We start from the raw sequence: 223,140 nt of genomic DNA, 5'->3' as shown, positions 1-223,140 counted from the left end.
CCACGGCGTCGACCTCGGCGAGGAGGATCTGGTGGGCCCGCATGATCGAGGTGATCGCGGCCATCGACGGAACCGGCCCCCAGCGTTTCTGCCAGAGCTCGTCGGCGCGGGCGATGGGGTCGAAGGGAAGACTGAGCGGCTTCGGCACGGGAACGACCTTACCGACTGGTCATATGGCGGTCAGTACCGTCTCGGTCCTCGGTCGCCCGGGGGCCGCGCCGCCTCCGGTGTCGCACCGGGCCGCCACGGGGGCGGTATGTGACGATGGCCCGGTTCGACCGGATCTCGACCCGACTCGTCTCTGGGGGCCGGATGCCCAGACCTACCGCCGTCACCGCCCTGGCCGCGGCCACCGCGCTGCTGCTCGCCCTCGCCGGCTGCGGGGAGCCCGAGCGGCCGGAGCAGCGGGGCCCGGTCGGGCCGCCGGGCGCCCGGACGGGGGCGGCCGCGCAGCCGAGCGCCGGCTCGCCGTTCTGGGTGGACCCGGACAGCGAGGCGGCGCGCCAGGTGCGGCGGTACGAGGCGCAGGGGCGCGCCGAGGACGCGAAGGTGCTGCGGCGGATCTCGGAGCGGCCGGTCGCGGACTGGCCGGCCCACGACGACCCGGTGCCGGACGTCACGAAGGTCGTGCGGGGCGCGAAGGCCGCCGGCCGCACCGCCGTGCTCGTCGCGTACAACATCCCGCACCGTGACTGCGGCATGTACTCGGCGGGCGGCGCCCCGGACGCGGCGGCCTACCGCGCGTGGATCGACGCCTTCGCCGGCGCGCTGGGCGACGCCTCCGCGATCGTGGTGCTCGAGCCGGACGCGGTGCCGCACCTCGTGGACGGCTGCACCCCGGCGCGGTACCAGGACGAGCGCTACGAGCTGCTGGCCGGCGCGGTCGACCGGCTGAAGCGCCAGCCCCGCACCCGGGTCTATCTGGACGCCGGCAATCCGGCCTGGATCCCGGACCCGGCCCGGCTGGTGGAGCCGCTGCGCCGGGCGGGCGTGGCCCGCGCCGACGGCTTCGCGCTCAACGTGTCCAACTTCCAGACGAACGACGCGGTGAAGGGCTTCGGCGCGCGGCTGTCGGCGCTGCTCGACGGCGCGCACTACACGGTGGACACCAGCCGCAACGGCCAGGGCCCGCTGCCGGGCGACCGGGACGAGGCGTGGTGCAATCCGCCGGGCCGGGCGCTCGGCACCCCGCCGACCGACCGGACCGGTGATCCGCTGGTGGACGCGTACCTGTGGATCAAGCGGCCCGGCGAGTCGGACGGCACCTGCCGGGGCGGCCCGGCCGCCGGCACGTGGTGGCCGGACTACGCCCTGGGGCTGGCGCGCCGCGCGAGGGCCTGAGCGGCCGGAGGGCCGTACCGTCAGTCCACCCGGACCCACTTCGCCTCGGAGGGGGTGCCCTTGGCGTCGGTGACGAAGAGCATGTACCAGCCGGGCGGCACCAGGGTCCGGTCCAGCGGCGCCTCCACGGTGACCGAGTTCTTCGTCCTCGTGAGGCCCAGGGCGACCGACCGCTGTTCGACGTCCGTCGTGTGCGTGACCGCGCTGGGCCGCATCAGCCGGGCCGCGGTGATGCGGGCGGCGTCGGCGGTGCGGAAGGTGGCGCGGCCGTTCTGGTCGAGCTCCCGGGGGCCGTCGCCGAGCACCGGGCGCTTCGCCCCGCCGTGCAGATACGGCGGGGTGAACACCTCCACGCGCTGTTCGAAGGTGCCGAGTTTCGTGTTGTCGACGTCGTCGAAGAGCGGGTCGGAGCCGAAGGTGGCGACGCGGCCGTCGGGCAGCAGCAGCGCCTCGGAGTGGTAGTTGCGGCCGACGGTGGGGTCGGCGGCGGGCCGCAGGGTGTTGGAGCCGGGATCGTAGAACTGGGCCTTGAGGATGTCGCTGCCGCTGCGCCCGCGGTACTGCTCGGAGCCGCCGGTGGTGAAGACGGTGTCGTCGGGGAGCAGGACGCTGCTGAGGTAGCGGGTGCCCTGCGGCAGCGCGGGGCCGTCGGTGAAGCGGGCGCCCGGCTTGGACAGGTCGATGATCGAGGTGCGGGCGGTGGACAGCGGTGACTCGCCGACCCCGCCGCCGCCGAGGACCATGAACTTCTGGGCCTGCACGGGCGGCAGCGCCAGCGAGGCGGAGGTCTCCAGCTGGTCGGCGTCGGTGAGTCCGCGCAGCCGCGTGAAGGTGTTGGTCTTCAGGTCCCACAGTCCCGGCTCGCGGCCCTTGTGGGCGGGCCCGTAGCCGGCGTTGGAGCCGGAGTAGAACAGCTTGCCGCCCTGGGTGAGGAAGAGAGCGGGGTAGGTCGGGAAGTAGCGGAAGGGGCCCTTGGTCCACTTCTTGGTCCTGGGGTCGTAGATCTCGTTGTCGCCGGGGACGACGTCGCCGACGTCGTTGAGCCCGGAGACGGCGAGCACCCGCCCGTCCTGGAGGGTGACCAGCGTGGGGTACCAGCGGGCGTCCTTCATGGGCGCGACGGGGATGTACCGCTCGGCCCTCGGGTCGAACTCGTAGGCGGCCCTGATGCCCTGGAAGTCCTGCTTCTCGGTGGTGAGCTTCTGGGCGAGGCCGTAGACGTTGTCGGCGTCCTTGCCCTTGAGGCCGACGATTACGTACTGGGCGGCCTCCGTCGTCAGGGCCTGCGGGCCGGCCTTCCTGGCCTCGACGAAGACCCGCGCCTCGCCGGCGGTGACCTTGGTCTTCCAGGGCTTCATCTGGCCGCTCTTGAAGTACGAGATCTCGAACTTCCGCTTGGCCTTGGGGACGGTGACGTCGGAGGTGGAGACGTACTCGACGCCCGACGGCGAGCGGAAGACGGTGCCCTTCTTCAGGGTGACGGCCTTGTCGGGGCTCTCGTTCTTGACCCGCATGCCGCCGCCGGCCTTCTTCACCGCGCCGTCGAGGATCTCGTAGCGGGCGGTGCCGCCGGCGACGAGCAGCCGCCCGTCGGGGAGCTGGGTGTGGCCGGCGCAGAAGAAGTCCTCGGGGGTGGGGATCTTCTTGAAGGTGTTGCGGGCCGGGTCCCACAGGATGGTGTCGAAGGTGCCGGAGTCGAACTTCTTCTGGTCGTTCCCGGAGCCGGCGATGAGCAGCACCTTGCCGGTGTGCAGCAGGGCGGCGTGGATGGCGTTGACCCGGAAGCCGGGCGGGACGTCGAGCTGCTGCCAGGAGCCGTACTTCGCCTTGTACCCGGGCTGGGCGATCTTGTAGGCGTGGTACTTCTCGGTGGCGAAGGAGACCGCGGCGGGGGCGTTGAGCCCGGCGAGGAGCAGGACCGCCCCACCGCCGAGGAGCTGTTTCTTGAGCTTGTCCGACGGCCGGTAGGCCATGTGTCAGTTCCCTCCGGTGGTCGTGGGCGCGGTGGCCGGCGCCGTGGACGCGGGCGCCCCTCCGGCGGCGGGCAGGCCGAGGCCCTCGCGGGCGTCGGCGAGGCCCCGGGCGCGGGTGCGGGCGCGGGCCTCGGCGCGCAGGCGCACGGAGCGGCGGGCGAGGACGCCGGTCCGGAGCCAGACGGCGACGGGGGCGAGCGCGACGACGAGGGCGAGGACGGCCCAGGTCCGCATGGCCGCGTGGGTGTGGCCGAGGTGGACGGAGGCGACGAGCGAGGCGACGAGGACGGCCGCCCAGTACAGGTGGATGCGGAACGTGGACAGCCGGTCGGGGCTGGCCTCGCCGCCCTTGGGGGTGACGACGAAGCGGCCCCGGGTGCGCAGCAGGGCGGAGCCCAGGGACTTGAGGTAGATCGGGGCGGAGAGCGCCGACATGATCATGCCGGCGAGTCCGCCGGAGCCCTCGGGTTCGTGCGGCGAGACGTTGTGGCGGCGGTTCCAGAGGTAGAGGCCGATCTGGAGGGCGACGGCGTCGCTGTAGATCATCAGCCAGACGGAGGAGGAGACCTGGGTGCCGGAGGCGCCGAACCAGAGGAAGAGGACGCAGCTGAGGATGCCCAGGAACCAGTTGACGGCCGTCATCGGGTAGTAGACGAGCATCAGCGAGTAGTTGAGCAGCCGGCCCGGCGGGACGCGGAAGGGCGCCTTCCAGTACTGCTTGAGGAGGGTTTCGTACGTGCCGCGGGACCAACGGAGCTGCTGGCTGAAGAAGTCGGTCCAGGAGGCCGGTCCCTCGCCGACGGCGAGCACGTCGGGGGTGTAGACGGAGCGCCAGTACCGGCCGGTGCGGGGGTTCTTGCGGCGGTGCAGTTCGAAACCGGTGGCCATGTCCTCGGTGATGGAGTCGTACAGGCCGCCTATCTGCTTGAGGGCGGAGATGCGGACGACGTTGTTGGTGCCGACGAACATGGGGGCGTGGTAGCGGTTCCCGGCCCGCTGGATCAGCGCGTGGAACAGGAACTGCTGGGACTCGGCGGCCTTGGTGACGGGTGAGGTGTAGTTGCCGTAGACCTGCGGGCCGACGACGAAGGCCACGTCCGGGTCGCGGAAGTAACCGAGCATCCGCTGGAGGAAGTTGGGAAGCGGGACGTGGTCGGTGTCGACGGAGGCGAAGAACTCGTAGTCGTCGCCGTGCATCGCGAGCCAGGCGTTGTAGTTGCCGTGCTTGGTACGGGCCTTGTGGGCGCCCTTGGGGCGGTTCCACTCGGGGACGCCGGCGCGGGTGAAGTGGCGGACGCCGAGTTCGGCGCAGAGCGCCTTGGCGCGTGCGTCGTCGCCCTCGTCGAGGAGCCACACGTCGAGGACGCCGTCGTGCTCGATGCGGACGGCGCCCTGCAGGGTGGCCCGGACCATGCCGAGGGGCTCCTTGCCGGGCACGTACGTGGTGAGGAAGGCGACACGGGTGCCCGGCTGCGGTGTCACCGGCACCGGGTCGCGGGCGACCATCGTGGCGTGTGCGATCGAGGTGACGTTGATCAGCATGAAGAGGCAGATCAGACCGATCGACACGAGCATGACCGCGTCGAGGGCGACGAGCCGGCGGTCGCCGCCCTCTCGGACGGTCCAGTGGCTGGGCCAGACGAGATAGACCAGCAGCAGCGCGGAGAGGACCGGCGCGAGGCTCATCAGGAGGACGGCTCGTATTCGGTGCGGTTCCTTCGACAGCAAGCTGCGGTACTGCACCTGGTGCACCGAACCGGTGGGCTCGGCCGGCGGCCCGGCGAGCCGGCTGTAGGTGTCGTAGTCGTAGCCTTGCGGCCGCACGGTGCCTCCAGCTGTCGAGTTGGTCGATATCCCCACGAAAGGGGAGATTGTGCGACGTGTCGACTGGAGGCGTCCGAGAGAGCGGTTTTCCGGGCGGGAGGTTTCGGGCGGGCGTGCGCGGCCGAGGTCCCGCCGGGGCGTGCGGGGCCTGGGTGAGGGTGCCTCAGACCTGCGCCGCGCCGTGCCTGCGCAGCGTGAAGCGCACCGCCTTCTGGGCGACCGGGCCGAGGTCCTCCAGGGCACTCATCAGGGTGCCGAGCTGTTCGAGCGCGGCGAGGGCGGCCTCCGCGCCGGCCTTGTCCACGCCCTCGTACAGCTCCAGGCCGACGAAGGAGGCGGCGACCGCGCGGGCCAGCCCGGCGGGGTCGGTGTAGGGGCCGAGCGGGCTGTCGCCGAGGACCCGGACGAGGACCCGCTCGATCTCGGCGATCCACAGCTCCAGGCCGGCCGCCGTGGCCGGGGCGAGCCGAGGGTGGGTCTGGGCGCCGGCGAGCAGCTGACCGAGGACGGCGACATGGCCGGCGGCCTGCTCCTCGGCGTGGATCCGCCGCCCGACGGCGAGCAGCTCGGTGAGGCTGCGGACCTCCTGGAGCCGCTCGCGGTAGCGGGCGACGCGCTGCTCGGAGCCGTGGCGGCAGGCGGCGGCGAGGAGTTCGTCGACGGAGCCGAAGTGGTAGAAGACCAGGGCCTGGTTCACCCCGGCGGCCGCGGCGACCGACCGCGCGGACGTCTTGGCGATGCCCTGCTCGGTCAGGGTCCTCAGCGCGCCTTCGAGCAGCTTCTGCTTGGTCTCCTGGCTCTTGCTCTCCTGGCTCTTCGTCTCCTGGGTCCCGGTCCCCCGGCTCTTCGCCCCTTGGCTCACGCCCGCACCTCCTCGCGCACGGGGCGCAGCCCGGCGCGCACCCCGTGGGAGCGTACGTCGTGGTACTCGGCGGTGAACGACCCCTCGTAGCCGAACAGCGGCCCGACGTACCGGTTCACGACGCGGACCCGGATGCGGAAGCGGCCGGCGGCCTCGTCGTACGACTCCCTCACCTCCGCCTCGCCGCCGATGAGTTCGGGGACGCGGACGTCCAACGGACCCTCACGGAACCGGTGTTCGCCGGAGCGGATGAGCAGCGAGCCGTCGGGTTCGGCGGACAGGTGCAGATCGCTGGCGAGGTGCTGGTGGGTGCCGAGGTAGTCGAGCACACAGCCGCGCTCCGGGCTGTGGATCATCGTGGCGTCGAAGCGGCGCGGGCCGCCGGGCAGGGCGAAGGTGCGGACGAAGGTGACCGTCTCGCGGCCGTACGAGTCGGTGTACGGCACGTTCTCGATGGTGAAGGGGACCTGCCGGCCGGTGCGCGGGACGAGGATGTTGCGCAGCCCGCCGAGCGCGAGGAACGGCTTGACGTAGGCGGGGCCGTGCCAGATCCGGTCCATGACGCCCCGCCCGGTGCACGCCTCCCCGCTGTCGAGGCCGACGGAGAAGCGGCGCTGCAGTTGGGGGTGCAGCCGGGCGAAGGCGGCCTCGCCCATGGCGGTGCGGAAGATCGAGGTCACCTCTGCTCCAGGGTGGCGAGCAGCCGCGGGGCGGCGGTCCGCGGCGGCGGGGTCCGCAGACAGCGCCGGGCGGCCGGCGTACGGGAGGACGGCGGTACGAGGACGGCGGCGGCGAGCGCGAGGAGCAGCGTCCAGGGGTTCGCGGCGCAGAGCGCCACGGTCAGGACGCGGGCGGCGAGTTCGAGCTGCCAGTGGGCGCGGGAGCGCTCCGGGGTGATGCCGTGCTCGCACCACAGCCGCAGCCGGTCGAAGGACCAGGCGGTGGCCCAGCCCATCAGCGGCCGGAAGACCAGCCGGTCGGCGACCCGGCCGAAGCGGCCCCAGCGCGGCCGGTAGTCGTAGCCGGTGAGGAACCGGACCCCGTCGGGGCCGGGGACGTAGCGCCAGTAGCCGCTGCCCTCGGCGAGCAGCGAGAGCGGGTGCGGGGAGGCGAAGCGGAGCGCGGAGACCCGGTCGCCGCCGGCCCGGTGGCGCTCCCCCGCGGAGACACCGGTGCCGGCGACGGCCAGGAAGGGCAGGACGCGGGTGGCGTACCGGAAGCGCTGGGGTTCCCCCTCGGCGCGCGGCAGATAGGCGATCTCGGTGAACCGCAGGTCCCAGCGCTGGTGCTCCGCCGGTTCCTGGGTCCGCTCCCAGAGCGTCTCCATGCCGGCGCGGACGCGCGTCTCGACGTAGAGCCCCATGCCCTCTCCCCCTCGTCCAGTCGGTTTGAGCGAGCGCTCAAACCGACTGCTCAACGGGAAGGTAGCCGAGTTTGAGCACTCGCTCAACCCCGGGGCGCGAAAAAGCCCCCGACCCTGGGGCCGGGGGCTTTCCTGGTTGCGCCGGGGCGGTCAGCCGGCGGCGAGGTACCGCTCGACCGTCTCCACCTTGGAGCTGAGACCGTCGGTGACGCCGGGACGCACGTCCGCCTTCAGAACCAGGGAAACGCGGGGAGCGCGGGCCTCGACGGCGGCCACGGCGCGCTTCACCACGTCCATGACCTCGTCCCACTCCCCCTCGATCGAGGTGAACATCGCGTCGGTGCGGTTCGGCAGGCCGGACTCGCGGACCACGCGGACGGCGTCGGCGACGTACTCGCCGACGTCCTCGCCCACACCGAGCGGCGTGACGGAAAAGGCGACGATCATGCCTTGACCACGCTCTCCTGACGGGCGCGGGCGGCGATCACGGCGCTCTCCGCCTCGCGGCGCAGCTTGCGGTCGGCGAAGAAGCCGCCGAAGGGCACCACGGAGAGGACGAAGTAGAGCGCGGCGGTCTTGAAGCTCCACTTGGTGCGGTTCCAGGAGTCCAGCCAGAACAGCACGTACAGGACGAAGAGAAGACCGTGGATCGCGCCCATCACCGGCACCGCGTTGAACTCGGTGGTGCGCTTCAGCACCGAGCAGACCAGCAGCAGCAGGAACGAGACGGCCTCGGGCGTGGAGACGAGCCTGAGGCGGTGGAGGGAAGAGGCGGTCTTGATGTCCACGGGTTCACCTTCGGATTCGCGGTCGATCTTGTGAATCGGTGCACAAGGTTCGGTCCATTGTGACAGCCGTCTTTGCCGTTCCTTTAGGCGGGTCCGGCAGCGAGGCCCGCCGGGCGACCCCGGGTCTTCTCAGGGTCCGGATCGTCCCGGGGGCCCTGTTCGGGTGCCGAAGCCACCCAGTAACGTCCTGCCGTGGCTACGTTCCGACTCCAAGGCAGCAAAGTGCTCGCCGTCGACATGACAGGCGACGCCGTCAAGGCGAAGAACGGCTCGATGGTCGCCTACGACGGCCAGATGTCGTTCAAGAAGATGACCGGCGGCGGCGAGGGCCTGCGCGGCATGGTGACCCGCCGGCTCACCGGCGAGCAGATGGAGGTCATGGAGGTGCGGGGCCAGGGCACGTGCTGGTTCGCGGACCGGGCCTCCGAGATCAACCTGGTGAACCTGCACGGCGACAAGCTGTGGGTGGAGGCCAGCAACCTCCTGTGCACCGACGCCTCGCTGCGCACCGGCACCTCCTTCACCGGCCTGCGCGGCGGCGCGACCGGCAACGGCCTGTTCACCACCACCGTGGAGGGCACCGGCCAGGCCGCGATCATGTCCGACGGGCCCGCCGTGGTGCTCCGGGTCTCCCGCGACTACCCGCTCTCCGTGGACCCCGGCGCGTACGTGGCGCACCAGGGCAACCTGCAGCAGAGCTTCCAGTCGGGCGTGACGTTCCGCACGTTCCTCGGCGAGGGCGGCGGCGAGGCCTTCCAGATCCGTTTCGAGGGCGAGGGCCTGGTGTACGTGCAGCCGAGCGAGCGGAACACGATCGGAGGCGACGTCTGATGCCGTTCCGCGAGGTCAACTCGAAGATGGTCGAGGCCACCGTCATCCCCGGACAGCGCATGTTCAGCCAGCGCGGGGCGATGCTGGCGTACCGGGGCGAGGTCTCTTTCACGCCGAACATCACCGGCGGCCAGGGCGGTCTGATGTCGATGATCGGCCGCCGGGTGGCCGGCGAGGCGACGCCGCTGATGACCGTGGAGGGCAGCGGCACGGTGATGTTCGGGCACGGCGGCCACCACATCCAGGTGATCCGGCTGGCCGGCGACACCCTGTACGTCGAGGCCGACCGGCTGCTCGCCTTCGACGGGGCGCTGCAGCAGGGCACCATGTTCATGGGCTCGCAGGGCGGCGTGATGGGCATGGTCCGCGGCCAGGTCACCGGCCAGGGCCTGTTCACCACCACGCTCAAGGGCCAGGGCGAGGTCGCCGTGATGGCCCACGGCGGCGTGATCGAGCTGCCGATCCACCCGAACCGCCCGGTCCACGTGGACCCGCAGGCGTACGTCGCCCACCGCGGGGACGTCCGCAACAAGCTCTCCACGGCGCTCGGCTGGCGCGACATGGTGGGCCGCGGCTCCGGCGAGGCGTTCCAGCTGGAGCTGAGCGGCAACGGCACGGTCTACGTCCAGGCCTCGGAGGAGAAGCTGTGAGCACCCCTGTCATCTTCGACCCGCACAGCCTGCCCGTCGACGACAACGTCAACCCGTACACCTTCTGCGTGGAGCTCAAGGGCTCCCAGTGGTTCCTGCAGAAGGGCAAGATGATCGCCTACTACGGGCGGATGACGTTCAACGGCATCGGTCACACCGGGCTCGACCGGCTGGTCCGCAGCTCGTTCCACTCGCCGCTGCACGCGAGCGACTGGGTGGTGGCGGAGGGCCAGGGCAAGATGCTGCTCGCGGACCGCGCCTTCGACGTGAACTCGTACGACCTGGACAACGGGAACCTGACGATCCGTTCGGGCAACCTGCTGGCCTTCCAGCCGTCCCTGGCGCTCAAGCAGTCGATCGTGCCCGGCTTCGTCACGCTCATCGGCACCGGCAAGTTCGTGGCGGCCTCGAACGGCCCGGTGGTCTTCATGGAGCCGCCACTGCGGGTGGACCCGCAGGCGCTGGTCGGCTGGGCGGACTGCCCGTCGCCCTGCCACCACTACGACCACGGCTACATGACGGGCGTGATGGGCGGCGTACGGGCGCTGACGGGCCTCGGCGGGGTCTCCGGCGAGGAGCACCAGTTCGAGTTCATCGGCGCGGGCACGGTCCTGCTGCAGTCGACCGAGACGCTGATGCCGGAGCGCTCGACGGGCCACACCCCGCACGAGCCCGGCGTCCCCGGACAGCACGGTTCCGGCCATTCCCCCCAGGGCGCCCCGGGCGGCGTACCGCGCCTTCCCGGACAGCTGGGGGACCTCCAGCGTCGCTTCGGCCTGTGAACGGTAGTCTGCGGAGTGTGACGTCCCTCGAACGTGTGCACCGGGAGCGGGGGCTCGGGTGCCTGGCGTCACACTCCCGCAGTTCGTCCAGTATTCAACTTCTTAGGTAGAATCCATACATGGAGACCGAGACGGCCACCCGCTGGCTCACCGACGCGGAACAGTGTGCCTGGCGCACGTACCTGGACGTCAACAGAATGCTGACGTATCAGATGGAGAAGGATCTGCAGCCCTTCGGGCTGACCAACAACGACTACGAGATCCTCGTCAACCTCTCCGAGGCGCCCGACCAGCGCCTGCGCATGAGCGACCTCGCCGCCGCCACCCTGCAGTCCAAGAGCCGGCTCTCGCACCAGATCACCCGCATGGAGAACGCGGGCCTGGTCCGCCGGGAGAACTGCGAGTCCGACCGGCGCGGACTGTACGCGGTGCTCACCGACCACGGCATGGAGACCATGCGCAAGGTCGCCCCGCACCACGTGGAGTCGGTGCGCAAGCACTTCATCGACCTGCTGAGCGCCGAGGCGCTGACGGACCTCCACGAGTCCCTGAAGCCCGTCGCCGACAAGCTGCGCGGGGTGCGCGGCAAGCCGTAGCCCCGCGCCCGTACGCGGAAGAGCCCCTGTGCGCCTGCACAGGGGCTCTACGCGTGTCCGGGACCCGTCAGTTGCCCGTCAGGCCCGCGACCAGCTCGTCCGCCGCCGCGTACGGGTCCAGCTCGCCGGCCACGATCCGCTGCGCCAGCGCGTCCAGCCGCCGGTCGCCGTGCAGGTCGCCGATCCGCTCCCGCAGCGCGGTCACCGCGATCGTCTCGACCTCCGTGGCCGCCCGGCGGGCCCGCCGCTCGGCGAGCACGCCGTGCTCCTCCATCCAGGCGCGGTGCTTCTCCAGCGCCTCGACCAGCTCGTCCACGCCCTCCGCGCGCGCCGCGACCGTCTTCACGATCGGCGGCCGCCAGTCTCCCGGACCGCGGGCCTCGCCGAGGCCCAGCATGTGGTTGAGCTCCCGGGCCGTCGCGTCCGCGCCGTCCCGGTCGGCCTTGTTGACCACGTACACGTCGCCGATCTCCAGGATGCCCGCCTTGGCGGCCTGGATCCCGTCGCCCATGCCCGGGGCGAGCAGCACCACGGAGGTGTCGGCCTGGGAGGCGATCTCGACCTCCGACTGTCCGACGCCCACCGTCTCGACCAGGATCACGTCGCAGCCCGCCGCGTCGAGGACGCGGATGGCCTGCGGCGCCGCCCAGGCGAGCCCGCCGAGGTGCCCGCGGGTCGCCATGGAGCGGATGTAGACGCCGGGGTCGGAGGCGTGCTCCGACATCCGGACCCGGTCGCCCAGCAGCGCGCCGCCGCTGAACGGCGAGGACGGGTCGACGGCGAGCACGCCCACCCGCCGGCCCGCCTTGCGGTACGCGGTGACCAGCGCCGAGGTCGACGTCGACTTGCCGACGCCGGGCGAGCCGGTCAGGCCGACCACGTAGGCGCCGCCGGTCAGCGGGGCCAGCGTGGCCATCACCTCGCGCAGCTGCGGGGACGCCCCCTCCACGAGCGAGATCAGCCGGGCCACGGCACGCGGCCGGCCCTCCCGTGCCTGGGCGACCAGTGCGGGAACGTCCACCATGGGCTCGCTGCTCCTTGCCTGAGGGTTACTTGCCGGGGACCCGGATGATGAGCGCGTCGCCCTGGCCGCCGCCGCCGCACAGCGCGGCCGCGCCCAGGCCGCCGCCGCGGCGCTTGAGCTCCAGCGCCAGGTGCAGCACCACGCGGGCGCCGGACATGCCGATCGGGTGGCCGAGCGCGATGGCGCCGCCGTTGACGTTCACCTTCTCGGGGGTGACGCCGAGGTCCTTCATGGACTGGACGGCGACGGCCGCGAACGCCTCGTTGATCTCGATGAGGTCGAGGTCCTCGACGGACTTGCCCTCCTTCTTCAGGGCGTGCCTGATCGCGTTGGACGGCTGCGACTGCAGGGAGTTGTCCGGGCCGGCCACGTTGCCGTGGGCGCCGATCTCGGCGATCCACTCCAGGCCGAGCTCCTCGGCCTTCGCCTTGCTCATGACGACGACCGCGGCGGCGCCGTCGGAGATCTGCGAGGAGGTGCCGGCGGTGATCGTGCCGTCCTTGGCGAAGGCCGGACGCAGCTTGCCGAGGGAGTCGACGGTGGTCTCGGCGCGCACGCCCTCGTCCTTGGCGAAGACGACCGGGTCGCCCTTGCGCTGCGGGATCTCGATCGGGGTGATCTCGGCCTCGAAGATGCCGTTCTTCTGCGCGGCCGCGGCGCGCTGGTGCGACAGCGCGGCGATCTCGTCCTGCTCCGGGCGGAGGATGCCCAGACGGGTGTTGTGCTTCTCGGTCGACTCGCCCATGGCGATGTTCTCGAAGGCGTCGGTCAGACCGTCGTGCGCCATCGCGTCGAGCATCTCGATCGCGCCGTACTTGTAGCCCTCGCGGGACTTCGGCAGCAGGTGCGGGGCGTTCGTCATGGACTCCTGGCCGCCGGCGACCACGATGTCGAACTCGCCCGCGCGGATGAGCTGGTCGGCCAGCGCGATGGCGTCCAGGCCGGAGAGACACACCTTGTTGATGGTGAGCGCCGGGACGTTCATCGGGATGCCGGCCTTGACGGCGGCCTGGCGGGCCGGGATCTGGCCGGCGCCGGCCTGCAGCACCTGGCCCATGATCACGTACTGGACCTGGTCGCCGCCGATGCCGGCGCGGTCGAGGGCGGCCTTGATGGCGAAGCCGCCGAGGTCCGCGCCCGAGAAGGACTTCAGGGAGCCGAGCAGCCGACCCATGGGCGTGCGGGCGCCCGCGACGATCACTGACGTGGTACCGGTCGTTCCAGACATGAGGCACAGCCCCTTGGGATGAGAGGTGAACGAGGGTTTACCGCCACAGTACTGAGCGGTACCGCGCACGGTCACCGGCGAGCCGGTGTGACGGCGCGCACGTTGCGTAACCAGTACCCAGGCGCTGCACTGGAGGAATGCTGACGCGTATCGACCACATCGGGATCGCCTGCTTCGACCTGGACAAGACCGTCGAGTTCTACCGTGCCACGTACGGCTTCGAGGTCTTCCACACCGAGGTCAACGAGGAGCAGGGCGTCCGCGAGGCCATGCTCAAGATCAACGAGACGTCCGACGGCGGCGCCTCGTACCTCCAGCTCCTGGAGCCGACCCGCGAGGACTCCACCGTCGCCAAGTGGCTGGCGAAGAACGGCGAGGGCGTGCACCACATCGCCTTCGGCACCGCGGACGTCGACGGGGACGCGGCGGCGATCCGTGAAAAGGGTGTGCGGGTTCTGTACGACGAGCCGCGCATCGGCTCCATGGGGTCGAGGATCACCTTCCTGCACCCGAAGGACTGCCACGGTGTGCTGACGGAACTGGTCACGTCGGCTGACCCCGCCTCAGCGGAGCACTGACCTCCGGATTCCTGGCCCGGTAGAGTGGGCGGCTCCGGGCCGGGGCCGGTCGGGGGTCGCGTGCTGCGCGGCCGTCGAAGTCGGGGTTTCCGATCTGCCACCATTCCCCGGGGGCGGCCGTTCGCCGGGGAACGGAGCTCGTGAGACACGACCAGGGTTGGGGTATCCCCTGCTCGAAGAGCTCGGGGAAGGATGGGACCGCGCAGTGCGGGGCTACGAACGCCAGGAGAGCCACCGGGCTGAAGACGACCATCTCTCGCGGTTCGAAGCCGAGATGGAGCGGCTGAAGACCGAGCGGGAGAAGGCCGTCCAGCACGCCGAGGACCTCGGTTACCAGGTCGAGGTGCTGCGCGCCAAGCTGCACGAGGCGCGCCGCACGATCGCGTCCCGCCCCGCGTACGACAGCGCCGACCTCGGCTACCAGGCCGAGCAGTTGCTGCGGAACGCCCAGATGCAGGCCGACCAGCTGCGCTCGGACGCCGAGCGGGAGCTGCGGGAGGCCCGCGCCCAGACCCAGCGCATCCTCCAGGAGCACGCCGAGCACCAGGCGCGGCTGCAGGCCGAGCTGCACGCCGAGGCGGTGCAGCGCCGGCAGCGGCTGGACCAGGAGCTGAACGAGCGCCGGCAGACCGTCGAGGCGCACGTCAACGAGAACGTCGCCTGGGCCGAGCAGCTGCGCGCCCGCACCGAGGCGCAGGCCCGCCGGCTCATGGAGGAGTCCCGCGCCGAGGCCGAGCAGGCGCTCGCCGCGGCCCGTGCGGAGGCCGCCCGGCTGACCGAGGAGGCCCGCCAGCGGCTCACCGCCGACGCGGAGGCCGCCCGCGCCGAGGCCGAGGCCCTGCTGCTGCGCGCCCGCAAGGACGCCGAGCGGCTGCTCAACGCCGCTTCCGCGCAGGCCCAGGAGGCCACCTCCCACGCCGAGCGGCTGCGCTCGTCGACGGCCGCCGAGACCGACGCGGCCCGTCAGCAGGCCACGGAGCTGAACCGGACGGCGGAGACCCGGCTGCAGGAGGCCGAGGTACGGCTGCGCGAGGCGCGCGTGGAGGCCGAGCGGACGCTGTCCGAGGCCAAGGACGCGGCGGCCAAGCAGCTCGCCTCCGCCGAGTCCGTCAACGAGCAGCGCACCCGTACGGCCAAGGCCGAGATCGCCCGGCTGGTCGGCGAGGCCACCAAGGAGGCGGAGGCCCTCAAGGCCGAGGCCGAGGAGAAGCTGCGCGAGGCGAACGCCGAGGCCGAGAAGGTCGTCGCCGAGGCCGCGGAGAAGGCCCGTACGGCCGCCGCGGAGGATTCCGCCGCCCAGCTCGCCAAGGCCGCCCGCAGCGCCGAGGAGATGCTGACCAAGGCGTCCGAGGACGCCCGGGAGACCACCCGCAAGGCGTCGGAGGAGGCGGAGCGGATCCGCCGCGAGGCCGAGGCCGAGGCGGACCGGCTGCGCGCCCAGGCGGAGGAGCAGGCCGACGAGCTGCTCGGTTCGGCGAAGGACGACACCAAGGAGTACCGCGCCAAGACGGTCGAGCTGCAGGAGGAGGCCCGCCGGCTGCGCGGCGAGGCCGAGCAGCTGCGGGCCGAGGCGATCGCCGAGGGCGAGCGGATCCGCGGCGAGGCCCGGCGCGAGGGCGTGCAGCAGATCGAGGAGGCGGCGAAGACCGCCGAGGAGCTGCTGACCAAGGCGAAGGCGGACGCGGACGAGCTGCGCACCGGCGCGGCGACGGAGAGCGAGCGGGTCAAGGCCGAGGCGATGGAGCGTGCCCAGACGCTGCGCGCCCAGGCCGAGGAGACCCTGGAGCGGACCCGCGCCGAGGCGGACCGGCTGCGCGCCGAGGCCGAGGAGCAGGCCGAGTCGGTGAAGGCGGCGGCCGAGCGGGACGCGGCCGAGACGCGCGAGGAGGCCGCCCGGGCCGCCGCCGCGCGGCGGGCCGAGGCCGCGGACGAGCTGACCCGGCTGCACACCGAGGCCGAGACCCGGCTGGAGAACGCCGAGAAGGAACTGTCCGAGGCCCGCGCGGAGAGCGAGCGGATCCGCCGCGAGGCGGCGGAGGAGACCGACCGGCTGCGCACCGAGGCGGCGGAACGCATCCGCACGCTGCAGGCGCAGGCCGAGCAGGAGGCGGAGCGGCTGCGGACCGAGGCCGCGGCGGACGCGTCGACGGCGCGCGCCGAGGCGGAGAACGCGGCGGTGCGGCTGCGTGCCGAGGCGGCGGCGGAGGCCGAGCGGCTCAAGTCGGAGGCGCAGGAGACCGCGGACCGGGTGCGTGCCGAGGCCGCGGCCGCGGCCGAGCGGGTCGCGACGGAGGCCGCCGAGGCGCTGGCCGCGGCGCGCGAGGAGGCCAACCGGCGCCGCCGGGAGGCCGAGGAGACGCTGACGGCGGCCCGGACCGAGGCCGACGGGGAGCGGGCGCAGGCCCGCGAGCAGAGCGAGGAACTGCTGGCCTCCGCCCGCAAGCGGGTGGAGGAGGCGCAGGCCGAGGCGCAGCGGCTGGTCGAGGAGGCCGACGCGCGCGCGACCGAGACGGTCACGGCCGCCGAGCACACCGCCCAGGAGGTGCGGGACTCCGTCGCGGGGCTGCGGGAGCAGGCCGAGGAGGAGATCACCGGGCTGCGCAGCGCCGCCGAGCACGCGGCGGAGCGCACGAGGACCGAGGCGCAGGAGGAGGCGGACCGGGTCCGCGCCGACGCGTACGCGGAGCGGGAGCGGGCCACCGAGGACGCGAACCGGGTCCGGGAGCGGGCCGCGGAGGAGTCGGAGGCCGCGAAGGCGCTGGCCGAGCGGACCGTCGCGGACGCGATCGCCGAGTCCGAGAAGCTGAAGGCGGACACGGCGGAGTACGCGCAGCGGATCCGTACGGAGGCGACGGAGTCGCTGGCGCAGGCCGAGCAGGACGCGGCGCGCACCCGTGCGGAGGCCCGGGAGGACGCCAACCGGATCCGTTCCGAGGCGGGCGAACTGCTGTCCACGGCGCGGGCCGAGGCCGAGCAGCTCGCCGACGAGGCGCGGCAGGCCGCGGACCAGCGGCGCGCGGACGCGGCCGAGCAGGCGGACCGGCTGGTCGGCGAGGCGACCGCGGAGGCCGAGCGGATCGCCGCGGAGGCGGCGGAGCTGCGGGCGGCCGCGGAGGCGGACGCGCAGCGGCTGCGCGCCGAGGCGGAGCAGGTCAAGCGGGACGGCGAGGCGCACGCGGAGGCGCTGCGGGTGGCCGCCCTGGCGGACGCCGACAAGATCACCGACGAGGCCCGCAAGGCGGCCGACAAGCGCCGGGCGGACGCGGCCGAGCAGGCCGACCGGCTCGTCGCGGAGGCGACGGGCGAGGCCGAGCGGATCGGTGCGCAGGCCGCAGAGGAGGCGGAGCGGCTGCGGGCCGAGGCCGCCGAGACGGTGGGCCAGGCGCAGCAGGCCGCGGAGCGGATCCGGGTCGAGGCGGAGCGGGTGAAGACGGAGGCGGAGGCGGCCGCCGAGCAGATGCGTTCCGAGGCGCGCGCGGAGGCGGACCGTACGCTCGACGAGGCCCGGGAGGCCGGCGCGAAGAAGCGTGCGGACGCGGCCGAGCAGGCGGACCAGCTCATGGCGAAGGCCCAGGAGGAGGCGCTGCGCGCCACCACCGAGGCGGAGACGCAGGCGGACACCATGGTCGGCGCGGCCCGCAAGGAGGCCGAGCGGATCGTCGCCGAGGCGACCGTCGAGGGCAACTCGCTGGTGGAGAAGGCCCGTGCGGACGCGGACGAGCTGCTGGTCGGGGCGCGCAGCGACGCGACGGCCATAAGGGAACGGGGCGAGGAGCTGCGGGCCCGGGTCGAGAGCGAGATCGAGGAGCTGCACGAGCGGGCGCGGCGCGAGACGGCCGAGCAGATGAAGACGGCCGGCGAGCGCGTCGACAAGCTGGTGAAGGCGGCGACCGAGCAGCGCGAGGACGCGGAGCGGAAGGCCAAGGAGCTGCTCGCGGACGCCACTTCGGAGGCGAGCAAGGTCCGCATCGCGGCGGTGAAGAAGGCCGAGGCGCTGCTCAAGGAGGCCGAGCAGAAGAAGGCCCAGCTCGTCGGCGAGGCGGAGCGGATCAAGGCGGAGGCGGAGCGCGAGTCCGAGAAGATGCTCTCGGAGGGCAAGCGCGAGCTGGATGTGCTGGTGCGCCGGCGCGAGGACATCAACGCCGAGATCTCCCGTGTCCAGGACGTGTTGGAGGCGTTGGAGTCTTTCGAGGCTCCCGGTTCGAGGTCCGCCGGAACGAAGGACGACGTCAAGGCGGGAGCCTCGGCGGGCGCCACACGTTCGGGTGGCAAGTCCTCGGAGGGGTAGCCACTCAAAAGGCTGGACATTCTCCAGATCAAACGGGCATACGCTCGATGACACGCCGCTTCGACCCCTAGGATTCCCCCTAACACCTCACCGGTCTCATTCGACAGGAACCCCATGAGCGACACTTCCTCCCCCTTCGGCTTCGAGCTCGTGCGGCGTGGTTACGACCGCGGTCAGGTGGATGACCGCATTACCAAGCTCGTCGCCGACCGTGACAGTGCTCTGGCCCGGATCACCTCTCTCGAGAAGCGCATCGAGGAACTGCACCTCGAGACGCAGAACGCCCAGGCTCAGGTGAGCGACGCCGAGCCGTCGTACGCCGGTCTCGGCGCCCGCGTCGAGAAGATCCTCCGTCTCGCCGAGGAGGAGGCGAAGGACCTGCGCGAGGAGGCCCGTCGCGCCGCCGAGCAGCACCGCGAGCTGGCCGAGTCGGCCGCCCAGCAGGTGCGCAACGACGCCGAGGCGTTCGCCGCCGAGCGCAAGGCGAAGGCCGAGGACGAGGGCGTCCGGATCGTCGAGAAGGCGCAGGGCGAGGCGAACAACCTGCGCGCCGAGGCGCAGAAGGACGCGCAGTCCAAGCGCGAGGAGGCGGACGCCCTCTTCGAGGAGACCCGCGCCAAGGCCGCGCAGGCCGCCGCGGACTTCGAGACGAACCTGGCCAAGCGCCGCGAGCAGTCCGAGCGCGACCTGGCCTCCCGTCAGGCCAAGGCCGAGAAGCGGCTCGCGGAGATCGAGCACCGCGCCGAGCAGCTGCGCCTGGAGGCCGAGAAGCTGCGTACGGACGCGGAGCGCCGGGCCCGCCAGACGGTGGAGACCGCGCAGCGCCAGGCCGAGGACATCGTGGCCGACGCGAACGCCAAGGCGGACCGGATCCGCAGCGAATCGGAGCGCGAGCTCGCCGCGCTGACGAACCGCCGCGACTCGATCAACGCCCAGCTGACCAACGTCCGCGAGATGCTGGCCACGCTGACCGGCGCGGCGGTGGCCGCGGCCGGTTCCCCGGCGGACGACGAGCCGGTGACGCGCGGCGTCCCGGCCCAGCAGGCCCGCTAGGGGCCCGCGCGGGGACACCTGCGACAGATCGGCGAGGAACCCTCCGGCACTGCGGTGGCGGAGGGTTTTTCGCGCCCTTAGCTTGGTACGCATGATCGAGCTCGACGGGCTGACGAAGCGGTTCGGGACGAAGACGGCGGTGGACCACCTCTCCTTCCGGGTGCGACCCGGCATGATCACCGGGTTCCTGGGGCCGAACGGGGCGGGCAAGTCCACGACGATGCGGATGATGCTCGATCTGGACAACCCGACGAGCGGGACGGTCAGGATCGACGGCCGGCACTACCGCGAGCTCGAGGAGCCGCTGAAGTACATCGGGGCGCTGCTCGACGCGAAGGCGATGCACGGCGGCCGGAGCGCGTACAACAACCTGCTCTGTCTGGCCCAGTCGAACCGGATCCCGGCGAGCCGGGTCGGCGAGGTGCTGGAGCTGGTCGGTCTGACGGCGGTGGCGAGGAAGAAGGTCAAGGGCTTCTCGCTCGGCATGGGGCAGCGGCTGGGAATCGCCTCGGCGCTGCTCGGGGATCCGGAGATCCTCATGTTCGACGAGCCGGTGAATGGTCTGGACCCCGAGGGAATTCACTGGATCCGCAATCTTATGAAGGCGCTGGCCGCGGAAGGCCGGACGATCTTCGTTTCCAGCCATCTGATGAGCGAAATGGCGCTGACCGCCGATCACTTGATCGTGATCGGGCAGGGGCGGCTGCTCGCAGACACGTCGATGGCGGATTTCATCCGGCAGAATTCCCGGAGTTACGTGCGGCTGCGTTCTCCGCAGCACGAACGGCTGATCGAGGTGCTGCGGGAGAGCGGCTTCCGGCCGGTGCAGGCCGGCGGCGGCACCCTGGAGGTGGACGGGGCGACGACCGAGCAGCTCGGCGAGCTGGCCGCCCGTCATCAGCTGGTGCTGCACGAGCTGAGCTCCCAGCAGGCGTCGCTGGAGGAGGCGTTCATGCAGATGACGGCGGCGGCGGTGGAGTACCACGCGCACGGCACGGTCGCGCACGGCGGCGAGGGCGGGCCGCCCGCTCCCCCGCCGGGTCCGCGCTGGGGCGCGAGCGAGCGGGGGGCCTGAGCGATGGCCTCGGTACCCGCGGTCCTGCAGTCCGAGTGGACCAAGATCCGTACGGTGTCCTCGACGACCTGGACGCTGGCGAGCGCGCTCGTGGTGACCGTGGCGATGGGCGCGGCCCTGTGCGCGCTGCTGAACTCCACCTTCGAGGACCTCTCGGTCGCCGAGCGGGCGACCTTCGACCCGACGTTCGTCAGCTTCTCCGGGATGGTGCTCGGGCAGCTGGCGATGGTGGTCTTCGGGGTGCTCGTGGTGGGCACGGAGTACTCCTCCGGCATGATCCGGACGTCGCTGGCCGCGGTGCCGCAGCGGGCCACGTTCCTGTTCGGCAAGATCGCCGTGGCGGGGGTGCTCGCGCTGGTCGTGGGCATGGCGACCAGCTTCCTGGCGTTCTTCCTGGGCCAGGCGCTGCTGGGCGAGCACCGCACCTCCATCGGGGCCGACAACGTGCTGCGCGCGGTGGTGGGCGGCGGGCTGTACATGGGGCTGATCGCGCTGTTCTCGATGGGCGTGGCGGCGATGCTGCGCTCGTCGATGCTGTCGCTGGGGATCCTGGTGCCGTTCTTCTTCCTGGTGTCCCAGATCCTGTCCGCGGTGCCGAAGGCCAAGGAGGTGGCGCGGTACTTCCCGGACCAGGCCGGCTCCCGGATCATGCAGGTGCTGCCGGACGCGATGAACCAGGACAGGGCCCCGTACGGACCCTGGGGCGGCCTCGGGATCATGGTGCTGTGGGTGGCCGCGGCGCTCGCGGGCGGCTGGCTGGTGCTGAAGAAGCGGGACGCGTAGCGCGGGAAGGGGCGCGTATCGGCGGAAGACGCGCGGACCGGCCGACGGGTTGCTTCCGCTTCTCGGCTTCCCGGGAACCGTCGACGCGGCGATAGGCTCCTCACTCGTACGGGGGCCATGGGCCGCGGGCCACCGCCCCGACACGACACGACCGACCGACCTGTCGAGTGGGGCTGGAGAATGATCGAGGCAGTCGGCCTGACCAAGCGCTACGGCGCCAAGACGGCCGTGGACGACCTTTCCTTCCAGGTGCGGCCCGGCGCCGTCACCGGTTTCCTGGGCCCCAACGGCTCCGGCAAGTCGACGACCATGCGCATGATCCTCGGGCTCGACGCCCCCACCGCCGGACGCGTCACCATCGGCGGGCACCCGTACCGGGACCTGCCCAACGCGCCCCGGCAGGTCGGGGCGCTGCTCGACGCCAAGGCCGTGCACGGCGGGCGCAGCGCGCGGAACCACCTGCTCTCCCTGGCCCAGCTGGCCGGCATCCCGGCCCAGCGGGTCGACGAGGTGCTCGGGGTGGTCGGCCTGCAGGACGTCGCCCGGCAGCGGACCAAGGGCTTCTCGCTGGGCATGGGCCAGCGCCTCGGCATCGCGGCGGCGCTGCTCGGCGACCCGCAGGTGCTGCTCTTCGACGAACCGGTCAACGGCCTGGACCCGGAGGGCATCCTCTGGGTGCGGAACCTGATGAAGAAGCTGGCCGCCGAGGGGCGGACGGTGTTCGTCTCCAGCCATCTGATGAGCGAGATGGCGCTGACCGCCGACCATCTGATCGTGATCGGCCGCGGCCGGCTGCTCGCCGACATGAGCGTGCCGGACTTCATCGCCGCGAACTCCGCCGACTTCGCCCGCGTCCGCACCCCCGGGGACGCTCCCGAGCAGCGCGAGAAGCTGGCCGCCGCGCTCGCCGGGGCGGGCGGCCGGGTGCTGTCGGAGCGGGACGGCGCGCTGCGCGTGACCGGGCTGCCGCTGCCGCGCATCAGCGACCTCGCCCACGAGGCGGGCGTTCGGCTGTGGGAGCTGTCCCCGCACCAGGCGTCCCTGGAGGAGGCGTACATGCGGCTCACGCAGAGCGCCGTCGACTACCGCTCCACCGAGGACCGGCTGACCGGGCTCCGGCCGCCGGAGCCGGCGTACGGCTACGCCGCCCCGCCCGAGCCGGTGATCCCGGAGGTGCCGCAGGAGGGCTGGTACGCCCCGCCGCCGCCCGGACAGAACCCCTACGCGACCCAGGACAAGCCCGAGGACGCCCGATGACCACTCCCCCGGCCCCGCAGGCCGCCGGCCCCGCCCCGGGCGCGTACGCCCCGGGTTCGTACGTCTCGCCCATCCCGGTCCGCCGGGCCCATCTCGGCGACGCGCTCGCCTCCGAGTGGACCAAGATCCGCTCGGTGCGCTCCACGCTGTGGACGCTCGGCGTGCTCGTGCTGCTGATGGTCTCGATCGGTCTCGGCGTCGCCGTGCTCGTCGCCGCGTCGGGCGTGGGCACCGAGAGCGACCCGGCCCTCGGCCTGGGCTTCTTCGGCATGCTGCCCGGCTCGATCTGCGTGATCACCCTCGGCGTGCTGACCATCGCCTCCGAGTACGGCACCGGCATGATCCGCACCACGCTGACCGCCTGCCCCAGCCGCGGCCGGGTGCTCGCCGCCAAGGCGATCGTCTTCTTCCTGCTGGTCCTGACCCTGACCACCGTCACCGCGGCCTTGGTCGCGGGCGTCCAGTACGCGCTGGTCGGCGGCCCGGAGCCGAGCGCGGGGAGCTGGGTGCGGGCCACCTTCGGCGCCGGGCTGTACGTCGCCCTGCTCGGGCTGCTCTCGCTCGCCGTCGGCGCGATCGTCCGGCACTCCGCCGGCGCGATCACGATCATGATCGGGGTGCTGCTGCTGCCGCTGGTGGCGGGGCTGTTCATGTTCGCGGAGTCCCTGCAGGGGCTCCAAGAGGCGCTGTTCATGTACGCGATCCCCTCGCAGATGATCGCGCTCTACGCCGACGTCCCGCCGTTCGGCAGCAGCGGCCCCTCGGGCTGGGAGCCGGTGCTGATCCTGCTCGGCGTCACCGGGCTCGCCCTGGGCGCCGCGTACGCCTCGCTGCGCGCGCAGGACGTGTGAGGCCGCCCGGGAGTCAGTGACGCGGCGCGTTGCGGGACCGCTGCACCCGTGTGGTGCGGCGGTCCTTCGCGTTCCAGCAGGCCTTGTGCCAGTGCCGCCGGTCGTCCACCCCGCCGTACTCCGGCCAGGCCACCACGTGCGGCGCGCCCGGCGGGATCTCCTGGTCGCAGCCGGGGCAGCGGTACCGCTTGCCGGGGGCGCTGGCGCCGGCCACGAGCCGGACGTACCACTCCTCGCCCTGCCAGGTCTCGGTGCGCTGCACGCCTCCGTAGCGGTCGCCCGGCTCGTCCTGACGGGCCGCGGGCTTCTCGCCGCCTCGGGAGCGGTTGCGACGCGGGGACACGGAACACCTCACAGGGCCGGGGACTGCGGACGACGCCCTCCAGGTTACGGGCCGCGGCGCTCGCCTCCGGCCGCACCCGGGCGGCGGGGTTACCGGAAAATCGCAACAACTTGCCGGGGGCCCGTTGCCTTTGGCACGTGTCAGACGTTGATGCCTGCGAGGGGGAGTACCGCGTCGGCCGCAAGGAGGCAGTAGCGATGCGCGTGGGTACGTTCGTTCTGGCCGCCCAGTTCCCGGGCCAGGGGCCGGGGGAGGCGCTGCACCGGGCGGTGCGGACCGCCGAGCTCGCCGAGGAGTGCGGGCTCGACTCGGTCTGGCTGGCGGAGCACCATTTCGTGCCGTACGGCGTGTGCCCGTCGGCGGTGACGCTGGCGGCGCTGATGCTGGGACGCACGCGCCGTATCCGGGTCGGCACGGCGGTGAGCGTGCTGCCGACGGCCCATCCGGTGGCGCTCGGCGAGCAGGCGGCCCTGCTGCACCTCACGTCCGGCGGGCGGTTCACGCTGGGCGTGGGCCGGGGCGGGCCGTGGGTGGACCTGGAGGTCTTCGGCGCCGGTCTGGAGGCGTACGACCGGGGCTTCCCGGAGTCGCTGGACCTGCTGCTGCGGTGGCTGGGCGAGCCGCGGGTCGGCGCGGACGGCGAGCGGTACGCGTTCCGCGAGGTCGCGGTGGTGCCGCGGGCCGGGGAGCTGGACGGCGGCGAGGAGGGCCCGGAGGTCGTCGTCGCGTGCACCTCGCGCGGCAGTGTGCGGCTGGCTGCGGAGCGCGGGCTGCCGATGCTGCTGGGCATGCACTGCGGGGACGAGGAGAAGGCGGAGATGGTGGCCGCCTGGCGGCGGGACTCCCGGGAGGCCGGCCGGAGCCCCGAGGAGATCGAGCGGATCGGCCGCGGCCATGTCTCGGCCGGGGTGGTGCAGCTCGCGGACCGCACGGCGGACGCGGCGGAGGCGCTGGTCAAGGCGATGCCGGGCTGGCTGAAGCAGGGGCTGGACGCGCATGTGACGGTGGACGGACGGTACCGCGCGATGCGCGACCCGGTGGCGTACACGGAGCTGCTGTGCGGGCTGCACCCGGTGGGCACCCCGAGGCTGGCCGCGGACCGGCTGGCGGCCACCGCCGAGCGGACCGGGATCACGCGCTTCGCGCTGCTGGCGGAGGGCTCGGGCGACCTCGCGGCCACCGAGGAGAACATTCGCAGGACGGGTGCCGAGGTGCTGCCGCTGCTGACCTGAGTCGGCGGTGCGGAGACGACGGCGGGCCGCCGCTCCGGCACCGGAAGGATCTCCCCCGTCCGGGACCTCCTCCGCTGCGGGAACGGCGGCACAAGACATCAGCGGTCGCGAGCCGTCAGCAGTCGCGCAGTTCGGGCGACTGGTTGAGCAGCTGTCCCCGGACGGAGGTGAAGCGGGCCAGCCGCTCGTCCGCCGAGGCGTCCAGCGGGAAGACCGCGACACGGTGGCAGTTCTGGAAGGCGAGACGCACGCCGAAGTGCCGCTGGAGCGCACCCCGGATCGCGTCGCTCGCCAGTGCGCGCAGCAGCTGGCCGCGCGCCTGCTCGTCCGGCGGCGGCGTCTGGTTGTCGGCGAACTCTCCGCCGTCCACCTTCAGCTGGGCCACCAGAGAGCTGATCATCTCCCATGCGTACGGCAGGGAGGTCCGGACGCAGTCGACGAAGTCGGCTTCGTCGACCTCGCCTCGCTCGGCCTGTTCCAACAGCGCCGGTGAGACGTCGAGCGACATGTGTACTCCTCTCGCGACCCCGCCGGGCGGGGTCTTCCGGGCAGGACTGGAGGACACCCGTTGCGCAACGCAGAGTGCACGGGCGACGACCTCCAGCTAACACGGTAAGCGCGCCGTCCTGGCGGCACCAGGAGATTGGGACCACAACCGGCCAATAACGAACGGGAGTTTAGGCACGAATCGCGCGGAGGAGCGGCCGTCTTGTAGCGTTGCGCACCATGCGTCTCGTCATTGCCCGTTGTTCCGTGGACTACGCGGGCCGGCTCACCGCCCATCTGCCCTCCGCGCCCCGTCTGATCCTGGTGAAGGCGGACGGCAGCGTCTCCATCCACGCGGACGACCGCGCGTACAAACCGCTCAACTGGATGTCCCCGCCGTGCTCCCTCAAGGAGGGCGCGGACGGCGACGAGGGCGTCTGGACGGTGGTCAACAAAGCGGGCGAGAAACTGATCATCACGATGGAGGAGATCATGCACGACTCCTCCCACGAGCTCGGTGTGGACCCGGGTCTCATCAAGGACGGCGTGGAAGCGCACCTGCAGGAGCTGCTGGCCGACCGCATCGAGACGCTCGGCGACGGCTACACGCTGATCCGCCGCGAGTACCCGACGGCGATCGGCCCGGTGGACATCCTGTGCCGGGACGCCGACGGCGCGACGGTCGCGGTGGAGATCAAGCGGCGCGGCGAGATCGACGGCGTCGAGCAGCTGACCCGGTACCTGGAGCTGCTGAACCGCGATCCGCACCTCGCGCCGGTCAAGGGCGTGTTCGCGGCGCAGGAGATCAAGCCCCAGGCCCGCGTGCTCGCCACGGACCGCGGCATCGACTGCGTGGTCCTGGACTACGACGCCCTGCGCGGCATCGAGGACGACAAGCTGCGGCTGTTCTGACCGGCCCGAAGCGATGCGACGGCCCCCGCCCGGCGTATGCCGGACGGGGGCCGTCGTGTGCGCGGTGGGGTCAGACGCCGGTGGAGCCGCCGGCGCCGCCGGTGGAGTCGGCACCGCCCGTGGTGGTCTCGCCGGTCGTCCCGCCCGTGGTCGTCTCGCCGGTGGTCTCACCCGTGGTGGTCTCGCCCGTCGTCTCGCCCGTCGTGGTCTCGCCGGTGGTCTCACCCGTGGTGGTCTCACCCGTGGTCCCGCCGGTCGGGTCCGTACCGCCCGACGGGGTGCCGCCGGACGGGCTGCCCGACGTCGTGCCGCCGGTCGTCGGCGTGCCCGGCTTGGTCGTGGACGGCTTGGTGGTCGTGCCGCCCGAGGTGGTCGGGCTGCCCGGCTTCGTGGAGGAGCCGCCGGACGTCGTGCCGTCCGTCGGGCCCGTGGGGTCGCCGGAGCCGGTGGGCGAGCCGCTCTCGCCGGGGGTCGCCTCGCCGGAGGCGTCCGGGGACTCGTCGGGGGCGCCGGTGCCGTCCTCGTCCGGGGTGTCCGAGTCGAAGCCGTCGTCGTAGCCGTCGTCGCCCGTCGTCCGGTCGGTGGTGACCCGGTTCGAGCCGGGGTCGTCCTCGCCGGAGGTCGCGCCCAGGGTGATCGCCGTGCCGAGGACCGCGACGAGCAGCGCGGCCGCGCCCGCGGCGACCAGGTTGCGGCGGTTGCCGAAGGGGCCGCGGCGGCCGGTGCCGGAGGGCGGCGGAGCCGTGGCCGGTCCGGCGGCGGGCACGGTGCGGTTGCTGACGGTCGGGCCGTCGTCCGGGAAGTCCGGGAAGTGCTGGACGGTCGGGAACGGCGCGCGCTCCTTCACCAGGGCGGCCGTCGTGTCGACGGCCGGCACGGCCGGCTCGTCGAACAGGTCGCCCGGCAGGGCCGGCGGACCGCCGCCCAGGTCGGCGACCAGCGCGAGGGCGCGCCGGCCGGCGAGGGTGCCGCGCTTGTCGGCGAGCGCGCCGCGCAGCGCGATGGAGGCGTCCAGCTCGGCGCGGGCCCGCTCCAGGTTGCCGGTGCACAGGGCGAGCACGCCCAGCTCGTGGTGGAAGTACGCCTCCTCCGCGACCTCCCCGGCCCGCCGGGCGGCCTCCTGGCCGGCGCGCAGGGCGCGCTCCCAGGCGCCCCACTGGAGGCCGGCGGCGAACACGGGCGCGGCGCTGCGGGCCAGCAGGACGACCGCGCTGGAGTGTCCGGCCTCCTGGCTGGGCAGCAGCGCGGTCAGCGCGCCGATCAGGGCGTCCGCCTCGGCGGCGGCGCGTTCGGGGGTGACGGAGGGGTGGCCGGCCCACCAGGCGTAGTGCTGGACGACGGTGTGGGCGTGGGCGGCGGTGTCCTCGGCGTAGCCGGAGGCGACGAGCTGGGTGAGGACGCCGGGGGCGAGCCGGTAGCGGGCGCCGACCGGACCGGCGAGTCCGCAGCCGGTGAGTTCGGCGAGCGCGGCGTCGGCGTGGGTGTCGCCGACGAGCGCGGGCAGGTGGGCGGGGTGCGGGAGCTCGCCGCCGAGGGCGACGGCGAACCGCAGCGCGTCGCGGGCGGCCTGGCTGAGCCGGGAGGCGAGCAGGGCGGCGGGCGCCGCGCCCTCGCCGAGGGTGGGCAGCGGGACGTCGGAGCGTCCGGCCGCCCCGGGTATGCCGCGGGCGCCGCCCTCGCGCCCGCCGCCGAAGGCCTCGTCGAGCGCGCCGAAGGCGTCGAACTCGTCGAAGTTCTCGTTCTGCTCGGGCCCGCCGCGCAGCTGGTCGCGCTGGCGCAGCAGCGCGCCGGCCTGGACGAAGCGCAGCGGCAGGCCCTCGGACTCGAACCAGAGGTCGCCGGCCCAGTTGGCCTCGTCCTCGGTGAGGGTGCGGCCGACGACGTGCTCCAGGAGCTCCAGCGCGGACGCGCGGCCGAGTCCGGCGAGCGGGACCTCCTCGACGTGGGCGTCGGCGGAGGGCGCGGCGACGTCGGGGGCGGCGGCGAGCAGGTAGGCGCACTCGGGGGTGGCGGTGAGCAGCTCGTCGAGGGCGGCGCCGCCGAGTTCGATGTCGTCGATCACGACGACCGCGCCGATCTCGCGGACGAGGTCGTGCAGGCCCGCGCGGTCGGGGCGGTGCCCCGGCAGGTGCATGACCGCGCCGAGGAGGTCGTACAGCAGCTCGGTGGCGGTGCGGTGGTGGCCGGAGAGGCGGACGAGGCCGTCGGGGGCGAGGTCGGCGCAGTCGGCGGCGACCTCGTCGAGGAGCCGGGTGCGACCGGAGCCGGCCGGTCCGGTGACGCGGGCGCTGCGGCCGCGGGCGAGCAGCTGGACGAGCCGCTCGCGCTCCTCCTGGCGCTCCAGGAGCGGGGTGCGCGGCACGGCGGGCCCGGGCGGTACGGGCGGGGCCGCGGCCCGGGCCCGGTCGGCGCGCTCCTCGGGGCTGCGGCGGCGGGGCGGCTGGGGCCGCTCCCCCGGCGGGCAGGCCTCGATCTCGCTGCCGTCGACGGGGTTGACGGTGAGCAGCAGGTCGCCGACGACGAGCTTGACGGTGCGGGCGACGGGAGGAGCGGAATGGCCGAACTCCGACGTCAGCGGGTCACGGGGGCCCCGTCGAGCGCCGGCCGCCGCGCCCGCGCGGTCGCCGTCGTTGCCGTACTCCTCCGGTCCCGGGTGGATCGGGTCCATGGTGAATGCCCCCAAAAAAGCGGTGCGCGCCGTGCCCCTCCCGGCCGTTCTGCACGCTCGCTGACGCTTCGGGTCCGGTGGCCCGCCGGGTGGGTCTGTCAATCGGCGGGCGACCGAACCCTAGACCGATGGACGGGTTCGAGTCACGGGCGGGGTACCGCACCGCCCGTGACGTCACGGTCTTGTGAGGATTGAGCGGGTCGCCTGTTTCGCACAGGTGTTTCACATGCCCGACGCGTGCGCGTCGCTTTCCCGCCCGTCCTCCCGCGTCTCTCAGACGCGCGGCAGCGACTCCGCGGCGAGCCCGCCCTCGATGGCGAGGATGCGGTGCAGCCGGGTGGCCACGAGCAGTCGCTGCATCTGGGGCGGGACCCCGCGCAGCACGAGCCGGCGGCCGCAGCGGCCGGCCCGTCGGTGCGCGCCCATGATGACCCCGAGCCCGGTGGCGTCCCAGGAGTCGAGACCGGTCAGATCGAGGACCAGGTCTCCGTCTCCGTCGTCGACGGCCGAGTGGAGGACCGTACGGGCGTCCGCCGCGCTGCGGACGTCGAGGCGGCCCCCGACGACCAGCTCGGCGTGGTCGCCCCTGATGTGCATATGCGCTCCCCGAGAGTGCTTCGTCTATGCAACAACTGACTGCCCGACCGGCAGAAGCGTTGCGCCTTGTAAGCGAACCGAGACCGAATTCACCCGTCGGGGTGATAGCGGGTCAGTACGTGTAGAAGCCCTGCCCGCTCTTGCGGCCGATGTCACCCGCGTCCACCATCCGGCGCATCAGCTCCGGCGGGGCGAACTTCTCGTCCTGGGACTCGGTGTAGATGTTGCTCGTGGCGTTGACGAGGATGTCGACGCCGGTGAGGTCGGCGGTGGCGAGCGGGCCCATGGCGTGCCCGAAGCCCAGCTTGCAGGCGAGGTCGATGTCCTCGGCGGTGGCCACGCCGGACTCGTACAGCTTGGCGGCCTCGACGACCAGCGCGGAGATCAGACGGGTGGTCACGAAGCCGGCCACGTCGCGGTTGACGACGATGCAGGTCTTGCCGACCGACTCGGCGAACTCCCGCGCGCCGGCGAGGGTTTCGTCGCTGGTCTTGTAGCCGCGGACCAGCTCGACGAGCTGCATCATCGGGACCGGCGAGAAGAAGTGGACGCCGACGACGGCCTCCGGGCGCTCCGTCACCGCGGCGATCTTGGTGATCGGGATGGCGGAGGTGTTGGAGGCGAGGACCGCGCCGTCCTTCACGGTCTTGTCCAGGGAGCGGAAGATCTCGTGCTTGATCTCCAGCTTCTCGAAGACCGCCTCGACGACGATGTCCGCGTCGGCGACCGCGTCGAGCTCGGTGGTCGGGGTGATCCGGGCGAGGGCGGCCTCGGCGGCCTCCGCGTCCAGCTTCCCCTTGGCGACGAACTTGTCGTAGGAGGCCTTGATGCCGTCGGTGCCCCGGGTGAGGGCCGCGTCGGTGACGTCGCGCAGCACGACGTCCCAGCCCGCCTGGGCGGAGACCTGCGCGATTCCGGACCCCATCAGTCCGGCGCCGATGACGGCGAGCTTCCTGGCCACGTTGTTCTCCCCTTAACGACTGTTCACCGATGACTCTCCGGCGGAGATTAGCGGCCTGGGGGCGTCATGTGACCCGGAAGTAATGCGCGTCACGCCCTGTTTGACGGACGTCACACCGACGACACCCCCGGACGGGGGTGCTCAGTCGCGCACGGCGTACCCGAGGACCTTCTCGCTCAGCAGGTCCTCGATCTCGTCGAGGAGGACGAGGGTCTCGCGGGAGACCGCGGTGGCCTTGCGGCCGGCGGTCATCTCGCGGGTGATGTAGCCGACGGCCGTGTTCTCGATCCAGGCGATCTGCCCGCCGACGAGCAGCGGCAGCGGGTCGTCCTCGGCCGCGCCGGTCTCCTCGCGGAGGGTGGCGACGACGGCGTCGTGCACCTCCTGCTGGAGGTAGAAGAGCCGGGCCTTGAGGGTGGGGGCGTGCTCGATGACGTTCATGAAGGCGTCGAAGCCGTCCATGAGTCCGTACGCGGGGGACACGGCGCCGATCTGCTCCCGCATCTCGCGCAGCACGGCGTGGGCCGCGGACTCCCCCTTGTCACGGCCCCGGATCATCCGCGACAGGCGGAGGGTGACGCCCTCCATCCGGTCGAGGAACAGATCCTCCTTGGCCGGGAAGTAGTTGTAGACGGTGTTGACGGACACGTCCGCGGCCTCGGCGACGTCCGCGACGGTCACGGTCACGAAACCGTGCTCCAGGAAGAGTCCGGTCGCGATGTCGGAGATCCGCCGCTTCGTCTCGCGCTTCTTGCGCTCCCTGAGCCCCTCAGCCATGACCCCATCCTAGGACCGCTGAAAACTTGGTGGCATTGCAAAATTTCAGGGACTCTGTTTTTGTGGTCACTATGCCAATCATCAGTACGGCCGGGCTCGCCCGGACCTTCCAGACGAAGCTCGGCCCCGTGGAGGCGGTGCGCGGCATCGACCTGACGGTGCGGCCGGGCGAGATCCTCGGCCTCCTCGGTCCCAACGGTGCCGGCAAGACGACCACGCTGCGGATGCTCACCACGCTGCTGCCGCCGACGGGCGGCGCGGCCACCGTCGCGGGCCACGACCTCCTGCGTGATCCCGGAGCCGTACGCCGGCGCATCGGGTACGTCGCCCAGTCCGGTGGGGTCGACCCGCAGGAGACCGTGCGCTCCGAACTCGTCGCCCAGGGCAGGCTCTACGGTCTGTCCAAGGCCGAGGCGGCCGCCCGCGCCGGGGAACTGGCCGGCGAGCTCGACCTCACCGACCTCCTCGACCGCTCCACCGCGGCGCTCTCCGGCGGGCAGCGCCGGCGCCTCGACCTCGCGCTCGGGCTCGTCCACCGGCCCGAGGTGCTCTTCCTGGACGAGCCGACGACCGGGCTCGACCCCGGCAGCCGCGCGGACCTGTGGGCGCTGGTGCGCCGGCTGCGCGACGAGCACGGCACGACCGTCGTCCTCACCACGCACTACCTCGACGAGGCGGACGCGCTCGCGGACCGGCTGGTGATCGTGGACAAGGGGGTCGTCGTCGCCGAGGGCAGCCCGTCCGCCCTGAAGGCGGAGCACGGCGTCACCACCCTCCAGGACGCCTTCCTCGCCATCACCGGGCGCGGCCCGGCCCCCGACACCCACGCCCCCGTCGCCGTATAGGACTCGCCTTGCTTCTCCACGACACCGCGCTGATCTTCGGGCGCTACGCCCGGCAGACCCTGCGCTCGAAATTCCAGATGCTCTTCGGCGTGCTGATGCCGCTGCTCTACCTGCTCTTCTTCGGACCGCTGCTCTCCGACCTGCCCCTCGGTCGCGAGGGCGACTCCTGGCAGATCCTCGTTCCCGGACTGCTGCTCCAACTCGGCTTGTTCGGTGCCTCGTTCGCCGGCTTCTCGCTCATCATGGAGAAGAACTGGGGGGTGGTGGAGCGCATGCGCGTCACCCCGGTCAGCCGCCTCGCGCTGCTGCTCGGCCGGGTGCTGCGCGATGCCGCGCTCTTCGTCTTCCAGGCCGTGCTCCTGGTGCTCGCCGCGGTGGCGATGGGGCTGCGGGCGCCACTCGCCGGGATCCTGATCGGCTTCGTGTTCGTCGCGCTGCTCACCTTCGCCCTGGCCTCGCTCTCCTACGCGCTGGCCATGAAGGTGCGCACCCCGCAGGAGTTCGGCCCGACGGTCAACGCGCTCACGTTGCCCTCGATGCTGCTGTCGGGCCTGATGCTGCCGATGGCGCTCGCGCCCGGCTGGCTGGACGCCCTCTCGCACCTGATGCCGTTCCGCTACCTGGTGGACGCGGTCCGCGACGCGTACGTCGGGCGGTACGCGACGAGCGGGATGCTGTACGGGGTGCTGGTCGCCGTCGGGCTCGCGGCGCTCGCGGTGACCATCGGCACACGGACGTTCCAGAAGGCCGGAGCGTAACTACGCTGGCCGCATGGTCAACCTGACGCGCATCTACACCCGCACCGGCGACCGGGGCACCACGGCCCTGGGCGACATGAGCCGGACCGCCAAGACCGATCTGCGGATCTCGGCCTACGCCGACGCCAACGAGGCCAACGCCGTCATCGGCACGGCCATCGCCCTCGGACAGCTCGACGAGGAGGTCGTGAAGGTCCTCGTCCGCGTGCAGAACGACCTGTTCGACGTGGGCGCGGACCTCTCCACGCCGGTGGTGGAGGACCCGAAGTACCCGCCGCTGCGGGTCGAGCAGTCCTACATCGACAAGCTGGAGGCGGACTGCGACCGCTTCCTGGAGCCGCTGGAGAAGCTGCGCTCCTTCATCCTCCCCGGCGGCACCCCCGGCGCGGCGCTGCTGCACCAGGCGTGCACGGTGGTCCGCCGGGCGGAGCGGTCCACGTGGGCGGCGATCGAGGTCCACGGCGAGACCATGAACCCCCTGACCGCCACCTACCTGAACCGCCTCTCAGACCTGCTTTTCATTCTGGCCAGGACGGCCAACCGGGAGGTCGGCGACGTGCTCTGGGTCCCGGGCGGGGAGCGCTGACGGCTCCTCGGGCTGCGGGGCCTTCTTGGGCCAGAGGGCGTAGCTGAGGGCGATCAGGCCGTGGATGCCGACGGCGCGCCAGGCGCCGTACATCCAGGACTTCAGCGAGGACGTGTCGCCGTCGCCGCCCACGTACCACATGGCGGCCAGCAGCAGGACGGTGGCGACGGCGCCGCCGACCAGGGAGCCGAGCCAGATCTCGCCCTCGTGGCGGGCGCGGGTCCTGCCGTACTGCGGCGGCTTCACGGGCGGCGGGCCGCCGGCCAGACGGTGGGCGGCGTGGCCGTCGAGCCACTTCACGGTGCGGTGGCCGTGGCCCACCGTGTAGCCGATGTACAGCGCGGCCAGGCCGTGCTTCCAGTCGGGCGCGGCGCCGTTCTTGAGGTCGATCGCCGTCACCACGAGCAGCACGACCTCGAGCAGCGGCTCGCACAGCAGCAGCGCCATGCCGAGGCGCGGCATCTTCAGCAGGTAGCGGGTCGTGAGTCCGGCCGCCAACAGCACCCAGAACCCGACCTCGCAGATCACGATCAGCCAGACGATCACGTCGGGACTCCCCGTAGTTCCTCGTTCCCTTGCGGTCCCCTTCAGCCTCCCGTGCCGCCGGGCCGGTGGCGTCGTCGCCGCCGACGAAGTCCGTCTACATCCTTCGACGGAGACGCGACGCGTCCGGGATCGGCCCGTACGGCGAGGCGCGGGCCCGGCCGCAGCGTGTTGGATGGGTCCGTGACACTCCCCCGCCCGCACCGCGTCGACCTGCTCATCGCCGCCGCCGGCCTCGCCTGCGGTCTGCTGCTGTGGGGCTTCGGCATCGTCATGAAGAACGACGCGGCGGTCGAGGGGCGCTGGCCGGTCCTGGTCCTGCTGCTGGTGATGACCGCGGCGGAGACGGCGCGCCGCACCCTGCCGCGCACCGCGCTGGCCGTGGGCACGCTCACCGTGGTGGCGAACGAGTTCACCCACGGCAGCGTGGCGACCGTCCTGATGTTCACGGACGTGGTCTACGCGGCCGTCGTGTACGGGCCGCCCGCCTCCGCCCGCCGCATCCCGTACACGACCGGGCTGATCACGGCCGGCATCACCATCGGCTTCCTGGTCTGGTGGCAGAACGCGATCGCCCTGCTGATCGGCGTGGCCAGCGGCATCGTCTGCTTCCTGCCCGCCGTCACCGGCGCGGTCGTGCGCAACCACCGGCAGGCGGCCGAGGCGGCCCGGCTGCGGGCCGAGCAGACCGCGCTGCTCGCCGAGATGGACCGGACGCAGGCGGTGGTCGCCGAGCGGGCGCGGATGGCCCGCGAGCTGCACGACATGGTGGCCAACCACCTCTCCGCGATCGCCATCCACTCCACCGCCGCGCTGTCCCTGGACGACCCGGCGACGACCCGGCAGGCGCTGACCGTGATCCGGGAGAACAGCGTCGAGGGCCTGGCCGAGATGCGCCGGCTGATCGGGCTGCTGCGCGACAGCGGCGGCGACGCCGAACCGGCCGCCGCGCCCACGCTGGCCGGCCTGGACGCGCTGGTCGCCCAGGCGCGGACGAACGGGCGGTCCAGCGGGCTGACGTTCACCCTCGACGACGCCCGCGACCCCGCGGACGCGCCGCTGCCCGCGCCGGTGGAGATGGCCGCGTACAGGATCGTGCAGGAGGCGCTGACGAACGCCCTCAAGCACGCCCCGGCCGGCCCGGTCGCGGTGCGTCTGGCGCGGGAGGACGGGGCGCTGCGGGTGCTGGTCACCAGCCCGTTCGGGGACCGGCCGGGGCCCCGCGCGCCGGGCTCGGGGGCCGGGCTGGTGGGGATGCGGGAGCGGGTGGCCCTGCTGGGCGGAGAGTTCGAGGCCGGGCCGGTCACCGCGGCGGACGGCCGGAAGATCTGGCAGGTGCGGGCCGGACTGCCCGCCGAGGAGAGGACGTCGCAGGGATGACGATCCGGGTGCTGGTCGCCGAGGACCAGAGCGCGGTACGGGCGGGGCTGGTGCTGATCCTGGGCAGCGCCCCGGACATCGAGGTCGTCGGGGAGGCCGCGGACGGCGAGCGGGCGGTCGCGCTGGCGCGCGAACTGCGGCCGGACGTGGTCCTGATGGACGTGCAGATGCCCCGGATGGACGGGGTGACGGCGACCCGGCAGGTGGTCACGGAGTGTCTCGCGGACGTGCTGGTCCTGACCACCTTCGACCTGGACGAGTACGTCTTCGGGGCGCTGCGGGCCGGTGCGGCGGGCTTCCTGCTGAAGAACACCGACGCGAAGGACCTGATCGAGGCGGTGCGGACGGTGGCCCGCGGGGAGGGCCTCATCGCCCCGGCGGTGACCCGCCGGCTGATCGCGGAGTTCGCCGCGCCCGCCCCCGTACGGGCTCCGGACGCCCGCGATCCCGCGGTGCTCGACGTGCTGACGCCCCGGGAGCGGGAGGTGCTGTCGTGCCTGGGGCAGGGGCTGTCGAACGCGCAGATCGCGGGGCGGCTCGGGATGGCGGAGGCGACGGTGAAGACGCACGTCAGCAAGGTGCTGGGAAAGCTGGAGCTGCGCAGCAGGGTCCAAGCGGCCGTGCTCGCACGGGAGTTGGGAGTCTGACGGAGTACCGCCCCGAACCCTCCGACGTTGGTCTGGACCTCTTGACGATTGGTCCAGACCTTCCTACGCTCACGGCGCGCGCTCAGTACCACGGACCAACCCCCACCCTTCGTCCGTCCGCGAACTTGAGGAGCACCGTTGAGCACTCAAGCACCCCCGCGCAGAACAGGCTTCAGACACCGCGCCGCCGCCGGTCTGACCGCCCTGATCCTGCCCCTGGCCGCCATGGTCGGCCTCGCCACCCCCGCGGAGGCCGCCACCTCCGCCACCGCCACCTACACCAAGGTCCAGGACTGGGGCTCCGGCTTCGAGGGCAAGTGGACGGTGAAGAACACCGGCACCACCACGCTCTCGTCCTGGACCGTCGAGTGGGACTTCCCCTCCGGCACCGCCGTCACCTCCGCCTGGGACGCCACCGTCACCGGCTCCGGCACCCACTGGACCGCCAAGAACGTCGGCTGGAACGGCACCCTCGCCCCCGGCGCCTCCGTCTCCTTCGGCTTCAACGGCACCGGCTCCGGCTCGCCCAGCGGCTGCAAGGTGAACGGCGGCTCCTGCGACGGCGGCTCCCAGCCCGGCGACGCCCCGCCCTCCGCGCCCGGCACCCCGGTCGCCTCCGACGTCACCAACACCTCGGTCAAGCTGACCTGGACCGCCGCCACGGACGACAAGGGCGTCAAGAACTACGACGTCCTGCGCGACGGCGCCAAGGTCGCCACGGTCACCGGCCTCACGTACACCAACACCGGCCTGACCGCCGGCACCGACTACGCGTACACGGTCGTCGCCCGTGACACGGCCGACCAGACCGGCCCGGCGAGCGGCACCGCCTCCGTGCGCACCACCGGCGGCGGGACCAACCCCAACCCGGGCAGCGCCGTCAAGCTGGGCTACTTCACCAACTGGGGCGTCTACGGCCGCAATTACCACGTGAAGAACCTGGTCACCTCGGGCTCCGCGGCCAAGATCACGCACATCAACTACGCCTTCGGCAACGTCCAGGGCGGCAAGTGCACCATCGGCGACTCCTACGCCGACTACGACAAGGCGTACACCGCCGACCAGTCCGTCGACGGCGTCGCCGACACCTGGGACCAGCCGCTGCGCGGCAACTTCAACCAGTTGCGCAAGCTGAAGAAGGCGTACCCGCACATCAAGGTCCTGTGGTCCTTCGGCGGCTGGACCTGGTCCGGCGGCTTCGGCCAGGCCGTGCAGAACCCGGCCGCCTTCGCCCAGTCGTGCTACGACCTGGTGGAGGACCCGCGCTGGGCCGACGTCTTCGACGGCATCGACCTGGACTGGGAGTACCCGAACGCCTGCGGCCTGAGCTGCGACACCAGCGGTCCGGCGGCGTTCAAGAACATGATGCAGGCGATGCGCGCCAAGTTCGGCGCGAACAACCTGGTCACGGCGGCCGTCACGGCCGACGCCTCGTCCGGCGGCAAGATCGACGCCGCCGACTACGCGGGCGCCGCGCCGTACATGAACTGGTTCAACGTGATGACGTACGACTTCTTCGGCGCCTGGGCGGCGAAGGGCCCGACGGCCCCGCACTCCCCGCTGACCTCGTACGCCGGCATCCCGCAGGCGGGCTTCAACTCCGCCGAGGCGATCGCCAAGTTCAAGGCCAAGGGCGTCCCGGCGAACAAGCTGCTGCTCGGCATCGGCTTCTACGGCCGCGGCTGGACCGGCGTCACCCAGTCCGCGCCCGGCGGCACCGCCACCGGCCCGGCGGCCGGCACCTACGAGCAGGGCATCGAGGACTACAAGGTCCTGAAGAACACCTGCCCGGCCACCGGCACCGTCGCCGGCACCGCCTACGCCCACTGCGGCAGCAACTGGTGGAGCTACGACACCCCGGCCACGGTCACGTCCAAGATGGGCTGGGCCAAGAACCAGGGCCTGGGCGGCGCGTTCTTCTGGGAGTTCAGCGGCGACACGAGCAACGGCGAACTCGTCGGCGCGATCCACTCGGGGCTGAGCTAGTCCCCTGCACGGCGGGGGCGGCGCAGCACGCCGTCCCCGTCGTACGCGACCTCGTGCCGGACCACCCGGCATTCGTCGCCCAGCACGGCCACGGCGGCCAGGCAGTCGCCGGGCGCCGGCACGTCGTACAGCCGCACCGGGAGGTGCGGCTGTGCGCGTTCCGCCCAGGCGAGCAGGGCCGCGGGCTCGTCGGGGGCGCTGACCGTGAGCAGCGCCGGGTCGACGCTGAGCCCGTCCCCGGTCGCCTTGAGCACCGCTTCCTTCCGGGCCCAGTAGCGGATGAACCCGCGGGCCCGCTCCCCCGCCGGCAGTCGGTCGTACGCGGCCCGCTCCTCGGCCGACAGCACGGCCAGCGGAGGGTCGCCGACGCGCCCCACCTGTTCCACGTCCACGCCGACCGGACCCGCGTACGTCAGGGCCACGGCCACGGTGTCCCCCGCGTGGGAGAGCGACAGGTGCAGCGGCGAGTCCGGCAGCACCGGCTTGCCGTGCCCGCCGGAGGTGCAGTGCCGGCACACCGCCGAGAAGGCCGGCTCCGCGGGGTCCCGGTCCAGCTCGGCCCCGACCAGCTCGCGCAGCAGGGCGTGCGCGGTCAGATACAGTCCGCGCGGCTCGTCCCGCAGGAAGGCCTCGTACCGGGCCCGCTCCCCCGCGTCGAGCAGCTTCAGCAGGGCCGGCGCGGCGGACGAGCGCACGGAAACGGCCCGGGCCGTCCACACATGGCACTCACCGGGCCGTACGCGTTCTCCGGGCGGAGGCGTCACGCGACGTTCACCCTCTGTCCGGGCGGCGCCGCCTCCAGCCAGGCCAGGAAACCGGTCAGGGCGTCCTCGCTCATCGCCAGCTCCAGACGGGTCCCCTCGTGGAGACAGCCGAGCACGACGGCGTCGGACAGCAGAGCCAGCTCCTCCTCGCCCTCGGGCATCCGGCGGGCCAGCACCTCGATGGCGGAGCGCTCCAGGACGCGGCGGGGCCGGGGAGCGTAGGAGAACACTCGGAACCAGGCGATCCGGTCGCCGCCGTAGCGGGCGACGCCGTACACCCAGCCCTTGCCGGACGGATCCGGCTCGTCGGGCACGTTCCAGCGCAGGGAGCAGTCGAAGGTGCCGCCCGAGCGCTGGATCAGCCGCCGGCGCAGGCCGAAGACGAAGAGCCCGATCACCACCAGTGCGACGACCAGGCCGCTCACAAGCAGAGCGAGGAACATCTCCACCGACCTCCTCGCGACGTCCCGTAAGCGAACACAACCATCTGCATCTGCATCGCCTCAGCCGCGGTACGGTCTGGAAAATTCCAGCCGTACCGCGGCTGAGGGCACAACTCTCGGTGCGGTCCGCTAGCGGACCGCCACCGCGCGCAGCCGGACCTCGGCGCGCCGCTCGGCGGCGGCGTCCTCCTCGGTCTTGGCGCGCTCCAGCGCGCGCTCCGCGCGCTGGGCGTCGATCTCGTCCGCCAGCTCGGCGATCTCCGCGAGCAGAGACAGCTTGTCGTCGGCGAAGGAGACGAATCCGCCGTGGACGGCGGCGACGACGGTCGCGCCCTCACTGGTACGGATGGTCACCGGGCCCGACTCCAGCACACCCAGCAGCGGCTGGTGGCCGGGCATGACGCCGATGTCGCCGGAGGTGGTGCGCGCGATGACCAGGGTGGCCTCGCCGGACCAGACACTCCGGTCCGCGGCGACCAGCTCGACGTGCAGCTCAGCAGCCAAGGGTGGCTCCTCGGGTCACCACCCGGCGGTCGCCGGGTGTTGGGGTCAATTCTAAGGGGACGTGGGTGAGGGGGCGGGACGAACCCGCCCCCTCATGAGCACGGGGCTCAGGAGACGCCGAGCTCCTTGGCGTTCTTCTTCAGGTCCTCGAGACCACCGCACATGAAGAAGGCCTGCTCCGGGAAGTGGTCGAACTCGCCGTCGCAGATCGCGTTGAACGCCGCGATCGACTCGTCCAGCGGGACGTCCGAGCCGTCGACACCGGTGAACTGCTTCGCCGCGTGGGTGTTCTGCGACAGGAAGCGCTCGACACGACGCGCGCGGTGGACGACGAGCTTGTCCTCCTCGCTGAGCTCGTCGATACCGAGGATCGCGATGATGTCCTGGAGGTCCTTGTACTTCTGCAGGATGCCCTTGACGCGCATGGCGGCGTCGTAGTGGTCCTGCGCGATGTAGCGCGGGTCCAGGATCCGGGACGTGGAGTCCAGCGGGTCCACGGCCGGGTAGATGCCCTTCTCGGAGATCGGACGGGAGAGAACCGTCGTCGCGTCGAGGTGGGCGAAGGTGGTCGCCGGCGCCGGGTCGGTGAGGTCGTCGGCGGGGACGTAGATCGCCTGCATCGAGGTGATCGAGTGACCACGGGTCGACGTGATGCGCTCCTGGAGGAGACCCATCTCGTCGGCCAGGTTCGGCTGGTAACCCACCGCGGACGGCATGCGGCCGAGCAGGGTGGACACCTCGGAACCGGCCTGGGTGAAGCGGAAGATGTTGTCGATGAAGAACAGCACGTCCTGCTTCTGCACATCGCGGAAGTACTCCGCCATGGTCAGACCGGCCAGGGCGACGCGCAGACGGGTGCCCGGGGGCTCGTCCATCTGGCCGAAGACCAGCGCGGTCTTGTCGAGAACGCCGGCCTCCTCCATCTCGACCATGAGGTCGTTGCCCTCACGGGTGCGCTCACCGACGCCTGCGAAGACCGACACACCCTCGTGCAGCTTCGCCACACGCATGATCATTTCCTGGATCAGAACGGTCTTGCCGACACCGGCGCCACCGAACAGACCGATCTTTCCACCCTTGACGTACGGGGTGAGGAGGTCGACGACCTTCAGGCCGGTCTCGAACATCTCGGTCTTGGACTCGAGCTGGTCGAAGGCCGGGGCCTTGCGGTGGATCGTCCAGCGCTCGGCGTCCGCGACCGTGGAGGCGTCCTCGTTGAGGACCTCGCCCAGGGTGTTGAACACCTTGCCCTTGGTGACGTCACCGACGGGGACCGTGATGGCGGCGCCCGTGTCGGTCACCGGGGCCTGGCGGACCAGACCGTCGGTGGGCTGCATCGAGATGGTGCGGACGAGGCCGTCACCGAGGTGCTGCGCGACCTCGAGGGTCAGCGTCTTGGTGCCCTCGCCGGCGGCGTCCGGAACCTCGACGTGCAGCGCGTTGTAGATCTCCGGCATCGCGTCGACGGGGAACTCCACGTCGACGACCGGGCCGATGACCCGGGCGACGCGGCCCGTGGCGGCGGCCGTCTCAACAGTGGTCGTCATTACTTGTCACTCCCCGCGGTCGCGTCGGCCAGGGCTGCGGTGCCACCGACGATCTCGCTGATTTCCTGGGTGATTTCGGCCTGGCGGGCCGCGTTGGCAAGTCGGGAGAGGTTGGTGATCAGCTCTCCCGCGTTGTCGGTCGCCGACTTCATCGCGCGCCGCGTGGCGGCGTGCTTCGAGGCCGAGGACTGAAGCAGCGCGTTGTAGATCCGGCTCTCGACGTAGCGCGGCAGCAGGGCGTCGAGGACGTCCTCCGCCGACGGCTCGAAGTCGTACAGCGGACGGAGCGTGTTCGGCTCGCCCGCCTCCTTCGCCACCTCGTCGAGGCTGAGGGGCAGCAGCCGGGCCTCGACCGCCGTCTGCGTCATCATCGAGACGAACTCGGTGTAGACGATGTGGAGCTCGTCCACGCCGCCCTCGGCCGTGTCCTTCTCGATCGCCGCGATCAGCGGTTCGCCGATCTTCTTGGCGTCCGCGTACGTCGGCTCGTCCGTGAAGCCGGTCCACGAGTCGGCCAGCTTGCGCTCACGGAAGTTGAAGTGCGCGACACCACGGCGGCCGACGACGTACACGTCGACCTCGCGGCCCTCGCCCTCCAGCTGACGAATGAGCTTCTCCGCCGCCTTGATGGCGTTGGAGTTGAAGGCGCCGGCCAGACCGCGGTCGCTCGTGAGGAGCAGAACCGCGGCACGGGTCGGGTTCTCCGCCTCGGTGGTCAGCGGGTGCTTGTCGTTCGCACCCGTGGCCACCGCGGTGACCGCGCGCGTGAGCTCGGTCGCGTACGGAGTCGACGCCTGCACCTTGCGCTGCGCCTTGACGACACGCGAGGCGGCGATCATCTCCATCGCCTTGGTGATCTTCTTCGTCGCGGTGACGGATTTGATGCGACGCTTGTAGACCCGGAGCTGCGCTCCCATGAGTCAGGTCCCTTCCGTCGTCACTTCGAGACGTTGACGGTGGCGTCCGCGCCGAGCAGCTTGCCGTCAGACGTCTCGAACTGCTTCTTGAACTCCGCGATGGCGTCGGCGACGGACTGCAGCGTGTCGTCCGACATCTTGCCGCCCTCACGGATGGAGGTCATGAGACCCGAGTGGTTCTGACGCAGGTACGCCAGCATCTCGGCCTCGAAACGGCGGATGTCGGCCACCGGGACGTCGTCCATCTTGCCGGTGGTGCCGGCCCAGATGGAGACGACCTGGTTCTCGGTCGGCATCGGCTGGTACTGCGGCTGCTTCAGCAGCTCGACCATGCGCTGACCGCGCTCCAGCTGCGCCTTCGAGGCGGCGTCCAGGTCGGAACCGAAGGCGGCGAACGCCTCCAGCTCACGGAACTGGGCCAGGTCCACGCGGAGACGGCCGGAGATCTGCTTCATCGCCTTGTGCTGGGCGGAGCCACCGACACGGGAGACCGAGATACCGACGTTCAGGGCCGGACGCTGGCCGGCGTTGAACAGGTCGGACTCCAGGAAGCACTGGCCGTCGGTGATGGAGATGACGTTGGTCGGGATGAACGCCGAGACGTCGTTGGCCTTGGTCTCGACGATCGGCAGACCGGTCATCGAGCCCGCGCCCATCTCGTCCGAGAGCTTCGCGCAGCGCTCGAGGAGGCGGGAGTGCAGGTAGAAGACGTCACCCGGGTAGGCCTCACGGCCCGGCGGGCGGCGCAGCAGCAGCGACACGGCGCGGTAGGCGTCGGCCTGCTTCGACAGGTCGTCGAAGACGATCAGGACGTGCTTGCCCTGGTACATCCAGTGCTGGCCGATGGCCGAGCCCGTGTACGGCGCCAGGTACTTGAAGCCGGCCGGGTCGGACGCCGGGGCGGCGACGATCGTCGTGTACTCGAGCGCGCCGGCCTCCTCGAGGGCGGCCCGCACGGACGCGATGGTGGAGCCCTTCTGGCCGACGGCGACGTAGATGCAGCGGACCTGCTTGTTCACGTCGCCCGAGCGCCAGTTGTCGCGCTGGTTGATGATCGTGTCGACGGCCAGGGCGGTCTTGCCCGTCTGGCGGTCGCCGATGATCAGCTGACGCTGACCGCGGCCGACCGGGGTCATGGCGTCGACGGCCTTGTAGCCGGTCTCCATCGGCTCGTGCACCGACTTGCGCTGCATGACGCCGGGCGCCTGCAGCTCGAGGGCGCGGCGGCCCTCCGTCGCGATCTCGCCGAGACCGTCGATCGGGTTACCGAGCGGGTCGACGACGCGACCCAGGTAGCCCTCGCCGACACCGACCGAGAGGACCTCGCCGGTGCGCTGCACCGTCTGGCCCTCCTCGATGCCGCTGAACTCGCCGAGGACGATGGCACCGATCTCGCGCTCCTCGAGGTTGAGGGCGAGGCCGAGGGTGCCGTCCTCGAACTTCAGCAGCTCGTTCGCCATGGCCGAGGGAAGACCCTCGACCTTCGCGATGCCGTCGCCGGCCAGGCTGACCGTGCCGACCTCCTCGCGCGAGGCCGCGTCCGGCTGGTACGACTGGACGAAGTTCTCCAGCGCGTCCCGGATCTCCTCCGGCCGGATCGTGAGCTCCGCCATCTGGGTTCCCTGCTCTCCTTGTTGGGCCCGAAGTTTTCTTGGGGGTCTGGGGGCCGACCCCCAGGAATCTTCTGCAATCTGCACGGCCCAACCGGGCCGCTGGTCATGCTTCTTGAGTTGCTTGCCGACCGTCAGCCGGCCAGTCGACGGGTCGCCTCGGCGAGGCGCTCCGCGATGGTGCCGTCGATGACCTCGTCGCCGACCCGCACCGAGATCCCGCCGAGGACCGTGGGGTCCACGTCCAGGTTCAGGTGCATCTGGCGGCCGTAGAGCTTGGCCAGTACGGCGCCGAGGCGCTGCTTCTGCTGGTCGGACAGCGGGATCGCCGAGGTGACGACCGCGACCATGCGGTCACGGCGCGCCGCGGCGAGCTTGGAGAGGGACTCGAGTCCCTGTTCCAGGCTACGTCCACGCGGCTGGGTCACGAGTCGGACGATCAGTCGCTCGGTGGCGGGCCTGGCCTTGCCGCCGAGCAGGCTGCGCAGCAGCTCGCCCTTGGCGGCGGCGCCGGCCGCCTTGTCCGTCAGCGCGGAGCGGAGCTCCTTGCTGGAGGTGACGATCCGGCCGAACCGGAACAGCTCGTCCTCGACGTCGTCCAGGTCGCCGGCCTGCTGCGCCGCGGTGAGGTCGGCGATGTTCGCCAGCTCCTCGACCGAGTCGACCAGGTCACGCGACTGGGACCAGCGGGAACGGACCATGCCGGAGACCACGTCGACGGTCTCCCCGCCCACCTGACCGCTGAGCAGTCGCTGCGCGAGTGCGGCCTTGGCCTCACCCGGCTGGGCCGGGTCGGTCAGGACCCGACGCAGCGACACCTCACGGTCGAGCAGCGCGGTGACGGCGGCCAGCTCGTCGGCGAGGGTCGTCGCGTTCACGGACGTGTTGTCCGTCAGCGCGTCGAGGGCCTCGCGGGCGGCGGCCAGTGCTTCGCGGCTCGCTCCGTTCATCGGACGGCCTCGGCCTTCTCCTCGAGCTCGTCGAGGAACCGGTCGATCGTGCGGCTCTGACGGGCGTGGTCCTCCAGGGCCTCGCCGACCAGCTTGGCGGCCAGATCCGTGGCGAGCTTGCCGACGTCCTGGCGCAGGGCCGAGGACGCCGCCTTGCGGTCGGCCGCGATCTGGGCGTGCCCGGCCGCGATGATCTCCTCACGCTGCCGCTGGCCTTCCGCCTTCATCTCCTGGATGAGAGCGGTGCCCTGCTCCGTCGCCTCCTGGCGAAGACGCGCGGCCTCGTGGCGGGCCTCGGCGAGCTGGGCCTTGTACTGCTCCAGCACACTCTGGGCCTCGATCTGGGCCGACTCGGCCTTCTCGATGCCACCCTCGATGGCCTCGCGGCGCTCGTCCAGAACCTTGTTGATGTTCGGGAGGAGCTTCTTGGCGAGGAAGCCGAAGACGATGACGAAGGCGATCAGGCCGATGACGAGCTCGTCAAGATGCGGGATCAGAGGAGGCTGGGGCTCCTCCGCCGCAAGAAGCAGAGCGTTCACATCAGTGCCTTCCGTAAAAAGGTTCGGGCTGTCGGTGCGGCTTACTGGTAGACGAAGCCCATGACGATGCCGATGAGGGCGAGCGCCTCACAGAAGGCGAAGCCCATGATCTGGTTGGTGCGGATCAGGCCGGCGGCCTCGGGCTGGCGGGCGAGGGCCTGGGTGCCGTTACCGAAGATGATGCCGACGCCGACGCCGGGGCCGATGGCCGCGAGGCCGTAGCCGATGGAGGCGACGTTGCCGACCACGTTCTCCTTGGCGCTGGCGGCGAGGTTGACCATCTCGAGAGCAGCGGACATGCCGTTACTTCCTTCTCTTTCAATGACCCGGTGGGGGTTGGCCACCGGACGACTGCTGGTTTCGGGGTGGAGCTGCTGGGCCGGGCCCGGCTCAGTGGTGCTCGGCGAGCGCGCCCTGGATGTAGCTGCAGGCCAGGAGGACGAAGACGTACGCCTGAACCGCCTGGATGAAGAGCTCGAAGGCGGTCATGATGATGACCATCAGGAACGACGCGCCGGCGTAGACGAAGCCGATGCCGTTCAGGAGGTAGTACGTGGCCAGCGAGAACATCACGATGAGCAGGTGACCGGCGAACATGTTCGCGAACAGTCGGACCGCGTGCGTGAAGGGCCGGATCAGCATGTTCGAGAGGAACTCGAGCACCACGATGAGCGGCAGGATCGGGCCGAGCGACTTGTCGTAGCCGGTGATGTTCTTCCAGCCGCCGACGAAGCCGTGCTTCTTGAAGGTCAGCGAGACCCACATGATGTACACGATCAGCGCGAGACCGGCCGGGAAGGCGATCAGCGAGGTGACCGGGAACTGGGCCAGCGGGATGATGGACCAGAGGTTCATGATCCACACGAAGAAGAACAGCGACACCATGAAGGGGACGTACTTCTCGCCGTCCTTCTTGCCGATGATGTCGTAGACGATGCCGCGGCGCACGAAGTCGTAGCCGGCCTCGCCGACCATCTGCAGCTTGCCCGGGACGAGCTTGGGCTTGCGGAACGCGGCCCAGAAGAACGCGACGACCACGAGGGAGCCGAGGACGGCGAGCAGCATCGGCTTGGTGATCTCGATGCCGGCCACCGTGCCGATGGGCTCGTACATGAACGTGTGCAGGCCCGGCGCCGGGAAGCCGCATCCAGAGAAGATGTGGCAATCCGGGTCGAAGGCAAGCGTCTGGTCAGCACTCACCGCGGGCTCCTTCAGCGTGGCGCATAGGTACGGCAACCTCGTTGTGTCGGCGCGGCGCGCAGCCGCGGGTCGGCACTGGACTGGTCTTACGGATAAGGGGGCGGCGGTTCGGCGTCGAGCCTCGCGCTGGGACAGGCGTCAGCTCGGATGCCCGCGCCCGCAGTGCCGCAGTTGGCACCGGACGATAGCAGGAAGCCGAACACGGCTTTATCCCGGCCCTACTCCTCACGTCTTGGGCCCCGGCTTCTCGGGGTCGACGTAGAGGATCTTGGCCTTCATGTAGGCCCGGGCCTGCGCCGCGATCCAGGCGATCGTGACCGCGAGCAGGGTGAAGGCGAAGGCCTTGAAGTCGAACCACGTGGCGTTCTTGAGCAGAACCATCACGACGAAGAGCAACAGGATCTGCGTCGTGTAGAGCAGGAATCCCATGGCCTGGAACAGGTGCGGGAGCGACTTCGCCGTCCGCTGGAGCACCACAAGCCCGATCCCCATGAAGAGCAGGACCACCACGGTCGCGAGCACGGCGCCGATCGCACCCTTGCCGCCGGCCACGAGACCGCTGATGACGGTGCCGAGGGCGCCGACGGCAGCGGCCGGTACGGCGGCCGACAGGAGGATGCGTGCGTCGTTGGACGGCATGGCGGTGTCTCCGCTTGCTTGGGGGGCGATGGTGTCGTCAGGGACGAGCGTAAGCCCGGTCCGAGGTGGGTCTCGGGGCCAACGAACCGTCGCACTACGGTCCTTCGGCACTGTCGCCGGGTCTCGTGAACGGTATCACAAACTATTTGATGAGGTCTTTACCCAGGGGTGTGCCGACTGTCACACATGAGTGTCAACGCGCGCGTGTGTGCAGGACAGTGGGGCACTTCGTCTGGTATTGGCCGCGTACGCGGCGTTCGTCAACTCGGCGTTCCGGCCTTACGCCGATCCGTGAAGCGCGAACGGTGACCGATGGCGGTCGCCCCGTTGACCCCGCTGACCCCGACGGCCACCGGGACCCGCTCCTCGGCCTCCTCCTCGGCGGTCGGGGCAGAGGCGGCCGGCGCGGTCTCCTGGGTCCGGACCTTGCGGCGGTAGCGGGGCGGGACGAACGACTCGGCCCACCGGGGGGCCCGCGGGGTGAAGCGGGGCAGCAGGAGCAGCACCAGGCCGAGGGCGCTCAGCGCGACGACGACGAGCACGATCCACATGGACGTCGAGTGCACGGAGTACGCGAGCGTGCCGAAGGCGATCAGCGCGGACCAGAAGTACATGATCAGCACGGCCCGGCTGTGCGAGTGGCCGATCTCCAGGAGCCGGTGGTGCAGGTGCCCGCGGTCGGCGGCGAACGGCGACTGGCCGTTCCAGGTGCGGCGCACGATCGCCAGGACCAGGTCGGCCATCGGGATCGCGATGATGGTCAGCGGCAGCACGAGCGGGATGAAGACGGGCAGCGCGGCGTGGGTGGCCTGACGGGTCGAGCCCTCGAAGATCTTCAGCGCGTCCGGGTCGACCTGGCCGGTGATGGAGATGGCGGAGGCGGCCAGGATCAGGCCGATCAGCATCGAGCCGGAGTCGCCCATGAAGATGCGCGCGGGGTGCATGTTGTGCGGCAGGAAGCCGAGGCACATGCCCATGAGGACGGCGGCGAACAGCGTCGCGGGGGCCGCGGCCTCGATGGTGTAGCCGTACCAGATCCGGTACGCGTACAGGAAGAACGCGGCGGCGGCGATGCAGACCATGCCGGCGGCGAGGCCGTCCAGGCCGTCCACGAAGTTCACCGCGTTGATGGTCAGGACGACCAGCGCGACGGTGAGCAGAGTGCCCTGCCACTGCGTGAGGGCGACGGTGCCGACGCCCGGGATGGGCAGCCAGAGGATGGTCAGACCCTGCATGACCATCACGCCCGCGGAGATCATCTGCGCGCCGAGCTTGATCAGGGCGTCCAGCTCGAACTTGTCGTCCAGGACGCCGATCAGCCAGATCAGGGCGGCGCCGGAGAGCAGCGCGCGGGGCTCGTTGGAGAGCTCGAAGACGCTGCGGAGGTTCGACAGATGGGCGGCGACCAGCAGGCCCGCGCACAGGCCGAAGAACATGGCGATGCCACCGAGCCGCGGAGTCGGTTCTCGGTGCACGTCGCGCGCGCGGATCTCGGGCATCGCTCCGGTCGCGATGGCGAACTTCCGCACCGGACCGGTCAGCAGATAGGTCACCGCGGCCGTGACACAGAGCGTCAGCAGGTAATCACGCACGGGCTGCCCCACAGGAATCGCTGGCCATCTCAGCCCCACACCCTAGCCGTGCCGCCCATGTGGTTGAGGACATACCTCGGGCCCGAACGGTTCCCGGGGGCCGCGGAAGGCGGCGGACTACCGGCCATACGGGGGAAATCGACCGGCCAGCTCGCGTACTTCCTCGCGTACCCGAGCCGTACGTTCCGGTTCATCCTCCAGGGCGAGGGTGAACAGCGTGGCGATGCGCGCCATCTCGGCCGGGCCCATGCCCTGCGTGGTGACGGCGGCAGTGCCGAGCCGGATGCCGCGTCCGTCGCCGTACGGCAGGGCGCAGGTGTCGAGCACCAGCCCGGCGGCGGCGAGCCGGCGGCGGGCGGTGGGGCCGTCGGCGCCGAGGGGGGCGGGGTCGGCGGTGATCAGGTGGGTGTCGGTGCCGCCGGTGGTGACGGCGAAGCCCTCTGCCCGCAGGGCGGCGGCGAGGATCCTGGCGTGCTCCACCACCTGATGGGCGTACCCGCTGAACGCCGGGGTCGCCGCCTCGCCGAAGGCGACGGCCTTGGCGGCGATGGTGTGCATCTGGGCGCCGCCCTGGGTGAAAGGGAACACCGCCCGGTCGATCCGCTCGGCGAGGTCGGCGCCGCAGAGGATCAGGCCGCCGCGGGGGCCGCGGAGCACCTTGTGCGTGGTGGCGCAGACCACGTCCGCGTACGGGACGGGGCTCGGCGCCGCTCCCCCGGCGACCAGGCCCATGGGGTGGGCGGCGTCGGCGATGAGGTACGCCCCGGTCTCGTCGGCGATCTCCCGGAACTGGGCGTAGTCGATGTGGCGGGGGTACGAGATCGACCCGCAGACGATCGCCTTCGGGCGGCGGGCCCGGGCGAGGGCGCGGACCTGCTCGTAGTCGATGAGCCCGCTGTCCGGCTCGACGCCGTACGGGACGAAGTCGAACCAGCGGCCGGAGAAGTTCACCGGGGAGCCGTGCGTGAGGTGCCCGCCGTACGGCAGTCCCATGGCCAGGACGGTGTCCCCGGGGCGCAACAGGGCGGCGTAGGCGGCCAGGACGGCGGAGGAGCCGGAGTGCGCCTGCACATTGGCGTGCTCGGCCCCGAACAGGGCCTTGGCGCGGTCCACGGCGATCCGCTCGGCGGCGTCGACGTACTCGCAGCCGCCGTGGTGGCGGGCGCCGGGGTAGCCCTCGGCGTACTTGTTGGCCAGCGGGGAGCCGAGAGCGGCGAGGACGGCGGGCGAGGTGAAGTTCTCGGCGGCGATCAGCTGCAGCGAGTCGAGCTGCCGGCGCACCTCTCCGAGCATCACGTCGGCGATCTCGGGATCCTGCCTGCGCAGGACGTCGAGATCCGGCCCGTACGACGGAACACGGACGTCTGCGGGAACAGCGGTGACCGGCATCTGCGGCTCCGGGCGTGAGCGGGGCTTCAGCTCCGGCTCCGGGCGAGAGCGGGGCTTCAGCTCCAATGTAGGCACGTAAGCCACGGTTCGCCCGGCGTTCTGCCCCAGGTTCTGCCATCCGGCCCCACGGTCACCGCTTGGCGGGCACCCCGGTCAGGGCGGTCACCACCGGGTCCAGGGCGTCGTTGATCTCCTCGCCGACCGAGCGGAAGAACGTGATGGGGGCGCCGTACGGGTCGTTGACCTCGTCGGCCTCCGCGCTGGGGGCCAGGAGCCACCCGCGTAGAGCGGCGGCGGCGCGCACCAGGGCACGCGCGCGCTCGACCATGCCGTCGCTGAGGGGGTCCGGGAGGGTCGCCGGGTCTATCGCGCGAACCAGGCGGGTGAACTCCTTGAGCGTGAAGGTGCGCAGGCCCGCCGAGTGGCCCATCGAGATGACCTGCGCCCGGTGGTCCCGGGTCGCGGTCAGGACGAGGTCCGCGCGGATGACGTGCTCGTCGAGGAGCTCGCGGCCGACGAAGCCGCTGGCGTCCGCGCCGAAGTCGGCGAGGACCAGCTCCGCGTTGGCCTCCATGGGGGCGCCCTCGTGCCCCCAGGTGCCCGCGCTCTCCACGATCAGGCCGCCGCCGTACGGGTCGCCGAGGCGGTCGCACAGGGCGTGCCGGGTCAGCCGCTCGGTGATGGGCGAGCGGCAGACGTTGCCGGTGCTGACGTGGAGGATGCGGAAGGATGTGCCGTCGTCGGGTCCCGCTATGCCACGCCCCTCAGGGGCGGTCAACTGGCCACCTCGAGGTCGGGTACCACCTTGCGCAGCTCGTCCGCGTCGAGCGCGCCGGCCCGCAGCAGCACCGGCACCTTGCCCGTCACGTCGACGATCGAGGACGGCACGATGCCGGGCGTCGGGCCGCCGTCGAGGTACACGGAGACGGAGTCGCCGAGCATCTCCTGCGCGGCGTCGCAGTTCTCCGGCGACGGGTGCCCGGTCAGGTTCGCCGAGGACACCGCCATCGGGCCGACCTCCGTGAGCAGCTCGATCGCGACCGGGTGCAGGGGCATCCGGATCGCGACGGTGCCGCGGGTGTCGCCGAGGTCCCACTGCAGCGACGGCTGGTGCCGCGCGACCAGCGTCAGCGCGCCCGGCCAGAACGCGTCCACGAGCTCCCAGGCCTGCTCAGAGAAGTCGGTGACCAGGCCGTGCAGGGTGTTCGGGGAGCCGATCAGCACGGGCGTGGGCATGTTGCGGCCGCGCCCCTTCGCCGCGAGGAGGTCCGCGACCGCCTCGGAGCTGAAGGCGTCCGCGCCGATCCCGTAGACGGTGTCGGTCGGCAGCACGACCAGCTCGCCCCGGCGGACGGCGGACGCGGCCTCGCGCAGCCCGGTCGCGCGGTCGGTCGCCTCGTTGCAGTCGTATCGCCGTGCCATCAGTTCCGGGCCTCCTCGTACACGTGCTCAGTCATGGCATTGCCTTGCGTGCGGTCGCGAAGCGCGGCCGGTTGTTCAGGTCGGGGTGGTCGGCGGCGTCCGCCCAGCCGGCCTCCTCGTTGAAGATCCACGGCACCTGCCCGCCCTGGGTGTCGGCATGCTCGACGACGACGAGTCCCCCGGGCCGCAGCAGCCGGTGCGCGGTGCGCTCCAGGCCGCGGATGGTGTCGAGGCCGTCCTCGCCGGAGAAGAGCGCCATCTCCGGGTCGTGGTCGCGGGCCTCGGGCGCGACGTGCTCCCACTCGGTGAGCGGGATGTACGGCGGGTTGGAGATCACCAGGTCGACCTGGCCGTCCAGTTCCGGCAGGGCCGTCAGCGCGTCGCCCTCGTGCAGCACGACACGGGAGCCCTCGACGTTCTTGCGGGTCCACACCAGGGCGTCCTCGGACAGCTCCACGGCGTGCACCCGCGAGCGCGGCACCTCCTGCGCCAGCGCGAGCGCGATCGCGCCCGAGCCGGTGCACAGGTCGACGATCAGCGGCTCGACGACGTCCATGGCGCGTACGGCGTCTATGGCCCAGCCGACGACGGACTCGGTCTCGGGGCGCGGCACGAACACGCCGGGCCCGACCTGGAGCTCCAGGTACCGGAAGAACGCCCGCCCGGTGATGTGCTGGAGCGGCTCGCGGGCCTCGCGGCGCGCGACGGCCTCCCAGTACCGGGCGTCGAAGTCGGCGTCCTTGACCAGATGCAGCTCGCCCCGCTTCACGCCGTGCACGAACGCGGCGAGCTCCTCCGCGTCGAAACGCGGAGAGGGAACGCCGGCGTCGGCCAGCCGCTGCGTGGCCTGGGCCACCTCGGCAAGCAGCAGACTGCGGGGGCCTGGGGGTCGCCCCCCAGAAGGTGACTGCACGCTGGTCCTCCGGGCTGGGTGGTACGGGCGGGGCTCAGGCAGCGGCGAGCTTAGCCGCCGAGTCGGCGTCGACGCAGGCCTGGATGACGGCGTCGAGGTCGCCGTCGAGCACCTGGTCCAGGTTGTACGCCTTGAAACCGACGCGGTGGTCCGAGATGCGGTTCTCCGGGTAGTTGTACGTCCGGATCTTCTCGGAACGGTCGACGGTGCGCACCTGGCTGCGGCGCGCGTCCGCGGCCTCGGCCTCGGCCTTCTCCTGCGCGGCGGCGAGCAGCCGGGAGCGCAGGATGCGCATGGCCTGCTCCTTGTTCTGGAGCTGGCTCTTCTCGTTCTGGCAGGAGGCGACGATGCCGGTCGGCAGGTGGGTGATGCGGACCGCGGAGTCGGTGGTGTTGACGGACTGGCCGCCGGGACCGGACGAGCGGTACACGTCGATGCGCAGGTCGTTGGCGTGGATCTCGACGTCGATCTCCTCGGCCTCCGGGGTCACGAGGACGCCGGCGGCGGAGGTGTGGATGCGGCCCTGCGACTCGGTGGCCGGCACGCGCTGCACGCGGTGCACGCCGCCCTCGTACTTCAGCCGGGCCCAGACGCCCTGGCCGGGCTCGGTCGCGCCCTGGCCGCCCTTGGTCTTCACGGCGACCTGGACGTCCTTGTAGCCGCCGAGCTCGGACTCGGTGGCGTCGATGATCTCGGTCTTCCAGCCGACCCGCTCGGCGTAGCGCAGGTACATGCGCAGCAGGTCGCCCGCGAACAGGGCGGACTCGTCGCCGCCGGCGCCGGCCTTGATCTCGAGGATGACGTCCTTGTCGTCGCTGGGGTCGCGCGGGACCAGCAGGAGGCGGAGCTTCTCGGTGAGCTCCTCGCGCTGCTTCTCCAGCTCCTTGACCTCGGCGGCGAAGTCCGGGTCGTCGTGCGCCAGCTCGCGGGCCGTCTCGATGTCGTCGCCGGCCTGCTTCCAGGAGCGGTACGTCGCGACGATCGGCGTCAGCTCGGCGTAGCGCTTGTTCAGCTTGCGCGCGTTGGCCTGATCGGCGTGGACCGAAGGGTCGGCGAGCTTCTTCTCCAGGTCGGCGTGCTCGCCGACCAGTTCCTCGACCGCCTCGAACATCGGGGGCTCCTGGGTTTCGTGAATGGCTGCGGGACGGCAAAGCGCCGGTCCCGGCCGCCCCCTGCGGGGCGCCCGAAGACCGGCGCAGTGGCTCGCTACTTCTTGGCGGAGCCGGCAGCCTTGCCGAAGCGGGCCTCGAAGCGGGCCACACGGCCACCGGTGTCGAGGATCTTCTGCTTGCCCGTGTAGAACGGGTGGCACTCGGAGCAGACCTCGGCGCGGATGGTGCCGCCCTGGATCGTGCTGCGGGTGGTGAACGACGCGCCGCAGGTGCAGCTGACCTGGGTCTCGACGTACTCGGGGTGGATGTCGCGCTTCAAGGTGTCTCCTAGGTTCGGGAGGGCGCCGGGTCGCAGGCGCGGGATGCGCGTGCGTGAACCGGGGCCGACGTACCAGTCTGCCAGGACCGGCCGCATCTCCCAAAACCGGGGGGTGGCCGCACCTATTCCCCCGCTACTGCGCCTTCACGACCCCGTCGCTTCCGCCTTCACGACCCCGTCCGCCTGGCCGGTGGCGGCGTCCTTCGTGGCGGAGGCGGGGATCGGCAGATCGGCCTTCAGGGCCGTCCAGACCTGCCGTCCGGCGGCCTCCAGGGGGACGACGCGGTTGGGGTCGGCGGTGTCGTACGCGACCGGCAGGGTGATCATGTGCACGTCGTCGGGGCCGAGGCCGCTCAGGCCCCTGGCGAAGCCCACGAGCTCGCTCACGGAGTCGAGCTCGGAGTCCGGGGTGATGGCCTTGGTGGCCGCGTCGGCGAGGTCGACGAGCTTCTTCGGGTCGGTGAGGACCCCGACCTGCCGGACCTGGTCGACGAAGGCCCTCACGAACGCCTGTTGGAGCTGGATGCGGCCGAGGTCGCTGCCGTCGCCGACGCCCTTGCGGGTGCGGACCAGGCCGAGGGACTGCTCGCCGTCGAGGGTGTGGGTGCCGGGCTGGAGGTCGAGGTGGCTCTTGGAGTCCTCGATGGCGCGGGTGGTGGTGATCCGCACGCCGCCGAGCTCGTCGACGAGCTTCTTGAAGCCGGTGAAGTCGACCTCGATGTAGTGGTCCATGCGGATGCCGGACATCGCCTCGACGGTCTTCACCGCGCAGGCCGGGCCGCCGACCTCGTACGCGGTGTTGAACATCGCCCGCCGCTCGCCGGGGACGCGCCGGCCGTCGGCGTCGGCGCAGTCGGGGCGCTCGACGAGGGTGTCGCGGGGGACGGAGACGACGGACGCCTTGCGGTGGCCCTCGTGGACGTGGACGACCATCGCGGTGTCGGAGCGGGCGAGGCCCTCGTCGCGGCCGTAGGCGCCGTTGGCACCGGAGCGGGAGTCGGAGCCGAGGACGAGGATGTCCATCGAGCCGTCGTCGACGTTCAGCGGGCGGTCGTTGCCGAGCTGGGCGTTGATGTCGACGCCCTGGAGGTTGCCGTCGAGCTTGACGTAGACCCAGCCGAGGCCGGAGCCGCCGAGCAGGACGAGGAGGGCGGCGCCCCAGGCCGCGGCGCCGGCGGCGCGGCGGCCCCTGGTGGGCGGCTTGCGGCGGCTGCCGGAGCCGCGTATTCGGCCGCTGGTGCGCTGCTCGGTCATCGGATACCTCGGGTCGGGAGTCATGGGCGTCACCTTCTGTGACGGCGAATCGCCCAAAAGGGTTGCATGAGCCCGTGTGAGGTTTCGGTGAGCGACCGCACGGAAAGCACTGCGCCCACCGTGCGGGCACGGTGGGCGCAGTGGACTTTCCGCAGGCCGGAGGTCTAGCCGAACAGCGTGTACGACTTGAAGCCGGTGCCGACCTTGATGCGGTTCGACGTCAGGAACGGCGTCGTGGCGGAGCCGCTGCTGCGGTACGCCCAGAGGTAGCCGTCCTTGTCGCGGACCATGAAGTCCGCGTGGCCGTCACCGCTGATGTCACCGGTGGTGACGTAGGCGGTGAAGTTCCAGCCGGAGCCGATCTGGACGCGGGCGGAGAAGGGCCAGCTCGGGTTGCCGGTGCCCTTGTAGACCCACAGCCGGGCCGCGCTGTCGCGGGCCAGCAGGTCCGGACGGCCGTCGCCGGTGAAGTCGCCCTTGCCGTAGACCTGGTAGCTGCCCCAGCCGGTGCCGATCTTGACCCGGGCGTTGAAGGTGCCGTTGCCCCGGCCGGTCCACATGTAGAGCGTGCCGGCGGAGTCGCTGGCGGTCAGGTCGGGGTGACCGTCGGCCGTCAGGTCGCCGGCGACGGCGAGGTTGCGGAAGCCGCCCCAGCCGGTGCCGACACGGCGGTCCACGTAGTCGTTGACCGTGGCGTCGTAGGCGTAGAGCCACAGCTCGCCGTTGGCCCTGCGGTACAGCAGGTCCTGGGCGTCGTCGCGGTTCAGGTCCGCCTGGCGCAGCAGGTTGGCGTCACTCCAGCCGCCCCAGCTCTGGCGGTTGGTGAGCGAGGTGCCGGTGGAGTGGTAGCCGAAGCCCTCGCCCGCCGCGTCACGGGCGAACAGGTCCGCGCGGGTGTCGAAGTTCAGGTTCGCGTCGTCGATCCGGTGGTTGATCGGACCGGCGTACGTGGCCGTCTTCGCGAAGACGCTGCGGGCGCCGGTGGCGACGCAGTCCTCCACACCCCACGAGACGACGCCCGCGATGCGGCCGCCCACGACGAGCGGGCCGCCGGAGTCGCCGTTGCACGGCGAGACGGTGCCGGCGTCCTGGCCGCTGGCCGCGTTGCCCGCGCAGAGCATGGCGCCGGGCACGTAGTCCGTGCCGTACACGTTGCTGCACGTCGAGTCGGCGTTGACCGGGATGAGCGCCTTCTTCAGCGTCGGCGAGATGTCGTCGCTGGTCGAGCTCGTGCGGCCCCAGCCGTACACCGTGCCCTTCGTGCCGGCGGCGTACGTCGCGCCGTACGGCGCCGGCTGCAGCGCCTTGTACGGCAGCGGCGAGCCGAGGGTGAGCACGGCGATGTCGCCCTTGAGCGTGGTGCCCGAGTACGTCGGGTTCCGCCACTGGCGCCAGACGCCGACGGCCTGGCCCTCGGTGCCGTCGTACAGCTTCGCGGTGCCGCCGACGACGGTGCCGTTCTGGTTCCAGTTGTAGCCGTCCACGCAGTGGGCGGCCGTCAGGACCTTGGCCGGCGCGACGAGCGTGCCGCCGCAGAAGAAGCCGACGTCGTCGAGCTCGTCCGCGGTGCCGCGGTCGTCGAAGTAGTACAGCTGCACCATCCACGGGGCCTCCGTGATGGCGGCGTCGACGCCCCCGATGATCTTCGGGTCGACGGTCGACGAGGTCGAGCCGGACGGCTCGGCCGCCTCCGGGCTCTTGGTGGCGCCGGACTCGGCGCCCTCCTTCTTCGCCTCGGCCTCCAGGACGGCGTTCGCGCCGTCCACCCGGGCCTTGAGCTCGGCCTCCGAGGCCGGGGCCGGCCGCTCCAGGCCGGTACGCCGCGGCGACTCGTCGGCCTGCGCCGGTACGGCCGTCAGGACGGCGCCGCCCAGCGCGAGCGCGGCCGCAGCCGCGGGAAGGGCCTTACGGACCCTTCTGTGAGCAGAAGTCACGCAGTTCTCCTATCGATGTGTCGCACACGCCAGGAGAGAAGAAAGACGAGCCACCCCACTGCGTCAGGGCATGACGATGTAATGCCTCATGGGCACATCCGGAAATGTGTTCCCCCCCACGTGCGACCGAGTGATCGTACAACGCGGAACCGCCCCCGTCACCGGAGTGACGGGGGCGGCTCGGTGCGCTCTTGACGCTGCGTCAGTCGTTGTTGCCGGCGCCAGGGGTCGTCTTCTGGATCTGGAGCAGGAACTCGCCGTTCGACTTCGTCTGCTTCATCTTGTCGAGCAGCAGCTCGATCGCCTGCTGCTGGTCGAGCGCGTGCAGCACGCGACGCAGCTTCCAGGTGATCGCGAGCTCGTCGCTGCCGAGGAGGATCTCCTCCTTGCGCGTGCCCGAGGCGTCGACGTCGACGGCCGGGAAGATGCGCTTGTCGGCGAGCTTCCGGTCGAGCTTGAGCTCCATGTTGCCGGTGCCCTTGAACTCCTCGAAGATCACCTCGTCCATGCGCGAGCCGGTGTCGACCAGCGCGGTGGCCAGGATGGTCAGCGAGCCGCCGTCCTCGATGTTGCGCGCGGCGCCGAAGAAGCGCTTCGGCGGGTACAGCGCGGTCGAGTCGACACCACCGGACAGGATGCGGCCGGAGGCGGGCGCCGCGAGGTTGTACGCGCGGCCCAGACGGGTGATGGAGTCGAGCAGGACGACCACGTCGTGGCCCAGCTCCACGAGGCGCTTGGCGCGCTCGATGGCCAGCTCGGCGACCGTGGTGTGGTCCTCGGCCGGACGGTCGAAGGTCGAGGAGATGACCTCGCCCTTGACCGACCGCTGCATGTCGGTGACCTCTTCCGGACGCTCGTCGACCAGGACGACCATCAGGTGGCACTCGGGGTTGTTGTGGGTGATCGCGTTGGCGATCGCCTGCATGATCATGGTCTTGCCGGTCTTCGGCGGGGCCACGATCAGACCGCGCTGGCCCTTGCCGATCGGCGACACGAGGTCGATGATCCGCGTGGTCAGCACGCCCGGGTCGGTCTCCAGACGGAGCCGGTCCTGCGGGTACAGCGGGGTCAGCTTGTTGAACTCGGGGCGGCCGCGGCCGGAGTCCGGCGCCATGCCGTTGACCGAGTCCAGCCGGACCAGCGCGTTGAACTTCTCGCGGCGCTCGCCCTCCTTCGGCTGACGCACGGCGCCGGTGATGTGGTCACCCTTGCGCAGACCGCTCTTGCGGACCTGGGCGAGGGAGACGTACACGTCGTTCGGGCCGGGCAGGTAGCCGGAGGTCCGGATGAAGGCGTAGTTGTCGAGGATGTCCAGGATGCCCGCGACCGGGATCAGGACGTCGTCCTCGGAGACCTGCGGCTCGCCGCCGGCGAACTCGTCACGGCCACGACGGCCGCGGCGGTCGCGGTAGCGGCCGCGACGGCCCCGGCGGCCGCCCTCGAAGTCGTCGTCGTCCTGCGGACCGGCCGGCTGGCCCTGCTGGCCGCCCTGGCGCTGCTGGCGCTGGCCGCCCTGCTGCTCGTCGCCCTTGCCGCGCTCGCGGCGGTCGCGCTGCCGGTCACGGCGGTCGCGGCGGCCGCGGCCCTCGGCGCCGTCGACGGCGCCCTCGCCCTTGGCCTCCGGCTGCGCCTCGGTACGGGCCTCCGTACGGGCCTCGGTCTTGACCTCGGCCTTCGGCTCGGCGCCGCCCTCGGGGCTGCCGGCCGGCGCGGTGGCGCGGCGACGCCGGCGCTCGCCCGCGGGCTGCTCGTCGGCGGACTCGGCGGCGCCGGCGGCCTTGGACGGCTGGCCCGGGATGTCGATCTGCTGCTGAGCGGCCTTCTCGGCGGCCGGCTCGGCGGCGGCCTCGTCGCCCGTACGGGCCTTGGAGGTGGCGCGGCGCTTCGGCTTGGTCTCCGCGGCCTCGGCGGCCTTGGCGGGGGCCTGGCCGCCGCCGGCCTGCGCCTCCTTGATGACCTCGATCAGCTGGCTCTTGCGCATCCGCGCGGTGCCCCTGATGCCGAGGCCGGACGCGACCTGCTGCAGCTCGGCCAGGACCATGCCCTCGAGGCCGGTGCCGGAGCGGCGGCGCCGTGCGGTGGTGCCAGTGGCAGCACCTGCGGCGGGCGCGGCGTTGTCGACGCTGGTGTCGGCAGTCACGCCCATCAGATCGGTGGTGTCGCTCACGAAGGGTCCTTCCCTGGAGCGGACGTCGGCCATCTGGCTCGGCGACCGGTTGTGCTGTCCGGCATCGGTCCTGGTTGGTGGACCGTGTCCGGGGCGGTGGTCCCGCCGGGTAACGGCGGAAAGAGAAAACGTGCTGTGTCCGGCCCGAGCCCCCTGCTCGGCCCTCACCGAGGAAGAGCGAGGGGTGTCGTGCCGGTTCCGGAGCGTGCTCGAAACTGCTCAGGCAGGCTGCTCAGGCAGTTGGGGAGGCTCCCGGAAGAGTGGGTGGTCCCTGATGGGGACACTCCGCACCGCGCCACAAAGACGTCGGGTGCAGACTTGAGGTTAACACTACCGGCTCCAACAAACATTCCCCCTCTCCCTCACCGGCAATCTCGTCTTCCACGAAAAGCGCCGGTCGGAGCGGCCGCCCGAGGGCCGCTCACGACGCGCGGCGCGGCCTCTACGGAGCGAGCGGCAGGACGCTCGCGCCCGAGGTGTCGAGGGCGAGCCGGTTGGCGGCCCAGCCCTCGCCCGCGAGACCTTCGACCTTGTCGGCGGTACCGGCGTCGGCCAGGGCGAGCACGGTGGGGCCGGCACCGGAGATGACGGCGGGCACGCCGTCGGCGCGCAGCCGGTTGACCAGCGCGAGGCTCTCCGGCATGGCCGGGGCGCGGTACTCCTGGTGCAGCCGGTCCTCGGTGGCGGCGAGCAGCAGCTCGGGGCGGCGGGTCAGCGCCTCGACGAGGAGGGCGGCGCGTCCGGCGTTGGCGGCGGCGTCGACGTGCGGGACGGTGCGCGGCAGCAGCCCGCGGGCGGTCTCCGTCAGTACGGGGTTCCCGGGCACGAAAACCACCGGAACGATGGAACGGGCGGGCTCCATCCTGATCGCCCGCGCGGCGCCGGACTCGGTCCACGCGAGCGTGAAGCCGCCGAGCAGACAGGCGGCGACGTTGTCGGGGTGCCCCTCGATCTCGGTGGCGAGTTCGAGCAGGGCGGTGTCGTCGAGGCGGGTGTCGCCGCCTATGGTCACGGCGCGGGCGGCGACGATGCCGGCGCAGATGGCGGCGGAGGAGGAGCCCAGGCCGCGGCCGTGCGGGATGCGGTTGGCGCAGACGACCTCGAGGCCGCGGGGCTGGCCGCCGAGCAGGTCGAAGGCCGTGCGCAGGGAGCGAACGAGCAGGTGGCTCTCGTCGCGCGGGAGCGTCTCGGCGCCCTCGCCGGCGATGTCGATGTGCAGGCCGGAGTCGGCGACCCGGACGACGATGTCGTCGTACAGCCCCAGCGACAGGCCGAAGGCGTCGAAGCCCGGCCCGAGGTTGGCGCTGGTGGCGGGAACGCGCACTCGGACGGCGGCGGCACGGAACGCGGGACCAGCCATCGCTCGATGACTCTCCTTGACTTGCGACTACGGGGGTTCAGAGAAGTGCGGTGACCCGGGGGCCGCGCCGGGTGGGGGCGACGACGGCAACGACACCGCGCATATGCGGCGGGACGGGTTCGGTACAGCCTATCGAAGGAAGGTTCTGCGGCGACATAGGGCGCACAGGAGGCGCACGATGCGTGTCGCGAGCCTTCCTGTGCGCCTATGTACGTTCCTGGTCGGGTTTGGCGGGCCGTCAGGCGCCCGACCAGTGGCGGGATTTGCGCGCCGGCCGGGCTGCCGGCCGGCGCGCGTCCCGTACGGCGCGGGTTCGCGTCCCGTACGGCGCGGGATCATGTGCCGTACGGCGCGGATTCCTCTCCCGTACCGCACGGGATCGCGTCCCGTACGGCTCCGGTTACGCCAGGCCGAGGCGCTCGGCGGCCGCGGCGGCGTCCACCGGCACCGTGACCGGCTGCGGAGCGCCGGCGACGGCCCAGTCCGGGTCCTTCAGACCGTTGCCGGTGACCGTGCAGACGATCCGCTGGCCCGGGTCGACCTTGCCCTGCTCGGCGGCCTTCAGCAGACCGGCCACCGACGCGGCCGAGGCAGGCTCCACGAAGACGCCCTCCTGCGAGGCCAACAGCCGGTAGGCGCGCAGGATCTCACGGTCCGTCACCTCGTCGATGAAGCCGCCCGACTCGTCGCGCGCGGCGATCGCGTACTCCCACGAGGCCGGGTTGCCGATGCGGATCGCGGTCGCGATCGTCGACGGGTCCTTGACGACCTCGCCGCGCACCAGCGGCGCCGAACCGGAGGCCTGGAAGCCCCACATGCGCGGGGTCCGGGAGGCGAGGCCGTCGGCCGCGTACTCGCGGTAGCCGCGCCAGTACGCGGTGATGTTGCCCGCGTTGCCGACCGGCAGGACGTGGATGTCGGGGGCGTCGCCCAGCATGTCCACGATCTCGAAGGCGGCGGTCTTCTGTCCCTCGATCCGTACCGGGTTGACCGAATTGACCAGCGCCACCGGGTAGTTCTCGGAGAGCCCGCGGGCGAGGGTGAGGCAGTCGTCGAAGTTTCCGTCGACCTGGAGGATCTTCGCGCCGTGCACGAGGGCCTGGCCCATCTTGCCGAGCGCGATCTTGCCCTGCGGCACGAGGACGGCGGACACCATGCCGGCGCGCACCGCGTACGCGGCGGCGGAGGCGGAGGTGTTGCCGGTGGAGGCGCAGATGACCGCCTGCGCGCCCTCCTCCTTGGCCTTGGAGATCGCCATGGTCATGCCGCGGTCCTTGAAGGAACCGGTGGGGTTGGCGCCCTCGACCTTGAGGTGCACCTCGCAGCCCGTGCGCTCGGAGAGGACCTGAGCGGGGACGAGCGGCGTGCCGCCCTCACGGAGCGTGACGACCGGCGTCGTGTCCGTGACCGGAAGGCGGTCCCGGTACTCCTCGATGATGCCGCGCCACTGATGGGTGCCCTTGCTGGTCATGGGTCCTTACTCCCCTTCAACACGCATGATGCTGGCGACACCGCGCACGGTGTCGAGCTTGCGCAGCGCCTCGACCGTCCCGGAGAGGGCGGCGTCCGGCGCGCGGTGGGTGACGACGACGAGGCTGGCCTCGCCGTCCTTGCCCGTCTGACGGACCGTGTCGATCGACACGCCGTGCTCGGCGAAGACCGTCGCGACCTGGGCGAGGACACCCGGCTTGTCGGCCACGTCGAGGCTGATGTGGTACCGCGTCACGACCTCGCCCATCGAGCTCACGGGCAGCTGCGTGTACGCGGACTCGCCGGGGCCCGTCGCCTCGTTGAGACGGTTGCGGCAGACGGCGACCAGGTCGCCGAGCACGGCCGAGGCGGTCGGCGAGCCGCCGGCGCCCGGGCCGTAGAACATGAGCCGCCCGGCGGCCTCCGCCTCGACGAAGACGGCGTTGTACGCCTCGCGGACGGAGGCGAGCGGGTGGCTGAGCGGGATCATCGCGGGGTGCACGCGCGCGGTGACGGACTCGCCGTCGGCGGCCCGCTCGCAGATCGCGAGCAGCTTGATGGTGCAGCCCATGCGCTTGGCGGAGGCGAAGTCGGCGGCGGTGACCTCGGTCATGCCCTCGCGGTACACGTCGTCCAGGCGGACGCGGGTGTGGAAGGCGATGCCGGCGAGGATGGCGGCCTTGGCGGCGGCGTCGTAGCCCTCGACGTCGGCGGTCGGGTCGGCCTCGGCGTAGCCGAGCGCGGTGGCCTCGTCCAGGGCCTCCTGGTAACCGGCGCCGGTGGTGTCCATCTTGTCGAGGATGAAGTTCGTCGTGCCGTTGACGATGCCCATCACCCGGTTGATCTTGTCGCCGGCGAGGGACTCGCGCAGCGGCCGGATCAGCGGGATGGCGCCGGCGACGGCGGCCTCGTAGTAGAGGTCCTTGCCGTGCTCCTCGGCGGCGGCGTACAGGCCCGCGCCGTCCTGGGCGAGCAGCGCCTTGTTCGCGGAGACGACGGAGGCGCCGTGCTCGAAGGCGGTCTTGATGAGGGTGCGGGCCGGCTCGACGCCGCCGATGACCTCGACGACGACGTCGATGTCGCCCCGTTTCACCAGGGCGGTCGCGTCGGTGGTGATGAGCTCCGCGGGGACGCCCGCACGGACCTTGTCCGGGCGGCGCACCGCCACGCCGGCGAGCTCGACCGGCGCGCCGATGCGCGCGGCGAGGTCGTCGGCGTGCGTCGTCATGATGCGCGCCACCTCTGAGCCGACCACACCACAGCCCAGCAGCGCCACCTTCAGCGGACGCGTACGCATCATCCGACCTCTTTCTCGTACTTCTTCGTATCTCTACGGCCGTATCGCTACGGAGGACCAGTCTCACTCACCGGACGGGGGTTTCTGCCGCCCGTCCGGATCCTGAGACAGTTATTTCATCAGCCGACATCGAGACGCAGGAGATCCTCCTCCGTCTCGCGCCGGACGATCACCCGGGCCTCGCCGTCGCGGACGGCGACGACCGGCGGGCGAAGCGCGTGGTTGTAGTTGTTGGCCATGGAGCGGCAGTACGCCCCGGTCGCGGGCACGGCGAGCAGGTCGCCGGGGGCGACGTCGGCCGGCAGGAAGGCGTCCCGTACGACGATGTCGCCGCTCTCGCAGTGCTTGCCGACGACGCGGGAGAGCATCGGCTCGGCGTCGGAGGTGCGGGAGGCGAGGGCGACGGAGTACTCGGCGTCGTACAGGGCGGTGCGGATGTTGTCCGACATGCCGCCGTCGACGGAGACGTAGGTGCGCAGCCCTTCGAGGGGCTTGACGGTGCCGACCTCGTAGAGCGTGAAGGCCGTGGGGCCGACGATGGCCCGCCCCGGCTCGACGGAGATGCGCGGCGTGGCGAGCCCGGCGGCCTCGCACTCCCTGCCGACGATCTCCTTGAGCGCCTTGGCGATGTGGTGCGGCTCGCGGGGGTCGTCGGCGGAGGTGTAGGCGATGCCGAGGCCGCCGCCGAGGTCGATCTCGGGCAGTTCGACGCCGTGCTCGTCGCGGACCTCGGCGAGCAGCTGCACGACGCGGCGGGCGGAGACCTCGAAGCCGGCCATGTCGAAGATCTGCGAGCCGATGTGCGAGTGGATGCCGATGAGCTCCAGACCGTCGAGCCTCAGCGCCCGCCGGACGGCCTCCGCGGCCTGGCCGCCGGCCAGCGCGATGCCGAACTTCTGGTCCTCGTGAGCGGTGGCGATGAACTCGTGGGTGTGCGCCTCGACGCCCACGGTCACCCGGATCTGCACGCGCTGCCGCTTGCCGAGGGACTGGGCGATGTGGGCGACACGCACGATCTCCTGGAAGGAGTCGAGCACGATCCGGCCGACGCCCTCGGTGACGGCGCGGCGGATCTCGTCCTCGGACTTGTTGTTCCCGTGGAAGGCGATGCGCTCGGCGGGCATCCCGGCGGAGAGGGCGGTGGCGAGCTCGCCGCCGGAGCACACGTCGAGGTTCAGCCCCTCCTCGTGGAGCCAGCGCACGACGGCGCGGGAGAGGAACGCCTTCCCGGCGTAGAACACGTCGGCGTCGCTGCCGAAGGCGTCGACCCATGCGCGGCAGCGGGCCCGGAAGTCCGCCTCGTCGAGGATGTACGCGGGGGTGCCGACCTGCTCGGCGAGCTGGGCGACGGTGAGCCCGCCGACGGTGATCAGCCCGTCCTCGTCACGGCGGACGGTACGGGCCCAGACCTTGGGGTCGAGCTGGTTGAGGTCGGCCGGCGGGCCGGCGTAGTGCCCCTCGGGGAGGACGTCGGCGTGGCGGGGCCCGGCGGGGTGGGCGGAACGGCTCATGGCTGCAACTTTCAGATCTGTTCGGGAGCGCTGACGCCGAGCAGGGAGAGGCCGCCGGCGAGCACCGTCCCGGCGGCTTCGGCGAGCGCGAGCCGGGACCGGTGGGCGGCCGAGGGTTTCTCGTCGCCGAGGGGCAGGACGGTGTGCTGGAAGGCGAGCAGCGCGTCGGCGGTGGCTTCGAGGTGCCGGGCGACCCGGTCGGGGGCGCCGAGACGGGCGGCGGAGGCGAGCACGGCGGGGTGGTCGCGCAGCAGCCCGGTGAGCACGGGCGCGTCCACGGCCTGCTGGGGCTCGCTCCGGAAGCCGAGCTGGTCGGCGTTGCGGAGCAGGGCACGGCTGCGGGAGTACGCGTACCGCACCCGGAAGAGGGGGTTGCCCTCGTGCTGGTGGAGCAGCTCGTCGGTGAGCTTGGCCTGGTCGTGCCCGGCGACGGCGACCAGCGCCCAGCGGGCGGCGTCGACGCCGAACCGGCGGAGCAGGGCGGGGGCGTCGTGCGGGACGGGGAGGGGGGCGAGGGGGGTGGGGGTGGGGTGGGTTGCGGTGGCGCCGGGGGCGGGGGCGTCGGGGGTGGGGGCGTCGGGGGTGGGGGCGTCGGGGGTGGGGGCGTCGGGGGTGGGGGCGGGGGCCGCGCCGTGCGGGCCGCGGGCGTCGGCAGGGGCCGGGGCGGGGGCTGCGCCGAGCAGCGCCCAGTCGGCCTCGACGGGGCCCTCGCAGGAGACGCGGACAGGGTGGTGGCCCTGGGAACGGTGGATCCGCCGCAAGGCGTCGGCGACGACAGCGGCCCGCAGATCGGCGCGGTGCACGAGCTGGACGGGGTCGCCGGTGGGCGGGCGGTGGCCGTACTCGAGCCCCTGCGCGCGGATGCGGCGTACGAGCTCGGTCTGGGACTGATCCCGCAGGGTGAAGTTCAGGAAGCCGGGCCCGGTGACGTCGACCCGCTCGAAGCAGGGCTGCGCGGCGAGCTCCTCGCGCAGCAGGGCGGCGACGTCGAGCGGGGCCCTGCGGGCGGAGCGGGCGAGCACGAGGGCGACGTTGCTGGCGTAGTCCCCCCGCCCCCCGGGCCGAGGCCGCTCGACCCGAACCAGCTCAGGCACCTCGACGGCCAGCACACCCTGCTCCACCGCACGACGCACGGCGCGCTGCACGGTGAGGGAGAGGTCCGCGGGGGTCACGGGACAAGCGTAGGGGAGGAAGGGGGTCCGAACGCGAACGGGTTTCGCGATGCGGATGGGGTGGGGGCCGGGCCGGGCGGATGGGGGGCAGCGGACGGTCCGGGGGCGGTACGCGTCACCGACCCGACGCACCGAGAAACGGTCACGCCCACAGGCGATGGCACACACCCCGGCAACGACTCAGCCCAAGCCCATGCTCGGGCTGGTTCTGGATCTGGATCTGGATCTGGATCTGAATCTCACTGCCAGGGAGTACCGGCCCGCCCGGCCCCGTGTCTGCTGCCGTCGACGGACGGCGGCTCCTCTGGTTCTCGTGGTGGCCGGCGCCCGCCGTGGACGAGCTGCCGCACGACGCGCACGAGCTCGGCCGGCTCGAAGGGCTTGGCGAGAAACGCGTCGACACCGGCGGCGAGCCCGCTCTCGACCTCATAGGGGGTGCAGGCACTGATGATGGCGACGGGCAGCCCGCTGGTCTGCGGGTCGTCCCGCAGCCGCGCGGCGGTCCGCAGCCCGTCGAGCCGCGGCATGACGACGTCGAGGGTGACGACATCAGGACAAACCCGATGCACGACATCCAGACACTCGGCACCATCGGCCGCGGTCACCACCTCGAACCCCTCGAGCTCGAGATTGACCCTGATCAACTGACGGATCACCCGGTTGTCATCGACAACGAGCACTCGCCCGGACACGCCTGACACAACTCGAGAGTAGGCGTCCGGTCACGGCTGCGTCCCGGTTTTCCCCACTTCCGACCCGTGCGGGGGAACACCCCCGTGGTGACCCCCCGGAAATACCTGTTCACAGCCACCCCTCGGAGCCTGGTAGGGTTCTACCCGTCGCCGCAAGCAGCGGCAACGCCCCCGTAGCTCAGGGGATAGAGCAACGGCCTCCGGAGCCGTGTGCGCAGGTTCGAATCCTGCCGGGGGCACTCCAGCTCAGGAAGCGTGATCAAGCCGCTGACCTGCTGATGTGCCAAACACAAAGGGCCGGACTCAGTCCCACTGAGTCCGGCCCTTCGTTGTTGTCTGTCACTGATCGCGAGTGAGTGGCGAGTGAGCCTGCTTGGCACTCTCGCCCAGCCGCCGACACCGGCACCGGCACCGGGGACACCGTCACCACTGACTCGCGACCCACTGTTCCCGCTGAGCCAGGAGCTCGGTTTTCGTAACCTTGATCGAGCTGAGATCAAGACCTCCAAGCGGGAAGATCCACTGCTGCAAAGCAAGCCGGACATCCGCTCGCGTTGCGTTTTCGCTGCATAGACCGGCCGCGTGCACCTCGTTCAGGACGCTCTTGTTGATCGCCTCAACCTGCACCCAATGGGTGTCGTCGCCCAGCGGGAAACCAGCCCACTCTTTGGAGACGATCTCCAAACCTTTCGCGCTCAAGCAGCCCAAGCGGTGCAGGGCAAGGGCCAGGTCGACCACCATGCTCGGCCCGAAGGAGAGCGTCCCGTCGCTCAACCTTGCAGGCGTGATCCAGACGCTTTCACCCTCGCTCGTGACGTAGTCGACATACAGACTGTCTTCACGATCCGCCTCAACGCTGTTGCGGAAGATCCAATCAACGTCGTTGGGTCCGTCGAGGTACAGACTCCTGCGCAACGACTCGGCGTAGCTTCGCACTTCTGCAAGATCCGCCGGCCGCCCCGCGGTTAGGCGTGCGTAGATCCCTCGAGCCAGGTGACTATAGAAGTTTCTCAGCTGTCGCCGTACGGCGTCTGGCTCCGACCACCCCATGCGCACGACATCCAGGAGGATGAGCATCTTTGCCGCCTCCTCGCTGGCGAGGCCATCGATCACTGCCGCGCCACGACTACGCCCGGCGTCCTGAAGGTGCAGTAAGTCATCTCGCAGCGTGCTGACGTGCTCGGCGAGCAGTTCGAGGCCCTCAGCAATCAGCCCAAGACGTTCAGGCTTGGGCGCGTTGAGGATGGCAACAAGGTCTCTCGGCTTCATCCCCGCAGACTATGACGCCAAGGGCGGCTGCAGTAGCGAGTATTGCCATCGCTCAGTTGCGGCCGGCTAGCTGAAAGCCCGCAGAGTCAGTGCACTCGTCCGTCTCAGCCGGACAGATCTGCGGGCTTACCTTCCCGGCAGCAATGATCACTGCTTACTGGGCACCCGAGCGATCTTGAAGATTGCCACCGTTCCCAGGAAGGGTGATGGACCGCCAGTCAGTGGATAGTCCCCCTTCGACCCCGCGTAGAGTGCGAGTCCGTTCCGGGCAAGGTCGTCCAAGATGGCAGTGATGCTTCGCTGTGCGTCTCGCACAGCCGAGCGAGAAAACTCGATGTCTGACGAGATGTCGCTCCAGTCTTGGAAGGCTTGCACAGCCCCGTCAATGAGATCCTGCTCCTCGTCGGTGCAGTCGTCCGGTTCATCGTGCGGCAACCACCCAAGGCACCCAGAAAGGATCGGCCAAAGGTCGCGTCCCGTCTTCACGTGGCCGAGCACCACGACTTCAAACTCTGGTTCGTCAACCGTGATGACGTCGATGATCCTGTCGATCTTCTCCTTCCTCAGCTTGCTGATTTCATCAGCGAGAGTCTTGAGCCCCCACACCTCAATCGTGACGCGCGGGTGCAGCGGGCGAAGTTCGTTGTCGATGAACTGGTCGACCTCACCCGGCACAGTGTCGTTGGTGAGGAAACGCCATACCCGCACGTCACGGTGCTCTTTGAGGCAGCCCTCCAGGTCCCCGCGGATCTTCGCCTTGGTCTTGTCAATGCGCTCGCCGCGCGTCGCGTGGGCCGCGAAGAACACCCGAGCCTTCGGACAGTAGCCGTCGTTCTTGGTGTCGCCCCTCGGTCCGGCTGCCCGTACCGGCTGGTAGTCACCGGGATACAGCTCTAGACCGAACCGATCCATGCAGTCCTGGAAAGAGTTGCCCTCCAACCGGAGGAGCTGCCCCTCAACGAGCTTCCGCAGCGAGTTCTGATCCACGGCGTTTATTACCTCACGGGCTCCTAGGAGCTCGTAACAGCTTTCCCGGAACATCTTGATTGACCGTGGCCGGAGCGACGGTCCGGCTGGTCTTGATCGTGCTACGAGCTCTAGGCCGTCTGCTGTGAGGCCTATCGACCTAGGCCCCCTCGCCCCATCCCATGGCCTTCTCGATCTTCTTGTTGTTCAGCTCCTCGTGGCCGTCGATGCAGCCCTCGTAGCGGCGGTGGATGACCTCGGGCGAGTTGCCCGCCCGACGGGCAACTTCGGCCACGGGGACACCCGCGTTCAGCCAGTTGGTGATGCAGGTGTGTCGCAGGTCGTACGGGCGGCGAGCGAGCGGGGAGTCCACCTTGTCCGGAGGTAGAGCGATCGGGCGGGCTTCCTGCCAGACCCTCCAGTAGCTGGACGTCCCGAGTACGGCACCACGCTCGTTGGCGAAGAGCCGGCCATCCTTCGCCGTGCCGAACTCCGCTATGTGCGCCCGGAGCATGGCGACCAGCGTCGGAGGTATCGGGACGGGGCGGTCCGCCTTGGGCTCCCGGGACTTGAGCCCGCGCTTGTCGTGGCGCTGCCCTGAATCCGTCCACCGCTTGCCGGAGACGGGCCGTGTCTCCCGCAGCGTGAGCGTCCCCCACCCTTTCTCAGGGAGGTAGCAGTCCTGCTGCCGGAGCCCCACCGCCTCGGCTGGCCGCATCGCCGCGTACAGCTGGCAGGCGAAGAACGCGACGAGTCGGCGCCCGCGGTTCCGGTGAACGGACCCCACGTACGAGACGGCGGTGAGGAGCTGGTCGCCCTGGATCGTGTTGACCAGGACTCGGGGGTCCACCACGTCTGCTTTGGTGGACCCTGCGCGCCTCAATCCGGCGAGCGGGTTCTCCTCCAGGTACCCGCATTCGATCGCGTACTCCATGGCCGTGTTAAAGCCGCGCCGGCGACGCTTGTACGTCTCCCCCGCTGCCGGGGTGTCGTCCAACTTGAACGAGAGGCGGTATTGCACGTCACGAACGACCTTGGGGTCGGTGAGCGCAGAGAGTCGCAGCGACCGGCCCCGGAGCCACGTGCATGCTGCCGCGAGATCGGGTGGCGGCTCCTCATCCGCGTGATCAGGTACGACCGCCCAGCGCATCGCGAGGCGGACCTCCTCCGGCGAGGGTGCCTTCCTGCCTTCCTCAGTCATCGCGAGAGCCACCGTGGCGAGGCTGTCTGCCAGCCCCTCGCGGGTCTTCGCCGCCGCGGTACGCCACCGACTCGCCATGTACTCACGGCTGAAGTCCCACCAGGAGGGATCGGGCCTCTCGCTCGCCTTCGCTGCGGCCGCGCGGAGTTCCGACTCGGGAAGGCCGGATTCGACGTCGAACGCCTCGCCGCGGCGCATGGCCTTCCAGAGCTCAGACGAACGGTTCTCGGCGAGCGTCACGGTGGGAAAGCTGGCGGTCTTTACCTGCCCGTCCACCGTCCAACGCAGTTGATATGGCGCCCTCTTGCTGCGGACCTTACTCACCTTCCACACCCGGACGTCGGTGGAAAGCGTCAGATCATCAAGAGCGGGCGGGCGCCCGCTTTCGCGGGCGCCCTTGGTCGTACGGGTCGTGCTGGCCTTGCGGTGGTTCACGCGGCTTCCTCCAGGGTCTTGATCCAGGTCTCCAGGTCGGAGCGCCGGATGCGGACCGCGCCGTTCGGGAGCTTGATGGCCTTGGGGCCCTTCTTGAGCTGACGCCAGCGGTAGAAGGTGGCCCGGGGCACCCCGATCTCCTTCACGACCTGGGGGATGGTGAGCATCTCGTCACGCGTCGCGGACACGGGTCCTCCTTGCCTGGCTGCCGATGACGGGTCGGGGTGCCGCAGAAACCGCAGAAACCGCAGAAACCTGCGCATCGGGTGTCTGACCTGCGGCGTTGGGGGGTGCTGGGGTGGTTGCCGCAAAAATCGCGAGAATCGCCGCAGAAATAGGCGGCGGGGCCTGGGGCCCGGCTCTGCCGCGGCAGGGCCGGGATTTGTGCGGCGGTTTTGCGGATTTTTGCGGCAGCCGGGCCAACCGGCCGTTTCCGCAGGTGAGCGTGCCCGCACGGGGCTTTCTGCGGATTCTGCGGTTTGTGCGGCGGGGGCCCTGTGCGCGGGCGGGCGTACGCGCTCACGCCTTGGCCTCACGCACCCGGGGGTGGATGAGGTACCGAGGGGCCGGCGGGCGCCCCCGCTTGCCCGTACGGGGCGGGGTCTCGCTGCGGAGGTAGCCGTGTTCCTCCAGGACGGCGGCGACCGGCTCCAGCTCGGCGATCGTGGGGAACTCGGAGCGAGAGAGCTTGGCGAATAGGTCGCGGCGGCTGACACACTCCCAACCGTTGTCCTCCAGGACGGACAGCAGAGTGCGTGCCCGCGCCAACGTGGCGTCGGCGCCCATGAGGTCGAAGACGGACAGGGCGTGGGCGGCGAAGTAGTCAGCCAGCTCGATCGCGGCGTTCATCGTGGCCGCGGTGATGGGCCTGTTGGTGCCGCCGTCGATGTGCTCGGCAAGGTGAAGCAGACCCGCAATCCGGGCCGTGGCACCGACAAGCTTCCCCGCCCACTTCCCGATGTGCCCGAGACGCCCGCCCTTGCTCCGGAGCTGCGGCTCCAGCCGCTCGGCGTACGCCATCAGCGCAGCATCCGCCTCGGGGCCCACCTGAACCACCAGGGGGTCGGTCCAGTCCGCGAGCTTGAGCGTGAGGGCGTAGACGTTGCGCTCGTACGTCGCCGCGACATCGGCGGGTACCGGGTCCGGGTTGATCTTCCGGAAGCCGACCAGCGATTCGGGCAGGCAGTACAGGAAGCGGGCGAGGAGGCCGCGACCGTCGAAGCCGCGGTTCTTGCCGATGTCTTCCAGCACGCTCGGCTGGACGGCGAGCCCCATGGTGAGCGCGGGGGCCTCGATGAACTCCTGGCGGGTCCGGCGGTCGACGCGAAGCCGGTCGCCGGCGTGGCCCTTGAGGAAGACCTCCATGTTGGGCACGCCGGAGTACCGCCCCGCAATGATGTCGAAGATGCCGCCCTCGGCGGACATGACCGCGAGCCGCCCGCCCTGCTCGGCAAGCAGGGTGGTGACAGTCTCGGGGGTGGCGTCGTCGGCAAGGAGCCGCGGGCGCGGCGGCACGGTCAGGGACTCGGCGGTCTGGGCGAGGCCGATCGCCTCGGCCACCAGGTTGTCCCGCTCCGGCCCCTCGGCCTTGGCCGCCTGAGCGGCGGCCTTGTCGGCTGCCTCGCGGGCCATGCGGGCGGTGACCTCTGCCTCCACGATCGTGAGGTTCGAGCCCTCCACGAGGGAGTTCTCCGCCTCGTACAGCGGTGCGGTCATGGCGGCGAAGACGGCGGACTTCCGGTTGGCCGGGCCCAGGGCGACGACGACGAACAGGTTCGTGGGCTCGCGCCACCGCCCGCGAACGTGGACAACGGCCCGGCCGCCGGCCGCGGTGGCGAGGACGGAGAGGGCAAGGGCACCCGCGAGATCCACGGGGGTCTGGGTCTCTTCGGCGACCGCAACCACGAAGTCCGAGACCCAGCCGGGAAGCGCGTTGACGGGGAACGGCGGCAGCTTCGGCTGCCTGGCGAGCGGGATCGGCTCCGGCCACGCGGCCGGGACTGTGTCGGCACCGAGGGCGAGAGCGTCCCGGAGGTCATCCTCGGTCGCTTCGGGCGACATGCCCGCCTGGACGATGCGCGTACCTACCTCGATGCTCCGGCGGCGCCGAGCGAGGTCGCGCACGATCTCGGCGTAGTACGTGGCGTTGGCCGCGGACGGTACGGCCTGGATGAGGGTGTGGAGGTAGGGCCGACCACCGGCTCGGGTGAGTTCGCCGGTCTGCTCCAGGTGGTGCCCGAGGGTGATCGGGTCCACGGGCTGCCCTTGGGCGTGCAGGGCGAGGATCGCGCGGTGGATCGTCTCGTGGGCGGGCACGTAGTGATCGGCCGGGTCCATCACGCCGTTAACGTCCGCGATGACGTCGGGGGCGAGCATGAGCGCGCCGACGACGGCCTGTTCCGCGTCTCGGTCGTGCGGGGCCATGCTCTCGGCACCGCCGGGGCCGCTGTGCAGCGGCACCACAGGGGCGTACTGCCCATGTGCGGGCAAGGCTGTCATGCTGGGGTTCTCCTGTTTCTGTCGAAGGGACGGAGAAACCGGGGCGGCCGCGGTCTTTGGAGAGAGGCGGCCGCCTCGGGCGTAGCTAGTGGTGCTTGGCCCAGTGGGCGTATTCCTGGCGGACGTAGCCGCGGGGGTCCGCCAGGGCATGAGGGTGTTCGGGCCAGTAGGGGGTTCCGCCGTAATCGCCGTCCCCGTCACGGTCGATGGCGAGCAGGCGACGGGCGGCGAGGAGCGCAGCCTCGGGGGCGTCGGTGTGGACGCCGGCCGTACGGTCGTCCAGCGCGATGCGGTCGAGGAGGGCGGCCTTACGGAGCCAGAACTCGCGGTCCAGTTCGCCGCCGAACGGCCTGTCGGCCACGGCTCGGGCGGTCCAGCCGATCTCGCTGATGATGCTCGGGGCCTTGGCGTACGCCTGTTCCGGCGCCGGCGGCCACTGCTGCGGGCCGGGGCGGTGGTCGGCGGTGACGTACAGGCGGGTGCGCAGCCCGTCGCGGGTGCGGTACATGCGTATCGCACCGGTCGTGAAGGCATTGCCGAGTGCGGTGGTGAGTCGGTCGACGTCGCCGGGGTCGCAGTCGACCCGGATCTCGAAGGCCATGGCTTAGAGCTCCTTTGCGGTGTGGGTGGCGGGGAGTTCGGGAAGGCCGGCGCGGGTGAGGGTGAGCGGGTCGAAGCCGGGCAGTGCCGCGCGGGCGGTCATGGCCTCGGCGAGCGCGGTGGCGTATGCGGTGGTCTCGCGCGCGACCTCGATCTGTGTCCGGGCCCGAAGCGCTTCCATGCGCTCGGTGTGGGCGTGGTTCTCGCGGCGCTCGGCGGTGCGCCGCTCGTAGGCGACGGTTTCGCGACGGTCGGTGCGCCAGTACCGGGCGGCCAGCCCGTAGGCGACCGCGGTGGCCAGTGCCCACAGCAGCAGCGGGAGCGAGAGGCCGTCGGCGTATCCGGCGACCCCGGCGAGGGCGAGCCCGCCGGAGGCGGCGAACGCGGTTCCGGCGAGGACTCCGTCCCCGTTGCGTCCGGCGGCGGCGAACCCGCCCGCGGTCGCCGCGCCCGCGGCGAGGACGGTCATCAGGATGGCGTTGCCGAGGGAGTGCTCGGCACCGTTGGCGTTCCAGATCCGGCCGAGGATCAGCACCGTGGACGTGGTGACCGCCGGGGCGGCCTTCGGCAGCGCGTAGGCGAGCCAATGGCGGTGCAGGAGCGGTTGGTTCATGTCGGGGTCCTCCTAGTCGGCGAGGTCGGAGACGAACGTGGCGGTGGACTTCACGAGGTTCGTGATCGGCTCGTACGCTCCGGTCCCGGCGGCGAAGAAGCCGAAGAGGAACAGCACCGTGGCCGCCGCGCCGTGGGCGGCCTTCGTCTTGACCGCGAACGCGGAGGCGACGGCGAAGAGAAGGACGGCGGAGATCTCGAAGTTCACGACTGGACTCCTTGGGTCAGCGGGTGCCGTCGCGGTGGATGCGGGCGGCGCGGTTGTAGAGCCAGCGGCCGGCGCGTATGCGGATGCCGTGGCCCTTGCAGCGGCGGCAGGGCTTGCCGCGCCTGGGCTTGCCCTTGCGGTCGGTCTTCAGCGCGAAGCCGAGGCCGTGGCACTTGCGGCAGTTACCGAAGGGCGAGGCCGCACACAGAGACGCGTAACAGAGAGTGACGAGCGTAAGGCAGGCGATAGCGAGGAGAGTGGGGTTCACCAGGGGCCTCCGGGGCGAGTTTCGAAGGTTTCCGCAGGTAGGCCGCTATCGACTAACGGCCTGATCACTGTGGGCATGGGCCGCTAGCGGAGCCGCTAACGTTAGCGGGGTGTGCCGCTAGCGCTAGCGGCTCCGGACGATCAGCTCGCGTCCCGCTTTCCGTCACGCTCCGCAATCGATGTCGTGATGTGGGAGCGGTCGATGCCCCGCCGGTTGACGACCTTGCCGTCCACCCGACGCCCGACCTGGATGGTGGACACGCCGTGCGGCTTGAGCGCCGCGGCGAGCGCGTCGGGCTCCCAGCCGTCGTAGACCTCGGGCCGGAGCTCGGCGAGCCGGGCCACCACGGTCTCGGACCATGCCTTGGTCTCGGCGGCGGGGACGACAGCAAGGATGTCGGCGAGCAAGTCGTACGCGGGGCCGGTCACGGCCTCCGCCGCTTCGCCGGCCGCGTAGCCGGTGAGCAGTCCGGCTTTCTCGCGGGCCGCACGGGCGCGGGCGCCGATGGCGTCGGCCCCGGGGGCGTCCACGTAGACGGAGGCGACGATCCGGGCGTCGGATCCCTCGCCAACGAAGTAGTGGATGCCCTTGTCACCCCACGCGAACATCGTGGCCCGCACCCCGCGCTTGTAGGCGGAGGTGCCGAGAACCATGTCGTTCTCGGTCTGGCCCATGACCTTCAGGCACCAACGCGCGCCGGCGTTCGCGCTGATGCCGGTCGGCAGCGACTTAGCGTCCGGGCGCTGAGTGGCGAGCACCAGCACGATGCCGGTGGCGGGACCGCGCTTGACCAGGTCAGTGGCGATCTCCTCGAACTCCTTGCCGTGCTCGGCGTGCTCGAACAGCACCTGGCACTCGTCCACCCCGACCACGATCGGGTGCAGCCCGAGGGAGCGCTTGTCGGCAAGCTGGCTGGTCACCTTCGACTCCGGGCAGATGTCCCGCGGCAGCGAGCGGATCACCTTCGTGCGTCGCCGCAGTTCCTCGCGCAGCGCACGGAAGTCGGCGAGCGCGTACGCGATCGACTCGTCGTCGTCGCCCGCGGCGTGCCGGTGGGAGACGGCGTTGCCGACCGGGTCGAGGTCGCCGGTGCCCTTCATGTCGTAGGTGTGCAGCTCGGCCCGCGGGTCGAGCGCGGCAATGAGCAGCAGCAGACGCAGCAGGAATGTCTTGCCCATGCGCGGGATCGCGCCGATCACCCCGGCGATGTACATGAGGGTGACTTCGACCCAGCGTCCGCGCTGGTCGGTGCCGTAGGCGACGGGCTTGAACAGGTCGACGCTGCCGGTCGTGAGCAGAGGCCACTTGGGCTTCTTCGCCTTGTTCATGTCCTGGTCGCCGACCCACAGCACCAGGTGCCCGGTGTGCTCGTCCGGTACCGCCTCCGGCCACACACACCCCAGCGGCCGGCGCAGACCGGAGGCGAGCCGCTCGCGGCGCTCGATCACGTCCGTGACGGTCACGCCGTACGGGAGGTCGCCCTCCGCGCGCCAGCCCGGCCCGTCGCGAGTGATCGGGGCGGTGAATGTGAACCCGTCCCGGCCCTTGCCCTGCGCCTGGTTGATCGCCGGAATCCCGAGGGCGCCGAGCGCGCGCAGCACGATGTCGGACGTGAGCTTGGGGGTCTTGGTGACCTCCACGGCCCGGTTGACGACCGGTGCGTCTGCCGCGCTGCCGGCCGCCCCGAGGGCGAGCAGCAGCGCGCTGACGGAGACGGCCTGGAGCCAGCCCGGCGCGAGCACGTACAGCGCCAGTGCGGTTCCCGTCCCGATCAGCGTGGCGAGGGTGGCGACCAGGGTCCGGAGCCGGACCCGGCGGTCGCGCTGCCGCGACAGCTTCAGGTACTCGCCGGCGTCCTCGCGCCGGACCGCGGCGAGCCGGACCGGCTCGCCCTCGCGGTCGGCGACCCACCGCATCGTGCCGCCGAGGAATCGGGCGGTGCCACGGGGGGCCTGGAGCGCGAGACGGCCGACGTAGACCGGGGAACGCAGGGCGTGGTACCCGGCGAGGTGCGCGTAGTGGCTCGCGACCCACGTGGCCGCGGTCTTCAGTTCGGCCGTGGAGCGCAGCCACGCCGGGACGATCGCCCGACGCTTCGCGCCCATGAGTCGGCCGAGGTATCCGGGACCGGCGACGTTCGGGCCGTCGACCAACCGGCGGGCCGACGGGTCGCCCGACTCCTCGTCGCGGGAGTCGCCCGACCGGTCGGCGTCGGGACGGGTCTGCGGGTCGGCCGACTCGGTACGGGCGGACCGGGCCTTGTCGAGGTCGACCACGTCGGCCCCGCCGTCGGCCGACCGGTCGGCAGCCATGTCGGCTTCGAGTCGGTCGAAGAACTCGTTCTCTTCGTCGGGATGCTTCACTGATGCTTCCTTCTCTTGGGAGGGAAAGGCGGGCCCGGCCGGCGCTGTGGAAGGTGAGCGGCCGGGCCCGTGCGTTGACGCTGGCGGTCGAGAAGGGCGAATCCGATACACAGCGAGATATGCGCTGCGTATCGGATTCAGGCCCTGGATGTGCTACGGAGCGCGCTGTCCGTCGGGGTAGGCGCAGGGGACGCACATCCCGAGCGAGGTCGGGATGCAGTAGCTGTAGGTGATCCGGCACGCCGGGCAGGTGCGGCGGGCGAGCATCGCCAGGGCGAGGGCACCCCACTTGCGCGAGGTCATCGGCCGCACGGGCTTGGCGAGGTCGACGCGGTAGAGGTAGCCGACCAGGACGCCTGACTTGCGACCGCGGCTGCGGCGCATGACCTGAGCGGCGACCGGCTGCCCGCCGGGACGCAGCCCGAGGGCCCGGAGCTGGCGGCGGGTGGCGAAGCCCTCGGGGGCGTACCGCCACGGATACGTCGGTATCCCGAACTGCGCGCCGGTCGGGTCGAAGCACTTCCCGCATGCGGGCGACATCAGGCAGCCGCCACGATCGCAGGGGCGTCGGTGCGGGTGCCGCGGCGGCCGGAGCGGCGGCCGGCCACGGTGGCGAACAGCCGCCCCAGCCCGGCCCGCTTTACTCCATCTCGCGCCTCCTTCGCCGCGTACATCGCCTCATCGGCGCGGCCGAGGAGGGCGGAGAGGTCGTCGCCGGGGTGGTCGGCGGCGCGGACCCAGCCGAGGGACACCGTGGTCCGGATGCGTGGGGTAGCCGGGTCGGCGGGGCGGGCGAGTACGCCGTGTAGAACGGCGAGGAGGTCGCCGACGGTGCCGTGGGTGTCGAGGACGACGGCGGCGAACTCATCGCCCCCGAGACGCCCCGCGACACCGTGCGGGCCGACGTAGTGGGCCAGCCGCTCCGCGGTCGCCTTCAGCAGCGCGTCGCCGGCGGCGTGGCCGTGCCGGTCGTTGATCTGCTTGAACTTGTCGACGTCCGCGAGGATCACGACCGCCCGCTCATCGCGCAGCAGCGCAGTGGCGCGGCGGGTGAAGCCCTCTCGGGTCCGCAGTCCGGTGAGCGGGTCGCGGCGGGCGGTGTGGAGCCGCTTGCGCAGCCACAGCACGTGTCCGGACCAGCCCGCGGCGAGCGGGACCGCGGTGGCGAGGGTGGTTAAGAGGGTGCTCATGCGGCGACCTCCTCAGCCGTCTCGGGCTCGGGGGTCTCGTCGGTGTCGACGGCGCGCAGCGGCGGGGCGTCAGCTCGCTCGGCGAGCAGTGCGTCCCGGACGGTGCGGGAGTTGGCTGCAGAGCAGCGCAGCGCGGTCCGGATCGCCTCGGCGTTGATCGCGTCGTCCGCCCACGCCGCGGTGATCTCGCGGGCCTCGGTCAGCAGCTCCGCCGCTGTCCGCACGGGCTTGGCCGCGGGCTTCTTCGAGCGCGGAGCCCGCTTGCGCGGCTTCGACTCGCTCGGCTCCGGCCGCGGGACCGGCACCGCCAGCGGTTCGGGCACCGTCTCGGGCTCAGCCTCGGCGGCCTCGGGCGCGAACTCACCGAGGCGGAGCAGGACACGCTCGCGGCGCGGGGTCTTCGACCGCCACCGCCACCCGTACGTCTCGCGCAGCTCGGCGCGGGCGAGCTGGCGCTCCTTCTCGCGGGCGAGTGCGTCGGCGTAGGAGGTGATCTCCCACAGCGTCATCCGGCGCCACAGCGAGAACGTGGACGGGAACGCCAGCAGCCACCGCGACGCACGGATCTTGTCCATCCGGCGGCCAGTCGCCGCCCCGATCCGCACCGCGTAGATGTGCGCTCCGATCTCGGAGAACACCACCCACAGCAGCGGCATCGTCCCGTGCGCCACCTTCGCCCATACTCCCTGCCCCGCGGCCACGTTCAGCCCGCAGGTCACCAGCGTCAGAACCCACGGCACGAAGCGCACCCACGCGAGCGCCATGTCCATCCGGATCAGCAGCAGGTTGGCCACGGTGAACACCGGAATCGCCACGTCGATACCGACCGGCAGCATCCACGGCTCACCGAACCCCCAGCGCGCCGCCGCGGCCGACACCGCGTCGAACGATGAGATCAGACCCAGCGCCCCGACGCCGGCCGCGGCGAGCGCGCCGGCCCCGGCGAGGCCCATCTCCGGACGCGTCAGCGGCGGCACCGCTGCCCGCTCCACGGTCAGCTCGGTCATGCCGCGGCCCCCTTGCGGGCGCGGCTCCGGCGGGGTGCCGGCCGGGTAAGCGGGACGACGTTGAACAGCTCTGGCGCGTACGCCTCGATCGCCTCGGCGGCGACCCGCGACACGTCGTCCGGCAGGTTCGGGTTGTCCGCGAGGATGTCTCGCGCCGCGTCCAGTCGCGCCGCGCGCTCTTCCTCGGTCTCGCCCTCCACGCCAAGCCACAGCTCGACCGGCGTACCGAGGGCCAGCTCCACGAAGTCGTTGGTGCTGACGGCCTGATGACCGCCCACGTACATGCGCTGCATGGGAGCTCTCTCCTGTGTCGAAGGGAGCCGGCCGGTTGCGGTCTTTGGAGAGAGGCAACCGTCCAGCAAGGGGCCCATGCGGCGAGTGCTGCACAGGCCAGTGCCCCGGCCGGGAGTCGAACCCGTCCTACGACCGTCGGGGCGTTGCGCTGTTCCTCACGCGGAGACCGCGTGGCCGCCTACTTGGCCGAGGAGAGGCGGCGTGATCCCCATGCAGTTGTCAAAGAGCTGGCGCTTCCTTCGAGCCCGTTTCACGGAGCCCTCCGGGCGATGGAGCAGCCCTCACGGGCACTCCGGCCAATCGAATCCGCAGCCGCTGGGCCGCAAGTTCGATGCGGTACCTCTATTACAGGTACCGCATCGAACTTCGTCAAGCGTGCTGGCGGACCTTCCTGGCTTTGCGCCGGGATTTCTTGGCGCACCATCAGAATCGCTGCAGGTGAGGGGCGTTGGTCACCTCATCCGTGGACAGCTCGGGGACTTCTGGCTACCGTCAAGAGCTCCCAAGACGTCCCACCGGGGGTGGACATGTCCAACGAGCGCTTAAGGTCGGCCCTGCTCGCTCAGGGCAAGTCGATTCACGACCTTGCCGAGGCCATCGACGTCAACCCAAAGACCGTGGAGCGCTGGATCACGCAGGGGAAGGTGCCGTACCGGCGCCACCAGTACGCGGCGGCGGCCTTCCTGAAGGTCGACGTGACGACGTTGTGGGACGACTCGCGCGGTGTGGAGAGTGCGACGGACCTGAGCAAGGCGGAGATCGTCACCGTCTACCCGCACCGTCACATGGTCCCCACTACCCTCTGGCGCGACATGTACGCGCGGGCGGAACGGCACTTGGACGTGCTCGTGTACGCCGGCCTGTGGCTCTCGGAAGACCCGGTGTTCCTGGACATCCTCAAGACCAAGGTGGAGAGGGCAGCCCAGGTACGTGTACTGCTCGGCGACCCGGCCTGTGAAGCCGTGAAGCAGCGCGGCATAGACGAGGGTCATCGCGTCATGGACGGGAAGATTCGCAACGCGCTGATGAACTACCGTCCGCTGTTCACGAGCCACCCGGATATCGGCATCCGGCTGCACGACGCGACGCTTTACAACAGCCTCTACCGGGCCGATGACGAAATGCTCGTGAACACGCACGTCTACGGTATCGGGGCCTACATGGCTCCGGTCCTGCACCTGCGGCGACTGCCGGGCGGCGGCCTCTTCGACACGTACGCGAATAGCATCGAACAGACCTGGGGAGGCGCGCGCCAGGTGATGGACCACGACCTGATCGGAGTCTGACCATGGGACGCATCGACTACCTGCACGACCCCGACGCGCCGCCGGCGAACTCCGTCGTGCCATCCGTCGTGGCATTCGTTCAGGACGATGCCGGGCGAGTGCTGATGATCCAGCGGTCAGACAACGGCCGCTGGGCCCTTCCCGGCGGCGGCCACGATGTCGGCGAGTCCATCAGTGACACCGTCGTACGCGAGGTGTGGGAGGAGACCGGCATCAAGGCCGAGGTGGTCGACATGTCGGGGATCTACACCGACCCCGGTCACGTGATGCTGTACGACGACGGCGAGGCCCGGCAGCAGTTCTCCATCTGCTTCCGCGCGCGGCCGGTGGGCGGCGAGCTCCGTACGAGCAGCGAGACGACACAAGTCCGCTGGGTCGCCCCAACGGACCTTTCAGACCTCGATGTTCACCCGACGATGCGGATGCGCATCGAGCACGCCATGGACCGTGGCCGTACGGCCCCCTACATCGGCTGACGCTTCACCGCGGCGAGCCGCTCCAGGACGCGGGCCGTGCAGGCCAGGATTTCCGGCTCAGCTCGGCGGATGAACATCCCGATGAGGCTGTCTGCGCCGTACCGCCCCGCGATCTCGTCGACCCGGTCCACCGGGTTCGTGGGTGTGCCGTCCGGGGTCGTGTTCATGTCGCAGAAGCAGAGCGCGTCGGCGAGGTGCGGCTCCTCCCGTGGGAACTCGCTTTCCAGCTCCTCGCGGAGCCCCCGGGCTTCGGCCTCCATCCATGCGCAGGAGTGGTGCGCAACGAGCCGAATGACGCGTACGCCGGCGCCGGCCACGTCCCGGAGGTATCGGGCGCCGTCCAGCGGGTGAAAGCCGGTCTTAGCGAGGTCCGGGGAGTACCCGATGTCGTGAAGGACGGCGGCGGCCTCCAGCAGCTCGGCGTCCTCGCCGAGGATCGGAGCGAGCAGCCGGGCCCGCTCGGCGACCCCGAGCGAATGCGCCCACCGTCGCGGCAGTGGCTCGGCGAGCAACGACTCGGCGACCGGGTAGGCCCACTCCGTCAGTCCTGTGGTGGCCACGCTACGAACGCTCCTCTCCGCCCGGCAGGGCGAGTACGGTCCGGGGTTTCCCCTGGCGGCTCTCCGAGAGCAGCCCGGCGGCCTCCAGCTCGGCCAGAGCCTTCGCCACCGTCGGACGGGCGACTCCGAGACGTTCGGCGAGCTTGGAAGCGCTCAGGAAGGGCTTCCCCACAGCGACGCTCTCATCCGTGAGCATCACCTCGCAGATCCGTTCCGCAAGCGACCGCCGGCAGATGCTAAAACCGCCCCTAACCACCCTCCAACGACCGCCAGGCGTAGGTTCGGCCACCCCCTCCGCACGCAGCACCCGAAAGGCTCGCATGGCGAGTCCACGCGACACCCCGAACCGCCGCATGACCTCGGTAAGCGTCGGCAACTCGACGGCGTGCGCATCAGCCTCGATTTCCGCCTTCAGCTCGCCTGCAATTCTCAAGAACGTTCCCCGAGGACTAGGCTGATCCGCCATACGCACCCCCTCCTTGTCCGCCTTAGTTGCCACGAAACCGACCCGAACAAATCATTATTCGATTAGCCAGCAAGACGCGATCATCTTGCGTCGAATCTCATTGCGCAGTGATTTTCCTGGATTTGGATTCGAATTCCGAACGGACGAATGAGCCGCACCCTTGCGGGAGTCCTCCTCATCCGGAGTGTCAGTCACACCGCCACCCGCCGCCCTCACTCCACCGACCAGGAAGGCGAAAATTAGGTCGTCCGGAATATTTCGAACGTCGCTCACTGCGAGCCCTAGCTCCTCCAGCAACTCATGTCGATAGACGGAGATTCCATCACTATCCCACTTGAGGGCGGCCAAGCTGGGCTGACTGGGGCCTGCGCCTTCGAGATCAGGAACCAAGAAGTCAGGACGGGACAGAACTCGCCTGTACACGATACTTTCGTTCGGGATTTTAGGGTCATCCCAAAACCAGTCGTCGGGCATCTGCGTCACGCGAAGAGAGACCGCCAATTCGGGTTGATCATCTCAACCCTTTTGGACATCCTGAGCAGCATTTCATCGAATGATCGCAAGCGTCGATACAGCTCTTGGTCGAAATTGAGATCTGCGGAGATCTCGGTTTCGCCCGCTTCATTGACAGCAGTCACAAAAGCCACCCCATCTGCGTCAACTTCAAGAACCAAGTGCTGGCGACCCGCCCGCCATTCGGCCACAACCCCGCCCTCGAAATCTGGCGTCAGAGCAGGGAAAACCGTGTCTTCGTGGCTGACATACGCAAGGATCCTCAGCAAACGCCTGGCCGCCATCTCAGTCACAGGGGGCGCTTCGCCGCCGTCCCAACCGAATGGCATGCCCTGCAAACCACCCAGCTTGGTCCGGGCATACGCCACCAACGGCGTGTCGACCGACTCCTCAGGTTGACCTATTGCCCTGACTATGGCCCCCCGAAGACTGCGATCCAGCAGTCGCTGCACGCCCCTCCCATGAGCTACGAGCGCTGCACGGATTTCGCGGGAAGCGCCCGACTCAGCTAGCACGCTCTCACGCGAGTTCGATGCTTCACCATGGACACCGCGAGAATTGGAGAGGGCGAACGAGTCGCCTCCCACCTTGCGCGCCATTCCAGCCCGGAACGAGGTTTCCTTGGACCGACCAACATCAGTTGTCTGCATCAAAGACCTCATCCCTCAACTTATCTTGAATCAAGGACTCGAACGCTAGCCGCTCGCGCACCCGGAGGTCATCGAGGAAGTTTGGGACTTCGTCACGATCGATAGGCCCCTGCCTAGTCAGATCGAAGTCCATGATAAATGCTACGCGGTCAGCCACATTGTCGTCACTTGCCCACGTGAAAACGATCTTAGCCGGGATGTCCTCGTAAGCGACTTCCATCCTGTCAAAGAATGATGTGATGCCGCCAGGAAACCCGTTAGCCGGAAGGCCCTGCATAATCGTAAAGTAGTCGTTAAAATTCACTTCCGGACCGGGAAGGAAAATCCTGTTGATGTAGCGGATTCCGATGCTCTCAATTCCCTGGTCTCCGACTACACGGAAATACGAGTCCAGCGCCGCGAGCGTCCTTTCCCGTAGGGACTCCCACCCTTCGTAGGGAGCCAATGCATGTACACCCAGGGCATTCGGAGCGATGCTGACCCGCTTCTCCTCGTTCTTCAGAACAAGCCTGGTAGCGGCTCCGTCAACCTTGAATTGAGCCGCTTGCGTACCTTGCGCCTCGAAGCGGGCCTGAAACTGCCTCTCCTCGGTAGGCTCGTCCGGGTATGAACCCTTCATCTCTTCATAGAATCGGCCCGGAATTGTAATATTCCACGGCCGCCCAGCGGAGAAGTTGATCGTGCACAGAGCCTCGACAATTGGAGGGTTCCTGTACGTCCGCCTGTCCATGGCTGCTGTCCGCCTCAATCGCTCGCCTGATTACGCTGGTTGACTCAGAGTACTGTCACTGGCGGGCCGGCGGCCATGGCTCGCCAAGGATGCGCATACCCAGCTCCACCCCCGTGCGAAGGCTGCCAGGGCCCCCCTCAGTACGGAGGGCCTGAGTGAGTGGCGAGTGACCCCGGCTGCCACAAGGGCTAGTCCCCCCGTCTGCGCAGGTCAGGCGCAGTGCTGCTACTGAAGAAGGCATGCCCTCCGGAGCCGTGTGCGCAGGTTCGAATCCTGCCGGGGGCACTTCGCAAGAGGTGTCACTGAGGCGCTGACCAGCAGAAATGCAGGTCGGCGCCTTTTTTGTCGTATCCAACCGTCCACGCGTAGCAGCCACATGACGGCCCCTCAGCGCCTTGCGCCCGGGCGGAGGCTCTTCGCGACGACCCGGCCGGTGGGAGGATAGGCGGTAGGATTGATGGCATGAGTGAGCCTACCGGCAAGTACTCGATCACGATGCCGCGCGACATTGCCGAGGCCGCGAAGGCCCGCAGCGGGCCCTCGGGCCTGTCCGCCTATGTGGCCGCGGCCGTGGCCCGGCAGATCGAGCGGGACAACCTCAACGAGCTCATCGCCGTTGCCGAGGCCGAGCACGGAACCGTCACGGACGAAGAGATCCAGTCCCTGCGTGACCAGCTCACCGAAGCCCGGCGCGAGCAGACACAGCGCGGAGCGAGCGCCGCGTGACCCGCTCCCCCGCGGTCCCCGGCGGCACTCTGGTCCTGGACAGCGAAGGGCTGGCCAAGGCCGTCCTGCGGGACCGTACGGTCACCGCCTGGCTCGCCCTGGCCCGCGCTGACGACCTCCGCGTGATCACCTCGGCGGCCACGCTGGTCGAGGTGGTCCATCCCCGCGTCAACCGCCCGGCCCTGGAGTGGACGCTTTCGCGCCTGATCGTCGAACCGGTCACCGAGCCGATCGCCCGCCACGCCGCCACTCTGCTCGCCGACGCCGGGCTGCACGGCCACAAGTACGCCATCGACGCCATGCTCGCCGCCACCGCCCTCGCCGCACCGGGACCGGTCACGATCCTCACCTCCGACCCTGAGGACCTCACCGACCTCTGCCGCGGACGCGCCACGGTCCTCAAGGTCTGACACGGCCGTTTCGCCTCTTCCCGTCCATGTAGCGGCCGGCGGAGTTGTCTTCCGCCGGCCGGTCCGCTTTCCGGGCGGTGAGGGGCTGTGGGTCAGGTCTCCGAAGGCGTCAGGCGGCGTTGGCGGCGGCGGGTGGGGGGTGTTGGTGTCGTCACGAGGCCCGTGGGGGTCCAGCGGGTGCGCGGGGTGCGGCCGCGTGGGGGGCCGTACGGGGACTGCCAGGCCGGGCGGTCCGGGCGGGGGCCGCGCGGGAGGGCGCGGCGGCCCGCGGGGAGCGGGATTCTGGCGCGTACGACGGTTGCGTGCGGGTGTTCTGAGAGGAGGGTGGGGAGGGCCAGGGGGAGCTTGCTTATCGACATGGTTGTACACCGGTTCGGTGAGAGGACCGCAGCGGAAAGGGGCGCGGCGCATGACGCGGCCGCGCGACGGATCAGCGCTCGGGGGTTCTCACTTGGTGTACAACGGCGGGTCCTTGGCCGAGGGGACTGCGGGCGGGAGCACCGTAGCGGGTCGCCGGAGTGGTGTTCCAGCGGTTTTCGGGCGGGCCGTGGAGGGGTGGGGTCAGGTGGCGGGGCGTTCGCCGGAACGGTCGGCGATCATGATGCGGATGTGCGGGGGCGCGTACGTGCGGGCCTTGGTCAGCATCTTCTGCAGGTGGAACTTCTCGCGCTGAACCGCCACGTGGACCTGGGCCGGCATCGCCGGGTGCGGGGCCGCTCCCGTGCCCGCGGGGGCCGAAACTCCGGGGCGGAGGCGGGCGCCGATGAGGGCGTGGGAGTCGTTCGGCGGGGTGGCCACGACGAACTCCGCGATGTCCGTCCACGGCAGCAGGACCTCGCCGAAGCGGACGCCGGACTGGTCGAACTGGAAGGCCGTACGCCGGTTCTCGAACCACGAGACGATGAACGGCATCGCCGCGACGATCACGACGCCGCCCTTCATGTCGAGCGCCCAGCCGAGCAGGACGGCGAGTCCGACGACGCCGAGGAGCGCGCCCCAGAGGCCGGCGAGGTCCTTCGGGGAGAACGGGTGGGTGACGCGGTAGCGCTCCCAGCGGCCTCGGCGGCCGTTCGGGCGGGGGACGGTCGTGTGGTTCCGCTGGGCGTCGGTCATGGGGCGGTTCTCTTCCTGTGAGAGCAGTGGAGGGCTTTCTCCCCTGGGACAAGGGGAGTTCACGTGTGGCTGACACACTGTTCCGCGACGCTCTGCAAGGGCGATGAAATCTTGATGATGCGGTCGGACGGACGTGCGGGCGGGAGGCGGGGATGGCCGGGCGGGCGCGGGGGCTGGGCGTCGGCCTGCTCGGGCCGGTGCGGGTCCGCCGGGACGCGGAGTCGCTGGACCTCGGTCCCGTACGGCGGCAGGCCCTTCTCGTCGCGTTGGTGCTGCGGGCGGGGACGGTCGTCTCGTACGGGCAACTGCTCGGTGACGTGTGGGGCACCGAGCCGCCGGGGAGCGGCCACCGCGTCCTGCCGAGCTACGTGTACGCGCTGCGCAGAACGCTGGACCCGGCCGGTACCGGCCCCGCGCGGTCGCTGATCCGTGGGGAGCGGGGCGGGTACAGCTTCGCGCCCGGCGCGGGCGGGGTGTGGACGGACGTCGGCGAGCTGGGCGAGCTCGCGGCCGAGGCGCGGCAGGCGCAGGCCGCGGGGGCGCCCGCCGAGCTGCTGGAGCTGTGCGGGCGGGGGCTGGCGCTGTTCCGGGGCGAGCCGCTGTCCGGGCTGCCGGGGCCGCTCGCGGCCGCGGAGCGGGACCGCCTCGTGCAGCAACGGCGCTCCTTCCAGCGGCTGCGGGCGGAGGCGCTGATCGGCCTCGGCCGGTACGCGGACGCCCTCGACGGCCTCGTGGGCGCGGGGCCGCCGGCGGAGGACGAGGCGTTCGCGGCGCTGCGCATGCGCGCCCTGTACGGCAGCGGGCGGCAGGCGGAGGCGCTGGAGGTGTTCCGGCGGACGCGAGCCCACCTCGTGGCCGAGCTGGGCGTCGAGCCCGGCGAGGAGCTGCGGCGCGTGCACCGGGGCGTACTGCGACAGGACTCCGCGCTGCTGCTGGGCTGGGTGGGGGCGCGGGGGGCGGAGCTGCGCGCCCTTGAGCGCGGCGGTGCGCTCAGAGGCGGTCGGGACGACGGGCGTGGCGGCGGCCTCGCGCGCCGAGACGGACTCTCCGGCGGTGCCGGCGGTGGCCGATCCGCTCTGGATGCCGACGACGACCATGGCGGCGGAGGCGAGCAGCGCGGCAGCACGCGCGGTTCGCGCACGGTTCCGGGCGGGGGTGTCTCGGTCGCGGCCGCCATCGAGTACGCCGGGGGCGGGGCGGAGGTGGCGCGTGAGTTGGAGGGGGCGGGGTCGGCGACTCCCGCTCCTGAGACGGTCGGTCCGGAGGCGGCCGGTCCGGAGGCGGTCGGTTCGGAGGCGGTCGGTTCGGCGCCTGGGCCGGAGGGGGCCGGATCGGCGGCTCCCCGCCCGGGGGCGCCTGGTTCGGCGGAACCCGGGCAGGAGGCGGGCGGCGCGGGGGCCCTCGGCGTGGCGGCGACCGGCCCGCAGGCACCCGGGCCTGCGGCGCGCGGCCAAGAGGCGGCAGGTTCGGCCGCTGCCCGCCCGGAGCTTCCCGGTCCTGGGACGGTCGGCCCGGCGGCCGGTCCGGAGTCGGTCGGTCCGGAGGCGGCCGGTCCGGAGGCGGCCGGTCCGGAGGCGGCCGGTCCGGAGTCGGTCGGTCCGGAGACGGTCGGCGACGCGACGGGCGGTGCCGTGACGGTCAGCGCCGCGACGGCCCGTTCGGGGGTGCGTGCTGTGGAGGCGGCCGGCTCGGCGGCTTGCCGCCCGTCGGCGCCCGGTCCGGAGACAGCCGGTACGGCGGTGGCCGGTTCGGCGGCTCGCCGCCCGTCGGCGCTCGGTGCGGAGACAGCCGGTACGGCGGTGGCCGGTTCGGCGGCTCGCCGCCCGTCGGCGCTCGGTGCGGAGACAGCCGGTACGGCGGTGGCCGGTTCGGCGGCTCGCCGCCCGTCGGCGCTCGGTGCGGAGACAGCCGGTACGGCGGTGGTCGGTTCGGCGGAGCCCGGGCCGGAGGCGGGCGGCGCGGCGGCCCTTGGCGTGGCGGCGACCGGCCCGCAGGCACCCGGCCCTGCGGCGCGCGGGCTGGAGCCGGCCGGTTCCGCGGCTCCCCCTCCGGCGGCGACCGGGCGGCCCAACCCCCGCCGCCCCCGCATCGACCTCCCGGGTGACGCCGTCGCACTCGTCGGTCGGGAGCGGGAGTTGGAGGTGTTGACCTCGCATGTGCCCGGGGGCGGTGTGTCGGTCGTGGCCGTGGACGGGACTGCCGGGGTCGGCAAGAGTGCGCTGCTGGTGCGGGCGGCCTGGCGGCTGCACGAGCGGTATCCGGACGGGTGCCTGTTCATCGATCTGCACACGCACGCGGCCGCCCACGAGAGCGTCGGCACGCAGCGGGCCCTGTACCGGCTGCTGCGCGCCATCAGCGGCTCCGACGACGAACTGCCCGAGGAGCCTGACGAGTTGGTGGCCGCCTGGCGCGCGGCCACCAGCGCCCTGCGGCTGCTCGTGGTCGTGGACGACGCCCCCGGCACGGCCGAGGTCCGGCCCCTGCTGCCCGCCGGTCCCGGCAGCACCCTCCTGGTGGCGAGCCGCCGGCATCTGCCCGGCCTCGACGCCGACGTCCGGCTCACGGTGGAGCCCCTCGGCACGGACGCGGCGCTGGACCTGCTGCGGCACCTGCTCGGCCCCGAGCGTGCGGACCGCGAGCCGGAGGCCGCCCGCGAACTGGCCCGGCGCTGCGGCGGCCTGCCGCTGGCGCTGCGGATCGCCGGGGCCCGGCTGCAGCACCGCGCGTCCTGGACGACGGCCCACCTCGTCGGACGGATGGCGGAGGACGACGGCGGCCTGCGCGAACTGAGCGCCGGGGACCGCAGCGTCGAGGCCGCCATCCGCCAGTCGTACGACCAGCTCGGCGTCGGACTCCAGCGCTGTTTCCGCGCCTCGGGGCTGTCCCCGACGGCCGAGTTCGACGCGCTCACCCCCGCCGCGATGCTCGGCTGCTCCCGCGCCGACGCCGAACACCTCCTGGAGCAGCTGGTCGACGCGAGCCTGCTGCAGGAGCCGAAGCCGGGCCGGTACCGGCTCCATGACCTCGTACGCGTCCACGCCGGGCAGCTCGCCACGGCGACGCCCACGCAGGCCGCGGCCGACCGCGCCGCCGTGCTGCACCTGTACACGGCTGCCGGGCGGATCACCGCGGAGTGGGGGCCGGCCGGGTTCCCGAGCGGCCCCGACGTCACCGGAGCGCCGTTCGCGGACTGGGTCGAGGCGGCCCAGTGGCTGAACGCGGCGGGCGCCGGCCTCGTCGACGTCGTGGCGTACGCCGTCGCCGCCGGAATGCCCGACCACGCCTGCTGGATCGCCGAGGGCCTGTCCGACCACCTGCTCCGGCAGGGCCGGCACCACGAGTGCCGCGCGGCCCTGGAACTGGCGCTCGGCTGCGCCGACACGGCCGGCGACCGCCGGATGCCGTCCTCGCTCCGCAACCACCTCGGCATGGCCGCCATCCACCAGGGCCGGTACGGGCAGGCCCACGCGTGGTTCGCCGACGCGCTGCGCCTCGCGAGCCGCCCGGGCGAGGGTGATCCGCGGGACCGGGCGCGGGCGATCGCCGGACTCGGGGTCGCGGAGTGGCCCCTCGGCCGCACCGAGGAGGCCGTGGCCCGCCTGCACGAGGCCACGAGGCTGGCGCACCGGCTCGGCGACGACTGGCTGGCCATGGTGTCGGCCAGCAACCTGGGCGCCCTGCACAGCCGGGGCGGCGAGCACGAGCGGGCGCTCGGCCACTACGCCGACGCGCTCGCGTACGCCGAGAAGACCGGCCGGCCCGGCGTGATCGGCAAGGCCCTGTGCTTCGCGGGCGACGCGCAGGTGGCCCTCGGCCGGTACGCGGAGGCGGCCGGACTCCTGGGCCGGGCGGCCGAACTGGCCCGGGAGAGCGACGACTCGGCGCTCCTCGCGCTGAGCCTGTCCTCGCTCGGCATCGCGGAGCTGGGCCGGGGGGACGTGCCGCGGGCCGTCTCCTTCCACGAGGAGGCCGTGTCCACGCTCACGGGCCACGCCAGCACCTGGCTGCAACTGCTGCTCCGCACCCGCCTCGGCACCGCCTACGCCGCGGCGCACCGCCGCACCGAGGCCCACCACGAGTTCCGCACCGCCCTCGCCCTCCCGGGCGCGGCAGACTACCCGCGAGAACACGCCCTGGCACGCGAGGGGCTGCGCGACTGAGACCGAACGTCACATTCTTACGCGACGCCACTCCGCCGGCGTACGCCAGGACTCCCGTGGGACCGCCGTCAACTCTGCCGCGTCAAGCACATGTCCGCCGCGGGCCGGACAGGCAGCCCCTGCCGGTGGAGGTTCAGTCGCTCTTCCCGCAGAGCAGTCGGTGGTACGCGGTGTGTTCGGGCTCGATCCGATGTTGGGGATGGCGCCGCAGCGTGGACACGAACTCGTCGTCCCTCGTCCGGCGTACCTGCCATTGCGCATCGATGTATATGGCGAGCCGGTCGAACTGCTTGTGGTGATTGGGGCAGAGGCAGATCATGTTGGAGGTCTCGTCCGGCCCGTGATGCGGACTGCCGATGCCCTGGATGTGCGCGGCTTCGCTGTAGCGGCCGAAGAGGACCTCCAGCGGCTCCGAGCACACCTGACAGGTGTCCTGGTGCCAGTCCTTGACCTTCCTTATCCATGTCGGGTTCCGATCCGGACGTGTCCCGCTCGCCGGGCGACGCTTCACGGGACCCGCGACACCATCGGCCCCGGCGTCACTCTCACCCAGGATGTCCTCGGCATCCCCGCTCGCGCTCAGATAGCCGGCGAGCCCGACACGGTCCAGGACGTGCGGCCGGTCGGCATCCGTGAAGTACGTCCAGCTCAACAGCCTGACCGCCTCGGCCCGAACCCGCGCCCTACGAAGCAGCCGCGCGGCGTCGGTGGCGAAACCGGCCTTGGCACCCGCCTTGCGGAGAGCCGCCGGGCTGGGGTCCTCGACGCCGTCCGAGACGCCTTCCACCTCCCATATTCGGCCGCGCAGGCGCGAGAACGGGTAGTGCGGAGTGGCGTGGGAGCCGCTGCCCCCGAACTCGGCCAGCAGCCCGCCGACCTCGCGCTCGAAAACATCCCAGGGCGCGAGCCTGGCTTCACCGGCCTCGATGCGCTGTATCGACCAGAGCAGCGCCAGCGGCTTGTGCAAGGAGGGACCGTCCGGCCTCGTGTGAGTCCGCAGGGTGCTGAACGCGTGAAGCAGCGCATGCCGCTCCAGTGTCGACGGTGTCGCGCTGTTCGGCTTCCAGGGAGCGGGCAGCCCGGCGGTCGTGGTCCGCGAAGGCCAGGGCAACCCGTGCTCGCTGATGAAAGCGAGCCGCCTCTCGGCCGATTCCAGACGCAGACTGCGCAGGGCGCCATTGATTCCACAGGCTGCCAGAACGGGCTTCGCATCGACGTCGAATTCGACCACATCGCCCAGGGCGATCATGTGCTCCCACGCGGCGCCGTTGTCCTCGTCCTTGCCCCAGAGCGCTTCGGCGAAGCGTGGGTTTCGGAACTTCGCCGCGATGGTGGCCCTTGCGATGAACCTCTTCTCGCCGTAGAACAGCACCTCATCGCCGACCCGGCAGTTCCGAATCGCCTTCCCCTTCGTGTTCTCTTCGGACGCGGCGGGGGTCGCACCCCAGAACCGCGCCATGCTGCCTTCCGGAAAGAGCTCTGCCAGCTCGGCCGTTTCCGCACCCAGCAGGTGCGCATAGTCCGCCAGGTTCACGCCCTCCTGGACTGTGTGCCGAAAGTGCGCGCGGCCGCCCTTCCGGGTGCCCCGAGGCTGCAGCAGCCACTGCACGCCGTCCGCTCCGGGAACGTCCTCCGCGCCCCACCCCACCCCGTTGATCTTCATGGCGATCAGACTACTGAGGGACACCGACAGCGTCGCCTGCCCTGATCGCTTCCCGCCACCTCGGACCACCGCCCTCAGGTCGCGCCAGAGGGGCCGCGTCGGGCCGAGGCACCCCACCATTCCCGCCACAGCCGGTCGCAGGCCTCTGTCACCGCCTCGGCGGGCGGAGTCGACGCTCGGCGCTCGTTTGGCAGACTTCGATGGGGCCGACGCGGTACTTCCCAGCCCGACCAGGGCCTCTTGACCTCACCGGGAAACGGTGCCGGAGGTAGGCCAGTCGGGAGGCCGCGCTGTGGGAGGGGACTGGAGGGCAGCAGTGAGGTGCTCGGCAACGGGGCGACGGTGGGGGCATGCGGTGTGCGCGGCGGGTGTCGCGGCGGCCTGCCTTCTTGCCGGGCATGGGTTTGTGCCGCAGTGGCCCGGGCGGGTGGGGAGTCTGGTGGAGACGTTTCTGCCGTGGGTGGGGGTGGCCGTTCCGCTGCTGGTTGTCGGGGGCCTGGTCGTGCGGTCGTGGGGCGGGCTCGGGGCGGGGCTGGGGGCGGGGGTCGTGTGGGTGGTGCTGTTCGGGTCGCTCGTGGTGCCGGCGGGCGGTGGGGCGGACGGGCTGGTCGTCGTGCAGCACAACGTGAGCGACGAGAATCCCGACCCGGACGGCACCGCGCGGGCGCTGCGCGGCGCCGGGGCGGATCTCGTCGCGCTGGAGGAGCTGACGCCCGCCGCGCTGCCGCGGTACGCGGCGGGGCTGGGGGGCGCGTATCCGCATCACGCCACGGACGGCTCGGTCGGGCTGTGGTCGCGGTATCCGCTGCGGGACGTGCGGCCGGTGGACCTGCGGCCCGCGGGGCTCGACGACCCCGGCTGGCGGCGCGGGCTGCGGGCGACGGCGGCCACGCCGTACGGCGACGTCGCCGTGTACGTCGTGCATCTGCCGTCGGTGCGCATCGGGGCGGGCGGGTTCCGGTCGCAGTGGCGGGACGACAGCGCGCGCAGGCTCGGGCGGGTCCTGGCGGCCGAGCCGCTGGAGCGGGTGGTCCTCGCCGGGGACCTCAACGGCACGGTGGACGACCGCGCCCTCTCCCCCGTCACCGGCCGGCTCGCCGCCCCCCGCTCCGGCCTCGCCTTCAGCTGGCCGGCGTCCCTCCCCCTGGCCCGGATCGACCAGGTCCTCGCCCGCGGCGGCACGCTGCCGGCCGTCCGCGCCCTGCCGGCGACCGGGAGCGATCATCTTCCCGTGCTCGCCACTATCGTCTTCGGCGGACGCTCCTGACAGGATGCCCCGCATGAGTAACGGAACCCTTCTGTACGTGACCGACCTCGGGTACGAGGCGCGGGGGCGGCGGTACTGCGACGAGGACATCTGGCTGAGCGGGCGGCTGCGGGAGGAGTTCGACGTCGCGCTGTGCCATCCGCGCGACGCGGCCACGCTGATGGGGCGCTTCGACGCCGTCGTGGTGCGCAACAGCGGGCCGGTGATCCACTACCGCGAGGCGTACGAGGAGTTCCGCGCGGCCGCCCGGGCGGGCGGCGTGCGGGTGTTCAACCCGCTGAGCGGCAAGGGCGACATGAGCGGGAAGGGGTACCTGCTCGACCTGTTCCGGGAGGGGTATCCCGTCATCCCCACCGTCGCGCGCCGCGAGGACTTCGGCGCGCTGCCGGCCGCGGACGCGTACGTGGTGAAGCCGGTGCTCGGGGCGGACTCGGTGGGGCTGCGGTTCGTGAACCGGGCGGCGCTCGACGGGGTGGACCCGGCCGGGATGCTGGTGCAGCCCCGGATCCCGTTCGCGTACGAGGTGTCCTTCTACTTCGTCGGGCGGAGCTTCCAGTACGCCCTGTACGCGCCGCACCCCGAGGCGCGGTGGGTGCTGGAGCCGTACCAACCGACCGCCGCGGACCTGGAGTTCGCGCAGCGGTTCGTGGACTGGAATGCCCTGCCGCACGGCATCCAGCGCGTCGACGCCTGCCGGGCGCCGGGGGGCGAGCTGCTGCTGGTGGAGCTGGAGGACCTCAATCCGTATCTCTCGCTCGACCGGGTGGGCGAGAAGGAGCGGGAGGGGTTCGTGCGCGCTATGGCCGCGTCGTTGCGGGAGCTGGTGGCGTCTCCGCGTCCGCGTCCGCGCCCGGAGTGAGGCCGTCGAGCGCCCTGGCCACCGCCGCCGCGTACGCCTTCGGGTCGTCGTGGAGGAAGAAGTGGCCGCCCTCCAGGGCGTCCAGGGTGAACGCTCCCGTCGTCTCGCGCGCCCAGGCGCGCGCGTCGGCCTCGGTGACGTGGGGGTCCGCCGTGCCCGTCAGTACGGTGGCCGGGCAGTCGAGCGGGGCCGCCGGGCGGTAGGCGTAGTCCTGGACGGCGTGGAAGTCGGCGCGGAGGGACGGCAGGGCCAGTTCGAGGAGGTCGGGGTGGTCCAGGGCCCGCGTCCCGGGGCCGTCCAGGCGGCGGACGAGGGCGAGGATCGTGTCGTCGTCCAGCGGCCGGGGCCGGGCGGGGCCGGTGACCGTCGGGCCCGCGCGGCCCGAGACGACCAGGGCCGCCGGCGCCAGGCGCCGGGCCGCCTCGAAGGCGACCAGGCCGCCCATGCTGTGGCCCAGCAGCACCAGCGGCGCGGGCGGTCCGTCGTACGCCGCCAGGTCCCGTACGACGCCGTCCGCGAGGTCCTCGATCGTGGGGACCGGCGGCTCCTCGTGGCGGTCCAGGCGGCCGGGGTACTGAACGGACAACACCTCGACGTGCGGCGGGAGTTCCCGCGCCATCAGGCGGAAGGCCGAGGAGTTGCCGCCCGCGTAGGGGAAGCACACGAGCCGCAGCGCCGGGACCTCAGGCGCGTGGAACACGCGCAGCCAGTCCGTCCCGGCGGCCGCCCGGCTCACGGTCGACGGTGCCTTGTGCGGGGGGTGGGGCGTCGTCCGGTGCTCCGTGGACGACGGCTTCCCCTCGGGGTCCGTGCTTCGGCGTTCCGTGCTCGCGCGTTCCGTGCCCATTCGGCGCTCCTCGCTCGCTCCGCTCGCTCCCGGCCGTGATCACCTTAGCCGGGTGCCGCTCCCCCGCGGGCGTCGTCGCGAGGGCCAGACGGCGGTGGGTGCGGCGGAGCGCCATGCGGGCCATGGAGGGGTGGACGTGCCGGACGAGCGCCCAGTAGAGGCGGCCGGCGAGGTTGTGGGTCCGGACGACGGTCGACAGCGTGACGTGGTCGTCCTCCACCAGCAGCGAGGCCCGGAAGTCGAGGTGGCCCGCGTCCTTGCCCAGCAGGAGTTCCCGCTCGCCGGCCGCCGTCACCGGGAACGGGAGCACGTCGCGCCAGGCCCGCGGGTCGCGGTCCATGCCGGGGCGCAGCGGCAGCCGCCAGGCGTCCGTGAAGTCGGTGCGCGGGAAAGCGGCGCGGGCGAGCCGGGCCGCGGCCGGTACGGCGACGGCCGTGGGCCGGTCCCAGGTCAGGCGCTGGAGCAGGCGGACGTACGCCCCGCGGCGCACCGGCCGCGCGACCGCACCGGTGGCGGCGCGCTCGGCGTTGTCGAGCAGCTCCTCGACGACGGTGTCGTGCACCGGACGGACGGCCAGCGCCCAGGAGAGCGCGTCGAGCGGGCCCTGCCGTTCGACGAGGACGTGGCGGAGGCGGCAGCGGCCGGGGCCGAGGGGTTCGACGTCCAGCCGGTGGTGGCCGTCGGACGGCGGGGCGAAGTCGAACCGGACGGAGCGGCCGGGCTGGTACGCGGTGACGGCGTACCGGACCGGCCCGTGGCCGCCGTCCGCGCCGACGGACAGCGGGCGGTCGAGCCGGAGCGGGGCCCAGGCGGGGGACGGGAAGAGCGGGTCGTCGGCGCCGGCGAGCCGGTCGAGCAGCGCGCCGACGGTCTCGGCGAAGGCGGACAGGGTGCGTTCGTGGACGTTCCGGACCGTGCGCATGGCGCGGACACCTCCCGGTGACGGGTGACCGGGGACCATACGGAAGCGTATGGTCCCCGTTCCGTACGGTACCGTACGGTCATGGGCTCGGCCAGGGACGCAGGTGAGGCAGGCGACGGCAGGCGCGGCGCGCGGAAGCGGCTCAGCGCCCGGGACTGGGCCGACGCGGCCCTGACCGCCATGGGCGAGGGCGGGCTCGCGGCGGTGGCCGTCGAGCCGCTGGCCGCCCGGCTCGGCACGACGAAGGGCAGCTTCTACTGGCACTTCGCCAACCGCGAGGCCCTGGTGGAGGCGGCCCTCGCGCGCTGGGAGGAGGTGTCCACGGAGGCGCTGATCGCGGCCGTGGAGACGGAGCCGGACCCCGCCGCGCAGATGCGCACGCTGTTCCTCACGGCGACGGCCGAGGCCGCCGAGGACCCCTTGGAGGTCTCGCTCCTCGCGACCGCCGACCATCCCCAGGTCGCCGCCGTGCTGCGGCGCGTGACGGAGCGTCGGCTCGGCTACGTCGCCGAGCTCTTCGAACGGCTCGGCTTCCCGCCGGAGACGGCGCGGCGCCGGGGCCTGCTCGCGTACACCAGCTACCTGGGCCACGCCCAGCTCCAGCACGCCGCCCCGGAGGCGCTGCCCCAGGACCCCGCGTACCTGGAGTCGGTGCTGGAGACGCTGATGCGGAGGGAGTGAGGGAAGGAGGGAGCAACGGCACTTGCATCCCCTTCCGTCAGGCGCTGCGCTTGCGCGGGGTCGCCTTCTTCGCCGGGGTCTTCTTCGCCGCCGCCTTCTTCGCCGTGGCGGACTTCGCCGTCGCGGTCTTCTTCGCCGCCGCGGCCGTCTTCTTGGCCGCCGCCGTCTTCGCCGTCGACTTCTTCGGCTCGGCCGCCTTCTTCGCCGCCGCGCCCGTCGCCGTGGACTTCTTCCCGCCCGTCTCCTTCGGGGTGGCCCGGGACGGCGTGCGCTTGCGCGCGGACAGTTCGGTGACCGAGGCCGGCTCCTCGCCGCGGGCCTCCTTCGCCGCGCGGACACTGCTCTCCAGGGCCGCCATCAGGTCGATGACCCGGCCCCCGCCCTCCTCCGCCGGGGCCGCGGGCGCGACCGCCCCGCCACCCTCCGCCTTCGCCGCGATCATCTCCTCCACCGCCTCGCGGTAGTCGTCGTGCAGCGAGGTGATGTCGACGTCGCCCAGCGTCGCCATCAGCGCGTCCGCCAGGTCCAGCTCGGCCTCCCGCACCGTGACCGGCGTCTCCGGGGCCACGCCCTCCGGTTCGCGGATCTCGTCCGGCCAGAGCAGACCGTGCATGGCGATCACGTCCCCCACGACCCTCAGCATCCCCAGCCGCTCCCGCCCCCGCAGCGCGTACTTCGCCACCGCGACCTTGTCGCTGCGCTTGAGCGCCTCGCGCAGCAGCGTGTACGGCTTGGCGGCCGGCACGCCGTTCGCGGACAGGTAGTACGCCGCGTCCATCTGCAGCGGGTCGATCTCGCTCGCCGGCACGAACGCCACGATCTCGATCGTCTTCGCCGTCGGCAGCGGCAGCGCGGCCAGATCCGCGTCCGTGATCGGGATCATGGAGCCGTCGGCGTCCTCGTACGCCTTGCCGATGTCCGCCGTCGCGACCTCCTCGCCGTCCAGCTCGCAGACCTTCCGGTAGCGGATCCGGCCGCCGTCGGCGGTGTGGATCTGCCGGAACGAGACGGAGCGGCTCTCGGTCGCGTTCACGAGCTTGATCGGGATGCTGACCAGCCCGAAGGAGATGGCACCGTTCCAGATGGATCGCACGTTTCATCCCTTTCGATGGCATCCAGGGAGGTTTCAGCCGGTTTCGTGGGATTCTCATCGTATGACGCCGATCACAGAGGTGGAGGGGCGTCGGCTGACCCTGAGCAATCTGGACAAGGTCCTCCACCCCGCCACCGGCACCACCAAGGGCGAGCTGGTGCACTACTACGCCGTCACGGCCGCCGCGATGCTCCCCCATCTGAAGGACCGGGCCGTCTCCTTCCTGCGGTATCCGGACGGGCCGGAGGGGCAGCTGTTCTTCACCAAGAACCCGCCGCCCGGCACGCCCGCATGGGTGACGACCGCGCCGGTGCCCCGCTCCGAGGACCCCGGGGCGCGGCAGCCGGTGATCCAGGACCTGCCGTCCCTCGTCTGGGCGGCGAACCTGGTCGTGGAGTTCCACACCCACCAGTGGCGGACGGAGACCCCCGCCGTCGCCGACCGGCTCGTGTTCGACCTCGACCCCGGTCCGCCCGCCACCGTCGTGCAGTGCTGCGCCGTCGCCCTCCGGCTCCGGGAGCGGCTGGCGGCGGACGGCCTGGAGGCGTACGCCAAGACCTCCGGCTCGAAGGGGCTGCACCTGCTGGTGCCGCTCGTCCCGACGCCCTCGGAGCAGGTCTCGGCGTACGCGCGCCGGCTCGCCGTCGAGGCGGAGGCGGAGTCCCCGTCGGAGGTCGTGCACCGGATGGCGAAGGCGCTGCGGCCCGGCAAGGTCTTCGTCGACCACAGCCAGAACGCCGCCGCGAAGACCACCGCCACCCCGTACACCCTGCGGGCCCGGGCCCGGCCGACCGTCTCGGCGCCGGTCACCTGGGACGAGGTGGAGGGCTGCCGGGACCCGGACGAGCTGGTGTTCCTGATGGACGACATCGCGCCACGTCTCGACCGGTACGGGGAACTGCTCGCGCCCCTGAACGACCCGGGGCGGGCCGGGAGCCTGCCGTGAGCCCGGCGGACGAGAGCGTGGGCGGCGGGGCCGACGGCTCGGCCGGCGCCGACGGCAGCGTGGGCGGGGCCGACGGCTCGGCCGGCGCCGACGGCAGCGCGGGCGGGGCGGACGGCAGCGCGGGCGGGGCCGACGCCGGTGCGGACCGCGCCGACGGCAGCGTGGGCCCGGGTGACCCCGGTGCGGAACGCGCCGACGTGCCCGCCGGGCTCTCCCCGCCCGTGCGCGTCGCGCTCGCCCGCAACGTGGACCGGCTGCCGCGCGGCTCCGGCCTCGCGTACGAGCCGAAGTTCGACGGCCACCGGCTGGTGGTCCTGCGGTACCCCGGCGGGAAGGTGCTGCTCCAGGCGCGTTCCGGACGGATCGTGACGGCCTCCTTCCCGGACCTCGCCGAGGCGGCCCGGCGGCTGCCGGCCGGCACGGTGCTCGACGGCGAGGTCGTGGTGTGGCACGAGGGCCGGACCGACTTCGCCGCGGTGCAGACGCGCGCGATGGCCACCCCCGCGCGGGCCCCCGCGCTCGCGCGCCGGCTGCCCGCCTCGTACGCCGCCTTCGACCTGCTCGCGGAGGAGGGCGCGGACCTGCGGGCCCGGTCGTACGAACTGCGGCGCGAGCGGCTCGTCGCGGTGCTCGCGCCGCTGGGGCCGCCGCTCCAGCCGGTGCCGATGACGACCGACCCGGACGAGGCGGCGTCCTGGTACGAGACCCTGCCGGCGGCCGGGGTCGAGGGGCTGGTCGTGAAGCGGCTGGACCACCCGTACCGGGGCGGGGTCCGGCAGTGGGAGAAGCTCCGGCACACCGACACCCACGACGCCGTGGTCGTCGGCTTCACCGGGACGGCGCGGCGGCCGTCCGCGCTGGTCGTGGTGGTGCCGGACGACGACACGCCCGTCCTGTCGAACCCGCTCACGCCGGAGCTGCGAGTGCGGGCCGCCAAGGCGCTGGACGAGGCGCTCGGGGACCGCGAGCCGGAGGAGGCCGAGGAGACGGTCGCCGCGGCGGGAGTCGGGGAGGTGCCGTACCTGCGGCTGCCGCCGGACGTGTCCGCGGGACTGACCGCGGAGGTGTCCCGGGGCACGACCCGGCTGCACCGCCTGATCACCGTGCTGCGGCTCCGCACGGCGGAGTGAGGCGAGGAGGCGGGGCACGGGGCGACAGGGCGACATCGGATGACGCCCGCCGGAGCCTCCCCGGAGCCTCCCCGAGCCTCCCCAGAGCCTTGCCCGCTCCCCGTCGCTGTCGCCCGACCGGTCCCGTGCGCCCCCTGGGGCACACCGCCGAGCGCCCCCGTGCGCTCCCGCGTGGCGCAAAGCGAGCGGCCCGCGGGGCCGCCGGGAACCGCGGCCCGTCGTCGGGTCCTCCTTGCCGTCCGGGTGGGGCACACTTGCCCCCTAGCACAGCGCGCTCATGGGGAGGTGGGGGCATGTTGGCCGGGATCGATGAGGTCGACTGGGCCTCGATGGGACATGCGTACGGCCCTGCCGACGACGTACCGGCGCTGCTGCGCGGACTCACCTCGGACGACCCCGACGTACGGGAGTCGGCCCTCGACGGACTGTACGGGGCGGTGCACCACCAGGGGGACGTGTACGACTCCACGCTCGCCTGCATCCCCTTCCTGCTCGAACTGGTCGCGGACCCGGAGGTCCAGGACCGCGGCGGCATCGTCGAGTTGCTCACCAGCATCGGCGGGATCGACCTCGACGGCGACGACGAACTGGACGAACTCGACCTCGACGAGGAGGAGTTCGAGGACGCGGCGAACTACGCGATGGCCGCGGCCGGGGTCGCCGCCGGCGCGGAGGTGTTCTTCGGCCTGGTCTTCGACCCGGACCCGGAGGTCCGGCTCGCCGCGCCCTGCGCCCTCGCCTCGCTGCACCCCGATCCCGCCCGGGTGCTGACGCTGCTGCGGGAACGGCTCACCGTGGAGACGGACACGCAGGTCCGGCTCGCGCTGGTGGAGGCGGTCGGGCGGATCGCGCTGCGGCACGAGTCGCTGCACGCGGAGACGGTGGACTGGCTGGCCCTGGTCGCCCAGGCGGCCCGCGCGCCCGGGCTGCGGCTCGCCGCGCTCGCGCAGCTCGCCCGCTGCGCGCCGGACCGGCTGCCGCCCGACGTGGTGGTGACGGTGACCGGGCTCCTGGAGGAGGTCCGCCGGGAGGGACGGACCGAGGCGGCACGGGCGACCGCGGACCGCACGGCGTTCGGGGCGTACGGGGAGCTGCCGGAGACGTACGAGCCGTCGTACGGAACCTCCGAACCCGCCTACCCCTGCACGGACTTGGACGCGGCCCCGGACACGGCCCCGGACCTGAACCCGAACCCGGACCTGAACCCGAACCCAGACCGGAACCCGGACCCGGACCTGGGCCCGAACCCGGACCCGGGCCTGGACCCGGACCCGGGCCTGGACCCGGACCTGGACCTCGACCTTGGCCTGGCCCTGGGCCCGAGCCTCGACACCGCCCCCGACGTCGACGTCGTCGGGCATCCCACCCTTCTCGGCTATCTGCGCGCCCTGGACGACGAGCGCCGTGACGCCGGGCCCAGCACCCCGTGGACCGACGAGCTGCTGCGCACCCTGCACGCCGCGCTGGACGATCGGGTGGACGACCGGATCGCGCTGATCGTGGCCCAGTTGCGCAGCCCCGACTGGGGGCAGCGGGCCGACGCGATATGGATGTGCGGCGGACTGATACGCGTGTGGCGCGGGTGCTACGAGGAGGTGGTCCGGCTGGTGGGTGACCAGCTGGCCGACCCCGAGCCGCGGGTGCGGGAGGCCGCGGCGCAGTGGCTGGAGGAGCTGTTCGAGCTGGCCGCCCCGGCGCGTGACGCGCTGGCGGCGCGGGTGGCGGCGGAGGAGCAGCCGTGGGCGCGGGAGCGGCCGGGCGGGCGGCTCGGCCTGGGCAGCGCGCTGCTGGCGCTGGCCCGGTCGGGCGACGCGCGGGCGGTGCCGGCCATCGCGCGGGCGCTGGAGCGGCCCGAGGTGCGGGACCAGCTGCTGTACACGGTGCCGCTGCTCGGCCCGGCCGCCGCGCCGCTGGCGCCGGTGCTGCGGCGCAGACTGGCCGAGGCGCCGCTGGACGACGGGCTGTACGACCGCACGGCGCCGCTGCTGTACGCGCTGACCGCGCTGCGGGCCGGGCAGGCGGCGCCCGAGGTGCTGCGGGTGCTGCGGGGCGCCCCCGCGTACCGGCGGGAGTGGGTGCACGAGGCGGCGCTGCGGGCGCTGGCGGCCTTCGGGCCCGCGGCCCGGGAGGCCGAGCCGGACCTGCGGCGGCTGCTCGGGAGCGGTACGGCCGCGGTGGCGACGGAGGCGGCGCGGGCGCTGTGGTCGGTGACGGGCGACGCGTCGGCGGTGCTGCCGGTGCTGGAGGGCTGGCTGAGGCCGGACCGCGACGGCGCGGACCGGCGGGCGGCGGCCGCGGCGCTCGGCGGGATCGGTCCGGCGGCGGCCGCCGCCGCGCCCGCGTTGCGCCGGTGTCTGACGGCGCGTGACCTGTGGCTGCGGGTGGACGGCGCGGTGGCGCTGTGGCGGGTCACGGGCGGGGCGGAGGCGGTGCTGCCGGCGCTGCTGGCGGCCTGGGAGCAGAACCGTCACACCCGGGTCACGGTGGCCGAGTGCCTCGCGGAGATGGGCCCGGCGGCGGCCGCGGCGGAGCCGGTGCTCCGCGCGGAGCTGGCCCGCCGGCGCCGCCACAACGTGGTGGCGGGCGGCACGGGCAGCCACGACGTCCACGAGGACGAGAAGCTGCTGACGTTCTGCCGTGCCGCACTCACCCGCATGGAGCGCGGCGCGCAAGGCTGACCCCGCGCCGAGCGGGGACGGCAGGGCACAGAGGGCGGGCGACGCGCCGAGCGGGACGGCCAGGCGCAGAGGACTGACCCCGCACCGAGCGGGACGGCCGGGCGCAGAGTGCGGGCGGTGACGGCACACCGTCACACAAAAGGGACATAAGGCTTACCGGTTGCTACGTTGCCGACCATGACCGCAACGACGTCGCCGCCCCGGACCCCTCCCGGCGTGCACGTCCCGAAGCGGCGCGGCGTGGAACTCTCGCTCCTGATCGGGGCCGTGCTCCTCTCCGTCTTCGGCTACATGGCCGTCGGCCTGGGGCACCACGGCGCGGTGCCGCCCGACGCCGCCCGGTACGGCGCGGGCCTGGGGCTGCTCGCGCTGCTCGCGCACCTCGCCGTCCGGTTCCGCGCGCCGTTCGCCGATCCGCTGCTGCTGCCGATCGCGGTCCTGCTCAACGGCCTCGGCCTGGTCCTGATCTACCGGCTCGACCTGGAGACGCCCCGCGACCAGGCGGCGCCCACGCAGCTCGTCTGGTCCACGCTGGGCGTGGGCCTGTTCATCGTGGTCGTCGTCCTGCTGCGCGACCACCGCGTCCTCCAGCGGTACGCGTACCTCTCCGTCGCCGCCGCGCTGGCGCTCATGATCGTGCCGATCTTCTTCCCCGCGGTGAACGGGGCGAAGATCTGGATCCGGCTCGGCGGACTGTCGTTCCAGCCCGGCGAGTTCGCGAAGATCCTGCTCGCCGTCTTCTTCGCCGCGTACCTGGCGGCCAACCGCACGGCGCTGGCGTACACCGGCCGCCGCATCTGGCGGCTGCAGCTGCCGGCCGGGCGGGTGCTCGGGCCGATCGTCGCGATCTGGCTGCTGAGCGTCGGCGTGCTGATCCTGGAGCGGGACCTCGGCACCTCGCTGCTCTTCTTCGGACTCTTCGTGATCATGCTGTACGTGGCGACCGGCCGGACCGGATGGATCGCGGTCGGCCTGCTGCTCGCCGGACTCGGGGCGTTCGCGGTCGGCTCGCTCGAACCTCATGTGCACAGCCGCGTGCAGGACTGGCTGGACCCGTTCGCCTCCATCGAGGCCGGGGACGGGCCGGGGCAGCTCGCCCAGTCGCTGTTCGCGTTCGCGGCCGGCGGGCTGCTCGGCACCGGGCTGGGCCTCGGGCACTCGGTGCTCATCGGGTTCGCCGCGAAGTCGGACTTCATCCTCGCGACGGCCGGCGAGGAGCTGGGCCTGGTGGGGCTGACCGCCCTGTTCCTGCTGTACGCGCTGCTCGTCGGGCGCGGGTACCGGGCCGGGCTCGCGCTGCGCGACCCGTTCGGCCGCCTCCTTGCGATCGGGCTCGCGTCGATCCTGGCGCTGCAGGTGTTCGTGATCGCGGGCGGGGTGACCGGGCTGATCCCGCTGACCGGCATGGCGATGCCGTTCCTGGCGCAGGGCGGTTCGTCGGTGGTCACCAACTGGGTGATCGTGGCGCTGCTGATCCGGCTCAGCGACTCGGCGCGGACACCGCTGCCGGAGGCGGCGGAGCCGGGCGTCGTCGCCCCGGTGAGCGGGGACGTGCGGTGAGCGGGGCGAGGAAGGACGGCGTGCCCGGGGCGAGGAAGGACGGCGCGCCCGGCGCACGGGAGGACGGCGTGTCCGGGGCGCGGCAGGACGGCCCGCTGCGCGGCGGCCGGCGCGCGCAGGACCCGCGGGGCGGGCGCTCCATGGTGCCGTACATCCGCCGGGCCGCCGCCCTGCTGCTGGTCCTGCTGGCCGCGCTGCTGGTCAACGCGGCGCGCGTGCAGGTCCTGGAGGCGGGCGAACTGGACGCGAACCCGGGGAACAAGCGGGCGGCGATCAGCCGGTACGCCCAGCCGCGCGGCGCGATCCTGGTGGACGGCCGGCCGGTCACCGGCTCACGGGACAGCGGGGAGCAGCTGCGCTACGAGCGCACGTACCCGAAGGGGCCGGTGTACGCGCCGGTGACCGGGTACTCCTCGCAGACGTACGGCACCACGCTCCTGGAGAACGCGGCGGACTCCGTGCTCGCCGGCACCGACCCGATGCTCGCGCCGCTGCCGTTCTGGAACGACCTGACCCGGGGGCGGGAGCCGGGCGGCGACGCGGTGACGACGATCCGGGCGTCCGTGCAGGAGGCGGCGTACCGGGGGCTCGGCGGGAAGCGGGGCGCGGTGGCGGCGATCGAGCCGTCGAGCGGACGGATCCTGGCGCTGGTGAGCAGCCCCTCGTACGACCCGGGGGTGCTGTCGGGGACGGGCAGGCCGGTGCGTGAGGCGTGGGCGCGGCTGAACGGCTCGCCGAACCAGCCGATGCTGAACCGGGCGATCCGTCAGACGTACCCGCCGGGCTCGACGTTCAAGATCGTGACGGCCGCGGCGGCGCTGGACGCGGGGGTGGTGACGGACGTCGACGCGCCGACGGACACCCCGGAGCCGTACGTGCTGCCGGGCACGCGGACGGTGCTGCCGAACGCGGCGCGGGGCTGCGAGGACGCCTCGCTGGCCGACGCGATCCGCTGGTCGTGCAACACGGTGATGGCGGAACTGGGGGTGCGGGTCGGGCTGCGCGGGATGGTGGAGGCGGCGGAGCGGTTCGGTTTCGGCGATCCGGGGCTGCGGATCCCCTCGGGGGTGGCCGCGTCGACGTTCGACCGGGAGATGAGCGTGGACCAGCTGGCGCTGTCGTCGATCGGTCAGTTCGACACGCGGGCGACGCCGTTGCAGATGGCGATGGTGGCGGCGGCGGTCGCGAACAACGGGGAGATCGCGTACCCGTACCTGCTGGAGCGGACGACGACGGCGGGCGGCCGGACGGTGGAGCGCACCGGCCGCCGCAGCTACCGGCTGGCGATGCGGCCGGGCACGGCGCTGCGGCTGCAGCGGCTGATGGAGGACGTGGTGACGCAGGGCACCGGCACGAACGCGGCGATCCCCGGGGCGCGGGTGGGCGGCAAGACGGGGACCGCGCAGCACGGCGTGGGCAACGCGGGGACGCCGTACGCCTGGTTCATCGCGTTCGCCCAGGCGGACGGCGCCCCGCAGCCGGGCGTGGCGGTCGCCGTGGTCGTGGAGGATGCGGAGGCCCGCCGCACGGAGATCAGCGGCAACGGTCTCGCGGCGCCCATCGCGAAGGCCGTGATGGAGCAGGCCCTGCGCGCCGGGCCCCAGCGCCCCTGAGCAGGGTCAGCCGAGGGGCTTGCGCATCTCGGCGCGGACCTTGGCGGTGGTCTCGGCGACCTTCGCGAGGTCGACCTTCTGCGGGTCCATCAGCGCCGTCTCGGCGGTGACGACGGCCACGAACGAGGCGGTGTTCTCGTCGCCCCAGGCGCACATGGGCAGTGTGGAGGTGATGCCGCCCTCCTTGGTCCGGGTGACCTGGCAGCTGACGGTGACGTCGTGGCCGGCGGGCCGGAAGTCCTTGGCGGGCACGGCGACCGTGGTGTCGGGGTCCTCGGCGGCGCCCTTGAGGATCATGGCGCGGGTGCCGTTCGGGTCCTTCAGCCGGCCGTGGAAGCCGGAGACGACGAGCACGGAGGCGTTCTTGCCCTCGTACTGGGCGATGGCGGCCTTGGCGTCCCGGACGGTCGGGTCCATGGTGTCCTCGACCTCCTTGCCCTCCGTCTTGGAAGTGTCGGCGACCAGCTTGTAGTCGCCGAGCAGCGTCTGCGGCACGGTCAGCCGGTACTTGGCCTCGGGGAAGGACGACTCCACGCCCGCGAACAGGGACCTTCCGAGGAACGCGAGCCCGGCGACGAGCAGCACGCCGACGAGGACGACGCCGCCGACGATCCCGAGGACGAGACCGGTGCGGTTCTTCCTCGGCGGCGGCACCGGCTGCCCGAACGGCGGCTGCGGCTGGCCCCAGGCGCCCTGCGGGCCGCCGTGCGGGCCGCCCTGCGGCGGGCCGTAGGGGCCCGGCTGCGCGGGCTGGGGCCCGCCCGCGTACGGGTTGCCGGGCTGGGGCTGCGGGTTGTACGGCGGGGGCTGCGGCGGCGTGCTCATGCGGGGAACCGTACGGCACCCCACCGGCAGCGGGCCCCGCCGGGGCACGCGCCGCTCCGCAGCGGCCGGCCCGCCGCGGCCCGTTCGGCCCCAGCTCCCGTTCGGCTTCAGTCCCAACTCCCGCCCAGCGGCTCGCGCCGCCGCAGCCACGCGGCCGGCACGCGGTCGACACCGGTCGCCGCGCCGACGATCCCGCCGGTGATCGCACAGGTGGTGTCCACGTCGCCGAGCCCCTCGGCGGTGGCCCAGAGCGCCTCGACCAGATCGCCGGCGTGCCGGACGGCGGTCCAGACGGCGAACGGGACGGTGTCCGCGGCGCGGATCCGCTGCCCGTTGCCGAGCAGGTCGGCGGCGCGCCACGGCGCCGTGTCGAACGGCACCTCCGCGGCGCGCAGGAGCCCGTCGCGCACCTCGCCCTCCGGGGTGAGGGCGGCCAGCCGTGCGAGGCCGAGCTCGCCGCGTACGGACAGGGCGGCGGCCACCGCGACGGCGACGGCGCCCGCGACGCCCTCCGGGTGGGCGTGCGTGACCTCGGCGGACAGCCGGGCCTGCCGGGCCACGAGGTCGAGGTCCGCGGCGAACCACGCGCCCAGCGGAGCGACCCGCATGGCCGCGCCGTTGCCGAGGCTGCCGCCCTCGAAGAGCGTGGGCGCGAGGGTGCGCCAGTCGCCGGGCGCGGGCAGCAGCGCCGGCAGCAGCACGTGCATGCCGTGCCCGTAGCCGCGGCCCGCGTCGGCGTCGTGGGCGAGAGCGAAGCAGGCGGCGAGCCGGTCCTGGTCGATCTCGCCGTGCTCGTCGAGGACGCGCAGCACGGCGAGGGCCATGGCGGTGTCGTCGGTCCAGTGCCAGTCGGGCTCGGCGGGCAGGGTCCGGCTCCGGATCTCGGCGGCGGCGCGCACGGGCTCCCGGAACAGCGGGAACCACCGCTCCCCGAAGGCGTCGCCGAGGCTGAGCCCCTGAATGCTGCGCCGCGCGGCGGCACGGTCTGCGATGCGGATGGCGGTCATGCCGCCATCCTGGTCGACAACGGGCGCCGGGGGCAGGGGATTTCACGTGGGACCGGGCGCCTGGTCGGTCCCGTCACCGCTGGGGCGCCCGCCCGGTCGGCCTCGCCACCGGTGCGCCGGCCGCCCTGTCGCCCCCCGCCCCCTCCGGCACCACGCCGCTACCCCTCCGCCCCCTGGGCGATCGCCTCCGTCACCTCCGCCACGCGCTCGCGCTCCTCCGTCGCGAAGCGTTCGCGGTCGAGGGCCTCGGCGACCTCCTCGTCCTGGGTCATCAGGAGGTCCAGGTTGGAGTCGCCGAGGTCGAAGACGCCCATGTCCAGGTACGCCTTCTGGAGCCGTTCGCCCCACAGGCCGATGTCCTTCACGCAGGGCACGATCCGGCTGAACAGCAGTTTGCGGAACAGGTGCAGGAACTCGTTCCGCTCCGAGTACTCCTCCGCCTCCCGCCGCGGGATGCCGAAGTTCTCCAGCACCTCCACCCCGCGCAGCCGGTCGCGCATCAGGTGGCAGCCCTCGATCACGAACTCCTCGCGCTCGCGCCGCTCCGCGTCCGTGAGCTGCCGGTAGTAGTCCCGCAGCGCCATCCGGCCGAAGGCCACGTGCCGGGCCTCGTCCTGCATCACGTACGCCAGGATCTGCTTCGGCAGCGGCTTGTCGGTGGTGTCGCGGATCATGCCGAAGGCGGCCAGCGCCAGGCCCTCGATCAGCACCTGCATGCCGAGGTACGGCATGTCCCAGCGGGAGTCCCGCAGGGTGTCGCCGAGCAGCGCCTGCAGGTGGTCGTTGATCGGGTAGAGCATGCCGATCTTCTCGTGCAGGAAGCGGGAGTAGATCTCGGCGTGCCGGGCCTCGTCCATGGTCTGCGTCGCGGAGTAGAACTTCGCGTCGAGGTCCGGCACCGACTCCACGATGCGCGCGGCGCAGATCATCGCGCCCTGCTCGCCGTGCAGGAACTGGCTGAACTGCCAGGCGGCGTAGTGCCGGCGCAGCTCGCCCTTGTCCTTCTCCGTCATCCGGGACCAGTGGCGGGTGCCGTGCAGGGTCAGCACGTCGTCGGGGGTGCCGAGCGGGTCGTACGGGTCGACCTCCAGCTCCCAGTCGATGCGCTTCGCGCCGTCCCACTGCTTGTCCTTGCCCTTCTGGTACAGGGCGAGGAGCCGCTCGCGGCCGTCTTCGTACTCCCAGGTGAAGCGGGCCGAGCCGCTCGCCGGCACCGGCCAGACCGGGTCTCCCGGGGCGTTCGCGTACAGGTCGTGCGTCGACACCGACGCCTCCTCACACCGTCGTGACACCGTCGTACGGGGCGGACTGCGAGCAGGCTCACACGGGGTAGACAACGAGTCAACAAGTCGCGCACGAGGGATTGACGGCGGACTTGCTGACGCGCAGTCTCATAAGCGGCGGGGCTGTCACCCCCTCAACTCGACGGCGAGCACAGCGAGGTGCGCACGGGCATGACGACACTCACCGAACGGGACTTCACGCTGCTGCGCGACGCGCTCGGTCCGCTGCGCGACCGCGAGCAGCTCGCCGAGCGGCTGCTCGCCTCGTCGCTCAAGCACTCCTTCGACCCCGAGAAGGAGCTCGACTGGGACGCGCCCTTCGAGGACGGCAAGTGGTTCTGGCCGCCGGAGCTGGTGTCCCTCTACGACACGCCCCTGTGGCGGCGGATGGGCGAGGAGCAGCGGCAGGACCTGGCGCGCCACGAGGCGGCGTCGCTGGCCTCGCTGGGCATCTGGTTCGAGATCATCCTGATGCAGCTGCTCGTCCGGCACATCTACGACAAGTCGCTGACGAGCCATCACGTGCGCTATGCGCTCACCGAGATCGCGGACGAGTGCCGGCACTCGATGATGTTCGCGAAGCTGATCCGCAAGGGCGGCACCCCGGACTACCCGGTGCCGCGGATCTACCACAACCTCGCGCGCATCCTGAAGACCGTCTCCACCACCCCCGGCTCCTTCGCCGCGACCCTGCTCGGCGAGGAGATCCTCGACTGGATGCAGCGGCTGACCTTCCCGGACGAGCGCGTGCAGACCCTGGTCCGCGGGGTCACCCGCATCCACGTGGTCGAGGAGGCGCGGCACGTCCGGTACGCCCGCGAGGAGCTGCGCCGCCAGATGGTGACCGCGCCCCGCTGGGAGCAGGAGTTCACCCGGCTCAGCTGCGGGGAGGCGGCCCGGGTCTTCTCGGTCTGCTTCGTCAACCCGAAGGTGTACGAGAACGTGGGCCTCGACCGCCGGGAGGCCGTCGCCCAGGTCCGGGCGAGCGGCCACCGCCGCGAGGTGATGCAGACCGGCGCGAAGCGGCTGACGGACTTCCTGGACGACATCGGCGTGCTGCGGGGACCGGGGCGGGCCCTGTGGCGGTCCTCGGGGCTGCTGGCGTAGGCGACGGGCGGCGGGCGCGCCGGCGAGGGCCGCGGGCCCCGGGGGCAACGCCGGGCGGCCGGCGCGATGCCGGGGCCCGGGGCCCGGGGCGGGGCGGCCGGGGCCGGGCGGCCGAGGGCCGGTGCCGGGCGGAACGTGGTCCGGGGTTCATATGCCCGGGTTACGCTGCGTGGCATGACCAGTGCCGCCTCGCCCGCGTACCGCAGGCTCAGCGTCGAAGAGCGCCGGGCCCAGCTGCTCGGCGCGGCCCTCACGCTCTTCGCGCACCGCAGCCCGGACGAGGTGTCGCTCGACGACGTCGCCGAGACCGCCGGAGTCTCGCGGCCGCTCGTGTACCGCTACTTCCCCGGAGGCAAGCAGCAGCTGTACGAGGCCGCCCTGCGCTCCGCCGCCGACCAGCTGGAGGACTGCTTCGGCGAGCCGGCCGACGGCCCGCCGACCGAGCGGCTCGCCCGGGTCCTCGACCGGTACCTCGCCTTCGTCGACCAGCACGACGCCGGTTTCAGCGCGCTGCTGCGCGGTGGCAGCGTCGTCGAGACCTCCCGCACCTCCGCCATCGTCGACGAGGTGCGGCGGTCCGCCGCCGAGCAGATCCAGCGGCACCTCGGGGTGACCGAGCCAGGGCCCCGGCTGCGCATGATGATCCGGACCTGGATCGCCTCCGTCGAGGCCGCCTCGCTGATCTGGCTCGACCAGGACAAGCAGCCGCCCGTCGGGGAGCTGCGCGACTGGCTGGTCGACCATCTCGTCGCCCTGCTCACCGCCACGGCGGCCACCGACCCCGAGACCGCGGGGGCCGTCGAGACGCTGCTGGCGCAGGAGACCTCGTCCGGCCCGGTGGCGACGCTGGCCCGCCGGGTGATCCCCGTGGTCGGGCAGGCCGCGCACCTGCTGTCCGACGACACCGGCCCGCACGGGTCCGGGTGACACTGGTCCCGTGCGAAGCGAGAACACCCCCTTTCACGGCGGCCCGCTGGACGGCGAGGTCCTCCCGGTCCTCGTCGGCCCCACCGGCCACCCCCCGAAGTGGTACGAGGTGCCGGTGCCGGACGACGCCGGCGGCCCGCCCACCGTGTACGCGTACCGCCGCGAACCGGCCGGGCACACCAAGCGGCTCGGCATCCAGCGCGGCTGGAAGTACGTGTACGCCCCCGAGGGCCGCGAACCCCTCAAGTGGCCCTGGTCGAAGCCGCCGCGGCCGGTCGACTGATGGGGTGAGGGCGTTGGGCCGATCCGCCCACCCGTGAGGTGACCCGATCACCTCCCCCGCATCATCGCGGTGGAGGTGATGACATGTCAGGGAAGCTGCTGCGCACGGTCTGTACGGGGATGCTCGCCGCCGCCACGGCCCTCGCCCCGACGCCGGTCGCGACCGCCGACGACCCCGCCGACCCGCCGGCGGCGGGCGTCACGGGCGCCGCCTCCGACGACGCGGACGAGGACGGCACGGAGACGCCGGTCGGCCCGGAGGACGTGCCGGAGGAGTCGCCGGGCGGAACCCCGCAGGACGAGACGGACACGCCCGTCGGCGACCCCACCCTCCCCGAGGACTCGGAGGATTCGGAGGGTTCGGAGGAAACCGCGGACTCCGCGGACCCCGCCGACTCCGACCTCCCCGGCACCGCCGACGCCTCCGAGCTCCCCGACCCGCTCGATCCCCTCGACCCGTCCGCCCTCTCCCCCGGCGCGCCCTCCTCCCTCTCCCAGCTGCTCACCCGGCTCCGTACGCTCTACCAGGAGGCCGAGGAGGCCACCGAGACCTACAACGCGACCGCCGAACAGCTCAGGACCAGGACCGCCGAGACCAAGGCGGTGACCGCGCGGCTCACCGCCGCCCGGACCGCGCTCGCCCGGAGCCGCGACGAGGCCGGGCGGCTGGCGCGGGAGCAGTACCGGGGCAGCAGCGAATTGTCCGCGTACCTGCGGCTGCTGCTGGCCCGCCGTCCGCAGCAGGCCCTGGACGAGGGGCATCTGATGGAGCGGGCGGCGAGCGACCGCGCCGCGACGATCGCCCGGCTCTCGGGCGGCGAGAAGCGGGCGGACGCGCTGGCGACCGCCTCCCGCCGGGCGCTGGACCGGCAGCAGGTGCTGGCGGCACGGCAGAAGAAGGCGCGGGACGCCGTGGAGGCGAAGCTGAAGGAGGTCCAGGGGCTGCTGGCGGGGCTCTCCCCCGAGGAGCTGTCCGCCCTGTCGGACCTGGAGCGCCGGGGCGCGGCGGGCGCCCAGCGCGAACTGCTGGACTCCGGGGTGCTGGACGGTACGCGCACCCCGTCACGGGAGGGCGGCGAGGCGCTGCGGTTCGCGGTCGGCCAGATCGGCAAACCGTACGAGTGGGGCGCGGAGGGACCGGAGGCGTACGACTGCTCGGGTCTGACCCGGCAGGCGTGGGCGAGCGCCGGGCGGGAGCTGCCGCGCACCAGCCAGGAGCAGTGGCGGACCCTGCCGAAGGTGCCGCTGCGCGCACTGCGGCCCGGCGACCTGGTCGTCTACCACCCGGGCGCCACCCACGTGGCGATCTACCTCGGCGAGGGCCTGGTGGTGCACGCCCCGCGCCCCGGCGGCAAGGTCAAGGTCTCCCCGATCGCCGCGAACCCCCTCCTCGGCGCGGTCCGCCCGGACCCCGCCGGCACCGCGCTCCCCTCCTACACCCCGCCCGCTCTCCCGGAGGGCGCCCGGGACGGCACGGACGAGGGCTACGATCCCGCCTGACTTTGCGCTTTCCGTCGCGGACCACTTTGCTTTCCGTCGCGGACCACGTGTGTGGCTCGAAGTCTGCAAGATGTCGGGCACGACGAAGGTCGCGTGCCACTACGGTTCCGAGGGATGGGCATAACGGCGTTTTGGCCGGCGTCAGCGGGCCGTCCCGCTGACGCCGGCGCTCCCTCGGGCCCGGGTCGGCGAGCCGTCAGGCGCCGGACACCGAGGCCAGGTACGCGCCCGTCTTGTCCGGGTCGTAGAAGAAGTTCTCGAAGTCGGCCGGGTCGTTGAAGCCGTTGGCGAAACGGTCGGCGACCGGCTGGAGCCGGCCCGCCGCGCCGATCAGGTTGAGGACGTGCTCCGGCGGGACGCCCAGCATCGCGTTCGTCCACTTCGTGACGTGCTGCGCGGTGTCCCAGTAGCGGTCGAAGGTCGCCTGCATCCAGTCCTCGTCGAACGGCTTGTCGCCGTGCTCGACGATGGAGGCGAGGTACGCGGCAGCGCACTTGGACGCCGAGTTGGAGCCCTGGCCGGTGATCGGGTCGTTGGCCACGACCACGTCGGCGACGCCGAGCACCAGGCCGCCGCCGGGCAGCCGGCCGATCGGCTTGCGGACGGTGGGGGCGTAGCGGCCGGCGAGGGTGCCGTTGGCGTCGGTCAGCTCGACCTTCGTGGCCCGCGCGTACTCCCAGGGCGTGTACTTCTCCATCAGCTCCAGCGTGAGCGACAGGTGCTCCGCCGGGTCCTTGACGCCCTGGAACACGTCGAGCGGGCCGCCGGGTATGCCCTCCCAGAAGAGGATGTCGGCGCGGCCGGAGGTGGTGAGGGTCGGCATCACGAACAGTTCGCCGACGCCCGGCACCAGGTTGCAGCGGACCGCGTCGTAGTCGGGGTGCTCGGGGCGCGGGCCGAGGCCGTGCACGTACGCGACGGCCAGCGCGCGCTGCGGCTCGCTGTACGGGGAACGGGCGGCGTCGCGCTCGAACATGGAGACGAGCTCGCCCTTGCCCGCGGAGACCAGCACGAGGTCGTACGTGCGGGAGAAGTAGTCCAGGTCGGAGACGGCCGCGCCGTGGATGACGAGCTGGCCGCCGCGCTGGGCGAAGGTCTCCATCCAGCCGGCCATCTTCACGCGCTGGTCGACGGACTGGGCGTAGCCGTCGAGCTTGCCGACCCAGTCGATGACGCGCTGGGACTCCGGCCCGGCGACGGAGACGCCGAGGCCCTTGATCTGGGGGGCCTGGGACTCCCAGAAGTTGATGCCGAGGTCGCGCTCGTGCTGGAGCGCGGTGTCGAACATGCACTGGGTGGACATGACCCGGCCGGACCGGATCTCGTCCGCCGTGCGGTTGGACATGAGGGTGACCTCGTAACCCTGCGACTGGAGGCCGAGGGCGAGCTGGAGACCGGACTGACCGGCTCCGACGACGAGTATCTTCCGCATGGCTACAGTCTCCTAGGCGATGCGTGCGGGGTGGGACGGGGAGCGGCAGCGTACTGCGGCTATTGCTCTTCGGGGGTGGCTTCCAGAGCCTGGCCCACCATGGTGAGCAGGGTCTCGACGACGCTGTACCGCTTGCGGGCGTCCATGATCACCACGGGCACGTGCGGCGGGACGGTCAGCGCCTCCCGCACGTCCTCGGCCTCGAACAGCTCGGTGCCCTCGAAGTGGTTGACGGCCACGATGTACGGCAGTCCGCAGCTCTCGAAGTAGTCGAGGGCGGGGAAGCAGTCGGTGAGCCGGCGCGTGTCCGCGAGCACGACCGCGCCGATCGCGCCGCGCACGAGGTCGTCCCACATGAACCAGAACCGCTGCTGGCCGGGCGTGCCGAAGAGGTACAGGACGAGGTCGTCGTCCAGCGTGATCCGGCCGAAGTCCATGGCCACGGTCGTGGTCAGCTTGCCGGGCGTGGCGGAGAGGTCGTCCGTCCCCTCGCTCGCCTGCGTCATCAGCGCCTCGGTCTGCAGCGGAGTGATCTCCGAGACGGACCGGACGAAGGTCGTCTTGCCCACGCCGAAGCCGCCCGCGACCACGATCTTCGTGGCGATGGGCGCGCGGGTGTGGTCCAGCTGCCAGTCGCGGGCGCCGTCCTCGGCGCCGGGGACGGAAGCGGACGGGGCGTCGGGCTGCGCGGGGATCCCGGCCGTCAGGACCGGTTCGGCGGTGACGTCAGAGACGACGGAGTCCACTCAGCACCCTTTCGAGGAGCGCGCGGTCGGGCTGGCCGGTGCCGTGACCGGTCCCGTACACACGGATCTTTCCCTGGTCGGCCAAGTCGCTGAGCAGCACTCGGACGACACCCAATGGCATCTTGAGGAGGGCCGAGATCTCCGCGACGGTACGCATCCGGCGGCAGAGCTCGACGATGGCGCGCAGCTCCGGCATGAGACGGGCGCCGATCCCGCCGTTGCCGAGTTCCTTGCGCGGCCCGGGGGCTTCGAGCGCGGCGACGAAGGTCTCCACGAGCAGGACGTGACCGAAGCGGGTGCGGCCGCCGGTGAGGGAGTACGGCCGGACCCGCGCGGGCCGGCGCCCGTCTCCTCGTACCGGCAGCCTTCGGGGATGCGGGAGGGACGCGGAGGTCACTGGGCGCTCTCCATCGATTTGCGCAGCTCGCTGCGGAGTTCGGGGGTGAGGACGTGTCCGGCGCGGCCGACGAAGAGCGCCATGTGGTACGCGACGACGCTCATGTCGCAGTCGGGCTCGGCGTGCACGCCGAGCAGGGAGCCGTCGCTGATGGACATGACGAAGACGCTGCCCTCGTCCATGTTCACCATCGTCTGCTTGACGCCGCCGCCGTCCATCAGCTGGGCGGCGCCGATGGTGAGGCTGGCGATGCCCGAGACGATGGTGGCGAGGTCGGCGCTGGAGCCGCGCGGGCCGCCGCTCGGGGCGGGTCCGGCGGTGGGGGCCTTCAGGGCCGGGTCGGAGGAGAGCAGCAGCAGCCCGTCGGACGAGACGACGGCGACGGAGCGGAGCCCTGGCACCTCCTCGACGAGGTTGCCCAGGAGCCACTGCAGATTGCGGGCCTCCGTGCTCAGTCCGAATGTTCCGGTCGCAGTCAACTGCGTGCCTCCTCGACTGTCTCCCCCGTCGACTCCTCTGTGCTGCCTGCGTGGTGCGACCCGGTGCGCACGTCGTCGGGCGCGCCGAGTTCCGCCGCGGCGTCGCGGCGGCCCTCCTGGGCGCCCCGGTGGAAGCCGCCGAGCCGGGCGCGCAGCGCCTCGGCGTCGATGCCTCCGGCGGGGCGCGGGGCGGGCACGTCGGCCGGCGTGACGATCCGGGGGGTGCGCTTGGGCAGCCCCTTGTCGGTCAGCCGGGGTACGTCCTCGTGGCCGGGCTCGGGAGCCCGCTCATGGGCGTCGGGGCCGATGGCGTAGGGGTTGGGGGTGTCCGCGGGCTCGGCGGGACGCGTCGCCTCACGTACGGCCTCGGGCCGGGGCTCGGGGATGGCGGGCGCCTCGGGGGCGGCGGCGCGGGCCGGCTCGGTGTCCCGGGTGGGCTCGGGGGCGTGGGCCGGCTCGGTGTCCGAGGCCGGTTCCTCTTCCGGGCCGAGCGGGAGGCGGACCTGAAGCGTGGTCTCGGCCGGGGACGGGGTGGGGACGCCGACGGCGTCCGTGACGGCCGTGGCTTCCGTGGCCTCCGTGTCGGCCGGGGCGCCGGTGGCGGCGGGGGCCTCCGTGACGGCCGTGTCGCTCGGGGCGTCGGTGGCCGTGGGGGCCTCCGTGGCGACCTCGTCCTCGGCCTCGTCCTCGGCAGTCGGCGCCTCGGCCTCCGGTACGGCGGAGTCCGCGGGCTCGGCCTCGGCGGGCTCCGCGGGCTCGCCCGCCTCTGCCGCCGTCTTCTCCGCCAGCGCGATGAGCGGGTCGCGGGTGCGCCCGGGCAGGGTGTTGGAGTTGGCCTCGGCCACCGAGCCCGGCAGGTTGATCGCGGGGGCCGGACCGCCGGCGACCGGGACCGCCGGCGGGGCCGCGGCCGGCGGGGCCTCCGGGAGCAGCGGGAGCGGCAGGACGACGACCGCCGCCACACCGCCCTGCTTCTGCTCCCGCAGGGTCACACGGACGCCGAGCCGCGCCGCGAGCAGCGCGGTGACGCGGATGCCCAGGCCCTCGCCCTCCAGGTCCGCGTCGCCGTCCTGCTCGGGCTCCGCGAGCCGGGCGTTCAGCTCGGCGAGCCGGCTCTCGGTCATGCCGATGCCCTCGTCCTGGACGGAGAGCATGACCTCGCCGGTCTCCAGGAGCCAGCCGGAGAGCTGGACCTGGGCGTCCGGCGGGGAGAACGAGGTGGCGTTCTCCAGGAGTTCGGCGATCAGGTGGCTCAGGTCGTCCGCGGCGAAGCCGGCGATCTGGGCGTGCGGCGGCAGGGACTGGATGGCGACCCGCTCGTACCGCTCGATCTCGCTGACCGCCGCGCGCAGCACGTCGACCAGCGGGACCGGGCCGGGGTGGCCGTGGATGTGCTCGTGGCCGGCGAGCACGAGGAGGTTCTCGCTGTGCCGGCGCATGACCGTGGCCATGTGGTCGAGCTTGAACAGCGTGGCGAGCCGGTCCGGGTCCTGCTCGCGCTCCTCCAGCTTCTCGATGACGCCGAGCTGGCGTTCGACGAGCCCGAGGGTGCGCAGCGAGAGGTTGACGAAGGTGTGGCGGACGGTGTGCCGCAGCTGCTCCAGCTCGGCGGTGAGCCGGGCGGTCTGCTCCTGGAGCTCGGCCCGCTGGGCGGTGAACTCCGCGGCGAGGGCCTCGCGGGCGCCGGCGAGGCCGACCCGGTCCTCGTCGAGCCGCGTGACCTCTCCGGCGAGGCCGGCCAGCCGGTGCTGCAGCGTGTTGAGGGACCGTACGACCTGGGCGAACTCGTCGTTGCGCCCGGTGAAGCGCACCGGCTCCTCGGTCTGCGGCTCCTCCGCGCCGGCGAGCCGGGCGGCGCCGATGCGCAGCACGGCGAGCGGGCGGGTGAGCGTGCGGGCGACGGCGGCGGAGACGCCGACGGCGAGCAGCAGACAGCCGCCGAGGTAGCCGATGCCGAGTTCGAGGGAGGTGAACGCGTCGTCGCGGACGGTCTCCAGGCGCTCGACCTGGGCGGTGGCGAGCGCGGACTCCACGCCGCGCATCTGCTCGATGCGGGCGGAGAGCGCGGCGTCGAGCCGGGCCGGGTCGGTGCGCTTCTCGGCGCGGCTGAGCTCGGGCTCGTCCGTGAGCTTGGTGAGGAGCGCCTCGGCCTGCTTGACCTCGGGTCCGGTGACGGTGGAGGCGAGGGAGTCGCGGGCGGTCGCGGTGGCGGCCTGGTCGAAGTCGGCGAGCGCGGCGAGTTCGCGGACCCGGGCCTGCTGGGCGGCGCCGCTGAGGGCGGTGCGGGCGGCCTCGGCGTCGGCGGCCCCCTCGTCCTCGTCCGGGACCATCGTGCCGGTGATGGGGTCGTAGTGGCTGCCGCCGCCCTTGGGCTCGGGCACGGCGAGCGCGCCGAGCAGCAGCGCGCGGGTGGCGGAGGCCTGTTCGACGGCGCGGCCGAGGGCGGCGGGGGCGCGGGTGGCCTCGGCGATCTCCGGCGGGGTGCGCTCGGCGAGCCGCTCGGCGAGGGCCTGGAGCTTGGTGATGACGTCCGTGTACGCCTTGAAGGTCTCCAGGGCGGTGCCCTCACCGGTGAGGGCGGCGCGGCGTACGGAGGGGACGGTGGCGAGCTCGCGACGGAGGTCGGCGGGGGCGTCGGCGCGGATCTCGTCGATCTGCCGGTCGACGCGGGCGGAGCGGGCCGGGGTGATCTTCCGCTTCTTCTTGGCGGGGCCGCGCTGGTCGTCGCGTCCGGCGGCGACGTACGCGACGACCTCGTCGCGCTCGTCGGCGAGGGAGTGGGCGAGGGTGACGGCCTGCCGGTCGAGCGCGGCGAGGTCGACGAGGGACTGGGCGTCCTTGAGTTCGGTGGAGGCGCCGAGGACGGCGGGCGCGCCCGCGGCGAGCACGGTCAGCGAGACGAGGGCGACACCGCCGACGAGACGGGTGCGCACGCGGGCGGGACGCTTGCCCGGCACGACGTCGTCGCCGCCCGGCCGCGTCTGCGCGGCGCCCGGGCTCTGCGGGTCACCGGGGGTCTCCACGCGCGTGCCGTTCTTGCTCCCAGGCCGCTTCTTCTGCACCGGTGCTCGCATTCTTGACTCGTCCGCCCATGAAGCAGAGGTGACGACCGGTCACACTGCAGAACGCCCCCACCCCTGGTACGGCTTCCGACCATTCCAGTGGTTTTGGGAGGGGGGCGCGCATCGGCCACTCCGCCACCCGAACGAGTGAACAACACTCCCAAGGGGCCGAACAACTCCCCCCGTTACGGATCGGAGTCCGTTTCCGGGCGCCGGTTGGATCTTCCGGGCGGGCTTTGGCAGGATGCGCGCCCGCAGTTCCCCGGACGTTCCGCTTCCGTCTTCCCGGGCCCTGTCCGCGGCTCCGTTCAGGCCGATTCCGGCTTTCGGGAGGCGCTGTGAAGGAGTCATGCAGACCGGTCCGCGGGACGGCAGACTGGGATCATGCGCACCGAACTCGTCTCCGTGCCCGGCAGCCCCGAACGCCCCAACGAGGACTGGGCGGCCGCCGTTCTCCCTGCGGCGGGAGCGGGTGGCACGGTGGCGGTCCTGGACGGGGTGACCCCGCCGACCGGAGCGGTGGGTTGTGTGCACACGGTGCCGTGGTTCACGGCGCGACTCGGGGGCGCGCTGACCGAACTGTCCGGTTCACGACGGGACATGACCCTGACGGAGATCCTGTCCTCTGCCATCGAGCGCACCGCAAACGCCCACCGCGACACGTGTGACCTTTCTCACGTCCGTACGCCGCAGGCGACGGTGGCCCTGGCCCGGTGGGACGAGGAGACGGTCGAGTACCTGGTGCTGTCGGACGCGGTGCTGCTCCTGCAGTCCCCCTCGGGCGCGGTGACGGCGGTCCGCGACGACCGGCTGGACCGGGTGCCGCGCGAGATCCTGCGCTCCCACGAGGCGACCGACCGGCTGCGCAACCGGGAGGGCGGTTTCTTCACGGCGGCGGCGGACCCCGCGGTCGCGCGGCGCGCGGTCACCGGGACGACGCCGAGGGCGCGGGTGCGGGCGCTGGCGGCGCTCACCGACGGGGCGGCCCGCTGGGTGGAGCTGTTCGGGGCCGGCGACTGGGCGGACTGCTGCGCGCTGCTCGCGAAGGAGGGGCCGCGGGGGCTGGTGGACCGGGTGCGGGCCCGGGAGGCCGCGGACGGCGAGGCCGGGGGCGTACGGCGCTGGAAGCTCCACGACGACGCGACGGCGGTGTACGCGGAGCTGTAGGCGCCCGCCCCGGCGGCGGTCAGTCGCTCGCGGCGCGGGTGTTGAGCTGGTGCAGCAGGCGGGCGAGTTCGGCGACCTCGCCGCGGTCCCAGTCGGCGAGCTTGCGGACGTACCGCTCGCGCCGGGCGTCGCGGACGCTGCGGAAGCGGGCCCGGCCCTCGTCGGTGAGCCGGACGAGCCAGGCGCGGCCGTCGGCCGGGTCGGGGTCGCGGGCGATCAGCCCGAGGTCGTCCAGGGCGCGCAGCTGGCGGCTCATGGTCGCCTTGCCGACGCCGATGTACGCGGCGAGTTCGGTGGCGCGCTGCGGGCCGGCCTCGTCGAGCCGGACGAGCAGTCCGTAGGCGGCGGGCTCCAGCTCGGGGTGGACCTCGCGGGCCATCTCGCCGGAGGAGGCGCGGGCGCGGCGCAGGAACACGGACAATTCCCGTTCGAGGGCCAGGAATTCCTGGTCCACGCCATTCCCGGCCGTGGGATCGGCTTCACTCCCCGTACCGCTTCCGTGCACGTCAGCACCCCTCGCGCGCTTTCCGATCGCTGAAAGTTTCCTTCGCGCCGCGGACAACGCCGCAGCTCCTCCAGTATTTCGCAGGCGTAGACCATCGGCAGCACCCGGAGGCCCTTCCGCCGCGCGGGTCTACGTGCGTAGCGTCACTACTGACATGTCCACACCACGGCATGTCGACGATCCCCCCATCGAGCCTTTCGGAGGCACGCAATGCCCGTGCACAGATCCGGAAAGTCCCGAACCCTCGCCGGCCGGCCCGCGGTGCTCACCGCGGTGCTGGCGGCGCTGGCCCTCCTCCTGACCCTGCCCGGCGCGGCGAGCGCCGCCCAGGTGCCCGAGCGCGGCACCGCGTACATGGGCATGGGCGTCCCGAAGCACGACGGCCGCGACGGCAGGCCCGGCGGCCCCTCGGTCATGGTCACCCAGGCCGAGGGCGTCGACGTCTCCAGCCACCAGGGCAACGTGGCCTGGACGACCCTGTGGAACAGCGGGGTCCGCTGGGCCTACGTCAAGGCGACGGAGGGCACGTACTACAAGAACACGTACTTCACGCAGCAGTACAACGGCTCCTACAACGTCGGCATGATCCGCGGCTCGTACCACTTCGCCACCCCCGACACGGCGTCGGGCGCGGCGCAGGCGGACTACTTCGTGAACAACGGCGGCGGCTGGTCGCGGGACGGCAGGACGCTGCCGGGCGCGCTGGACATGGAGTGGAACCCGTACGGCGCGACCTGCTACGGCAAGACGCAGTCCGGGATGGTCGCGTGGATCCGCGACTTCGTGAACCGGTACAAGTACCGGACCGGGCGCGACCCGGTGATCTACACGGCGACCAGCTGGTGGAAGCAGTGCACCGGCAACTACGGCGGCTTCGCGACGACGAACCCGCTGTGGATCGCGCGGTACGCCTCGACGGTCGGCGAACTCCCGGCCGGCTGGACGTACTACACGATGTGGCAGTACACCTCGACCGGCCCGACGGTCGGCGACCACAACCACTTCAACGGCGACATCACGCGCGTGCGGGCGCTGGCCTACGGCTGATCCCCGGCACGGCGACCGACTGAGGACGGCCCTCCGGGCGTGCGGCGGCACGCCCGGAGGGCCGTCCGGCCGTTCCGCCGCGCCTCTTGCCGATTGGTATGGACCAATGCGAAGCTCGGACGTGGAGCGGGCCCAACTCCCCTGGGGCTTCCGCTTGTTCGCGCACTCGTCCCGTCCTCCCCCACGTACGAGAGAGAGCCCCGCATGCCCTCCCCCATGCCGTCCGCGCCGTCCTCCCCCATGCCGCCGTCCTCCGGCCGCACGGCCCGTCGCCGCACCGCCGCCCTGGCCGGGGCCGCCGCCCTGTCCGCCGCCGTGCTCGTCCCGCTGCTGCCCGCGACGGCGAGCGCGCACGGCGCGGTGTTCAACCCCGTGAGCCGGATCGCCGCCTGCTACGCGGAGGGCCCGGAGACCCCGAGGTCCCAGGTCTGCAAGGACCTGGTGGCCGACTCGGGGACCCAGCCGCTGTACGACTGGAACGAGGTCAACCTCGCGGACGTGGACGGCCGGCACCAGGCGGTCGTCCCGGACGGGAAGCTCTGCTCGGCCGGCCGCGACAAGTACCGCGCCCTGGACTGGGCCCGCACCGACTGGCCCGCGACGGCGGTCGCGGCGGGCTCCTTCACCTTCAAGTTCCGCGCGACGGCCCCGCACTCGGGCACGATGACGCTCTACGTCACGAAGCAGGGTTTCGACCCGACGCAGCCCCTGAAGTGGTCCGACCTGGACACCACCCCGGTCGCCACGTACAGCACCACCCGCACGGCGACGGACGGCCATTACACGTTCACCGGCACCCTCCCCGCCCGCACGGGCCGCCACATCGTGTACCAGATCTGGCAGCGCAACGACTCCCCCGAGGCGTTCTACAGCTGCTCCGACGTCACCTTCGGCGGCGCCACCACGGCCACGGCCCCCACGGAGGCGAAGCTCGCGGCCGGCGCCGACCGCTCCACCGTCAGCCACGCCGGCCACGGCGGCGACGAACACCCACCGGCCCTCTCCGCCGGCACCACTCCTGCCTCCCCCCTCCTCCCCACCCTCGCCGCGACCGCCGCCCTCACCGCCTTCGCCACCCTCACCCTCCTCCTGCCCCGCCGCCGCAGGACGTCCTGACCGGCGGCGGACACGCCGGTGGGGCGCTCTCCCGAAGGAGAGCGCCCCACCGCTTACGGGGTCGTCACGCCGCCACGCCCACGGGAACCTCGGCCGGGGCGAGGGCCAGGTCGAGGACCTGGCGGACGTCGGTGACCGGGTGGACGTCGAGCTTCTCGAGGATCTCGGCCGGGACGTCGTCCAGGTCGGCCTCGTTGCGCTTGGGGATCACGACGGTCGTGATGCCCGCGCGGTGGGCGGCCAGGAGCTTCTGCTTCAGGCCGCCGATGGGCAGCACGCGGCCGGTCAGGGAGACCTCGCCGGTCATGGCCACGTCCGTGCGGACCAGGCGGCCCGACAGGAGCGAGGCCAGGGCCGTCGTCATCGTGATGCCGGCGCTCGGACCGTCCTTCGGGACCGCGCCCGCCGGGAAGTGGATGTGCACGCCGCGGTCCTTCAGACCGGTGACGGGCAGCTCCAGCTCCGCGCCGTGCGAGCGGAGGAAGGACAGCGCGATCTGCGCGGACTCCTTCATCACGTCGCCCAGCTGCCCCGTCAGGGTCAGGCCCGCCGCGCCCGTCTCCGGGTCGGCCAGCGACGCCTCGACGAACAGGACGTCGCCGCCCGCCCCCGTGACCGCGAGGCCGGTCGCCACGCCGGGCACCGAGGTACGGCGCTCCGCCGGGTCCTGGGCGGACTCCGGGATGTGGTGCGGGCGTCCGATCAGGGCGCGGAGGTCGTCCGGCCCCACCGTGAACGGCAGCTCGCGCTCGCCGAGTTCGTGCTGCGCCGCCACCTTCCGCAGCAGCCGCGCGATCGAGCGCTCCAGATTGCGGACGCCCGCCTCCCGCGTGTACTCGCCGGCCAGCTTCCGCAGCGACGCGTCCTCAAGGACCACCTCGCCCGGCTCCAGACCCGCGCGCTCCAGCTGCCTCGGCAGCAGGTGGTCGCGGGCGATGACGACCTTCTCGTCCTCGGTGTAGCCGTCCAGCCGCACCAGCTCCATGCGGTCGAGCAGCGCCTCCGGGATGGCCTCCAGGACGTTCGCCGTGGCCAGGAAGACCACGTCGGAGAGGTCGAGTTCGACCTCCAGGTAGTGGTCGCGGAAGGTGTGGTTCTGCGCCGGGTCCAGGACTTCGAGCAGCGCCGCGGCCGGGTCGCCGCGGAAGTCGGAGCCGACCTTGTCGATCTCGTCGAGCAGGACCACCGGGTTCATGGACCCCGCCTCCTTGATCGCCCGCACGATCCGGCCGGGCAGCGCGCCGACGTACGTACGGCGGTGGCCGCGGATCTCCGCCTCGTCCCGTACGCCGCCGAGGGCGACGCGGACGAACTTGCGGCCCATCGCGTGCGCGACGGACTCGCCCAGCGAGGTCTTGCCCACGCCGGGCGGGCCGACCAGCGCCAGCACCGCGCCGCCGCGGCGGCCGCCGACCACGCCGAGTCCGCGCTCCGCGCGCCGCTTGCGCACGGCCAGGTACTCGGTGATGCGCTCCTTCACGTCCTCCAGGCCCGCGTGCTCGGCGTCGAGCACGGCCTTCGCGCCCTGGATGTCGTACTGGTCCTCGGTGCGCTCGTTCCACGGCAGTTCCAGGACGGTGTCCAGCCAGGTGCGGATCCAGGAGCCCTCCGGGGACTGGTCGCTGGACCGCTCCAGCTTCTCGACCTCCTTGAGCGCGGCCTCCCGCACCTTCTCCGGCAGGTCCGCGGCCTCCACACGGGCCCGGTAGTCGTCGGACTCGTCGCCCTCGGACTCGCCGTTGAGCTCGCGCAGTTCCTTGCGGACGGCCTCCAGCTGACGGCGGAGCAGGAACTCGCGCTGCTGCTTGTCGACGCCCTCCTGGACGTCCTTGGCGATGGTCTCGGCCACGTCCTGCTCGGCCAGGTGCTCGCGCAGCTGCGCGGTGGCGAGCTTCAGCCGGGCGACCGGGTCGGCGGTCTCCAGGAGCTCGACCTTCTGCTCCAGGGTGAGGAAGGGCGAGTAGCCGGAGTTGTCGGCGAGCGCGGAGACCCCGTCGATCTGCTGGACGCGGTCCACGACCTGCCAGGCGCCGCGCTTCTTCAGCCAGCTGGTGGCGAGGGCCTTGTACTCCTTGACCAGCTCGGTGACCGCGCCGGGCAGCGGGTCGGGGACCTGCTCCTCGACGACGGAGCCCTCGACCCACAGGGCGCCCCCGGGGCCGGTGGTGCCCGCGCCGATGCGGACCCGGCCGCGGCCGCGGATCAGCGCGCCGGGGTCGCCGTCGGACAGGCGTCCCACCTGCTCGACCGTGCCGAGCACGCCGGTCGCGGCGTACGCGCCGTCGATGCGGGGCACGAGCAGCACCTGCGGCTTGCGCCCGCCCGCCGTGCGCGCGGCGGCCTGGGCCGCTTCCACGGCGGCGCGCACGTCCGGGTCCGACAGGTCCAGGGGCACGACCATCCCGGGCAGCACGACCTCGTCGTCGAGCGGCAGCACAGGCAGAGTGAGCGGTGTGGACGTCGAAGCCATGATCTTCCCTCCGGCATTCAAGTTGAGTTATGCCGACTCAATGCTTGTGAGCGGGGGATTGTTCCCCGGTTCGTGTTCGCTGTGAGCGATGCCACACGGGGCGCGCCCGGCGCGCGGGCCGCGACCCGTGCGCCCTCCGTGCGACCGGCGGCTTCGGGGAGATGCCATGGAAGGCAACCTTCCGGCGGCTCGGCGCGTTCCCTCCCCGTGACGACCGGGTCGCCGACCGCCCCCGCTCCCCCCGCACCCGAAAGAAGCGAAGCCGCCGTGCCCGAGTCCTTCCGCCTGCTCCGCGCCGATCCGCGGCACATGCCCGGCCACTGGATCGCCGCCTACGCCCGGGGAGAGCTCTCCCCCGAGCTGCTCGCGCACGCCGAGGCGCATCTCGACGCGTGCCGCGCCTGCGCCGACGCGGTCGGCCTGGCCGTACGCCGCGGCCCGCACGGCCCGTGCCTCGCGGCGTTGCACGACGCCCTGTTGGAGCGCATCGGCTGCGCGCGGGAGGGGGACGAGAAGGGACCGGGAAGGCTCGGCGCCTGAGGCGCCGCGGGTTTGGCCCCGGCCGCCCCCGCCGAGCAGGATGGCCGGGCGACCCCGTATCCGAGAGATCCGAGAGACCGTCACCGGAGGGACCATGTCCAGCCCCGTCACCCTCGACCGGCGCGAGGGACCGTACGGAGAAGTCGTGCTGCGCCGGCGCGACGAGCACTTCGAGATCATCGCCAACGGCACGTTCCTGATGGACACGTCCGACGGCCGCTCCGAACGCCTGCTCGTGGACGCCGCGTTCGACGCCCTGCCCGCCGGCCGCCCCGCCCCCTCCGTCCTGATCGGCGGGCTCGGCGTGGGATTCTCCCTCGCACACGCCGCCGCGGACCCCCGCTGGGGCCGGATCGTGGTCGTCGAGCGCGAGGCGGCCATCATCGAGTGGCACCGAGGCGGCCCGCTCGCCCCGCTCTCCGCCGCGGCGCTGGCCGATCCGCGCAGCGAGGTGCTGCACACCGATCTGGTCGCTCACCTGCACTCGAGCACCGAGACGTACGACGCGCTCTGCCTCGACATCGACAACGGGCCGGACTGGACGGTCACCGAGGACAACGGAAGTCTTTACTCTCCGGCCGGACTTGACGCCTGCAAGGCCCGACTGAAACCGGGCGGCGTGCTCGCGGTGTGGTCCGCGCAGCCGTCCCCCGCTTTCGAGAAGTCGTTGCGGAATGCCGGATTCAGCGGGGTAAGAACCGAAGAGATCCGCGTTGCCCGAGGCGTTCCCGACGTGGTGCACCTCGGCGTACGACCTGCGTAGCCGGGACGCGCCGACTGCCTTTACGCTGCTGACCGACAACGTACGGATCACTGCCGCAAACGAACCGGCGGCACGAACGACAGCACACGCGGCAACGCGACAGGGGCGGGCGATGGAGCAGACGAACACCACTCACAACGGTGCGGCGGCCACCCCCGGTGCGCAGCGTCGGGTACTCGTGGTCGAGGACGACGCGACGATTCTGGACGCGGTCTCGGCGCGGCTGCGCGCCGAGGGCTTCCTCGTGCAGACCGCGACGGACGGCCCGGCCGCGGTGGACGCGGCCGAGGCGTGGCAGCCGGACCTGATGGTCCTGGACGTGATGCTGCCCGGCTTCGACGGCCTGGAGGTGTGCCGCCGGGTCCAGGCCCAGCGGCCGGTCCCGGTCCTGATGCTCACGGCCCGGGACGACGAGACGGACATGCTGGTCGGCCTCGGCGTGGGCGCCGACGACTACATGACGAAGCCTTTCTCCATGCGGGAGCTGGCCGCCCGGGTGCACGTGCTGCTGCGCCGGGTGGAGCGGGCCGCGCTGGCGGCGGTGACCCCGCGCAGCGGCATCCTGCGGCTCGGCGAGCTGGAGATCGACCACGCGCAGCGCCGGGTGCGCGTGAAGGCGGAGGACGTGCACCTGACGCCGACCGAGTTCGACCTGCTGGTCTGCCTGGCGAACACGCCGCGCGCGGTGCTCTCCCGCGAGCAGCTGCTCGCCGAGGTCTGGGACTGGGCGGACGCCTCGGGCACCCGCACCGTCGACAGCCACATCAAGGCGCTGCGCCGGAAGATCGGCGCCGAGCGCATCCGTACCGTGCACGGCGTCGGCTACGCGCTGGAGACCCCGGCGTCATGACCCGGCCGGGCCGCCCCGCCGCGCGCCGCCGGCGCCGGATCGTGATCTCGATCAAGACGAAACTGGGCGCCCTGGTCGTCGGGGCGGTCCTGCTCACCTCCGGCCTGGCGCTGGTGGCCATCCGGACGTCCACCGAGTTCCGCTACATCACGATCTTCGCGATGATCGCGACGCTGCTGATCACGCAGTTCGTGGCGCACGGGCTGACGGCCCCGCTGGACGAGATGACGACGGTGGCCGGCTCGATCTCGCGCGGCGACTTCAGCCGCCGGGTGCAGGGCGCGGACCGGCGCGACGAGCTGGGCGGCCTGGCCCGGCGCATCAACCGCATGGCGGACGACCTGGAGGCCGAGGACCAGCACCGCAAGGAGCTGGTGGCCAACGTCTCGCACGAGCTGCGCACGCCCATCGCGGCGCTGCGGGCCGTCCTGGAGAACGTGGTCGACGGGGTCTCGGAGGCGGATCCGGAGACCATGCGCACCGCCCTGAAGCAGACCGAGCGGCTCGGCCGGCTGGTGGAGACGCTGCTCGACCTGTCACGGCTCGACAACGGTGTCGTCACGCTGCGGGCACGCCGCTTCGAGGTGTGGCCGTACCTGTCGGGCGTGCTGCGGGAGGCGAACCTCGCCGCCTCGCAGCGCGGCCTGGACTCCACGTCCGGGCTGCACAACCGCACCGACGTCCATCTCCACCTGGACGTCTCCCCGCCGGAGCTCACCGCGCACGCGGACGCCGAGCGGCTGCACCAGGTGATGGCGAACCTGATCGACAACGCCGTCAAGCACTCCCCGCCGCACGGCCGGGTCACCGTACGGGCCCGGCGCGGCCCGTACCCGGACTCGCTGGAGCTGGAGGTCGAGGACGAGGGCCCGGGCATCCCCGAGCAGGAGCGGCACAAGGTCTTCGAGCGGTTCAACCGGGGCGCGGCGGCCGGCCAGGGCGGCAAGGGCAGCGACGGCGGCACGGGCCTGGGCCTGGCGATCGCACGCTGGGCGGTGGATCTGCACGGCGGCCGCATCGGCGTGGCCGAATCTTCACGCGGCTGCCGCATACGCGTCACCCTGCCGGGCAGCCTTCCGGCGTGATGTTGACCGCGAGATTGACGTAGGGTCGAACCGGAAGCGCGCGTTCTGCGTGGATGCGTGTGGATGCTCCTGCACCACCCAGAGCAGGAGCTGCACTGTACGTGGCCAGGTGATGGCCACAGTGTGAGCAGGGCTGCGAACCGGACGGGGCCGCGGCCGCGGTTCTTCGTACCCTCACAGAGGCGAAACCACGGTTGTTTCCCGCCATTCACAGCGCCGAAACACCTCGTCAAGTGTGACTTGCGCGACGTTGGAGTGCCCGGCCTGCACCTCCCGGCCGGGGAGGCGTAGCCTTTATTTCCGCTGTCCATCACCTTGTGAAGCGGAAGAGGGCGGTTACCGCCGTGTCGTCTCAGTCCCCCAGTACCCCGAGTACCTCCACCGACCAAGACGGGCAGGGTCAGAACCCTGCGACCGCCTTCGGCGCCAATGAGTGGCTCGTCGACGAGATCTACCAGCAGTACCTCCAGGACCCGAATTCGGTCGATCGTGCCTGGTGGGACTTCTTCGCCGACTACAAGCCCGGCTCGACGGAGGCTTCCGCCGCCGCGCCGCAGGTGAGCCCCGCACAGGCCGCACCTGCCGCCCCGGCCGCCCCCGCCGCCGCCCCGGCCCCGGCTGCCCCGCCGGCCGCCGCTCCGGCGCCCGCGAAGGCCGCCCCGGCCACCGCCGCCGACGGCCCGGAGCTGATCACGCTCCGCGGTCCGGCCGCCGCCGTCGCGAAGAACATGAACGCCTCGCTGGAGATGCCGACGGCCACGTCCGTCCGCGCCGTCCCGGTGAAGCTGCTCTTCGACAACCGGATCGTCATCAACAACCACCTGAAGCGCGCCCGGGGCGGGAAGATCTCCTTCACCCACCTCATCGGCTACGCGATGGTGCAGGCCATCAAGGCCATGCCGTCGATGAACTGGTCGTACGCGGAGAAGGACGGCAAGCCGACCCTGGTCAAGCCGGACCACGTGAACTTCGGTCTGGCCATCGACCTGGTGAAGCCCAACGGCGACCGTCAGCTCGTCGTCGCCGGCATCAAGAAGGCCGAGACGCTGAACTTCTTCGAGTTCTGGCAGGCCTACGAGGACATCGTCAAGCGCGCCCGCGTCGGCAAGCTGACGATGGAGGACTTCTCCGGCGTCACGGTCTCCCTGACCAACCCCGGCGGCCTCGGCACCGTCCACTCCGTGCCGCGTCTGATGCCCGGACAGTCGGTCATCATGGGCGTCGGCTCGATGGACTACCCGGCCGAGTTCCAGGGCACCAGCCAGGACACCCTCAACAAGCTCGGCATCTCGAAGGTCATGACGCTCACGTCGACCTACGACCACCGGGTCATCCAGGGCGCCGCCTCCGGCGAGTTCCTGCGCATCGTCGCGAACCTGCTCCTCGGCGAGGACGGCTTCTACGACGAGATCTTCAAGTCGCTGCGGATCCCCTACGAGCCGGTCCGCTGGCTCAAGGACATCGACGCCTCGCACGACGACGACGTCACGAAGGCCGCCCGCGTCTTCGAGCTGATCCACTCCTACCGGGTCCGCGGCCACGTCATGGCCGACACCGACCCGCTGGAGTACCGCCAGCGCAAGCACCCCGACCTGGACATCACCGAGCACGGCCTCACCCTGTGGGACCTGGAGCGCGAGTTCGCGGTCGGCGGCTTCGCCGGCAAGTCGATGATGAAGCTCCGCGACATCCTCGGCGTGCTGCGCGACTCGTACTGCCGCACCACCGGCGTCGAGTTCATGCACATCCAGGACCCGAAGCAGCGCAAGTGGATCCAGGACCGCGTCGAGCGCGCGCACTCCAAGCCGGAGCGCGAGGAGCAGCTGCGGATCCTGCGCCGGCTGAACGCGGCCGAGGCGTTCGAGACCTTCCTGCAGACCAAGTACGTCGGCCAGAAGCGGTTCTCGCTGGAGGGCGGCGAGTCCGTCATCCCGCTGCTCGACGCGGTGCTCGACTCCGCCGCCGAGGCCCGCCTCGACGAGGTCGTCATCGGCATGGCCCACCGCGGCCGGCTGAACGTGCTCGCCAACATCGTCGGCAAGTCGTACGCGCAGATCTTCCGCGAGTTCGAGGGCAACCTCGACCCGAAGTCGATGCACGGCTCCGGCGACGTGAAGTACCACCTGGGCGCCGAGGGCGTGTTCACCGGCCTCGACGGCGAGCAGATCAAGGTGTCGCTGGTCGCCAACCCCTCGCACCTGGAGGCGGTCGACCCGGTCCTGGAGGGTGTCGTCCGCGCCAAGCAGGACGTCATCAACAAGGGCGGCACGGACTTCACCGTCCTGCCGGTCGCCCTGCACGGCGACGCGGCCTTCGCGGGCCAGGGCGTCGTGGCCGAGACGCTGAACATGTCGCAGCTGCGCGGCTACCGCACCGGCGGCACGGTCCACATCGTCATCAACAACCAGGTCGGCTTCACCGCCGCGCCGGAGTCCTCGCGCTCCTCGATGTACGCCACGGACGTGGCCCGCATGATCGAGGCGCCGATCTTCCACGTGAACGGCGACGACCCGGAGGCCGTGGTCCGCGTCGCGCGGCTGGCCTTCGAGTTCCGCCAGGCGTTCAACAAGGACGTCGTGATCGACCTCATCTGCTACCGCCGCCGCGGTCACAACGAGGGCGACAACCCGCAGTTCACCAACCCGCAGATGTACAACCTGATCGACAAGAAGCGTTCGGTGCGCAAGCTGTACACCGAGTCGCTGATCGGTCGCGGCGACATCACGCTGGAAGAGGCGGAGCAGGCGCTCCAGGACTTCCAGGGCCAGCTGGAGAAGGTCTTCGCGGAGGTCCGCGAGGCCACCTCGGCGCCGGCCCCGGTGCACGTCCCGGACACGCAGGCCGAGTTCCCGGTGGCCGTGAACACCGCGGTCTCCCAGGAGGTCGTGAAGCGGATCGCCGAGTCGCAGGTCAACATCCCCGAGCGGATCACCGTCCACCCGCGTCTGATGCCGCAGCTGCAGCGCCGCTCGGCCTCGATCGACGACGGCACGATCGACTGGGGCATGGGCGAGACCCTCGCCATCGGCTCGCTGCTGATGGAGGGCACCACGGTCCGCCTGGCCGGCCAGGACTCGCGCCGCGGCACCTTCGGCCAGCGCCACGCGGTGCTCGTCGACCAGGAGACCGGCGAGGACTACACCCCGCTGCTGTACCTGACGGAGGACCAGGCCCGGTACAACGTCTACGACTCGCTGCTCAGCGAGTACGCGGCGATGGGCTTCGAGTACGGCTACTCGCTGGCCCGTCCGGACGCGCTGGTCATCTGGGAGGCCCAGTTCGGTGACTTCGTCAACGGCGCGCAGACCGTCGTCGACGAGTTCATCTCCTCGGCCGAGCAGAAGTGGGGCCAGACCTCCGGCGTCACGCTGCTGCTGCCGCACGGCTACGAGGGCCAGGGCCCGGACCACTCGTCCGCCCGCCCGGAGCGCTTCCTGCAGATGTGCGCTCAGGACAACATGACGGTCGCGATGCCGACCCTGCCGTCGAACTACTTCCACCTGCTGCGCTGGCAGGTGCACAACCCGCACCACAAGCCGCTGATCGTCTTCACCCCGAAGTCGATGCTGCGTCTGAAGGCCGCGGCGTCGAAGGCGGAGGAGTTCACCACCGGCGGCTTCCGTCCGGTGATCGGCGACGCGTCGGTGAACCCGGCGGACGTCCGCAAGGTCGTCTTCTGCGCGGGCAAGGTCTACTACGACCTGGAGGCCGAGCGGCAGAAGCGCGGCATCACGGACACGGCGATCATCCGCGTGGAGCGCCTGTACCCGCTGCCGGGCAAGGAGCTGCAGGCCGAGATCGCCAAGTACCCGAACGCGGCGAAGTACATCTGGGCGCAGGAGGAGCCGGCGAACCAGGGTGCGTGGCCGTTCATCGCGCTCAACCTGATCGACCACCTGGACCTGGCGGTCGGCGCGGACCTGCCCCCGGCGGAGCGGCTGCGGCGCATCTCGCGTCCGCATTCCTCCTCCCCGGCGGTCGGCTCGGCCAAGCGTCACCAGGCGGAGCAGCAGCAGCTGGTCAACGAGGTCTTCGAGGCGTAGCCCGGAGGCTCTGCGGCCAGGTCCGGAGGCCCGGTGCCCCTATCGGGGGCGCCGGGCCTCCGGCCTATCCTGGACGCATGTACTTCACTGACCGTGGCATCGAGGAGCTGGAGAAGCGGCGTGGCGAGGAGGAGGTCACCTTCGAGTGGCTCGCCGAGCAGCTGCGGACGTTCGTCGATCTGAACCCCGATTTCGAGGTGCCGGTGGAGCGGCTGGCCACGTGGCTGGCGCGGCTGGACGACGAGGACGACGACGACGCGTAGGCGTCATCCCGTCTCGGCCCTGAGGCGCTCGTAGGCCAGGCCCAGGAGGCCGTCGGCGATCAGCAGGAGTCCGGCCGCGGTCCAGCCGCCGCTGCGGCGGGCGATGCCCCAGGCGGTGAGCGGCAGTCCGGCCGTGACGAGGCCGGCGGCGAGCGCGCGGGCCCGGGGCCCGTGGGGCAGGTACGGGCCGAGGGGGCCGCGCTCGACGACGTCGAGCTCGGTGCGCAGCGCCTCGCCCCAGCCGGACCAGGCGATCTCCTCCGCCCCGAGGGCCTCGGCGGCGGCGCGCAGGGTATCGGCGGGCTCGCCCGGGTCGAGCCCCGGCGGCAGGGCGAGGCCGGTGCGGGCGAGGACCGCGGTGAGGCCGACGAGCCGGGCGCGGGCGTCGGCGTCCGGGTCGGGCACGGTGAGGGGTTCCAGGGCCTGGACGTCGAGCACGGGGTCGAGGCCGAGGCGGTCGGCGAAGGTGCGCATGGCCTCGTCCTCGCCGGCCGGGGTGCCGTCGGCGAGCCAGATGTATCCGACGGGCCGGCGGAAGCCGGAGGCGAGCGTGAAGCCGGCGCGGTCGGCGTCCCACCAGAGGCCGAGGACGGGCCAGGTCGCGCCGACGGCGAGCGCGGCGGCCCAGCCGTTGACGACCCGGTCGACCGGTTCCGAGCCGTCCTGCCAGGGCTTCCCCTCGGGCACGAGCACGCTCCAGTCCGTGCCGGCCGGGGCGAGCAGCAGCTGCTCGCGCAGGAGCTGGGCGGGGGCGCGTACCGCGGGCGGGGCGGCGCGGCAGAGCAGAAGGGCGTTCACGTACGCCACGCTAGGTCAATTTGTCGCGGTATGCGGGAGAAGGAGCTGCGCGCGTGCCGCCGCGCCCTTGACGCGAGCATCACGCGATATATCGTGCTTACCAGAACGGCGATACGCGATATGTTGCGTCGCGTCGCCCGGCCGATACGTGACACGGGAGGTCAACACGATGACAGAGCGGTCCGTCGCCGAGCCCGGAGCACTCACGCTGACCGAACCCGTCCGGCACCTGCGCGTCCGCATCGTCCACGGCGCGGTGAACGTCGTGGGGACGGAGGAGTCGGCCACGCGCGTGGAGGTCGCGGAGCTGGAGGGCCCGCCGCTGGTCCTGACGCAGGAGGGCGGCACGCTGACGATCGGCTACGACGACCTGAACTGGAAGGGTCTGCTGAAGTGGCTGGACCCGAAGGGCCCGCGGCGCCGGGCCGTGGTCTCGGTCGCGGTGCCCGCGGGCGCGGACGTGGAGGTGGCGACGGTCTCCGCGGAGGCGGTGGTCTCCGGCATCCGCGGCGGCACGGACGTGCGCGGCGTCTCCGGCGACACGACGCTCGTGGGGCTCTCGGGGCCCGTGCGGGCGGAGAGCGTCTCCGGCGGACTGGAGGCGCAGTCGGTGACGGGGGCGCTGCGGGCGCACTCGATCTCGGGCGATGTGACGCTGGTCGAGGGCGCGGGCGCCTCGGTGAAGGCGGAGACGGTGAGCGGGGCCCTGGTCATCGACCTGGACCCGCGCCTGATGGACGGCCCGCCCGCGGACATCCGGCTCACCAGCGTCTCCGGCGAGGTGGCGATCCGGCTCGCGGACCCGGCGGACACGACGGTCGAGGCGAACACGACGGGCGGCTCGCTCTCCAGCGCCTTCGAGGATCTGCGGGTCGGCGGCCAGTGGGGCTCGAAGAGCCTCACCGGCACGCTCGGCGCGGGACGCGGCTCGCTGAAGGCCACGACGGTGTCCGGTTCGATCGCGCTGCTGCGCCGTCCGGACGGAACTCCTCACGACAAGGTGGTGCGCTGACATGCCCCCCGTCTTCGCCCACGGCCGGCTGCGGCTGTACCTGCTGAAGCTCCTCGACGAGGCGCCGCGTCACGGCTACGAGGTGATCCGGCTCCTGGAGGAGCGCTTCCAGGGCCTGTACGCGCCCTCGGCGGGCACGGTCTACCCCCGGCTGGCCAAGCTGGAGGCCGAGGGCCTGGTCACGCACGCCTCGGAGGGCGGCCGGAAGGTGTACTCGATCACCGAGGCGGGCCGCGCGGAACTGGCCGCCCGGGTCGCCGAACTCGCCGACCTGGAGCAGGAGATCCGCGACTCGGTCTCCGAACTCGCCGCGGAGATACGCGCCGACGTGCGGGGCGCGGCCGGCCGGCTGCGCAGCGAGATGCGCGCGGCGGCGGGGGCGCAGTCCCGCCGTGCCCGGGCGGAGGCGCAGTCGGCCCGGCAGCAGGCCCGGGACTTCCAGCGCATCGCGAAGCAGGTCCAGGACCAGGTGCAGTCCCACTTCGCCGCGGGCGACTGGCCGACGGGCGTCCGCGAGGGCCTGACCGAGCTCAGCACGCATCTCTCCGGCCTCCTGAACGCCCCGGGCACCCCCTGGGCGGCCCCGCAGGACGACGAGCCGGCGCGCGGCCAGGCGGCGGGCCCGAAGCCGGCCGGGCCTTCCGCGGCCCCGGCGTCGGCACCGGCGCCCGCCCCCGCCTGGACGCCCGACGTCGCCGAGACCGGGGACCCCGCGCGGGACCTGGAGCGGCTGCTCGACCGGTTCCGGGACGACGTACGGGACGCCGCGCGGGACCACGGGGTGGACGCCGGGCAGCTGGCCGAGGCGAAGGGCCATCTGTCCGCCGCGGCCGGGCAGTTGCTCGGGCTGCTGCGCCGGTCAGGCTGAGCGCGCGGAGACCGCGTCGTCCACCGCCGCGTACGTCACGCCGTGGTCGGCCAGGGCCTCGGCCACGACTCCTCCGGTCGTGGTGAGCGCCAGGAGGAGGTGCTCGTCGCCGATCTCCCGGTCCTTCCGGGCCAGCGCCACCCGGAGGGACTTCTCCAGGACGGTCCTGGCCTCCTTCGTGAAGGACCGCCGGCCCGACCACCAGCCGGAGTCCCTGCGGTCGCCCGCCAGTGCGCCGGCGCCGTGGGTCTCCTCGACCCGCGCCACGATCGCCCCGACGTCGATGCCGAGGTCCGCCAGGGCCTCGGCGTCCGCGCGGGACAGTCCGGCCCGCCGCCGGGCGTCGGCGAGCGCGGCCAGCAGGGAGTCGCGGCGGTCCGGCGGACAGAGCATGCCCAGGACCGCCGCCGCCCGCGTGCCCTCCCCGTCCAGCAGGGCCAGCAGCAGGTGCTCCTCGGTGACGACCGCCGCGCCGTCCCTCTCCGCGCGTTCGGCCGCGCCCTTGACCACGGCGCGTGCGGCCTTCGTGAACCGTTCGAACATCACTGCCTCCCGTACTTCTTGTGGACGGCCTGGCGGCTGACGCCCAGTTCGGCCGCGATCTCCTGCCACGACCAGCCCTGGTTGCGCGCGCTGCGCACCTGGACGGCCTCCAGCTGTTCCAGCAGTCGCCGCAGCGCGGAGACGGCCCGCAGTCCGACCCGGGGGTCGCGGTCGCCCGCCCGCGCGGCGAGCTCGGTCGCATCGCTCATGTTGTCAACCTACGTTGACACCCCGCGTTCGTCAACCCTGGTTGACACTTCAGCCGTGCCGCACCGGCTCCACCGTCACCTTCACCGCCGCCCCCGGCACCGCGTGCACCGTCACCCTCCGCGCCTGGCCGGCCGGCACGTTCTCCGTCCGCGTCCAGGCCCGCCCCTCGACCCGCACCCGCCAGCCCGTGGCGCTCGGCGGCAGCGACAGCTCCGTCGCAGCGCCGCCACGCCGCGCCGCCGTGTACTCCAGCCGGTACACGCCCGCCCCCGCGTCGTACGCCGAAGTGCGCACCGTGCCCGCGACCGCCTCCGCGTACGGCTGTGCCGTCCGCTCCTTGTTCGTACGGAACCTGCCCTCGCCGTCCACCGCGCAGTACCCGCCGCCGTAGCACCAGACGTAGCCCGCCCAGCCCGAGCCGTACCGCCCGAGCGAGGCCATCGCGTCCTCGTAGAAACGGCCCATGTTCGGCAGGGAGTTGTTGAGCGGACCCCACTCGCCGACCACCACCGGCACCCGGTGCTCCTTCGGGTACACGGTGACCGCGGCCTCGTACGCCTCGATCCAGCCGGCCGCGGGGTCGTAGTCCGCGCCCGCCTCCATCGCCGTGTTGTAGAAGTGCGGCGCGTAGACCACCTTCGGGTCGTCGATCCGGCGGAGCCCCGTCGGCACCCCTTCGCCCACGATCGGGGTGGGCTCGACGAACACCCAGGAGTCGCGGTCGACCGTGCGCACCGCGTCCGCGAGCCGGTCGTACATCGGGGTCAGCTGCTCCCGCTCGATGCGCCGGGCCGCCGTCGGCAGGTCCTCGCCCTCACGCAGCTCCCCCATGGGCTCGTTGATCAGGTCGTACCCGAGCACCGCCGGGTGGTCCCCGAACCGCGCGGCGAGCACCCGCCACATGTCGGCCTGCGCGCGGCGCAGGTCCGCGTCCGCGTACAGGTGCGTGAACGCCCGCTGCACCGCGGGCTCGAAGTACTCGGAGAACCAGTCGTCCGGGTGCGGGGTGAACGGCAGGCCGTCCGTGCGCGTGGCCCACTCCGGCACGCCCCGGTGCCCGAACGCGGGCCCGAAGACGTCCTGGTGGGCGTCGATCAGGACATGGACGTCGTGCTTCTCCGCCCAGTCCAGGATCCGCTCGATCTTCGCCAGGTACGCCCGGCTGTACTGGCCGCGCCGCGGCTCCAGGTCGTCCCAGAAGACCAGCAGCCGGGCGAAGTTGAAGCCGCGGGCCCGCATGTCGCGGAAGTGCTTCTCGGTGATCGCGGAGAGCGCCTGCTCGCCGCGGTGGGCCTTGTCCTCGACGTTCCAGCCGCGCAGGGTCAGCACCCGGCCGCGGTCGTCGGTCAGGGCGGGTATCGCGCCTCCGCTGTCCGCGCGCGCGGCCGCGGGGACGGCCGCGGGAGCGAGCAGCGCGGCGACGGCGGCAGCGGCGGCGAGCGTGGTGCGCAACAGCATGGGGACCTCCGGCACGACGACGGGTACGCAGTGCCGGAGATCCCATCAGCAGTTCTGACGGTCCATCAAGAGTCTGTCAGGAGGTGGTGAGAACGATCTTCCCGAAGAGCTCGCCGGAGGCCATCTTCTCGAAGCCCTCCCGCGCCCGGTCCAGCGGCAGCACCTCGTCGATCACCGGCCGCAGGCCCGTCGTCGCGCAGAACGACAGCAGGTCCTCCAGCTCGTCCTTCGAGCCCATCGTCGAGCCGACGACCTTCAGCTCCAGGAAGAAGATCCGCGTCAGCTCGGCGTGCGAGGGCCGGTCGCCGCTGGTCGCGCCGGAGATCACCAGCGTGCCGCCGGGGCGCAGCGACTTGACCGAGTGCGACCAGGTGGCCGCGCCGACCGTCTCGATGACCGCGTCCACCCGCTGCGGCAGACGCGCGCCCGGCTCGAACGCCTCGACGGCGCCCAGCTCGATCGCCCGCTTGCGCTTCGCCTCGTCACGGCTGGTGGCGTACACCCGCAGGCCGGCGGCCCTGCCGAGGGCGATCGCGGCGGTGGCGACGCCGCCGCCCGCGCCCTGGACGAGGATCGAGTCGCCGGGCCGGACGCCCGCGTTGGTGAAGAGCATCCGGTACGCGGTGAGCCAGGCCGTCGGCAGGCAGGCGGCCTCCTCGAAGGACAGCTCCTTCGGCTTCGGCAGCACGTTCCAGCGCGGCACGGTCACCCGCTCGGCGAAGGTGCCCTGGTAGTGCTCGGTGAGGATGGAGCGCGGCTCGTCGGGTCCGACGCCGTGACCCGACTGGCCGATGACGGAGTGCAGCACGACCTCGTTGCCGTCCTCGTCGACGCCCGCGGCGTCGCAGCCGAGGATCATCGGCAGCTTCTCCTCGGGCAGCCCCACCCCGCGCAGCGACCACAGGTCGTGGTGGTTGAGGGAGGCGGCCTTGACGGTGACGGTGGTCCAGCCGGGACGCACCTCGGGTTCCGGGCGTTCGCCCAGCTCAAGGCCGTTCAACGGCTGATCGCGGTCGATTCGGGCGGCATAGGCAGCGAACATGGCCCGAGCCTAGGGCGGCCCGGGTGCGCGACGGAACCGCGGAGCGGTGTGAGACACGCCCTCTGGCGCCCGGCGGCGGGACCGTACCCGCAGCCGTACCCGCCGTCGTACGCGGAGGCCCTGGGGACGCCGAAGGCCCCGACCTTCGCAGATCGGGGCCCTCGTGGCAGGCGGCCGGGTCAGCGGCGGGCGACGCCCTCCGCGCGCGCGGCGGCGGCGACCGCGGCGGCGACGGCCGGGGCGACCCGCTCGTCGAACGGCGACGGGATCACGCAGTCGGCGGACAGCTGGTCGCCGACCACGTCCGCGATCGCGTTCGCCGCGGCGATCTTCATGCCCTCGGTGATCCGGGAGGCCCGGACCTGGAGGGCGCCCGCGAAGATGCCGGGGAAGGCGAGCACGTTGTTGATCTGGTTCGGGTAGTCCGAACGGCCGGTCGCGACGACCGCGGCGTACTTGTGCGCCACGTCCGGGTGGACCTCGGGGTTCGGGTTGGCCATGGCGAAGACGAAGGCGTTCGGCGCCATGGACGCGACCGCGGCCTCGGGGACCGTACCGCCGGAGACGCCGATGAAGACGTCCGCGCCGGCCAGGGCGGTCTCCAGGGATCCGACGAGGCCCGCCTTGTTGGTGAGCTCGGCGATCTCGCGCTTGACGTCCGTGAGGTCCTCGCGGTCCGCGCTGACGATGCCCTTGCGGTCCGCGACGGCGACGTCGCCGATGCCGGCCTCCAGCAGGAACTTGGCGATGGCCACGCCCGCCGCGCCGGCGCCGGAGATGACCGCGCGCAGGTCGCCCAGGGTGCGGCCGGTCAGCTTCGCCGCGTTGCGCAGGGCCGCGAGGGTGACGATCGCGGTGCCGTGCTGGTCGTCGTGGAAGACGGGGATGTCGAGGCGCTCCTGCAGCTTGCGCTCGATCTCGAAGCAGCGCGGCGCCGAGATGTCCTCCAGGTTCACCCCGCCGAAGGAGGGGGCGAGCCGCGCGACGGTCTCGACGATCTCGTCGGCGTCGGTGGTCGCGAGCGCGATCGGCACCGCGTCGACGCCGCCGAACTGCTTGAACAGGATCGCCTTGCCCTCCATCACGGGGAGCGAGGCCTCCGGGCCGATGTCGCCGAGTCCGAGCACCGCCGTACCGTCCGTCACGACGGCCACGACCTGGGACTTCCAGGTGTAGTCGTTGACGAGCTCCGGCTGCTCGGCGATAGCGCTGCACACCTTGGCGACACCAGGCGTGTACGCGAGGGACAGGTCGTCCTTGTCGCGCAGGGGCACGGTGGCCTGGATGGCCATCTTGCCGCCGCGGTGCAGGGCGAAGGCCGGATCGAAGGGCTCCTCCTGAGTCCCTTCGCTCTCCGTGCCGCTCGCGCTGCGAGGGTTGACGATCTCCGCTGCCATTGGGTTGACCCCTTAAGTCTTCTTCATTTGAGGGTGGCCACTCCTGGTTGAGGAGGGGTGGGCGGGTCCCGCGGCCGCCGTGTCTGGCAGCCGCGCGGGCGCGCCGCACAACGCGCCCTGAGCCCCGGATGAGGGGTGTAAGGATCCTTCTTACCGGACGAACCGCACCGCAGACGAGTCCATTCCGGCTCCGTGACGGGGCTCATAGAGGCGCGACAGCGTCACTCGGAGAGCCGACTGGTCACCGAATGTCCGGACAGGTGCCTGAGCAAACCGAATTACGCACTTCGGCGCGTCCGAATGGCGAGATCAACCGGAGATTTTCCGGCCGTATGGAGCAATCCCCGGAGAAGATCCGGCCCGGATGTACCGGCCTGTCGGGGTTCGGGGGTCACCCGTTATCCGATTTTGACATCCGCGCCCCCCTGAATCGGGCAGTCCGAATGGCAAGATGCGGTAATCACACGAGGTCGCGACACCCGAAGGTGCGTGCGCGGCCTAGGCAACTCCCGAACACGCCGGAGGAACCCGACCATGACCGCAAGCACCACGCGCTGTACGACCGCCGCCAAGTCCCGGACGTCCCGGATCGCCGCGGTCGCCGCCATCGCGGTCGCCGGCTCCATGCTGCTGACCGCCTGCGGCGACCAGACCGAGGGCGGCTCGACCCCCGGCGGCAAGGAGTCCGCCGCGGGCTCGTCCGCGCCGCTGTTCTCCAAGCTGCCCGCCAAGATCCAGAAGGCCGGCGTCATCAAGGTCGGTACGGACGCCACGTACGCGCCGATGGAGTTCAAGAAGGGCGAGGAGATCGTCGGTGTCGACCCCGACATCGCGGCCGCCCTGTCCAAGCAGCTCGGGGTGAAGTTCCAGTTCGAGAGCGGCACCTTCGACACCCTCCTGACCGCCCTGCCGACCGGTCGCACCGACATCGTCATGTCGTCGATGACCGACACCAAGGCCCGCCAGGAGGGTCTGGACGACAAGGGCAAGAAGACCGGCACGGGTGTCGACTTCGTCGACTACTTCACCGCCTCCACCGGCATCCTGGTGAAGAAGGGCAACCCGGAGAACATCAAGTCGCTCGACGACCTGTGCGGCAAGAAGCTCGCCGTGCAGCGCGGCACCACGTACGAGCAGGCCGCCAAGGACCAGGCCGAGAAGTGCAAGAAGGACGGCAAGCCGGCCCTGACCTTCGAGTCCTTCCCGACCGACGCCGAGGCCCAGACCCGTGTGAAGGCGGGCGGTGCCGTCGCCGACCTGAACGACTCCCCGGTCGCCGCGTACATCGCGCAGACCGCGGGCGGCGGCAACGACTTCGAGGCCATCGCCAACAAGTCCGACGCCGGCTTCTTCGGCATCGCCGTCGACAAGAAGAACACCCAGCTGCGCGACGCGCTGAAGGAAGCCCTGGACGCGATCATCAAGGACGGCACCTACAAGGCCGCGCTCGACAAGTGGAACGCCGGTTCCGGCGCCATTCCCGCGGCCAAGATCAACGGCGGCTCCTGACACCTCCCCAGCGCCACTGAAGGGCAGTCGTTGTGACTGACAAGCTCGACAAGGTCCCCGGCGGGGCGTCGCCCGCGCCGTCGGGGCTCCCCCCGGAGGCCATCAAGGCCATTCCGGTCCGCCACTACGGACGCTGGATCGCCGGCGTCCTGGTGGTCGCCCTCCTCGCTCTCCTGGGCTACGCCTTCTCGCAGGGCAACGTCCGCTGGGCGACCGTGCCGGAGAAGCTGTTCGACTCCAGCATCCTCACGGGCCTCTGGCACACCATCCTCATCAGCGTCCTGTCGATGGCGCTGGGACTGGCGCTCGGCGTGCTGTTCGCCGTCATGCGCCTGTCGAAGAACCCGGTGACCAGCTCGGTCGCCTGGCTCTACATCTGGATCTTCCGCGGCACGCCGGTGTACGTGCAGCTGCTGATCTGGTTCAACCTCGCCCTGATCTTCCCGATCTTCAACATCGGGTTCTACAAGGACGAGATGACGGACGTCATGACCCCGTTCCTGGCCGCCCTGCTGGGCCTCGGCCTGAACGAGGGCGCCTACATGGCGGAGATCGTCCGCGCCGGCATCCAGTCGGTCGACGAGGGCCAGACCGAGGCCTCGCACGCCCTCGGCATGACCCAGTCGCAGACGATGCGCCGGGTCGTGCTCCCCCAGTCGATGCGGGTGATCATCCCGCCGACCGGGAACGAGTTCATCAACATGCTGAAGACCTCGTCGCTGGTCGTCGCCGTGCAGTATCAGGACCTGCTGCGCAGCGCCCAGGACATCGCCTCGACCTCGTTCGCGGTGATGGAGATGTTCTTCGTCGCGTCGATCTGGTACCTGGTGCTCACCTCGGTGTTCAGCGTCGGCCAGTACTACCTGGAGCGGCGTTACGCGCGCGGTGCGCTGCGTTCCCTGCCGCCCACGCCGTGGCAGAAGGTCAAGGCGAACCTGGCGCGATTCTCCAACCGTGAGGCGGTGACCCGATGACCCCCATGGTGAAGGCCGAGGGCGTCCACAAGTCCTACGGCCCCGCGCACATCCTCAAGGGCATCGACCTCGAGGTGAACAACGGCGAGGTGTTCTGCCTGATCGGCCCGTCCGGCTCCGGCAAGTCCACCTTCCTGCGGTGCATCAACCACCTGGAGAAGATCAACGCCGGCCGGCTCTGGGTCGACGGCGAGCTGGTGGGCTACCGCCAGAAGGGCGACAAGCTCTACGAGCTGAAGGACAGCGAGGTCGCGGCGCAGCGCCGGGACATCGGCATGGTCTTCCAGCGCTTCAACCTGTTCCCGCACATGACGGCGCTCGAGAACGTCATGGAGGCGCCGGTCCAGGTCAAGGGCGAGACGAAGGCCGTGGCCCGGGAGCGGGCGGCTCGGCTGCTCGACCGGGTGGGCCTCGGCGACAAGGCCGGGAACTTCCCCTCGCAGCTCTCCGGCGGCCAGCAGCAGCGCGTCGCCATCGCCCGTGCTCTGGCGATGGAGCCGAAGCTGATGCTGTTCGACGAGCCGACCTCGGCCCTCGACCCGGAGCTGGTCGGTGACGTCCTGGACGTCATGCGGGACCTGGCCGAGTCGGGCATGACGATGGTCGTCGTCACGCACGAGATGGGCTTCGCCCGCGAGGTCGGCGACTCGCTGGTCTTCATGGACGGCGGCGTGGTGGTCGAGTCCGGCCACCCGCGCGAGGTCCTGACGAACCCGCAGCACGACCGGACGAAGGCGTTCCTGTCGAAGGTGCTGTAGGCACACGGCTGAAAGGGGCGGTACGGGTCCTCCGCGACCCGTACCGCCCCTTCGCGCGTCCCGCGCTACTTCACCGCCAGCAGCAGCGTGTCCGAGGGCGAGCACCACACCGGGCGGGCCTCGGCGAAGCCGGCGGCGCGGAGGGTGTCGGCGTGCCAGCGGGGCGAGGGCATGTCGCCGTCGGCGTGTTCGCCGTAGATCTCGAAGCGGCGGGCGGTGGGCTCGGCGAGCACCGGGTCCTTGGCGGCGAGCGCCCACCAGTCGGCCCAGTCGAGGACCCCGGCGGCCTTCTCACGGTCCATGCGGGCGTGCCGCTGGGCGCGCTCGGCGGCGTTGATGCGCGGGGTGGACTCGTCGATCATGTGGTCGGCGTTCATGAAGACGCCGCCCTCGCGGACGAGCCCGGCGAGCTGCCCGTACAGGGCGGTGAGCGGCTCGGTGTGCAGCCAGTGCAGGGCGGTGGCGGTGAGCACGGCGTCGTACGTGTCGTGCGGCAGCGCCTCGGTCCAGGCCGGGTCCTTGAGGTCGGCGGTCACGAACGTGACCCGCCGGTCGCCGTCGAAGGAGCCGCGGGCGATGGCGAGGAGCGCGGGGTCGAGGTCGACACCGACGCTGGTCGCCTCCGGGAACCTCCGCAGCAGCCGGTTCGTGATACTTCCCGTACCGCACGCGAGGTCGAGGACCCGGGGCTTCGGCCCCACCACGGCCTCGACCATGTCCAGCATCACCCGGAACCGCTCCTCGCGGTCGGGCATGTACCACTCCTGCTGGCGGTCCCAGCTGTCCTGCCAGGCCTGCCAGTCGGTACCGGCCACGGCTGCGTCCGTCATGACTCTGCTCCCTCGGACCTCGACGATTTCGTAATACCCTCGAAGGGCACCCGTCTCTTACCCCTCGCGCCACCGACCCTAGACCGTCGCAGTAAGGACTACAAGTGGAACTGGCCTATTACTCGGATTACGCCGTGCGTCTGGTCAACACCGAGGAGCCGGCCCGTGGCAAGGACTCCCTGACCACGGTGGAGGCGGTCCGCGACCTGTTCGGCGAGGCCTCGCAGATGGCCCGCCGGGCGACGGACGCGGACGTGACCCGGTTCCGCTCGGTCCGGGCGCGGCTGCGCGCGGTCTTCACCGCGGCGGACGACGGCGACCAGACGACGGCCGTGGACCTGCTGAACTCCCTGCTCCTGGAGTTCCCGGTCAGCCCGCAGATCTCCGGGCACGACTACCTCGACGAGGAGGGCCGGCCGCGGTGGCACATGCACCTCGCGGACCACCCTTCGAACGCGACTGCGGGCTACGCGGCCATCGCGGCGATGGGGCTCGCCTTCCATCTGACGGAGTTCGGCGCGGACCGCCTGGGCCTGTGCCAGGCGGCCCCCTGCCGCAACGCGTACCTCGACACCTCCACCAACCGTTCGCGTCGCTACTGCTCCGACCGCTGCGCCACGCGCGCGAACGTGGCCGCGTACCGGGCGCGCAAGCGCCAGGAGGCCCAGGAGGCGGCGCAGGGAGCGGCCCAGGGGGCTCAGGAGGCCGGGTAGTACCGCGCGCTCGCCGCCGGGTCCGGGCGCACCGGCCGCACGGCCGTCAGCAGCCAGGAGAGCCGCGCCCGGACCGACCTCCGGCTTCCGGGCGCGGGCGGCCGGTACCGGGCCCGTACGCGGCCGAGCACGAGCTCCGCCGGCACGGCGCCGAACACCCGGCTGTCCCCCTCGGCGCCGGGGTTGTCGCCGAGCACCCACCAGCCGGCGCCGCGTCGCTCGATCAGCCGCTTGACGATGAGCAGGTCCTGCCGCAGCGGATGCCGCAGCACGGCGACGTCACCGGGCCGCGGGCGCCCCCCGTAGTGCACCAGCAGCCGGTCCCCGTGGAGCAGCGTCGGCACCATCGAAGGCCCCGTCACCTCGGCGATCCCGAACGGCGGCAACGTCTCCCGCCCCGAATCCGTCATCCGGCACCTCCCGGTCCGATCGTCCACGGGTCCCATCCTGACCCTGGACTTTTGTCCTAAGCACCCGGGCCCCCTCGCGAAAACAGCCTTCTCACCGAGTAATCTCCCACTTGAGAAGACGATCACGAGGAAGGACAGCTGCATGCTTTCCCGCCTGTTCGCCCCCAAGGTGAAGGTCAGCGCCCACTGCGACCTGCCCTGCGGCGTGTACGACCCGGCCCAGGCCCGCATCGAGGCGGAGTCGGTCAAGGCCGTGCAGGAGAAGTACCAGGCCAACGAGGACGCGGACTTCCGCACCCGCGCCCTCATCATCAAGGAGCAGCGCGCGGAGCTCGCCAAGCACCACGTCTCGGTGCTCTGGAGCGACTACTTCAAGCCCCCGCACTTCGAGAAGTACCCCCAGCTGCACCAGCTGGTCAACGACACCCTGAAGGCCCTCTCGGCCGCCAAGGCGTCCAACGACCCGAAGACCGGCGAGAAGGCCCTCGAGCTCATCGCCGAGATCGACCGCATCTTCTGGGAGACCAAGAAGGCCTGACCTTCGGTCACTCCCGCCTGCACACCAGAACGGCCCGATCAGATGCCCCTGATCGGGCCGTTCGGCGTCTTCCGGCGTCGGGACGGGTCACGGCCAGGGCCGGCGGGTGCGGAGCTCCGGCCACGAGGGATGCTCCCGGTCGTTATGCCGACGCCTTCGCCGGGCGGGCGAACTCCGTGTTCGGGGGGAGCTGGCGGCGGATGCGGGTGAGGGCCTCGTCGAAGTCGGGGCCGGCCAGGCCGGATTCGAAGGCCGCGCCGCCGTAGTGCAGGGTGAGGTGGAGGTCGGTGCGCTCAGCGAGGGTCAGCAGGCAGCTGAGCGTGGCCTGTTGGGCGGCGGCACCGTCGCCGGTGACCTGGAGCGGCAGGTCCCATTCCAGGACGCAGCCGCCGAGCGGCTCGCCCGCTCCGCCGTCCGCGCGCAGGCTCCCGATGCTCTCGCCCGCGTACTCGATTCCCCTGATGCGGGTGGCCACTCGGCCCCCGCCCGCCGTGATGACGATCGCTTCCGCGCCACGGCGGTCCCGGTACCAGCCGGTCCATACTTCCGTCGACTCCGATGACATGCGCGGACTGTAGCGGGATCTTGGACTCCGCCGCGCGGCCGGTCACCCGCCGGCCGGACTTCTCCCGGTCTCACCCGTTGTGCCTGGTGAGGAGTCGTGGGCGGGCGGCTCCGCGCCCTCCGCGGAATCCGCCGCGCCGAGGTGCCCGTCCGGCCGCCGGCCGAACAGTTCGCAGTCCGGGTTGTGGCAGGGCTGCGCCACCCAGACGGGGACCCAGGCGCCCATGATCTTGTGCCGCTCGACGGCCGTGCCGACGGCCTGACCGCAGGCGGGGCAGACCGTCTCGGACTCGGGGCCGGGGAGCGTACGACGTCGTTCGCTGGCCATACCTCAAGGGTAGGCGGGGCCCGGGATCACCGCTTCCTGGTGTACGTGCGGACCGCCACGCCGTTCCCGAAGGTGCGGACGCCGTCGAGCACGAAGTCGCGGGGCTCGAAGCCGGCACCGCCGAACATCGGCATGCCCGTGCCGTAGAGCTGCGGGTAGCTCTTGATGATCAGCTCGTCGATCTCGTCGACCAGCTCGCCGGCGATCTGTGAGCCGCCGCAGAGCCAGATGTCCTTGTCGCCGTCCTCCGCCTTCAGCGCGCGCACCCGGCCGACGAGGTCCTCCGCGATGAGTTCCACGTCCGGGCTCGGCGACTGCGTGAGCGAGCGGGTCGCCACGTACTGCCGCAGGTGCGCGTACGGGCTGGTGACGCCCTCGTCCAGGGCGAGCCGGTACGAGTTCAGGCCCTGGATCACCGTGTCGAAGCGCTTGTTCGGCGCGTCGATCCCGAGCTGGGCGCGCGCCTGGGTCGGGACGGTCTCCGGGTACTCGGCGTTCATGAAGGCCAGGTACTCGGCGTCGATGAACTTGTACATCGACGTGGCATCGCCCTTGGGGTCGCCGATGAAGCCGTCGAGCGAGCAGGCGATGTAATAGGTGAGCTTGCGCAAACCGGTCTCTTCCGTTCGAGGGAGCGGCCGCCTCCCCGGCGACCACGACAGCTATAGTGCTTCACCTGTAGTGGTTGCGCAAGGGCTATTTTCCGGTGGGAAGTGGAATCAGGAGGTCCGGGGTGGCGAGGAATCCCGAACGCAGAGCGGCGCTGCTGGACGCGGCGATCGAGGTACTGGCGGACGAAGGCGCCCGCGGGCTGACCTTCCGGGCGGTCGACGCCCGGGCGGCCGTGCCCACGGGCACCTCGTCCAACTACTTCACGGACCGCGACCAGTTGCTCTCCCAGGTCGCGGAGCGCATCTTCGTCCGGCTCACCCCGGAGCAGGGCGCGATCGACGGCGCGCTCGCGCCCGAGCCGTCACGCGAGCTGCTGGTCGAGCTCATGCAGTGGCTCGCCCGGCGGATGGCTGCGCAGCGCTCCTGCTACCTCGGGCTCTTCGAGCTCCGCCTGGAGGCCACCCGCCGCCCGGATCTGCGCGAGCGGCTCACCGAGGTGCTGCGCTCCGACCTCGACGAGAACATCCGGCTCCATCTCGCCGCCCGCATGCCGGGCGACGCCGACACGGTCCGGCTGCTCTATTTCGCCCTCACCGGGCTGCTGCTCGACCACTTCACCGTCCCGGGGATGCACGACGAGCGGGCGCTCGACTCCCTCATCGAGACGGTGGTGCACCGGATCGTGCCGGAGGGCTGACCGCTCAGCGCGTTCGCCTCGTGACGAACTCCGCGAGCGACAGCAGGTCCCCCGCGGCCGTCAGATCCGGTACCGCCAGCGACAGCTGGTGCACCGCGCGGGCCATCCGGTCGGCCGCCTCGGCCTGCGCCCAGTCGCGGCCGCCGGCCCGTTCGACCGCGTCGGCCGCGGCCCGCACCCCGGCCGCGTCCAGCACCGGTTCCGCGTACAGGCGGGCCAGCTCCGCGCCCGCGGCCGTGCCCGAGGTGAGCGCGGCCACCACCGGGAGCGACTTCTTGTGGGCGGCCAGGTCCGCGCCCGCCGGCTTGCCCGTGCGGTCCGGGTCGCCCCAGATGCCGATGAGGTCGTCGATCAGCTGGAACGCGAGCCCGGCCTCCCGGCCGAACGCGTCCATCGCCGCGACCTCGCTCTCCCCCGCGCCCGCGTACAGCGCGCCGAGCGCGCAGGCGCAGCCCAGGAGCGCGCCCGTCTTCGCCGTGGCCATGGCCAGGCACTCGTCGAGCGTGACCTCCTGGGGCGGGCGCTGCTCGAAGGCGCAGTCCGCCTGCTGACCGGCGCACAGTTCGATGACGCAGGCGGCGAGCCGGGCCGAGGCCGCGGCGGAGGCCGGATGGCGGTCCTCGGCGAGCTGGCGCAGGGCGAGCGCGAGCATGGCGTCGCCCGCGATCAGGGCGTCCGGGATGCCGAACACCGTCCAGGCGGTGGCACGGTGACGGCGCGTCGGGTCCTCGTCGACGATGTCGTCGTGGAGCAGGGTGAAGTTGTGCGCCAGCTCCACCGCGGCGGCCGCGCGCACGGCCGGGGCCGGGTCCGCGCCGAGGGCGCGGGCGGCGGCGAGCACCAGCGCGGGGCGGATGGCCTTGCCGGCCTGCCCGGCAGCCGGGCTGCCGTCGGCGTCCTCCCAGCCGAAGTGGTACATCGCGACCCTCCGTATGGAGCCGGGCAGGGTCTCGACGGTGGACCGCAGCTGCGGGTTGACGACGGTCCGGGTCTCGTCCAGCAGCGCCACGGCCCCCTGACCGTCGGTCGTGGCATGGGCGTGGGTCATGGTCACGGTCATTTCCTTCACGACGGGCGGTGACGAGGGCCGGTGACGACGGGCCGTCGACGGCGGGAGCGATGACGGCGGGCGCTACGGCGGGCGATGAAGGCAGGCCGTCGGCGACGCCGGTGCCGACAGGCCGGTGACGGCAGACCGTCGACGACGAGCCGGTGCCGCAGGCCCGTGACGACAGGCCGTTGCCGTGCCGACACGCCGTTGCCGGCAGGCGGCCAAGCGGCGGGGGGGCGGGGCCCCCGCCGCCCGGCGCGGCGTCAGCGCCAGCGGCTGACCTCGACGTTCTCCAGCACGCCGAGAGCGTCCGGGACGAGGATGGCGGCCGAGTAGTAGGCCGTGACCAGGTACGAGATGATCGCCTGCTCGTCGATGCCCATGAAGCGGACCGACAGGCTCGGCTCGATCTCGTCCGGCAGGCCGGTCTGGTGCAGGCCGATGACGCCCTGGTCGGACTCGCCGGTACGCATACAGATGATCGAGGTCGTCCGGGCGTCGGAGATCGGGATCTTGTTGCACGGGAAGATCGGCACCCCGCGCCAGGTCGGGATCCGGTTGCCGTTGATCTCGATCGTCTCGGGCACCAGGCCGCGCCGGCTGCACTCGCGGCCGAAGGCGGCGATCGCGCGCGGGTGGGCGAGGAAGAGCTTGGAGCCGCGGCGGCGGGACAGCAGCTCGTCCATGTCGTCGGGGCTGGGGACGCCGTCGTGCGGCTGGAGCCGCTGCCCGTAGTCGCAGTTGGAGAGGAGGCCGAACTCCTTGTTGTTGATCAGCTCGTGCTCCTGGCGCTCGCGGAGCGCCTCGACCGTGAGCCGCAACTGCTGCTCGGTCTGGTTCATCGGCTGGTTGTAGAGGTCGGCGACCCGCGTGTGCACCTTGAGCACGGTCTGCGCGACGCTCAGCTCGTACTCGCGCGGCGAGGCGTCGTAGTCGACGTAGGTGTGCGGGACGACGGCCTCGCCGACGTGGCCGGCGGAGAGGTCGATGGCGGCCTCGCCGTACTTGTTGGTGCGCTGCTCCGGCAGGGCGGCGACGGTCGCGAGGTGGGCGCCGAGCGAGGTGGCCCGCTCCGCGAGGTTGCGCACGTCCTCGCGGGTGAGCTCCAGGACGGTGCAGGCGGTGGCCGCGCGGGCGGTCCACTCCCAGCGGGCCTCGGGGTCGGTGAGCGAGCGGTCGCCGAAGTACGCGCCGTCGGCGAGCACGCCGAGCACGGCCTCGTCGCCGTACGGACCCTCGCCGAGCTGCTCGACCCGGCCGTGCGCGAGCAGGAAGACCCGGTCGGTGGCCTCGCCGGAGACGGCGATGATCTCGCCGGCGGCGAACTCCCGCTGCCGGCAGCGGGACGCCAGCTCGGTCAGCGCCTCCTCGTCCTCGTAGTGGCGCAGCGCGGGGAGTTCGCCGAGCTCGGCGGGGATGACGGCGACCCGCGCCCCGGTCTGGACGAAGGTGACGCGGCCGTCACCGACGGAATAGCTGAGCCTCCGGTTCACCCGGTATGTACCGCCCTGCACCTGCACCCACGGCAGCATCCGCAGCAGCCACCGGGAGGTGATCTCCTGCATCTGCGGGGCCGACTTGGTGGTGGTCGCCAGGTTCCGCGCGGCGGCGGTACCGAGACTCTGCTGCGGCGGCGCCTGCTCCGCGCGGACCTCGTCGCCAACCGAACCAACCGACATGGGACTCCCTCTCGATCATGTAGACCTGCGAGAGGAAGCCTTTCAGCACGCTGCGTGCGCGAGCCATTACACAAATGAGTGGGCATGATCCGCGGACACGCGGGGCAGAACCTTCGGTTTCCACCCGATCGGCCCCGCGAGCCCCCGGCCCGGCCCGCAGGTCTGTCCGGATCGGCTCGCACACCGTCCGAACGGCTCAGGGCGGAGCTCCGTACTCCGATACATCCGGTAGGAGCACTTCCGGTACGACGAGCTCACCACGAGACGAGTAGGGAGGCGGCCATGGCCAAACCCATGTCCGCGAGCAGGTTCCTCGACGCGCTGCGCGACGAGGGCCTGACGGTCGTCCAGGTCGGCGACTGGCGCACCCACAACCGCAACCACAAGGGGCCCTGGGGTCCCGTGCACGGCGTGATGATCCACCACACGGTCACCCGTGGCACCGCCCGCACCGTCCAGATCTGCCGCGACGGCCACCGCGACCTGCCGGGGCCCCTGTGCCACGGCGTGATCGCCAAGGACGGCAAGGTCCACCTCGTCGGCTACGGCCGGGCCAACCACGCGGGCGCCGGCGACGACGACGTCCTGCGGGCGGTGATCGCCGAGCAGCGGCTGCCGCCGGACAACGAGGCCACGACGGACGGCAACCGCCACTTCTACGGCTTCGAGTGCGAGAACCTCGGCGACGGCGAGGACCCGTGGCCCAAGGTGCAGCTGGAGGCCATCGAGAAGGCCGCGGCGGCGGTCTGCCGGGTCCACGGCTGGACGCACCGCTCGGTGATCGGCCACCTGGAGTGGCAGCCGGGCAAGGTCGATCCGCGCGGCTTCACCATGGCGTCGATGCGCCGGCGGATCGAGGAACGCCTGCGGCAGGGCGCCTGACGCCTCCGGTACGGGCCCCGGGCGCGGGCGTCTACGACCACCGGGGCGGCCGCCCGCGACCCGCGCCGGCCGCCCCGCCACAATGGCGGGGTGAACGTCTCCCGCCTGCGCCCCCGGCTCCCCTCGCCCCTGGTGCCGGTCGAGGACGAGCGCTTCGGCCGGCACGGGGTGCGGCTGCTGCTGAAGCGGGACGACCTGATCCACCCGGACCTGCCGGGCAACAAGTGGCGCAAGCTGGCGCTCAACCTGGAGGCCGCGGCAGGCCGGCCGGTGCTGACCTTCGGCGGCGCGTACTCGCACCACCTGTCCGCGACCGCCGCGGCCGGCCGGCTGCTCGGTTTCCCGACGATCGGCGTGGTCCGCGGCGACGAGCTGGCCGGCCGGCCCCTCAACCCGTCCCTGGCCCGCTGCGCGGCCGACGGGATGCGTCTGGTGTTCGTGGACCGGGCCACGTACCGCGCCAAGGACGAGCCGGAGGTCCTCGCCCGGCTCCTGCGCGAGGCGCCGCCGGAGGCGTACGTGGTCCCCGAGGGCGGCAGCAACGCGCTCGCGGTGCGGGGCTGCGTGGAGCTGGGCCGCGAGCTCATGGGGGCGGCGGACGTGGTCGCCGTGGCCTGCGGCACCGGCGGCACCCTGGCCGGCCTGGCCGCGGGGCTCGGCCCGGGGCAGCGCGCGCTCGGCGTCCCCGTCCTCAAGGGAGGCTTCCTCGGGGCGGCCGTGACGGCGCTCCAGGCGGCGGCCCTCGGCGGGCGCGCGGGCGACTGGAGCCTCGACGAGCGTTTCCACGGCGGCGGCTACGCCCGCGTCTCCCCGGCCCTCGACGCGTTCGCACAGGATTTCGAGGAACGGCACGGACTCGCTGTCGAGCGTCTGTATGTCGCCAAAATGTTGCACGGACTTCTGACGCTCACGGAGGAGGGCGCCTTCCCGCCCGGGACCCGGCTCGCCGCCGTGATCACCGGTTCAGGCGATGGCTCGAACGTCCGCACGGTCACCGCGGAGGGTGATCGGCGCGGGGCCCGGAGCGGCGGTCAGTCCGCCGCCTCCTCCCGGTAGGCCGCCGCCTCCTCCAGGTCCAGCCGGCGCAGCAGCGTGCGCATCATCTCGTCGTCGATCCGGCGGGCGTCCCGCAGCCGGACGAAGACCTCCCGCTCGGTCTCGATGACCTCGCGCGACAGCCGCCGGTACGTGTCGTCCACGGTCTCGCCCGTCACCGGGTCCACCTGGCCGAGCCGCTCCCAGACCGCGTTCCGTCGCCGTTCCAGGACCGCGCGGAGCCGGTCGGCGAGCGGCTGCGGCAGGGCGTTGCGCTCGTCGGCGAGCAGCGCCTCCAGCCGGGCCTCCGCGGCCTGCGACGCCTCGTTCTGCGCCTGCGCCTCGGCCAGGGTCTCCGCGCGCAGGTCACGGGCGGGCAGTTTGAGGGACCGGATCAGCGGCGGCAGCGTGAGGCCCTGCACCACGAGCGTGCCGATGACCGTGGTGAAGGTGAGGAAGAGCACGAGGTTGCGGGCCGGGAACGGCTCGCCCTCGGCGACGACCGGGATGGAGAACGCGATGGCCAGCGAGACCACCCCGCGCATCCCGGCCCAGCCGACGATCAACGGCGCGGTCCAGTTCACGCCGGGCTCGCGCTCCCGGATCCGCGCCGACATCCAGCGCGGCAGGAACGTGGCCGGGAAGACCCAGACGAACCGCACCACGACGACCGCGGCGAAGACCCCGAGCGCGTACCAGGCGGCCTCGGCCATCCCGTACCGGCCGAGGCCCTGGACGACGTACGGGAGCTGGAGACCGATCAGCGCGAAGACGGTGGACTCCAGGACGAAGGCGACCATCCTCCACACCGCCTCCTCCTGGAGCCGGGTCGCGAAGTCCACCTGCCAGGCCCGGTGCCCGAGGTAGAGGGCCACCACGACGACGGCGAGCACGCCGGAGGCCCCGACCTCCTCGGCCGCCGCGTAGGCGACGAAGGGGATGAGCAGGGAGAGGGTGTTCTGCAGCAGCGGGTCGGAGAGCTTGCAGCGCAGCCAGTGGATCGGCGCCATCAGGACCAGGCCGACGCCGACGCCGCCGAGGGCGGCGAGCGCGAACTCGCCGAGCCCGCCGGCCCAGCTCACGCCCTCGCCGACGGCCGCCGCGAGGGCGACCTTGTAGGCGGTGATCGCGGTGGCGTCGTTCACCAGGGACTCGCCCTGCAGGATCGTGGTGATCCGGTGCGGCAGCCCGAGCCGGCGGGCGATCGCGGTGGCCGCGACGGCGTCCGGCGGGGCCACGACCGCGCCGAGGACCAGCGCCGCGGTCAGCGGCAGGTCGGGGATCAGCACGTAGGCGAGCCAGCCGACCGCGAAGGTCGCGAAGAGCACGTAGCCCACCGACAGCAGCGCGATGGGCCGCACGTTCGCCCGCAGGTCGAGGTACGAGGAGTCCACCGCGGCCGTGTAGAGCAGCGGCGGCAGGATCAGCGGCAGCACGATGTGCGGGTCGAGGGTGTACTCCGGCACCCCGGGGATGTACGAGGCGACCAGCCCCGCCGCCACGAGGAGCAGCGGCGCGGCCACCGGCGTCCTGCGCGCCGCTCCCGCCACCGCGGCGCTCACCGCGACCAGCCCCACCAGTTCCAGTGCGTCCATCTCTTCCGTCCCCGCCGTCACAGCCGCCACGTAACCTGGCCATCATGAGCGAGTGCCCCCACGTTGCCGAACTGCCGCGCCCCGAGCCGGCGCCCCTGAGCGCGACCTGTCCGGAGTGCCTGGCCACGGGCGCGCACCCGGTGCAGCTGCGGCTGTGCCTGCACTGCGGGCACGTGGGCTGCTGCGACTCGTCGTCGGGGCGGCACGCGACGGCGCACTTCACCGCCAGCGGCCACGCGGTGATGCGGACCTTCGAACCTGACGAGAGCTGGCGGTGGTGCTTCGTGGACGGTTCGATCGTCTGAGGCCTGGGTACGTCACCCCGGTCAAAGGACCGAAGGTTCCGCGCAATTGGGCGTCGCAGACCTCTAGCCACTGTCCGTGCTCGTGCATCTACCATGAGTGACGTCCGGGCCGGGGCGATCGGACGGGGGGCCCACGGCGACACGGAACCCCGTATCGCGATAGTTTCACGGCGGACCAGTGACCGACTGCGTACCGCCCGGTCCGGGAGAGCCCCGCTCCCCCGGGCCCCGAACGAGCTTGTGCCACCTTGGAGGTGAGGGTGTCCCAGATCGCAGGCGAGCCCGGGAACCAGGACTTCGTGGAAGTCCGGCTGCCCGCTGCGGGCGCCTACCTGTCCGTGCTGCGTACGGCCACGGCGGGTCTGGCCGCGCGCTTGGACTTCACCCTCGACGAGATCGAGGACTTGCGCATCGCGGTCGACGAGGCCTGCGCGATCCTGCTCCAGCAGGCCGTGCCGGGCTCCGTCCTCAGCTGCGTCTTCCGTCTCGTCGACGACTCCCTCGACGTGACGGTCTCGGCCCCGACGACCGACGGCCGCGCCCCGGAGCGCGACACCTTCGCCTGGACGGTGCTCTCCGCGCTGGCCGGCAAGGTCGAATCCTCCGTCGCGGAGGACCGTACGGTCTCCATCAGCCTGTACAAACAGCGCGGCGCCGGACCAGGCCCGGCGTGAGCGACGAGCGCGCCACGGCGGGCATCCCTGGACAGCAAGCGAGCGAGCAGGCGCAGGTTGGGGGTACCTCCCAGGCGGAGCCCTGGGGGAGGGCGGTCCATATGAGCGAGCACGAGCAGCAGGAACCACGAGACCGGAACGCGGACCCGGAACCGCAGGCGGCCCCCGAGGGGAACGACCGCAGCGGCGCCCGGGCGATGTTCGTCGAGCTGCGCAGCCTTCCGGAGGGCTCCGCGGAGAAGGCGGAGCTGCGCAACCAGCTGGTGCGGATGCACCTGCCGCTGGTGGAGCACCTGGCCCGGCGGTTCCGCAACCGCGGCGAGCCGCTGGACGACCTGACGCAGGTGGCCACGATCGGCCTGATCAAGTCGGTGGACCGGTTCGACCCGGACCGGGGCGTGGAGTTCTCCACGTACGCGACGCCCACGGTCGTCGGCGAGATCAAGCGCCACTTCCGTGACAAGGGCTGGGCGGTACGGGTGCCCCGCCGGCTCCAGGAGCTGCGGCTCTCCCTGACCACGGCGACGGCGGAGCTGTCCCAGCTGCACGGCCGCTCCCCCACGGTGCACGAGCTGGCCGAGAAGCTGGGGATCTCGGAGGAGGAGGTCCTGGAGGGCCTGGAGTCCGCGAACGCGTACTCGACGCTCTCGCTGGACGTCCCGGACACCGACGACGAGTCGCCGGCGGTGGCGGACACGCTGGGCGCGGAGGACGAGGCGCTGGAGGGCGTCGAGTACCGCGAGTCCCTGAAGCCGCTGCTGGAGGACCTGCCGCCGCGGGAGAAGCGGATCCTGCTGCTGCGCTTCTTCGGGAACATGACCCAGTCGCAGATCGCGCAGGAGGTCGGCATCTCGCAGATGCACGTCTCCCGGCTGCTCGCCCGCACGCTGGCGCAGCTGCGGGAGAAGCTCCTCGTCGAGGAGTAGCAGGGCCGGGGCCTGTCCGCCGGACAGGTCCTAGGAGGCGTCCTGGCCGGGGCGCCGGATACCGAGGGCTCGGGTGGTCGCCGGGCTGATCAGCAGGGTCAGTCCGGTGACGGCGAGCACGGCGAGGGCGATGCCGGCCGGGATCAGCGCGCCCTTCGACTGGAGCAGCTGCCAGGCGACGGGGAGCGCGAGGATCTGGGTGATGATCGCCGGGCCCCGGCTCCACGAGCGGAGCAGCCACAGGCCGCGGGCCGCGGCGAGCGGGATCAGACCGAGGGCGACCAGCGTCGCCCCGCCCGTGACGGCCTGGACGAGGTCGTCGGGCGTGCCGGTCAGGGCGGTCACCAGGATGTAGAGGCCGCCGGCCATGAGGGCCAGGGCCTCGGTTCCGGCCACCGCCGCGGCGGCGGTCAGGCGCCCGGGGCGGGGGGAGGTCTGCTCCGTACTGCTCATGCAGGCAGGGTAGCCGGGGCGGGCGCGCGCCCGGCGGGCGGCGTCCGGCCCGCGGACCGGACTGGGCCGAGTACCGAACGGTAGGTACCCTGGCCGCCATGCGCGCACTTCTCGTGGTCAACCCGGCAGCCACCACCACCAGCGCGCGTACCCGTGACGTGCTGATCCGCGCCCTGGCCAGCGAGATGAAGCTGGAGGCCGTGACCACGGAGTACCGCGGGCACGCCCGCGACCTGGCGCGGCGGGCCGCCGAGAGCGGCGAGACGGAGCTGGTGGTCGCCCTGGGCGGCGACGGCACGGTCAACGAGGTGGTGAACGGGCTGCTGCACGACGGCCCGGATCCGGACGGGCTGCCCGGCCTCGCGGTGGTGCCCGGCGGTTCGACGAACGTGTTCGCGCGGGCGCTCGGGCTGCCGAACGACGCGGTCGAGGCGACCGGCGCCCTGCTGGACGCGGTCCGTGAGCGGCGCACACGCACGGTGAGCCTCGGGCTCGCGGCGGGGACGCCGGGCACGGAGGACGAAGCGGTGCCGGCCCGCTGGTTCACGTTCTGCGCGGGGTACGGCTTCGACGCGGGCGTCATCGGCCGGGTCGAACAGCAGCGCGAGCGGGGCAAGCGTTCGACGCACGCTCTCTATCTGCGGCAGGCGTTCCGCCAGTTCCTGGAGGACCCGCACCGGCGGCAGGGAACGATCACGCTGGAGCGGCCGGGCCAGACCCCCGTCGAGGGCCTGGTCCTGTCCATAATCTGCAACACCTCTCCCTGGACCTACCTGGGCAATCGTCCGGTGTACGCCTCCCCCGGGGCCTCCTTCGAGACGGCCCTCGACGTGCTCGGTCTGAGCCGGCTCTCGACCCCCGCGATGGCCCGGTACGCGACCCAGCTGCTCACTTCGTCGCCCGAGCGCGGGCCGCACGGCCGCCATGCGCGGTCTCTGCACGATCTGACCGACTTCACCTTGCATTCGAAGGTGCCGCTCCCCCTCCAGATGGACGGAGACCACCTCGGCCTGCGTACGAGCGTGACGTTCACAGGCGTACGCCGTGCACTGCGTGTGATTGTGTGACCAGAAGGACCGAAAGTCCTTCCACTCGAACGTTTAGGCCAGCATCCACCCCCTAGAAGTACGGCTGTGACCTAGCCGACACCGAGGAATCAAAAAAAACTTTCCGGAAGGGGTTGTATCCGCCGCCGAGGTTTGCGAATCTCTACATGGCGATCGGGACGGCCCGCAGGACCGGCCTCCACTGAGAGCCAGAACCCCTCCTCATTCCAAGGACCACACCAGTTCACCTGGCAGTCGGCCCTTCCCTTGCGGGGGGATTCGTGAAAGCGTTCACATTCACAAGCAACCTGCACGTAATACCAAGAGAGGTAGCAGCCATGGACTGGCGTCACAACGCCGTTTGCCGCGAGGAAGACCCCGAGCTGTTCTTCCCCATCGGCAACACCGGTCCTGCGCTGCTGCAGATCGAGGAAGCCAAGGCCGTCTGCCGCCGCTGCCCCGTCATGGAGCAGTGCCTGCAGTGGGCGCTCGAGTCCGGCCAGGACTCCGGCGTCTGGGGTGGCCTCAGCGAGGACGAGCGCCGTGCCATGAAGCGCCGCGCCGCTCGCAACCGGGCGCGCAACGCGAGCGCCTGACGCCACCTGTGACACGAGTCTGAGGCGAGCGGCGCGTACATCGAGTACGCAATCACCGCCCTCGAGCCGCAGCGCGCAGCAGTAACCCACAGCATTCGAGCCCCGGGCCGATTCGATTCGGCCCGGGGCTCGCTGCTGTGCGCGGGGCGCTGCTACTTCTGCGGATGGACCGGGATGTCGAGGACGACCCGGGTGCCGCGGCCGGCGGCCGGCTGCATGTCGAACGTGCCGCCCAACTCCCCTTCCACCAGCGTCCGTACGATCTGCAGGCCGAGGTTGCCGGCGCGCTGCGGGTCGAAGCCCTCGGGCAGCCCGCGGCCGTCGTCGGTGACGGTGATGAGCAGCCGGGCGTCGGCGCGGGGCTCGCCGCGGACGGCGGTGACGTCGACCGTGCCGGTCTCCCCCGGGGCGAAGGCGTGCTCCAGGGCGTTCTGCAGGATCTCGGTGAGGACCATGGAGAGCGGGGTGGCGACCTCGGCGTCGAGGATGCCGAAGCGGCCGTTGCGCCGGCAGGTCACCTTGCCCGGGGAGATCTCCGCCACCATGGCGATGACCCGGTCGGCGATCTCGTCGAACTCCACGCGCTCGTCCAGGTTCTGGGAGAGCGTCTCGTGCACGATCGCGATGGAGCCCACACGGCGGACGGCCTCGTTCAGCGCCTCGCGGCCGCGCACCGACTCCATCCGGCGGGCCTGCAGCCGCAACAGGGCCGCGACCGTCTGGAGGTTGTTCTTCACCCGGTGGTGGATCTCCCGGATGGTCGCGTCCTTGGTGATCAACTCCCGCTCGCGGCGTCGCAGTTCGGTGACGTCCCGGAGCAGGACCAGCGAGCCGATGCGGGTGCCCTTGGGCTTCAGCGGGATCGCACGCAGCTGGATCACCCCGCCGTTGCCCTCGACCTCGGCCTCGCGGGGGGCGTAGCCGGAGGCCAGTTTGACCAGGGCCTCGTCGACCGGGCCCCGGGAGGGGGCGAGTTCGGCGGTGATCTGGCCGAGGTGCTGGCCGACGAGGTCGGCGGCCAGGCCCAGCCGGTGGTACGCGGACAGGGCGTTGGGCGAGGCGTACTGGACGATGCCCTCGGCGTCGAGCCGGATCAGTCCGTCGCCGGCCCGCGGGGCGGAGTCCATGTCGACCTGCTCGCCCGGGAACGGGAAGGCGCCCGCGGCGATCATCTGGGCGAGGTCGGAGGCGGACTGGAGGTAGGTGAGCTCCAGCCGGGACGGGGTGCGGACGGTGAGCAGGTTGGTGTTGCGGGCGATGACGCCGAGGACCCGGCCCTCGCGGCGCACGGGGATGGACTCGACCCGGACCGGGACCTCCTCCCGCCACTCGGGGTCGCCCTCGCGCACGATGCGGCCCTCGTCGAGGGCGGCGTCGAGCAGCGGGCGGCGGCCGCGCGGGACGAGGTGGCCCACCATGTCGTCCTGGTACGACGTCGGTCCGGTGTTGGGGCGCATCTGCGCCACGGAGACGTAGCGGGTGCCGTCGAGGGTGGGCACCCACAGGACCAGGTCGGCGAAGGACAGGTCGGAGAGCAGCTGCCACTCCGAGACCAGCAGGTGGAGCCACTCGAGGTCGGACTCGCTCAGAGCGGTGTGCTGGCGTACGAGGTCGTTCATGGAGGGCACGTCTGCGAGCGTACCCGTGGAATTCACGGCCGGTGAACCTGGATCTCAGGGCCCGGGTGTTGGAGGATGGCCGGAGAACAGCCCTGCACCGACGGATGGACAGACAGATTGGTCTAGTCCACAATGCAGGTGACATGCCTCCACCCTCCCCGCACAGGAGGGTGGACGAGGTACCCGGCGCTCTCTGCCCTGACTGCGCCGAGACCTCCCACGGCCGCGGGGCCGCACACCCCCGGCCGAGCAGCTCCGGGCTGCGGTGCCGGACGGGTTGAGGGTCCCGTCGGGCGCCGCGGCCCGCGGGTGTTTTCGGGGCCTTTTGTCCGCCCCTCGCGCATCGCCCGCCCCACGGGCCCCACCGGCGTCGACCGGCCGGCCAAGTGGCCCGGGCCGTCGTTCCGGCCGACCATGGGAGTGCTTCCGTCCAGCCTCCGGAAGCAGCCCGAACGAGAGGCCGCGCCCTGCTAGATTGGGCTTCAATTGGTCTACACCACAGGCCCCGGCCCCTACCAGCCTCTCATCAGATCGGCAGGCACAGCGTGGAAGTCATCATCGTCCCGGACGCCTCGGCAGGCGGCGAACTCATCGCGGAGGGCATCGCGGACCTGCTGCAGCGCAAGCCCGACGCGCTGCTGGGCGTGGCCACCGGTTCGACTCCGCTGCCCATCTACGACGCCCTGACCGCCAAGGTCCGGGCCGGCGCGGTGGACGCCTCGCGCGCCCGCGTCGCCCAGCTGGACGAGTACGTCGGGCTGCCCGCCGGGCACCCCGAGTCGTACCGCTCGACGGTGCTGCGCCAGGTCGTGGAGCCGCTCGGCCTCTCGCCGGACGCCTTCATGGGCCCGGACGGCTCGGCCGAGGACGTCCAGGCGGCCTGCCTGGCCTACGACCAGGCGCTGGCCGACGCCGGCGGGGTCGACCTGCAGATCCTCGGCATCGGCACCGACGGCCACATCGGCTTCAACGAGCCCTGCTCCTCGCTCGCCTCCCGGACCCGGATCAAGACGCTCACCGAGCAGACCCGGATCGACAACGCGCGCTTCTTCGACGACGACATCGACCAGGTGCCGCACCACGTCATCACCCAGGGCATCGGCACCATCCTGGAGGCCCGCCACCTCGTGCTGCTCGCCACCGGCGAAGGCAAGGCGGACGCCGTGGCCGCCACGGTCGAGGGACCGGTCGCCGCGCTCGTCCCGGCCTCCGCGCTCCAGCTGCACCCGCACGCCACGGTGGTGGTGGACGAGGCCGCCGCGTCGAAGCTGAAGCTCGCCGACTACTTCCGCCACACCTACGCGAACAAGCCCTCCTGGCAGGGCATCTAGCCCCCCGTTCCGGCGTACGGCGAAGGGCCCGGCAACCCCCCAGGTGCCGGGCCCTTCCGCGTACGGGCGCTCAGACGCCGGCGATGCGCTCCGCCGCCGCCCGGCCGCAGACCCGGGCCGCCCCGTACGTGGCGAGGTGCAGCGCCCCGCGGGGCTCCGCCCTGCCGAGGCCCATCTCGACCACCACCGTGTCCGGTCGGGCCGCCAGCAGGCCGTCCAGGGCCTCGGTCATCCAGGCGTGCCGGTGCGCGTCGCGGACCACGGCGACGATCCGCCGCTCCCCCGCCGCCGCCAGGACGTCCGCCACGGCCGGGCCGGCGTACGCGCCGGAGGCGGTGCCGGGCAGCAGCCGGTCCAGTTCGGCGGCGACGCCCCAGGGCGTCTCGTCGCCGACCGCGATGTTGGCCTCGGGCGTGAAGGAGGCGACGTACGGGGCCTCGGTGAGCGGCGTGAAGGGGAACTCCCCCGGCGTGACCCGGACGGCGCGGCGCGCGGCCACCAGTCCGATGTCGGCGCCGGGCGCGGTCCCCTCCTGCACTGCCGCGCCCGGCCCCGATTCAGCCCCCCTGACCCGGTGCGCCTGGGTCCAGGACGCGAGAGCACGCACGCGCGCCGCCGCATCGGCCAGCCGCTCCTCGGGCAGTTCGCCGGACCGTACGGCCGTCACCAGCGCGTCGCGCAGCCGCAGTACGGTCTCCTCGTCGGCCAGGCCGCCGCCGACGCAGATCGCGTCGGCTCCGGCGGCGATGGCCAGGACGGAGCCGCGCTCGATGCCGTAGACGGCGGAGATGGCCTGCATCTCCATGCCGTCGGTGACGATCAGACCGTCGTGGCCCAGCTCCCGGCGCAGCAGACCGGTGAGGATCCGCGGGCTCAGGGTGGCCGGACGTTCGGAGTCGAGCGCGGGCAGCAGGATATGCGCGCTCATCACCGCTTTGGAACCCGCGGCGATGGCCGCGCGGAAAGGCCGCAGCTCACGGGCGTGCAGTGTGTCCGGATCCACATCGATGCGGGGCAGCGCGTGGTGCGAGTCGACGTTGGTGTCGCCGTGTCCGGGGAAGTGCTTGGTGCAGGCCGCGACCCCGGCCGCCTGGAGCCCCTCGACGTAGGCGACGGTGTGCCGGGAGACGAGGTCGGGGTCGGATCCGAACGAGCGGACGCCGATGACCGGATTGTCCGGGTTCGAGTTGACGTCGGCGGAGGGCGCCCAGTTGAGGTCCACCCCGCAGGCGGCGAGCCGGCGGCCCAGCTCGTGGGCGACGGCCCGGGTGAGCTCGACGTCGTCGACGGTGCCGAGGGCGTGGTTGCCGGGGAACGAGGAACCCTCGCGGACCTCCAGGCGGGTGACGTCGCCGCCCTCCTCGTCGATGGCGACGAGCACGTCCGCGCGCTCGGCGCGCAGTTGGGCGGTGAGCGCGGCGAGCTGCTCGGGGCCGGTGATGTTGCGGCCGAAGAGACCCACCGAGGAGAGTCCTTCGCCGATGCGCCGGAGCAGCCAGTCGGGGGCGGTGGTCCCGAGGAAGCCGGGCTGCAGGACGGTCAGGGCGTCGCGGGTCAGGGTGTCCGACCCGGTCAGGAGCGTCGTCATGAGGAGCCGTTATCCCTTCACCGCGCCGGCGGTCATCCCGCCGACGGCCTTGCGCTGCAGGAAGAGGAAGACGATGAGCACGGGGAGGGCGAAGAGCGTGGACGCGGCCATGGTCGCGCCCCAGTCGCTGCCGAACGCGGTCTGGAACTGGGTCAGCCAGAGCGTCAGGGTCTGCGACTCCTTCTCCTTGTTGAGCATCAGGATCATCGCGAACTCGTTCCAGGCGGTGATGAAGCCGAAGAGCGAGGTCGACATCAGGCCGGGCGCGAGCAGCGGGAAGATGACCTTGCGGAAGGCCTGGCCGCGGGTGCAGCCGTCGATCTGGGCGGCCTCCTCCAGCTCCATCGGGACGGCGGCGATGAAGCCGCGCAGGGTCCAGACGGTGAAGGGGAGGACCATCACGAAGTAGATGAGGGTGAGCAGCGGGATGCTGTTCAGGAGGTCGCTGTCCCGGGCGATCATGTACATCGCGATGACCATGACCTCCCACGGGGCCATCTGAGCCATCATCACGACGAGCACGATGCCCTTGCGGCCCTTGAACTTCATGCGGGCCAGGGCGAAGCTCGCCGCGAGGGCGGTCACCAGGGCCAGCAGCACCGCGCCGACCGTGACCACGAGGCTGTTGCCGACGTAGGTCCAGAACAGGTCGACGCCCGTCGCGGTGGTGTAGTTCTCGAAGGTCGGCGAGAAGACGAACACCGGGTCCTTGGTGAGGATCTCGTGCTGCGGCTTCAGCGAGGACGAGAACATCCAGTACACGGGGAAGACGAACAGCACCGCGAGGAACAGCGCCGTGAGGTTCTTCAGGACCGCGGCGGGCCGGAGCGGCTTCCTGGTGCGCAGCTTCTGCGGGGCGGGGCTGGTGGCCGGTGCGGTGGCGGGGGCGGTGGTGCTCACAGCTCCTCCTCCTGCTTCAGGATCAGGCGGAAGTAGAAGGACATGGCCGCCAGGAGCATCACGATCGTGAGGACGGAGATCGCGGCGGCGAGGCCGTAGTGGAACTGGCCGACGCCCTCGATGTAGGCGAAGACGGGGAGGGTCTCGGAGGCCCGGTCGGGTCCGCCTGCGTTCATCGCGTAGACCTGCGCGAAGCACTTGAAGACCCAGATGATCTCCAGGAACGTGGTGATCAGGAAGAACGGCTTGAGGTTGGGGAAGACCACGGCCCAGAAGGTGCGCCAGCCGTTCGCGCCGTCCATCCGCGCGGCTTCGTACAGCTCGCTGCCGATGGTGGTGAGGCCGGCGTACATGTTGAGGGCGACGAAGGGGACGGAGCCCCAGACGATCAGGACGCCGGTGATGGTCAGCGTGGACAGGCCGGTCTCGAACCAGTTGTGCTGCTCGTAGCCGGCGAAGCCGAGCGTGCGCATCACCCAGTTGGCGACGCCGAACTGCTCGTCGAAGAGCCACCGGTAGATGGTCACGGAGGCGATGATCGGCATGGCCCAGGCGAGCATCAGGGCCAGCGAGAGCACCAGCCGCATCGTCTTGCCGAGGCGGTTGAGGAGCAGGCCGATACCGGTGCCGAGGGCCATGATGACCAGCACGTTGGCGCCGGTGAACAGGACGCTGCGGACGACCACGGTCCAGAACTCGGAGTCGCCGAGCAGGCTCGTGTAGTTGTCGAAGCCGGTCCAGACCGTCTCGCGGGTGATGAACTCCTTCCGGTCGAGCTGCTGGAAGGAGAGGATCACATTGCGGATCAGCGGGTAGAGCAGCAGCGCCGCCATGGCCAGCAGCGCGGGTGCGACGAGCAGGTACGGCAGCACCCCGGCGGGCAGGGAGCGTCTGCCGCGCGGAGGCTGGAGGACTTCCTTCGGGCCGGCAGGGGCCGGCGGATTCTTCGAGGTCTCCGCCGCCCTCCCGGGCGCGTCCTGGGGAGCGGCGGCCGCCGTCCCCTGGGAGTCCACGGTCATGGTCTTCTTCCTCGCGGTTCTGGGGCTCCCGCGCCCACCGGGGCGCGGCCCGGGCGAAGCGGGCCGCTGGTCACTGCGGCGTCCCGGCGGTGCGGCCGGCCGGGGCCGGGCCGCACCGCCGGGCGACGTGGCTACTGCTGGTTGATGCGCTCGTTGATGACCTTGTCGGCGGCCTCGCCGGCCTTGACCGGGTCCTCGCCCTTCAGGACCTTGGTCATGTAGTCCTTGATCGGGTTCGGGGCGGTCTCCACGTTCGCCCAGCCGGCGGTGACCGGGGTGATGCGGCCGGTGCCGGCGGCCTGGACCATGGCCTCGGCGAAGGAGCCGGCGGCGGGCTTGAACTGCGCGGACGGGTCGTTCGGGATCACGCCGCCCTGCACGGCCTCGCCGTACTTGGCCATCTGCGCCTTGCCGGCGGCGAGGGCCAGCCACTCCTTGGCGAGGTCCTTGTTGGCGGAGCGCTCGGCGACCGCGAGGTTCGAGCCGCCGAAGAAGACGGAGCCCGGCTTGTCGGCGGTCTTGCCCGGGATCGGGAAGTAGCCGAAGTCGGCGGTCTTGCCGGCCTTCTTCATGGCGTCGATCGCGCCGCCGGCCTCCCAGCCGAGGCCGATCCAGGACGCGACGCCGCCCTTGGGGACGATGTCGGTGGACTGCTGCGGGGTGGCCTCGTCCTTGTCCTTGGGCGCGGTGGAGTAGGAGGCGAGCTCCTTGTAGAAGTTCATGGCGGCCGCGGCCTGCGGGGTGCCGAGGGCGCCCTTCCACTTCTCGCCGTCCTTGACGGCGAGGTCGCCGCCCTCGTCCCAGACGAAGCCGGCGAGCACGTACCAGCTCTGGCCGGGCAGGTAGATCGGCTGGGTCTTCGGGTCGGCGGCCTTGAGCTTCTTCAGGCCGTCGATCCACTCCTGGCGGGTCTTCGGCGGGGTGACGCCGGCCTTCTTGTACGCGGCCTTGTCGTAGATGACGACGCGGTTGGCGGCCCACCACGGGGCGGCGTAGAGCTTTCCGTCGAGCTCGGCCGACGGGAGGATGCCCTTGTTCCAGTTGTCGTAGCCGAGCTTGGCCTTGTCGCCGGTGAGGTCGGCGAGACCGCCGGTGGCGGCGTAGCCGGTGGTCTGGGTGTTGCCGAGCTCGAGGACGTCAGGGGCGTTGTCCTCGGAGAGGGCGGCGGTCACCTTCTCCTGGATGCCGTTCCACTGCTGCTTCTCGACCTTGACCTTGACGCCCTTGTGGGCGGCCTCGAACTCCTTGTTGACGGCCGCCATCCAGGCGTCCGGGGCCGAGCCGTCCATCACCCAGACGGTCAGGGTCTTGTTGCCGGACGCGTCCGTCTTGCCGCCCTTGTCGCTGTCGGAGCCACACGCCGCGACCGAGACCATCATGCCCGCGACGCCGACCGCCGCGATGAGCTTGCGCTTCACGCCACCCTCCTCAGGGATGCCTGCAACCCCCCTGCCCACCGCGCGAGGTCATACGACGAGTCATGCTTGTAGGGCTGGGACCTGGTCTTTAATGGTTTAGACCAGTACCCGGAGCTTGGCCTAGACCTTTAGGGGTGTCAAGGGTGTATAAGAAGGGCTGTCGGCTCCGTTATCGGACCGACACCTGAGGCAGGGCGACGACCCGTGACCGGTCCGTGCCACCATGTGAGCCGCTACAGACGGAGGAGCCGGTGACGGCAGCAGCACAGGAGTCGGAGAGGCGGGGCATGGCCACGGACGCGGGCAGCACGGAGACAGAGGGCGGCGCCGCCACCCGGACCGCACGCGTGCCCAAGTACTACCGGCTCAAGCGGCATTTGCTCGACATGACGGAGACCCAGGCGCCGGGCACGCCGGTCCCGCCGGAGCGGACCCTCGCCGCCGAGTTCGACACCTCGCGCACCACCGTGCGCCAGGCCCTGCAGGAGCTGGTCGTCGAGGGCCGGCTGGAGCGGATCCAGGGCAAGGGCACCTTCGTGGCCAAGCCCAAGGTCTCGCAGGCCCTGCAGCTCACCTCGTACACCGAGGACATGCGGGCCCAGGGCCTGGAGCCGACCTCGCAGCTGCTCGACATCGGCTACGTCACCGCCGACGACACCCTGGCCGGGCTGCTCGACATCGCGACCGGCGGCCGGGTGCTGCGGATCGAGCGGCTCCGACTGGCCAGCGGCGAGCCGATGGCCATCGAGACCACCCACCTGTCGGCCAAGCGCTTCCCGGCGCTGCGCCGTTCGCTGGTGAAGTACACGTCCCTCTACACCGCGCTGGCCGAGGTGTACGACGTGCATCTCGCCGAGGCCGAGGAGACCATCGAGACCTCGCTCGCCACCCCGCGCGAGGCCGGGCTGCTCGGCACCGACGTCGGCCTGCCGATGCTGATGCTCTCCCGCCACTCGAAGGACGCCAACGGCGAACCGGTCGAGTGGGTGCGCTCGGTGTACCGCGGCGACCGCTACAAGTTCGTCGCGCGGCTGCAGCGGCCCAACGGCTGAGCACGAGGCTGCAGCGGCCCAACGGCTGAGAATCGGGTCTGAACCTCTGCCCCGGCGCATCCGTGAGGTGTGTCGGGGCACTGTCATGCCCGCGCCCCCGGCCGGGGATCAACTCGGTACCGATATACGCCCGTTATTCGGACGAGGGTTCCGTGGAGCGGGACAGTCCCCTAGATTTCCTGCGCATTACAGGTGATCAGCGAGGGGACGGGAGTCACCATGGCAGAGCCGGCACCACCCACCACCGACGCGCGTACGCGCACGCCTGATCCGAAGTCGATCGCCGTCTGGGTCCTCGTCGCCCTGGTGGGCGCGGCCGGATGGAGCGTCCTCGCCCTCTCCCGCGGCGAGGAGATCTCCGCGGCCTGGATGCTGGCGGCGGCCCTCGGGTCGTACGCCATCGGCTACCGCTTCTACGCACGCTTCATCCAGTACCGCGTGCTGAAGGCCGACAGGACCCGGGCCACTCCCGCCGAACGGCTGGACAACGGTGTCGACTTCCACCCGACCGACCGCCGTGTGCTCTTCGGCCACCACTTCGCCGCGGTCGCCGGAGCGGGCCCCCTGGTCGGCCCGGTGCTGGCCGCGCAGATGGGGTACCTGCCGGGCACCATCTGGCTCGTCGTGGGCGTGATCTTCGCCGGCGCGGTGCAGGACATGGTGACCCTGTTCTTCTCCACGCGCCGCGACGGCCGTTCGCTCGGTCAGATGGCGCGGGACGAGATCGGCCCGCTCGGCGGCGCGGCCGCCCTGATCGCGGTCTTCGCCATCATGATCATCCTGCTCGCGGTGCTGGCGCTTGTCATCGTCAACGCCCTGGCGCACTCGCCGTGGGGTGTCTTCTCGATCGCCATGACCATCCCGATCGCCCTGTTCATGGGCGTGTACCTGCGGATCCTGCGACCCGGACGGGTCACCGAGGTCTCGGTCATCGGAGTCGGGCTGCTGCTGCTCGCGATCGTGGCGGGCGGCTGGGTCGCGGAGTCCTCGCTGGCCGACACCTTCACGCTGGAGCCGGGCACGCTGGTCATCTGGATGATCGTGTACGGCTTCGTGGCCTCCGTGCTGCCGGTGTGGCTGCTCCTCGCCCCGCGTGACTACCTCTCGACCTTCATGAAGGTCGGCACGATCCTGCTGCTCGCGCTGGGCGTGGTCATCGCGATGCCGACCCTGAAGATGGACGCGATCACGGAGTTCGCGAGCCGTGGCGACGGACCGGTCTTCGCCGGCTCGATGTTCCCCTTCGTCTTCATCACCATCGCCTGTGGAGCGCTGTCCGGCTTCCACTCCCTGGTCTCGTCGGGCACCACCCCGAAGATGATCCAGAAGGAGACCCAGGTCCGGTTCATCGGCTACGGCGCGATGCTGACCGAGTCGTTCGTGGCCATCATGGCGATGATCGCGGCCTGCATCCTCGACCCCGGACTGTACTTCGCGGTCAACTCGCCCGCCGGAGTCATCGGCACGACGGTGGAGAGCGCGTCCCAGGCCGTGGCCGGTCTCGGCTTCACCATCTCCCCGGCCGATCTGGCGCAGGCCGCCAAGGACGTCGAGGAGGCGAGCCTGCTCTCCCGCACGGGAGGGGCGCCGACCTTCGCGCTGGGCATGTCGGAGATCTTCTCCGCCGTCGTCGGCGGCGCGGCGATGAAGGCCTTCTGGTATCACTTCGCGATCATGTTCGAGGCGCTCTTCATCCTCACCACGGTGGACGCGGGCACCCGGGTCGGCCGCTTCATGCTCCAGGACACCCTCGGCAACGTGTACAAGCCGATGAAGCAGGTCAGCTGGAAGCCGGGCGTCTGGTTCGCCAGCGCCGTCGTGGTCGGCGGCTGGGGCTACTTCCTGTGGGTCGGCGTGCACGATCCGCTGGGCGGGATCAACCAGCTCTTCCCGCTGTTCGGCATCGCCAACCAGCTGCTCGCGGCCGTGGCCCTGGCGGTCTGCACCACGCTGCTCGTCAAGTCAGGCCGGCTCAAGTGGGCCTGGGTGACGGCCGTTCCGCTGGCCTGGGACGCGACCGTCACGCTCACGGCGAGCTGGATGAAGATCTTCTCGGACGACCCGCGGGTGGGATTCTTCGCCCAGCGCGACAAGTACCAGGCCGGGATCGACGCCGACAAGGTGCTGCCGCCGGCGAAGTCGATGGAGGACATGCACACGGTCGTCACCAACTCCACGGTGGACGGCGTGCTGTCCGCGGTCTTCGCGATCCTGATCATCGTGGTCCTCGCGGACGCGGCCCGGGTCTGCTTCAAGGCCATCTCCGACCCGGCGGGCACCCGGCTCGCCGAGGTCCCGTACGTCGAGTCGAAGCTGGTCGCGCCGGCCGGGCTGTGGCCCACGCCGGAGGAGAAGGCCGAACTCGCGGCGGTCGGCGCGGTCACCGGGTCCGGTGAGGGCGAGGGCGAGCGGAGCACGGTGCGGACATGAGCACGGTGAGCCTGCGGCGGGCGGTGCACTGGCTCCGCTGGTACGTGCGCGAGGTGTCGGGCGAATCGGCGTACGACCGGTACGTCGCGCATGCCCGGTCGCACGACCCGGAGGCGGCGGTGTTGTCGCGGCGCGCCTTCGAGCGCCGCCGCATGGACGCCAGGGAGGCCGACCCCCGGGAGGGCTTCCGCTGCTGCTGAGCGACGCTGTGACGAAGGCCGCCGCGCTTCCCCCGGGAACCCGCGGCGGCCTTCGCCGTTGCCGGGCGAGGATGGGCGGATGAGATCTCGCCGCCGTACTCGCCTGCTCGCCCTGCTCCCCCTCCTCGTCCCGGCCCTGGCCCTCACCGGCTGCGGCACGGAGGTGGTCGGCGCGGGCACGCCCGACCGGGCGGAGCTGGAGGCTCGGGCCCGCGCCGCGCAGACCCGCGTCGAGCACGTGTACGTCACCGAGTCCGACGGCTTCGAACTGGCCCGGCAGTCGGTCGGCGTCATCGGCGACGACGGCTTCCAGGCCGTGTACGTCAGCGAGAAGGGCGAGCAGCTCACCCTGAGCGTGGAGCGCCGCCCGTTCACCGAGAAGGACTGCGCCTCCGGGCCGGACTCCTGCACGATGGAGGGTGCGAGCTGGTACCGCAGCTCCCCGCACGGCCACTCCTACGTGCGCAACGACGGCGGGCTGCGGGTGCAGCTCACCGCCCCCGTCTCGATACCGAAGGACGTCCTGAAGGCCGCCGCCGACCGCACCCACCGCGCGGACGACGCCGAACTCGACGCCGTCCTGCCGGAGAACCCCGCCTCGGGCGGCGGCTCGGGCAGACCGGTCGAGCGGGGGGACCTGCCCCCGAACGGGGACGGAGCCCCGCGGAACGACGTGGGCGCGAGCGGCTGAACGGAGGGAGACTGCACGGCATGGACTTCGCGATCAGGGCGGTACGGGCCGAGGAGCACGAGGCGCTCGGCGAGATCATCGCGCAGGCCTATCTCGCCGACGGGCTGCTCGCGTTCGGCGAGGCCGACTGGTACCTCGGCGAACTGCGGGACGTGGCCAAGCGGGCCGCGGCGGCGGAGGTGCTGGCCGCCGTCGACGGCGAGGGCGCGCTGCTCGGCGGCGTGACGTTCGTCCCCTCGCCGGGGCCGATGGCCGACCTGGCCCGGGAGGGCGAGGCCGAGATCCGGATGCTGGCCGTCGACCGGGCGGCCCGCGGTCGGGGTGTCGGGGAGGCGCTCGTGCGGGCCTGCGTCGAGCGCGCGCGGGGCGTCGAGGGCTGCGTGCGGATCGTGCTGTCCACACAGCGGGCGATGCACGGGGCGCACCGCATCTACGAGCGCCTGGGCTTCCGGCGCACGCCGGAGCGGGACTGGAGTCCCGTCGAGGACCACCCCGAGTTCGTCCTGCTCACCTACGGGCTGGAGTTGTAGCCGGACGGAGCGACACAACATGTGGGGGGTGCGTCGAGGAGCGCCCCCCACATGTATGCTCGTGCTCGCTGTCGCCGCAGGGGAATCCGGTGGAAATCCGGAACTGTCCCGCAACGGTGTGCTTCGTGCGCTTTCGCGCATGGCCGAGTCCGAGGACCTGCCGACGGTGCGCCCGGTCCGTCCGTTCCGGGTGCCGACTGACGTCCGGGCCTCGCGGAGTGGGCCGGTGGACGCGGGCCCCCGTGCGTACGGCCGCCCGCGCAGCCGCCCCCGCCGCGCCGGCCACGAGCGCCGAGCGAGGGAGAGCCCCCAACGTGACCATCGCGCCCGCCGATCCGGCCGCAGGCGTCGAGAACGACGGCCCCGGGACCGCGCTGCTGCGGACCCTGACCGATCTCACCGCCGACCTCCCCGACACCGACCCCGGCCGGGTCGCCGCCGCCGCGCTGCGCGGCCGGCACGCCGGGTCGGACGAGGCGGAGCTGCGCGAGCTGGCCACCGAGGCCGCCGCCGGCCTGATCGCGGAGGACCCCGCGTACTCCCGGCTCGCCGCCCGGCTGCTCACCCTCACCATCGCTCAGGAGGCCGCCGGCCAGGGCGCGGTGTCGTTCTCCGCGTCCGTGGCCACCGGCCACCGCGAGGGCCTGATCGCCGACCGCACCGCCGACTTCGTCGCCCGGCACGCCGCCCGCCTGGACGAGCTGATCGACACGGCCGCCGACGACCGCTTCGGCTACTTCGGTCTGCGCACCCTGTACTCGCGCTACCTGCTGCGCCACCCGATCACCCGCAAGGTCGTGGAGACCCCGCAGCACTTCATGCTGCGCGTCGCCTGCGGCCTGGCCGAGGACGACAGCGTGCGGGCCCTGGACGAGGTGGCGGCGCTGTACGGCCTGATGAGCCGGCTCGACTACCTGCCCTCCTCCCCCACGCTCTTCAACTCAGGCACCCGGCACCCGCAGATGTCCTCCTGCTACCTCCTGGACTCCCCGCAGGACGAGCTGGACTCCATCTACGACCGCTACCACCAGGTCGCCCGGCTCTCCAAGCACGCCGGCGGCATCGGCCTGTCGTACTCGCGCATCCGCGCCCGCGGTTCGCTGATCCGCGGCACCAACGGGCACTCCAACGGCATCGTGCCGTTCCTGAAGACCCTGGACGCCTCCGTCGCCGCCGTGAACCAGGGCGGCCGCCGCAAGGGCGCCGCCGCGGTCTACCTGGAGACCTGGCACGCGGACATCGAGGAGTTCCTGGAGCTGCGCGACAACACCGGCGAGGACGCCCGCCGGACGCACAACCTGAACCTCGCGCACTGGATCCCCGACGAGTTCATGCGCCGGGTCAACGCCGACGCCGAGTGGTCGCTGTTCTCCCCGGCCGACGTGCCCGAGCTGGTCGACCTGTGGGGCGAGGAGTTCGACGCCGCGTACCGCGCCGCCGAGGCGAAGGGCCTGGCCCGCAAGACCATGCCGGCCCGCGACCTGTACGGCCGGATGATGCGGACCCTCGCCCAGACCGGCAACGGCTGGATGACGTTCAAGGACGCCTCGAACCGCACCGCCAACCAGACCGCCGAGCCCGGCTCGGTCGTGCACTCCTCGAACCTGTGCACCGAGATCATCGAGGTCACGAACGACGGCGAGACCGCGGTCTGCAACCTCGGGTCGGTCAACCTCGGCGCCTTCGTGGACGCGTCGTCCCAGGAACTCGACTGGGAGCGGCTGGACGCGACCGTCCGCACCGCCGTGACCTTCCTCGACCGGGTCGTCGACATCAACTTCTACCCGACCGAGCAGGCCGGCCGCTCCAACGCCCGCTGGCGGCCGGTGGGCCTGGGCGCCATGGGCCTCCAGGACGTCTTCTTCAAGCTGCGGCTGCCCTTCGACTCGGCCGAGGCCCGCGCCCTGTCCACGAGGATCGCCGAGCGGATCATGCTGGCCGCGTACGAGGCGTCCGCCGACCTCGCGGAGCGCCACGGCCCGCTCCCGGCCTGGGAGCAGACCCGCACCGCCCGCGGTGTGCTGCACCCCGACCACTACGGCGTCGAGCTGAACTGGCCGGAGCGCTGGGCGGCGCTGCGCGAGCGGATCGCCGCCGTCGGCATGCGCAACAGCCTGCTCCTCGCCATCGCGCCGACCGCGACGATCGCCTCGATCGCCGGCGTGTACGAGTGCATCGAGCCGCAGGTCTCCAACCTGTTCAAGCGCGAGACGCTGTCCGGCGAGTTCCTGCAGGTCAACTCGTACCTGGTGGCGGAGCTGAAGGAGCTGGGCGTCTGGGACGCGCAGACCCGCGAGGCGCTGCGCGACGCCAACGGCTCGGTGCAGGGCTTCTCCTGGGTGCCGGCCGAGGTGCGCGAGCTGTACCGGACGGCCTGGGAGATCCCGCAGCGCGGACTGATCGACATGGCCGCGGCGCGCACCCCGTTCCTGGACCAGTCGCAGTCGCTGAACCTGTTCATGGAGACGCCGACCATCGGCAAGCTGTCGTCGATGTACGCGTACGCGTGGAAGCAGGGCCTGAAGACCACGTACTACCTGCGCTCCCGCCCGGCGACCCGGATCGCCCGCGCCGCCAAGGCGTCCGTCCCCGTCCAGCAGGTCGCCGACCCCGACGCGGTCGCCTGCTCCCTGGAAAACCCCGAGTCCTGCGAGGCCTGCCAGTGATGCCCACGACGAACGAGAAGAACCTCCTGGACCCGGGCTTCGAGCTCACGCTCCGTCCCATGCGCTACCCGGACTTCTACGAGCGCTACCGGGACGCGATCAAGAACACCTGGACCGTGGAGGAGGTCGACCTCCACTCCGACGTCGCCGACCTCGCCAAGCTGACCCCGGGCGAGCAGCACATGATCGGCCGCCTGGTCGCGTTCTTCGCGACCGGCGACTCGATCGTGGCGAACAACCTCGTGCTCACGCTGTACAAGCACATCAACTCCCCCGAGGCCCGGCTCTACCTGAGCCGCCAGCTGTTCGAGGAGGCCGTGCACGTCCAGTTCTATCTGACGCTGCTGGACACGTACCTGCCCGATCCGGAGGAGCGCGCGGCCGCGTTCGACGCGGTCGAGAACATCCCCTCGATCCGCGACAAGGCCCAGTTCTGCTTCCGCTGGATGGACTCGGTCGAGAAGATCGAGCGCCTGGAGACGCAGGCCGACCGCCGCCGCTTCCTGCTCAACCTGATCTGCTTCGCCGCCTGCATCGAGGGCCTGTTCTTCTACGGCGCCTTCGCGTACGTGTACTGGTTCCGCTCCCGCGGCCTGCTGCACGGTCTGGCGACGGGCACGAACTGGGTGTTCCGCGACGAGACCATGCACATGAACTTCGCCTTCGAGGTCGTGGACACGGTCCGCAAGGAGGAGCCGGAGCTCTTCGACGAGGCCCTGGAGCAGCAGGTCGTCGACATGCTGAAGGAGGCCGTCGAGGCGGAGCTGCAGTTCGGCCGCGACCTGTGCGGCGACGGGCTGCCGGGCATGAACACCGAGTCGATGCGCGAGTACCTCCAGTGCGTCGCCGACCAGCGCCTGGTCCGCCTGGGCTTCGCCCCGGTGTACGGCTCGGAGAACCCGTTCTCCTTCATGGAGCTGCAGGGCGTCCAGGAGCTGACCAACTTCTTCGAGCGCCGCCCGTCCGCCTACCAGGTGGCCGTGGAGGGCTCGGTCGACCTGGACGAGGACTTCTAGCCGGTACGGCGAAGGGCCCCGCACTCGATGGGTGCGGGGCCCTTCGCCGTCGTACGGCCCGGTCGGTCGTCGGGGACGCCGGTCGTCGGGGACGTCAGTCGTTGGGGACCGTCTCGTAGCGCGGGGTGCCCTCGGCCATCTGCCGCAGGGCGTCCTTGCGCTCGCGCTTGGAGAGGCGGTCGATGTACAGGTAGCCGTACAGGTGGTCCGTCTCGTGCTGGAGGCAGCGGGCGAAGTAGCCGGTGCCGCGCACCTTGATCGGGTTGCCCTGGGCGTCCTGGCCGTGCACCTCGGCGTAGTCCGGGCGGGCCAGCGAGGCGTACGCGGTCGGCACCGACAGGCAGCCCTCGTTCGAGTCGTCCAGGATCCGGCGCTCGGCCGGCAGCTCCTGGAGGACCGGGTTGACGACGACACCGGTGTGCCGCACGCCCTCGTCGTCCGGGCAGTCGTAGACGAAGACCTTCAGGTCCACGCCGATCTGGTTGGCGGCCAGGCCGACGCCCTCCGCCGCCTTCTGGCTGGCGAACATGTCGTCGATCAGGGCCGCGAGCTTGTCGTCGAACTCGGTGACGTCCTTGCACTCCCGGTGCAGCACCGGATTGCCGACGACCGTGATCGGGCGCGCCGTGCCCCGCTCGCGGTGCGCGAGCTCGCGCGCCTCGCAGTCCTCCGTGTCGACGACGAAGCCGTCGTTCACCTGCTCGCCCGTCTCCTGCTGCGCCATGTTGCCGCCGCGCCTTCCTGAAAACCCGATTCCGTCGGAGGACAGCCTACGGGGCCCTGCCGGAGCGCTCAGCAGACCTCTTCCAGATCGCGCCATTCCCGGGTGTCCGGGCTGTCCGCGACCCAGCCGTCGAGCAGCCCGCGCACCAGCCCCACCGGCGCGGCGATGCCGCACTCCCGCTCCGGCACCCACAGTTCGCCGGGCGAGCGGTGGCCGAGCGGACCGGGGTGGCCGGGCTCGCTGTGGTCGTGCGGGTCGAGGTGCTCGCCCTCGCCCTCGGCGCTGGGCATCGACGACTCGGAGCAGGCGCGGCACAGCAGCCGCACGGACGAGGACCAGTCCTCCGCGGCGAAGCCGGCGTCGGCGGCGAGCTGTTCGAGCGCGTCGCGGTCGTCCTCGGTGGCGGCCTCCAGGAGCACCACCCAGGTCGGCACGGGCGAGGGCGCCCACAGTTCGATCTCGTCGAAGACCGGGAACGAGGAGCCGGCGGCGGTGGTCCGCTCCCCGTTGGGCACGCCGTCGTGCAGCACGACCTCGCCCCAGCGGCGGCCGGAGGACGGCAGCGGGATCGACAGCACCTCGATCCGGGCCGGGTCGAGCCGGCGACCCCACACCACCTCGGCCTCGCCCTCGGGCGACAGCCGCACGGCGGCGCTGCCCAGCTCCATGCCGGCCGGCTCGCCGGTGCCGGCGGAGGCGCCGGGGACCTTCAGCCCGTACGCCTGCCAGGCGCGGCGGGCCAGCGGCCAGTCCTGCAGGGCGGTGGCGGCGATGCCGACGTTCCACCAGTCGGGGGCGCCGGTCTCCTTGTCGAGCAGGGCGACCGCGCGCAGCCCGGCGGCGCGGGCCTGCTCCCAGTCGTGCCGGAACTTGTGCAGCAGCGCCAGGTTGAACCAGGACTCGGAGAGCCAGGGCTCCAGGTCCGCCGCGCGGGTGAGGAGCGCGCCCGCGTCCTCGTACCGGCCGTCGCCGATCAGCGTGAACGCGCGGTCGGTGGCCTGCCGCCACGAGGCGGAGGGCCGATGCCGTACCTTCCCGAAGATCCTCACGATTCCCGCCTGCCGGTCGCTTCACCCTCTTGTTCGCATCCAACCATGCCCGGTCGGACGCGCGCTCATTACCCATGGGTTACCCAGCCCGACGAGGGCCGACGCCGCCGTTCGCGAGAACGCGGGCGAGGGCTTCGACGACCTCGGGGCAGTGGTCGCGGCCGGTGCCGAGCCGCAGCCGTTCGAGGGCGGCGAGGCCGCCGCCGGGGCCGGTGCCGGCGAGGTCGTCGTAGGCGTTCGCGGTGCGCACGATGCGGGCGGGCAGGGGCTGCTCGCGGTACGGGTCGGCCTGCCGTTCCACGACGACGGCGACCGCCTCGCGGACGCCGGTGCGGCGCACCACCGCCCCGCCGAGCAGGGCGATCCGGCGCTGCTCCTCGGCCGGGAGCACGGCCGTGGCGCCGGACGGCACCGGGTCGACGAGGGAGAGCTGGCCGATGTCGTGCATCAGCGCCGCGTACTCCAGGACGGTCAGTTCGGGTCCGGACAGGCCCAGCTCGCGGCCGACGGCGGTGCTGAGCGCGGCGACCCGGTGGGCGTGCCCCGGTGGGGTGTACCCGGCGATCTCGGTGGCGCGGGCGAGGGAGGCGATGGTCTGTCCGCCGGTGACGCGCACCGCCGTGAAGCGGCGGTGGGAGACCTGGGTGAGCAGGAGTGGCAGGCAGACCACGGGCAGCGCCCACAGGCCCGCGGCGCCGACGCCCAGCGCCATGACGGCCCCGGTCGCCCCGACGGCGGAGCCGACGCCGAGCAGTCCGCGCAGCTCCTCGCGGAGCAGCGGTCCGTACGGCGGGCGGGTCGCGGCGCGGGCGCGCAGCAGCAGGGCCGCGAGCACGGCGTCGCAGAGGGCGGTGAGCACGAGGAGGGCCAGGAGGAGCGGGGCGTGGGCGGCGCCGTGCCCGGAATGGAGGGGCTGGAAGCAGAGGGCGGCGAAGCCGACGGTGAGGGTGCGCCGGGCCAGGTGGTCGAGGTCGGGGCCGCGGCCGCGGGCCAGGTGCGGGACGGCGCCGGCGAGCCCGGCGGCCACGACGACGGCGACGGTCTGGGCGACGCCGTGGGTGGTGGGCCAGCCGCCGCTCGCGCCGAGCAGCGCGTACGCGAGGGCGCCGGCGGCGGCGAGCGGCGCGGGTTCGCGGTCGCGGAGGGCGGCGGCACCGGGCAGGCCCGCGGGGCGGGGGACGGAGCGCCAGCCGGCGAGGGCGCCGAAGGCGATGAGCAGCCCGAAGGCGAGCGCGGTGCCGGGCTCGGCGACGCCCCCGCGCAGGGTGCCGCCGACGGCGGCGACGACGAGCCCGAGCGCGGCCCCGTGCACGACGAGCAGCGTGAGCCGGGGGCCCCGGACGGGTCGCCGCCCGGCTCGCGCAGCTCGCGCGGTGCGGCGGCGAGGGCCGCGAGGCGTCGGGATCCGGCCGTGGGCGGAGCCGACGCGGGACGACCCGGCCCGGAAGCCGGTCACCGCCGACCGCGCCGCGAGACGGGCGCGGCCCCGGGACCGGCCCCGGGGACGGGTTCGCCGTACGGGCGGGGCCCGGTGCTGGGTTCGAACGGGTGGGGCCCGTGCAGTGGGGCGCCGGGGTCCGCCATCGCACCCGGGGCGTGCGGGCGGGGGCCCGGTAGGAGGGGGACGGTTGACGCCGGTGGGGTGGGTTCGTCGGAGGTGACGGCAGTTTGCCAGCCGTGTCGGTCGAGGGCGCGGGCCAGGGCGCGGACCATGCGGGGGTCGAACTGGGTGCCCGCGCACCGGCGGAGTTCGGCGAGCGCGGTCCCGACGGGACGCGCCCTGCTGTACGACCGGGTGGACGTCATCGCGTCGAAGGCGTCGGCCACGGCGACCACGCGGGCGAACTCGGGGATCTCGTGGCCGCTGAGCCCGTACGGGTACCCGCTGCCGTCCATGCGCTCGTGGTGGTGCAGGATCGCGGCGCGCGCCTCGCCGAGGAAGCCGATGCCGCGCACGATCTCGTGCCCGTACTCGGGGTGGAGCTCGACGACCCGGCGTTCCTCCGGGGTGAGCGGCCCGTCCTTGCGCAGGACGCGGGTCGGCACGCCCAGCTTGCCGACGTCGTGCAGGATCCCGGCGAACCGGATGACCTCCACCCGTTCCTCCGCCATGCCCAGCTCACGGGCGATCAGCACGGAGGCCCGGCCCACCCGTTCGCTGTGTCCGCGGGTGTACGTGTCCTTGAGGTCGACGGCCTGCACGAGGGCCCGGACGGTGGCCTGGTGGGCGGCCCGCTCGCGGTGGTACTGGGCGAAGACCCAGCACGACAGGTACATCGGCAGCAGCACGAACAGCGCGGCGACCGGCCCGTACGGGCTGCGCCAGAGGACCGCCGTCGTCAGCCCGGCGAGGCCGTGCACGGTGTGCGGGGCGAGGGCGGGGACGAGCAGCCCGCGCCACGCGGTGCGCACCGGCCGGCGCTCCGCGGCGACGCGCACGGCGCCGTCGAGGGCGGTGAGCACGAGGCTGAAGACGACGGCCGCGGCGAGCGCGACCAGCAGGATGCGTGGGAACCGCGCGGGGACCAGGGCCGCGGGCCCGCCGAGGAGTTCGGCGGTACGGGAGGCGGCCCACGCGGCGACGGCGAGCTGCGCCGCGCGCCAGACGCGGCGCGGTCCGGCGGGCCGCTCCTCGACCCGCGCGGCGAGCGCGCCGGGCAGGGCGGTGAGCGCGGCGGCGGCCGGCGGCAGCAGGAGGGCGGCGGCGAGGAGCACGGGGAAGAACGTCCCCGCGCCCAGCGGCGCGGCCCCGCCGGACGCCCGGCCGAGGAGACGGCACCGCGCGGGCAGCTCGCAGAAGGCGTACAGGGCGGCGAGCAGGGCGACCGTGGTCCAGGGCGTGTGCGCGTCGGGGCGCAGCGCGGGCGCGGCGAGCGCCGCGGCGCACAGGGCGGCGCACGCGACCAGACCGCGTGCCGCTGCCGGGAGTGCCATCACGCCGGTCACGCTAGCGAGTCGGCGGGGGCCGTCCGGGCGACTGCGGCCCGATTAGCACCATCGGGTGATACAGGCAGATATACACATCGGACCGCCGAAGCGGTCCGACGGAACGGTGATCGCGGTGTGCCCTACTGCTCCTGCGGCGTGACCGTGACGTCGTGCTCCGGCACGGCCTGGCCAGCGCGGATCAGGTCGATCCGGCCCATCACCTTCGCCCGCAGATCGGTGGGCACGTCGTCACTGCCGCAGCAGCGCTTGACGAGCTTCTTCACGGCCTGCTCCAGGCCGTACTTCTCCAGGCACGGGGAGCACTCCTCGAAGTGCACCTCGAACTTCGTGCAGTCACTGTCGGGCATCTCGCGGTCGAGGAACTCGTAGAGATGATCCAGGACCTCTGAGCAGTCCGTCTCGTGCGGCTCTCCGCAGCTCATGAGCCCGAGCCTTTCCGATCGTTCGACGACTCTCCGGCGCCCGCGGGTACCAGCCCGCGCTCACGGGCGTAGTCCTCGAGCATGCCGCGCAACTGACGGCGTCCCCGGTGCAGTCGGGACATCACCGTACCGATGGGTGTACCCATGATGTCCGCGATCTCCTTGTACGCAAAGCCCTCGACGTCCGCGAGATACACGGCGATGCGGAACTCCTCGGGAATCGCCTGGAGCGCTTCCTTCACGTCGGAGTCCGGCAGGTGGTCGAGCGCCTGCGACTCGGCGGACCGCAGACCGGTCGACATGTGCGACTCGGCGCGGGCCAGCTGCCAGTCCTCGATCTCCTCGGCCGCGCTGCGCTGCGGCTCGCGCTGCTTCTTGCGGTACGAGTTGATGAAGGTGTTGGTCAGGATCCGGTACAGCCAGGCCTTCAGGTTGGTGCCCTCGCGGAACTGGTGGAAGGAGCCGTACGCCTTGGCATAGGTCTCCTGCACCAGGTCCTCCGCGTCCGCGGGGTTGCGCGTCATGCGCAGCGCGGCGGAGTACATCTGGTCGAGGAATCCGAGGGCGTCCCGCTCGAAGCGCGCGTTGCGCTCCTCGGTCGTCTCCTCGGGGCCGTCGTCGGTCCCTGTGTCGGTCCCAGTGACAGGACCCACCTCCTCCAGCGATGGGGCGGGACCGAAGGCGACCCCGCTCGTTTCGGAGGATAGACGAGGAACCGCTCCGCCCGCCGCCCGAATAGGGGCGCGCTTGGGCGCAGGCAGCACCGTCCAGTCGAGGTCAGCGGCCTGCGAGCGCTGGGGGCAGATGGTGGAACCCATGCGACGGACTTCCTCTCCCTGACTCTCTTACCGACGCCCGTCACAACGCGGCGCGCGTGCCCGGCATTCCCGGCGTGGCGAGCCACTCGGCGACGGCCTCGGTGAGGAGCGTCACGGCCTCCGACTCCGTCAGGTCGGCGCGCTTGGGGACGGCGAAGGAGTGATCGCCGTACGGGATCTCGACGAGCTTGTAGGTCCCCTCGGGGAACTCCTCGGGCTTGCCGAAGGGGTCGTTGCCGCCCTGGACGACCAGGGTGGGCTCGCCCGCGCCGAGGAGCTCGTCGGCGCGGGACTTCTCGGGGCGGCCGGGCGGGTGCAGGGGGAAGCTGAGCGCGAGCACGGCCGCGGCGCCCAGCTCGGCGGCGGTCCGGCAGGCGACGCGCGCCCCGGCACTGCGTCCGCCGGCGACGACGGGGAGGGCGCGGGCGCTCAGCGCCGGCCAGATCTCGCGCCAGCCGGCGTCCAGGGTCTTCGGCGCCGGCGCGACCTTCTTGCCGGCGACCCGCCACGGCATCTCGACCAGCGCCACGGTGTACCCCCGCCGCGGCAGCTCGCGCGCCAGGGCGACGAGGTCCCGCGCGCCGACCCCGCCCCCGGCGCCGTGCGACAGGGCCACGACCGCGCGGGGCCGCTCCGCCTCGTACCAGTGGACCCGCGCCTGCCCGGTCGCGGTGTCCACCGTCTCGATCTCCGTCTCGATCTCCGTCACGCGACCATCCTGCCGCGCCCTTAGAAGAGGGTCGCGACCTCCGGGCCCGCGAGTTCCGTCAGGAGCTCCGGGCCGTTGTTGCGGACGTTGCTGACCGCCGTCGGCACCGGATAGGCGCGCATCAGGCCCTCCGGCGGCGGGACCAGCAGGCCGCGGAGCTCGTCGAGGTCCGTCGTACGCGGGTCCAGCCAGGCGTCCCAGCGGTCCGGCGTCAGCATCAGCGGCATCCGCGGGTGGATGTCCGCGAGCGAGCGCGGCCCCTCGGCCGGCGCCACACCCAGCGGGCCGGTCTCGGCCTCCGTCGTCACGACCGAGCAGGTCACCCACCACGCCGACGGGTGGTCGTCGGGCAGGGTGCGGTCGCGCCAGAACTCGTACAGGCCCGCCATCGCGAAGACCGAGCCGTCCGCCGGGGTCACGAAGTACGGCTGCTTCCGCGGCCGCTTCTTCTTGCCCTCGACCTCCAGGTCCCGCTCCTCGACCCCGGTGACCCACTCGTAGTACCCGTCCGCCGGCAGGATGCAGCGCCGCGCGGCGAACGCCCGCCGGAACGACGGCTTCTCGTGGACCGTCTCCGCGCGCGCGTTGATCATCCGGGCCGCGCCCTCGGGGTTCTTCGCCCAGGACGGCACCAGGCCCCACTTCAGCTTCCGCAGCTGGCGAACCGGACGCTTCGATTCGGCGTCCTTCAGAGGGCGCTCCAGGACCGCATAGACCTCTTTGGTGGGGGCCACGTTCCAGTCGGGCGCCAGCGTCTCCTCCGGCTCCCACTTCTCGATCTCGAAGACTCCGACCAGATCCTCGGGCCGTCGACTCGCTGCATACCGTCCGCACATACGTGCCACACTGCCACTCCCCCCGTCACCCGACCACCACCTCTCCAAGACGTGCTACGCACCGGCACCTGCTTGACGGCCAGATGAGGAGCCGATCCCCGAAATGAGCGAAGTCCTCGACGGCGTCCTCGGCGGCGACGCCCTCGGCACCCAGCCCGCGCCCGCGCTGTGGATCGTCATGGCCACCGCCGTCCTCGCGCTGCTCGCCGTGGCCCCGCGCCCCGCCTGGCGGCTCTCGCGCAACGCGATCACCATCGCGCACGAAGGCGGCCACGGCTTGATCGCGCTGGTCACCGGCCGTCGCCTCGAAGGCATCCGGCTGCACTCCGACACCAGCGGCCTCACCGTCAGCCGGGGGAAGCCCAGCGGCCTCGGCATGATCCTCACCGCGGCCGCCGGCTACACCGCCCCGCCGCTCCTCGGCCTCGGCGGCGCCTGGCTGCTCACCGAGCACCGCATCACCCTCCTGCTGTGGCTGGCCACGGCCCTGCTGCTCGCCATGCTGGTGATGATCCGCAACGCGTACGGGGTGCTCACCGTCGTCCTCACCGGCGCCGCGTTCCTGCTGGTCTCCTGGCTCACCGGCCCGGACGTCCAGTCGGCGTTCGCGTACACAGTGGTGTGGTTCCTGCTCCTCGGCGGCGTGCGTCCCGCTTTCGAGCTGCAGTCCAAGCGCCGCCACGGAGGCGCCCCGGACTCCGACGCGGACCAGCTCTCCCGGCTCACGCACGTGCCGGCCGTCCTGTGGCTCGGGCTCTTCCACACCGTCTCGCTGTGCTCGCTGATCGGCGGAGGCCGCTGGCTGCTGGGGCTGTAGCCGGTGCGTACCGCACTAAAGTGAGGGCATGACCGTTCCTTCCGTCCCCGCCGACCCCCGGACGCCGTCGCAGTCCCCTCTCTGGCCCGCCCCCACCGCAGGCGGGGCCGTCGACGCGACCGTCACCGTGCCCGGATCGAAGTCGGTCACCAACCGCGGCCTCGTCCTGGCCGCCCTCGCCGCCGAGCCCGGCTGGCTGCGCCGCCCGCTCCGCTCCCGCGACACCCTCCTGATGGCCGACGCCCTGCGCGCGCTGGGCGTGCGCATCGAGGAGGGCGTGGGCCCCGACGGCACGGGCGAGGCGTGGCGCGTCATCCCCGCCCCGCTGCGCGGCGACGCGTCCGTCGACGTCGGCAACGCCGGCACCGTGATGCGCTTCCTGCCCCCGGTCGCGGCCCTCGCCGACGGCCCGGTCCGCTTCGACGGCGACCCCCGCTCCCACGAGCGCCCGCTGCACGGCGTCATCGACGCGCTGCGCGCGCTCGGCACCCGGATCGACGACGGCAAGCGCGGCGCGCTGCCGATGACCGTGCACGGCGCGGGCGCGCTGGAGGGCGGCCGGGTCGAGATCGACGCCTCGTCCTCGTCCCAGTTCGTCTCCGCGCTGCTGCTGTCCGCGCCCCGCTTCAACCAGGGCGTCGAGGTCCGGCACGTCGGCGCGAAGCTGCCCTCGATGCCGCACATCCGGATGACCGTCGACATGCTCCGCGTGGTCGGGGCGCAGGTCGACGAGCCGGAGACCGGCGGCGAGCCGAACGTCTGGCGGGTCTCCCCGTCCGCGCTGCTCGGCCGTGACCTCGTCGTCGAGCCCGACCTGTCCAACGCCCAGCCCTTCCTGGCCGCGGCGCTGGTCACCGGCGGCCGGGTGACGGTCCCCGACTGGCCGTCGCGGACCACCCAGCCCGGTGACGCGCTGCGCGAGATCTTCACCGAGATGGGCGGTTCCTGCGAACTGACCGAGCAGGGCCTGACCTTCACCGGCACAGGCCGGATCCACGGCATCGACGTGGACCTGAGCGAGGTCGGCGAGCTGACCCCGGGGATCGCCGCGGTCGCCGCCCTCGCCGACTCGCCGTCCACGCTGCGCGGCGTCGCGCATCTGCGACTGCACGAGACCGACCGGCTGGCGGCGCTCACCAAGGAGATCAACGGGCTCGGCGGCGACGTCACCGAGACCGAGGACGGGCTGCACATCCGCCCGCGCCCGCTGCACGGCGGGGTCTTCCACACGTACGACGACCACCGGATGGCCACGGCCGGCGCGATCATCGGCCTGGCGGTCGAGGGCGTGGAGATCGAGAACGTGGCGACGACCGCGAAGACCTTGCCGGACTTCCCGAGGATGTGGACCGAAATGCTCGAGGGCTGACGACATGCGGCGCTACGGGAAGCACACCGACGAGGACGACATCCGCCAGCGGCCCAACCCCAAGGGCAACCGGCCGCGGACCAGCATCCGTCCCAAGCACGAGGACGCGGCCGAGGGCATGGTCCTCACCGTCGACCGCGGCCGGCTGACCTGCCTGGTCGACGACCGTGTGGTGCTGGCGATGAAGGCCCGTGAGCTGGGCCGCAAGGCCGCGGTCGTCGGCGACCGCGTGGAGCTCGTCGGCGACCTGTCCGGCAAGAAGGACACCCTGGCGCGCATCGTCCGGATCGGCGAGCGCAGTTCCGTGCTGCGCCGGACGGCCGACGACGACGATCCGTACGAGCGGGTGGTCGTCGCCAACGCCGACCAGCTCGCGATCGTCACCGCGCTGGCCGACCCCGAGCCGCGCCCGCGGCTCATCGACCGCTGTCTGGTCGCCGCCTTCGACGGCGGCCTGGAGCCGCTGCTCGTGCTCACCAAGTCGGACCTCGCCCCGCCGGACGAACTGCTGGGCCTGTACGGCGACCTGGGCGTGCCCTACGTGGTCACCTCGCGCGACGAGCTGTACGACGGCGGGGCCGCGGACCGGGTCCGCGAGTACCTGGACGGCCGGGTCACGGCCTTCGTGGGCCACTCCGGCGTCGGCAAGACGACGCTGGTCAACGCGCTGGTGCCGGAGGAGCGGCGGCGCACCACCGGCCATGTCAACGCGGTCACCGGGCGCGGCCGGCACACGACGACGTCGGCGCTGGCGCTGCCGCTGGACTCGGTGGACGGCTGGGTGATCGACACGCCCGGCGTGCGGTCCTTCGGGCTCAACCACATCGATCCCTCGCGGGTGATCCACGCGTTCCCCGATCTGGAGCCGGGTACGGCGAACTGCCCGCGGGCGTGCAGCCACGACGAGCAGGACTGCGCGCTGGACGAGTGGGTGGCCGAGGGGCACTCCGATCCGGCCCGGCTGTACTCGCTGCGGCGGCTGCTCGCCACGCGGGAGCGCCGCGAGGGCGACTGACCTGACCGATTCGCGCCCGTTTGCGCCTGGTGTCGCTCGGTAAGTGCATAATCGCACCGAGTGGGCGGAAGCAGTCACCGAAGGCGTGGGAGGCACTGACGATGGCGTGGCTGCTGGTGGTGCTCGCCGGATTTCTCGAGACCGGCTTCGCGGTCTGCCTGAAACTGTCGCACGGCTTCACGCGGCTCTGGCCGACCATCGCCTTCGCGGTCTTCGCCCTCGGCAGCTTCGGTCTCCTCACCCTCGCGCTGCGGAAGCTGGACGTGGGCCCCGCGTACGCGGTGTGGACCGGCATCGGCGCGGCGGGCACGGCGATCTACGGCATGATCTTCCTCGGCGACCTGGTCTCCACGCTGAAGATCATCTCGATCTCCCTGGTGATCATCGGGGTCATCGGTCTCCAGCTGTCCGGCTCCGCGCACTGAGCGCGCTCCGGACGGTCTGACCGACGCCCTGGGGCCCGGGCGCGACGATGTACGACAGGGCGAGCCGGACCGCGAGCTCGCAGGACGGCGCGGTCCGCGCGTCCGTGCGGGCGAGGGTCGCGGCGACCAGCTCGGCCGGGGCGGGCGCCCCCGCGTCGGCCCGCCTCTGGGCCGGGACGGCGGAGGCGAGCGACGCCGAGCGGGCCGGCCGGGGCGCGGGGAGCCGTTCGGTCCAGCCGCCGGTGAGCAGGGCGCGCAGCAGGGGCCGGTCGCGGGCCTCGGCGACGATCCACTCGGCGACGAGCGCGAGCCGCTCGGGCCCGAGGGGCGGCGGGCCGGGGCGGTCGGTTCCGGCCCCGCGCTCCATGCCGGCCCCGCGGTCGATGCGGGCCGGGCGGTCGATTCCGGCCCCGCGGTCGCTGCGGGCCGGGCGGTCCGTACGGAGCTGGGGTGGGTGCCGGTCGTCGAGCAGGCGCTCGACACCGTGCAGGTACGCGTCCGCCTCGCGCCGGACCAGGGCGCGCGCCAGGCCCTCCTTGCTGCCGAACTCGTTGTAGAGGGTCTGCCGGGACACCCCCGCCGCCGCGGCCACGTCGACCATGCGCACCGCGGACCAGGGCAGCCGCCCGAGGGCCGCGAGCGCCGCGTCCAGCAGGGCTTCTCGCGCTGCGGGCATCGTCGCCTCCCGTCCACGCCGTTCCTTCGCACAGAGTTGACGGGCGGCCACGCACTGTCAAGGGCCCCCGCGGAGCACCGCCCGCAGGGAGGATAGAGTTCCGAACATGGCCGATTACCACGACGACCTGCGCCTCGCCCACGTCCTCGCGGACGCCGCCGACGCCGCCACCATGGAGCGCTTCAAGGCCCTCGACCTGAAGGTCGAGACGAAGCCCGACATGACGCCGGTGAGCGAGGCGGACAAGGCCGCCGAGGAGCTGATCCGGGCCCAGCTCCAGCGGGCCCGGCCGCGTGACGCGGTCCTCGGCGAGGAGTACGGCGTCCAGGGCTCCGGGCCCCGGCGCTGGGTGATCGACCCGATCGACGGCACCAAGAACTACGTGCGCGGGGTGCCGGTCTGGGCCACGCTCATCGCACTGATGGAGGCCGGGGACACCGGTTTCCAGCCGGTGGTCGGCGTGGTGTCCGCGCCGGCGCTGGGCCGCCGCTGGTGGGCGGCGAAGGGCCTGGGCGCGTACACCGGACGCAGCCTGTCCTCGGCGACGCGGATCGGCGTCTCGAAGGTGGCGGAGCTGTCGGACGCCTCGTTCGCGTACTCCTCGCTGAGCGGCTGGGAGGAGCAGGGCCGGCTCGACGGCTTCCTGGACCTGACCCGGGCCTGCTGGCGGACGCGCGCGTACGGCGACTTCTGGCCGTACATGATGGTCGCCGAGGGCTCGGTGGACATCTGCGCGGAGCCGGAGCTGTCGCTGTGGGACATGGCGGCGACGACGATCGTCGTGCAGGAGGCGGGCGGCACGTTCACCGGCCTCGACGGCCGGCACGGCCCGCACAGCGGCAACGCCGCCGCCTCGAACGGGCTGCTCCACGGCGAGCTGCTCAGCTACCTGAACCAGACCGGCTGACGCACCGGGGCGCGGACGGGCCCGCCGGAGCGGTGCGCTCCGCGCGCCGGGCCCGGCGGCTGCACGCCCCCTTGTCGACCTCTCCTCGCGCTGCCACTCTGAAAGTCCCCCCATTTGTGAACTTGTGAAACGGTTCTCGTTGAAAAGGGGACCGTTCATCGAGGAGGTGGCTGCCTTCATGCTCGTCCGTGACGCCATGAGTACGGTGATCCTGACCATCGGACCCGCCCACACCCTCCGACAGGCCGCCCGGCTGATGGCGGCGCGCCGCGTCGGCGCGGCCGTCGTCCTGGACGCCGACCACAGCGGCCTGGGCATCCTGACCGAGCGCGACATCCTGAACTCCCTCGGCTCCGACCAGAACCCCGACCACGAGACCGCCGGCTCCCACACCACCACCGACGTCGTCTTCGCCGCACCCGGCTGGACCCTGGAGGAGGCCGCCGAGGCCATGACCCGCGGCGGGTTCCGTCACCTCATCGTGCTCGACGACCACGGCGGCCCGGTGGGCATCGTCTCGGTCCGCGACATCATCCGCTGCTGGGCCCCGGCCCTCCGGCACGAGGGGACGCTGGCCCGCTGAGTTAGGCTGGCCCCCATGAGTGACCTGTTGGAACGACTGCGCGGCCGTGGCTGGCGGATGACCGCGCAGCGACGTGTCGTGGCCGAAGTCCTCGACGGGGACCACGTCCACCTCACCGCCGACGAGGTGCACGCCCGCGCCGTGGAGAGGCTGCCGGAGATCTCCCGGGCGACCGTGTACAACACGCTGGGCGAGATGGTGTCGCTCGGCGAGGTCATGGAGGTCAGCACCGACCACCGCGCCAAGCGGTACGACCCGAACGCGCACCGGCCGCACCAGCACCTGGTCTGCGCGCGCTGCGGGGCGATCCGGGACGTCCACCCGGCGGGCAACCCGCTGAAGGACCTGCCGGACTCCGAGCGCTTCGGTTTCACGATCTCGGACGTCGAGGTCACGTACCGGGGCATCTGCCCGGACTGCGCGAGCGCCTGAGCGAGTGAGCGTCGGGAAGCCCCTGCGGGGGCTTCTTCCGCATCCCGTCGGCGGCATGCACGACGAAGGCCCGGATCCTGAGGATCCGGGCCTTCGTCTTCAGTAGCGGGGACAGGATTTGAACCTGCGACCTCTGGGTTATGAGCCCAGCGAGCTACCGAGCTGCTCCACCCCGCGTCGGTGAACCCAACCTTACGGCACCCCTTCGACCAGCGCAAATCCGTTAAGCGGTGAGCTCCTGGTGCAGCGCCTCGCTGAGCCGCGCGGCCCGCTCCGCCACCTCCGCGGGGCCCAGCTCCACCGCGCGGGCGCACCAGCGGCGGCCCTCGGTGAGCTCACCGCGGCGCGCGGCGAGCAGGGCGAGCCGGAGCGCGGCGCGGCCGTGCCCCGCGTGCGCGGCGCGGGTCCACCAGAGCGCGGCCTCCCGCTCGTTGCCCTCGCGGGCGAGCAGCAGCCCGAGGTTGAACGCCCCGTTCCGGCTGCCCGCCTCGGCGGCCTCGCGGTACCAGTGCGCCGCCTCCGCGACGTCGCCCCGGGCGGCGGCCAGCATGCCGACCCGGACCTGGGCGCGGCGGTGGCCCTGCCGGGCGGCGCGCTCGTACCACTCCTCGCACTCGGTCTTCTCGGCCTGCGGCGCCCCGAGCGCGGTCGGGCCGGGCTCGGGCCGGCGGGCGTCGAGGACGGTGGCGAGCCGGTACGCCGCCTCCGCGCTGCCGCCGCCCGCGGCGCAGCGCAGGTGGCGCTCGGCGCTCCGCTCGTCGCCGTCGCGCAGGCAGGCCATGCCGACCTGGAGCGCGGCCTCGGTGTGCCCGGCGGCCGCGGCACGCTCGTACCAGCCGCGCGCGGCGCGGTCGTCGTCGCGGCCGGCGTGGATGATGCCCAGGTTGAACGCGGCGTCCACGCTGCCGGCCTCGGCGGCCTTGGAGAACCAGGGCTCCGCGCCCTTCGCGTCGCCGGCCTGCAGCAGCAGCACCGCGAGCGCGTTCGCGGCCTCGCGGTGCCCGGCGTACGCGGCGCGCCGGTACCACTGCTCGGCCTGCGGGATGCGGTCCTGGGCGGCGCAGAGCAGCCCGAGGTTGTAGGCCCCGTTCACGTCGCCGGCGTCCATGGCGGCGCGGTACCAGCGCTCGGCGGTCTGCTGCTCGCCGCGGGCGGCGTGCAGCGCGCCGAGCGCGTTGGCGGCGTTGCCGTCGCCCTCCTGGGCGGCGCGCAGCCACCACACCGCGGCGCTCTCCTCGTCGCCCGCGTCGCGCAGCAGGAAGCCGAGCGCGCAGGCGGCCTTGGCCTCGCCGTCCTTGGCGGACGTCAGGTACCAGCGGCCGGCCTCCTTGAGCTCGCCGCGCCGCTCCAGGATCGCGCCGAGGTGCAGCGCGGCCCGCCGGTGGCCGCGGGCGGCGGCCTGGCGGTACCACTGCTCGGCCTCGGCGAGCGTGCCGGCGGGCTCGCCGGACGCCTCCGGGACGGCGGCGCGGTCGCGGGCGGCGCGCAGCCGGGCGCCCGTCTCGTAGACGAGCGCCTCGCGGGCGGAGCGGCCGGTGCCGGTCTCGTACGCGGCGGCGTCGCGGGGGCGTCGGCGGGCCGGGCCCTCCGCCGCGGCGGCGCTCTGCGCGGCGCGCTTCTCCAAGGCGCGGGCGAGCCGGTACGCGGCCTCCCGGTGGCCCTGCTCGGCGGCGACGCGCAGCCAGCGCTCGGCGCCGACGTCGCTGCGGTGCTCCAGCAGGTCGGCGAGGGCGTAGGCGCCGAGGGCGTGGCCCTGCTCGGCGGACTGGCGCAGCCAGTACTCGGCGGCGGGCTCGTCGCCGCGCTCGCGGTGGTGGCGGCCGAGGGCATGGGCGGCCGCGGCGGAGCCGGCGACGGCGGCGATGCGCCACCAGCCTGCGGCCTCGTCGGCGTAGCCGCGCTGGTGCAGCAGGACGCCGAGGTTGTTGGCGGCGGCCCGGTCGCCCTCGGCGGTGGCGCCGCGCAGGTACGGCTCGGCGCCGTCGAGGTCGCCGCGGCGCAGCAGCAGCGCGCCGAGGACGCTCATCGCCGCGGCGTCGCCGTTCTCGGCGGCGCGGCGGTGGCGTGCCTCGGTCTCCGCGCTGTCGGTGTACTCGACGGCCGCCTCGAGCGGGTCGGTGACGGTGTCGTGGTCGGTCTCGTGGTCGGTGTCCGTGTCCGTGTACGCGGTGCCCGAAACGGCACTGGTCGTGTGCCGCTGTACAAACCGCCCTGTCTCCAACAGAGTTGCCCTGTCCCCCATAAATTCCATCGTCGCACCACCCGCAACCCGCGTACACCTGGTATACCGCAGCCAGTGAGGTCACTTCAGCGTTTTGTCGACATGCCCACAGAGAGATAAGTCAAACACGATTCGGGTCAACTCGCCTCACCCGAGGGGGCCTTCGGGCCGAGGTGTCGGAATCGGCATATGACGAGGGCCCGGATCCTGATGGATCCGGGCCCTCGTCTTCAGTAGCGGGGACAGGATTTGAACCTGCGACCTCTGGGTTATGAGCCCAGCGAGCTACCGAGCTGCTCCACCCCGCGTCGTTGTGTCACCACCGTATCACGACGCGGGGCGGAACCGATCAGCCGCTGGGACTGGGGCTCGGCGAACCGCTCGGTGAGCCGCTCGGCGTGGCCGCGGGCTTGTCCGGCTGCTTCTGGTCCGGCTGCTTCTGGTCGGACTTCAGCTTGGCGCTCGCCTCGGCCGCCTGCTGCAGCGCCTTCTGCAGGGCCTCCTGGGCCTTGCCGTAGGCGGTCCAGTCGGGCTTCGCCAGCGCGGCCTGGGCGTCGTTGTACGCCTTCTGCGCGTCGGCGATGGCCTGCTTGAGCGCGGCGTCGCCCGTCGCCGGCGGAGGCGGCGGGGTCGTGCCCGGCGGGGTGGGCGGCGGCGGGGTGGCGCCCTCGACCCCGAACACCGCGTTCAGCGCCTTGGCGAAGCTGTCCTCGAACACCGTGGTGTCCTTGGTGGTGTCCCCCTTGGGCTGGTCCGCGTCCACGTAGGACACCGCGACCTTCTTCAGGAGCGGGTACTGCGCGTTGCGGCCCTGGGCGTACACCGGCTCCACGTACAGGAAGCCGCCGTCCAGCGGCACCGTGAGCAGGTTGCCGTAGAGGATGTCGGAGTCGGCGCCCTTCATGTCCCGCACGAAGGTCGCCACCGACGGAAGGCTGTTGAGCTTGTTCTGCACCTGCTGGGGTCCGGGGACCTCGGAGGTGACTCTCAGCAGCCTTATGCGGCCGTAGTCCTTGCTGCCGGCGTCCGCGTCGACCGCCATGAAGCCGCCCAGGTTCGGCCGGCCGTTGGGGGTGAACGTGGTCGTCAGCGAGAACTTCTGCGCCGTGTCCCCGGGCATCTTCATGCTCAGGTAGTACGGCGGGACCGCGTTGCCGTCCCGGTTGGTCGGGTCGTCCGGCACCTGCCACGCGTCCGAACCGCTGTAGAACTGCGCCGGGTTGGTCACGTGGTAGCGGGTCAGCAGCTCGCGCTGGACCTTGAACATGTCCTGCGGGTAGCGCAGGTGCTCGAGCAGGCTCGGCTTGATCGCCTCGCGCTTCTCGACCGTGCCGGGGAAGGCCTTCATCCAGGTCTTGAGGACGGGGTCCTTCGTGTCCCACTGGTAGAGCTTGACGGTGCCGTCGTACGCGTCGACCGTCGCCTTCACCGAGTTGCGGATGTAGTTGACCTGGTTCTGCTGCGCCACCACCGCGCGCTGCTGGTTGCCCACGGTCAGCGCGTCGGCCGTCGTCTCGCCCAGGGTGGTGCGCGAGGCGTACGGGTAGCCGTTGGTCGTGGTGTACGCGTCGACGATCCACTGGATCCGGCCGTCGACGACCGCCGGGTAGGCGTCGCCGTCGATGGTCAGCCACGGGGCGACCGCCTCGACGCGCTCCTTCGGCGTGCGGTTGTACAGGATCCGCGAGCCCTCGCCGATCGCTCCCGAGTAGAGGATCTGCGGCTCGCTGAACGCCACCGCGTACGCGGCGCGGTTGAAGGTGCTGGAGAGGTTGACCCCGCTGTTGCCCTTGTAGCTGGTGGTCTTCTCGCCGTTCTCCTCGTAGTCCAGCTCCTTCTGCGGGCCGCCCACGATCGAGTACTGATCGGTCTTCTCGCCGTAGTAGATCCGCTGCTGGTACGTGCGGGGGAGCTGGCCCGTGGTCGGCAGGCCGGCCTCGGTGAAGACCGGGGAGCCGTTCGCGTCCGTCGCCGTGCCCGCGGCCATGATCGCGCCGAAGCCGTGGGTGTAGGTGAAGTGGTCGTTGATCCAGTTCCGCTTCGGGATGCCGCGGATGTTCAGCTCACGCAGGCCGACGACGGTGTCCTGGCCCTTGTAGCGGTCCACGTCGAGCGTGGTCGGGAACTGGTAGTACTTCCGCTTCTGCTCCAGCTGCTGGAACGTCGGCGAGACGATGTTCGGGTCGACGAGGCGGTAGGCGGCCGCCGTGTCGGCGTCCGTGCGCAGCTTGCCCTTGTCCTTGACCGTGGACTCGCCCGAGTAGTTCTCGAGGGTGGTCGAGTCGATCGCGTAGGCCTTGCGCGTGGCATCGATGTTCTTCTTGATGTACGGCGCTTCCTTGGCCTGCTCGTTCGGCTGGACCTGGAACTTCTGGACGATCGCCGGGTACAGGCCGCCGATCAGGATCGCCGACAGGACCATCAGGCCGAAGCCGATGACCGGGAGCTGCCAGGTGCGCCGCCACAGGGTGGCGAAGAACAGCACGGCGCAGATCACCGCGATGCAGAACAGGATCGTCTTGGCCGGCAGGTACGCGTTGGCGTCGACGTAGCGCAGACCCGTCCAGTTGCCGGTCGCCTTGAAGTCGCTGGACTTCACGGCGAGGCCGTACCGGTCCAGCCAGTACGCCACAGCCTTCAGTGAGACGAAGATGCCGAGCAGCACCGACAGGTGGCCGGTGGCGGCGGCGGTCGCGCGGGCGCCGGGGCTGGTGATCCGCAGCCCGCCGTACAGGTAGTGCGTCACCGTGGCGGCGATCAGCGAGAGCACCGTGGCGGCGAAGCCGAAGGCCAGCAGGAAGCGGTACCAGGGCAGGTCGAAGGCGTAGAACGCCACGTCCAGGCCGAACTGCGGGTCCTTCTGGCCGAACGGCACGCCGTTCACCCACATGAGCCACGTGCGCCACTGGCCGGAGGCGGACGCGCCGGCGATCAGCCCGACGAGGGCGGTGATCGCGAGCAGCACCCACTTCTTGAACGGGGCGACGCCCATGCGGTACCGGTCGAGGCTCTGCTGCTCCAGCGACATCGCGCTCAGCGGCGGCCGCAGCCGGTGCGCCAGCCAGATGTTGAACCCGACGGCCAGACCCATCAGCAGGCCGAAGACGGCGAACAGGCCGATCTTGGTCCACAGGGTGGTGGTGAAGACGGACGAGTACCGCACCGAGCGGTACCAGAGCCAGTCCGTCCAGAACCCGGCGAACATGACGAAGACCATGGCCAGGACGGCCAGCACGCCCAGCGTCATGAGCAGGGTCCGCGCGCGCCGGGACGGCCGGCCGACTCTGATCCTTGGCCCGGACGGGCCGCCCCCGCCACGGTCCGGCATCTGGAAAGCCAACGTGCGCCCCTTGAGGTTGATGCGTTGTGGTTCTGCGTTGAGGTTGGTGCGTCGAAAAGCAGGCCCCGCGATCGTAGAGCCCACTGATGCAACTTACTGAGGCTTTACCTAGTTCCCGTCTCCGGGGCCGAACGAGGCAGGATGTTCCCATGTCCAACGTTTCCCCCTCCGGTCCCCCGATGGCCGCGAGCCCCCTCACCCGCGCCGTGCTCGAGATCGACGAGTACGCCTCGGGTCTCGGCTGGGACCAGCCGGCCCGTCTGTTCGCCCTCGTCGACACCGCCCGGCTCCGCGCCCAGGAGCCCGGTCTGGCCTCCCAGCTGGGTCTGGCGGACGAGGAGAACGCCGCCCAGTTCACCCCGATCGAGCAGGAGGAGCTGCCGCGCGGCAAGCCGCTCGACGAGTTCCTCGGCACCATCGCCTGGCCGGACGCGGTGGCGGGCTGCGCCCTGACCGTGGAGCGGCTGATGCTGCCGCCGTCGGCGGAGGCGTCCGTGCCGGAGGGCATGAGCGAGGCCGCGCTCGCGAAGTGGGTGGCCCGGCACCCGGACCGGCAGGAGGTCCGGATGACGGTCGCGGTGCTGCGCGACGGGGCGCGCGAGTCGGCGGTGCGACTGCGCGAGAAGGACTCGCCGACCGAGGTGCTGACCGGGGCCGACCTGGTGCCGGGCCTCGCCGAGGCGCTGGCGGCCACCTTCGAGGCCTGAGGGCCGTAGGACGCCTGACGGCCGTACGACGCCGGCCGGGCCGTAGGACGCCGGGCGGGCCGTAGGACGCCGGGCGGGCCGTAGGACGCCGGGCGGGCCGTACGACGCCTGACGGCCGTACGACGCCTGACGGCCGTACGACGCCTGACGGCCGTACGGCACCGGACGGCCGTACGGCCCTGGACGCCTGCGCCGGGGTCAGCCCTTGGCGCAGGCGGGCAGGTCCTCGACGTCGCCCTTGCGGATCTTCTCCAGCGACTTCGTGGCGTCGTCGATGGTGTCGACCTTGATCAGGGTCAGTCCGTCCGGGATGTCGGAGGCGGCGGCCGCGCAGTTGTCGGCCGGGGTCAGGAAGTACTGCGCCCCGGCGTTGCGCGCGCCGACCAGCTTCATCTCGATGCCGCCGATCGGGCCGACCTTCCCCTTGTCGTCGATGGTGCCGGTGCCGGCGACGAACTTGCCGTCGGTGATGCTGCCCGGGGTGAGCTTGTCGACGATGCCGAGCGCGAACATCAGGCCGGCGCTGGGGCCGCCGACGTCCGCCAGCTTGATGTCGATGGTGAACGGGAAGACGTGGTCGGTGCCGGCCTGGATGCCGACGATGGCCCGGTCGTCGTCCTGCGCCTTCGCCGTGGTGATGACGATCTTCCGCGTGGTGGTCGGCTCCTTGCGGGCCTTCTCCGCGGCGGCCGCGTCCTTCGCGGGGACGATCGTGAACTCGACCTTCTCGCCGGGCTTGTGCCGGGTCACCTGCTTCGCGACGTCCCCGGGTTCCCGCACCGGCCGGCCGTCGACCGAGCGGATCACGTCACCGGCGTGCAGCAGGCCCTCGGCCGGGCTGCCCTTGACCACGGTGGCGACGACGACCCGGGAGGTCACCGGGATGCCCAGCTCGCCGAGCGCGGCCACCTTGGCGCTCTCCTGCGACTGGCTGAACTCCTCGGCGTTCTCCTGGCTCGACTCCTCCTCGGTCTTGCCGTCCGGGTAGAGGGTGTCGTGCGGGACGACGACGTTGTCGTGGGCCAGCCAGCCGTAGACGGCCTCGACCAGGTTCATCCGGTAGTCCGCTCCGGTGACGCGGACCGTCGTCATATTGAGGTGGCCGGTCGTGGGGTAGGTCTGGTGGCCGGAGATCTGCAGCACAGGCTCCCCGTCGGCCTCGCCGAGGGTGTTCACCGTCGGACCGGGGCTCATCTCGGAGTACGGCACCGGAAGGACGACACCCACACAGAGCAGCGAGATCAGGACCAGGGTGGAGGCGAGCATCGTCGCGGTGCGGCGTGGCATGGAACGACAGTACGGGAACAGCCTGTGAGTGCACCGCCCGGGCGGTCCGTACGAGGCTGCCGACGCGCCCGGGCGTCGGATTCTTGGCTACTGCGTACGGTGGGCGAGCGAGGCCTGCGCCGCCGGAGCCGTCTCCAGCTGCCCGGTACCGGAACCGGCCGTGGCGTGCTGGCGCTCCATGGCGTCGCGGAACCGCGCGTAGCCGGCGAGCTCGGCGATGTCGCCGATCGTGCGGTTCCGCGAAACCCAGCCGGCCCATATCGCCGCGCCGACTACTGCGAAAAGCGGAATCAGCAACCAGGCAAGCGCTGCCATCCCGACCTCCCATCCCCAATGAGCGACCGCAATCGATGGTTGAGCAGATGATCGTCGAGCAGACTAGCCATCCGCTGCTTCAACGCTGCTGCCAGGGGGGCGGTTACGCAAATCGGGGCGTACGACTACAGGTCGTCGGCGCGTCGCTGGACAAGCGGGATCAGCCGCGCAAAGGCCGCGGCGAACGGCCACGGAGCGTCAGCAGGCCCCCACCCATTCTTCGGTGCCGTCCGAGAATTTCTGGTGCTTCCAGATCGGGACCTCGTGCTTGAGGTCGTCGATCAGCTTGCGGCAGGCCTCGAAGGCCTCCCCGCGGTGCGGGCAGGAGACCGCGACGACGACCGCGAGATCGCCGACGACGAGTTCGCCCACCCGATGGACGGCGGCCAGGGCGCGCACCGGGAAGTCGGCCACGACCTTCTCCGCGACGCGCCGCAGCTCGGCCTCGGCGGTCGGGTGGCAGGAGTACCCCAGCGCGTCCACGTCGGCCCCGCCGTCGTGGTTGCGCACCGTGCCGACGAAGAGCGTCGTGCCGCCGGCCGCGTCGTCCCCCACGGCGCGGAAGACCTCGTCCAGGGAGAGCGGAGTCTCCCGGATCGCGAGCAGCTTGATCGGGTCCGCGGCGGCGGACTCGCCGGGGTGGTCGAGGGTGCGTGCCATGGGGCCCATGGTGCCGTACGGCGCCGACAACCCGGAACTGCCGTTTCGACCGGTGGACCGGACCCTCCGTAGGAGGGTCCTACAGTCCGCGCCGCTTCCGCATCTGCCGCACCAGCGCCGCCGTGCCCAGGAGCGCCACCGTCGCGCCCGCCGCACCGGCCGCCGTGGCGTCCTTGCGGCCCAGCCGGCGGCCCGCCACCGTGTGCCGGCCCTGGACCTCGTCGAGGAGCGCCGAGAGCACCTCCTCGTTGGTCCAGCGGGGCCGCCAGCCCGCGTCGTGCAGCCGGCCGACGCTGACCACCCAGGGGTGCATCGTGTACGCCAGGTCGCCGGCCGGGGACGGCGTGAGCCCGATGCGGTGCAGCCGGGCGGCGGCGCCCAGGGCGACGGCGGACGGCAGCTCCATGCGCCGGATGCCGCTGAGCTCCTCGACCTCCTCCTGCTCCAGCCAGCCGTCGCAGCCGACCGCGAACTCGCCGTCCACCTTCTCCAGGGCCGCGTACTCCAGGGCGCTGACCAGGTCCTCGACGTGGCAGAACTGCCACGTGGGGCGGGAGCCTGCGACGACCAGCAGGCGCGGCGACTCGAAGTAGCGGGTCAGGGCGGTGTCGGTGCCGCCGACCAGGACGGCGGGCCGGACCACGGTGACGTTGAGGCCCGGGTGGGCGCGCGGGGCGCGGCGGCCGAGCCGCTCGATCTCCAGCAGGTCGCCGACGCCCGTGGCCTCGGCGGTGGCGCGCAGCTCGGCGTCCTCGGAGAGCGGGATGTCGTTGTCCGGCAGCGCTCCGTAGACCATGGCGGAGGTGCACAGCACGACACGCCGGACGCCGGCGGCCGCGGCCGCCGTGAGCACCGTCTGCGCGCCGCGCACGTTGTACGCGGTCCGGGCGGCCGCGTCGGTCTCCAGGTCCAGGTCGACGGCGAGGTGCACGACGACGTCGGCGCCGCGCAGCTTCTCGGCGATGGCCGGGTCCCGGACGTCGAGGATGTGCCACTGCGCCTCGGGCACGTCGCCGCGCCGCTCGTCGATGGCGACGACCCGGCCGACCTCCTCGGAGGCGACGAGGCGCCTGGTCAGGAGGTCGCCGACGCCGGTCGCGGCGCCGGTGACCGCGATGACGGGGCCGCGCGGGGCGGATCTGGTCGGTTGGTTTCGCGCTCCGCGAACCTGAGGATCTGGGGAACTCACCGGGCGTCTCCAGCGGTTGTCTTCAGTACGCACGTGAATGACGCGTACGTACCAGGTGGCGTCCATCCTGCCGCAGGCCGCGAGACGGCGAAGCACTGAGGCCTTGTCCGCCCTCGATGTCTAGGCTTGGTGGTGTTGTCGGGCAGTCGCCGCCGGCGGAGCGCCGGTGGCCCTACGAGCCGAGGAAACCCGTGAGTGACACCCCATTCGGATTCGGCCTTCCGCCGGAGGAGCCGGAGAACGGCGACGAGGGCAAGAAGAAGGACCCCGCCGGAGGTGGTCAGGGTCCTGGCAACCCCTTCGGCTTCGGAGGCCTGCCCGGCGGCGGGGACAACCCGTTCGCCGCGATGTTCGGCTCTCTGAACCCCAACGACCTGGGGGCGGCCTTCCAGCAGCTCGGCCAGATGCTGAGCTATGAGGGCGGTCCCGTGAACTGGGACATGGCCAAGCAGATCGCCCGCCAGGTGGTCGCGCAGGGCACCCCGGACGGCGTGAAGGACGCGAGCGTCGGCCCGGCGGAGAAGTCGGCCGTCGAGGAGGCCGTGCGCCTCGCCGACCTGTGGCTGGACCAGGCGACCTCGCTGCCCTCCGGTGCGAGCACCGCCGTGGCGTGGAGCCGGGCCGAGTGGGTCGAGGCGACCCTGCCGGCCTGGAAGCAGCTCGTCGACCCGGTCGCGGAGCGGGTCGGCACGGCGATGGGCGATGTGCTGCCCGAGGAGATGCAGGCCATGGCCGGCCCGCTGATCGGCATGATGCGCTCCATGGGCGGCGCCATGTTCGGCCAGCAGATCGGGCAGGCCGTGGGCGCCCTGGCGGGCGAGGTCGTCGGTTCCACCGACATCGGCCTGCCGCTGGGCCCGGCCGGTAAGGCCGCGCTGCTGCCGCTGAACGTGGCGGCGCTCGGCAAGGACCTGAGCGTGCCGATGGACGAGGTGCGGCTGTACCTGGCGCTGCGCGAGGCGGCCCACCAGCGGCTGTTCGCCCATGTGCCGTGGCTGCGCTCGCACCTGTTCGGCGCGGTCGAGGGCTACGCCCGCGGGATCAAGGTCGACACCTCGAAGCTGGAGGACGCGGTCGGCAACCTGGACCCGTCGAACCCGGAGCAGCTGCAGGAGGCACTGCAGCAGGGCATGTTCCAGCCGGAGGACACGCCGGAGCAGAAGGCCGCCCTGGCCCGTCTGGAGACGGCGCTGGCGCTGGTCGAGGGCTGGGTGGACGCGGTGGTCCACGAGGCCGCGAGGACCAGGCTGACGTCGGCGGACGCGCTGCGCGAGACGCTGCGCCGGCGCCGGGCCTCGGGCGGTCCGGCCGAGCAGACCTTCGCCACGCTCATCGGCCTGGAGCTGCGTCCGCGCCGGCTGCGGGACGCCTCGCGGCTGTGGGCCTCGCTCACGGACGCGCGCGGTGTGGACGGCCGGGACGACCTGTGGAGCCACCCGGACATGCTGCCGACGGCGTCCGATCTGGACGACCCCGACGGCTTCGTGCACCGGGAGCACCTGGACTTCTCGGAGCTGGACAAGATGCTCGGCGAGGCGGCCGACGGCCGTTCCGGGGACACGGGTACCGACGAGGACCGCGGCGAGGGCAAGGACGACCAGGGCAAGTGAGTCTGTACGACGACGCCGTGCTCGTACTGAAGGAGTACGAGGGCCAGCCGGAGCTGCGCGAGGTCTATCTGGACCATCTGGCGGCGCATCCGGACGGCATGTACAAGCCCTGCGCGGCGGGGCACCTCACCGGCAGCGCGCTGGTCATCGACCCGGCCCGGGGCCGGGTGCTGCTGACCCTGCACAAGAAGCTGGGCATGTGGCTGCAGATGGGCGGTCACTGCGAGGCGGGCGACGCGACGATGGCCGGGGTCGCGCTGCGGGAGGCGACGGAGGAGTCCGGGATCTCCGGTCTGACGCTGCTGACGGGCGGGCCGGTGCGTCTGGACCGGCATCCGATCCCGGCGCCCTGCCACTGGCACCTGGACGTGCAGTACGCGGCGCTGGCCCCGGCCGGCGCGGAGGCGGAGATCAGCGACGAGTCGCTGGACCTGCGCTGGTTCGCGTACGACGAGGTGCCGTCGGTGGCGGACACCTCCGTGGTCCGGCTGCTGGAGGCCACGCTCGCGCGGCTGTGAGGCGCGCCCGAGGGCATGCGTAAGGGGCGGTCGCCGTGGCGACCGCCCCTTACGTGTGGCTCAGTTCCAGGCGTTGTTCTGGTTCTGGCCGTGGGCGCCGTGCTGGCCCATGCCGAACTGCGCGGCGACGCCGGAGCCGATCGCGGCGTTCTGCGGCGGCATGACCTCGCTGGGCTGGACGAGGGCGAAGCCCTGTCCGAGGAAGCTCAGCTCCCAGCCCTCGCCGGTGTTGCCCCGGCGGCGCATGACGCTGGTGTTGACCGTCTGCGACTGCATCTGCACCCGCAGCCCGGTGGACCAGGCGACGATCGCGTCCGCGTCGACGTTGACGTACTTGTCGGGCGTGACGAGCATCATCAGCGGCTGACCGGAGGTCATCAGGGCGACCTTGCCGCGGCCGGAGATGTTGAGCTGGTACTTGCCGGAGCCGGAGATGCCGTACTGGCTGTCCACGGCGATGACCTCGGTGTGCAGCGTCGAGTCCAGCGCCAGGACGTAGGCGCTGTCGACGGTGAGGCCCTCCTGGTCGACGTCGACCACGTGCACGTACTGCGCGAGGTTGGCGAAGTACACCGTGCCCTGGCCGGAGCAGCGCATGAGGTCCAGGCCCTCACCGGTGCGGGCGCGGGCCCGGCGCTGGCTGGGGGTCTGGTACTCGCCGTCGAAGTCGATCAGGCCCTGGTACGCGACCATGGCGCCCTTGCGGGCCAGGATGTCGTCCTGGCCGCTGAGGGCGACCCGCAGCAGCTGCGGGTTCTGCATGACGTACCGTTCCTGGCTCTGCTGCTCGCCGTGGTTGAAAAGCGGGCTCTGCATGATGTGTTCTCGCTCCCCCTCAGCCCCGGACCCGCAGGCGGTCGGTGCTGTCCTCGCTCGGCTGTACGACGACGATGCCCTGGCCGGAGAAGGCCATCTGGAACGCCTCGCCGCTGCCCCGCCCGATGAGCGAGGAGGCCTTGAAGCTGCGCTTGCCCTTGACCTTCAGGTTGGGCGACCAGGCGACGAGCGCGTCCGGGTCGACGTACGTCTCGTCCTCGCCGCGGCCGCAGTCGACGACGATCGGGGTGCCGCGCGAGGTCAGGGCGACCCAGCCGGTACCGGCGATCTCGACGTTGAACAGGCCCTGGCCGGCGAACTTGGCCAGGCCCTTGACCCGCTCGACGCCCCACTGGAGGTGGGCGTCGAAGGCGAGGACGTTGGTGCCGTTGACGGAGAGGGACTCGTTCTGCAGGTTGATCACGACGACGTCGGCGCCGTAGTCGGCCAGGTAGAGCAGGCCGTCGCCGGAGCACTTCATGACCGGCGCGCCCTCGCCGGTGGCCCACGCCTGGGCGACCTGGCGCAGGGCCGGCGGGTTGGGCTCGTAGGTGATGAAGCCCTCGTACGCGACCATCGAGCCGGTGCGCGCGTACAGGTCCTGGCCGCTGGCCATGGCGACCTTGAGCATGGTGCGGCCGTGGTTCTCCATCCGGGCCGCGATCGGGGTCGGGGCGTAGCCCGCGAGCTGCTGGTTCATCGGTTCGGGCTCCCTCAGACCTCGTACGGCTGGACGACGATGAAGTTGCCGGGGGCTCCCCGGAACTGGAGGTTCACCGTCTCGCCGCTGTGACCCGGGTACGCGTTGCGGCGCAGCCGGACCTGGCTGGAGAGGATCACCTGGGACGCGGACGACCAGGCGACGACGGCGTTGCAGTCGGCGAAGGTGGTCGGCGTGACGGGCAGCACCACGGGGATGCCGTGGGTCTTCACGATGACCGTGCCGGTGCCCTGGAACTGCATGGTGAACAGGGCGCCGCCGGGGATGCCGTGGCCCTCGATGCGGCGGACCTCGTGCTGCAGGGACTCGTCGAAGGCGAGCACGTTCTCGGCGGAGACGCAGATGCCGTCGCCCTGGAGCTCGATCGGGTGCAGGTGCGCGCCGTTCTCGGCGAGGAAGACCTGACCGCGGCCGGTGCAGCGCATCAGCTGCATCTCCTGGCCGGTGGCGTTGCCGACGATGCGGCCGGCGAAACCGGCGCTCTTGTAGGCGAAGTCGACCTTGCCCTGGTACATGACCATGCTGCCCTGGCGGGCGAGGACGGCGTTGCCGCCCATCTGCAGGTCGACCCGCATGAGCTGCTGGTTCTGCGGGGTCCAGCGGTTGCCGGTCGGGGCCTCGCGGTACGGGGCGAGCGCGGCGGCGAGGCCGGGGCCGGCGGCGGCCGGGACGCCCATGCCGGGCTGCGGCGCACCGGGGACACCGGGCATACCGGGCTGCGGCATTCCCGGCGCTCCCGGCATTCCGGGCTGCGGCATGCCGGGCTGCTGCCCGAACTGCGGCTGGCCGTACGGGGCCTGACCCGGGACCTGGCCCGGGACCTGGCCGTACGGCTGGGGCGGCTGCGGCGGCTGGCCGTACGGGCCGGGCGCGGCCGGGGCGGGCGCGGGGGCCGGCGGGGCGACGGGCGCCGCGACGGTCGGCTGCGCGTACACCGGCTGGGCCGGCGGCAGGGGCTGCTGCGGGGCGGCCGGGGCGCCGAAGGACGGCGCGGGCTGCGGGACCTGGGGCGCGGCGGGCGCCGGCGGGGCGGCCGGGGCGCCGAACGCGGGCGGGGCGGCTGGGGCGGCGCCCTGCGGCGGCGGGGCGAAGCCGGGGGCCGCGGCGGGGGGCTGCTGGGCGGCGGGCTGCTCCTCGGCGACCTCGCCGCCGAAGTTCTTCAGCAGTGCCTCGAGTCCGCCGTCGAAGCCCTGGCCGACGGCGGCGAAGCGCCACACGTCCTTCAGGTAGAAGTCGCCGAGCATCACGGCGCGCTCGGTGGAGAACTCCGAGCCGTCGAAGGCGTATCGGGCGACCTCTTCGCCGCCGGCGACGATCCGGATGTGGCCGGGACCGATCTGGCTCATCTGGCCGGCGCCGTCGATGGTCGCGGTGAACGACAGCTTGTGGATGTTCGCCGGCAGTCGGTCCAGCGTGATGCGGAAGGACTCGGTGTCGCCCGCCTGCGCGCCGAGCAGCTGAATGGACTCCTCGGGCGACTTGGGCTGGTTGAAGAAGATGAAGTACCGGTCGTCCGAGAGCCGCTCGTCGGCGTCGAGGCCGAAGCAGCTGATGTCGAAGGTCAGCCCGGGCGCGGCGATCTGCACACCCACGTACAGATCGGTCCCCGGTGTCAGATCACTGATCTTGGCCTTGTGGCCGCGTTGGAATTCCCTGGCCATGCGTAACGACCGTCCCCCATCCCGATATGTGAATGCGTCGCGCCAGGCTAACGGCTGCACACGACATTGAGCCAAGCCGCGACGAATTCGGTACACGATTGGCGAACGGGCCGGCCGGACTGTGTTCCGGCCGTCACTCCTCGCGTGCGGCGGGCAGGTGCGGCAGCCGCTCGGCGGCGACGACGCCTTCCAGATAGCCGCGGGCCCGTTCGGTCTTCGGGTACGCCTCCAGGAGCCGCCAGAACCTCGGCCCGTGACCGGGCACCAGCAGGTGCGCGAGTTCGTGCGCGAGGACGTAGTCGATGACGTACTCGGGCATGCCCTGGAGCCGGTGGGAGAGGCGGATGCTGCCCTCGGCCGGGGTGCAGGAGCCCCAGCGGGTGTTCTGGTTGGTCACCCAGCGCACGGAGGTGGGGCGGGCCCGGCCGCCGAAGTACTGCTCGGACAGCCGCGCGGCGCGCTCGGTCAGTTCCGCGTCGCCGAGGACGCGCCGGCTCTCCTGCGCGGCGAGTCTGTCGAGCATGACGGTGACCCAGCGTCGCTCCTCCGCCTCGGACATCCGGGCCGGGATGAGCACGATCGTCCGGTCGCCCTCGCGGTAGGCGGAGACGGTTCTGTTCCGCCGTGCGCTTCTGCGGACCTCGACCGCGCTCGTTCCCGAACCGCGGGGCGGTTTGCTTGTCACGCTGCGCTGTGGGTCGGCGGGCACGGCCCCGACGTTACCCGCTGTCAGCGGGGGAAGTCCCGCCTCCGACACCGTTCCGGGGCGATCCGGCGGCACCGTGCACCATTTGAAGTACTAATACCCCTCCCCTGTGGACGACTTCGGACGAGCAGGTCGGCGTGCGGGCATTCTCACAGCAGGTCGAAGGGAAAACGCCGCCCGGGAGGCACGGGCGGGGAAACGGGGGGCGGACATGCGGCCGATGCTGAAGCCGGCGCTGCGGCGGGCGTGGCGGCAGCGGGAATTCGTGCAGTTCGGGGCCACGTCCGCGCATGCGGTGGTGGTGGGCCCGGTGGATCTGGGGATGGGCGGGCTGCTCGCGCGGATGGACGGGACCCGGGAGCGGGAGCTGCTGGAGGCGGAGGCCAAGGCCCTCGGGCTGCCGGAGGGGTGGTTCGGCCGGGTGCTCGCGGGGCTGGCCGACGCCGGGCTGCTCACGGACGCGGAGCGGACGGGGGCGGGGCCGGGGCCACGGGCGGGGCTGCGGGCGGGCGGACCGGGGGCGGCGGGATCGGGTGTGGGGGGAGCGGGTGTGGGGGGAGCGGGTGTGGGGGGAGCGGGTGTGGGGGGAGCGTCTCGGCTCGCGGACGGTGCGCTCGAACCGCTGCGGGCCGATCTGGCGGCGCTGTCGGTGGTGGAGCGTGACCCGGACGGGCCGATACGGCGATGGGGTGCGCGCGCCGCGCAGCGGGTGCAGGTGCGGGGCGCGGGCCGGGTGGGCGCGGCGGTCGCGGCGCTGCTGTCGGCCTCCGGGGTGGGGCGGGTGGACGTCCTGGACGGAGGGACGGTGCAGCCGTGGGAGGTGACGCCGGGCGGGCTGCCGGCCGAGGCGGTCGGCGAGCGGCGGGCGGTGGCGGCCGGCCGGCTGGTGGGCCGCTCGGCGCCGGGCGGCCGGCCGCCGCGCGAGGTACGGGGCGCGGGCGGCGGGGAGCCGGGGACGGCGCTGGTGGTGGTGACGCCTCGGGACGGCCTGGGCGCGTACGTCCCAGATCCGGTGCCCGCGGAGCCGTGGGTCACCGGAGGCGTGCCGCATCTGTACGCGGGGGTGCTGGAGGCGACGGGGGTGGTGGGCCCGCTGGTGCTGCCGGGCGGGACGGCCTGTGCGGAGTGCCTGCTGCGGGAGCGGACGGACCGGGAGCCGACGTGGCCGTCGATGCTGGCCCAGTGGCGGTCCGGTGCGCCGGACCCGGCGCCGGCCTGCGACGCCTCGCTGGCGGCGGCGGTCGCCGGGCTGACGGCGGCTCATGCGCTGGCGTTCCTGGACGGGGAGTTGCCGTGCTCCGCGGGGGCGCGCTGGGAGGTGTCGCTGCCGCTGCTGGAGTGGCGCGAGGAGCGGTACGCACCGTATCCGGGATGTCCGTGCGGTGCCGCTGGTGACGGAGTGGGGAACGCAGAAGGGGAGCGCCGCTCCGGGGCCAGGAGGGCGCAGGACACAATGGCGGGGTAACGGCCACCCTCGGCCCGGCAGTCCGGCTCTATGGAGGGGCGTATGTCTGATCTTCCCAGGAAGGCGGTCACCCGGACCGCGAAGTTGGCCGCGCTGCCCCTGGGCATCGCCGGCCGGGCGACGTGGGGCCTGGGCAAGCGGATCGGCGGGAAGTCGGCCGAGCTCGTGGCCCGGGAGCTGCAACAGCGCACGGCGGAGCAGTTGTTCAAGGTCCTCGGGGAACTCAAGGGCGGGGCCATGAAGTTCGGGCAGGCACTGTCCGTCTTCGAGTCGGCGCTGCCGGAGGAGGTGGCCGGGCCGTACCGGGCGGCGCTGACGAAGCTGCAGGACGCGGCGCCGCCGATGCCGACCCGGACGGTGCACGCGGTGCTCGCGGAGCGGCTGGGCGAGGACTGGCGGGAGCTGTTCCTGGAGTTCGAGGACAAGCCGGCCGCGGCCGCCTCGATCGGCCAGGTGCACCGGGCGGTGTGGCAGGACGGCCGAGAGGTCGCGGTGAAGGTGCAGTACCCGGGGGCGGGCGAGGCGCTGCTCTCGGACCTGACGCAGCTGAGCCGGTTCGCCCGGCTGCTGGGGCCGCTGATCCCGGGGATGGACATCAAGCCGCTGATCACGGAGCTGCGGGACCGGATCTCGGAGGAGCTGGACTACGGGCTGGAGGCGGAGGCGCAGCAGGCGCACGCGGAGGAGTTCGCGGACGATCCGGACGTGGTGGTGCCCGGGGTGGTCCACCAGTCGGACCAGGTGCTGGTGACGGAGTGGATCGACGGGATCCCGCTGTCCGAGGTGATCGCTGACGGTACGACGGAGCAGCGGGACCGGGCGGGGCAGCTGCTGGCCCGGTTCCTGTTCTCGGGGCCGGGGCGGACGGGGCTGCTCCACGCGGACCCGCATCCGGGGAACTTCCGGCTGCTGCCCGGGGAGGACGAGGACGGCGGGCCGGAGAGCTGGCGGCTGGGCGTGCTGGACTTCGGCACGGTGGACCGGCTGCCGGGCGGGCTGCCGGACACGATCGGGATCTGTCTGCGGACGGCGCTGGCCGGAGAGGCCGAGACGGTCTACGAACTGCTGCGCGGCGAGGGGTTCGTGAAGGAGACCGTCGCGCTCGATCCGGACGCGGTGCTGGAGTACCTGCTGCCGATCATCGAGCCGGCGCAGGTGGAGTCCTTCGGCTTCACCCGGGAGTGGGTGCGCACGCAGGCGGCCCGGATCGCCGATCCCCGCTCCCCCGCCCACCAGTTGGGCAAGCAGCTCAATCTGCCGCCCTCGTACCTGCTGATACACCGGGTGACGCTGAGCACCATCGGGGTGCTGTGCCAGCTGAACGCGACGGTGCGGCTCCGGGAGGAACTGGAGGAGTGGCTGCCGGGGTTCGTCGACGAGGAGTGAGGAAGGTCACCACCAGGAGGAGTCGAGGCGGCCCTCGATGGCTCTGATGTTGTCCCGGGCGCAGGTCTCGCAGAAGTAGCGGCGGCTGCCGTTCTCCACCGAGCAGGTCCAGGTCACGGGCAGGCTGTCGGCCACCGCGCCGCAGCGGGCGCACACGATGCGCTCCTCGGAGGTCCGGGGTTCTGGCCCGGAATCGCTGTTCCGCACTCTGCAGACGATAACCCCGGCAGGGTGCGGGGGGCGCGTGCAACGCGGCGCGGGGGCCGGTCCGTTCGGACCGGCCCCCGCGGGCGAGGCGGTTCGGCGCCTCAGTGCATCACGGCCATGGCCAGGGCGCGGCGGGCGCGCAGGGAGACGCGCTCGGCACGGCGCTGCATGCGCCGGGCGGCGACCAGGCGCATGGCCCGGCGCTCCGAGTCGGCCTCCCGTAGGCGCTCGTGCATATGGGCACGGGCCAGGGCTTCGGGGATGAGTTGCATTTCGCGGGTCCTGTTCTGACGCGAGGCGTTCGCGCCGGTGGTGGAAACGTCCGGGGTCGCGGAGCCGGAGGGCTCGCTGGTGGAAGAGGTCATCGGGGCCAGCTTCTGGGGATCGTGCGTGAGGGGGTGGTCGATGGTTCCCGGGGTGTTCATGCCGCGACCGGGTTCTTGCGCGGGCGGCCACGGGGCCGCTTGCGGGCGACGACCACGCCCTGGACGAACAGCTCGCCGCCCCAGACGCCCCAGGGCTCGCGCCGCTCCTTGGCGCCCGCGAGGCAGGCCGCCATCAGCGGGCAGGTGCGGCACAGGGACTTGGCGTACTCGACGTCCGCCGGCGACTCGGCGAAGAAGACCTCCGGGTCGTAGGAACGGCACGGGACGGGTACGCCGAGGTTCTCGATGGCGTCGTCGAGCGCGGTGAGCGCGGTGAGCGGGGTCAAGGCGGGGTCCTCCGTGAGGCCGGGCGGGGGGATCGTTTCGGAAGGCGGTACGGACGGGGCGTGCGCTTCGAGTTGCACGGGTGTCTTTCCTCGTCTGGTCGTTCCGGCCGGTTGACCGGGGTTTCGGCTGGTACCGGGTGTCGCTGGTCCCGAGGCCCCTTCGCTCCGTTGTCCCCGTTCGGGGACAAACAGAAGGGCCGCGGATCCCGGGTGGGGTTCCGCGGCCCTGAAGGCGCCGGCCTGATGCTGGATCAGGCTGGATCACTCCAGGGTTCGAGCCCACGGAAGGCCCACATCGTGTGGTGCGTCATCGTCTGCTGGTTGCCGGCACCGGTGGCCGCAAAGGCATAGGCGGCCTTGGCCTTGCCTGCTACGGCTGCTTCCAGTGCCTTGGTCGGTCGCTCGTCGCGTCCCTCGACGACAGGAAGAATCGTCGGAAGGGTCGCCAGGCGCGCGGCCTCGACACCGGGCAGACCGGTGACGGACAGACCACTGCCGAGGAACGCCGAGCCGGAGAGGCCGAGCGAGCAGGCGGAGACGACCGAGCGATCGGTCATTTTGGCGGTGCGGACGATGATGCTGTCGATGTTGCTGATCACTGGAATCGCCTCCTCTCGGCGTCTCGGGGGGATCGGGGTGAGCCGGTCCCGCGGATATTCGGATAAGTACAGCACGGAGACAGGGCTTCGGAGAAGCCGCTGTCCGTGGTTAAGAACCTATGGGGCTTGACGGGGCGGGCGCAAACTATTTTTCCGACGAGTTTTCCTCAGGACCCCTCCTCGGCCTCCGCGGGCTCCTGACCGGCGCAGATGGCCAGGACGTCGGCCCCGAACCGGTTCAGCTTGCGCGTCCCGACCCCGGCGATGACCACGAGCTCGCGGCTGTCGGCGGGCACCCGCTCGGCGATCGCCATCAGCGTCTTGTCGGTGAAGACGCACCAGGCGGGCTGACCCAGCTTCCGCGCCTGCTCGGCGCGCCAGTCGTACAGCCGCTCGTACAGCCCCTCGTCCATGTCGGAGGGGCAGTCCTCGCAGCGCATCAGCTTCATCGCGCCGGCCTCGGTGAGCGAGGCGCCGCAGACCCGGCACCGGACCGGGCCGCGTTCCCTGCGCCGTACGCGGACGTCCCCGGGGCCCCCGCCGTCGCCGCCGGGAGCGCCGGCCCTGCCCCGCTCGATGCCGCCGGCACCGCCGGCGCCGCCGCTCCAGCCCCCGGCGAGCCGGCCCGAGCCGGGCCGCAGCCCGTTGAGGAACCGGCTGGGGCGGCGGGAGGGACGGCCGCCCGGGGAGCGGGACAGCGACCAGGAGAGCGACAGGTGCAGCCGGGCGCGGGTGACGCCCACGTACAGCAGGCGGCGCTCCTCCTCGACCTGCTCGTCGGTCCGGGCGTAGGTGATCGGCATCATGCCCTCGGTCAGGCCGACCAGGAACACCGCGTCCCACTCCAGGCCCTTGGCTGCGTGCAGCGAGGCCAGCGTGACGCCCTGCACGGTCGGGGCGTGCTGGGCGGCGGCCCGCTCGTCGAGCTCGGCGACCAGCTCGGACAGGCCCGACCCGGGCCGGGCGCGGGCGAAGTCCTCGGCCAGCCGGACCAGGGCGGCGAGCGACTCCCAGCGGTCCCGGGCCGCTCCGGAGCCGGCCGGCGGCTCGCTCGTCCAGCCCTTGGTGGACAGCACGGCGCGGACCTGGGCGGGGAGGTCGTCGGCCCCGTCCAGCAGCGAGTCGTTGCCGCCGGCGCGGGCCGCTCCGCGCAGGGCGATGCCGGCCTCCCGGACCTCCTGGCGCTCGAAGAAGCGCTCCGCGCCGCGCAGCTGGTACGGGACGCCCGCGTCGGCCAGCGCCTGCTCGTAGACCTCGGACTGGGCGTTGATCCGGTACAGCACGGCGATCTCGCCGGCCGGGACGCCCGCGGCGATCAGGTCGCGGATGCGGCGGGCGGTGCCCTCGGCCTCGGCGGGCTCGTCCGCGTACTCGGTGTAGACCGGCTCCGGACCGGGGTCGCGCTGGGAGACCAGTTCGAGGCGGTGGTCGGCGGCCCGGCCGCGGGCCTGGCCGAGCAGCCCGTTCGCCAGGTGCACGACCTGCGGGGTGGAGCGGTAGTCGCGGACCAGCTTCACCACGGTCGCGTGGGGATGGCGGACGCGGAAGTTCAGCAGGTGCTCGGGGGTGGCGCCGGTGAAGGAGTAGATCGTCTGGCTGGCGTCGCCGACCACGCACAGGTTGTCCCGGTCCCCCAGCCACAGGTCGAGCAGGCGCTGCTGGAGCGGGGAGACGTCCTGGTACTCGTCCACGACGAAGTGCTGGTACTGGCGGCGGATCTGGTCGGCGATGTCGTGCCGGTCCTGGAGGATGCCGACGGTGAGCAGCAGCACGTCCTCGAAGTCGATCACCGTGCGGTCGCGCTTGAGCTGCTCGTACATCGCGTAGATCTGGCCGATCTCGGCCGGGTCGCGGGGGGCGTCGCGGGACGCCTTGGCGACGGCGGCCGGGTAGTCGGCGGGCACGGTCTGGGTGACCTTCGCCCATTCGATCTCGCCGGTGACGTCGCGCAGCTCGTTGCGGTCCAGCCGCACCCGGCAGCGGGCGGCCGCCTCGGCGACCACCTGGACCTTCCGGTCCACGAGCCGGGGCAGCTCGCCACCGACGGCTTTCGGCCAGAAGTACTGGAGCTGCCGCAGGGCCGCCGAGTGGAACGTACGGGCCTGGACGCCGCCCGCGCCGAGCTGGCGGAGCCGGCCGCGCATCTCGCCGGCGGCCCGGTTGGTGAACGTGACGGCCAGCACGGCGGCGGGCTGGAGGATGCCCGCGCGCACGCCGTACGCGATCCGGTGGGTGATCGCGCGGGTCTTGCCCGTGCCCGCTCCGGCGAGCACGCACACCGGGCCGTGCAGGGCCGTGGCGACCTCGCGCTGCTCCGGGTCGAGCCCGTCGAGCACCGCGTCGGCCGAGTCCGGCACGTCCGGGAAGAGAGAGGAGGGCGTTGCTGCTGTCACCCCGCCATGCTGCCAGGTTCCGCCGGCCGGGCGCGGGCCGTCGTCCACAGGCGGCGCCTGGTAGTCGTACGAATACGCGGGGCTTTCTGACAGAGATGGGCGGCCGGGGAATGGTCGTGGCACGGCGTACGTTCCTTACTGTCGGCACCCACCCGCGAACAGAGGAGCGCCTGGCCATGCAGGGCACTGTGACGATGTACAGCACCGAATGGTGCGGCTACTGCCGCCGGCTGAAGAGCCAGCTGGACCGCGAGGGCATCGCGTACACGGAGATCAACATCGAGCAGGACCCGGAGTCGGCCGCGTTCGTGGAGAAGGCCAACGGGGGCAACCAGACCGTCCCGACCGTCCGTGTGCTGCCGAGCACCGGCGGCACCGAGGTCGTCATGACGAACCCGAGCCTCGCCCAGGTGAAGCAGGCCCTCGGCGTCTGAGCCCACAAGCGCCCGGCGTCTGTTTCCAGCCAGGACACGAGGAGGACCCCCGGCCGAAGCCGGGGGTCCTCCTCATTCCGCTTGTGCTCAGGCCGCCTGGCTCGTCTCCCCCGGCTTGGGCAGCGGCTTGCCGTACCAGAGCTCGATGAGCCGGGAGGCGATCGAGATCCCGTACGGCGGGAGCACCTCGCCCGAGGCGAAGGCCGCGGTCAGGTCCTCGCGCGAGAACCAGCGCGCCTCGTGGATCTCCTCCCCGTCCACGTTGATCTCGGACGAGGTGGCCCGCGCCATGAAGCCGAGCATCAGGCTGGACGGGAACGGCCACGGCTGGCTGGCCACGTACTCGACCTCGCCCACCGTGACGCCGGCCTCCTCGAAGACCTCGCGCACCACGGACTGCTCGATCGACTCGCCCGGCTCGACGAAGCCGGCGAGCGTCGAGAAGCGGCCCTCGGGCCAGTGGACCTGGCGGCCGAGCAGCGCGCGGTCCTGCTCGTCCGTGACCAGCATGATCACGGCGGGGTCGGTGCGCGGGTAGTGCTCGGCGCCGCAGGCCGGGCAGCGGCGGACGTGGCCCGCTGCGGCGATGACGGTGCGCTCGCCGCAGCGGGAGCAGAAGCGGTGCATCCGCTGCCAGTTCTCCAGGGCGACCGCGTGCACCATCAGTCCGGCGTCGCGCGGCGAAAGGAGCAGACCGGCCTCGCGCAGGCCGGCCGGGCGGGCGGACTGGTCCATGCGGCCCGGCAGCGCGTCCTTCTGCAGCGCGAAGTAGCTCACACCTTCGGCGTCCGTGCCGAGGAAGTAGCGGTGGGTCTCGGTGACCGGGGCCTCGAAGGCGGGGGTCATCACGAGCTCGGTGCGGCCGTCCGGGGTGTCGTCGATCAGCACCTGACCGCCGGAGACCACGAAGACGCGGGTCTTCGGGTGGCTCCAGGCGGCCGCGAGCCAGGCCTCGTCGAGACGGTGGTGGGCGGCCCGGTCGATCCCGCTCGGCGCGGTCAGGCCGATGGGACGGTCTCCGGCCGCGTTACTCATGATGCTCACAGGTGCTTCCAGCTCCCCCGGAATCGGATGGATGGGTTCGGTCAGCGGTGGGACGCCGGGCGGCGCAGCGAGACCGCCAGGTCCTCCCACAGGTGGGCACTGGCCTCGACGCCCTTGAGGAGCAGGTCCAGCTCGACCTTCTCGTTCGGCGCGTGCCAGCCGTCGGACGGGACGGAGACGCCGAGGAAGAGTACGGGAGCGGCCAGCACGTCCTGCAGGTCGGCCGCCGGGCCGGAGCCGCCCTCGCGGGTGTAGCGGACCTTGGCGCCGTCGAAGGCCGTGCTCATGGCCCGCGCCACCGACCGCAGCGCCGGGTGGTCGAGCGGGGTGAGGCAGGGCCGGGTGGGGGCGCCGAAGGTGACGGCGTGCCGGATGCCCGCGGGCACGAGTCCGGCGAGCCAGTCCCGCACGACCCGCTCGATGTGCGCCGGGTCCTGGCCCGCGACCAGCCGGAAGGACAGCTTCAGCTGGGCGGAGGCGGGGACGATCGTCTTGCCACCGGGGCCCTGGTAGCCGCCGCCGATGCCGTTGACCTCGGCGGTCGGCCGGGCCCAGACCCGCTCCAGGGTGGAGTACCCGGCCTCGCCGAGGGTGCCGTGGGACCGGGCGGTGCGCAGCCAGGCGGCCTCGTCGAAGGGCAGCTCGGCGATCAGCTCCCGCTCGGCGGGGCCGAGCTCCGTGACGCCGTCGTAGAAGCCGGGGATCGCGACCCGCTCGTCCGCGTCGTGCAGGGCGGCGACGATCCGGCCGGCGACGGTGGCCGGGTTGGGCACCGCGCCGCCGAAGGAACCGGAGTGGATGTCCTGGTCCGGCCCGTGCAGCTCGATCTCGCAGTCGGCGACGCCGCGCATCCCGGTGCAGACGGTCGGGGTGTCCTCGGACCACATGCCGGTGTCGGAGACGACCACCGCGTCGGCGGCGAGCCGGTCGGCACGCGCCTCGACCAGCTCGCGGAAGTGCGCCGAGCCGGACTCCTCCTCGCCCTCGATCAGCAGCTTGAGCGTGACGGCGGGGGCGGTGCGGCCGGTGGCCGCCAGGTGGGCGCGGACGCCGAGGGTGTGGAAGAAGACCTGGCCCTTGTCGTCGGCCGCGCCGCGGGCGTACATCCGGCCGTCGACGACGGTCGGCTCGAAGGGCTCGGTGTGCCAGCCGTCCTCGCGGGCGGCGGGCTGGACGTCGTGGTGGCCGTAGACGAGGACGCTCGGCGCGTCCGGCTCGTCGGACGGCCACTCGGCGAAGACGGCCGGGGCGCCGGCGGTCTCCCAGACCTCGACCACGGGGAAACCGGTCTTGGTGAGCGCGGCGGACAGCCACTCGGCGCTGCGCCGCACGTCGTCGGCGTGCTCGGGCTGCGCCGAGACGGACGGGATGCGCAGCCAGTCGGCGAGGTCGTCGAGGAAGGCGGCGCGGTGCCGCTCGACGTACGCGCGCACGGTCGCGGCGGCGTGCGGGTCCACGGCCGCGGCGGCCTGGGGGGTCCCGGCCTTCTCGGCGGCGGGCGCGGCTGCGGGCTGGACGGCGCTGTCCGGGGTCTCGCTCATGCTTCTGAGCCTATCCGCCGCCGGAAGCGGCTCCGTCCGGGGTGGCGTCGTGCGCGGGACCGCCGCGCAGCAGCTCCTCCAGCTCGGCGCGGCCGGGCAGGCCGGCGGGCCGGGAGACCTCGCCGGTCCGTACGTACACGAAGGCGGCGGCCACCTCCTCGGGGTCCAGACCGTGCTGCTCCGCCCAGGCCAGGCGGTAGATCGCGAGCTGGAGCGGATCGGCGGCGCGCAGGTGGCTGGTCTTCCAGTCGACGATCTCGTACGCGCCGGTCTCCTCGTCCCGGTACACGGCGTCGATCCTGCCCCGCACGACCCGGCCGGCGAGAGTGAGCTGCACGGGCGCCTCGACGCGGTACGGGGTGCGGTGGGCGTACGGGGTGAGCACGAAGGCGTCCTTGAGCGCCGCGAGGTCGCGCTCGTCGACGATCTCGGGCTCGTCGGCGAACACCTCGCCGCCGGGCAGCTCGTCCGGGCCGAGCATGGGCAGCGGCAGCTCCTCGAACTGGGCCTCCACCCAGGCGTGGAAGCGCGTGCCGCGCCGGGCGGCGGGCTGCGGGGGCTTCGGCATGGGCCGCGCCAGCTCCTGCGCGAAGCCGTCGGGGTCGGCGGCGAGACGCATGACCTGCGAGGTCGTCAGGTAGGTGGGGAGCAGGACGTCACGGGTGCGGGAGCGGGAGCGCCTCAGCTCCTCGGCCAGGACGGTGAGGTCGCGGTCCCAGGAGGCGACGGTGCGCCGCTCCTCGGGGGTGAGGACCGGTTCCGGCGCCCTCGGGGCGGGGATGTCGTCGGGGTGCGGCTCGGCGGCCCGCGTGGAGGGGGCGTCCGGCGCGGCCTCCACGTGCGAGTCGTACGCGTCGTCCAGGGCGTCCGGGTCGTACGCGTCGTCCGAGGAGTACGCGTCGTCCACGGCGTCCACGGCGTCCACGGCGTACGCGTCGTCCGGGTCCTCGGGCGGCGGCTCCTCGTCCCAGTACGGGTCGTACGGCGGGTCCTCCGGCGCGGGGTCCTCCGGTGCGGGCGTCCCGCCGGGGGCGGCCGGCGGCTGCGCCGCCAGCCGGTGCAGTACGGTCCGCGCCGCCTCCCTGCGGCGCCGCAGGGAGACCTCGTCCAGCGGCAGCGGCCACGCCTGGTCCGCCCGAGCCTCGTGGAGGGTCGGGTTCTCGGCGTCCTTCTCCGGTTCGTCCGCCCAGACCTCGATCTCGCCGTGGCCCGCCGCGCAGTGCTCGTACAGGGCGTGCAGGAACGGGGACGGGCCGCGCGGACGCTTCTGGGACGGGCCCCACCAGTGGGCGGAGCCGAGCAGCAGCGAGCGCGGGCGGGTGAAGGTCACGTAGCCGAGGCGGAGCTCCTCCGTGTGCTGGTGCTCCCGCAGCTCCTCCTTGAAGCGCTTCAGGGAGGCGGCGTCCCACTCCTCGACGGCCGGCAGCGTGGCCGCGTCGCCGCGCAGCGCGTGCGGCAGGACCTGCGGCTGCGAGGTCCAGGACTCGCGCGCCTTGCTGCTCGGGAACTGGGAGGCGACGAGGCCGGGGACGGCCACCACGTCCCACTCCAGCCCCTTGGACTTGTGCGCGGTCAGGACCTTGACCGTGTTCTCGCCGCCGGGCAGCGCGTTGTCGAGGCCCTTCTCGTACTGGGCGGCGGTGCGCAGGAAGCCGAGGAAGGCGAGCAGCGTGGCCTCGCCGTCGAGGGAGGCGAAGCCGGCGGCGACGTCGAGGAAGTTGGACAGGGTCTCGCGGCGGCGGGCGGCCAGGGCGTGCGGGGAGGCCGACAGCTCGACCTCCAGGCCGGTCGTGGCGAGCACGCGGTGCAGCACGTCCATGAGCGGGTCGGCGAGCGTCATGCGCAGGGCGCGCAGTTCGGTCGCGAGGCGGGCGAACCGTACTCGGGCCTCGGCGGAGAACGGCAGGCCGTCGTCCTCGCCGCCGGACTCGAGGAAGGTGTCCAGCGCGTCGGCGAGGGAGATCACCTCCGCCGGGTCGACGCCCTCCACCGCGGCGGCCAGGCGCTCGTCCGGGTCGTCGGAGCCCTCCGCGGAGCGGTGGACGAGGAGCCGCGCGCGCCGGCCGAGCAGGGCGAGGTCGCGCGGGCCGATGCGCCAGCGGGGGCCGGTGAGCAGCCGGACGAGGGAGGCGTTGGCGCCGGGGTCCTGGAGGACCTCGCAGACCGCGACGAGGTCGGCGACCTCGGGCAGGTGAAGGAGTCCGGACAGGCCGACGACCTCGACGGGGACGTCGCGGGCGACCAGAGCGGCCTGGATGGCGGGGAAGTCGGTGGCGGTGCGGCACAGGACGGCGATCTCGCCGGGTTCGCGGCCGGTGCGGACGAGGTGGGCGATGGAGTCGGCGAGCCAGTCGAGCTCTTCGGCGTGGGTGGGCAGGAGGGCGATCCGCACCGTGCCGTCGTGCTCGGCGCCGGGCGCGGGCCGCAGCGCCTCGACGCCCTCGTGCATGGCCCGCAGCGGGGCGGCGAGGCCGTTGGCGAGGTCGAGGAGGCGGCCGCCGCTGCGCCGGTTCTCGCTGAGCGCGTAGCGGGTGGCGGGGGTGCCGTCGGCGTACGGGAAGTGCTCGGGGAAGTCGTCGAGGTTGGCGACGGAGGCGCCGCGCCAGCCGTAGATCGCCTGGCAGGGGTCGCCGACCGCGGTGACGGCGTGGCCGGTGCCGCCGCCGAACAGGCCGGACAGGAGCAGGCGCTGGGCGACGGAGGTGTCCTGGTACTCGTCGAGCAGGACGACCCGGAACTCGTCGCGGAGCAGCGCGCCGACCTCGGGGCGGGTGGTGGCGATCTCGGCGGAGAGGGCGATCTGGTCGCCGAAGTCGAGCAGGTCGCGGGAGCGCTTGGCGGCGCGGTAGCGGACGACGAGGTCGAGGAGTTCGCGGCGGGCGGCGGCGGCCTCGGGGACCTTGCGCAGGTCGGCGTTGCTGAGCCTGGCCGACTCCAGGGTGCGCAGCAGGTCCGTGTCGTGCGCGAGGAGCTCGTCGGGGCGGACCAGGTGCTCGGCGAGTTCGGCGTCGAGGGCGAGGAGGTCGCCGACGAGGGTCGGGAAGGACTTGGTGAGCGAGGGGTACGGGCCGGGGGCCTCGCGGAGCACGCGGGCGGCGAGCTGGTAGCGGGTGGCGTCGGCGAGGAGGCGGGCGGTGGGCTCCAGGCCGATGCGCAGGCCGTGGTCGGTGAGCAGCTGACCGGCGAAGGCGTGGTAGGTGGAGATGCGGGGTTCGCCCGGGGGATTGTCGGGGTCGATGACGTCGGGGTCGGTGACGCCGGCGCGGACGAGGGCGGTGCGGACGCGTTCGGCGAGTTCGCCGGCGGCCTTGTTGGTGAAGGTGAGGCCGAGGACCTGCTCGGGGGCGACCTGCCCGGTGCCGACCAGCCAGACCACCCGGGCGGCCATCACCGTCGTCTTGCCCGAGCCGGCGCCGGCCACGATGACCTGCGGGGCGGGGGGCGCGACGATGCAGGCGGTCTGCTCCGGGGTGAACGGGATGCCGAGCAGCTCCTTGAGCTGCTCGGGGTCGGTGAGGCGTGCGGTCACCCCAGAGAGGCTAACGGGGCGCACCGACAGCGCCGGCCGTCCCGCCGGGAGCGGTCAGGTCCGGCTGCCCGGGTCCAGCCTGCTCAGATCGATGGTCTCGTCCTCGGGCGGTGTGACGACCTTCACGGGCCTGTCGTACGCGGAGAAGCGGACGTCGCCGGGATCGTCGCCGCCCGTCTTGACGACGCGGAGGATGTACGGCTTGCCCTCCATGGCCACGGAGACGGTGGTCCTCCGGTCGCCGGACTTCTTCTTGACGAGGGTGGCCGTCGGCGTCCGGCCGACCGTGCCGTCCTTGGCGCGGGTCAGGTCGGTGCGCGCGGCCTCGTCCTGCCGGAGGTCGGCGAGCAGCCGTTTCAGGTCGCAGATCCGGCCGAGTTCCGCGCTGCCGCGCTGGCCGGCGCCGAACTTCACCCACCGGTTCTTCAGCAGTTCGAGGGTGGCGTCGATCCGGGCCGGCGGCAGGCCCTGGGCGGTCATGGAGGCGCGCCAGAACCGCTCGTCGCCCTTCATGTACGCGACGCCGTCCTTCCGCCGCAGCTCGGCGGTGCCGCCCTCGACCTTCATCCGGCCGGTGCACTCGGCGCGGTCGTTCACGGAGAAGTCGACGTCGACGGGCTGTCCCTTGGCGGACACCCGCCCGGCCAGCCGCAGGGACTTCGCGCCGGTCGTCGCGTCCACGGCCCGCTCGGCGATCTCGTCGGCGCTCAGCCCCTCGAACGGATCGGGCGACGGCGAGGGCGCGGCCACGCGCACGACGCCCGTGTCCGCCCGCGCGAGGTCGAACTGCGAGCACCCGGTGAGCCCGGCGGCGACGACGCCCGCGCAGACGGCGGCCACACCGGTCCGGAGCTTGTGAGGGGACGGCATACGACCAGCGTCACCCGAACGGCGCAGTCCCGCGACTTCGGGGACGCGTCAGTCGACGACGTGCCGGCCCTCCGGGCGGGCGCTGCAGGAGCTGTGGAAGGTGCAGGTGGCGCAGTGCTGGCCGGGGCTGGGGGTGAAGCGTTCGTCGAGGACGCGGCCGGCGGCGGTGGCGAGGAGGTCACCGACCCATTCGCCCTCCAGGGGCTCCTGGGCCTGGATCTTCGGGAGGGCGTCGCCGCCCTCCTTCTTGGCGGCGGCCTGGCGGAGCTGGACCAGCTCGGCGCCGCCGGGCTCGGGCCGGCGGCCGCCGAAGACCTCGTCGACCGCGCCCTCGCGGACCGCGAGCTGGTACACCGCGAGCTGCGGGTGCCGGGCGACCTCGTCCTTCGTCGGCGCGGCCTTGCCGGTCTTGAAGTCGACGACGTACGCGCGGCCCTGCTCGTCCTGCTCGACGCGGTCCATGGAGCCCCGGATGCGGACCTCGTACGCGCCCGCTTCCAGGGTGACGTCGAAGTCGTGCTCGGTCGCGGCGGGGGTGCGGCCGCCGCGGTCCATGACGTGCCAGCGCAGGAAGCGCTCCAGGGCCGTGCGGGCGTTCGCCTTCTCCTGCTCGGACTTCCAGGGGGCGTCGAAGGCGAGCCCGTCCCAGACGGAGTCGAGCCGGGCCATCAGGACGTCGAGGTCGGCGGGCGTACGGCCGGAGGCGACCTCGTCGGCGAGGACGTGCACGACGTTGCCGAACCCCTGCGCGACGGACGCCGGGGCGTCGGCCTTCACCTCGCGGCCCAGGAACCACTGCAGCGCGCAGGTGTCGGCGAGCTGGGCGAGCGCCGAGCCGGACAGCGCGACCGGACGGTCCCGGTCGCGCAGCGGGACCGCGCTGTGGGTGGGCTCGAACAGGCCCCACCAGCGGTCCGGGTGCGCCGCCGGGACCAGCGGCTGGCCCTCGTCGTCGGTGAGCGCGGCGAGCCGGGCGAGCCGTTCGGCCGCGGCGGCGCGCAGCGCGTCGGACGCCTCCGGGTCCACGGTCGTGGCGCGCAGCTCGGCCACCAGCGCGGCGACCGCGAGGGGCCGCCGGGGGCGGCCTGCCACGTCCTTCGGCTCGACGCCCAGTTCGGCGAGGAAACGGGACGGCTGGTCGCCGTCGTCGGCCGGGGCCTTCACCGCCGTGACGACGAGGCGGTGCCGGGCGCGGGTGGCGGCCACGTAGAACAGCCGGCGCTCCTCGGCCAGCAGCGCGCCGGGCGTCAGCGGCTCGGCGATGCCGTCGCGGCCGATGCGGTCGGCCTCCAGGAGGGAGCCGCGCCGGCGCAGGTCGGGCCAGAGGCCCTCCTGCACGCCGGCCACGACGACCAGGCCCCATTCCAGGCCCTTCGCGCGGTGCGCGGTCATCAGGCGCACCGCGTCGGGGCGGGCCTGGCGGCGGGTCAGCGTGTCGGCGGCGATGTCCTGGGCGTCCAGCTCCTCCAGGAAGTTCAGCGCGCCCCGGCCGCCGACCCGGTCCTCGGCGCGGGCCGCCGTCTCGAACAGCGCGCACACCGCGTCCAGGTCCCGGTCCGCGTTCCGCCCGGCCGCGCCGCCGCGCAGCGCGGCGCGCTCCAGGCGGCCCGGCCAGGGCGTGCCGTTCCACAGCAGCCACAGCGCCTCCTCGGCGGTGCCGCCGCCGGCCAGCAGCTCCCGGGTGCGGCGCAGCAGATCGCCGAGGCGCTGCGCTCCGCGCGCGTACGCGGGGTCGTGGGCGACGAGCCGCTCGGGCTCGGCGAGCGCCCGCGCCAGCAGGACGTCGGAGGGCGCCGGCACCTTCACCCCGGCCGCCCGCTCCTCGTCCCGCAGCGCCCGCCCGAGCCGCCGCAGGTCGGCGGGGTCCATGGCGGCCAGCGGGGAGGCGAGCAGGTCGAGCGCGGTCTCGACGTCGAGCCAGGTGCCGGTGGCGGTGGCGGGGGGCGTGCCGTCGGCGGCGGGCTCCTCCGGCTCGGGCGGGACCTCCGGCGACGCCGCCGCGCGCAGGGCCAGGAGCAGGGGGGTCACCGCCGGTTCGTGGCGGAGCGGGGTGTCGGCCGTGTCGGTCTCCAGGGGGACGCCGGCGGTCGTCAGGGCGCGGCGCAGGGACGGTACGGCGGAGGCCGCGCGGACCAGGACGGCCATGTCGGACCACGGAACCCCGTCCTCCAGATGCGCGCGGCGCAGCAGGTCGGCGATGTTGTCGACCTCGGTGGACGGCGTCGGGTACGTGTACGCCTCCACGCGCCCGCCCTCGCGGACCGCGGCCGGCTCGCGGTGGGCGCGCGCCGCGTCGTGCGGCAGCCGGGGCAGCGGCATCCGCCGGGTGAGCAGCCGGGTGGCCGCGAGCAGCTCCGTACCGGCGCGCCGCGAGGTGGTCAGGACGCGTACGTCCGCGCCCGGGAAGGTGTCCGGGAAGTCGAGGAGGCCGTTGACGTCCGCGCCGCGGAACGCGTAGATCGACTGGTCCGGGTCGCCGAAGGCGACCAGCGTCCCCGCGCCGCCCGCGACCGCCCGCAGCAGCCGGACCTGCGCGGGGTCGGTGTCCTGGTACTCGTCCACGAAGACCGCGTCGTACCGGGGCAGCGCCCCCGGCTCGCGCTCGGCCAGCAGCACCGCGCGGTGCACCAGCTCCGCGTAGTCGAGGACGCCCTGCATGTCGAGGACGTCGAGGTACTCCGCGAGGAAGCCGGCCGCCGCCTTCCAGTCCGGCCGCCCCACCCGCGCCGCGAAGTCGCCGAGGGCCTTCGGCCCGAGCCCCAGCTCGCGGGAGCGGGCCAGCACCGCGCGGACCTCGTCGGCGAAGCCGCGCGTGGTCAGGCAGGCGCGCAGCTCGTCGGGCCAGCGGATGCGGGCCAGGCCCTCCTTCTCCAGGTCCAGCTGGCCGGCCAGCAGCTCGCGCACCGCCACGTCCTGCTCGGGACCCGACAGCAGCCGCAGCGGCTCCGCGAACAGGTCGGCGTCCTGACGGGCGCGGACCAGGGCGTAGCAGTACGAGTGGAAGGTCGTCGCCTGCGGGGCGCGCCGCCCGCGCAGCCGCGCGGCCATCCGGTCGCGCAGTTCGACGGCCGCCTTGCGGCTGAAGGTGAGGACGAGGATCCGCTCCGGGTCCGCCCCCGCCGCCACCCGCGCCGCGACCGCCTCGACCAGCGTCGTCGTCTTCCCGGTGCCGGGTCCGGCGAGGACGAGCAGCGGCCCGCCGCGGTGCTCAACCACGGCCCGTTGCCCTGCGTCCAGCTGAGGAGGGCGCTGGGCGGCGGGCGCCGTCCGGACCAGCCGGTACGCGCCGGGAGTCCTCGGCCGGGCCGAGGCCTGGTACGGCGTACGCCTGGTGGTGGAGGAGCTCACGTGGATCGCCGGTCCTGAGGGGTGGGCAGTTGCTGAAGGGTGCGCGCGGATGCTGACGGAACGGTGCGGAGCAGACGACCTTACGGGAAACCGGCACCGTCCGGAGCATTCATCCCCGTACGCCCGCCGCCCCGCCCGCGCCGCCGGTACGCTCCGCCGCCGGGCCCCCACCGGGCTCCGTCCCCCCGGCCCCCGGCAACGTGCCGTCCCAGCGGGCGCGTCTCATGTCGAGCCGCGGCAGGTGGTCGTCCGCGGCGCGGGCGGCCTCCTTGAGCGGCGTGCCCTCCTCCCGGTAGTGGCCGAGGGCCCGCTGCTCGTGGCCCGGCAGCAGCCGGCCGTCGGCGCGCACCACCCGCCACCAGGGGACCGCGCCGCCGTACAGTGCCATTGCACGGCCCACCTGGCGCGGGCCGCCCTCGCCGAGCCACTCGGCGACGTCCCCGTAGGTCATCACCCGGCCGGGCGGAATCAGCTCGGCGACGTCCAGCACCCGCTCCGCGTACTCGGGAAGGCGCGCGGAAAGCTCCTCTTCCGTCATCCGGCCCATCCTGCCGCACCGCACCGACAACCCCCTGATGCCTCCGCGAAGGGGCTTCCCGTGCCACCATCGTCCGGGCGGTGACTGGTGATACGAGATCAAGAGCGACAAGAAGAGACCACGAACATGGTGAAGGGGCACGAGGCGGAGCCTCCGGAGGAGGCCCGCCCGGACGTACCCGCGGGGCCCGAGGAGCCCAGTGAGCGGCTCTCGGGCGACGAGCCCCTGCTCGCCGCACGCGTCCACCGGCCCTCGGACCTGCTCCGGGCCCTCGTCGGCGTGCTCGCCATCGCCCTCGTCCTCGGCATCGCCGCCTTCGCCCACGGCACGACCTCGGGCCTTGAGCAGGACATCAACAAGGGGACGACGGGCGCGCCGGACCTCTTCGTCAAGCTCGCCGGCCTGGCGTCGTCCATCGCCGTGCTGCTCGTCCCGGTCGCCTTCGCCGTCGAGCGGCTGATCAAACGCGACGGGCTGCGCATCGCCGACGGCGTGCTCGCGGCCGTCCTCGCGCACGGCGTGACGCTCGCCACCGACCTGTGGGTGGCCCGGGCCGCGCCCGGCACCATCCAGGACGCGCTGACCCAGCCGGCCGCGGGCGGCGGGCTGACCGACCCGGTGCACGGCTACCTCGCGCCGGTGATCGCGTACATGACCGCCGTGGGGATGGCGCGCCGGCCGCGCTGGCGGGTGGTGCTGTGGTTCGTGCTGCTGCTCGACGCCTTCACCATGCTCGTCGCCGGCTACACCACCGCCTTCTCGATCATCCTGACCGTGCTGATCGGCTGGACCGTCGCGTACGGCACGCTCTACACGGTCGGCTCCCCCAACGTCCGCCCCACCGGCCAGACCCTGCTGGCGGGCCTGCGCCGGGTGGGCTTCAAGCC

The 223,140-nt window shown here is 72.2% G+C and carries 209 protein-coding genes, 3 tRNA genes, 1 pseudogene and 1 riboswitch (2 of these 214 running past the window's edge); of the genes and pseudogenes, 84 read left to right on the top strand and 129 right to left on the bottom strand.

Features of this window, described 5'->3' with window-relative positions; genetic code table 11:
* Window positions 1-148 carry the 5' portion of a MarR family winged helix-turn-helix transcriptional regulator gene (locus ACNJ93_RS22320; RefSeq protein WP_418959197.1) on the bottom strand. It extends 362 nt beyond the left edge of the window, so only the first 148 of its 510 coding nucleotides appear in the window; the start codon lies at window positions 146-148; its stop codon lies beyond the left edge, outside the window.
* Between the two features lie 164 nt (window positions 149-312).
* On the opposite strand from ACNJ93_RS22320, the gene ACNJ93_RS22315 reads away from it, so the two are divergent.
* A complete protein-coding gene (locus tag ACNJ93_RS22315) occupies window positions 313-1,341 on the top strand; it encodes a glycoside hydrolase family 6 protein (protein WP_418959196.1) in 1,029 nt (342 codons plus the stop codon).
* Window positions 1,342-1,361: 20 nt separating this feature from the next.
* On the opposite strand, the gene ACNJ93_RS22310 is transcribed toward ACNJ93_RS22315, so the two are convergent.
* The 7 genes from ACNJ93_RS22310 to ACNJ93_RS22280 all read right to left on the bottom strand — a co-directional run bounded on the left by ACNJ93_RS22310 (window position 1,362) and on the right by ACNJ93_RS22280 (window position 8,151).
* Window positions 1,362-3,314 carry a galactose oxidase-like domain-containing protein gene (locus ACNJ93_RS22310; RefSeq protein ID WP_418959195.1) on the bottom strand — a complete coding sequence of 651 codons (1,953 nt, stop codon included), beginning with the start codon at window positions 3,312-3,314 and terminating at the stop codon, window positions 1,362-1,364.
* 3 nt (window positions 3,315-3,317) lie between these two features.
* Window positions 3,318-5,138, bottom strand: a complete 1,821-nt coding sequence (locus tag ACNJ93_RS22305; protein WP_418959194.1) for a glycosyltransferase family 2 protein — start codon at window positions 5,136-5,138, stop codon at window positions 3,318-3,320.
* Window positions 5,139-5,301: 163 nt separating this feature from the next.
* Window positions 5,302-6,000 carry a TetR/AcrR family transcriptional regulator gene (locus tag ACNJ93_RS22300; protein WP_418959193.1) on the bottom strand — a complete coding sequence of 233 codons (699 nt, stop codon included), beginning with the start codon at window positions 5,998-6,000 and terminating at the stop codon, window positions 5,302-5,304.
* On the bottom strand, window positions 5,997-6,680 hold the full coding sequence (locus ACNJ93_RS22295) for a DUF4166 domain-containing protein (RefSeq protein ID WP_418959192.1): 684 nt from the start codon (window positions 6,678-6,680) through the stop codon (window positions 5,997-5,999). The genes ACNJ93_RS22300 and ACNJ93_RS22295 overlap by 4 nt, the downstream gene beginning before the upstream one ends.
* The gene (locus ACNJ93_RS22290; RefSeq protein WP_418959191.1) at window positions 6,677-7,363 is read right to left on the bottom strand and encodes a hypothetical protein; all 687 of its coding nucleotides are present in this window, start codon (window positions 7,361-7,363) and stop codon (window positions 6,677-6,679) included. Before ACNJ93_RS22290 ends, ACNJ93_RS22295 begins: the two co-directional genes overlap by 4 nt.
* A gap of 150 nt (window positions 7,364-7,513) precedes the next feature.
* Window positions 7,514-7,810, bottom strand: a complete 297-nt coding sequence (locus tag ACNJ93_RS22285) for an MTH1187 family thiamine-binding protein (protein ID WP_418959190.1) — start codon at window positions 7,808-7,810, stop codon at window positions 7,514-7,516.
* Window positions 7,807-8,151, bottom strand: a complete 345-nt coding sequence (locus ACNJ93_RS22280; protein ID WP_418959189.1) for a DUF3817 domain-containing protein — start codon at window positions 8,149-8,151, stop codon at window positions 7,807-7,809. Before ACNJ93_RS22280 ends, ACNJ93_RS22285 begins: the two co-directional genes overlap by 4 nt.
* A gap of 192 nt (window positions 8,152-8,343) precedes the next feature.
* On the opposite strand from ACNJ93_RS22280, the gene ACNJ93_RS22275 reads away from it, so the two are divergent.
* The 4 genes from ACNJ93_RS22275 (at window position 8,344) to ACNJ93_RS22260 (ending at window position 11,010) form a co-directional block, all read left to right on the top strand.
* A complete protein-coding gene (locus tag ACNJ93_RS22275; protein ID WP_418959188.1) occupies window positions 8,344-8,982 on the top strand; it encodes an AIM24 family protein in 639 nt (212 codons plus the stop codon).
* Window positions 8,982-9,632 (top strand): AIM24 family protein, encoded by a 651-nt coding sequence (locus ACNJ93_RS22270; protein ID WP_418959187.1) that lies wholly within the window; start codon window positions 8,982-8,984, stop codon window positions 9,630-9,632. The genes ACNJ93_RS22275 and ACNJ93_RS22270 overlap by 1 nt, the downstream gene beginning before the upstream one ends.
* Window positions 9,629-10,414 (top strand): AIM24 family protein, encoded by a 786-nt coding sequence (locus ACNJ93_RS22265; RefSeq protein ID WP_418959186.1) that lies wholly within the window; start codon window positions 9,629-9,631, stop codon window positions 10,412-10,414. The genes ACNJ93_RS22270 and ACNJ93_RS22265 overlap by 4 nt, the downstream gene beginning before the upstream one ends.
* Before the next feature lie 119 nt (window positions 10,415-10,533).
* Complete coding sequence (locus tag ACNJ93_RS22260) at window positions 10,534-11,010, top strand: MarR family winged helix-turn-helix transcriptional regulator (RefSeq protein ID WP_418959185.1); 477 nt, start codon at window positions 10,534-10,536, stop codon at window positions 11,008-11,010.
* Between the two features lie 67 nt (window positions 11,011-11,077).
* On the opposite strand, the gene meaB is transcribed toward ACNJ93_RS22260, so the two are convergent.
* Both meaB and ACNJ93_RS22250 read right to left on the bottom strand, forming a co-directional pair.
* Window positions 11,078-12,034 (bottom strand): methylmalonyl Co-A mutase-associated GTPase MeaB, encoded by a 957-nt coding sequence (gene meaB / locus ACNJ93_RS22255; RefSeq protein ID WP_418959184.1) that lies wholly within the window; start codon window positions 12,032-12,034, stop codon window positions 11,078-11,080.
* Window positions 12,035-12,059: 25 nt separating this feature from the next.
* Window positions 12,060-13,262, bottom strand: a complete 1,203-nt coding sequence (locus tag ACNJ93_RS22250; RefSeq protein WP_418959183.1) for an acetyl-CoA C-acetyltransferase — start codon at window positions 13,260-13,262, stop codon at window positions 12,060-12,062.
* Between the two features lie 137 nt (window positions 13,263-13,399).
* On the opposite strand from ACNJ93_RS22250, the gene mce reads away from it, so the two are divergent.
* From mce to ACNJ93_RS22215, 7 genes and pseudogenes are all read left to right on the top strand, one after another.
* Window positions 13,400-13,840, top strand: a complete 441-nt coding sequence (gene mce, locus ACNJ93_RS22245; RefSeq protein WP_418959182.1) for a methylmalonyl-CoA epimerase — start codon at window positions 13,400-13,402, stop codon at window positions 13,838-13,840.
* A 205-nt stretch (window positions 13,841-14,045) separates the two neighbouring features.
* Window positions 14,046-18,128, top strand: a complete 4,083-nt coding sequence (gene scy, locus ACNJ93_RS22240; RefSeq protein ID WP_418959181.1) for a polarized growth protein Scy — start codon at window positions 14,046-14,048, stop codon at window positions 18,126-18,128.
* Between the two features lie 114 nt (window positions 18,129-18,242).
* Complete coding sequence (locus tag ACNJ93_RS22235) at window positions 18,243-19,181, top strand: cellulose-binding protein (protein WP_418959180.1); 939 nt, start codon at window positions 18,243-18,245, stop codon at window positions 19,179-19,181.
* Between the two features lie 91 nt (window positions 19,182-19,272).
* Window positions 19,273-20,256 (top strand): ABC transporter ATP-binding protein, encoded by a 984-nt coding sequence (locus ACNJ93_RS22230; protein WP_418959179.1) that lies wholly within the window; start codon window positions 19,273-19,275, stop codon window positions 20,254-20,256.
* A gap of 3 nt (window positions 20,257-20,259) precedes the next feature.
* On the top strand, window positions 20,260-21,039 hold the full coding sequence (locus tag ACNJ93_RS22225) for an ABC transporter permease (RefSeq protein WP_418959178.1): 780 nt from the start codon (window positions 20,260-20,262) through the stop codon (window positions 21,037-21,039).
* 180 nt (window positions 21,040-21,219) lie between these two features.
* Window positions 21,220-22,266, top strand: a pseudogene (locus ACNJ93_RS22220) (ABC transporter ATP-binding protein); the annotation flags it as partial.
* Between the two features lie 26 nt (window positions 22,267-22,292).
* Window positions 22,293-23,147 (top strand): ABC transporter permease subunit, encoded by an 855-nt coding sequence (locus ACNJ93_RS22215; protein ID WP_418959177.1) that lies wholly within the window; start codon window positions 22,293-22,295, stop codon window positions 23,145-23,147.
* A 13-nt stretch (window positions 23,148-23,160) separates the two neighbouring features.
* Here ACNJ93_RS22215 and ACNJ93_RS22210 read toward each other — a convergent pair whose 3' ends face one another.
* Window positions 23,161-23,490 (bottom strand): ATP/GTP-binding protein, encoded by a 330-nt coding sequence (locus ACNJ93_RS22210; RefSeq protein ID WP_418959176.1) that lies wholly within the window; start codon window positions 23,488-23,490, stop codon window positions 23,161-23,163.
* Window positions 23,491-23,687: 197 nt separating this feature from the next.
* On the opposite strand from ACNJ93_RS22210, the gene ACNJ93_RS22205 reads away from it, so the two are divergent.
* Complete coding sequence (locus ACNJ93_RS22205) at window positions 23,688-24,722, top strand: LLM class flavin-dependent oxidoreductase (RefSeq protein ID WP_418959175.1); 1,035 nt, start codon at window positions 23,688-23,690, stop codon at window positions 24,720-24,722.
* Window positions 24,723-24,837: 115 nt separating this feature from the next.
* Here ACNJ93_RS22205 and ACNJ93_RS22200 read toward each other — a convergent pair whose 3' ends face one another.
* A complete protein-coding gene (locus ACNJ93_RS22200) occupies window positions 24,838-25,230 on the bottom strand; it encodes an SCO5389 family protein (RefSeq protein ID WP_129800535.1) in 393 nt (130 codons plus the stop codon).
* A gap of 218 nt (window positions 25,231-25,448) precedes the next feature.
* Between ACNJ93_RS22200 and nucS the strand changes: the two genes are divergently transcribed.
* Window positions 25,449-26,120, top strand: coding sequence for an endonuclease NucS (gene nucS, locus ACNJ93_RS22195; protein ID WP_418959174.1), 672 nt, complete (start codon window positions 25,449-25,451; stop codon window positions 26,118-26,120).
* A 70-nt stretch (window positions 26,121-26,190) separates the two neighbouring features.
* Here the strand turns inward: nucS and ACNJ93_RS22190 are convergent, their stop codons facing one another.
* The 4 genes from ACNJ93_RS22190 to ACNJ93_RS22175 form a co-directional block, all read right to left on the bottom strand.
* Window positions 26,191-28,788, bottom strand: a complete 2,598-nt coding sequence (locus ACNJ93_RS22190) for an ATP-binding protein (protein WP_418959173.1) — start codon at window positions 28,786-28,788, stop codon at window positions 26,191-26,193.
* Between the two features lie 273 nt (window positions 28,789-29,061).
* Window positions 29,062-29,385, bottom strand: a complete 324-nt coding sequence (locus tag ACNJ93_RS22185) for an STAS domain-containing protein (RefSeq protein WP_153484418.1) — start codon at window positions 29,383-29,385, stop codon at window positions 29,062-29,064.
* A 112-nt stretch (window positions 29,386-29,497) separates the two neighbouring features.
* Window positions 29,498-30,346 (bottom strand): 3-hydroxyacyl-CoA dehydrogenase family protein, encoded by an 849-nt coding sequence (locus ACNJ93_RS22180; protein WP_418959172.1) that lies wholly within the window; start codon window positions 30,344-30,346, stop codon window positions 29,498-29,500.
* 141 nt (window positions 30,347-30,487) lie between these two features.
* Window positions 30,488-31,123 (bottom strand): TetR/AcrR family transcriptional regulator, encoded by a 636-nt coding sequence (locus tag ACNJ93_RS22175; protein WP_418959171.1) that lies wholly within the window; start codon window positions 31,121-31,123, stop codon window positions 30,488-30,490.
* A 71-nt stretch (window positions 31,124-31,194) separates the two neighbouring features.
* Here ACNJ93_RS22175 and ACNJ93_RS22170 point away from each other — a divergent pair, with 71 nt between their 5' ends.
* Genes ACNJ93_RS22170 through ACNJ93_RS22160 form a run of 3 tightly spaced genes read left to right on the top strand, consistent with a single transcriptional unit; the run spans window position 31,195 to window position 33,312 of the window.
* The gene (locus ACNJ93_RS22170) at window positions 31,195-31,968 is read left to right on the top strand and encodes an ABC transporter ATP-binding protein (protein WP_418959170.1); all 774 of its coding nucleotides are present in this window, start codon (window positions 31,195-31,197) and stop codon (window positions 31,966-31,968) included.
* An 8-nt stretch (window positions 31,969-31,976) separates the two neighbouring features.
* Complete coding sequence (locus ACNJ93_RS22165) at window positions 31,977-32,726, top strand: ABC transporter permease (protein WP_418959169.1); 750 nt, start codon at window positions 31,977-31,979, stop codon at window positions 32,724-32,726.
* 13 nt (window positions 32,727-32,739) lie between these two features.
* Window positions 32,740-33,312, top strand: a complete 573-nt coding sequence (locus tag ACNJ93_RS22160; protein ID WP_418959168.1) for a cob(I)yrinic acid a,c-diamide adenosyltransferase — start codon at window positions 32,740-32,742, stop codon at window positions 33,310-33,312.
* Here the strand turns inward: ACNJ93_RS22160 and ACNJ93_RS22155 are convergent.
* Complete coding sequence (locus tag ACNJ93_RS22155; protein ID WP_418959167.1) at window positions 33,232-33,858, bottom strand: hypothetical protein; 627 nt, start codon at window positions 33,856-33,858, stop codon at window positions 33,232-33,234. The genes ACNJ93_RS22160 and ACNJ93_RS22155 overlap by 81 nt on opposite strands.
* 180 nt (window positions 33,859-34,038) lie before the next feature.
* Between ACNJ93_RS22155 and ACNJ93_RS22150 the strand changes: the two genes are divergently transcribed.
* From ACNJ93_RS22150 to ACNJ93_RS22140, 3 genes are all read left to right on the top strand, one after another.
* Window positions 34,039-35,235: a sensor histidine kinase gene (locus ACNJ93_RS22150; RefSeq protein WP_418959166.1), complete on the top strand. Its 1,197-nt coding sequence runs from the start codon at window positions 34,039-34,041 to the stop codon at window positions 35,233-35,235.
* Entirely contained in the window at window positions 35,232-35,882 is a 651-nt protein-coding gene (locus ACNJ93_RS22145) for a response regulator (RefSeq protein ID WP_418959165.1), read from the top strand. Before ACNJ93_RS22150 ends, ACNJ93_RS22145 begins: the two co-directional genes overlap by 4 nt.
* 138 nt (window positions 35,883-36,020) lie before the next feature.
* The gene (locus tag ACNJ93_RS22140; RefSeq protein ID WP_418959164.1) at window positions 36,021-37,868 is read left to right on the top strand and encodes a glycosyl hydrolase family 18 protein; all 1,848 of its coding nucleotides are present in this window, start codon (window positions 36,021-36,023) and stop codon (window positions 37,866-37,868) included.
* Here ACNJ93_RS22140 and ACNJ93_RS22135 read toward each other — a convergent pair.
* The 27 genes from ACNJ93_RS22135 to ACNJ93_RS22005 form a co-directional block, all read right to left on the bottom strand.
* Complete coding sequence (locus tag ACNJ93_RS22135) at window positions 37,865-38,563, bottom strand: 4'-phosphopantetheinyl transferase family protein (protein WP_418959163.1); 699 nt, start codon at window positions 38,561-38,563, stop codon at window positions 37,865-37,867. The two genes, ACNJ93_RS22140 and ACNJ93_RS22135, sit on opposite strands and share 4 nt — an antisense overlap.
* Window positions 38,564-38,628: 65 nt before the next feature.
* On the bottom strand, window positions 38,629-39,075 hold the full coding sequence (locus ACNJ93_RS22130) for a DUF2550 domain-containing protein (RefSeq protein WP_418959162.1): 447 nt from the start codon (window positions 39,073-39,075) through the stop codon (window positions 38,629-38,631).
* Between the two features lie 129 nt (window positions 39,076-39,204).
* The gene (locus ACNJ93_RS22125; RefSeq protein ID WP_418959161.1) at window positions 39,205-39,579 is read right to left on the bottom strand and encodes a F0F1 ATP synthase subunit epsilon; all 375 of its coding nucleotides are present in this window, start codon (window positions 39,577-39,579) and stop codon (window positions 39,205-39,207) included.
* 107 nt (window positions 39,580-39,686) lie between these two features.
* Window positions 39,687-41,126 (bottom strand): F0F1 ATP synthase subunit beta, encoded by a 1,440-nt coding sequence (gene atpD, locus ACNJ93_RS22120; protein ID WP_418959160.1) that lies wholly within the window; start codon window positions 41,124-41,126, stop codon window positions 39,687-39,689.
* On the bottom strand, window positions 41,126-42,043 hold the full coding sequence (locus ACNJ93_RS22115; RefSeq protein WP_418959159.1) for a F0F1 ATP synthase subunit gamma: 918 nt from the start codon (window positions 42,041-42,043) through the stop codon (window positions 41,126-41,128). Before ACNJ93_RS22115 ends, atpD begins: the two co-directional genes overlap by 1 nt.
* Window positions 42,044-42,063: 20 nt before the next feature.
* Complete coding sequence (gene atpA / locus ACNJ93_RS22110) at window positions 42,064-43,656, bottom strand: F0F1 ATP synthase subunit alpha (protein ID WP_418959158.1); 1,593 nt, start codon at window positions 43,654-43,656, stop codon at window positions 42,064-42,066.
* A 131-nt stretch (window positions 43,657-43,787) separates the two neighbouring features.
* Window positions 43,788-44,603 carry a F0F1 ATP synthase subunit delta gene (locus ACNJ93_RS22105; RefSeq protein WP_418959157.1) on the bottom strand — a complete coding sequence of 272 codons (816 nt, stop codon included), beginning with the start codon at window positions 44,601-44,603 and terminating at the stop codon, window positions 43,788-43,790.
* Window positions 44,600-45,142: a F0F1 ATP synthase subunit B gene (locus ACNJ93_RS22100; protein ID WP_418959156.1), complete on the bottom strand. Its 543-nt coding sequence runs from the start codon at window positions 45,140-45,142 to the stop codon at window positions 44,600-44,602. The genes ACNJ93_RS22105 and ACNJ93_RS22100 overlap by 4 nt, the downstream gene beginning before the upstream one ends.
* A gap of 41 nt (window positions 45,143-45,183) precedes the next feature.
* Window positions 45,184-45,441 (bottom strand): ATP synthase F0 subunit C, encoded by a 258-nt coding sequence (atpE, locus tag ACNJ93_RS22095; RefSeq protein WP_215133573.1) that lies wholly within the window; start codon window positions 45,439-45,441, stop codon window positions 45,184-45,186.
* A gap of 91 nt (window positions 45,442-45,532) precedes the next feature.
* Window positions 45,533-46,342 carry a F0F1 ATP synthase subunit A gene (gene atpB / locus ACNJ93_RS22090; RefSeq protein WP_418959155.1) on the bottom strand — a complete coding sequence of 270 codons (810 nt, stop codon included), beginning with the start codon at window positions 46,340-46,342 and terminating at the stop codon, window positions 45,533-45,535.
* Between the two features lie 225 nt (window positions 46,343-46,567).
* Window positions 46,568-46,981 (bottom strand): hypothetical protein, encoded by a 414-nt coding sequence (locus ACNJ93_RS22085; RefSeq protein ID WP_418959154.1) that lies wholly within the window; start codon window positions 46,979-46,981, stop codon window positions 46,568-46,570.
* A 260-nt stretch (window positions 46,982-47,241) separates the two neighbouring features.
* The gene (locus tag ACNJ93_RS22080) at window positions 47,242-48,585 is read right to left on the bottom strand and encodes an MraY family glycosyltransferase (RefSeq protein ID WP_418959153.1); all 1,344 of its coding nucleotides are present in this window, start codon (window positions 48,583-48,585) and stop codon (window positions 47,242-47,244) included.
* Window positions 48,586-48,690: 105 nt separating this feature from the next.
* Window positions 48,691-49,962, bottom strand: a complete 1,272-nt coding sequence (gene glyA / locus ACNJ93_RS22075; protein ID WP_418959152.1) for a serine hydroxymethyltransferase — start codon at window positions 49,960-49,962, stop codon at window positions 48,691-48,693.
* A 130-nt stretch (window positions 49,963-50,092) separates the two neighbouring features.
* The gene (locus ACNJ93_RS22070) at window positions 50,093-50,740 is read right to left on the bottom strand and encodes a protein-tyrosine-phosphatase (protein WP_418959151.1); all 648 of its coding nucleotides are present in this window, start codon (window positions 50,738-50,740) and stop codon (window positions 50,093-50,095) included.
* Window positions 50,737-51,384, bottom strand: a complete 648-nt coding sequence (locus ACNJ93_RS22065) for an L-threonylcarbamoyladenylate synthase (RefSeq protein ID WP_418959150.1) — start codon at window positions 51,382-51,384, stop codon at window positions 50,737-50,739. The genes ACNJ93_RS22070 and ACNJ93_RS22065 overlap by 4 nt, the downstream gene beginning before the upstream one ends.
* A gap of 31 nt (window positions 51,385-51,415) precedes the next feature.
* On the bottom strand, window positions 51,416-52,297 hold the full coding sequence (gene prmC, locus ACNJ93_RS22060) for a peptide chain release factor N(5)-glutamine methyltransferase (RefSeq protein ID WP_418959149.1): 882 nt from the start codon (window positions 52,295-52,297) through the stop codon (window positions 51,416-51,418).
* A gap of 34 nt (window positions 52,298-52,331) precedes the next feature.
* A complete protein-coding gene (gene prfA, locus ACNJ93_RS22055; protein ID WP_418959148.1) occupies window positions 52,332-53,408 on the bottom strand; it encodes a peptide chain release factor 1 in 1,077 nt (358 codons plus the stop codon).
* A gap of 95 nt (window positions 53,409-53,503) precedes the next feature.
* Window positions 53,504-53,728, bottom strand: coding sequence for a 50S ribosomal protein L31 (rpmE, locus tag ACNJ93_RS22050; protein WP_385418918.1), 225 nt, complete (start codon window positions 53,726-53,728; stop codon window positions 53,504-53,506).
* A gap of 144 nt (window positions 53,729-53,872) precedes the next feature.
* Window positions 53,873-54,982, bottom strand: coding sequence for an LCP family protein (locus tag ACNJ93_RS22045; protein WP_418961489.1), 1,110 nt, complete (start codon window positions 54,980-54,982; stop codon window positions 53,873-53,875).
* A gap of 164 nt (window positions 54,983-55,146) precedes the next feature.
* On the bottom strand, window positions 55,147-56,916 hold the full coding sequence (locus ACNJ93_RS22040) for a trypsin-like serine protease (RefSeq protein ID WP_418959147.1): 1,770 nt from the start codon (window positions 56,914-56,916) through the stop codon (window positions 55,147-55,149).
* A 202-nt stretch (window positions 56,917-57,118) separates the two neighbouring features.
* Window positions 57,119-59,083: a transcription termination factor Rho gene (gene rho / locus ACNJ93_RS22035; protein ID WP_418959146.1), complete on the bottom strand. Its 1,965-nt coding sequence runs from the start codon at window positions 59,081-59,083 to the stop codon at window positions 57,119-57,121.
* Window positions 59,084-59,525: 442 nt separating this feature from the next.
* Window positions 59,526-60,443: a homoserine kinase gene (gene thrB, locus ACNJ93_RS22030; RefSeq protein ID WP_418959145.1), complete on the bottom strand. Its 918-nt coding sequence runs from the start codon at window positions 60,441-60,443 to the stop codon at window positions 59,526-59,528.
* A 400-nt stretch (window positions 60,444-60,843) separates the two neighbouring features.
* Window positions 60,844-61,914: a threonine synthase gene (thrC, locus tag ACNJ93_RS22025; RefSeq protein ID WP_418959144.1), complete on the bottom strand. Its 1,071-nt coding sequence runs from the start codon at window positions 61,912-61,914 to the stop codon at window positions 60,844-60,846.
* Between the two features lie 6 nt (window positions 61,915-61,920).
* Window positions 61,921-63,213: a homoserine dehydrogenase gene (locus tag ACNJ93_RS22020; RefSeq protein ID WP_418959143.1), complete on the bottom strand. Its 1,293-nt coding sequence runs from the start codon at window positions 63,211-63,213 to the stop codon at window positions 61,921-61,923.
* A 116-nt stretch (window positions 63,214-63,329) separates the two neighbouring features.
* Complete coding sequence (gene lysA, locus ACNJ93_RS22015) at window positions 63,330-64,721, bottom strand: diaminopimelate decarboxylase (protein ID WP_418959142.1); 1,392 nt, start codon at window positions 64,719-64,721, stop codon at window positions 63,330-63,332.
* Window positions 64,722-64,732: 11 nt separating this feature from the next.
* Window positions 64,733-65,893, bottom strand: a complete 1,161-nt coding sequence (nrtL, locus tag ACNJ93_RS22010; protein WP_418959141.1) for an ArgS-related anticodon-binding protein NrtL — start codon at window positions 65,891-65,893, stop codon at window positions 64,733-64,735.
* A 239-nt stretch (window positions 65,894-66,132) separates the two neighbouring features.
* Entirely contained in the window at window positions 66,133-66,585 is a 453-nt protein-coding gene (locus tag ACNJ93_RS22005) for a response regulator (RefSeq protein WP_418961488.1), read from the bottom strand.
* A gap of 167 nt (window positions 66,586-66,752) precedes the next feature.
* Between ACNJ93_RS22005 and ACNJ93_RS22000 the strand changes: the two genes are divergently transcribed.
* Window positions 66,753-66,824: transfer RNA gene (locus tag ACNJ93_RS22000), tRNA-Arg, on the top strand.
* 184 nt (window positions 66,825-67,008) lie between these two features.
* Here ACNJ93_RS22000 and ACNJ93_RS21995 read toward each other — a convergent pair.
* The 14 genes from ACNJ93_RS21995 to ACNJ93_RS21930 form a co-directional block, all read right to left on the bottom strand.
* Window positions 67,009-67,854 (bottom strand): hypothetical protein, encoded by an 846-nt coding sequence (locus tag ACNJ93_RS21995; protein WP_418959140.1) that lies wholly within the window; start codon window positions 67,852-67,854, stop codon window positions 67,009-67,011.
* 147 nt (window positions 67,855-68,001) lie between these two features.
* Entirely contained in the window at window positions 68,002-68,895 is an 894-nt protein-coding gene (locus ACNJ93_RS21990; RefSeq protein ID WP_418959139.1) for a hypothetical protein, read from the bottom strand.
* A gap of 85 nt (window positions 68,896-68,980) precedes the next feature.
* Window positions 68,981-70,456, bottom strand: a complete 1,476-nt coding sequence (locus tag ACNJ93_RS21985; protein ID WP_418959138.1) for a tyrosine-type recombinase/integrase — start codon at window positions 70,454-70,456, stop codon at window positions 68,981-68,983.
* The gene (locus ACNJ93_RS21980) at window positions 70,453-70,644 is read right to left on the bottom strand and encodes a helix-turn-helix transcriptional regulator (RefSeq protein ID WP_418959137.1); all 192 of its coding nucleotides are present in this window, start codon (window positions 70,642-70,644) and stop codon (window positions 70,453-70,455) included. Before ACNJ93_RS21980 ends, ACNJ93_RS21985 begins: the two co-directional genes overlap by 4 nt.
* A 331-nt stretch (window positions 70,645-70,975) precedes the next feature.
* Window positions 70,976-72,955 (bottom strand): DUF3987 domain-containing protein, encoded by a 1,980-nt coding sequence (locus tag ACNJ93_RS21975; protein WP_418959136.1) that lies wholly within the window; start codon window positions 72,953-72,955, stop codon window positions 70,976-70,978.
* Between the two features lie 85 nt (window positions 72,956-73,040).
* Entirely contained in the window at window positions 73,041-73,556 is a 516-nt protein-coding gene (locus ACNJ93_RS21970; RefSeq protein ID WP_418959135.1) for a hypothetical protein, read from the bottom strand.
* Window positions 73,557-73,559: 3 nt separating this feature from the next.
* Complete coding sequence (locus ACNJ93_RS21965) at window positions 73,560-74,168, bottom strand: hypothetical protein (protein ID WP_418959134.1); 609 nt, start codon at window positions 74,166-74,168, stop codon at window positions 73,560-73,562.
* Between the two features lie 12 nt (window positions 74,169-74,180).
* Entirely contained in the window at window positions 74,181-74,375 is a 195-nt protein-coding gene (locus tag ACNJ93_RS21960) for a hypothetical protein (RefSeq protein ID WP_418959133.1), read from the bottom strand.
* Between the two features lie 16 nt (window positions 74,376-74,391).
* Window positions 74,392-74,643, bottom strand: coding sequence for a hypothetical protein (locus tag ACNJ93_RS21955; protein WP_418959132.1), 252 nt, complete (start codon window positions 74,641-74,643; stop codon window positions 74,392-74,394).
* A gap of 140 nt (window positions 74,644-74,783) precedes the next feature.
* Entirely contained in the window at window positions 74,784-77,006 is a 2,223-nt protein-coding gene (locus ACNJ93_RS21950; RefSeq protein WP_418959131.1) for a cell division protein FtsK, read from the bottom strand.
* Window positions 77,007-77,159: 153 nt separating this feature from the next.
* The gene (locus tag ACNJ93_RS21945) at window positions 77,160-77,546 is read right to left on the bottom strand and encodes an RRQRL motif-containing zinc-binding protein (RefSeq protein WP_418959130.1); all 387 of its coding nucleotides are present in this window, start codon (window positions 77,544-77,546) and stop codon (window positions 77,160-77,162) included.
* A complete protein-coding gene (locus tag ACNJ93_RS21940; protein ID WP_418959129.1) occupies window positions 77,546-78,196 on the bottom strand; it encodes a GGDEF domain-containing protein in 651 nt (216 codons plus the stop codon). Before ACNJ93_RS21940 ends, ACNJ93_RS21945 begins: the two co-directional genes overlap by 1 nt.
* Entirely contained in the window at window positions 78,193-79,203 is a 1,011-nt protein-coding gene (locus ACNJ93_RS21935; RefSeq protein WP_418959128.1) for a DUF2637 domain-containing protein, read from the bottom strand. Before ACNJ93_RS21935 ends, ACNJ93_RS21940 begins: the two co-directional genes overlap by 4 nt.
* Entirely contained in the window at window positions 79,200-79,496 is a 297-nt protein-coding gene (locus ACNJ93_RS21930; RefSeq protein ID WP_418959127.1) for a hypothetical protein, read from the bottom strand. The genes ACNJ93_RS21935 and ACNJ93_RS21930 overlap by 4 nt, the downstream gene beginning before the upstream one ends.
* 528 nt (window positions 79,497-80,024) lie before the next feature.
* On the opposite strand from ACNJ93_RS21930, the gene ACNJ93_RS21925 reads away from it, so the two are divergent.
* Window positions 80,025-80,783, top strand: a complete 759-nt coding sequence (locus ACNJ93_RS21925) for a helix-turn-helix domain-containing protein (protein WP_418959126.1) — start codon at window positions 80,025-80,027, stop codon at window positions 80,781-80,783.
* 2 nt (window positions 80,784-80,785) lie between these two features.
* On the top strand, window positions 80,786-81,259 hold the full coding sequence (locus ACNJ93_RS21920; RefSeq protein WP_418959125.1) for an NUDIX domain-containing protein: 474 nt from the start codon (window positions 80,786-80,788) through the stop codon (window positions 81,257-81,259).
* On the opposite strand, the gene ACNJ93_RS21915 is transcribed toward ACNJ93_RS21920, so the two are convergent.
* The 4 genes from ACNJ93_RS21915 to ACNJ93_RS21900 all read right to left on the bottom strand — a co-directional run bounded on the left by ACNJ93_RS21915 (window position 81,247) and on the right by ACNJ93_RS21900 (window position 84,178).
* Entirely contained in the window at window positions 81,247-81,819 is a 573-nt protein-coding gene (locus ACNJ93_RS21915) for an HD domain-containing protein (RefSeq protein WP_418959124.1), read from the bottom strand. The two genes, ACNJ93_RS21920 and ACNJ93_RS21915, sit on opposite strands and share 13 nt — an antisense overlap.
* Window position 81,820: 1 nt before the next feature.
* Window positions 81,821-82,285, bottom strand: coding sequence for a GntR family transcriptional regulator (locus tag ACNJ93_RS21910; RefSeq protein WP_418959123.1), 465 nt, complete (start codon window positions 82,283-82,285; stop codon window positions 81,821-81,823).
* Between the two features lie 479 nt (window positions 82,286-82,764).
* Window positions 82,765-83,250, bottom strand: coding sequence for a hypothetical protein (locus ACNJ93_RS21905; protein ID WP_418959122.1), 486 nt, complete (start codon window positions 83,248-83,250; stop codon window positions 82,765-82,767).
* Between the two features lie 184 nt (window positions 83,251-83,434).
* Window positions 83,435-84,178 (bottom strand): TIGR04255 family protein, encoded by a 744-nt coding sequence (locus tag ACNJ93_RS21900; RefSeq protein WP_418959121.1) that lies wholly within the window; start codon window positions 84,176-84,178, stop codon window positions 83,435-83,437.
* Between the two features lie 462 nt (window positions 84,179-84,640).
* Here ACNJ93_RS21900 and ACNJ93_RS21895 point away from each other — a divergent pair, with 462 nt between their 5' ends.
* Together ACNJ93_RS21895 and ACNJ93_RS21890 are read left to right on the top strand one after the other, a co-directional pair.
* The gene (locus ACNJ93_RS21895) at window positions 84,641-84,904 is read left to right on the top strand and encodes a CopG family transcriptional regulator (RefSeq protein ID WP_418959120.1); all 264 of its coding nucleotides are present in this window, start codon (window positions 84,641-84,643) and stop codon (window positions 84,902-84,904) included.
* A complete protein-coding gene (locus tag ACNJ93_RS21890) occupies window positions 84,901-85,314 on the top strand; it encodes a PIN domain-containing protein (protein WP_418959119.1) in 414 nt (137 codons plus the stop codon). The genes ACNJ93_RS21895 and ACNJ93_RS21890 overlap by 4 nt, the downstream gene beginning before the upstream one ends.
* Window positions 85,315-85,875: 561 nt before the next feature.
* Here the strand turns inward: ACNJ93_RS21890 and ACNJ93_RS21885 are convergent.
* Window positions 85,876-86,427: a hypothetical protein gene (locus tag ACNJ93_RS21885; protein WP_418959118.1), complete on the bottom strand. Its 552-nt coding sequence runs from the start codon at window positions 86,425-86,427 to the stop codon at window positions 85,876-85,878.
* A gap of 152 nt (window positions 86,428-86,579) precedes the next feature.
* Between ACNJ93_RS21885 and ACNJ93_RS21880 the strand changes: the two genes are divergently transcribed.
* The gene (locus ACNJ93_RS21880) at window positions 86,580-90,587 is read left to right on the top strand and encodes a BTAD domain-containing putative transcriptional regulator (RefSeq protein ID WP_418959117.1); all 4,008 of its coding nucleotides are present in this window, start codon (window positions 86,580-86,582) and stop codon (window positions 90,585-90,587) included.
* A gap of 133 nt (window positions 90,588-90,720) precedes the next feature.
* On the opposite strand, the gene ACNJ93_RS21875 is transcribed toward ACNJ93_RS21880, so the two are convergent.
* The gene (locus ACNJ93_RS21875) at window positions 90,721-92,250 is read right to left on the bottom strand and encodes an HNH endonuclease (RefSeq protein WP_418959116.1); all 1,530 of its coding nucleotides are present in this window, start codon (window positions 92,248-92,250) and stop codon (window positions 90,721-90,723) included.
* Between the two features lie 316 nt (window positions 92,251-92,566).
* Between ACNJ93_RS21875 and ACNJ93_RS21870 the strand changes: the two genes are divergently transcribed.
* The gene (locus ACNJ93_RS21870; protein ID WP_418959115.1) at window positions 92,567-93,517 is read left to right on the top strand and encodes an endonuclease/exonuclease/phosphatase family protein; all 951 of its coding nucleotides are present in this window, start codon (window positions 92,567-92,569) and stop codon (window positions 93,515-93,517) included.
* A 4-nt stretch (window positions 93,518-93,521) separates the two neighbouring features.
* Entirely contained in the window at window positions 93,522-94,376 is an 855-nt protein-coding gene (locus ACNJ93_RS21865) for a hypothetical protein (RefSeq protein ID WP_418959114.1), read from the top strand.
* Here the strand turns inward: ACNJ93_RS21865 and ACNJ93_RS21860 are convergent.
* Both ACNJ93_RS21860 and ACNJ93_RS21855 read right to left on the bottom strand, forming a co-directional pair.
* Complete coding sequence (locus ACNJ93_RS21860) at window positions 94,315-95,076, bottom strand: thioesterase II family protein (RefSeq protein ID WP_418959113.1); 762 nt, start codon at window positions 95,074-95,076, stop codon at window positions 94,315-94,317. The two genes, ACNJ93_RS21865 and ACNJ93_RS21860, sit on opposite strands and share 62 nt — an antisense overlap.
* The gene (locus ACNJ93_RS21855; protein WP_418959112.1) at window positions 95,060-96,145 is read right to left on the bottom strand and encodes a DUF2867 domain-containing protein; all 1,086 of its coding nucleotides are present in this window, start codon (window positions 96,143-96,145) and stop codon (window positions 95,060-95,062) included. Before ACNJ93_RS21855 ends, ACNJ93_RS21860 begins: the two co-directional genes overlap by 17 nt.
* A gap of 81 nt (window positions 96,146-96,226) precedes the next feature.
* Between ACNJ93_RS21855 and ACNJ93_RS21850 the strand changes: the two genes are divergently transcribed.
* A complete protein-coding gene (locus ACNJ93_RS21850; protein ID WP_418959111.1) occupies window positions 96,227-96,826 on the top strand; it encodes a TetR/AcrR family transcriptional regulator in 600 nt (199 codons plus the stop codon).
* 37 nt (window positions 96,827-96,863) lie between these two features.
* Here ACNJ93_RS21850 and ACNJ93_RS21845 read toward each other — a convergent pair whose 3' ends face one another.
* Window positions 96,864-97,919, bottom strand: a complete 1,056-nt coding sequence (locus ACNJ93_RS21845) for a Ku protein (protein WP_418959110.1) — start codon at window positions 97,917-97,919, stop codon at window positions 96,864-96,866.
* A 61-nt stretch (window positions 97,920-97,980) separates the two neighbouring features.
* Here ACNJ93_RS21845 and ligD point away from each other — a divergent pair, with 61 nt between their 5' ends.
* The 5 genes from ligD to ACNJ93_RS21820 all read left to right on the top strand — a co-directional run bounded on the left by ligD (window position 97,981) and on the right by ACNJ93_RS21820 (window position 105,846).
* On the top strand, window positions 97,981-98,865 hold the full coding sequence (ligD, locus tag ACNJ93_RS21840; protein WP_418959109.1) for a non-homologous end-joining DNA ligase: 885 nt from the start codon (window positions 97,981-97,983) through the stop codon (window positions 98,863-98,865).
* Window positions 98,866-99,086: 221 nt separating this feature from the next.
* Complete coding sequence (locus ACNJ93_RS21835; RefSeq protein ID WP_418961487.1) at window positions 99,087-99,995, top strand: ATP-dependent DNA ligase; 909 nt, start codon at window positions 99,087-99,089, stop codon at window positions 99,993-99,995.
* A 293-nt stretch (window positions 99,996-100,288) separates the two neighbouring features.
* Window positions 100,289-102,673: a PBS lyase gene (locus ACNJ93_RS21830; RefSeq protein WP_418959108.1), complete on the top strand. Its 2,385-nt coding sequence runs from the start codon at window positions 100,289-100,291 to the stop codon at window positions 102,671-102,673.
* 177 nt (window positions 102,674-102,850) lie between these two features.
* Complete coding sequence (locus ACNJ93_RS21825) at window positions 102,851-104,233, top strand: FtsW/RodA/SpoVE family cell cycle protein (RefSeq protein WP_418959107.1); 1,383 nt, start codon at window positions 102,851-102,853, stop codon at window positions 104,231-104,233.
* Between the two features lie 140 nt (window positions 104,234-104,373).
* Window positions 104,374-105,846, top strand: a complete 1,473-nt coding sequence (locus ACNJ93_RS21820; RefSeq protein WP_418961486.1) for a penicillin-binding transpeptidase domain-containing protein — start codon at window positions 104,374-104,376, stop codon at window positions 105,844-105,846.
* Between the two features lie 6 nt (window positions 105,847-105,852).
* Here the strand turns inward: ACNJ93_RS21820 and ACNJ93_RS21815 are convergent, their stop codons facing one another.
* From ACNJ93_RS21815 to ACNJ93_RS21805, 3 genes are all read right to left on the bottom strand, one after another.
* On the bottom strand, window positions 105,853-106,671 hold the full coding sequence (locus ACNJ93_RS21815) for a hypothetical protein (RefSeq protein ID WP_418959106.1): 819 nt from the start codon (window positions 106,669-106,671) through the stop codon (window positions 105,853-105,855).
* Window positions 106,672-106,778: 107 nt separating this feature from the next.
* Window positions 106,779-107,678 carry an ADP-ribosylglycohydrolase family protein gene (locus ACNJ93_RS21810; protein ID WP_418959105.1) on the bottom strand — a complete coding sequence of 300 codons (900 nt, stop codon included), beginning with the start codon at window positions 107,676-107,678 and terminating at the stop codon, window positions 106,779-106,781.
* A 158-nt stretch (window positions 107,679-107,836) separates the two neighbouring features.
* Entirely contained in the window at window positions 107,837-108,943 is a 1,107-nt protein-coding gene (locus tag ACNJ93_RS21805) for a ferritin-like domain-containing protein (RefSeq protein ID WP_418959104.1), read from the bottom strand.
* Window positions 108,944-109,132: 189 nt separating this feature from the next.
* Between ACNJ93_RS21805 and ACNJ93_RS21800 the strand changes: the two genes are divergently transcribed.
* The 4 genes from ACNJ93_RS21800 (at window position 109,133) to ACNJ93_RS21785 (ending at window position 112,777) form a co-directional block, all read left to right on the top strand.
* Window positions 109,133-110,068, top strand: a complete 936-nt coding sequence (locus ACNJ93_RS21800) for an AurF N-oxygenase family protein (RefSeq protein WP_418959103.1) — start codon at window positions 109,133-109,135, stop codon at window positions 110,066-110,068.
* A 174-nt stretch (window positions 110,069-110,242) separates the two neighbouring features.
* Window positions 110,243-110,995 carry a TetR/AcrR family transcriptional regulator gene (locus ACNJ93_RS21795; protein WP_418959102.1) on the top strand — a complete coding sequence of 251 codons (753 nt, stop codon included), beginning with the start codon at window positions 110,243-110,245 and terminating at the stop codon, window positions 110,993-110,995.
* 10 nt (window positions 110,996-111,005) lie between these two features.
* Window positions 111,006-111,278 (top strand): hypothetical protein, encoded by a 273-nt coding sequence (locus tag ACNJ93_RS21790; protein ID WP_418959101.1) that lies wholly within the window; start codon window positions 111,006-111,008, stop codon window positions 111,276-111,278.
* A gap of 83 nt (window positions 111,279-111,361) precedes the next feature.
* On the top strand, window positions 111,362-112,777 hold the full coding sequence (locus tag ACNJ93_RS21785; protein WP_418959100.1) for an NlpC/P60 family protein: 1,416 nt from the start codon (window positions 111,362-111,364) through the stop codon (window positions 112,775-112,777).
* Between the two features lie 196 nt (window positions 112,778-112,973).
* Here the strand turns inward: ACNJ93_RS21785 and ACNJ93_RS21780 are convergent, their stop codons facing one another.
* From ACNJ93_RS21780 to ACNJ93_RS21760, 5 genes are read right to left on the bottom strand one after another with little or no spacing between them, the layout of a single operon-like run.
* The gene (locus ACNJ93_RS21780) at window positions 112,974-114,209 is read right to left on the bottom strand and encodes a styrene monooxygenase/indole monooxygenase family protein (protein ID WP_418959099.1); all 1,236 of its coding nucleotides are present in this window, start codon (window positions 114,207-114,209) and stop codon (window positions 112,974-112,976) included.
* Window positions 114,210-114,268: 59 nt separating this feature from the next.
* Window positions 114,269-114,955, bottom strand: coding sequence for a GTP-binding protein (locus ACNJ93_RS21775; protein WP_418959098.1), 687 nt, complete (start codon window positions 114,953-114,955; stop codon window positions 114,269-114,271).
* A complete protein-coding gene (locus ACNJ93_RS21770; protein ID WP_418959097.1) occupies window positions 114,936-115,352 on the bottom strand; it encodes a DUF742 domain-containing protein in 417 nt (138 codons plus the stop codon). The genes ACNJ93_RS21775 and ACNJ93_RS21770 overlap by 20 nt, the downstream gene beginning before the upstream one ends.
* Window positions 115,349-115,831 (bottom strand): roadblock/LC7 domain-containing protein, encoded by a 483-nt coding sequence (locus tag ACNJ93_RS21765; protein WP_418959096.1) that lies wholly within the window; start codon window positions 115,829-115,831, stop codon window positions 115,349-115,351. The genes ACNJ93_RS21770 and ACNJ93_RS21765 overlap by 4 nt, the downstream gene beginning before the upstream one ends.
* Complete coding sequence (locus ACNJ93_RS21760) at window positions 115,828-118,905, bottom strand: nitrate- and nitrite sensing domain-containing protein (RefSeq protein ID WP_418959095.1); 3,078 nt, start codon at window positions 118,903-118,905, stop codon at window positions 115,828-115,830. The genes ACNJ93_RS21765 and ACNJ93_RS21760 overlap by 4 nt, the downstream gene beginning before the upstream one ends.
* Window positions 118,906-119,277: 372 nt before the next feature.
* Between ACNJ93_RS21760 and ACNJ93_RS21755 the strand changes: the two genes are divergently transcribed.
* Window positions 119,278-120,060, top strand: a complete 783-nt coding sequence (locus ACNJ93_RS21755; RefSeq protein WP_418959094.1) for a hypothetical protein — start codon at window positions 119,278-119,280, stop codon at window positions 120,058-120,060.
* A gap of 19 nt (window positions 120,061-120,079) precedes the next feature.
* On the opposite strand, the gene ACNJ93_RS21750 is transcribed toward ACNJ93_RS21755, so the two are convergent.
* Window positions 120,080-120,565 (bottom strand): MarR family winged helix-turn-helix transcriptional regulator, encoded by a 486-nt coding sequence (locus ACNJ93_RS21750; protein ID WP_418959093.1) that lies wholly within the window; start codon window positions 120,563-120,565, stop codon window positions 120,080-120,082.
* 210 nt (window positions 120,566-120,775) lie between these two features.
* Here ACNJ93_RS21750 and ACNJ93_RS21745 point away from each other — a divergent pair, with 210 nt between their 5' ends.
* Window positions 120,776-121,612: a lysozyme gene (locus tag ACNJ93_RS21745; RefSeq protein ID WP_418959092.1), complete on the top strand. Its 837-nt coding sequence runs from the start codon at window positions 120,776-120,778 to the stop codon at window positions 121,610-121,612.
* A gap of 240 nt (window positions 121,613-121,852) precedes the next feature.
* Complete coding sequence (locus ACNJ93_RS21740; RefSeq protein WP_418961485.1) at window positions 121,853-122,728, top strand: lytic polysaccharide monooxygenase auxiliary activity family 9 protein; 876 nt, start codon at window positions 121,853-121,855, stop codon at window positions 122,726-122,728.
* A 64-nt stretch (window positions 122,729-122,792) separates the two neighbouring features.
* On the opposite strand, the gene lon is transcribed toward ACNJ93_RS21740, so the two are convergent.
* Entirely contained in the window at window positions 122,793-125,198 is a 2,406-nt protein-coding gene (lon, locus tag ACNJ93_RS21735; RefSeq protein ID WP_418959091.1) for an endopeptidase La, read from the bottom strand.
* A 267-nt stretch (window positions 125,199-125,465) separates the two neighbouring features.
* Here lon and ACNJ93_RS21730 point away from each other — a divergent pair, with 267 nt between their 5' ends.
* The 6 genes from ACNJ93_RS21730 (at window position 125,466) to ACNJ93_RS21705 (ending at window position 132,742) form a co-directional block, all read left to right on the top strand.
* On the top strand, window positions 125,466-125,738 hold the full coding sequence (locus ACNJ93_RS21730; RefSeq protein WP_418959090.1) for a zf-HC2 domain-containing protein: 273 nt from the start codon (window positions 125,466-125,468) through the stop codon (window positions 125,736-125,738).
* Between the two features lie 94 nt (window positions 125,739-125,832).
* A complete protein-coding gene (locus ACNJ93_RS21725) occupies window positions 125,833-126,501 on the top strand; it encodes a spermidine synthase (RefSeq protein ID WP_418959089.1) in 669 nt (222 codons plus the stop codon).
* A 112-nt stretch (window positions 126,502-126,613) separates the two neighbouring features.
* A complete protein-coding gene (locus ACNJ93_RS21720) occupies window positions 126,614-127,351 on the top strand; it encodes a response regulator transcription factor (protein ID WP_418959088.1) in 738 nt (245 codons plus the stop codon).
* Complete coding sequence (locus ACNJ93_RS21715) at window positions 127,348-128,436, top strand: HAMP domain-containing sensor histidine kinase (protein ID WP_418959087.1); 1,089 nt, start codon at window positions 127,348-127,350, stop codon at window positions 128,434-128,436. The genes ACNJ93_RS21720 and ACNJ93_RS21715 overlap by 4 nt, the downstream gene beginning before the upstream one ends.
* Before the next feature lie 344 nt (window positions 128,437-128,780).
* Window positions 128,781-132,479 carry a multifunctional oxoglutarate decarboxylase/oxoglutarate dehydrogenase thiamine pyrophosphate-binding subunit/dihydrolipoyllysine-residue succinyltransferase subunit gene (locus tag ACNJ93_RS21710; RefSeq protein ID WP_418959086.1) on the top strand — a complete coding sequence of 1,233 codons (3,699 nt, stop codon included), beginning with the start codon at window positions 128,781-128,783 and terminating at the stop codon, window positions 132,477-132,479.
* A gap of 77 nt (window positions 132,480-132,556) precedes the next feature.
* Window positions 132,557-132,742: a DUF6104 family protein gene (locus ACNJ93_RS21705; protein ID WP_043224942.1), complete on the top strand. Its 186-nt coding sequence runs from the start codon at window positions 132,557-132,559 to the stop codon at window positions 132,740-132,742.
* A 3-nt stretch (window positions 132,743-132,745) separates the two neighbouring features.
* Here ACNJ93_RS21705 and ACNJ93_RS21700 read toward each other — a convergent pair whose 3' ends face one another.
* On the bottom strand, window positions 132,746-133,540 hold the full coding sequence (locus ACNJ93_RS21700; RefSeq protein WP_418959085.1) for a hypothetical protein: 795 nt from the start codon (window positions 133,538-133,540) through the stop codon (window positions 132,746-132,748).
* Window positions 133,541-133,709: 169 nt separating this feature from the next.
* Here ACNJ93_RS21700 and ACNJ93_RS21695 point away from each other — a divergent pair, with 169 nt between their 5' ends.
* Together ACNJ93_RS21695 and ACNJ93_RS21690 are read left to right on the top strand one after the other, a co-directional pair.
* The gene (locus tag ACNJ93_RS21695; RefSeq protein ID WP_418959084.1) at window positions 133,710-134,552 is read left to right on the top strand and encodes a DUF4097 family beta strand repeat-containing protein; all 843 of its coding nucleotides are present in this window, start codon (window positions 133,710-133,712) and stop codon (window positions 134,550-134,552) included.
* Window position 134,553: 1 nt separating this feature from the next.
* Window positions 134,554-135,420 carry a helix-turn-helix transcriptional regulator gene (locus tag ACNJ93_RS21690; protein WP_418959083.1) on the top strand — a complete coding sequence of 289 codons (867 nt, stop codon included), beginning with the start codon at window positions 134,554-134,556 and terminating at the stop codon, window positions 135,418-135,420.
* Here the strand turns inward: ACNJ93_RS21690 and ACNJ93_RS21685 are convergent.
* From ACNJ93_RS21685 to ACNJ93_RS21665, 5 genes are all read right to left on the bottom strand, one after another.
* A complete protein-coding gene (locus tag ACNJ93_RS21685; protein WP_418959082.1) occupies window positions 135,412-135,963 on the bottom strand; it encodes a Clp protease N-terminal domain-containing protein in 552 nt (183 codons plus the stop codon). The genes ACNJ93_RS21690 and ACNJ93_RS21685 overlap by 9 nt on opposite strands.
* Window positions 135,963-136,172 carry a helix-turn-helix domain-containing protein gene (locus ACNJ93_RS21680; RefSeq protein WP_393643210.1) on the bottom strand — a complete coding sequence of 70 codons (210 nt, stop codon included), beginning with the start codon at window positions 136,170-136,172 and terminating at the stop codon, window positions 135,963-135,965. Before ACNJ93_RS21680 ends, ACNJ93_RS21685 begins: the two co-directional genes overlap by 1 nt.
* 49 nt (window positions 136,173-136,221) lie before the next feature.
* Complete coding sequence (locus ACNJ93_RS21675) at window positions 136,222-137,631, bottom strand: cellulase family glycosylhydrolase (protein ID WP_418959081.1); 1,410 nt, start codon at window positions 137,629-137,631, stop codon at window positions 136,222-136,224.
* Between the two features lie 76 nt (window positions 137,632-137,707).
* Window positions 137,708-138,673 carry a zinc-binding dehydrogenase gene (locus tag ACNJ93_RS21670; RefSeq protein WP_418959080.1) on the bottom strand — a complete coding sequence of 322 codons (966 nt, stop codon included), beginning with the start codon at window positions 138,671-138,673 and terminating at the stop codon, window positions 137,708-137,710.
* 179 nt (window positions 138,674-138,852) lie between these two features.
* Window positions 138,853-140,070 carry an NAD(P)-dependent malic enzyme gene (locus ACNJ93_RS21665; protein ID WP_418959079.1) on the bottom strand — a complete coding sequence of 406 codons (1,218 nt, stop codon included), beginning with the start codon at window positions 140,068-140,070 and terminating at the stop codon, window positions 138,853-138,855.
* 534 nt (window positions 140,071-140,604) lie between these two features.
* Between ACNJ93_RS21665 and ACNJ93_RS21660 the strand changes: the two genes are divergently transcribed.
* Genes ACNJ93_RS21660 through ACNJ93_RS21650 form a run of 3 tightly spaced genes read left to right on the top strand, consistent with a single transcriptional unit; the run spans window position 140,605 to window position 143,311 of the window.
* Window positions 140,605-141,579, top strand: a complete 975-nt coding sequence (locus tag ACNJ93_RS21660; RefSeq protein WP_418959078.1) for an ABC transporter substrate-binding protein — start codon at window positions 140,605-140,607, stop codon at window positions 141,577-141,579.
* Between the two features lie 32 nt (window positions 141,580-141,611).
* Window positions 141,612-142,553 carry an amino acid ABC transporter permease gene (locus ACNJ93_RS21655; protein ID WP_418959077.1) on the top strand — a complete coding sequence of 314 codons (942 nt, stop codon included), beginning with the start codon at window positions 141,612-141,614 and terminating at the stop codon, window positions 142,551-142,553.
* Window positions 142,550-143,311 carry an amino acid ABC transporter ATP-binding protein gene (locus tag ACNJ93_RS21650; protein ID WP_418959076.1) on the top strand — a complete coding sequence of 254 codons (762 nt, stop codon included), beginning with the start codon at window positions 142,550-142,552 and terminating at the stop codon, window positions 143,309-143,311. Before ACNJ93_RS21655 ends, ACNJ93_RS21650 begins: the two co-directional genes overlap by 4 nt.
* A gap of 65 nt (window positions 143,312-143,376) precedes the next feature.
* On the opposite strand, the gene ACNJ93_RS21645 is transcribed toward ACNJ93_RS21650, so the two are convergent.
* On the bottom strand, window positions 143,377-144,141 hold the full coding sequence (locus ACNJ93_RS21645) for a class I SAM-dependent methyltransferase (RefSeq protein WP_418959075.1): 765 nt from the start codon (window positions 144,139-144,141) through the stop codon (window positions 143,377-143,379).
* 104 nt (window positions 144,142-144,245) lie between these two features.
* Between ACNJ93_RS21645 and ACNJ93_RS21640 the strand changes: the two genes are divergently transcribed.
* A complete protein-coding gene (locus tag ACNJ93_RS21640) occupies window positions 144,246-144,854 on the top strand; it encodes a CGNR zinc finger domain-containing protein (RefSeq protein WP_418959074.1) in 609 nt (202 codons plus the stop codon).
* Here ACNJ93_RS21640 and sodX read toward each other — a convergent pair.
* Window positions 144,839-145,264: a nickel-type superoxide dismutase maturation protease gene (sodX, locus tag ACNJ93_RS21635; RefSeq protein WP_418959073.1), complete on the bottom strand. Its 426-nt coding sequence runs from the start codon at window positions 145,262-145,264 to the stop codon at window positions 144,839-144,841. The two genes, ACNJ93_RS21640 and sodX, sit on opposite strands and share 16 nt — an antisense overlap.
* Before the next feature lie 142 nt (window positions 145,265-145,406).
* Between sodX and sodN the strand changes: the two genes are divergently transcribed.
* On the top strand, window positions 145,407-145,802 hold the full coding sequence (gene sodN / locus ACNJ93_RS21630) for a superoxide dismutase, Ni (protein WP_406863072.1): 396 nt from the start codon (window positions 145,407-145,409) through the stop codon (window positions 145,800-145,802).
* A 142-nt stretch (window positions 145,803-145,944) separates the two neighbouring features.
* On the opposite strand, the gene ACNJ93_RS21625 is transcribed toward sodN, so the two are convergent.
* Genes ACNJ93_RS21625 through ACNJ93_RS21615 form a run of 3 tightly spaced genes read right to left on the bottom strand, consistent with a single transcriptional unit; the run spans window position 145,945 to window position 147,305 of the window.
* A complete protein-coding gene (locus tag ACNJ93_RS21625) occupies window positions 145,945-146,367 on the bottom strand; it encodes a DUF6304 family protein (protein WP_418959072.1) in 423 nt (140 codons plus the stop codon).
* A gap of 42 nt (window positions 146,368-146,409) precedes the next feature.
* Window positions 146,410-146,694: a hypothetical protein gene (locus ACNJ93_RS21620; RefSeq protein ID WP_418959071.1), complete on the bottom strand. Its 285-nt coding sequence runs from the start codon at window positions 146,692-146,694 to the stop codon at window positions 146,410-146,412.
* Between the two features lie 26 nt (window positions 146,695-146,720).
* A complete protein-coding gene (locus tag ACNJ93_RS21615) occupies window positions 146,721-147,305 on the bottom strand; it encodes a dihydrofolate reductase family protein (RefSeq protein ID WP_418959070.1) in 585 nt (194 codons plus the stop codon).
* 122 nt (window positions 147,306-147,427) lie between these two features.
* Between ACNJ93_RS21615 and ACNJ93_RS21610 the strand changes: the two genes are divergently transcribed.
* On the top strand, window positions 147,428-148,003 hold the full coding sequence (locus ACNJ93_RS21610) for a TetR/AcrR family transcriptional regulator (RefSeq protein ID WP_418959069.1): 576 nt from the start codon (window positions 147,428-147,430) through the stop codon (window positions 148,001-148,003).
* Window positions 148,004-148,007: 4 nt separating this feature from the next.
* Here the strand turns inward: ACNJ93_RS21610 and ACNJ93_RS21605 are convergent, their stop codons facing one another.
* Window positions 148,008-149,063 (bottom strand): family 2 encapsulin nanocompartment cargo protein polyprenyl transferase, encoded by a 1,056-nt coding sequence (locus ACNJ93_RS21605; protein WP_418959068.1) that lies wholly within the window; start codon window positions 149,061-149,063, stop codon window positions 148,008-148,010.
* A gap of 254 nt (window positions 149,064-149,317) precedes the next feature.
* The gene (locus tag ACNJ93_RS21600) at window positions 149,318-150,733 is read right to left on the bottom strand and encodes a family 2B encapsulin nanocompartment shell protein (protein WP_418959067.1); all 1,416 of its coding nucleotides are present in this window, start codon (window positions 150,731-150,733) and stop codon (window positions 149,318-149,320) included.
* A 282-nt stretch (window positions 150,734-151,015) separates the two neighbouring features.
* Here ACNJ93_RS21600 and ACNJ93_RS21595 point away from each other — a divergent pair, with 282 nt between their 5' ends.
* Window positions 151,016-151,615 (top strand): N-acetylmuramoyl-L-alanine amidase, encoded by a 600-nt coding sequence (locus ACNJ93_RS21595; protein ID WP_418959066.1) that lies wholly within the window; start codon window positions 151,016-151,018, stop codon window positions 151,613-151,615.
* 90 nt (window positions 151,616-151,705) lie between these two features.
* Complete coding sequence (locus ACNJ93_RS21590; RefSeq protein ID WP_418959065.1) at window positions 151,706-152,671, top strand: 1-aminocyclopropane-1-carboxylate deaminase/D-cysteine desulfhydrase; 966 nt, start codon at window positions 151,706-151,708, stop codon at window positions 152,669-152,671.
* On the opposite strand, the gene ACNJ93_RS21585 is transcribed toward ACNJ93_RS21590, so the two are convergent.
* Window positions 152,647-154,245: a Na+/H+ antiporter gene (locus tag ACNJ93_RS21585; RefSeq protein ID WP_418959064.1), complete on the bottom strand. Its 1,599-nt coding sequence runs from the start codon at window positions 154,243-154,245 to the stop codon at window positions 152,647-152,649. The two genes, ACNJ93_RS21590 and ACNJ93_RS21585, sit on opposite strands and share 25 nt — an antisense overlap.
* Before the next feature lie 44 nt (window positions 154,246-154,289).
* Here ACNJ93_RS21585 and ACNJ93_RS21580 point away from each other — a divergent pair, with 44 nt between their 5' ends.
* From ACNJ93_RS21580 to ACNJ93_RS21570, 3 genes are all read left to right on the top strand, one after another.
* Complete coding sequence (locus tag ACNJ93_RS21580) at window positions 154,290-154,550, top strand: UBP-type zinc finger domain-containing protein (protein ID WP_418959063.1); 261 nt, start codon at window positions 154,290-154,292, stop codon at window positions 154,548-154,550.
* A gap of 260 nt (window positions 154,551-154,810) precedes the next feature.
* Window positions 154,811-155,224, top strand: a complete 414-nt coding sequence (locus ACNJ93_RS21575; protein ID WP_418959062.1) for an anti-sigma regulatory factor — start codon at window positions 154,811-154,813, stop codon at window positions 155,222-155,224.
* A 23-nt stretch (window positions 155,225-155,247) separates the two neighbouring features.
* Window positions 155,248-156,150, top strand: a complete 903-nt coding sequence (locus tag ACNJ93_RS21570; protein WP_418961484.1) for an RNA polymerase sigma factor SigF — start codon at window positions 155,248-155,250, stop codon at window positions 156,148-156,150.
* A gap of 30 nt (window positions 156,151-156,180) precedes the next feature.
* On the opposite strand, the gene ACNJ93_RS21565 is transcribed toward ACNJ93_RS21570, so the two are convergent.
* A complete protein-coding gene (locus ACNJ93_RS21565; RefSeq protein WP_418959061.1) occupies window positions 156,181-156,603 on the bottom strand; it encodes a hypothetical protein in 423 nt (140 codons plus the stop codon).
* Window positions 156,604-156,701: 98 nt separating this feature from the next.
* On the opposite strand from ACNJ93_RS21565, the gene ACNJ93_RS21560 reads away from it, so the two are divergent.
* Both ACNJ93_RS21560 and ACNJ93_RS21555 read left to right on the top strand, forming a co-directional pair.
* Window positions 156,702-157,670: a diacylglycerol/lipid kinase family protein gene (locus tag ACNJ93_RS21560; protein WP_418959060.1), complete on the top strand. Its 969-nt coding sequence runs from the start codon at window positions 156,702-156,704 to the stop codon at window positions 157,668-157,670.
* Between the two features lie 317 nt (window positions 157,671-157,987).
* Window positions 157,988-158,245 (top strand): WhiB family transcriptional regulator, encoded by a 258-nt coding sequence (locus ACNJ93_RS21555; protein WP_003953983.1) that lies wholly within the window; start codon window positions 157,988-157,990, stop codon window positions 158,243-158,245.
* Window positions 158,246-158,397: 152 nt separating this feature from the next.
* On the opposite strand, the gene ACNJ93_RS21550 is transcribed toward ACNJ93_RS21555, so the two are convergent.
* Window positions 158,398-159,864 (bottom strand): sensor histidine kinase, encoded by a 1,467-nt coding sequence (locus tag ACNJ93_RS21550; RefSeq protein WP_418961483.1) that lies wholly within the window; start codon window positions 159,862-159,864, stop codon window positions 158,398-158,400.
* A 545-nt stretch (window positions 159,865-160,409) separates the two neighbouring features.
* Between ACNJ93_RS21550 and nagB the strand changes: the two genes are divergently transcribed.
* Window positions 160,410-161,195: a glucosamine-6-phosphate deaminase gene (nagB, locus tag ACNJ93_RS21545; RefSeq protein ID WP_418959059.1), complete on the top strand. Its 786-nt coding sequence runs from the start codon at window positions 160,410-160,412 to the stop codon at window positions 161,193-161,195.
* Window positions 161,196-161,265: 70 nt separating this feature from the next.
* Here the strand turns inward: nagB and ACNJ93_RS21540 are convergent, their stop codons facing one another.
* From ACNJ93_RS21540 to ACNJ93_RS21525, 4 genes are all read right to left on the bottom strand, one after another.
* Entirely contained in the window at window positions 161,266-162,783 is a 1,518-nt protein-coding gene (locus tag ACNJ93_RS21540; protein ID WP_418959058.1) for a glycoside hydrolase family 3 protein, read from the bottom strand.
* Window positions 162,784-162,792: 9 nt separating this feature from the next.
* The gene (locus ACNJ93_RS21535) at window positions 162,793-163,629 is read right to left on the bottom strand and encodes a carbohydrate ABC transporter permease (RefSeq protein ID WP_418961482.1); all 837 of its coding nucleotides are present in this window, start codon (window positions 163,627-163,629) and stop codon (window positions 162,793-162,795) included.
* 50 nt (window positions 163,630-163,679) lie between these two features.
* Window positions 163,680-164,702, bottom strand: a complete 1,023-nt coding sequence (locus ACNJ93_RS21530) for a carbohydrate ABC transporter permease (protein ID WP_418959057.1) — start codon at window positions 164,700-164,702, stop codon at window positions 163,680-163,682.
* Window positions 164,703-164,833: 131 nt separating this feature from the next.
* A complete protein-coding gene (locus tag ACNJ93_RS21525; RefSeq protein ID WP_418959056.1) occupies window positions 164,834-166,120 on the bottom strand; it encodes an extracellular solute-binding protein in 1,287 nt (428 codons plus the stop codon).
* 287 nt (window positions 166,121-166,407) lie between these two features.
* Here ACNJ93_RS21525 and ACNJ93_RS21520 point away from each other — a divergent pair, with 287 nt between their 5' ends.
* The 7 genes from ACNJ93_RS21520 (at window position 166,408) to ACNJ93_RS21490 (ending at window position 174,705) form a co-directional block, all read left to right on the top strand.
* Window positions 166,408-167,172: a GntR family transcriptional regulator gene (locus tag ACNJ93_RS21520; protein ID WP_418961481.1), complete on the top strand. Its 765-nt coding sequence runs from the start codon at window positions 166,408-166,410 to the stop codon at window positions 167,170-167,172.
* A gap of 219 nt (window positions 167,173-167,391) precedes the next feature.
* Window positions 167,392-169,602 (top strand): carbon starvation CstA family protein, encoded by a 2,211-nt coding sequence (locus tag ACNJ93_RS21515; protein WP_418959055.1) that lies wholly within the window; start codon window positions 167,392-167,394, stop codon window positions 169,600-169,602.
* Window positions 169,599-169,802 carry a YbdD/YjiX family protein gene (locus ACNJ93_RS21510; RefSeq protein WP_418959054.1) on the top strand — a complete coding sequence of 68 codons (204 nt, stop codon included), beginning with the start codon at window positions 169,599-169,601 and terminating at the stop codon, window positions 169,800-169,802. Before ACNJ93_RS21515 ends, ACNJ93_RS21510 begins: the two co-directional genes overlap by 4 nt.
* A 79-nt stretch (window positions 169,803-169,881) precedes the next feature.
* Window positions 169,882-170,493 (top strand): hypothetical protein, encoded by a 612-nt coding sequence (locus ACNJ93_RS21505; protein WP_418959053.1) that lies wholly within the window; start codon window positions 169,882-169,884, stop codon window positions 170,491-170,493.
* A 20-nt stretch (window positions 170,494-170,513) separates the two neighbouring features.
* Window positions 170,514-171,023, top strand: a complete 510-nt coding sequence (locus tag ACNJ93_RS21500; protein ID WP_418959052.1) for a GNAT family N-acetyltransferase — start codon at window positions 170,514-170,516, stop codon at window positions 171,021-171,023.
* A gap of 80 nt (window positions 171,024-171,103) precedes the next feature.
* A riboswitch (cobalamin riboswitch) is annotated at window positions 171,104-171,181 on the top strand.
* 156 nt (window positions 171,182-171,337) lie between these two features.
* Complete coding sequence (locus ACNJ93_RS21495) at window positions 171,338-173,689, top strand: ribonucleoside-diphosphate reductase subunit alpha (protein ID WP_418959051.1); 2,352 nt, start codon at window positions 171,338-171,340, stop codon at window positions 173,687-173,689.
* Complete coding sequence (locus tag ACNJ93_RS21490) at window positions 173,689-174,705, top strand: ribonucleotide-diphosphate reductase subunit beta (protein WP_418959050.1); 1,017 nt, start codon at window positions 173,689-173,691, stop codon at window positions 174,703-174,705. The genes ACNJ93_RS21495 and ACNJ93_RS21490 overlap by 1 nt, the downstream gene beginning before the upstream one ends.
* 94 nt (window positions 174,706-174,799) lie before the next feature.
* Here the strand turns inward: ACNJ93_RS21490 and def are convergent, their stop codons facing one another.
* The 8 genes from def to ACNJ93_RS21450 all read right to left on the bottom strand — a co-directional run bounded on the left by def (window position 174,800) and on the right by ACNJ93_RS21450 (window position 182,212).
* Complete coding sequence (def, locus tag ACNJ93_RS21485; protein WP_418959049.1) at window positions 174,800-175,429, bottom strand: peptide deformylase; 630 nt, start codon at window positions 175,427-175,429, stop codon at window positions 174,800-174,802.
* A gap of 68 nt (window positions 175,430-175,497) precedes the next feature.
* Window positions 175,498-176,478: a tetratricopeptide repeat protein gene (locus ACNJ93_RS21480; protein ID WP_418959048.1), complete on the bottom strand. Its 981-nt coding sequence runs from the start codon at window positions 176,476-176,478 to the stop codon at window positions 175,498-175,500.
* A gap of 79 nt (window positions 176,479-176,557) precedes the next feature.
* Window positions 176,558-177,790 carry an HD-GYP domain-containing protein gene (locus tag ACNJ93_RS21475; protein ID WP_418959047.1) on the bottom strand — a complete coding sequence of 411 codons (1,233 nt, stop codon included), beginning with the start codon at window positions 177,788-177,790 and terminating at the stop codon, window positions 176,558-176,560.
* 140 nt (window positions 177,791-177,930) lie between these two features.
* On the bottom strand, window positions 177,931-179,415 hold the full coding sequence (locus ACNJ93_RS21470) for an HD-GYP domain-containing protein (RefSeq protein ID WP_418959046.1): 1,485 nt from the start codon (window positions 179,413-179,415) through the stop codon (window positions 177,931-177,933).
* A gap of 131 nt (window positions 179,416-179,546) precedes the next feature.
* On the bottom strand, window positions 179,547-179,849 hold the full coding sequence (gene rsrA, locus ACNJ93_RS21465; RefSeq protein ID WP_418959045.1) for a mycothiol system anti-sigma-R factor: 303 nt from the start codon (window positions 179,847-179,849) through the stop codon (window positions 179,547-179,549).
* Window positions 179,846-180,502: a sigma-70 family RNA polymerase sigma factor gene (locus ACNJ93_RS21460; protein ID WP_418961480.1), complete on the bottom strand. Its 657-nt coding sequence runs from the start codon at window positions 180,500-180,502 to the stop codon at window positions 179,846-179,848. Before ACNJ93_RS21460 ends, rsrA begins: the two co-directional genes overlap by 4 nt.
* 205 nt (window positions 180,503-180,707) lie before the next feature.
* On the bottom strand, window positions 180,708-181,376 hold the full coding sequence (locus ACNJ93_RS21455) for an alpha/beta family hydrolase (RefSeq protein WP_418959044.1): 669 nt from the start codon (window positions 181,374-181,376) through the stop codon (window positions 180,708-180,710).
* 20 nt (window positions 181,377-181,396) lie between these two features.
* Window positions 181,397-182,212, bottom strand: coding sequence for an SOS response-associated peptidase (locus ACNJ93_RS21450; protein WP_418959043.1), 816 nt, complete (start codon window positions 182,210-182,212; stop codon window positions 181,397-181,399).
* 103 nt (window positions 182,213-182,315) lie between these two features.
* On the opposite strand from ACNJ93_RS21450, the gene ACNJ93_RS21445 reads away from it, so the two are divergent.
* The 4 genes from ACNJ93_RS21445 (at window position 182,316) to ACNJ93_RS21430 (ending at window position 185,838) form a co-directional block, all read left to right on the top strand.
* Window positions 182,316-183,029 carry a M50 family metallopeptidase gene (locus ACNJ93_RS21445; protein ID WP_418959042.1) on the top strand — a complete coding sequence of 238 codons (714 nt, stop codon included), beginning with the start codon at window positions 182,316-182,318 and terminating at the stop codon, window positions 183,027-183,029.
* 28 nt (window positions 183,030-183,057) lie between these two features.
* Entirely contained in the window at window positions 183,058-184,398 is a 1,341-nt protein-coding gene (aroA, locus tag ACNJ93_RS21440) for a 3-phosphoshikimate 1-carboxyvinyltransferase (RefSeq protein WP_418959041.1), read from the top strand.
* 4 nt (window positions 184,399-184,402) lie between these two features.
* Window positions 184,403-185,413, top strand: a complete 1,011-nt coding sequence (rsgA, locus tag ACNJ93_RS21435) for a ribosome small subunit-dependent GTPase A (RefSeq protein WP_418959040.1) — start codon at window positions 184,403-184,405, stop codon at window positions 185,411-185,413.
* 101 nt (window positions 185,414-185,514) lie between these two features.
* Window positions 185,515-185,838, top strand: a complete 324-nt coding sequence (locus ACNJ93_RS21430; protein ID WP_418959039.1) for a DMT family transporter — start codon at window positions 185,515-185,517, stop codon at window positions 185,836-185,838.
* On the opposite strand, the gene ACNJ93_RS21425 is transcribed toward ACNJ93_RS21430, so the two are convergent.
* A complete protein-coding gene (locus ACNJ93_RS21425) occupies window positions 185,804-186,514 on the bottom strand; it encodes a TetR/AcrR family transcriptional regulator (protein ID WP_418959038.1) in 711 nt (236 codons plus the stop codon). The genes ACNJ93_RS21430 and ACNJ93_RS21425 overlap by 35 nt on opposite strands.
* 106 nt (window positions 186,515-186,620) lie before the next feature.
* Between ACNJ93_RS21425 and hisN the strand changes: the two genes are divergently transcribed.
* The 3 genes from hisN (at window position 186,621) to ACNJ93_RS21410 (ending at window position 188,436) form a co-directional block, all read left to right on the top strand.
* Complete coding sequence (gene hisN / locus ACNJ93_RS21420) at window positions 186,621-187,421, top strand: histidinol-phosphatase (RefSeq protein WP_418959037.1); 801 nt, start codon at window positions 186,621-186,623, stop codon at window positions 187,419-187,421.
* A 178-nt stretch (window positions 187,422-187,599) separates the two neighbouring features.
* Window positions 187,600-188,004, top strand: coding sequence for a cyclic nucleotide-binding/CBS domain-containing protein (locus ACNJ93_RS21415; RefSeq protein WP_418959036.1), 405 nt, complete (start codon window positions 187,600-187,602; stop codon window positions 188,002-188,004).
* A gap of 15 nt (window positions 188,005-188,019) precedes the next feature.
* Complete coding sequence (locus tag ACNJ93_RS21410) at window positions 188,020-188,436, top strand: Fur family transcriptional regulator (protein ID WP_418959035.1); 417 nt, start codon at window positions 188,020-188,022, stop codon at window positions 188,434-188,436.
* 103 nt (window positions 188,437-188,539) lie between these two features.
* Here ACNJ93_RS21410 and ACNJ93_RS21405 read toward each other — a convergent pair.
* The 4 genes from ACNJ93_RS21405 to ACNJ93_RS21390 form a co-directional block, all read right to left on the bottom strand.
* A tRNA-Met gene (locus tag ACNJ93_RS21405) sits at window positions 188,540-188,613 on the bottom strand.
* Between the two features lie 46 nt (window positions 188,614-188,659).
* Complete coding sequence (locus ACNJ93_RS21400; RefSeq protein WP_418959034.1) at window positions 188,660-190,687, bottom strand: tetratricopeptide repeat protein; 2,028 nt, start codon at window positions 190,685-190,687, stop codon at window positions 188,660-188,662.
* 204 nt (window positions 190,688-190,891) lie between these two features.
* Window positions 190,892-190,965: transfer RNA gene (locus ACNJ93_RS21395), tRNA-Met, on the bottom strand.
* A 41-nt stretch (window positions 190,966-191,006) separates the two neighbouring features.
* Complete coding sequence (locus ACNJ93_RS21390; RefSeq protein WP_418961479.1) at window positions 191,007-193,985, bottom strand: UPF0182 family protein; 2,979 nt, start codon at window positions 193,983-193,985, stop codon at window positions 191,007-191,009.
* Window positions 193,986-194,146: 161 nt separating this feature from the next.
* Here ACNJ93_RS21390 and ACNJ93_RS21385 point away from each other — a divergent pair, with 161 nt between their 5' ends.
* On the top strand, window positions 194,147-194,704 hold the full coding sequence (locus ACNJ93_RS21385; RefSeq protein ID WP_418959033.1) for a PPA1309 family protein: 558 nt from the start codon (window positions 194,147-194,149) through the stop codon (window positions 194,702-194,704).
* A 198-nt stretch (window positions 194,705-194,902) separates the two neighbouring features.
* Here the strand turns inward: ACNJ93_RS21385 and ACNJ93_RS21380 are convergent, their stop codons facing one another.
* The 4 genes from ACNJ93_RS21380 to ACNJ93_RS21365 form a co-directional block, all read right to left on the bottom strand.
* Window positions 194,903-195,991, bottom strand: coding sequence for a PDZ domain-containing protein (locus ACNJ93_RS21380; RefSeq protein WP_418959032.1), 1,089 nt, complete (start codon window positions 195,989-195,991; stop codon window positions 194,903-194,905).
* A gap of 87 nt (window positions 195,992-196,078) precedes the next feature.
* Window positions 196,079-196,306, bottom strand: a complete 228-nt coding sequence (locus ACNJ93_RS21375) for a hypothetical protein (protein ID WP_418959031.1) — start codon at window positions 196,304-196,306, stop codon at window positions 196,079-196,081.
* A gap of 198 nt (window positions 196,307-196,504) precedes the next feature.
* On the bottom strand, window positions 196,505-196,966 hold the full coding sequence (locus ACNJ93_RS21370; protein ID WP_418959030.1) for a molybdenum cofactor biosynthesis protein MoaE: 462 nt from the start codon (window positions 196,964-196,966) through the stop codon (window positions 196,505-196,507).
* A 79-nt stretch (window positions 196,967-197,045) separates the two neighbouring features.
* Window positions 197,046-198,155 carry an SDR family oxidoreductase gene (locus ACNJ93_RS21365; protein ID WP_418959029.1) on the bottom strand — a complete coding sequence of 370 codons (1,110 nt, stop codon included), beginning with the start codon at window positions 198,153-198,155 and terminating at the stop codon, window positions 197,046-197,048.
* A 191-nt stretch (window positions 198,156-198,346) separates the two neighbouring features.
* Between ACNJ93_RS21365 and ACNJ93_RS21360 the strand changes: the two genes are divergently transcribed.
* Window positions 198,347-199,765, top strand: a complete 1,419-nt coding sequence (locus tag ACNJ93_RS21360; RefSeq protein ID WP_418959028.1) for a zinc-dependent metalloprotease — start codon at window positions 198,347-198,349, stop codon at window positions 199,763-199,765.
* The gene (locus ACNJ93_RS21355; protein ID WP_418959027.1) at window positions 199,762-200,283 is read left to right on the top strand and encodes an NUDIX hydrolase; all 522 of its coding nucleotides are present in this window, start codon (window positions 199,762-199,764) and stop codon (window positions 200,281-200,283) included. The genes ACNJ93_RS21360 and ACNJ93_RS21355 overlap by 4 nt, the downstream gene beginning before the upstream one ends.
* Window positions 200,284-200,343: 60 nt before the next feature.
* Here the strand turns inward: ACNJ93_RS21355 and ACNJ93_RS21350 are convergent, their stop codons facing one another.
* From ACNJ93_RS21350 to ACNJ93_RS21335, 4 genes are all read right to left on the bottom strand, one after another.
* Window positions 200,344-201,099, bottom strand: coding sequence for an AIM24 family protein (locus ACNJ93_RS21350; protein ID WP_418959026.1), 756 nt, complete (start codon window positions 201,097-201,099; stop codon window positions 200,344-200,346).
* 19 nt (window positions 201,100-201,118) lie between these two features.
* Window positions 201,119-201,799 carry an AIM24 family protein gene (locus ACNJ93_RS21345; RefSeq protein WP_418959025.1) on the bottom strand — a complete coding sequence of 227 codons (681 nt, stop codon included), beginning with the start codon at window positions 201,797-201,799 and terminating at the stop codon, window positions 201,119-201,121.
* Between the two features lie 14 nt (window positions 201,800-201,813).
* Window positions 201,814-203,481 carry a TerD family protein gene (locus tag ACNJ93_RS21340; RefSeq protein ID WP_418959024.1) on the bottom strand — a complete coding sequence of 556 codons (1,668 nt, stop codon included), beginning with the start codon at window positions 203,479-203,481 and terminating at the stop codon, window positions 201,814-201,816.
* A 133-nt stretch (window positions 203,482-203,614) separates the two neighbouring features.
* Complete coding sequence (locus tag ACNJ93_RS21335; RefSeq protein WP_418959023.1) at window positions 203,615-204,190, bottom strand: M48 family metallopeptidase; 576 nt, start codon at window positions 204,188-204,190, stop codon at window positions 203,615-203,617.
* Window positions 204,191-204,398: 208 nt separating this feature from the next.
* Between ACNJ93_RS21335 and ACNJ93_RS21330 the strand changes: the two genes are divergently transcribed.
* Both ACNJ93_RS21330 and ACNJ93_RS21325 read left to right on the top strand, forming a co-directional pair.
* Window positions 204,399-205,652: a TOMM precursor leader peptide-binding protein gene (locus tag ACNJ93_RS21330; RefSeq protein ID WP_418959022.1), complete on the top strand. Its 1,254-nt coding sequence runs from the start codon at window positions 204,399-204,401 to the stop codon at window positions 205,650-205,652.
* A 42-nt stretch (window positions 205,653-205,694) separates the two neighbouring features.
* Entirely contained in the window at window positions 205,695-207,038 is a 1,344-nt protein-coding gene (locus ACNJ93_RS21325; protein ID WP_418959021.1) for an ABC1 kinase family protein, read from the top strand.
* Between the two features lie 6 nt (window positions 207,039-207,044).
* Here ACNJ93_RS21325 and ACNJ93_RS21320 read toward each other — a convergent pair whose 3' ends face one another.
* From ACNJ93_RS21320 to ACNJ93_RS21300, 5 genes are all read right to left on the bottom strand, one after another.
* Complete coding sequence (locus ACNJ93_RS21320; RefSeq protein ID WP_418959020.1) at window positions 207,045-207,245, bottom strand: hypothetical protein; 201 nt, start codon at window positions 207,243-207,245, stop codon at window positions 207,045-207,047.
* Between the two features lie 101 nt (window positions 207,246-207,346).
* Entirely contained in the window at window positions 207,347-207,670 is a 324-nt protein-coding gene (locus ACNJ93_RS21315; protein WP_418959019.1) for a hypothetical protein, read from the bottom strand.
* Window positions 207,667-208,035, bottom strand: a complete 369-nt coding sequence (locus ACNJ93_RS21310; RefSeq protein WP_418959018.1) for a WhiB family transcriptional regulator — start codon at window positions 208,033-208,035, stop codon at window positions 207,667-207,669. The genes ACNJ93_RS21315 and ACNJ93_RS21310 overlap by 4 nt, the downstream gene beginning before the upstream one ends.
* A gap of 173 nt (window positions 208,036-208,208) precedes the next feature.
* Window positions 208,209-208,556: a hypothetical protein gene (locus ACNJ93_RS21305; protein ID WP_418959017.1), complete on the bottom strand. Its 348-nt coding sequence runs from the start codon at window positions 208,554-208,556 to the stop codon at window positions 208,209-208,211.
* Between the two features lie 167 nt (window positions 208,557-208,723).
* On the bottom strand, window positions 208,724-210,949 hold the full coding sequence (locus ACNJ93_RS21300; protein ID WP_418959016.1) for an ATP-dependent DNA helicase UvrD2: 2,226 nt from the start codon (window positions 210,947-210,949) through the stop codon (window positions 208,724-208,726).
* 176 nt (window positions 210,950-211,125) lie between these two features.
* Here ACNJ93_RS21300 and ACNJ93_RS21295 point away from each other — a divergent pair, with 176 nt between their 5' ends.
* Window positions 211,126-211,383 carry a mycoredoxin gene (locus ACNJ93_RS21295; RefSeq protein ID WP_418959015.1) on the top strand — a complete coding sequence of 86 codons (258 nt, stop codon included), beginning with the start codon at window positions 211,126-211,128 and terminating at the stop codon, window positions 211,381-211,383.
* An 87-nt stretch (window positions 211,384-211,470) separates the two neighbouring features.
* Here ACNJ93_RS21295 and nudC read toward each other — a convergent pair whose 3' ends face one another.
* The 6 genes from nudC to ACNJ93_RS21265 form a co-directional block, all read right to left on the bottom strand.
* On the bottom strand, window positions 211,471-212,418 hold the full coding sequence (gene nudC / locus ACNJ93_RS21290) for an NAD(+) diphosphatase (RefSeq protein ID WP_418961478.1): 948 nt from the start codon (window positions 212,416-212,418) through the stop codon (window positions 211,471-211,473).
* A gap of 50 nt (window positions 212,419-212,468) precedes the next feature.
* On the bottom strand, window positions 212,469-213,968 hold the full coding sequence (locus ACNJ93_RS21285; RefSeq protein WP_418959014.1) for a dipeptidase: 1,500 nt from the start codon (window positions 213,966-213,968) through the stop codon (window positions 212,469-212,471).
* A 10-nt stretch (window positions 213,969-213,978) separates the two neighbouring features.
* Window positions 213,979-217,497 carry an ATP-dependent DNA helicase gene (locus tag ACNJ93_RS21280; protein WP_418959013.1) on the bottom strand — a complete coding sequence of 1,173 codons (3,519 nt, stop codon included), beginning with the start codon at window positions 217,495-217,497 and terminating at the stop codon, window positions 213,979-213,981.
* Window positions 217,498-217,551: 54 nt separating this feature from the next.
* Window positions 217,552-218,367, bottom strand: a complete 816-nt coding sequence (locus ACNJ93_RS21275; RefSeq protein WP_418959012.1) for a hypothetical protein — start codon at window positions 218,365-218,367, stop codon at window positions 217,552-217,554.
* A 48-nt stretch (window positions 218,368-218,415) separates the two neighbouring features.
* Window positions 218,416-221,715, bottom strand: a complete 3,300-nt coding sequence (locus ACNJ93_RS21270) for an ATP-dependent helicase (protein WP_418959011.1) — start codon at window positions 221,713-221,715, stop codon at window positions 218,416-218,418.
* 109 nt (window positions 221,716-221,824) lie between these two features.
* The gene (locus tag ACNJ93_RS21265) at window positions 221,825-222,262 is read right to left on the bottom strand and encodes an MGMT family protein (RefSeq protein WP_418959010.1); all 438 of its coding nucleotides are present in this window, start codon (window positions 222,260-222,262) and stop codon (window positions 221,825-221,827) included.
* 117 nt (window positions 222,263-222,379) lie between these two features.
* Between ACNJ93_RS21265 and ACNJ93_RS21260 the strand changes: the two genes are divergently transcribed.
* Window positions 222,380-223,140: the 5' portion of a lysylphosphatidylglycerol synthase transmembrane domain-containing protein gene (locus ACNJ93_RS21260; protein WP_418959009.1), read on the top strand. Its footprint extends 1,918 nt past the window's final position; 761 of the gene's 2,679 nt are visible here — the first part of the coding sequence; the start codon lies at window positions 222,380-222,382; the stop codon falls past the right edge of the window.

This window comes from Streptomyces tritici (assembly GCF_048500665.1).
GTDB lineage: Bacteria > Actinomycetota > Actinomycetes > Streptomycetales > Streptomycetaceae > Streptomyces > Streptomyces tritici.
This window is presented reverse-complemented; position numbering and strand designations above follow the sequence as displayed.

Bases quoted from the DNA above. Each gene is read 5' to 3' on its own strand.
- ACNJ93_RS21705 (WP_043224942.1), top strand. From the start codon at position 132,557: ATGTACTTCACTGACCGTGGCATCGAGGAGCTGGAGAAGCGGCGTGGC.
- ACNJ93_RS22270 (WP_418959187.1), top strand. From the start codon at position 8,982: ATGCCGTTCCGCGAGGTCAACTCGAAGATGGTCGAGGCCACCGTCATC.
- ACNJ93_RS21895 (WP_418959120.1), top strand. From the start codon at position 84,641: ATGAGTGAGCCTACCGGCAAGTACTCGATCACGATGCCGCGCGACATT.
- ACNJ93_RS21995 (WP_418959140.1), bottom strand. From the start codon at position 67,854: ATGAAGCCGAGAGACCTTGTTGCCATCCTCAACGCGCCCAAGCCTGAA.
- lon (WP_418959091.1), bottom strand. From the start codon at position 125,198: ATGGCTTCGACGTCCACACCGCTCACTCTGCCTGTGCTGCCGCTCGAC.
- ACNJ93_RS21400 (WP_418959034.1), bottom strand. From the start codon at position 190,687: ATGGAATTTATGGGGGACAGGGCAACTCTGTTGGAGACAGGGCGGTTT.
- ACNJ93_RS21910 (WP_418959123.1), bottom strand. From the start codon at position 82,285: ATGGCGGATCAGCCTAGTCCTCGGGGAACGTTCTTGAGAATTGCAGGC.
- ACNJ93_RS21755 (WP_418959094.1), top strand. From the start codon at position 119,278: ATGCGCACCGAACTCGTCTCCGTGCCCGGCAGCCCCGAACGCCCCAAC.
- ACNJ93_RS22310 (WP_418959195.1), bottom strand. From the start codon at position 3,314: ATGGCCTACCGGCCGTCGGACAAGCTCAAGAAACAGCTCCTCGGCGGT.
- ACNJ93_RS21500 (WP_418959052.1), top strand. From the start codon at position 170,514: ATGGACTTCGCGATCAGGGCGGTACGGGCCGAGGAGCACGAGGCGCTC.
- ACNJ93_RS22020 (WP_418959143.1), bottom strand. From the start codon at position 63,213: ATGATGCGTACGCGTCCGCTGAAGGTGGCGCTGCTGGGCTGTGGTGTG.
- ACNJ93_RS21490 (WP_418959050.1), top strand. From the start codon at position 173,689: ATGCCCACGACGAACGAGAAGAACCTCCTGGACCCGGGCTTCGAGCTC.
- ACNJ93_RS22250 (WP_418959183.1), bottom strand. From the start codon at position 13,262: ATGTCTGGAACGACCGGTACCACGTCAGTGATCGTCGCGGGCGCCCGC.
- ACNJ93_RS21780 (WP_418959099.1), bottom strand. From the start codon at position 114,209: ATGCGGAAGATACTCGTCGTCGGAGCCGGTCAGTCCGGTCTCCAGCTC.
- ACNJ93_RS21430 (WP_418959039.1), top strand. From the start codon at position 185,515: ATGGCGTGGCTGCTGGTGGTGCTCGCCGGATTTCTCGAGACCGGCTTC.
- ACNJ93_RS21345 (WP_418959025.1), bottom strand. From the start codon at position 201,799: ATGAACCAGCAGCTCGCGGGCTACGCCCCGACCCCGATCGCGGCCCGG.
- ACNJ93_RS21275 (WP_418959012.1), bottom strand. From the start codon at position 218,367: ATGCCGTCCCCTCACAAGCTCCGGACCGGTGTGGCCGCCGTCTGCGCG.
- ACNJ93_RS21265 (WP_418959010.1), bottom strand. From the start codon at position 222,262: ATGGGCCGGATGACGGAAGAGGAGCTTTCCGCGCGCCTTCCCGAGTAC.
- ACNJ93_RS21940 (WP_418959129.1), bottom strand. From the start codon at position 78,196: ATGAGCACCCTCTTAACCACCCTCGCCACCGCGGTCCCGCTCGCCGCG.
- ACNJ93_RS21625 (WP_418959072.1), bottom strand. From the start codon at position 146,367: ATGTCATCGGAGTCGACGGAAGTATGGACCGGCTGGTACCGGGACCGC.
- ACNJ93_RS21555 (WP_003953983.1), top strand. From the start codon at position 157,988: ATGGACTGGCGTCACAACGCCGTTTGCCGCGAGGAAGACCCCGAGCTG.
- ACNJ93_RS21885 (WP_418959118.1), bottom strand. From the start codon at position 86,427: ATGACCGACGCCCAGCGGAACCACACGACCGTCCCCCGCCCGAACGGC.
- ACNJ93_RS22085 (WP_418959154.1), bottom strand. From the start codon at position 46,981: ATGCCGTCCAACGACGCACGCATCCTCCTGTCGGCCGCCGTACCGGCC.
- ACNJ93_RS21380 (WP_418959032.1), bottom strand. From the start codon at position 195,991: ATGCCACGCCGCACCGCGACGATGCTCGCCTCCACCCTGGTCCTGATC.
- ACNJ93_RS21315 (WP_418959019.1), bottom strand. From the start codon at position 207,670: ATGAACACCCCGGGAACCATCGACCACCCCCTCACGCACGATCCCCAG.
- ACNJ93_RS21850 (WP_418959111.1), top strand. From the start codon at position 96,227: ATGGGCTCGGCCAGGGACGCAGGTGAGGCAGGCGACGGCAGGCGCGGC.
- ACNJ93_RS21515 (WP_418959055.1), top strand. From the start codon at position 167,392: ATGGCAGAGCCGGCACCACCCACCACCGACGCGCGTACGCGCACGCCT.
- ACNJ93_RS21560 (WP_418959060.1), top strand. From the start codon at position 156,702: ATGCGCGCACTTCTCGTGGTCAACCCGGCAGCCACCACCACCAGCGCG.
- ACNJ93_RS22065 (WP_418959150.1), bottom strand. From the start codon at position 51,384: ATGGCACGGCGATACGACTGCAACGAGGCGACCGACCGCGCGACCGGG.
- ACNJ93_RS21785 (WP_418959100.1), top strand. From the start codon at position 111,362: ATGTCAGGGAAGCTGCTGCGCACGGTCTGTACGGGGATGCTCGCCGCC.
- ACNJ93_RS21930 (WP_418959127.1), bottom strand. From the start codon at position 79,496: ATGCAGCGCATGTACGTGGGCGGTCATCAGGCCGTCAGCACCAACGAC.
- ACNJ93_RS21880 (WP_418959117.1), top strand. From the start codon at position 86,580: ATGGCCGGGCGGGCGCGGGGGCTGGGCGTCGGCCTGCTCGGGCCGGTG.
- ACNJ93_RS21605 (WP_418959068.1), bottom strand. From the start codon at position 149,063: ATGACCGTGACCATGACCCACGCCCATGCCACGACCGACGGTCAGGGG.
- ACNJ93_RS22175 (WP_418959171.1), bottom strand. From the start codon at position 31,123: ATGGCTGAGGGGCTCAGGGAGCGCAAGAAGCGCGAGACGAAGCGGCGG.
- ACNJ93_RS21800 (WP_418959103.1), top strand. From the start codon at position 109,133: ATGACGACACTCACCGAACGGGACTTCACGCTGCTGCGCGACGCGCTC.
- thrB (WP_418959145.1), bottom strand. From the start codon at position 60,443: ATGGCTGGTCCCGCGTTCCGTGCCGCCGCCGTCCGAGTGCGCGTTCCC.
- ACNJ93_RS21585 (WP_418959064.1), bottom strand. From the start codon at position 154,245: ATGGACGCACTGGAACTGGTGGGGCTGGTCGCGGTGAGCGCCGCGGTG.
- ACNJ93_RS22225 (WP_418959178.1), top strand. From the start codon at position 20,260: ATGGCCTCGGTACCCGCGGTCCTGCAGTCCGAGTGGACCAAGATCCGT.
- ACNJ93_RS21815 (WP_418959106.1), bottom strand. From the start codon at position 106,671: ATGAGCACGCCGCCGCAGCCCCCGCCGTACAACCCGCAGCCCCAGCCC.
- ACNJ93_RS22205 (WP_418959175.1), top strand. From the start codon at position 23,688: ATGCGCGTGGGTACGTTCGTTCTGGCCGCCCAGTTCCCGGGCCAGGGG.
- ACNJ93_RS21370 (WP_418959030.1), bottom strand. From the start codon at position 196,966: ATGGCACGCACCCTCGACCACCCCGGCGAGTCCGCCGCCGCGGACCCG.
- ACNJ93_RS21600 (WP_418959067.1), bottom strand. From the start codon at position 150,733: ATGTCGGTTGGTTCGGTTGGCGACGAGGTCCGCGCGGAGCAGGCGCCG.
- ACNJ93_RS21390 (WP_418961479.1), bottom strand. From the start codon at position 193,985: ATGCCGGACCGTGGCGGGGGCGGCCCGTCCGGGCCAAGGATCAGAGTC.
- ACNJ93_RS22160 (WP_418959168.1), top strand. From the start codon at position 32,740: ATGGTCAACCTGACGCGCATCTACACCCGCACCGGCGACCGGGGCACC.
- ACNJ93_RS21410 (WP_418959035.1), top strand. From the start codon at position 188,020: ATGAGTGACCTGTTGGAACGACTGCGCGGCCGTGGCTGGCGGATGACC.
- rsrA (WP_418959045.1), bottom strand. From the start codon at position 179,849: ATGAGCTGCGGAGAGCCGCACGAGACGGACTGCTCAGAGGTCCTGGAT.
- ACNJ93_RS22315 (WP_418959196.1), top strand. From the start codon at position 313: ATGCCCAGACCTACCGCCGTCACCGCCCTGGCCGCGGCCACCGCGCTG.
- ACNJ93_RS22290 (WP_418959191.1), bottom strand. From the start codon at position 7,363: ATGGGGCTCTACGTCGAGACGCGCGTCCGCGCCGGCATGGAGACGCTC.
- ACNJ93_RS21550 (WP_418961483.1), bottom strand. From the start codon at position 159,864: ATGAACGACCTCGTACGCCAGCACACCGCTCTGAGCGAGTCCGACCTC.
- ACNJ93_RS21425 (WP_418959038.1), bottom strand. From the start codon at position 186,514: ATGCCCGCAGCGCGAGAAGCCCTGCTGGACGCGGCGCTCGCGGCCCTC.
- ACNJ93_RS21375 (WP_418959031.1), bottom strand. From the start codon at position 196,306: ATGGCAGCGCTTGCCTGGTTGCTGATTCCGCTTTTCGCAGTAGTCGGC.
- ACNJ93_RS21415 (WP_418959036.1), top strand. From the start codon at position 187,600: ATGCTCGTCCGTGACGCCATGAGTACGGTGATCCTGACCATCGGACCC.
- ACNJ93_RS21660 (WP_418959078.1), top strand. From the start codon at position 140,605: ATGACCGCAAGCACCACGCGCTGTACGACCGCCGCCAAGTCCCGGACG.
- ACNJ93_RS22130 (WP_418959162.1), bottom strand. From the start codon at position 39,075: ATGTTCCTCGCTCTGCTTGTGAGCGGCCTGGTCGTCGCACTGGTGGTG.
- prfA (WP_418959148.1), bottom strand. From the start codon at position 53,408: ATGTTCGAGGCGGTCGAGGAACTGGTCGGCGAGCACGCCGACCTGGAG.
- ACNJ93_RS21325 (WP_418959021.1), top strand. From the start codon at position 205,695: ATGTCTGATCTTCCCAGGAAGGCGGTCACCCGGACCGCGAAGTTGGCC.
- ACNJ93_RS21740 (WP_418961485.1), top strand. From the start codon at position 121,853: ATGCCGCCGTCCTCCGGCCGCACGGCCCGTCGCCGCACCGCCGCCCTG.
- ACNJ93_RS21990 (WP_418959139.1), bottom strand. From the start codon at position 68,895: ATGTTCCGGGAAAGCTGTTACGAGCTCCTAGGAGCCCGTGAGGTAATA.
- meaB (WP_418959184.1), bottom strand. From the start codon at position 12,034: ATGGTGGACGTTCCCGCACTGGTCGCCCAGGCACGGGAGGGCCGGCCG.
- ACNJ93_RS22200 (WP_129800535.1), bottom strand. From the start codon at position 25,230: ATGTCGCTCGACGTCTCACCGGCGCTGTTGGAACAGGCCGAGCGAGGC.
- ACNJ93_RS21620 (WP_418959071.1), bottom strand. From the start codon at position 146,694: ATGGCCAGCGAACGACGTCGTACGCTCCCCGGCCCCGAGTCCGAGACG.
- ACNJ93_RS22215 (WP_418959177.1), top strand. From the start codon at position 22,293: ATGACCACTCCCCCGGCCCCGCAGGCCGCCGGCCCCGCCCCGGGCGCG.
- ACNJ93_RS21650 (WP_418959076.1), top strand. From the start codon at position 142,550: ATGACCCCCATGGTGAAGGCCGAGGGCGTCCACAAGTCCTACGGCCCC.
- ACNJ93_RS21745 (WP_418959092.1), top strand. From the start codon at position 120,776: ATGCCCGTGCACAGATCCGGAAAGTCCCGAACCCTCGCCGGCCGGCCC.
- thrC (WP_418959144.1), bottom strand. From the start codon at position 61,914: ATGACCAGCAAGGGCACCCATCAGTGGCGCGGCATCATCGAGGAGTAC.
- ACNJ93_RS21510 (WP_418959054.1), top strand. From the start codon at position 169,599: ATGAGCACGGTGAGCCTGCGGCGGGCGGTGCACTGGCTCCGCTGGTAC.
- nudC (WP_418961478.1), bottom strand. From the start codon at position 212,418: ATGAGTAACGCGGCCGGAGACCGTCCCATCGGCCTGACCGCGCCGAGC.
- ACNJ93_RS21540 (WP_418959058.1), bottom strand. From the start codon at position 162,783: ATGACGACGCTCCTGACCGGGTCGGACACCCTGACCCGCGACGCCCTG.
- aroA (WP_418959041.1), top strand. From the start codon at position 183,058: ATGACCGTTCCTTCCGTCCCCGCCGACCCCCGGACGCCGTCGCAGTCC.
- ACNJ93_RS21580 (WP_418959063.1), top strand. From the start codon at position 154,290: ATGAGCGAGTGCCCCCACGTTGCCGAACTGCCGCGCCCCGAGCCGGCG.
- ACNJ93_RS21965 (WP_418959134.1), bottom strand. From the start codon at position 74,168: ATGAACCAACCGCTCCTGCACCGCCATTGGCTCGCCTACGCGCTGCCG.
- ACNJ93_RS21795 (WP_418959102.1), top strand. From the start codon at position 110,243: ATGACCAGTGCCGCCTCGCCCGCGTACCGCAGGCTCAGCGTCGAAGAG.
- ACNJ93_RS21810 (WP_418959105.1), bottom strand. From the start codon at position 107,678: ATGACCGCCATCCGCATCGCAGACCGTGCCGCCGCGCGGCGCAGCATT.
- ACNJ93_RS22170 (WP_418959170.1), top strand. From the start codon at position 31,195: ATGCCAATCATCAGTACGGCCGGGCTCGCCCGGACCTTCCAGACGAAG.
- ACNJ93_RS21340 (WP_418959024.1), bottom strand. From the start codon at position 203,481: ATGGCCAGGGAATTCCAACGCGGCCACAAGGCCAAGATCAGTGATCTG.
- ACNJ93_RS21565 (WP_418959061.1), bottom strand. From the start codon at position 156,603: ATGAGCAGTACGGAGCAGACCTCCCCCCGCCCCGGGCGCCTGACCGCC.
- ACNJ93_RS21330 (WP_418959022.1), top strand. From the start codon at position 204,399: ATGCGGCCGATGCTGAAGCCGGCGCTGCGGCGGGCGTGGCGGCAGCGG.
- nucS (WP_418959174.1), top strand. From the start codon at position 25,449: ATGCGTCTCGTCATTGCCCGTTGTTCCGTGGACTACGCGGGCCGGCTC.
- ACNJ93_RS21720 (WP_418959088.1), top strand. From the start codon at position 126,614: ATGGAGCAGACGAACACCACTCACAACGGTGCGGCGGCCACCCCCGGT.
- ACNJ93_RS21520 (WP_418961481.1), top strand. From the start codon at position 166,408: ATGGCCACGGACGCGGGCAGCACGGAGACAGAGGGCGGCGCCGCCACC.
- rsgA (WP_418959040.1), top strand. From the start codon at position 184,403: ATGCGGCGCTACGGGAAGCACACCGACGAGGACGACATCCGCCAGCGG.
- lysA (WP_418959142.1), bottom strand. From the start codon at position 64,721: ATGAGCCGTTCCGCCCACCCCGCCGGGCCCCGCCACGCCGACGTCCTC.
- ACNJ93_RS22235 (WP_418959180.1), top strand. From the start codon at position 18,243: ATGAGCGACACTTCCTCCCCCTTCGGCTTCGAGCTCGTGCGGCGTGGT.
- ACNJ93_RS21680 (WP_393643210.1), bottom strand. From the start codon at position 136,172: ATGAGCGATGCGACCGAGCTCGCCGCGCGGGCGGGCGACCGCGACCCC.
- ACNJ93_RS21385 (WP_418959033.1), top strand. From the start codon at position 194,147: ATGTCCAACGTTTCCCCCTCCGGTCCCCCGATGGCCGCGAGCCCCCTC.
- ACNJ93_RS21685 (WP_418959082.1), bottom strand. From the start codon at position 135,963: ATGTTCGAACGGTTCACGAAGGCCGCACGCGCCGTGGTCAAGGGCGCG.
- atpA (WP_418959158.1), bottom strand. From the start codon at position 43,656: ATGGCGGAGCTCACGATCCGGCCGGAGGAGATCCGGGACGCGCTGGAG.
- ACNJ93_RS21855 (WP_418959112.1), bottom strand. From the start codon at position 96,145: ATGCGCACGGTCCGGAACGTCCACGAACGCACCCTGTCCGCCTTCGCC.
- ACNJ93_RS21945 (WP_418959130.1), bottom strand. From the start codon at position 77,546: ATGTCGCCCGCATGCGGGAAGTGCTTCGACCCGACCGGCGCGCAGTTC.
- ACNJ93_RS21450 (WP_418959043.1), bottom strand. From the start codon at position 182,212: ATGTGCGGACGGTATGCAGCGAGTCGACGGCCCGAGGATCTGGTCGGA.
- sodN (WP_406863072.1), top strand. From the start codon at position 145,407: ATGCTTTCCCGCCTGTTCGCCCCCAAGGTGAAGGTCAGCGCCCACTGC.
- ACNJ93_RS21830 (WP_418959108.1), top strand. From the start codon at position 100,289: ATGTTGGCCGGGATCGATGAGGTCGACTGGGCCTCGATGGGACATGCG.
- ACNJ93_RS22045 (WP_418961489.1), bottom strand. From the start codon at position 54,982: ATGACCGAGCAGCGCACCAGCGGCCGAATACGCGGCTCCGGCAGCCGC.
- hisN (WP_418959037.1), top strand. From the start codon at position 186,621: ATGGCCGATTACCACGACGACCTGCGCCTCGCCCACGTCCTCGCGGAC.
- ACNJ93_RS21695 (WP_418959084.1), top strand. From the start codon at position 133,710: ATGACAGAGCGGTCCGTCGCCGAGCCCGGAGCACTCACGCTGACCGAA.
- ACNJ93_RS22185 (WP_153484418.1), bottom strand. From the start codon at position 29,385: ATGCACATCAGGGGCGACCACGCCGAGCTGGTCGTCGGGGGCCGCCTC.
- ACNJ93_RS21445 (WP_418959042.1), top strand. From the start codon at position 182,316: ATGAGCGAAGTCCTCGACGGCGTCCTCGGCGGCGACGCCCTCGGCACC.
- ACNJ93_RS21530 (WP_418959057.1), bottom strand. From the start codon at position 164,702: ATGACCGTGGACTCCCAGGGGACGGCGGCCGCCGCTCCCCAGGACGCG.
- ACNJ93_RS21675 (WP_418959081.1), bottom strand. From the start codon at position 137,631: ATGCTGTTGCGCACCACGCTCGCCGCCGCTGCCGCCGTCGCCGCGCTG.
- ACNJ93_RS21760 (WP_418959095.1), bottom strand. From the start codon at position 118,905: ATGCGAGCACCGGTGCAGAAGAAGCGGCCTGGGAGCAAGAACGGCACG.
- ACNJ93_RS22190 (WP_418959173.1), bottom strand. From the start codon at position 28,788: ATGGACCCGATCCACCCGGGACCGGAGGAGTACGGCAACGACGGCGAC.
- ACNJ93_RS22285 (WP_418959190.1), bottom strand. From the start codon at position 7,810: ATGATCGTCGCCTTTTCCGTCACGCCGCTCGGTGTGGGCGAGGACGTC.
- ACNJ93_RS21935 (WP_418959128.1), bottom strand. From the start codon at position 79,203: ATGACCGAGCTGACCGTGGAGCGGGCAGCGGTGCCGCCGCTGACGCGT.
- ACNJ93_RS21505 (WP_418959053.1), top strand. From the start codon at position 169,882: ATGAGATCTCGCCGCCGTACTCGCCTGCTCGCCCTGCTCCCCCTCCTC.
- ACNJ93_RS22230 (WP_418959179.1), top strand. From the start codon at position 19,273: ATGATCGAGCTCGACGGGCTGACGAAGCGGTTCGGGACGAAGACGGCG.
- ACNJ93_RS21920 (WP_418959125.1), top strand. From the start codon at position 80,786: ATGGGACGCATCGACTACCTGCACGACCCCGACGCGCCGCCGGCGAAC.
- ACNJ93_RS21900 (WP_418959121.1), bottom strand. From the start codon at position 84,178: ATGGACAGGCGGACGTACAGGAACCCTCCAATTGTCGAGGCTCTGTGC.
- ligD (WP_418959109.1), top strand. From the start codon at position 97,981: ATGACGCCGATCACAGAGGTGGAGGGGCGTCGGCTGACCCTGAGCAAT.
- sodX (WP_418959073.1), bottom strand. From the start codon at position 145,264: ATGACGGATTCGGGGCGGGAGACGTTGCCGCCGTTCGGGATCGCCGAG.
- ACNJ93_RS22260 (WP_418959185.1), top strand. From the start codon at position 10,534: ATGGAGACCGAGACGGCCACCCGCTGGCTCACCGACGCGGAACAGTGT.
- ACNJ93_RS22115 (WP_418959159.1), bottom strand. From the start codon at position 42,043: ATGGGAGCGCAGCTCCGGGTCTACAAGCGTCGCATCAAATCCGTCACC.
- ACNJ93_RS21670 (WP_418959080.1), bottom strand. From the start codon at position 138,673: ATGTTCGCTGCCTATGCCGCCCGAATCGACCGCGATCAGCCGTTGAAC.
- ACNJ93_RS22105 (WP_418959157.1), bottom strand. From the start codon at position 44,603: ATGAACGGAGCGAGCCGCGAAGCACTGGCCGCCGCCCGCGAGGCCCTC.
- def (WP_418959049.1), bottom strand. From the start codon at position 175,429: ATGGCGCAGCAGGAGACGGGCGAGCAGGTGAACGACGGCTTCGTCGTC.
- ACNJ93_RS21925 (WP_418959126.1), top strand. From the start codon at position 80,025: ATGTCCAACGAGCGCTTAAGGTCGGCCCTGCTCGCTCAGGGCAAGTCG.
- ACNJ93_RS21295 (WP_418959015.1), top strand. From the start codon at position 211,126: ATGCAGGGCACTGTGACGATGTACAGCACCGAATGGTGCGGCTACTGC.
- ACNJ93_RS21875 (WP_418959116.1), bottom strand. From the start codon at position 92,250: ATGAAGATCAACGGGGTGGGGTGGGGCGCGGAGGACGTTCCCGGAGCG.
- atpD (WP_418959160.1), bottom strand. From the start codon at position 41,126: ATGACGACCACTGTTGAGACGGCCGCCGCCACGGGCCGCGTCGCCCGG.
- mce (WP_418959182.1), top strand. From the start codon at position 13,400: ATGCTGACGCGTATCGACCACATCGGGATCGCCTGCTTCGACCTGGAC.
- ACNJ93_RS21665 (WP_418959079.1), bottom strand. From the start codon at position 140,070: ATGGCAGCGGAGATCGTCAACCCTCGCAGCGCGAGCGGCACGGAGAGC.
- ACNJ93_RS21715 (WP_418959087.1), top strand. From the start codon at position 127,348: ATGACCCGGCCGGGCCGCCCCGCCGCGCGCCGCCGGCGCCGGATCGTG.
- ACNJ93_RS22145 (WP_418959165.1), top strand. From the start codon at position 35,232: ATGACGATCCGGGTGCTGGTCGCCGAGGACCAGAGCGCGGTACGGGCG.
- ACNJ93_RS21285 (WP_418959014.1), bottom strand. From the start codon at position 213,968: ATGAGCGAGACCCCGGACAGCGCCGTCCAGCCCGCAGCCGCGCCCGCC.
- ACNJ93_RS21725 (WP_418959089.1), top strand. From the start codon at position 125,833: ATGTCCAGCCCCGTCACCCTCGACCGGCGCGAGGGACCGTACGGAGAA.
- ACNJ93_RS21350 (WP_418959026.1), bottom strand. From the start codon at position 201,099: ATGCAGAGCCCGCTTTTCAACCACGGCGAGCAGCAGAGCCAGGAACGG.
- glyA (WP_418959152.1), bottom strand. From the start codon at position 49,962: ATGCCGGTCACCGCTGTTCCCGCAGACGTCCGTGTTCCGTCGTACGGG.
- ACNJ93_RS21825 (WP_418959107.1), top strand. From the start codon at position 102,851: ATGACCGCAACGACGTCGCCGCCCCGGACCCCTCCCGGCGTGCACGTC.
- ACNJ93_RS21690 (WP_418959083.1), top strand. From the start codon at position 134,554: ATGCCCCCCGTCTTCGCCCACGGCCGGCTGCGGCTGTACCTGCTGAAG.
- atpE (WP_215133573.1), bottom strand. From the start codon at position 45,441: ATGTCCGCTGCTCTCGAGATGGTCAACCTCGCCGCCAGCGCCAAGGAG.
- ACNJ93_RS21820 (WP_418961486.1), top strand. From the start codon at position 104,374: ATGGTGCCGTACATCCGCCGGGCCGCCGCCCTGCTGCTGGTCCTGCTG.
- ACNJ93_RS21970 (WP_418959135.1), bottom strand. From the start codon at position 73,556: ATGGCCTTCGAGATCCGGGTCGACTGCGACCCCGGCGACGTCGACCGA.
- ACNJ93_RS21645 (WP_418959075.1), bottom strand. From the start codon at position 144,141: ATGACGGACGCAGCCGTGGCCGGTACCGACTGGCAGGCCTGGCAGGAC.
- ACNJ93_RS21865 (WP_418959114.1), top strand. From the start codon at position 93,522: ATGCCCCGCATGAGTAACGGAACCCTTCTGTACGTGACCGACCTCGGG.
- ACNJ93_RS21595 (WP_418959066.1), top strand. From the start codon at position 151,016: ATGGCCAAACCCATGTCCGCGAGCAGGTTCCTCGACGCGCTGCGCGAC.
- ACNJ93_RS21975 (WP_418959136.1), bottom strand. From the start codon at position 72,955: ATGACAGCCTTGCCCGCACATGGGCAGTACGCCCCTGTGGTGCCGCTG.